This window comes from Micavibrio aeruginosavorus (assembly GCF_051245535.1).
GTDB lineage: Bacteria > Pseudomonadota > Alphaproteobacteria > Micavibrionales > Micavibrionaceae > Micavibrio > Micavibrio aeruginosavorus_D.
In genome coordinates, this window is record NZ_CP195303.1 from 971,019 (window position 1) to 1,201,704 (window position 230,686).

Sequence of the window (230,686 nt, forward strand, 5' to 3'; positions counted from 1 at the left end):
GATCAGCAAACTGACCAGACCTTCTTTGAAGTCCAGCAACGTTTTCGTGCGCGCAGATTGCACCATGTCACCATGCAACGGTGCAGCGGCATAATTGTGGTTTTGCAGGAATTTCGCGAGGCCCGCGATATCCTTTTTCCGGTTACAGAAAACGAAAGCGTTTTTCACGTCTTCCTGCTGGATCAATGCGTCCAGCAATTCCATTTTCTGGCGATCCTTCACCCACACCAAGGCCTGACGCACATTGGCGTTGGTGGACGCCGGGGCCGTGACCGCAATGGTTTTCGGGTTGCTGAGGAATTTATCGGCCAGACGTTTAATTTCCGGCGGCATTGTTGCAGAAAACAGCAATGTTTGGCGCATCGGTGGGATTTTCGACACGATCTTCTCAATATCGGGAATGAACCCCATATCCAGCATGCGGTCGGCCTCGTCGATCACCAGAACCTTGATGTCGTTCAGCAGGATATTCCCGCGTTCGAACAGATCCAGCAAACGGCCCGGCGTTGCGATCAGAACATCCACACCGCGATCCAGCAATTTAATCTGGTCGCCCATGGATTCACCACCGACCAGCAAAGCTTTGGTCAGCGCATTATACTTGCCATAGGTGTCAAAGTTTTCGGCAACCTGTGCCGCCAGTTCGCGTGTCGGAACCAGCACCAGCGAGCGCGGCATCCGCGCCTTGGCCCGGCCACCGGACAGAATTTCAATCATCGGCAATGTAAAGCTGGCCGTCTTGCCCGTACCCGTTTGCGCCAGACCAACAATGTCGCGCATCATCAAAACCACGGGAATGGCTTGTTCTTGGATCGGGGTCGGTGTGGTGTAGCCGCATTCATCAACGGCTTTCAGAACTTCAGGGCTCAAGCCCAAATCTTCAAAGGTGGTCATGTAATCGTTTCAATCTGATGGTTCATCTGGCGGACCCGGATGGTCGGCCAATAGCGTGTAAAGGTCCTTGAATTTGTGGGCTTTTCATAGCGTATGGGCCGCCGTAAAGCAAGCTTTGCAGGTCCAAAACACGGATTTTATGACATTTTGGACCCTATCATTAAATAATATGCAAAATATATTGACGCCCGCTTAAAAACAGCGCAAATTCCCTAACGAAATCAGCCCGAATGGGCGATCCCCCAAAGAATACCAAGGCATAGAGGAACCGTGAAATGAACAATACAGATCAAAACACCTACACCGTCACACTGGCAAAAGACGCCAAAGTCCCGGATTACATGCAATTGGAAGAAATGGCCGAAAGCATTGCCAGCATGGCCTATGTTTTCAACGAAAAAGCGACCGTCATTCAAGACCGCATCACCGGCAATGACCTGACCTTGACCCTGGTCACCGGCGAAGAATTTGCTGCTGAAGTTGCAAACACCGCTGGTGTCGCATCGGTCAAAAAACACGCGCACACCCCGTGCTGCGGCGGTTGCAAACCGTAAGCTGTTTTTGATAGATAGAGATTGAAAGAAGCCGGGCCATCAACACGCGCCCGGCTTTTTTAACCAACTATAAAAAAATAAAAACTGCGGTATAGAGAAAGCACAACGGATGTCCGACAAATACATTGTCACACTGCACAGCCACGATTCCAAACATCAGGATACAATGCGCGACGCCTTGCTCGACATGGGCCGCGAATTTAATCAGGCCGTTCTGGTGCTGAAACGCGCCCCATCGGCGGAAGGCCAACAACTGACCGTGATCTGCAAAGAACAATTCGTGGAAAAGGTTGGAAACACGGATGGCGTTAAATCCATCGTGAAAACGGGCCCGTCGTACCAGATGTAGGTTTTTCCCGCTTTTACAGCGAAAAATCGACCGCATCACCCCAATCAAGATGCTTGATATCCTTGTACCGCGGATCGCTTTTGGCGATCTGCGCCGTGCCGAAATCGCCATTATCATCGCACATTTCCACCTGCATCACCTTGGCCCCGGCGACGTGGCCCAGCACGCGCCCCTGTGGCAATGTCACGGGCGTACGGGAAAACGCGATATAGGAGAATTTTTCATCCTCATACCCAAGCGCCCCGCCCTTGAGCGAGCGATGCAGCTTGCTGCGCTCCACCCGCTGCGAAAAATGGCACCACCGTTTCCCCGCATCATGTAACGGGCACGCCCCCATTTGCGGGCACGGCGCGGCAATATATGCGCCCTTTTCCAGCAAGTGGTCACGCACACCTTGCACCACGGCGCTGCCCTCTGGCGTACCGGGTTCGATAATTACCAATGTACCGGAACACGCGGCCCAGAGTTTATCAATCACCGCCGCGCGCGCCCGCGCATTCAGTTCGTTCAGGACATAGCCCGCCGTGACCAGATCAAAATTATTCCCCGGCATTTCACCATTGACCAAATCGCCGTTGATCCAGTTGCCCTTGGGCACCAAAGTCGTACCCATTTCCCGCAAATGCGCGTTGGGTTCGATCAAGGTCACCTGACGCAAACTGTCGAAATGATCCAAGGCGGCCAAGGCCACCGTCCCCGGCCCGGCCCCAACATCCAGCATCGTGCGGGGCGTAAAATCATCCGGCAAGCGTCCCAACACATGCTCCGCCGCGCCATAGGTGGCGGGCAGGCGTGTGCCGACATAGGCCAACGCCTCGGCCCCGTCGCGGATTTGCAGGTTGGCGCCCTCTTTGGCGAAGGCTCCCTCACGGCGATACCGCGTTGAAACGGCCTCGGCGGCATCCCGCACGGCGTTTAACCCCGTTCCGGCCATTAAATTATCAATTTTTTCGCGCAAATCTGCGGGGATGGGCATGAGTTCAGGTCCTTTCGCAGCCGCATCATATAGACCCGCACCCGGTCCTTCAATTCCGACGTTTGCGGTGCTATTGTGGCCCCCGCATTTATAAGCCGTCATCCCGGCGAAAGCCGGGATCTTCCAGCCATAATGGACGAAGCCCCCGGCCTCCGCCGGGGTGACGCCAAAAGATAAAGGATTACACAATGAAAACCGCCCTGCTCGCCCATCTGGACCGCGAAATTGCCGCCGTCCGCGCCGCCGGATTGTACAAAGGCGAACGCATCATCACCTCGCCGCAAAGCGCGGATATCACGGTGGCCAGCGGCGACCATGTCCTGAATTTCTGCGCCAACAACTATCTGGGACTGGCGAACGATCAGGATTTGATCGACACGGCGAAGGATACGCTGGATTCCCACGGCTTCGGCATGGCCTCCGTCCGCTTTATCTGCGGCACGCAGGACATCCACAAAACACTGGAGCGCAGCATCAGCGAATTTCTGGGGACCGAGGACACGATCCTCTACTCCTCCTGCTTCGACGCCAATGGCGGGTTGTTTGAAACATTGCTGGGCGAGGACGACGCAATTATCAGCGATGAACTGAACCACGCCAGCATCATTGATGGCATCCGCCTGTGCAAAGCGAAACGCTGGCGCTACAAAAACAACGACATGGCCGATCTGGAAAAAGCCTTGATCGAGGCCAAAGATTGCCGCCATCGTTTGATCGCCACCGACGGCGTCTTCTCGATGGATGGCTTCCTCGCCAACCTGCCCGCCATCTGCGATCTGGCCGAAAAATACGACGCCATGGTGATGGTGGATGACAGCCACGCGGTCGGCTTCACTGGCGCAGGCGGCAAAGGCACCCCGGAATATTGGGGCGTGCAGGACCGGGTGGACATTATCACCGGCACGCTGGGCAAGGCCCTTGGTGGCGCATCGGGCGGTTACACATCCGGCCCGAAACAGGTTATTGAATGGCTGCGCCAGCGCTCCCGCCCGTATCTGTTCTCCAACACGCTGGCCCCGGTGATTACCGCGACGGCCGTGGCCACGCTGGATAAACTCTCCGGCAAGGGCGGTGCCGATCTGCGCCAACGCCTGAAAGACAACAGCCAGTATTTCCGCGCCGAAATGACCAAACTGGGCTTCGACCTCGCCCCCGGCGACCACCCGATCATTCCGGTGATGATTTACGACGCCGCCTTGGCCACACAATTCGCCGACGCCATGCTGAAACGCGGTGTCTACGTCGTCGGCTTCTCCTATCCCGTCGTGCCCCAAGGCAAAGCCCGCATCCGCACCCAAATGTCCGCCGCGCATACCCGCGCGCAACTGGACAAGGCGATTGCGGCGTTTGCCGAGGTTGGTAAAGAACTGGGCATTTTGAAGAAAGCAGCATAAAAATTATCGCAATAAAGGCACGAAAAAATGAGCACTCTTCTTTTGATCGTATCGATCATCATATCAATACCAGTAGCATGGTTTTTACTTTTGTTTTTAGCAACCTATTTGGTACCTGCACATAAATCGGGACTAGCACTACTTAAGAAAAAACTCAGAACTTACAGTATTGACCCCAGCATCGTACCAGATCACGAATGGAAAAGAATTGTAGAGAAACATATCAACTCATCTAAAGGAATAGCTACTTTATCAAATAACCCAGAATACAAAAACTGGAGAGCCAATTTGGTGCGCGCCCTAGATAATGAAGTAGCTCTTGTACATTACTTCATAACCGAAGATATTGCCATTACAGATGAGAAAGAAGAAACATACAAAGTTTTAGAAAAGTATGGCGTATTTGATAACTCCAAAAACTAAGGCAAGACCCATGAAATCCCTGATGAAATCCAAATCGGAACCCGGAATCTGGATGGCGGACAGCCTGCAGCCTGATATTGGCCCGAATGATGTTTTGATCCGTATTAAAAAATCCGCCATTTGCGGTACGGATTTGCACATTTACAAATGGGACCAGTGGGCGCAGAAGACCATTCCCGTGCCAATGGTCGTGGGGCATGAATATGTCGGCGTGATTGAGAAAGTCGGCACCGAGGTCAAGCACCTGAAGCAAGGGCAGCGCGTATCCGGCGAAGGGCACATCGTGTGCGGTCATTGCCGCAATTGCCGCGCGGGAAAACGCCATTTGTGCCCGAATACGCTGGGCGTGGGCGTCAACCGTCCGGGCAGTTTTGCCGAATTTCTGTCCATTCCTGCTGACAACGTCTTCCCCATTCCGGATGATATTGACGATGAATTGGCCGCCATTTTCGACCCGTTCGGAAACGCGGTTCATACGGCGTTGTCATTCGATCTGGTCGGCGAAGATGTTTTGATTACCGGCGCTGGCCCGATCGGATGCATGGCCGTGCCTATTTGCAAACATGCCGGCGCACGCCATGTGGTGATTACCGATGTGAACCCGTACCGTCTGCAACTCGCCGAAAAAATGGGTGCGACCCGTGCGGTCAACGTCGCCACTGAAAAATTATCCGACGTCATGGCCGAGCTGGGCATGAAGGAAGGGTTCGACGTGGGACTGGAAATGTCCGGCGTTGAAAGCGCGTTCCAGCAGATGATTGGTAACATGATGAATGGCGGTAAAATCGCCCTGCTGGGTATTCCGCCCGGCGGAAAAATGGATATCGACTGGAATCAGGTGATTTTCAAAGGCCTGATTATCAAGGGCATCTATGGCCGTGAAATGTACGAAACATGGTACAAAATGGTGTCCATGCTGCAATCCGGCCTGAACATCCGCGATGTGATTACGCACCGTTTGCCCATCGACCAGTATATTGACGGGTTCGAGGCCATGAAGTCCGGCCAGTGCGGCAAGGTTATTCTCAATTGGGACTAATCCTTAAAAACTTCGCGTACTCTACATTGCAGCATATTGTCCCGCTGATCTTTTCGATCTTGCTGTTCTGCGGCGGGGCCATGTTGCTTGTGTCTGCCGCCCTGCCCATCGTGCCGGAAAATTTGAAATGGATCAGCCAGTTTGAACCGCTGACCTTTATCGAACTCTCCCACATTGTCAGTGTTCTGTCGGGCTTGTTCCTGCTGTTCCTCGCCCGCGGGGTGCGGTTGCGGTTGGATGCGGCGTATTATGCCTGTATCGCCGCCCTGATCGCCGCCATCATCGCCTTGACCTTGAAGGGTCTTGAATGGAAGCAGGCGATGATGCTGGGTGCCATGCTGTTGCTGTTTATTCCCACGCGGAAATATTTCAACCGCAAGGCCTCGCTGTTCACCATGCAATTCCCGCCGGAATGGATCGCGCTGATCGCGCTGGTGCTGGCCTTGGCCACGTGGCTGGGGTTTGAAACATATAAACACGTCGAATACGCCCATGATTTATGGTGGCGTTTTTCGTACCGCGAAGACGCCCCCCGCTTCCTGCGCATGGTTCTGGTCACCGGGGCGTTTATCTTTGCCTATGCGCTGTATAATATTTTCAAGGTCGCCCGGCCCGCATTGTCACCCGCCTTGTCCGCCGCGGACCGCGCCCGTTTATACACCATTGCCCACGCGTCCAACGATTGCACCAGTTTCCTGTCCCTGATGGGTGACAAGGCTGTTTTATGGAGCGACAGCGGCAAGGCCTTTATCATGTATGCCATGACGCCGCGTTACTGGGTTGCCATGGGTGATCCCGTTGGGGATGCGGCTGAATTTCCGGCCCTGTTGTGGAAGTTCCGGGAAAACGCCGATCTGCACAACGCATTGGCCGTTTATTATCAGGTCTCCGACCGGCATTTGCCTTTGTATCTCGACCGCGGCCTGATCTTGCTGAAAATGGGGGAAGAGGCCCGCATCTTCCTGCCCACCTTCCACACCGATGGCGGCAAGCGGGAAAACCAGCGCAAATTACGCAACCGCATGCACCGCGATGGGTACAGCCTGCATATTATTGAAGGGGCCGAACTGGACGCCGCGCTGCCCGCCTTGCGTGTGATTTCGGATTCATGGCTGGCCACGAAGAAGGTCAAGGAAAAGGGCTTTTCCCTCGGCTTCTTCGATGAATCCTACATCCGCTCCACCCGTGTCGCCGTGGTGAAAAAAGACGGGCGCATCTATGCCTTTGCCAATATCTGGGATTTGCAGAACCACGAACAAATCTCGCTCGACCTGATGCGCTATGACCCGGAGGATTCACCGCCGGGCATGATGGAATATCTGTTCCTCGACACCATCTTCTGGGCCAAGGATCAGGGCTATCAATGGTTCGGGCTGGGCATGTCGCCCTTGTCGGGGATGGAGGAACACGCCCTCGCCCCGCTGTGGCATAAAATTGGCCGCACGATTTATAAGCATGGCGAAGATTTGTATAATTTCGAAGGGTTGCGCGCCTATAAATCGAAATTCGATCCGGTTTGGCGTCCGCGTTATATGGCCGTGCCGCCAACGCCGCGCATTCCCATGGTTTTGCTTGCCGTCGCCCGGATTATTTCCGGCGGTTTCCGTGGCATGTTCAAAAAACGCTGATTGATCCGTTACGGTTTCAAATGCGGGTTTTCGTCGCGGGCATAACCCGCAAACCGTTCACGCTGGCGCAACATCATGGCAACGGCCCGCATTCCCGCTTTATCCGCCATTTCGTGCAATGGCATGCTCTTTTCCTCGTTGCAGAAATAAGCACCGGCAAATGTATTGGTGTCCCGCGCAAACACATCGGTTTTTTTATCCGCGGCCAGACGGCGCGCAATACCCTCAGATTTCGACTGAATGGCATAGGACAGGGCGGACACGGATGACTGCGAATAAACCGCAACAAAGGCGGCGGCATCAATTCTTTCATGCACGCACAGCATTTTGTTGACGTTTCCATCAAGCAGCGTGTCCAGAACGATATCGAAGATGATGACATTGTCTTTACGAATGGCGTTTAACACAATCTGGTTTTTCTGGTTTTCATCCAACTGCGCTTCGCGTAACAGCGGGGCCACGTTATAAACGCGTTCATCCTCAATCGCGCTCAGAACATCAAGGAATTTTTTCTGCTGGGATTTGAATTCTTTGTAATCATTCACCAGAGAATTAAAAAATGCGCGAATTTTATTCATGATAACCCTGTTTCATTTTTAAAAGTGGAACCTATTTCATAAACGCACGGCAATATATTCAATTTAATCCATATCCGGGCGCGGAGCCTTGGCAACCGGCGTTTCACGCTCCGCGCGGTCATATAAAATTGTGGCCACGTCGCGCATATTGAATCTGGCCGCCAGATCATGCGCCATGAGCCATGTCTTTGCCTCGGTCTGCGCCACCTTGTCAACGAACCGGGTGGCTTGACCCAACGGGCGCAAAAACACATCCGTCTTTTTATCCGTGGCCAGACGCAAAGCGATTTTGTTGGCCTTGTTCTGAATCGCACAATGCAGAAGCGGTAAAAAATCCGTCCCATACGGATCATACGGCCCATCAACATGCGGCAGATACACGGCGTAATTCACATCGCCACCAATCATCGCGTTCAGGGCGATTTCGAACATCTCGGCATCATCGCTCTGAATAATCTTGTCCAGCAACCGCGATGTCTGAAAGGCATCAAGAACCGCATCATTCAACACACCAGCCAGATCGTCCGCGCAAGTATCCTGCACGGCTTTCAAAGCGGTAACGAAATCTTGCTGACGTTTTTTCGTGGCCCGATATTCGTCGATTAAGTCATTAAAAAATATGCGTATTTTACGCATGAAAATCCTTATTATTCCCTTTAAAATGCGCCTCCCAGGCGGTGCGTTCATTCAACGCATCAATAACGCGCACCATGCCGGCTTGCTTGGCCATTTCTTTCACTTCAAGACCGTAGGTCTTTTCGGTTTTAAATGCCGTGCTCATATCATGTTCGATCCGTGCGGATACATCGGTTCTGCGATGTTGGACCAGCATCAGGGCCACATCTTCCGCCCCAACCTCAATCGCATAGGCCAGAACATGGACGCTGGCCGTAAACACCGCGCCACCGAAACGCACGCCATACGCGGAAAAATTTGTATCCTGAAAACGATAATTGACGTCATGGTCGATCAACCTGCGCAACGCCACGGTAAATGTTTCGACATTGTTGCGGCGGATGATCGCCTTCACGAACTCATCCTTTTGCATGTCGTGCAACATAACCTGTCCCAGAACACGGGATAAGGTTTGCACATCGTCATTTTCAATGGCGACGCCCAGATCTTTCACCAATTTGCGATTGGCCTGCATGTCTTTGTATTGTTGGACCAGAGCGTTAAACAAACCGCTGATATTCATGATTTTTCTACTCCCATCCCTGTACATGGTACATAATTCCATAAACCCCACCCCACACCCTGTCAAACATGATAAATATGGTAAATATATCAATGGATTAGAGCCGTGTGCGTTTTTGCTGTATCCTGTTTCCCGCATGAAAAACCCACAGAAAAGTCAATAACAGGAAGGTCCGCACATGACCGCACACGACCCGCAATATATGTCCGGCTTTGGCAATGAGTTCGCGAGCGAAGCCCTGCCCGGCGCGTTGCCCGAGGGCCAGAACTCACCGCAGAAACCAGCCTATGGCCTGTATGCCGAACAATTGACGGGGTCGCCTTTTACCGCGCCGCGCGCCACGAACAAGCGTAGCTGGCTGTACCGCATCCTGCCCTCCGTCTGTCACAAGCCGTATGAGGCGTACAAACATCCGACCTTGTTCAGCACCCCGTTCAACGGCACCGACACGCCGTCCAGCCAGTTGCGATGGGACCCGCACCCGATCCCCGCCAAGGGCGTCGATTGGGTCGACAGCCTGTTCACCATTGCGGGCAATGGTGATGCGGATTCATGGTCTGGTCTGGCCGTTCATTTGTATGCGTGCAACGCGGCCATGCATAACCGCTTCTTCTATAACGCCGATGGCGAAATGCTGATTGTGCCGCAACAGGGCACGTTGCGCCTGAAAACCGAAATGGGCCTGATTGATTGCGCCCCCGGTGAGATCGCAGTCATTCCCCGCGGCATTAAATTTGCCGTTGATTTGCCTACGGGGGCTGCGCGCGGTTATGTGTGCGAAAACTATGGCCAGCCGTTCCAGTTGCCCGACCTTGGCCCCATTGGTGCCAACGGTCTGGCCAACCCGCGCGATTTTCTGAGCCCCGTTGCGTGGTATGAGGACAAAGAAGGCGATTACGAAGTCATCGCCAAATTCTGCGGTAAAACATGGCGCGCCGATTACACCCATTCGGTGTTGAACGTCGTGGCATGGCATGGCAATTATGCGCCATACAAATATGATCTGAAAAACTTCAACACCATCAATTCGGTGTCGTTCGACCACCCGGACCCGTCTATCTTCACCGTCCTGACGTCGCCATCCCATCCGGCAGGTACGGCGAATGTTGATTTTGTCATTTTCCCACCGCGCTGGATGGTGGCCGAAAACACCTTCCGCCCGCCCTATTTCCATCGCAATTTGATGAGCGAATTTATGGGCCTGATCTTCGGCGTCTATGACGGCAAGGAATCCGAAGAAGGCGGTGAATTCGCTCCCGGCGGCTGTTCCCTGCACAATTGCATGTGCGGCCACGGCCCCGATGCCGATGTGGTGGAAAAAGCCAGCAACGCCCACCTGCAACCCGTCAAGCTGGACGGCACATTGGCCTTTATGTTCGAAAGCAAATACACCATGCGCCCAACCGAGCAGGCATTAAAGGCCAAGACATTGCAAAAAGAATATTACAAAGCGTGGGCCACCATTCCGAAATTGTTTACGGGATCAAAATAAAACATCTGTCATCCCCCGGTTTATCCGGGGGATCCATACCGACCTATGGATTGCCCGAGCAAGTCGGGCAATGACGGAAGAACGTAGAGAGAAAGAGAAACCATGAAAAATCTTCGCTTCGCCCTGCTGGCTTCGGCCCTGTTTCTGACCACACCCGCGTTTGCCAATGAATTGCCATTGAAACGCGCGGTGATTTCGACCAGCGGCGTGGCCCTGTATGAACATGCGGGCACGATTGAGGGCAATGCCGATATTGCTCTGCCCGTGCGGCTGGACCAAGTGGATGACGCGCTGAAAAGCCTGGTTGTCTTTGATACGCTGGGCACCATCGGCGGCGTGAATTTGCCGGGACGGCAGCCTTTGGACGAAGCCTTCCGCGATTTGCCGTTCACACAAGCCGATTTGCAATCCCCCGTCACATTGCTGAACGCGCTGAAGGGTGCGCAGGTCAACATTGATGGCGGCATTACGGGCCGCTTGATCGGCGTGACCACAGAATCCGAAAAAACCGACGCCGGAACCATCACTCGCCACCGCGTGACGGTGATGGGCGATACGGGCATGAAATCCGCAATCATGGAAAACCTAAACGCCGTGCAATTCACGGAAAAAGCGGTGCAGGACCAGATCACCCGCGCGCTGGAGGCCGTTTACACCAACCGTGTGAAGGATCAACGCACATTGAATGTCACGCTGAACGGCGAAGGCAAACGCGATGTGGCGCTGGCCTATCTGCAAGCCGCCCCGTTGTGGAAAAGCACCTATCGCCTCGTTCTGCCGAACGAAGGGGCCGAAGATCAAACGGCCTTGATTCAAGGCTGGGCCGTGCTGGAAAACACCACCGGACAGGATTGGAATGACGTCGCCGTCACCATCACCTCCGGATCGCCCGTGACCTATACGCAGGCTTTGTACGAAAGCTATTACCTGCCGCGCACCGCGCTGCCCGTCAAAGTTATAGACCGTGTTATGCCGCGTGTTGATGGCGGCACAATTGGCACCACCAACACTATCGAAAAGCGGCAGGAGCAACTGCAGAAAAAAACCATGCGGGGCGGCGCTGATGCCGAAATGCACATGCTGGCCGCCGCGCCAGCCCCCGCCATGGCGGAAATGGCGATGGACAGCGCGGCAGGGTATGGCGGCGCGGGTGAATCCTATGTCCCCACCATTGCGACACCGGACATGGCCGCCACCCAAACCGCACTGGCGGCGGAAACGGCGACCCAGATGCTGTTCACCTTCCCCACGCCCGTCACATTGCCCGCAGGTGACAGCCTGATGGTGCCGTTTATCAGCGAGAAAATGGACGCTCAACGCCTCTATGTTTATCAACCCGAAACCAATGCCGCGCATCCCTTGGCGGCGGTGAAGGTGAAGAATGACGGCGATACGGGCCTGCCCCCCGGCATCCTGACCCTGTTCGATGGGGGCGCGCCCAATCTGGTCCATGTTGGCGATGCGGAAATGCCGCTGATCCCGGCAGGCGAAGATCGCTTTATCTCCTTCGCGCTGGATACCAAAACCAATATCGAGCAGAAGACCGAAGATGACCGCCAACTGGGCCTGATCACCATTGCCAATGGCACGTTTACCCAAAAAGTATCATGGCGCAACACCACGACCTATACGGCCAAGGCCCCGGCGAACGAAGACCGCGAAATCGTGATCGAACACCCGCGCCGCGATGGCTGGGAATTGATCATGCCAGAGGGGTATGAGGGCAAGCCGGATGTTACATCCACCCATTACCGTCTGACCCTGAACGTGAAAAAGGGCGAAAGCCAGTCACTGCCCATCACGCTGCGCCGGGATGATGCGGAAACCATGGCCCTGACCTATATGAACGAAGCCGATCTGGATGCCCGCATGGCCGCCATGGGCAAGGATTTGCCCGCCGATCTGCGCAAGGCCATGGAACAGGTCAAAACCCTGCGCGCCGCCGTAGCCGAACAGGAAACGGCCCTGCAACAGATTGCGAATACGCGGAACCAGATCTACGCGGATCAGGAACGCCTGCGCCAAAATCTGGAAACCGTGGCGTCCAACAACAAGCTGGGCAAACGCTATTTGAAACAACTGGAAGAACAGGAAAACGCGCTGGATAAACTGGCCAGCAGCGAAGCCACGATTGAGGTCAAACTCAACGATGCGCGCAAAGCGTTGAATGATTACATTGCGACGTTGAAGTTCTAGCAAAACACCTTTGTCATTCCCGGCGGAGCGAAGAAAGCCGCAGGCTTTCTGGAGCGACGGGAAGGGAAACCAGCATGATACGTGAGCGCGCTTCTGGCGTGCTCGCTTCTTAAACTGGATCCCCGCTCGGCGTTTCGATGCACCAAATGGTGCATCTCCACTGGTCGGGGATGACAATGTGTGCTGTGGCCAATAAAAAACCCCGGCTCATCACCGGGGCTTCTTATTTTATCTTCTAAACCGCACTGGCTGGTTTCGCCGTTTTACTGGTCACCAGACTGCCGACAATCATACCGAAGCACGACGCCACAAATCCGGCCAGTTGCGGTGGGCATATGCCCTCGCCCTCTGGCGCAATGAATTCCATGGCAATCCATGTCCCAATACCCAGAATAATCGACGCCAAAGCCCCCGGCGAATTGGCGCGTTTCCAGTAAATGCCCGCGAACAACGGCACAATCGCCCCGGCCAGCGTGACCTTGTACGCATTTTCAACCATTTCGAAAATGGACAATTCGCTGTTCAACGCGATGACCAGAACGATCCCCGCAAAACCCACCACGCTGCCCCGGATCAGGGTCAGGAAATGGCGGTCATCCATATTTTTCAGGAACCCACGCGCAATGTTTTCCGCAAACGTAACCGACGGGGCCAGCAATGTGCCCGACGCCGTCGACATAATCGCCGACAACACCGCACCGAAGAACAACACTTGAACCCAGATTGGCGTATGTTCCAAAATCAGCGCCGGCAGAATGATCTGGCTGTCCTGTTCCAGTTGCAGGGCCACAATTTCCGGCTGGATTACAAAAGCGGAATAGGCCAGATAGATTGGAATAAACGCAAACAGCAGATACAGAACACCACCCGTGACCGTACCGCCAATGGCGGCCTTCTCGCTTTTCGCGGACATCACGCGCTGGAACACGTCTTGTTGCGGGATGGAACCAAAACCCATCGTCATCCACGCGGCAAGAAACGCCAGAATGCCCGGCAACGTCATTTCGGGCCAGAAATTGTCAAATTTCCCGGCATCAACGGCCGCCGTGACCACCACATCAACCCCACCGGCCATATCGCTGATGAAGAAGGAAATGATAAACAGACCAACGACAATCATAATCATCTGCAGAAAATCGGTCATGGCCACCGACCACATACCACCGAAAATCGTGTAGATCAAAACGATGCCCAGCCCCAGAACCATGCCCCATTCCTGGGTAATACCGCCATGGGTCAGCAGGTTGAACACCAGGCCCAACGCCATAATCTGCGCCGCGACCCAGCCGAGATAGCTGATACAAATACAAATCGACACCAGCAATTCCACCGAACGGCCATAAGTGCGTTTATAAAAATCACCGATGGTCAGAAGTTTCATGCGGTATAACGGGCCGGCGAAAATCAAACCAACCAAAATCAAACACAGCGCCGCCCCGAATGGATCGGACACAACGCCGCCAATCCCTTCTTCAATAAAGGTCGCAGGGATGCCCAAAACCGTTTCCGACCCGAACCACGTCGCAAACACGGTGGCGATGGTGATGTAAATCGGCAAAGACCGTCCGGCCAGAACATAGTCACTGGATGAATGCACACGGCGGGCCGCATACAAACCAATGGCAATGGACACCAGCATGTAGAAGAAAACAAATCCGATCAGCACCCGCGAGTCTCCCTGTTAGGCTTTATTATGCACGATTCTAAAAATCATAACGGAATTGGAAAATCTGTATAGATAGAATTATGACCGTTCCCACCGTTTAAAAAACGTCCACATCATGTCGTTTAACGGAATATCGTCATTATAGGGACCCGTGGCCTGCGTCCATTTCCGGCACAAAACCCCGCTCGGGCGGCTTTCGCACAGTTTCAGGCCCGTGGCCCCGCCGGGCCAGTTATGCCCGCCTCCGGCCACGCTGCATAAGGTCACTTCACCCTCATACACCGTGCACCCGGCCCAGCGTTCACAGGTTATGTTCCGGCGCTTGTCCGTAATTTCAGTTTTGCGGGTGCACCCATAATCCCGCGCCCGCCGCCACATCGATTCACGCACGTCCAGACATTCCCAGCTTTCGCCGTCATCATCCCCGCCGCCGAGGAAATCAGAAAAACACCCGCCACATGTGCCGCCGCCATACAACGCGCATTTATCCGCCGTACCATGAATATGCATGACCGGCATGGGGCGTGCATCGGGGCACGCATGGAACACATTTTGCCCCGCATTCGGCGCAACCGCCGCCACACGTTCGGACAAGGCGCAGGCCAGCCGATAGACCATCATCGCCCCGTTGGAATGCCCGGTCAGGTAAATGCGTTTGGGGTCGGCGCGGAATTGATCACGCAATTCATCCATAATGGCGGATGAATAGGACACATCATCCACCTTCTGCTCCATCGCCGAACCGCAACACGTGCCCGCGTTCCACGTGCGGAAACGGTTTTTGCCCTCTGGCGCGGTACCTTCCGGATACACAGCGATAAACCCGTATTTATCCGCCGTATCGTTCAGGCGCGTCATATCCGCCATACCCTCCGCCGTACCACCACCGCCGTGATAGGCCATCACGACCGGATACGGCCCAGCCTTCGGTTTAAACCCGGCGGGCAGATGGATGAGGTAGTCACGCTCCACACCATTCACCGTGACCGATTGCTTGATCAAACCATCAGCGGCATGCGCGGTAAACGGCACAGCAACAAGAATGCAGAAAATACAAAGTAAAACACGGATCATTTTCGACTTCTCCATGAATGAAAACAATTATCCCGGGAACATCCCGGGATAATAAAAAACTTTATTCCTTGGTCCACCGCAATTTCGGGAACCGGGCTGCTTTAACCTCGTCCAATCGGCGGCGCGGCGTGCTGCGCGGATATTCGTGCAATTCATCGCCCTGCCCGGTTTCAACCATATCGGCAATATGGCGCATCACACCAATAAAGCGATCAAGGCTGTCCTTGCTTTCCGTTTCCGTCGGTTCAATCAGCATTGCGCCCTGCACCACCAACGGGAAATACACCGTCATCGGGTGGAACCCGTATTCGACCAGCGCCTTGGCGATATCCAGCGTGGATACGCCTTTTTCTTTCTGCGTTTTTTCGGTCAGCAGGCATTCATGCATGCACGGCCCATCGAACGGCACGTTATAAACATCCTTCAACTGGCTGAGGATATAGTTCGCATTTAACACGGCATCTTCCGACACCTGACGCAAACCATCGCCGCCGTGCGACATCATATAGGCCAGCGCGCGGATATGCATGCCGAACTGCCCATGAAACCCTTTCAAACGGCCCAATGTGGTCGGGCGCATGTCTTCGGTTTCCAGCACATACGTCTCGCCCTGCTTCACGACCGTCGGCACCGGCATATACGGGGCCAATTCATCGGTCACGCAAATCGGCCCAGAACCCGGGCCACCGCCGCCATGCGGGGTGGAGAAGGTTTTGTGCAAATTGATATGCATCACATCAACGCCAAAATCCGCCGGACGCACACGCCCGACCAGCGCATTGAAGTTCGCACCGTCGCAATAGAAATACGCTCCGGCCTTATGCAGCAGATCGGCAATCTCCACGATCTCACGTTCAAACAAACCGCATGTGTTCGGGTTCGTCACCATCATCCCAGCCACGTCCTTGCCATCGCCGAGGGCTTCTTTAAAGGCCTCAACACTCATGCGGCCCGTGTCCTTCGTCGGAATCACGCGGATGGTATAGCCACACATCGCCGCCGTTGCCGGGTTGGTGCCATGCGCGGAATCCGGGATCAGCATCACGGTTTTATGGGCATTGCCTTTCAGTTCGTGCGCGCGGCGGATCGTCATAATCCCCGCCAGTTCACCATGCGCACCCGCCGCCGGGGAAAGGCATACGCCCGGCAATCCGGTCAGTGTGGCCAGCCAGTGCTGCAGATCATGCATCACGCGCAACGCACCCTGAATGGTCTGTTGCGGCTGCAACGGGTGAACATGCGCGAAACCGGGCAAACGCGCCATGCGTTCATTCAGCCGCGGGTTATGCTTCATCGTGCAGGACCCCAGCGGGAAAAACCCGCTGTCGATCGAGTAGTTCAGCGTGGACAGGCGCACGAAATGGCGCACCGCCTGCGGTTCCGACACTTGCGGCAAACCAATGTCGCCGCGCTCGGTCTGACCCGTGCGGTTTTTGAAATTTTTCACCTCGGGGAAATCAACACCGGAATGATCGCTCCGCTCTTTTTCCCAGAGCAGGCTTTCCTCGTAATGCAACCCGCGCGATCCGCCGTTTAATTCTTTTGTTATCATGGTGTCTACCTGACTTTCAATTTTTAGTTCGGCGCTCATTTTCTCCCCCTTCCCGTCATACCGGCGAAGGCCGGTATCTTCTTCCCTTATGGCTGGAAGATCCCGGCCTTCGCCGGGATGACGTGTTAAATTACAAAACTGATTTCAACGCCGTGCAAAATGCATCAATATCCGACGCTTCCGTCATTTCCGTTGCGGCAACCAGCAAACGGTTCCCGTCCAGCGCCAATCCGGCAATAATACCCTTGGCCGCCAATTGATCGACGATGGTTGCGGATGGCTTGGACAACTCAACAACGAATTCGTTGAAGAACGTATCATTCACCACTTTCACGCCCGGCACTTTCGCCAGCGCATCGGCTAGCATTCCGGCGCGTTCATGGTTGATGCGGGCCAATTGCTTAAACCCGCCCTCGCCCAACAATCCCATATGAACGGTGAACGCCAGCGCGCACAGTCCTTGGTTCGTGCAGATGTTCGATGTCGCCTTTTCCCGGCGGATATGCTGTTCCCGCGTGTTCAGGGTCAGGACGAAGGCGCGTTTTCCATCCGCATCCACCGTTTCCCCGACCAGACGGCCCGGCATCTGCCGGACATATTCGGTGCGGCAGGCAAAGAATCCCAAATGCGGACCACCAAAGCCCATGGCCAAACCGATCGATTGCGCTTCACCGCAAACAATATCCGCCATGCTCGGCGCAGGCAGCAAGCCCAGCGACACAATCTCATTGATCACAACAACCAGCTTCGCGCCCAGAGCATCGCACAACGCGCGCCATTCAGCATATTGCACCGGCTGGCCCAGAAAATCAGGGCACTGCACGATGATACAAGCCACATCGGCCTCATCATCCTTGATGGTGTTGAATGTTTTTTGCTCACACCCACGCACCCCGGATTTCAGCACATCCCAATAATGCGGATGCAGATCGTTGCCCACGATAACGCGGCCCCGTCCGGTCAGGCGCATCGCCATCAACGCGGCCTCGGTACAGGATGTTGCGCCGTCATACATGGATGCGTTGGCAATATCCTGTCCGGTCAGTTGCGCGATAAAGGTCTGGAATTCAAAGATCGCGGTCAGCGTACCCTGCGCGATTTCCGGCTGGTACGGTGTATAGGCGGTCAGGAATTCAGACCGCTGGATAATGTAATCCACGCTGGCCGGAACATGGTGGTAATAACACCCAGCCCCCAGGAAGAACGGCCCCGCGCCCGCCGCATGGTTCTGGTTCGCGTAAACGGACAAAGCACGCTCCACCGCCAATTCACCCATATGCGGGGGCAAATCGACCACCCCCTTCATCCGCGCCTTCGCCGGAACGTCAACGAACAGATCGTCCACACTGGCAACGCCAATGGCGTCCAGCATGGCTTTACGGGCATTTTGTGTCTGGGGCAGATAGCGCATTCTTCTCTCCTCTTCCCCGTATTGTCATCCCCGCCTTGTGCGGGGATCCGGGGCCACAAAGCAAACATTATCCAGGTCATCCGGATCCCCGCACAAGGCGGGGATGACGACTTGGTTATTATTACAACGTCTTCACAAACGCGTCATAGGCCGCCTGATCCATCAGGCCAGCCATTTCATCGGCATTGGTCATCTTGATTTTGGCGATCCAGCCTTCTTCCAGTGACTTTTTGATCAGTTCCGGATCGGTCGACAAATCATCATTCACCGCGACCACCTCGCCCGTCACCGGCGTATACACTTCGGCGGCGGTTTTGACGGATTCAACAACGGCGAAATGTTCGCCCTTCTTCACGCTTTTGCCAATCGACGGCAATTCAACGTAAACCAGATCGCCGAGCGCGTTTTGCGCGTAATCGGTAATGCCCAGCACCGCCGTATCATCACCTTCGATTTTCAGCCATTCATGGTCTTTGGTAAATTTCAAATTGCTCATTACGCTGCTTCCTTCTTTTTCATGGATTTGGTTTTCGCGGACACGAACGGCAGAGCGCAAATCTCTGCCGCGATATTGCGACCACGGACATTGACGAAAATTTTATGGCCGGTTTCGGCATATTCGGCCTGAATATAACCCATGCCGATGGAGGCTTGCGTGCTGGGAGAATATCCGCCGCTGCTCAGTGTCCCAATGATTTCATCGGCCTCATTGCGAATTTCGGCGCCTTCACGGGCCACGCCCTTGTCGGTCAGGCGAATGCCCACGCGCACATGTTCCGTCCCGTTGGCCAGATGGGCGCGGATCACCTCGGCCCCGATATAATCGGTATGATCCTTGGCGATGATCCAGTTCAGCCCCGCTTCCACGGCGCTGATATCCTCGTCCAACTCATGCCCATACAGCGGATAGCCCATTTCAAGGCGCAATGAATCCCGCGCGGCCAACCCAACGGGTTTCACCAAATCATGCGCCATAAACGCATTCCAGACTTTTTCGGCATTGCGTTCAGGAATGCTGATTTCAAAGCCATCTTCGCCGGTATAGCCCAGACGGCTGATCAGAAGATCATTCTCCTCCGCCATCCACATATACGGCATCAAGGACGCATCAAAGCCCAGCACATCGCGGATTACACGTTCGGCATCCGGCCCCTGCAACGCGATCAACGCGCGGTCGGTGATAATGTCCATCTGCGCATTGGGCGGCAGGTGTGATTGAAGCCACGGGAAATCCTTGTCCTTGCATCCGGCATTCACGACGGCGAAAAATTTATCCGGTCCCATGCGGGTGACGATCAAATCATCCACCGTGCCGCCGCGTTCGTTGGTCAAAACGGAATATTTCGCCCGCCCGCCGGGAATGTTGGCAAAAGATGACGGCGTGACATGTTCCCAAAATGCGGTTGCGCCCGCACCGGTCACAAACATCTGGCCCATATGCGACACATCGAACAGGCCCGCATGGCTGCGCGTCCATTCATGTTCCTTGATCACCCCTTCACCATAGTAAAGCGGCATATCATACCCGGCGAATTCGCCCATTTTCGCGCCCAAGGCAATATGGGCGGCGTGTAGCGGTGTGGTTTTCATTTTTCCTTCATTTCCTCCCCTCATCGTCACCCCGGCGCAGGCCGGGGTCTTCGTCCCTTATGGCTGGAAGATCCCGGCTTTCGCCGGGATGACGTGCAAGACAAGGAAATCTAAAGGACACACCCGCCCCACGCCACCCCATGCGCAGCGCAAAACCCAATAGATCACAGGCATTTTTATGATGCCCCGCGACATGGATATGTTTTGGAAAATGAGCGAAAGCGTTACGCCGCTTTCGCCTTGGCAGCCCCGCCGACATGGTTCAGGAACCGGTCCACAAACCCGGTCAGGAACTTCGCCGTATCCGGGTTGCTGACATTGCCATCGCTGTCGATCAGACCTTCTTTAAAGGTCAGATACAGTTCCGGCTGGCCCATCATGGCCATATCCAGAAAACCAGCGGTGACGGACCGCAAATGTGACTGCGCCACGGCGGTGCCGATCGCGCCCGGTGACGTGCCACAAATGGCTCCGGCCTTGCCCGCGAATGAGTTTTTGCCATAAGGACGCGATGCCCAATCAATCGCATTTTTCAGAACACCGGGAATGGAGCGGTTATATTCCGGCGTCACAAACAACACCCCATCCGCGCCCTCAATCTCGCTTTTCAAGCGCGTGACCGAGGCCGGCACATTGCCTTCCAGATCCTGGTTAAACAGCGGCAAATCATCAATCCGCACGTGAATCGCGCTAAAACGGCCCGCACCCAGCTTTTCCAGCGCTTTGGCCAGTTTCAGGTTCGACGAATCTTTACGAATGCTGCCGACAATAATCGCGATTTTGGTCATGGATGGCCCCCAAAGGATGAAAGAAAAGAATATTGGTGTTTGAATCTAAACCTTTTTTCCCCGATTTCCAGCCTGTAAATAAATGCATGCCCCGCAACAATTTACTTGTTTTCTGTAAATATTTGTGGTTAATAGCGGGCATTGAGTTCTGTAATAACTCTTCGTCCTGTCAGCCTTGTGACCAAAATCATCAAGCGTGAAGCAAAGAGTTTTACCAGCCACCTACCGGAAACGGACGGATGGATACGAAACTCTTTATTTTAAAAACGACTTCTTGATAAAGGAAACTACGACTATGGCTACAGGTACCGTTAAATGGTTCAACACCACCAAAGGCTTCGGCTTCATTCAACCTGACCAAGGCGGCGCGGACGTTTTCGTTCACATCTCCGCTGTTCAACAGGCTGGCTGGTCCACCCTGAACGAAGGTCAAAAAGTAAGCTATGAGCTGGTGACAAGCCGCGGTAAAACCGCAGCCGCTGACCTGCGCGACGCAGCCTAATCTTTTAGGCTAATCGACGACGTCCCTCTCTTTTTGTGTAGGGACCAACACGGTTAAATCTTCGACTGAAGAATAACAGGACCTTCTCCGGCACATGTCGTGCCGGAGGTGTTGGTCCCAACATACATGACAAAAAGAGATCGAGATGCAGAATTTCCATGAAATGGGTCTGCCAGACGCGCTCGTGCGCGCGCTGGACTATATGAAGTTTGAAACGCCGACGCCGATTCAGGCTCAGGCTATCCCTATCGCCCTTGCTGGCAACGACATTCTGGGTTCCGCCCAGACAGGCACAGGTAAAACCGGTGCTTTCGCAATCCCAATCATCGCTAAACTGATCGAGTTCCCGGAGTCGGGCGCATTGATCATGACGCCGACCCGCGAACTGGCTGTTCAGGTTGCTGACATCGTCCGCAAAATGCTGGGCTCCCAACCGACGATGACGCTGGCTGTTCTGATCGGTGGTGAACCGATGGACAAACAGATGCGTCAATTGCGCACCCACCCGCGCATCATCATCGGCACGCCGGGCCGTATCAACGACCACCTGCAACGCGGCACCGTGAATTTCGAGAAGTCCAACTTCTTGGTCTTGGATGAAACCGACCGCATGCTGGACATGGGCTTTGGTATCCAGATCGAAAAGATCATTCGGACCATGCCGAAAGAACGCCAGACGATGATGTTCTCGGCCACCATTCCGCCGTATATCGGCAAATTGTCGGCCCAATACCTGAAAAACCCGCAGCGCATTTCCATTGGCGAAGAGTCAACGGCAGCGCCGAAGATTAAACAGGAACTGATCCACACCAACCACTCCGAAAAATACGGTGCCCTGATTGGTCAACTGGATCAACGCGAAGGTTCGGTTATCATTTTCGTGAAAACGAAACATGGCGCCGACCGTCTGGCCCACAAACTGACCCAGGACGATTTCCGTTCCGAAGCTCTGCACGGTGATTTGCGCCAGAACAAGCGTGACCGCGTAATCCGCAGCTTCCGCGACAAGAAATACCGCATCCTGGTTGCCACCGACGTGGCCGCCCGTGGTCTGGATATTCCGCACATCGAACACGTCGTAAACTACGACCTGCCGCAATGTGCAGAAGACTACATCCACCGTATCGGCCGTACAGGCCGCGCCGGAGCAGAAGGCAACGCTTTGTGCCTGCTGACATCGGAAGATGGTGGCAAGTGGAAGGCCATTCACAAGCTGATGAACCCGCCCGCCAATGGCGAAAAACACGAGGCCCGCGACGAAAATGGCGGACGCCCGTCGTTCGGCCGCCGTTCCGGTGGTGGTTTCAAGCAAGGTGGCTTTAAACGTGACGGATACAGAAAAGAAGAAGGTGGCCGCGATGGTTACAAAAAAGAAGGCTTCAAACCGCGTCGTGATTTTGACGACCGCCCACGGCAAGACCGTCCTCGGAGCGAACGGCCGTTCGGCGACCGCCCGCGCGGAGACCGTCCGTTCAACAATGACCGCCCGCGTGAAGATCGCCCGCGCCGCGATTTTAACGACCGCCCGTCTTTCCGCGATGATCGCGGCGGTGATCGTCCGTTCCAAAAGCGTGACGACGACCGTGGGAACCGTTTCAATCGTGACGAACGCCCGAGCAGCCCTTGGAAAAAGGACCGTCCGTATAACGACCGGCCCCAAACCAGCGCACCGCGCGGCGACAAACCCTTCGGTGACCGGCCCTTCAATGATCGCCCCCGCCGTGATTTTGCAGACCGCCCGAAAAACAACGAACGCGGTGACCGCCCGTTCAACGACCGCCCACGCGACGATCGCCCCCGCGAAGATCGCCCACGTCGTGAATTCTCCGACCGCCCGCGTCAAGACGCCGCGCCGCGCCGGAACGACGATTCCTTCGGCAACAGCCAACCAAAATTCCAAGGCGACCGAGACGGAAACCGCCCAGAACGCGGCAACCGTGACGCGGACGGCAATCGTCGGGATTTTGCCAAGCGTGATGGTGACCGCCCGTTCGGTCGTCGCCCTAGCGGCAACGGCGGAAAACCGGCGGGCCGACCAATGGGCGGCCAACGCCCGGCTGAGGACGGCAAAGTGCGCACAGCATCCAGCAGCGGAAAACGCTACTACTCTGCATAATTCCTGAAGATTTCAGGACATTAAGGTTTGACGGGGTGCCCCATCTTTGCAAAGGTGGGGCACCTTTTCTTATCCCTTTTCCGTCATCCCCGCGCAGGCGGGGATCCAGGGGACCGGGATATTTTTCACCTGATGACTCTGGACCCCGGGTCAAGCCCGGGATGACAACGAGCTTAAACTAAAAGAACTGAATAAAATGACCGATACCCACATTGTCCGCACCTCAGCCGCATGGATCCGCACCCGCCCCGCTCACGAACCGATGATCGGGCGGCGGGATTCGCAATTGCTGTTCGGTGAAACGGTGCGTGGGGACAATAACCTGTATCAACACTGGATCGCCGCCACATCCATGCAAGATGGATACGAAGGCTGGGTGTCCACCAATGATGTTCGAATCAAATCTTTCCTGTCGGAACCGACGCATATCATCACGACCCGGATGGCAAATTTATACCCATCCCCTACATTCAAAATCCGCCCCAGCCTGACCCTGACCTTTATGGCGCAGGTCAAACCGAAATCGACCGATCTGGTCGTCGATGGGTTTGTCGGCGTGCGGTTTAATGATGGTTTGTTGTGGGTGCCGCAAAACCACATCATGGCCAAGGCCGATGCGCTGGCCAATCCGGCCGATATTGTCGACACGGCCAAAATGTTTCTGGGCGATCCCTATTTATATGGCGGGCGCGGCCATGGCGGCATTGATTGTTCCGGGCTGGTGCAAATTGCCCTGCAACGCAATGGCGTTGCTTGCCCGCGTGATGCGGATATGCAGGAAAACGTGGTCGGCGAAGCCGTTCCCGTCTCCTTAAAAAACCTGCGCCGTGGCGATATTGTCTATTTCCCCGGCCATGTCGGCATCATGGTCAACCGTACACATATGATCAACGCCACCGCCCGCTTTATGCAGGTGGTCATCGAACCCGTCCGTGATGTGAAGAAAGCGTGTAACGATACGATTACGGCTGTACGCCGTTTGCCGCCTTCGGTGCCGGGCGTAACGCTTTAAGCAGCCCGCGCCCAAAATCGGTCAGGGTATCATCGCGCGCGCCCATAATGACCAGACGGTCCCCCGGCTTCGCCAGCGACAGCATCAGCACCCCGGCTTCGTCCCGATTGTTGCAAAACCGTGCATCAACACCGCGACCGGCCATATCACCAATCAAATCAGCGGATGAAATATTGCGGTTGACCGTACCACCGGCATAAAAAATCTCCGGCATAATCACGATATCGCCGTCCCGCGTTCCGGCGGCAAAGGCGCTGACGATCCCGTCGCGCATCATTTTCATCGGGCCAAACCCGTGCGGCTGGAACATCACAATCACCCGTCCCGGATGATCAGCCAGCGTGGCCAAGGATGCCGCAATTTTATCCGGGTTGTGACCGAAATCATCAATCACGGTCACACCGTTTTCGGTGCCCAAAAATTCCATCCGGCGGCGAATGCCGGAAAATTTAGACAAGGCCGCAACCGCATTGGCAAAATCCAGCCCCAACGCCCGCGCAACCCCCAGGGCCGCCAGCGCGTTCGACACATTGTGCCGCCCCGGAACTTTCATGTTGCAATGATACGCGGCCCCATCGGAATGCACATCAAACGCTACGCCGCCCGCGGTCGGCGTTACGTTGCGCGCCACGATCATGGCCGCATCATTATCAATGCCCACCGTCACCGTGTTCGGGTTCACCCCGGCCATGGCGGCGGCATGCGCATCATCCAGATTGACCACAGCCCCATCCCGCGCGCGGGTCAGGAAGTCGTGGAACAAGGGTTCCAGATCCTCAATCGGTTTGTGATCCAGCGTGATATTGTTCAAAACAGCGATGGCCGGCTGATACAGCACGATCGACCCGTCGCTTTCATCCATTTCAGCGGCAAACAAATTGCCCGTTCCCGCCACGGCATTGCCCATCAAACTGTTCGGATGCCCAACGAAATCCGGCATAACCCCGCCATTAAAGATGGTCGGTCCCTGCCCCATTTCATGCAGCATAAAACCCGTCATGCCCGTGGTCGTGGTTTTGCCACTGGTCCCCGCCAGACCAATGCCGCGCGCGGCATTGAACAGCTCTGCCAGAACCTCGGCCCGCTTCTTAATCACAACGCCCTGCGCCTTGGCCGCCTGCACGTCGGGAATGGTGTCTTCCACCGCACTGGATACGACCAGAACATCCACGTCGGATGTCACGCCCGTTCCGTCCTGTGGGCACAACAGAATGCCCGCATCGGTCAGGGTTTTGGCCTTGTCCGGGCTTTTCCCCTGATCAAACCCACGGTCCGATCCGGACACACGGTGTCCATGGCCACGCACAAGGTCGGCCAGCGGTGCCATACCGCTGCCGCCGATACCGACGAAAAAATAATGCAGAGATTTGTTGCTCACGATCTCACTCACGAACCGGGATCAAAATGATCCGGGATTAGCCTCACGCGTCAGACTATCCGCCGATGAAGCATTACCACCACTGTTACCCGATGGCGACGGCGCTGTCATCACGGTTCCGGTAGGGGCGCGGGCCGGAATCGATGCTGCAGCGCCACCTGTTGTTTGGCCCGTTGCCGACGATCCGCCAACAAATTCAGCGGGCGGCGTGCCGTATTCAGGGGACGCCGTCATCACTTGCGAATGGGTTGGCACACGGGCGGCCATGGACCCTTCCGGCGCGACGACCTTGCCACCAACGCTTTTCATGCCGCTCTCATCAGATGTCGTAAATTCACCTAAACTTTCCTCAGCCCCTTCGCGGCGCTCCAATGTCGGGACGGGCGTTGTGTAATCGCTGATCAACACGGCACGACCCGGGCGGAATTCTTCCAGACCAATCAGGCCCGGGTTCTGGTTCAAGACGCGCTGATATTCCGGCAACGGCATCGGCTGGGCCGGAACACCGGTGAAATCAACCGTAATCACATTCGGAAACGCATGGGCCGCACCGGATACAACATCCCATGCCACGCCGGGTACGAACCCGTTGGTAAAGTTTGCGGCAATCATGTCGCTAACTTCCGGCTCAATCGTCGCTACACGTTCACGGTTGCCCGTGGCCACGCAACGCAGATTGATCGCCTTGCGTGTTTTTTGAATCCGGATCGTGGACGGAGCGTAGATTTTGTAATTGTAATCGTCGTTTTTGAAATGACACAGCGCCGTGTCTGCACCAACGATCCGGAATTCCACTTCCTGTGACGAATCTTCGATCACAGTGGCACACCCTGCCAGCAAGGCCACAGAAACAGCGGCAATGGATACAGCGTTAAGCAAGCGACGGGTCATACCGGCATCATCCTGAAAAAACATGGTCAAAAAGGCAAAAACGCGGGGGGAATCCCGCAACGAGGACATAACCCCAACAGGTTAATGGAATTTCCCCGCCCTGACAATCACTTGCGGCATTCCCTTGCGGTATCCCCCGGCGCCCTGTTTTTTCTTGACCCGCCTGTTTCCGTAACCTACGATCTTCGTATAAAATATAAAAAGAATAACAGGGATACCACCATGACCACCGCCTCAAGCCCTCAGGAGACCGAGATTCTCCGCCTGTGCGGCCGCTTTACCGAAGCGGCCTGCGACAAAATGGCCGCGATAGGGATTCGGGTTCCCGACAAAGACTGGGTTGAATTTCAACGCGCCGTGGCCCCGTTTATCGCCCAGCGCAAAATCCCGGTTGAACAATTGATGTTTGCCGTCGACAGTCTGGTGCCGCTGTGCCGCCGCATGTTTGGCCCGTCGGAATTGGCCGCCATGGTTCCCGACGGATTAAAAACACCGACCGCCGTGAATTACCTCAGCACACACAAGGCCCACAATCTGGCCCGCCTGTGCGGCATGAAACCCGTTTTGCCTTTTTAACCCCAGCGCTCTTACAGAAAGATCCGCCATGAAACAGAAGAAATCATCGACCGTATCCGCCAAACAAGCCATCGCCGCGTTGACCACCGTGGGATACAGCACCCGTCCGTTGGAAGACAACCACCGCATCCGTCCAACCGAACGCACCAATTACAGCAAGAACCCGGGCATTGAACTGTCCAACACGGGCAAATCCATCAACCTGTTCTTCAATGGCAGCGCCGACGAAGGCCGCGCCCCGCAGGTGTTCGTTCCCGCCAAGGGCATGCTGTCCATCAACCAGGCCGAAACATTGGAAAAGCAAGCCAAAATCAAATTTGACGATTTCAAACAATAGATCGTTACGCCCCCTCAAAGGGCACGGCGTGTTCCGGCTTTCTCTGGGGCCATACGATCAAGATGCGATAGACAGAAAAGCGGCGGGAACCCATGGTTTCCGCCGCTTTTAATTCACATCACACCGATAAGGCCTATCCCCGCGACGGGGCGGCCCCCTGCCGCGACAACACCACGGCGCGGGCGGCGGCCAGACGGTCACGATAGGCCTTCATGGCATTCTCACCCATCAGGGTCGGACCATCTTCTCTGATGGCAAAATCCACGAACGTGCCCAGAATATCATTCCCATCAACAGACAGGCGCAAACGCACCAGATCGCCCACGCGGTTATGCTGCAAAACAGCCTGCACAACGGCCGCCATGGCGCGCCCGGAAATGCCCAGTTGCAAAGGGCCTTGCCCCCGGGTCATCTGGCACACATCAATAAACTGGCTCAGGCTTTTTTGCGCCGCTTCGGAAACAACGGGCGTGGACAGCATGGCCGCAACATCCTGTGCCAACCGCATTGTGAACGCTTCAACCATTTTGGGGGTCACAACGCTGCGCACCCGGCCACATTGATGGGCCACATTCATCAGCCGCACAAATTCATCCGTATCATTGTTGGTCATGGCGGATGCCGCATACATGCGGTTCATCCCGGACAGGCAGTTGAATTGATGGATGGCGTTGAACAAGCGGTTCATGGCGGTTTCCTTACCCGGATAAAAAGATGGCGGACCATAAGCCCGCCATTCACGATATGTCAAATATAAAAGGTGATATTTTAGCGCTGTGGCGCAGTTTTTATGCTGGCCGCAACAACGGTTCCCACACGCTCAACGCCCGCAGATGATGCGGATAGCACCACCTCCAAATCGGGAATCCCCCGCACGATCCGGCGCAGGGATACAAATTGCTGGATCGCCTTGCCCACATCCGCAGCAGACTGGTCACCGAACATGGCGTTGAGGGCGTTACAGCTCACCCGCGTCGAAATGGATTTTACCATTTGCGGAGTCAGCACCACAGCAACACGGTCACACCCGTAAGCCGCCTCAGCAATCGCCATAAACCCATCCACATCGTTATCCGCCGCCGCCGACAACGCCCGCAAACGGTTGATGCCTGACAGGCAGTTGAAATGATCAATGGCTTTGGAAAAATAACCCATAATGCGTCACCCCATTCATTGGAAAGAATGGGGTGAGCTTAGTACCCATATTGGAAATATGTCAAACTTTAAGGCTTACGCCGCCACCTTCGCCGGGCCGGATTTCGTGACCTTGAAATCGAGCTGGTCGCCCTTACCGACGCTGACCGCCACGGTCGATCCGTCGCGGATGTCGCCTTGGAGGATCATCCCGGCCAGCGGGTTTTGCATGGTGTTCTGGATCACCCGTTTCAGCGGGCGGGCACCATAGGCCGGATCGTAGCCCTTATCGGCCAGCCACTGGATCGCCTTGGCATCCATCTCCAGCGTGATGCGTTTGTCGGCCAGCAGTTTGCGCAAATACCCAAGCTGGATATCCACGATCCCGGCCATCTGATCCCGGCCCAAACGGCGGAACAGCAGGATTTCGTCCAGACGGTTCAGGAATTCCGGGCGGAACGCCTTGCGCACGGCCTCCATCACTGGCCCGCGGACTTTCTCGACATCCTCGCCCTCTTTCTGGTTCACCAGATGGTCAGCGCCGAGGTTCGAGGTCATGATCAAAACGGTGTTCGAAAAATCCACCGTCCGGCCCTGACCATCGGTCAGGCGGCCATCATCCAGAACCTGCAGTAAAACGTTGAAAACGTCCGGGTGGGCTTTCTCAACTTCGTCAAATAAAACAACCTGATACGGGCGTCTTCTGACCGCTTCAGTCAGGGCACCGCCCTCCTCATACCCGACATAGCCCGGGGGCGCGCCGATCATGCGGGCAACCGAGTGTTTTTCCATGTATTCCGACATGTCCAACCGGATCAGCGCCGTATCATCATCGAACAGGAACTCAGCCAACGCCTTGGTCAGCTCGGTTTTCCCAACCCCTGTGGGGCCGAGGAACAGGAACGAGCCGATGGGACGGCGTGGGTCCTGAAGACCCGCCCGTGCGCGGCGCACGGCATTGGACACGGCATGGACGGCAGCCTCTTGCCCGACCACACGCTCCATCAATTTTTCATCCATTTTCAGCAGCTTATCCCGCTCACCTTCAAGCATTTTATCAACGGGAATTCCGGTCCATTTGCTGACCACGGCGGCGATGTCATCATCCTCGACCTGCTCCTTGATCATGGCCCCGGTCGCATTGTTCGTTTGCCCAGCTTTTTCCAGCAGACGCTCCAGTTCGGGGATGCGGCCATAAAGCAGCTCCGACGCCTTCTCCAGATTGCCCTCGCGCTGGGCGCGCTCCAATTCGGTGCGGGCTTTATCCAGCTCTTCGGTCAGGCGCTGGGCCGCGCCCAATTTGTCCTTTTCCGACTTCCAGATCCCGGTCAGATCGGCGGATTTTTTCTCCAGATCGGTGAGCTCGGATTCCAGCTTTTCCAGCCTATCCATGGATGCAGAATCTTTTTCTTTTTGAAGGGCTTGCCGCTCGATCTTCAACTGAATTATTCGGCGGTCCAGCTCGTCCACCGCCTCGGGCTTGGAATCCACCTGCATCCGCAGGCGGCTGGAGGCTTCATCGACCAGATCAATCGCCTTGTCGGGGAGGAACCGATCGGTGATATAGCGATGCGACAAGGTGGCCGCCGCAACGATCGCAGAGTCCGTGATGCGGACCCCGTGGTGCATCTCGTATTTTTCCTTTAATCCCCGCAGGATAGAGATCGTATCTTCAACCGTTGGCTCTGACACGAAAACGGGTTGGAAGCGTCGCGCCAGCGCCGCATCTTTCTCGATATGCTTGCGGTATTCATCCAGCGTGGTCGCCCCGACCATATGCAGCTCACCCCGGGCCAGCGCGGGCTTCAGCATGTTCCCGGCATCCATCGAGCCCTCGGCCTTTCCGGCCCCGACCACGGTGTGCAATTCGTCCAGAAACAGGACAATTTCTCCGGCATGGGATTTGATCTCATCCATGACGGATTTCAGCCGCTCCTCAAATTCCCCGCGGAATTTGGCCCCGGCCAGCAACGCCCCAAGATCCAGCGCCATCAGCTTCTTATCCTTCAGACTTTCCGGCACATCACCATTGATGATCCGCAGGGCCAGCCCTTCGATAATGGCGGTTTTCCCTACACCCGGCTCCCCGATCAGGACCGGGTTGTTCTTGGTCCGGCGGGACAGCACCTGAATGGTGCGACGAATTTCCTCATCCCGGCCAATCACCGGGTCTAATTTGCCCTCACGGGCCACCTCGGTCAGATCGCGGGCATAACGGCGCAGGGCGTCGAAACCACCCTCCGCGCTCGCCGTATCGGCCGTGCGGCCCTTGCGCATGTCATTGATGGCCTGATTAAGCTTGGCGGCATTGACCCCCGATGTTTCGATCAGACCCGCCACATCCGCGGATCGCGCCAGCAGGAAGGCCTGCAAAATCCGCTCCGCGGTGATAAACTTGTCACCCGATTTTTCAGCCAAATTCAAACTGTTATCAAGGATTTTTGCGAGATCGGTTGAGATACGAAGACCCCCCGCGCCACCACCCGTCACAGACGGAATTTTGGCCAGCGCGTCCTCAACATCGCGCATCAAACGGTTCACATCACCGCCCGCCGAACCGATCAGGCGCTGGACCATGCCATCCTCATCCTGCAGCATCACCTTCAGCAGGTGTTCCGGCTCCAGCGACTGGTGATCCGACCGCATGGCCAGCGTCTGCGCCTTTTGCAGGAAAGAACGGGTTTTTTCGGTAAATTTTTCAAAATCCATGGCAGTAGAACCGATCCGAACAAGTTGATTTTAATGAAGAATACGCAGAGGGGAGACCCCGTGTGGGCCCTACAGTTTAGATGGTAGAAACACCCCCAAAAATCAAGAGGCTCCCACAGGCCATTATACCCCAATTGCCCCAACAACCCCACACCCGTCATTCCGGCGAAAGCCGGAATCCAGTGGATAGGCCGCACGGATTCCGGCTTTCGCCGGAATGACGCATGGTAAAAACGAAAAACGGACCGCGTCGCGATCCGTTTTTTCATTTTACTAACAATGCAATACAGCGCATTGTTAAAGTTATATATTAAGCATCGGCCATTTCTGAACCAACATCAACACGGGCACCCACGATGCTGCTCGGCAGACCCAGATCGGCCTCCGGGGCTTTCTGCGGCTGGTGGCGCGGTTGCACGCTTGGTTGCGGCTGGGCGGACAGGTCAACGGCGTCCATGCTTTGCGCTTCGCTCACAACCGGGGCGTAATCGTTCCAGCTGCTGATGATGCGTTGATAATGTTCGGCGTGTTGCAAGTAGCTTTCGGCCAGAACCCGGTCGCCCATCGCGTTGCAATCCTTGGCCAGCGTCTGGTACTTCTCCACGATCTGGTGCGCGGTGCCGCGAATGCGCACTTCCGGGCCGTTGCTGTCGAAAACCTGCATCCGGTTCGGGGCGCGACCCTGATGGCCACCACCGCCGCCGCCATTGCCGCGGTTGTTATGAGCGCGATGACCACCACCATTGCCGTTGTTATTGTTATTGCGGGAGCGTCTGCCAGCGTTGCCGTGTCTCATAAAGTACCTGCGTCCTTCTTAACCCGTTGATTCGGTTATACGTACATCGTATCTGATTCACATACACCTGACCAGACCGGAGCGTTGCGAAACACCCCGTTTTGAAAAACGATGTTTCGATTCCGTCAAACTGACCCGTGTTCTTGTGAACTGTTGTAAGTGTACAGGGGCCCTTGAATCCGCCACAAGGCGGGCACACAAGCTTTTTTTTATTTATCCCCATGCGAGATTTCCACAACCCGCGGAATTCCGCCCAAATCGGCCCATGTCCGGCCACGAGTCGCCCCAGCATTTTCAACGAGTCGCGCGATGTCCTTTAACTGGTTTATGCCAATTTCCCAGAGCATAATCCCGCCGGGATTAAACAGCCTTTTTGTTTCCGTAATGATGTCGCGGTACGCATTCAGCCCGTCGTCACCCCCGTCGAGCGCCAGAATCGGGTCGAATCTGCGGACATTTTCATCCAATGATTCGATGTCGTTAGAGGGAATATAGGGCGGATTCGACACAATCAAATCGAAACCAGCCCCCGATTCAACATCGATTCCATCAACCCAGCGCGTTTGCACCACCTGAATCCGCGAATCCACCCCGTTATTCCGGGCATTCAGCCGCGCCGTATCCACCGCGCCCGCCGATAAATCGGTCGCAACCCCGGTCGCCCCCGGCCATTCGGCCAGCAAGGTGATCGCAATGCACCCTGTCCCCGTACCGATATCCAGAATCCGCTTCGGTGGCTCCCGCCCCTTGAAACATTCCAACGCGGCTTCGATCAGGGTTTCGGTATCGGCGCGCGGATCGAGCGTGTCGGGCGACAGGACAAAATCCCGGCCCCAAAATTCACGGCTGCCCAGAATGCGCGATGGCGGCTCCCCCGCCAGACGGCGGGCGACCATACCCTCCAGCCGATCCAGATCAGCCTGTGGATAAGTCTGTGCAGAACCTGTGATCAAGTCCGCATCCGACACCCCCAGCGCCGCCTTGACCAAAATGCGCGCCTCCAGCCCCGGGTTTTCAACCCCGGCGGCCCGGAAACGGGTCTGGATATCTTTGTAGAGGGCGGTCAGCACAGGGATTAAGGTTTCCGTTGACATGGCGGCGGTGGCGGCGCCTTGGGAAACCCGTTTGTTTTGATCATATGATCCATATGAACGCGCCGTTTTGCGGTCAATTCTGCATCTTCACGCAAGGCTGACCGCAGATCCCAGCGGCGTCCAATCCCGTAGGCGGCAGCAGAAAATATAAACATCCAAACGGCGGGCTCCTTCTGGCGTTCTGGCAAAGTCGCCATCCCGGCCACAGCCGCCACCGCGAAAACAGCGCTTATAACAAATGATTTCGCCCGCATTTTCTTACAGCGCTTGGCCCAACCCAGTATGTCGTTAAGATCGTAGTCACTGTATTTGGCGACTTCCAGCGTTTGCGGATCACAGCGAATAGCCTGCGCAACATCCTGCACCAAGGCCTTGCGTTGCAGTTGTTCCGGCGTATCCGGCTTGATATGGGTGATAATGAAATCCTCCTCAGCCGGCGGATCAATTTGGACATGAATGGTCTGCAAAACCTCCGGGTTCCCGCCCGTTTTACGGGCTGGCTCGTCCAGTTTGGTCGGCTTGTTACGATCATCCGTCATGGACATCCCCTGCTTCTATAGAGTGGAGTTTTATAGAAAATAAAGGGGCACGCTGTCAATTACTCCAGCTCGGCCAGCTTCTCCGCATTTTCCTCGGAAATCAGGGCGTCGATGAATTTATCGAGGTCTTTGCCGTTCATCACATCGTCCAGCGCATACAGCGTCATGTTAATGCGGTGGTCGGTCACCCGGCCTTGGGGGAAGTTATAGGTGCGGATGCGTTCGGACCGGTCGCCCGACCCGACTTGGGATTTCCGGTTGGCGCTGCGTTCTTCGGCCTGTTTGCGCCATTGGGCTTCGTACAGTTTGGACCGCAGCATTTTCATCGCCGTATCCCGGTTTTTATGCTGGGATTTGCCTTCCTGACACGCGGCGACGGTGCCGGTGGGGATGTGGGTGATGCGGACGGCGCTTTCCGTCTTGTTTACGTGCTGGCCCCCGGCCCCTTGGGCGCGGTAGGTGTCGATGCGCAGGTCTTTTTCCTCGATATGAATATCGACATCTTCGGCTTCGGGCATCACAGCCACGGTGGCGGCGGAGGTATGCACCCGCCCGCTGCCCTCGGTAACCGGAACGCGCTGAACCCGGTGGCCGCCGGATTCATATTTCAGCCGGGCAAACACGTCCGCGCCCTGCACCTCAATGATAATTTCCTTATACCCGCCCAGATCATTCTCGCTCATCTCCACAATATCGAAGCGCCAGCCGCGCACAGCGGCATAGCCCCGGTACATCCCGAACAGGTCGGCGGCGAACAAGGCGGCTTCGTCCCCCCCGGTGCCGGCGCGGATTTCAAGGATGGCGTTGCGGGAGTCGGCTTCGTCCTTCGGGATCAGGGACAGTTTGATCTGTTCTTCCAGAACCGGCAGGCGGGCTTTCAGGGCATAGAGGTCTTCCTGCGCCATTTCGGCCATGTCCGGGTCGGACAGCATGGCTTCCAGGTCGACCTGTTCCTTCAGAGCGGCGTTATAGGCATCAATCGTTTCCACGACCGGGGACAGTTCAGCATATTCGCGCGACAGCTTTACATACGCTTCGCCGCTCAAATTGCCTTCCCCCATCAGGGACGCCAATTCGCTGTGCCGGGCCTTGATTGGGCCTAATTTGTCCTTCAGTGCCATGGAACGCCTTCATATATCCGTCTTTTGGGGCTCTTTTACCACCAAAGCCGGATTTTGCAAAAGCTCTTCCGGTCCCTTGCGTGCCTACTCTGCATCGTTTAAGACTTTCCCATATTCAAAAAACACTAAGCCGGGGTCTTTCATGTCATTTTCTTCCATCGAAGGCGTTCACTATATTCTCGACCGCTACACCGTCTTGAACGACATGATGGCGGATGGTGATTTCAAAGAGCGCATCACCCCGGACAGCCCCGCGAAAGAAATTGCCAGAGTCGTCAAACTGGCCCGCGCCCTGTACCACCCCGACCGTCAGGCCCGCAGCGGCAAAACCATGCAGGAAAAAGCCGAACGGAACACCCACTTAATTGAAGAGTGCGAACGCTTCCTGAGCGCACCGGATATTAAACCGCTGTATGACGCCAAACTGGCGCAGTTCCAGAAAGACCGCCCCGATCTGGTCAGCACGGATGGCCTGCCGATTATCGATCTGTCATCCCCGGTGCTGGATATGGACAGCCTGTTGTCCGATGATGTGCGCGACACATCGACATTCGAAGCCTACGTCAAAGATATGTCCGGGTATGACGAGGGCAAAATGGCGCAGATGAAAGCCCTGTACGACACCATGCCCGACAACCCACAGATCAAGACCGTGTACCGTGATATGCTGGGGCAGAAACTGGCCTATTTCGACCTGCTGGAAGATGCGGCATGGGCGAAGTTGGGGTACATCAACCGGAAAAACAAAACCGATGGCCATGTGACCAGCAGTGACAGCTACGCCGAAAAGGTGGAAGAAGCCCTGCAAAACGCGGCCACGCGTGACATTGAGTCGGGTATTGAACAACGCGGCGATGCCGCCCGCATCGGCCTGGCCACCCTGCCCCTGTTGCTGACGTTTAACCCGGCGGCGGGAGCGGCGCCCAGCACGGCCCTGATGGACCCGGTACAGATGCAGGCGATGATGCAGGATTTAAAAAACCGCGCCCGCAAGAATTTTGAAATTCGCGCTGATTATGTGCGCGATGTTGCGCGCCAGAAGCAGGCCGTGATGGAAGAACTGGTCACCCTCAGCACCGTTTACCCCATCAACAAGCACAAGAAGACAAGCCCGCTTTACGATTTCTATCTCGTCAGCGCAGATGATCCGAAAAACGTCCTGTTCCGCTTGGAATTAAACGCCAAAACAGGTCAGGCAACTATGGGCGTTCTGGATAGAAGTGATTTGACGCTGAGTGATCTGAAAGCGCAGAAACTGACCCGAAATTCATTCGTCGTCGAGCGCAATGTGGATATTTCCGACATTCTGATCGAAACCACCGCCGCATCCGAACGTGTGTTTCAGGACATGAAGGCAACATTCGAAAAACCGCACAAACCCCGCGCGCCGAAAACCCCGCGCGCCGAAAACGCCGCAGCCTTAAGGCGCTGGCACCCGGTTTAAATCTCTCTGGCAACTGAAGGCATAGCTGCCTTCCAGTGCCTTGATCCATTTTTCGATATGAGGACGCACATCGTCCGCGGCGACACCCTTGGCCGCCACGAATTTGCGCTGTTTATGATGACGCACGATGTCATAGCCGCCATCCGCATCCATGGTGATACGCAGAATGCTTTCGGCGTTTTCATTGTGGGTTGCGCTGACCTGAATTTTGCAGATAACGCGCAGGGCGTTTGAAAAATCATCCGGCGGATAAACGATAAAGCTGTAGTTCGGCCCCTTCATATTCTCCAGAAAGGCCGCAAATTCCAAAAGCCCCTGATCCATCGGGTACTTTTGCTTGGCGGCGGCCTTAAAATCCGGAACGGGGCACCATTTGCGCATCAGAGCGTCAATTTGTTCGCGCGCAACATTTCGGCGCAGTCACAGCGGCGGCGGTGCAGGTTGCTCTGACAATCGAAATTATAGGTTTTTTGCAGGCTATCGACCCAATCGTTGATGGCCAGACGGACCGCGCGCGCATTGGTGCCAGATGACGCAGGAAAATCCATTGGGCCTTCTGCGGCGACGCTGTATTGGCCATGATCGTTCATCACAACGTGCAGCGTGTTGTACGTACGATCCTGCAAATTGCGGTCGTTGAATTTGATTTGAAAATCGCTGATCGTTGCGTGTTCGACGCGAAAATTGTGGCGCGGTCCCACAACACCATCCAGCAACGTCACAAACTCAAACAGACGTTTATCGATGGATGGTTTCGGGCACACTTCAACGTCAAACGCGGATTTCGCGGACACATCGCTCATCTTCAGACCCTCTACAGCCTTCATTCTTATGGTTATTATGGGAATGAATTTACCCGTTTTTCGGGTTTCACTGCAAGGGTTTTGTGGGATTTTGGCGGATTAGGCCGCTTTACCCGCTGATTTCGCGTCGATTTCGGCGGCTTTTTCCTCAACCATCTTCACCAGATGATCGACGATGCTCTCGTCCCCTTCACGCAGACGGTGGGCGGTTTGGCCGCCGATATAGATTTGGTGCGTGCCCTTACCGCCGCCGGTCAGGCCGATATCGGTCATCAAAGCCTCGCCCGGGCCGTTGACCACGCAGCCGATCACAGAAATGGTCATCGGCGTTGTGATGTGGGCCAGACGGTCTTCCAATGTGGACACGGTTTTGATCACGTCAAATTGCTGACGCGCGCAGGACGGGCACGCAATGACGTTGACGCCACGGTGGCGCAGGCCGAGAGCTTTGAGCATTTCAAACCCGACCTTCACCTCCTCCACCGGATCGGCGGACAGGGATACGCGGATGGTATCGCCAATCCCGGCCCACAGCAGGGACCCAATACCGATGGATGATTTCACCGTACCGGTGCGCAGGCCGCCGGCTTCGGTAATGCCCAGATGGATCGGGCAATCGGTTTGTTCGGCCAGCATTTGATACGCGGCCACGGCCATAAACACGTCGGACGCTTTGCATGAAATTTTGAAATTGTGGAAGTCCAGATCCTGCAAAATCTTGATATGGCGCAGGCCCGATTCAACCATCGCATCCGGGCACGGTTCGCCGTATTTTTCCAGCAGATCACGTTCCAGCGACCCGGCATTGACGCCGATGCGGATGGAGCAATTGTAATCACGCGCGGCCTTAATCACTTCGCGCACGCGGTCTTCCGACCCGATATTGCCGGGGTTGATGCGCAGGCAGGCCGCGCCATTCTGCGCCGCCTCGACCCCGCGTTTATAGTGGAAGTGAATATCGGCCACGATGGGCACATTGATTTGCTTGACGATGTCTTTCAGCGCGGCGGAGGATTCCGGGTCCGGGCAGGACACGCGGACAATATCAACACCAGCGGCTTCGCACGCCTTGATCTGTGCCACAGTCGCCGCCACGTCATGGGTCAGCGTGTTGGTCATCGTCTGCACCGTAATGGGCGCATCACCGCCCACGGGAACGTTGCCCACCATGATCTGGCGGGATTTACGGCGCGGAATATGCCGCCATGGGCGGACATGGGTGTGATCGTCGTGCGTGCTCATAACCACATTCAATGCCCGGTTTCCGGGGAATTTTCAATGATTTTACGGTTTTCCTTGAAACCACCCGCCTGAATATGTTATGAAAATAGTCTGTGTGATTATTCTGCGTATCCATTGGGGGCCTTTATGACGACTTATCAGCCAGACCACTACGCCACCTTGGGCGTTCAGCGTGATGCGACCGATGCCGAGGTAAAGGGCGGCTATCGACGGATGGCGTTTAAGTCGCACCCGGACCGCGACGGCGGCAACGAAGAATGGTTCAAACAGGTCAACGAAGCCTATGAAACCCTGTCCGATGCCAGCAAACGCCGCAGCTATGATGAGGCCAACCCCGGTGCCGGGCGGAGTACGGCCTCTGCGTCAAAGTCCGGTCCTGCCACGCCATCCGGCGCAGCCCCCACCACACCGCCGCAAAATGACAATCTGGTCGATCGCGTCAACGCGATTGTCGATCACTGGAACGGTTATCTGGATACGCTGGAAAATCTGGGCTCGCTGCGCAAAACCGCGAACCTGAATTTTCAAAAAACGAATGCCGATTTGTTTATGCAAGGGGCCGTGTGGGACAATGATTTGATCCGCCCGCAATTCAACGCCCACGCCGATCGCGCACGCACAACGCTGCGGACGCAAGCGAATGATACGCTGGATATGGCGGTGAATAAATTCGCATCGGATGACCGGGGATTGGGCCCGTATATTCTGGATGTGAAACGCATTGTGAAAACGCACGCCGAAACCGGCAACATGATCAACACGGCGGGTGTGCGCGCGGCCTTTGCCGCGATTGAGGAAAAACTGGCCCAGCGTCAGGATGTCATTCAAAACACGCTGGACGTGATCGGCGGTAAAACCACCGATCTGCGTTACAAGCCTCAAACACTGTAAGATTTTATTCGCGAACCTTATTCACGCAGGCCGAGTGCTTCGATCGCTTCTTCGTCTTCGCGCGAAGTGCTGCGTGAAGATGCGCGCGCCGGAGTGGCCGCCGGACGCTCTTCAACAGCCGGACGGTTTTTCAGGGATTCTTCGTCCAGCGTAATGCCGCGCAGAATATCGCCCGGGCGGCCCAGTGCGGGAATAACCGTGCCATTGATGCTGAGTTCCAGGCCACCGGCATTGCCCGTATCCAGACGCAGGCCATAATTTTCTTCCGGCACGACGATGGTTTCACCCGGTTTCAAAATGCGGGAAACCAGAGCCTTGCCCTTCTTGTCACGGATTTCAACCCATGAACGATCCTTGACGCTGATCACGATCTGACGCCCCGGTGGCGCGGGCGGAACGGCCAAGGCATCCGTCGGCGTTGCACCGGCAACAGCCGCCGCAGTCACATCACCCGGTTGGGTCACGACCGGAGCCGATCCATCGGCAGGAATTGTAACGGTCGTTCCGGTTGCAGTGGTGGCCGCAAAAGCCGCCGGATCCGTCCCCGGAACCACAGCGCCCGCCACAGGCGCAGCAAGGGCCGCAGCCGCCGGGTCCACGGGCGTTGGTGTGGCTGTCGTTGTTGCCACAGGCGCAACCGCCAAAGCCCCCGGTACAGCCGCGCCAGACAGCGAAGCCGCCGTGCTGGCCGCAACGGTTTCTTGAACCGGCGGAGGAATATCGGTTGTCGCCGTATCGGCGCGCATGTCGGCGGGAACGTTCGGGATGGCGGCCATCGTCGCCTCCTTCGTTCCGGCATTCATAATGACCCAGCCACCACCAATCACGGTCATGACCAGCAGCGATGCAATCACCAGCATCGTGCCCGGAACCTTGCTGTCCGATGCCGGTGCGGGGAAATGCAGTTCGGGCAAATCTTCTTTGCTGCCCACGGATTGCATCTTGAACAGCTGGACCATCTTGTCGCCGTCCAGACCCAGATATTCGGAATAAGTGCGCACATAGCCAATCGCGTACACGCGGCCCGGCAGTTGCGACACGTCGCCGCCTTCCAGTGCTTCCAATTGGGATGCGCGAATGCGCAAATAACCCGCGACCTCGTCCAGCGACTGTTCAAAATGAACGCGCGTCCGACGCAGGATCTCGCCCACAGGCAGATCCGTGTAAAACTCCCAGCCTTGCTCGCCCTCGCGGCGTTGCTGCTCAGTCATGCGGGTGTAGTAACCTTTGCTTCAGGATTGGCTTTAAAGGTCTATAATCATTACACGAAACAGTATGGCCCGGAAAGGGGCTAATCTATACGATCATACACGCGACACCATAATTTTATGTCAATTAATCGAGTCCGTATGCCGTATGCAGGGCGCGGATGGCCAGTTCGGTGTAATCCTCGGCGATCAAAACGCTGATTTTAATTTCTGATGTGGAGATGGCTTGGATATTGATGCCCTTCTCCGCCAGCGCCGCAAACATGGTTTGCGCTACACCGGCGTGGCTCTTCATACCAATACCGACGACGGACACCTTGGCCACGCGGGCGTCGGTGTGGATTTTCAAATCTTTCAGTGACGCAACGTTTTTCAGCGTTTCCATCGCGCGGTCCAGATCGGCGCGCGTCACGGTGAACGTCATGTCGGTCAGCTTGCCATCATGCGACACGTTCTGCACGATCATGTCGACGTTGATGTTGGCGTTGCTCAACGGGCCGAAGACAGAGGCCGCGATGCCCGGAATATCCGGCACGTTGATGAGGGTGATTTTCGCTTCATCGCGGCTGTAGGTGATGCCGTTGACGATATGCTGTTCCACGATGTCTTCCTCTCTGGTGACAAGGGTTCCGGGCAGATCGCTGCCGATTGAGGGTTCGAAGGTGGATAAAACCTGAACCGGAACATTCTGTTTCATCGCCATTTCGACGGAGCGTGTTTGCAACACCTTCGCCCCCAATGACGCCATTTCAACCATTTCTTCGTATGATACGCGCGCCAGTTTACGGGCGTTCGGCACGATACGCGGATCGGTCGTGTAAACGCCGTTCACGTCCGTATAAATATCGCAACGATCCGCCTTCAACGCGGCGGCCAACGCAACGGCGGTCGTGTCCGACCCACCCCGGCCCAGCGTGGAAATACGGTTCATGGGTGTGATGCCCTGAAACCCGGCCAACACGGCAACCTCGCCCGCGCTCAGGCGCTTATCAAATTCAACGGTGCGGATTTCTTCGATGCGGGCCTTGCCATGCATGTCGTTGGTGACCAGCGGCACCTGCCACCCTTGCCACGACCGCGCCATAACACCGCGTTTTTGCAACGCCAGCGCCATCAACCCGGCGGTAATGTTTTCACCGCTGGACACCACCGCATCATATTCCCGTGCATCGTGCAGCGGGCTGATACCCCGGCAGAAATCGACCAATTGGTTGGTGACGCCCGCCATGGCGGATACAACCACCGCGACCTGATGCCCGCGTGCGACCTCGGCCACCACTTTTTCAGCGGCGTTTTCGATCTCCGGGATACCGGCGACGGATGTTCCTCCGAATTTCAGGACAAGGCGGGCCATAAACACACAAAAAAGGGGTAAGAATTGACTTTGACTGCATTTACCCATACTTAGAAAACAGTCAGAAATCAAAGGGAAAACAGGTTTTTCACCCGTGACCGCACACAAATCCAGAACAACAGACCCGGATGAAATCCGCCATTTTGCCAAGGACTCCGCCCATTGGTGGGATGAAACCGGGCCATTTGCGCCGCTGCACCGTTTAAACCCGGTACGGATGGGCTTTATCCGTGATGTTCTGGCCCCGGATGCGGGCGGGTCCCTGCGCCCCCTGTCCGGCCTGAAAATTCTGGATATTGGCTGCGGCGGCGGGCTGGTGTCCGAACCGCTGGCCCGGATGGGTGCGGATGTCACGGGGCTGGATGCCGATGAGGTCGCCATTGGCGTGGCCCAAGCCCATGCCGAAGCGGGCGGGCTGGATATCCGTTATTTGAACGACAACGCCGAGGATCTGGCCGGGCGCGAACCCGGCGCGTTTGATTGCGTGGTCGCCCTCGAAATCGTTGAACATGTCGCCGACATAGATTTGTTTATCGCTGCCATCGCCCGGTTATGCCGCCCCGGTGGTACGGTGATCATGTCGACGCTGAACCGCACGACGAAATCCTTCGCCCTTGGCATCGTCGCGGCGGAATATATTTTGCGGTGGGTTCCAACCGGAACGCATGACTGGAAAAAATTTGTGAAGCCCGCCGAACTGGCCGCCGCCATGCGCCGCCATGGCTTAACACCGGAGCGCAGCAGCGGATTGATCTTCAACCCGCTGACCAATTCATTCAGCCTGTCCACACGTGATTTGGATGTCAATTACCTGATGGTCGCCCACAAACCGGAGACGAAAAAGAAATGAACGCGATTGCCGTTGCCCTGATGCTGATTGCCCTGGTTGCCGTTGCGGCATCATTGTTTATCGGCGTGTTCTACATGACCCGTGGCCGCGAAGCCGATCATGCCAAAAGCAACAAGATGATGCAGATACGGGTTTATTTGCAGGGGTTCGCGATTGCGATGTTCGTGCTGGCCATGCTGACCGGGATGAAGGATTAAGGCATTTCCCCCAACCTACCTATCACCAGTCACCCCCACTTCAGATTGTTTTAAGCAATATTGTTGCTTGACGCTCACACTATCCAAGACCCCCACACCCTTTACCCTGTCGACATACAGATGAACTTTATCACCCACTTTATAAATTTTTTTCGAGTATGCACGACTATGATGTACGGTAACTGTATTGCCCACATCATCAACAGAACAGACATATCCAACACTGGAAGGCCAGTATATTGACCGCTCCAAAACTGTTCCGGAGGATTTTTCTCCATACAAATAAACGGCAAATCTGGAGTTAAAACCAGATAAGAAATCCCGTCTCACAATAAATAGAGATGCACCCAATGACAGGAGAGGGCCAACAATAAACCCAAAAAATTCTGAAAAAATGAGCGTCGCAGCAAAAAAGACCAAGATTACTGCTAACAGATTTTGCATTCCCATATGCAAAAAAGCACGTTCATTTAAATCACCATTTGCCTGCAATAAACGAATGTTTCCTTGCACAACACCCGGCAAGACTTGATACAAAATCTTTTTAATCAACGGCGTCAAAAAACCGAATCCTCTTTTAAAGAATTGAATTAAAAGGGTTAGATTAAATTGAAATTTTACATCCGCTATTCCGGCACAGGTAGGGATCTGAGCCCATCCTATGGAGTTTACACCTACCCCATCAGCTTTTTCAACGAATCCGGCAAATTGCCATCGAAAATCGCGCCTTCGATCCGCACGCCTTCGACGATGGCGTTGTCCAGCTTGGCGCCCGTGAAATCGGCACCGGCCAGATCGCAGCCCGTCAAATCGGCATAGGATAAATCCGCGCCCTGGAATGACGATCCGGCGAAACGTGCGCCCGCACAGTTGGCGTAACGCATGTTGGACCCGTCCAGAATGCACGGGCTGGATTTTTTCGAACCGTCCGGGTTATCGAACACCAGCGCCCGGAAATCGGAATTGCGCAAATCGGCATGACCCAGTTTCACGTTCCGCAAAGACGATCCACGGAAGTCACCGCCGCGCAGGAAACAACTGCGAAAATCGCAATCATCCAGCATGGCGCTTTGCAATTGAATGTCGGTCAGATCCATGCCGCAGAAGCGCGCGCGAATGGCCTTCACCGCCGTCAAACGTTCACCCGCCAGTGACAGCAGGATGCGCAAATCATAACCGGACAGATCCAGTTGACGCCCCTGCCGCCCAACGGTGGCAACCCAGTTGCGGTGTTCCTTGATCAGTTTCGCCAGCGGTTCATCCAGTGCGGAAATGGGCTTGCCCACGTTTTCATCCGTCACCGCGCCGGTTAAATCGGCACCGCTGTTGGAAATTTCTTTAATCTCCACCCCGGTCAGGATGGTGGATTTCAGGTTCGCGCCCATCAATTGCGCGCCCTTAATATCGGCCTCGGTCAGGTCCGCACCTTCGAACCGCGCGCCCCGCAAATCGGCCCCGGTCAAATCGACTTTGGCCATGATCGCGTCAGAGAAATCAGCATTCGATGCCAGCGTGCCAGACAGTTTCGCCCCGGCCAGGTTGGCCCCGCGGAAGTTCACGTTCTGCCCTTGCCCGAAACTGCCGTCCACCGACATACCGCCCGCACGCAGGTCGGCGTTATCAAGGTTGGCCCCGGCCAGGTTGGCGCTTTCAATCCGCGCGCCGCGCAAATCCGCGCGCACGAACGTCGTCTTGTTCAAATTTGAATTGGTCAGATCGCAGGCATAAAGCGATGCTTCACGGAAATTTGCACCAGCCAGATCCATACCGGTCATGATGCTGCCGCTGAAATCCGCCTGCCGCAGATCGCGTTCACGCAAGGACAGACCGGACAAATCGATCCGTTTCAAAACCGCGCGCCGCCCGCCCAGTCGCCCGGCCATAAAACGGCCATGCAACTCAACCGCTTCATCCAGTTGGGTCTGCGTCATTTTTTGGAAGGCGGAGGCTGCTGAATCTGCTGTCATCAAAGAACGCTTGGTTAAATACGGTGGTGTGAATCGGGTCGTGGCCGGGAATCCCCGTCTATCTTGTATAGATCATATTCCTTTATTTTTCATTGCTGATCAGCCTTTTGCCAAAGGTTTTTATTTGCCAGAACAAGGACTTCACTATTTCCCCGGCGAAAACCTGTAATTTCTTGCCTCCCGCATACCGATTATGTTAAATACACGCATGCTGAAAAACATGCTCAAACAAAGTTTTAACCGGGCCAGTCGCGACAGCGGAAAAGACTGTCTGATCAACTATGTCTGGATCAATAAAAGCCCGGACGAGCCTGATCGTAAAGCCGCCTGTTCAGTCTCCTTCAAGCATATTGATTGTGCGCATGAAAACGCCAGGCTCTACCCCGATGCACGGATCAAAATCTGGATTGATTATAGGTTTTTGGATGAACGGTCGATCGCCTGCCTGCGCGAACACCACACCCGTTTTTCTCCGCCCAATGTTGAATGGGGCGATCTGAATGACATTCCGCAATATCATAACGATGACGCAATGTTCAGCCCCGATTCCGATAAAAACATCTGGGCCCGTGTCGATTTGGCACGGCTGATCGTTTTGAAGCACGTTTTAAAAACTGCGCCGCAGCCTTATGCGTTTTATGCCGATTTTGATGTGAAAGACGCAAAGCTCGACAAAGCTAAAGCTATCATGGATCAATACGGGCTGGCATTGGGCACAACGGGTGCGATTAAATCCTTTGGGCATATGCTGAACCCGGTCAATTTTTTCCCTGGCATGCTGGAAAATGGATATTTTGCCTTTAAAAAAGGGCCTGACGGACGCAAATTCCTGCATACGCTTTTATCCCACACCTTTGCCTCGGCCACGCGCGAAATAACGGGCTACACACCCTTCAGCCAACTTGCTCGTGACTGGGGCCGTCGCCATGATATGTCCCCGACAAAAAAATTGGCTGTATCGCGCGTGCTTTATGACATGGGATATAAAATCCCCGAAAACCCACGTTACAAAGATTGGAACTGGAACTAATCGGCCGCTGGCAACAGCCCGTCGATCAATTCCAACGCCCCCGGTGACGCCCAATCCGCAGGGCCCGTCAGCTTGTACAGCATCCGCCCATCCGCCCCGATAATAAAGGTCGTCGGCAACGCCAGACCGATATAATGCCCCCACCCGGTTTGGTCATCGGGGTTCAGGACGTAATGCGGGCCATCTTTCACAAATCCGGACTTTTCCAAAAGCTGGCGGATCTTATCCGCCTTCGGGTCCACGTCGGTGGACAGGGTGATCAGGGTAAAGTTATCGCCCTGCCGCAAGCCCTGTAACGCCCGCAGGGTCGGCAGTTCGGTCACGCAGGGCGCGCACCATGTCGCCCAAAAATTGACCAGCAGGACTTTGCCCTTAAAATCCGCCGGAAAAGACGCGGATTGTCCATCAAACGCCCCCAAAAGATCCGCCGGGGCGGGGCCGCGCGGGGCGTCGGTGTCATAGGTATGCACGGCCGCAAATTGGGCGAGGAAATCCGCCTTTGTTTGCGGGGCGGCTGTTGCCTTTGTGGCCGCGTTGGCGCTTAATAGTGGGCACAGAGTCACCAGTGCCAAAACCAACAGAAACAACCCTTTAAGGGATGTTGACCGGCACAGATTATAATATGTCATAACCCTATTCAGCCTTGTGGGATGTTTGAAGATGAACCGACTGTCTGCTTTTACCCTGTGTCTTCTGGCTCTGTCTATGCCTCTGGTGGCGTGTGGTGTGAAACCCGGCCATGTTGATGCGCCCGCAACGGCCCAAAGCCCCGACACATTCCCGCAAACATACCCGGCCACGGCAACCGACCCGGAACCGACATACCGCAAACGCGCCCCGGCCCCGAAACCGGCCAACGCGGATCAAGCCGGCAGCGGATTGCAATTCTGATGTTCACCACCGGACCCGATGGCAGGTTGATGGCCGATCATGTCGCCGTGACCGATCTGGTCCGGGATCATGGATCGCCGCTGTATGTGTATAGCGCGTCACGTATGCGCGGCAATGTAAACGCGTTGAAGGACGCGTGCGCATCCGCCCTGCCCGCCGATCGTCAGCCTTTGATCGCATTCGCAACCAAAGCCAATTCCAATCTGGCCGTGTTGAATTTATTCGCACAAATGGGATTGGGGGCCGATGTGGTCAGTGGCGGCGAATTGCACCGTGCCATTCGCGCAGGGATTGATCCCGGCAAGATCGTGTTTTCCGGCGTTGGCAAAAATGACGATGAAATTACCGCCGCATTGGACCACGGCATTTTGCAGATCAATGTGGAATCGGAACCGGAACTCAACCGCATTGCCGATATTGCCCGGCGCAAAAACAAACGCGCGCGCGTGGCCTTCCGCCTGAACCCCGATGTGGATGCGGGTACGCATGAAAAAATCACCACGGGCCGCGATGATAATAAATTCGGCCTGCCCGCTGCGCGCGTGGCGGCCCTGTACCAACAGGCGCAATCCGACATGTTTCTGGACCCCGTGGGGATCAGCCTGCATATCGGGTCGCAACTGACATCGCTGGAACCTTATGCCGAAGCGTTCCAGAAACTGTCTGATTTCGTTTATGAATTGCGCAACAACGGCATGAATGTCCTGCGCACCGATCTGGGTGGCGGTTTGGGTATTGTGTATGAGGATGAAGACGCGCCGTGCCTGAACTCATACGCCGCGCTGATCCGCGATCTGGTTCTGCCGCTGGGCACTGAAATCATTCTGGAACCGGGGCGTTTGCTGGTTGGCAAGGCGGGCCTTCTGGCCAGTCGCGTTTTGTATGTGAAGGAAACGGATGCGCACCGTTATCTGGTTCTGGATGCCGGGATGAATGATTTAATGCGCCCGGCTTTGTATGACGCCTTCCACACCATTCGTCCGGCTGGCAAGCAGCGCGAAGGGGCCTATATGACTTACGATGTGGTTGGCCCCGTCTGTGAAACCAGCGACACCTTCGCCCGCGCCCGGTCCCTGCCCCCGTTGCAGCATGACGACGTGGTGGCGATCATGGATACGGGTGCGTATGGCGCATCGATGGGATCGACCTATAACACGCGCCCGCGCGCGGCGGAAATTCTGGTCGACGGATCAAACGTCGCCGTGATCCGCGCCCGCGAAACATTGGATTCCATGCTGGCATCCGAACACATTCCGGCATGGCCAGAACGTAAACCGGATAAAACAGGGACATGACCCACACGCCGCACCATGATGATCCGCACGACAACCACCGCCGCCCGATAAAACTTTCGGCGCGGCTGGGTTTTTTGCGCGCCATTGCGGCGTGGGTGATTGCGGCGGAACGCGGCACGGCGTCCATCTGGCGCATCGTGGTTTGGGCCATGGCCTTTGCCGGATTGTGGATGTTGCAAATTCCGCAGATGTTCGGCATGGCGGGTTCCGTCATTGCGCTGATCATTTTCGTGGTTGGATTGGTCTACATTCCGTGGCGATACAGCCCCCGTTTTCAAATGCCGCGCCCCGGCGATATTGACCGCCGTTTGGAAATGGACAGCGCCCTGTCCCACCGTCCCTTAAGTCAATCCCACGACCGTCTGGCGAACCCGCAGAAGGATGATACGCGCCGCCTGTGGGATGTTGCACGCGACCAGCAACAAAAATTACTGGCCCGCCTGCGCAGCCCGCGCCCACGCCCGGTGCTGGCCCCGGCCGATCCGATGGCGTTGCGCATTTTGGCCGCTTTAGTTGTGATTTGCGGGCTGGCCATTGCGGGACCGTCATGGACGGCGCGCGTGCGTGATGGTCTGGTACCGTTTTCGTGGCCGAAGGCTGTTGAAAAAACCGACTCCATTACCGTATGGATCACGCCCCCGGTTTATACCGGCGTGCCGGAAATGGTGTTCAGCGAACATACGAAATCCGATCCCGCAAAACCCATCTCCATCCCGGCGGGCAGCGATATCAAGGTGCGTGTGCGCAGCCACTGGGGCGATATCGCCGCCCCCGTTCTGGCCGCGGATGATCAAACCTTTGCCATGGATAATCTGGGCGATGGCAATTACGGGCTGGTGCGTCCGTTGCCGCAAGCCACCCATTTCCGCATCCGCCAATTGGTGTTCAACCGCATGGAATGGATGGCCACGATTATACCGGATACGCCACCAACCATCACCGTGGCGGGGAAAGCGGAAATCGGCCCGCATGCGGATGTTAAAATCCCCGTGAAATTGCGCGATGATTATGGCGTTGAAACGCTGGGCATGACCATCACGCTGGCGGCGGATACGGACGCCATGAAACTGGGCGCCGATTACACAACGACGCAAACCATTATGTCCCCGCCGGGACAGGATTACGAAACCGCGCCGTCCTTTGATCTGGCGTGGCACCCGTGGGCGGGATTGCCGGTGCAGATCACCATGACCGCCACCGACCATCGCGGCCAAACGGCCAGCCTGACCGAGCCCGTCACCATCACATTGCCGGAACGCACATTCCGCCACCCGTTGGCGCGGCAATTGGTGACGATGCGCAAACGCCTGATCCGCACGCCGGATGAAGCGGCATCAAACGTGGCCTATGACCTTGAAACCATCGTCATGTCGCCGTCCACGTATCAGGGCGATCCGGTTATTTTCCTCGCCTTGCGCTCTGCCGCTGTGCGGTTGCTGACCTATCCGGGCAATATGGATGAAATGGCCTCTGTCGTGGCCTTGTTGTGGGATGTCGCCCTGCGCGTCGAAGACGGCAACATGACCATGGCGTATCGCAGTTTGAAGGACGCCCAACAAGCCCTGCAAAACGCCCTGCGCGACCCCACCACGACGCCGGAACAATTGGCACAACTGGTCGAAGAATTGCGTCAGGCCATGGTCGAATATATGCAGGAAATGATGCGCGAGATGCAGAAGAACATGGCCGAAAGCGGCAATGAACAACTGATGACCGCCGAAGCGCTGGAGCAAGCCATGAACACCATGGACATCTCCGCCTATATCGACCAGATGATGGCGCGCGCCATGTCCGGCGACCGCAACGAAGCCCAGCAAATGCTGAACGACCTGCAAAAAATGATGGAATCCATGGACCCATCCGCCGACATGCAATTGCCGGAAGATGTAAAAAAGATGATGGAATCCCTCGGCGGTTTGCAGGAAGTGATTGAACAGCAGGAAAAATTACTGGCCGATACAAAAGAAGCCAAAACCGCTGAATCCGAAACACCGGAAGAAAAAGAAAAACAGGACGCCATTCGCAGCGACATGGGCGAATTGATGATGAAGATGGATGAAGCGTTGGGCCAGATCCCCGAAAAAATCGGTGAGGCCGAACAATTCATGCGCAAATCCGGCGAAGAACTGGCCGCCAATAATCCCGGCGGGTCCATTCCGCATCAGGAAGATGCGCTAGACCGCCTGCGGAACCAGCAAAAACAGATGTCGGAAAAACTGCAACAACGGTTGCAACAAATGACCATGCTGTCCTTTGGCGGCGGTGGCATGCGCACCGATCCGCTGGGCCGCCCGATTGAAGATGGCGAAGGCGGGCAAAACCCATGGAGCAAATCAAAAGTCGAAGTTCCGGACGAAGCCGAACGCCGCCGCATCTATGACATCATGCAAGAACTGCGCAAAAAATCCGGCGAGCTGACGCGGCCGGATTATGAGCTGGATTATTTCCATCGCCTGATGCGGCAGTTTTAGGGGCGCTTATTTCCCGGCCAGCGTGAATTGCACGTTCACTTCCTTGGCTTCCACCGGAATATCCGGATAGGTCGTATCAAACGTGATGGTTTCTTCCGGTCCAATCGTTTCGGATGGCGGTTCAATCACCCAGTCGCGCAATGTTTCCTCACCCGACACACGCAGGGAGACGCGAATGGGGGCCAGACTTTGTTGCTGGGCGCGCAGATTGATGATCTGGCCCGTCACACTTAAAACCTCGACACCTTGGTCGTTATATTGGGTTTTGGCTTCGATCTGGTCGAAAATTACGCCGGCCATCGGCGGCAGAATTGTCACCCCGGCCATTTCATAAACGACTTTCGACGGCGGGAATTTATGCATCACGGCGTCGCGGAAGGCATAGATGCCGCCCATGATCACAACGAACACGACGGCGGCGGTCATATATCCGCTGATCCGTCCGCGCAATTCATAAACATCGCCACCAATATGGGCGGGAACGGATGATCCTTCGGGAATGGGGCGCACACCTTCGGGGATGGGCTCCCCCGCTGGTCCGTCATCCAGAACGGCGGCAGTTGCAACATCCTCCATCGCACCCGCAAAGGTGTCGACAGCATCGCCATCATCATCTCCCCCGGCCAATTCCGTTTCGGGGAAGTTTTCATGCCATGTATGGCCACAATTACCACACCGCACCTTCCGGCCGTTGGGGGCCAGAGAGTGGACAGGAACCAGATAGCGGGCGTGGCACTCTTCGCACGTCAAAATCATGGGAAGCAGTCCAAAAAGGAGGGATATTTCACTTCACAAACTTGATTCAGTATATAGAGTCCGAGTGTGTTCCGTAAAGCACCGTTTCACGTCATGAAGGGATTTTCCAGATGATCGCCCATCTCATCCTCCTGCTTGCCGCCCTCACCCTGCTGTCCAGCGGGGCTGCCCGTGCGCAGGATGCGGCCTGTGCCGGGGCGGACACGGCGTGCATTCTGGGCACATTGGACAAAACCGCCGACACCATCACCGACAAGAAATGGCGGGACCAAACATTACGCGAAGTCGCCAAACTCTACGCCGCCAAGGGCAATACGGATCAGGCCATCGCCACCATCGGCAAAATTGAAAACCCGGACACGCGCGCCCTCACCATTCGCGGCATTGGCATGGCGGTGGCGCGCCTGAACTGGACCGCCGATAAATACAATCCCGTTTTCACCGCCCTGCAGGCCGAAGCCGCCAAAATTGAACATGCGGCGTCACACGCCATTGCACTCACCTACATCGCCATGTCGCAGGCCTATGCCGGGGATGATGCGGGCGCAACCGCGACCGCGCAATCCATGACCAATGTGGCATTGCGCAACAAAGCCTTTGGCGAGAACGCGGAGATTCAGGCCGCGCGCGGTGATGTGGATACGGCCCTGACCAGTCTGGCCGCCGTGGAAGACCCGCAATATCGCGATAAACAGGCCCAGATCGTTGCCAAAATTCTGACCGATTCCGGGGCCTATGATAAGGCCATTCGAATCGCGAACAGCATTGCGACCCCGTATGCGCAGGCACAGGCGATGTTATACATCGCCGCCAAGCAAATCACGCCCCATGAATCCGATCTGGGGCAAAAGGACGAATAAAGAAGGACGTGCGTAAACTATGATCCGTTTTGAACATGTCGGGTTGCGATATGGCATAGGGCCGGAAGTGCTGAGCGATATTTCGTTCGCGCTGGAGCCCGGCTCATTCCATTTTTTGAGCGGGCCCAGCGGTTCGGGTAAAACCTCACTGATGAACCTGCTCTATCTTGGCCGCCGCCCGACGCGCGGCCTGATCAACATGTTCGGCCAGAATATCGGCAGCCTGTCACGCCAGCAAACCAGCCCCCTGCGCCAACGCATCGGCGTGGTGTTTCAGGATTTCCGTTTGCTGAACCACATGTCGGCGTTTGATAACGTCGCCCTGCCTTTGCGCATTATGGGCCAGCCGGAAAAAGAAATTCGCAATAATGTCGAGGAATTGCTGCACTGGGTCGGTCTGGGCGACCAGTTGCGCACCCTGCCCAACACCATGTCGGGCGGACAGCAACAGCGTGTCGCGATTGCGCGGGCCGTTATTACCCGCCCGCGCCTGCTGCTCGCTGACGAACCGACCGGGAACCTGGATGATGAAATCGGCTACCGCCTGATGAATTTGTTCGAACAATTAAACCGCATGGGCACCACCATCGTCATCGCCACCCACAACCAGCAAATGATGGAACAGTTCGGCCATAACCGCATGATCCTTGATCGTGGGGCGTTGCGCATTGAACAGGGCACCCGCGCGCCGCAACACTGGCCCTCGGCCAGTGTCATGGAAGGGGCCGTATAATGACCGTTCCCGCAAAACCGAAAAAGAAATCGTTTAACCTGCGCCGCGAACGCATGCTGGGGCGCGCGACGGAAAAACGCCGTTATGATTTGCCGTTGAACAAGGGGGCTGGTTCTGGCTTCCTGATGGTCCTGATCGCGTTGATGACGTTTCTGGCCATGATGGCCGTGGCGGCGTCCTTTACCCTGTCGGCGATGACGCATCGCTGGTCATCCGGTCTTGAAAACCGCGTCACGGTTGAAATTCCGGCAACGGACATGGATGGCAATTTGCGTGATGCCGACGCGGTTAACGACATTGCGGCCAAGGCGCTGAGCATTCTGCACACCCATCCGGCTGTCATCGACAGCCAGCGCATGGATGATGCCGAAATTCGCAAGCTGGTCGAACCGTGGCTGGGCAGCAATCTGCTGAATGACACCATTCCCCTGCCCGCATTGATCACCGTCGCCCTGCGTCCGGAAACCGATGCACCAACATTGGGCCAATTGACCATCAGCCTGCGCAGCGCCGCATCAAACATTCGCGTCGATACGCATGAAGAATGGTTGAAGGACCTGCTGCGCTTCACCGGTGCCATGCAACTGGGAGCGTTGATGATCTCGCTGGTCATTGGCGTCACCACAATCACCGCCGTGGCCGGGGCCGTGCGCGCGCGGATGGCCGTACACCGGGCCGATGTTGAATTGCTGCACATCATGGGGGCCAGCGATGGCTACATCACCAAACAATTCCAGCGCCACGCCCTGATATTGGCATTGAAGGGCGGATTGGCCGGGGCCTTGGCGGGCGCATTGGCCATGATGGTTACCGGATGGGTTTCGGGTGAAATGGGCGCCGCGATCCTGCCTGATTTCACATTGAGCGGCGGGCAAATTGCCGTGCTGTGCCTGACCCCGTTGCTGGCCGCGGCCATTGCCACGACCACGGCGCGCTTTACTGTTCTGCGGGTGTTGTCGACATTCCCATGAGCCATTACACCCCCAGCTCCGTTCCTGTACGCCTGATGAAACTGGCCGGATATAGTCTGGCGGCGGCGTTCTGGTTATGGATCAGCGGATACCTTCTCTTCCTCGCCTCGGTGTCACTGACCCGCCCGCATGACCCGGACCGGGCAACGGACGCCATTATCGTCCTGACCGGCGGGCAGAACCGGATTCATACGGGTCTTGAATTGCTGGAACAGGGCAAGGCGGAATATCTGTTCATCTCCGGCGTCAATCCGGATGTGTCGATCATGCAGATCGTGCGCCAATGGAAACCGGATATCACCCCCATTCCCTGCTGCATCGTACTGGGCCACGCGGCCGCCAATACCGAAGAAAACGCGCATGAAAGCAGCCAATGGGTGCGCGGCATGAATATTCACAGCGTCCGGCTGGTCACGTCCACCTATCATTTGCCGCGCGCATGGCTGGAATTCAATCACGCTTTGCCGCGGCATGAAATTCTGGCCCACCCGATCAAATCCCCCGTGCTGGAGGATGGCAGCCGCGATTTCCTGAAGCTGGGGTTCAGCGAATATAACAAAACCCTGATGACATGGGTGCGGCAGAATATTTTTGACATCGACCTCTGGCGCGCGCAGAAGAACAAAAAAGAGCAACAGCAATGAAAACGATCGAAATTTTCCTGCGCTCGACGGTCTTTAACATTTTCTTCTTTGGCGTGACCGCCGTGATGGCGTTGAGCCTTCTGCCCACCGCGTTGCTGCCGCGCCGGGTGTTTATGGGGGTTGTCTGGACATGGGTGCGCGTCGTTCATGTGCTGGAACGCTTTATCCTGAATCTGGATTACGAAGTGCGCGGGCTGGAAAACTTACCGCGCGACCGCACCGTCATTATCGCCGCCAAACACCAATCGGCGTATGAAACATTTAAACTGCACATCCTGTTCAATGACCCGGCGATTGTTTTAAAGCGCGAATTGCTGCGCATTCCGGTCTGGGGCCTGTATTTGTCGAAAATTGATCCGATTGCGATTAACCGGGCTGATCGTGGCGATGCCCTGCGTTCGCTGATCACCGCATTGGATCATGTGAAAGACCAGCATCGCCCCATCATCATCTTCCCGCAAGGCACGCGCGTGAAATATAATGCGACGCCCGCCGACAAACCGTACAAGGCCGGCGTCGCCCGCATGGCGTTGCAGGGGAACATCCCTATCGTTCCGCTGGCGATGAATACGGGATTGTTCTGGCCGAAGCTGAGCTGGATCAAACGTCCGGGCCGGGTCATCTTTGAATTTTTGCCCCCGATCGCACCGGAGGGCACACCCGCCGACATCATGCATAAATTGCAGAGTGATATTGAGGGACGGTCCAACGCCCTGATGGATGAAGCCCGCGAAAAATCCCCATGGCTGCCACAATGAACAAAGCCATTACACAATGGGCCATGCGCATAACCTATGCCCTGTCGGGCTTGGTCGTGCTGGCCTTCATCGTGTATTGGACCGCGTTTTACATGATGGCCGAAAAAATTGTCGCCCGCGCCGTGGCCGATTTAACATTGCGCGGATATGATGTCGCGGCCCACGCCCAACCCGGCGGGTTCCCCACCATTCCGACATTAACCGGGTTCGTCAAACTGACCACACCGGATGGAACGGTCAGCGTCAGCATTCCCAATTTGCGCCTGCGCGGTTTTTTTATTCCCCATACCCGCCTGCGCATTGATGCGGAACCCGGCGTGTATTTAACCGGACCGGGCACCGATGCCATGTGGCACACATGGCGGCAGATGGAGAAGGTCCACCTGTCATTCGACATTCCGCCATCGATCCATGCGGGCATGAAGTCCATCCCGGTCCATAAAGTCGACATATCCGTCGACCAGTCCCGTTTTATCGGCAATGGCCTGTTGCAACTGGATCAAATGGGGCAGCCCGCAGGCATGATGAATATGCGCATTGTCGGCATCGATCATGTGATTGAACAAATCCGCAAAGACGGCACGATTGATAAGCAAAAGGCGGCCATGCTGGGCGCCTTGCTGCGCGGTTTTGAACAGGCTGATCCGGAAACCGGGGTGATGGCCGTAACCGTGCCGCTCACCTTGCGCGATCGCTGGCTCTATGCCGGGCCGATTATGCTGTGGCAAATCCCGCCTGTTGCGCTTGGGCTGTAATCAGGATTCCAGCGCGGGGATAACCGGATAGCCGCCCAGACAAATGCACGTCCCGTCCGGGTTTTCCAGACGCGTCAGAATCTGACCTGTCATTTCACCATCGGCGATATATTGATCGACCTCAACAAAATGCTGGGTCCGCTCCAGCCCCGGATGGCCTTTGCGTGAAAACAGGCTGAGCGGTGTCATGCCCATGGCCTTCAAACGGTCAACCACGCGCCCACGACTGACGCTGTCATCCAGATCGAGGAACAGGAAGGAATGGTCATTGCCGCTATCGTTGAATTTCAGGCACCCAACCACCAGAGCCTTAAACCCCGGGCGGGTGCGGCTGTCGACCCCGCTGCCATAAGGCAGGCTGGCCACGATATGGGCGATTTTTTCGGGTGATTCACCGCGCATATACGCCCACCACGGCTTCGGGTCCTGATCATCCGGCCACGGCAGGACGGCGAATGTCACCTCGCCCTCCTTCACCATCGACAGGGCGTTCATCGGGTTGGTCATTTTTTGCATCGGCACAACACTGCCGAAATAATTCTTGGCCACGTCCCATGCCTCGGTCATCTGCTCATCCGGCGCGCAAACAATAACCTTCACATCGGTTTGCAACAGCGACACCGCCCCAACCAATTCGCGCCAGATCCGCACCACGGCATTGCGCGGCAAGGCGCCATGGTGGCGATCCATCAAGCGGCGGATCATAACGGCTTCGCGATCGGGCTGGATAACCTGAACCTTGTTCCGGCGTTTTTCTTCGCCGATTTTTTGCACCAGATCGGCCCGCTTCATCAGCAGGTCGTGCAAATTATTATCGAGTTCATCGATTTCACGCCGCAAATTATCAACGCTATCGACCATGGGGAACTCCGAAAGAAGGGTAAAACGTGGAAGGCATTAACCATAGCAAGGCCCATGGCGCACCGCAAGGCAAACCGGATTATGGTCCGGATTTATCCCTGTTCCCGCCGCCCGCCGCTGAGCGCATTGGGCACCAGAATCCGCCGTCCGCGAATTTTAACCTTGGACGTTTGGGTCACGGCCGTGCCCGCGTAAAGCTGTTTGCTGAATTCCGCGATATGCAGACCGCACAGGCCCGGCATGATCCGCGCGCCGATCCGCTCCATAAACCAGAAGGTTCGCAACATCAAAAACGTGCGCACCGGCGGCAGGAACAGCGCCCGCTCGGTCCGCTCATGCACGAAAGAATGATCGCGGAACAATTGCACGATTTGCGAGGCGGAGAATGGTTGCCCCTGACCAAACGGGGACCAATCCGCCCGCGCCCAGAACCCCAGACGGTTCGGCACGACTACAATAATGCGGCCACTGCTTTTCAACACGCGCCACAATTCCTGTAAATTCGGGGACAGGATTTCGGCGTGTTCAATGCTGTGGACCAGTAAAATGCGGTCCACCGATTCCGTTTCCAACGGCAATTCGGCATCCTCGGCCAGACACACCAGATTTTTTTCATGGCGGGGCCAAACGCGCGCGCCCAGACGAGCCGGCATGACCGCGATCACGCGCTCTGCATCCTTCATATACGGGCGCAAATACGGCGTGGCGTAACCGCACCCCACAACGCGCAACCCCTTTACATCCGGCCACATGGGAATCAGATGATCGAGCAAAATCCGGCGCACCAGCCGCCCGGACCGGCTGTCGTAAAACGCTTTCAGATCATAAATCGATCCCGTGTTCATCCCCGCCCCAGATAGGTTTCGAGTTGCGGGATCAATGGCAGGTCAGCCTCCGGCATGGGCAAGGCATACATCTCATGCGGGAACAGCCATTTCAATCCGGCATGCTCATGCATTTGCGGTTCACCGCGCCAGACCCGGCACGCATAAAGCGGCATGATCAAATGAAAATCATCATACCCATGCGATGCCATGCCAATCGGCGTGTAACAGCAAGGGCGCGTTTCAACGCCCAATTCTTCTTCGATTTCGCGCATCAGAGCAAATTCCGGCGTTTCGCCCTGCTCCATCTTGCCACCCGGAAATTCCCACAGGCCCGCCATGGCTTTCCCTTCGGGCCGTTGCGCCATCAGCACCCGCCCATCCGCATCAATCAACGCCGCCGCAACAACAAACACCGTGCGTTTGGGCGCACAGGTTGGGCGCGGCAGATCCAGCGCCTCTTCACACGAAATCGATTTTTTTACGAAGCGAACCATAATCTCTCTTTCAGACAAACCCCCTCACCAATGTTTGGCGAGGGGGCTTTGTATCATTTAAACCGTTACACCAAAAATTACGGTGTTGCCGGAGCCGGTGTTTCAGCCGGAGCCTCAACCGGAGCAGCCTCAGCAGGCGCGGCTTCAGCCGGGGCCGGTGTGGATTCAACCTTCGGCTCTTCCGCTTTCGGCGCTTCTGCCGTTACCGGTTTGCCGTTGATGTCAAAACGCTCGATCTTTGCGTCTTTCTGCCAGTCCTGAATCATACGGCCCAGCTCTTCCTGACGCAGCTTGGCTTCGACTTGCGGTTTCACGTCTTCAAAGGCCGGAGCCGGACGATTGCGCTTGTCTTCCAGTTTGATCACGTGCCAGCCGAATTGGGTTTTCACCGGAGCTTTGGTGTATTCGCCAACTTTCAGACCGAAGGCTGCTTCGGAAAATTCCGGGATCATGTCACCCTTGGTGAAATAACCCAGGTCGCCGCCGTTTTCAGCCGTCGGACCCGTGGAGTTTTCGCGGGACAGTGTTTCGAAATCGGCACCGCCATCCAGCTTGGTGATCAGTTCCTTGGCCTTATCTTCGCTTTCGACCAGAATGTGGCGCGCTTTCGCTTCTTCCACATTACCCATCTGTTTGACCAGAGAGTCATATTCGGATTTCAGCTTCGCTTCGCTGATCCCTTTATCCAGTTCGCGTTGAACGTAGATATTGCGAACGATCTGGCCCTTGGCCATTTCCATCATCTTCGTGACTTCAGGATCTTGCTCCAGAGCAGCATTCGCGGCTTTCTGGTCAACGATCTTGTTGTTGATGACTTGTTCCTGTGCCATCGGGAACAATTGTTCCAGCGGCATGGCGCGCATGTTTTCCGGCAGAGCGGCAATGAAGCCCAGAACATCGCTGCGGGTTACATCTTCGCCGCCAACCTTGGCCACGACCGGGTTGCCCTGAACGATCTCGCTGCCGCCCGGGGTTTGGATCGTTTCGCCTTCAGCCGGTGTCGCCGCGGCGGTATCCGCCGGGGTTTCAGCAGTCGCCGCCGGCTTATCGGATTCGTTCACACCCTTACCGGACAGGAATACAAACCCGCCCGCACCAATCGCCAGAACAGCCACAGCCGCCAGTGCGATCACGGTTTTAGATTGGCCTTGTTTGTTTTCAGCAGTCATAAAAGACTCTCCTTGATAGCATTTTTCGTATTACATGAACCATGTACCCGGTCAGACTGACCATGAAAAAGGGCGTAAATATGGTGTGGTGATTCCGGAGTCTATAGGGGGTTCAACATATAATAAAGCCGCCATGTCCGGGTTGTCCCCATCCTATGGGCTATAACCGGGGTGAAGTTATCCACCGCCCCCCTTGCCTTTCCGTTGACGGGGACGGGGCGGAGTTCTATATCTTCAACTCGTAAAAATGGCGAAAATCCCGTGTTATTGAGGGGTTTCCTCTTATTTTCCATACATCACAAAGGATACGATGTTGCTCGCCCTCGCCCAGAAAATTTTTGGTTCCAGTAATGACCGTATGGTCCGCTCCGTTGCCCGTCATGTTGAGCCGATCAACGCGCTGGAAGCTAAGTACCAGGCCATGTCCGATTCCGAATTGCGGAATCAAACCGCTTTGTTCCGCGACCAACTGGCCAGCGGTGAGAAGTTGGACAATCTTTTGCACGATGCCTTCGCCGTTGTGCGCGAAGCCGCGAAACGCACATTGGGTCAACGCCATTTCGATGTGCAGTTGATGGGTGGTGCCGTTTTGCATTCCGGTAAAATTGCCGAAATGCGAACGGGTGAAGGTAAAACTTTGGTGGCCACACTGGCCGCATACCTGAACGCCCTGCCCGGCAAAGGCGTGCATGTCATTACGGTCAACGATTATCTGGCCAGCCGTGACGCCGAATGGATGGGTCAGGTTTACCGCTTCCTCGGCCTGACCGTCGGCTGCATCGTGCATGACATGAAGGATCAGGAACGCAAGGCCGCCTACGCCGCCGATATTACCTACGGCACGAACAACGAATTCGGCTTTGATTACCTGCGCGACAACATGAAATACCGTCTGGACGCCATGGTCCAGCGCCCGTTCCATTTCGCCATCGTCGACGAAGTGGACTCCATTCTGGTGGACGAAGCGCGGACACCGTTGATTATCTCCGGCCCGGCCGAAGATTCATCGGACATGTACACGGCCATCAATAAAATCATTCCGAAACTGATCGCCGAAGATTTCGATCTGGATGAAAAACAGCGCAGCGTCGCCCTGACCGATCAGGGGACCGAGCATGTTGAAGACCTTCTGCGTCAGGCTGGCCTGTTGCAAGATGGCGGCACGATGTATGACGCAGGGAACGTCACGCTGGTCCACCACGTGAACCAGGCCCTGCGCGCCCATAAACTGTTCGCCCGCGACCGCGATTACATCGTGAAGGATGACAAGGTCATCATCATCGACGAATTTACGGGCCGCATGATGGAAGGCCGCCGCTTCTCCGAAGGCCTGCACCAGGCATTGGAAGCGCGTGAAGGCGTGAAGATCCAGAACGAAAACCAGACGCTGGCATCGATCACCTTCCAGAATTATTTCCGCATGTATCCGAAACTGGCGGGCATGACCGGCACGGCCATGACCGAAGCGGCGGAATTTGAAGAGATTTACAAACTGGGTGTCGTGGATATTCCAACCAACAACCCGGTGGCCCGTATCGACCACAACGACAAAATCTATAAATCCCTGCGGGAAAAAGAAGATGCCGTTGTGAAATTGGTTCAGGAATGCCGCGATCGCAACCAACCGGTTCTGGTTGGCACCGTGTCGATTGAAAAATCGGAACAATTGTCCGAAAAACTGAAAAAGGCTGGCATCCCGCACAACGTGCTGAACGCCCGCCACCACGAACAGGAAGCCTATATCATCTCCCAAGCCGGTCGCCCCGGCGCGGTGACGATTGCCACCAACATGGCCGGTCGCGGGACCGACATTCAGTTGGGCGGTAACCTGCAAATGCGCATCGCCGCCGAAATCGACGATACGTTGCCGGATGATCAGAAACAGGCCCGCATCACCACCTTGACCGCCGAAATTGACCGCGACCGCGAAATCGTGCGCGCCGCAGGTGGCTTGTATGTTATCGGGACGGAACGTCACGAATCTCGCCGGATTGATAACCAGTTGCGTGGCCGTTCGGGCCGCCAAGGCGATCCCGGTGCCACCATGTTCTTCCTGTCGCTGGAAGATGATTTGATGCGCATTTTCGGTTCCGAAAAAATGGAAATGCTGCTGGGGAACAAACAAATCGGCCTGCGCGAAGGCGAAGCATTGGTTCACCCGTGGATTTCCAAAGCGCTGGAACGCGCCCAGGCCCGCGTGGAACAGCAGAACTTTGAAATTCGTAAAAACCTGCTGAAATTCGACAACGTCATGAATGACCAGCGGAAAGTGATTTACGAACAACGCCGCGAAATCATGGACGCCGATGATGTCGAAGACATCGTGGCCGGTATGCGCCATGAAGTGATCGAAGATATGGTTATGCGCCTGATCCCGGCGCAATCCTATGCCGAGCAATGGGACACGGCGACGTTGAAAGCCGAAGTTCTGCGCGTTCTGTCCCTCGACCTGCCGATTGCGGATTGGGCGAAGGAAGAAGGCATTGCCGACAATGAAATCATCGACCGCCTGATCGACGCATCGGACAAAAAGATGGCCGGCAAAGCCGTCAACGCCGGACCGAAAGTTTGGCGTCAGATGGAAAAGGCCTTCCTGCTCCAATTGCTGGACCAAGGCTGGAAGGAACACCTGCTGAACCTCGACCATTTGCGTCAGGGCATCAATCTGCGCGCCTTCGGCCAGCGTGACCCGCTGAACGAATACAAAACCGAAGCGTTCACGATGTTCGAAATGATGCTGGTCCAATTGCGTGAAAGCGTGACCACGACGCTCAGCCTGCTGGAAATCCGCTCACCGGAAGATTTGCAGCAACTGGCCCGTGGCCCGCAGGAACCGGACCCGTCCAAACTGCACGAAACACGGGTTGACCCGGCCTCGGCCGAGACATCCGTGCCGGATGACAGCACGGAACCGGCAGCCCAGCAACCGATCCGCAATGCCACGTTTAACGCGCAAGACCCATCCACATGGGGACAAACGCAACGGAACGCGCCCTGCCCGTGTGGATCTGGCAAAAAATTCAAGCATTGCCACGGACAGGCCTAAAAATTGAACGCACAACCGAAAGCGCCGCGCGCCCTTGATCCCGCCTATCGCATGGTGATTGCGGTGGCGCGTCGCACACCGCTGTCCCGTGGTGGCTTTCGCCGCGCGATCTTAAACTTTATCAAGACCCGCGTTGACCACCCGATCATCACGGATTTTCGTGGCGTGCCCTTTATCCTGAATCTGGATAACACGACCGAAGCGAAGGCTCTGTTCGGGTATTACAATCTGGACGAACTCAAATTCCTGAACGCCGGATTGCCGGATACGGGCGCCGTTTTTGTCGATATGGGGGCCAATTCCGGGTTCTTTACCCAGAACTTTCTGGCCCGGACCAAGGGCACGGGCCATGCACTGGCCATCGAACCCAACCCGCAAATGTGCGCCCGCATCCGCGCCAATTACGAAATTTTACGGGCCCAGAGCAAGACGGGCGTTTCCAAACTCAGCCTTGAACAATGCGCCGTTGGCGATGTCAGCGCAGTGATGGAACTGGATTTATCAACCGGCTATGGCGGTGCCCATGTCACGGACGAAAAATCCGCGCATTCCATTACGGTTCAGGTTGAACCGTTTGAAACATTGATCCGCCGCAACGGAATCGAAAAAATTGATGTTATGAAGGTTGATGTTGAAGGGTTCGAAGACCGCGCCCTGATTCCGTTCTTCAAAAGCGCACCGCAAAGCCTGTTCCCGAAACACATCATCATTGAACACACATCCCAAGACCAATGGGCTGGCGATTTGTTCGGTGTGATGAAAGATGCGGGTTATCGTGTTGTTAAGACAACACGCGGCAATATGTTTTTGTCGCGATAATTCCTGCTTTATCGCCCTACGCCGCCTCACCTTTTCTCTTCGGCGGCGTCATGCGAACCAGCGTAATCTGGTTACGATGGCGACGGACGATATCGAAACGGAATCCGTAAAAATTGAAAACCTGGCCGATTTCAGGGATTTTCTGCGCTTCGTGCAGGACAAGGCCCGCCAGCGTTGAATAATCTTCATCCGGCAAATTCCAATCAAATTCCCGGTTCAAATCGCGGATCGTCACCGTTCCATCAATCAACAATGTGCCATTCGGCTGTTTGCGTACACCGGCCACGCTGATGTCATGTTCATCATCGATATCACCGACGATTTCTTCCAGAATATCTTCCAGCGTGATAATCCCCATCAACGACCCGTATTCATCAACAACCAGCGCGAAATGTTCGCGGCGTTTACGAAAGGCCTGCAACTGGTCAAACAGGGTCGTGCTGTTCGGGATAAACCACGGGTCCGCGGCCAGCCGTTCGACATCAATGCGCTCAACACTGCCGCCCTCGCTTTGCATTTCACGCAACAAAGCCTTGGCGTGGATGACCCCGACAATATTGTCCGCGCTGTCCCGCCAGACGGGAATACGGGTATAGGGGCTTTCCAAAACCTGCTGCACAATATCGGCAGACGGCTGATCCAGATCAATCGTCATCACATTGCGACGATGAATCATAATTTCTTCCACCTCGACATCGGCCAGATCAAGAATGGAACGCAACATTGCGCGCTGTTCCTGCACTTCCTTGTCTTCGCCGCTGTGCATTTCGATGGCACCGCGCAATTCTTCGATATTATTCCCGACATTCACCTGCGTAATATCCTGTCCGAACAGGCGCAGCAATCCGCGCACAATCCACGCCACCGCTTCGGTAATCGGCGCCAGGACTTTGATGAGAACGTTAACCACTGGCGCAATCGTCATTGCCATGCCATCGGCATGATAGAAGGCATAGGTTTTCGGCAACACTTCCGAACAAATCAAAACGATCAACGTCATCGCAATGGTGGCGTAAAACACCCCCGCATCACCGAACAGGACAATCAACACACTGGTTGCCAGCGCCGAGGCCATAATGTTGACCAGATTGTTCCCGAGCAGCAGCGCCCCGATCATGCGGTCTTTTTTATCCCGCACCGTGTTGACCATAATGGCGCGTTTATTTCCCTCCTTGGCCAACGCCGCCATGCGGGCCTTGGACGCCGCCGTCAGTGCGGTTTCCGAACCGGAGAAAAACGCCGACAAGCACAGAAGGATAAAAATTGCAAAACAGGACAGCCCCAAAGACATTATTTTTTTCCTACAAAGATTGATTTAAGACAGACAACACATCGTGATCGGCCACGCCGCCCTGAACAAACGCCTGTCCGATCCCGCGCGTCAGGATAAACTGAATCCCTTGATCATTGGCCTTTTTATCGCCGCGCATGCGCTCCAGCAGGCCTTTTTCATCCAAGGACAGCGGTAAATCCAGATGACTGAGTGTAACGGGCAACTCCACCGCCTGCAAATGCGCGCGTGTGCGTGTCACCGTATCGTGGGAACACAGCGATAACCGCGCCGATAATTCCGTGGCCAGCATCATGCCAACGGCCACCGCTTCGCCATGCAAAACGCGGCCATCATACCCACAGGCGGATTCAATGGCGTGGGCGAATGTATGGCCAAAATTCAATAACGCCCGGCGACCGCCCGCGCGTTCATGTTCATCATCGGCAACAATCGCGGCCTTATGCCTGCAGGATGTTTCAACGGCATGGGTAATGGCCTCCGGGTCGCGGGTCAGAACCCGCACGCCATTGTGTTCCAGCCACGCGAAAAATTCCGCATCGCCCAGAAGGCCGTATTTCACAATTTCGGCGTATCCCGCACGCAATTCACGCGCGGGCAATGTATCCAGCACGTTGGTATCGCAAAACACCGCCACAGGCTGATAAAACGCCCCGACCAGATTTTTGCCCGCGCCCATATTGATGCCGGTTTTTCCACCGACAGAGCTGTCCACCTGCGCCAGCAAGGTCGTTGGCACCTGAACAAAGGGAATGCCGCGCATAATGGTGGCCGCACAAAAGCCCGCCAGATCGCCCACGACACCGCCACCAACCGCAATCAAAACCGATCCGCGATTGACGCCGTTATCCAGCAACCAATCCTGCACCCGTTCAAACCATGCGATGGATTTTGTGGCTTCGCCCGGGGGCAGCGTCATGGTTACACCGCCGCAAGCGCCCGCAACCTGCAACGCATAGGCTTCGGCATTTTCATCGGTTAAAACAAAAAAACGTTTGGCCCCGGCAATGGATGACGGCAATGAATCCCTGATGGTGTTCAATACGCCCTGCCCGACATGAATGTCATAGGCGCGATCACCCAACGGCACATGAACCACACGGTTATTCATCACAATCCCCCAACAGGTCCAGCAGTCCGCGCAGGGCCTGCGTCATAATGGCATCATCATCGCCGGACCCGGTATCCACCTGCATCATCGCACGGGCATAGACCGGATCACGCAGAGCAGACAATTCACGCAGAACATCCTCCGGGTTTTTACCCGCCAGCAACGGACGCGGACGGCCATTGCGTGTTCGCGCGGCCAGAATGGCCAAATCGGCCCGCACCCAGATAGAGATGGATTGCGCCCAGATCAGATCCGCCGTTTCAGGGCGCATCACCGCCCCGCCCCCGGTGGAAATCACCCGCACCCCGTTATCCAGCAAGCGGCGGATCACCCGGGCCTCGCCATCGCGAAAGGCCGGCTCCCCCAAAGTTTCAAAGATTTCCGGAATGCGCATGCCGGCGGCACGCTCGACCTCGTCATCGGAATCGACGAAAGGCAGACCCAGAACCTGCCCCAAACGGCGGCCCAGACGGGATTTTCCCGCCCCCATGGGCCCCACCAGTACGACGGGGCGGTCAATCCGCCCCCGCACCAATGCGACCAAGGCCTCGGGGCCCGTCCTGTCCTGTGGGATAGTATTCATCCCATTCTTATGCCACGGCATGAATAAAATGAAAATATGGCCTCCACCCTGTTGAATTCAGGCCCCCCTTTGCTAAATTGCCCGTATTATGTCGATTCGGGAATAATCCCACCAAAATAAGGAGTTTGCTCATGCTGAAATGGATTTCACTGGTCGTTGTGCTGGCGATTGTTGGTGGTTTCGGGTTTGTTGCGTTTACGGACGTCAACGTGCCGCAAACGGAAGTCAGCAAGACCATTCCGAACGACCGCTTTTACAACTGATCCAGTATTGGGACCTCGCGTATCATGATCATCTCGCAGACATTGAAATTTTTCATGCTGGGCGTTGCGGCCATTGCCGTTTTGTCAGCGCCTGCTTTTGCAGATGATCGCATGGCCGGAACGCCGGGCGGCGTAAACCGCCCTGCTGTTGTAAAGAAAGAAAAGCCGGACGCCACCGAGGCCCAAAAGAAGCAAGAACAGGAACAAGCCCAGACGGTCAAATTCACACCGCCTGCGACATCGTTGCCGAAATTCAGTTACAAGGTGCTGGAAAGCTACGGCACGCTCAGCGACCCGCTGGGCACGACGCTGGGTGTTGATATGTGGGCGGGGTCGTCACGATCCACCATCGTTAAAGAAATCCCCAACCTGCCCACCGGATACACCGTGGCCACGTTGCAGGACATGACGCTGCGCCTCTTGCTGACACAGGCGGATTCCGGATTCATCAATGGTGACGTCGCCCCGGAAAAGGGCAACGACCTGATGACGCTGCGCCTGCAGAAGCTGCTGGATATTGGCGCCTATAAATCCGCGATGGATCTGTACACACAGATTGCGGGCGAGCCCTATCACGAAAAACTGGCCCGCGTGGGCATTACCTCCATGCTGTATAGCGGCGAGACCGGTTTGGCCTGCCTGGAATTCCGCGCCGTGCAAAAGCGCATGATGGACAATGCCGCCGATATGTCCGCCGATGATACCGTGTGGTGGACCGCCATGGCCCCGATCTGTGATGCCATTCAGGCCCGCATGATCAACCCCAAGGCCGACGATTTCAAAATTGACGAAGCCGCGTTGGGGAACAGCAAAATCCTGACGCAGTTGCTGTCCCGGAAAGATTTCAAACTGAGCATCAGCGAGGCCGAAGATTTCGCCGCCCTGAATGGCCTTGAACGGTCCGTTCTGGCCAGCCTGCGCCGTTACGATTACAACCGCCTGAAGCTGCGCGACGTGGCCGCGGTTGATGGTGCCGTGCTGATGATCATGGTCGAAGACCCCACCATGCCAGCCCGCCTGCGCGCACCGCTGATGGCCGAGGCCCTGCGCCGCGGCTTGGTCCACACGGACCGTCTGGTTGCCCTTTATGAAGACGCCACGATTGATGGCGGCCCGCTGGGCAGCGTGGCGCAATCATGGCGCTCTATTAAGGGGGCGTCGAAAGCCACCATCGACGGCACGTTGCCGGGCCTGATGAATTTTGACGCCCGCACGCCTGTCGCCGCCTACTATCCTTTTGCTGAATCCTTAAGCAAAGCCAGCCCAGAGGGCTTCTCTGGCCGGGCGTTGGACAATGGCCTGCGGGTCATGATGCTGGCCGGGGTGACCCCGCCGGAACGCTGGGTCAAGGCCTGGAATGCCCGCGAATCAGTGTCCGAATCACTCCCATCCGAATCATATGAATTGGGGGCCGCAATTGCCGTTTCAGGAAACAATTCACGCCTTTTGGATATTTTTAATGGTGACGCCGCCAAGGCCCGCTTTACCACCCCGGAAAGCCAAAAAGACAAGGAAATCCTTGCTGTTTTTAGTGGACTTGGGACGGAAAATGTATTACATAATGTCGGCGCACCCGATGCTTATGAAAAATTGTTTGACTTGACAGCCCCTAACGATTATGTAATGCCATCAGGTGGCTTGTTAGAACAGCTCGGCAGAGCCGCCGAAGATCAGCGGCTTGGTGAGACGGTACTGATAGCCTCTGTGATCCTTAACGATATGGCCCGGGCCCCGGACAAGGTCCACCCCGGCGTCGTACGCGAGGTTCTCAGAAGTTTAGTAACAGTGGGGTTCAAAAAAGAAGCACATGATCTGGCTATCGCAGTCACTCTGGGCTTAGACGAATTAAAATAGGAGATATATTAAATGGCTCGTCCTGGTCGTCCGGCAATGCCGAAACCGAAACTTCACCCGCTCGTGGACTCGTTCCTCGATATGCTCACGACTGAGCGCGGGGCCGCAATGAACACACGCCAGGCCTACTGGCGCGATCTGGCTGACTTCAGCCTGTATCTGCGCGACAAAGCCAGCAAAGAGATCGTCGATGCAAGCAACGACGAAATCAAATCCTATTTGAAAGACCTTGGTGACAAGATGCATGTGAAGGGCCAGAACACGGCCCAGATCGCAACCCGTACGGTTGCTCGTCGTCTGTCCGCCCTGCGCCAGTTCTACCGCTATCTGGTATCGGAAAACATCCGCAAGGATGACCCGACCTCTGCGATCGAAAGCCCGAAACAAGGCCGCACGCTGCCGAAGACTCTGTCCGAGTCCGAAGTCAGCAGCCTGATCAAAGCAGCTGCCATTGGCGGCGGTGCTGACAGCCTGCGTCTGGTTTGCCTGTTGGAAATGCTGTATGCCACCGGCCTGCGCGTTTCTGAACTGGTTGGCCTGCCGCTGTCTGCGATCAACGATGATCGTCAGTTCCTGATGGTTGAAGGCAAAGGTGGCCGTGAGCGCATGGTCCCGCTGTCTGAACCGGCACAAAAATCTCTGGAAAAATACATGGATGTCCGTCAGCAATTCGTTGCGTCCGACGACAAAGGCACCCAAGGCCAGTGGCTGTTCCCGTCCCGTACGTCGGAAAGCGGTCACCTGACCCGTCAGCGCTTTGCACAACTGCTGAAAGATCTGGCTGATACAGCCGGTATTGATGCAGACCGTGTAAGCCCGCACATCCTGCGCCACGCTTTCGCTACGCACCTGTTGAACAACGGTGCTGACCTGCGCGCGGTACAGAAGATGCTGGGCCACGCCGACATCGCCACCACCCAGATCTACACGCACATCGTGGGTGAAAAGGCCAAGAAAACAGTCGAAGAAAAGCACCCGCTGGGCCAAAAGGTCGTAGGCGCTTAATTGATCCGGGGTTAGGGTTTTATACTCTCCTTTGGTATCAATAACTTAGGCAAGAATATGGAACAGGCTGACAATTGAATTTGTCAGCCTGTTCTGCTATCACAATGGACCTTCTAACCTGTATGTAAGGAAGACCTATGAGCAGACTTGATTTCGAGAAACCGGTTCTGGAACTGGAGGCAAAAATTGTGGAGCTGCGCAACACCAGCAGCAGCACATCCGTCAACGTTGCCGAAGAAATCAAACGCATGCAGGACAAGTCCGCGCGTTTGCTGCAACAAACCTATGGCAAGCTGACCCCCGTGCAAAAGGTGCAGGTCGCCCGTCATCAGGATCGTCCGCACTTCCTCGATTACATCGACACCATGATCGATGATTTCACACCGCTGGCCGGAGATCGTCGCTTTGCCGAAGATCAAGCCTTGATCGGCGGTCTGGGCCGCTTCCGTGGCCGGTCCGTCGTGATCATGGGTCAGGAAAAGGGCAACACGACCGAAGCCCGCATCCGTCACAATTTTGGCATGGCCCGCCCCGAAGGCTACCGCAAGGCGCAGCGCCTGATGGAAATGGCCGACCAATTCCAATTGCCGATCATCACGCTGGTTGATACCGCCGGTGCGTATCCGGGCGTGGGCGCGGAAGAACGCGGTCAGGCCGAAGCCATCGCAAAATCCATTGAAACCTGCCTGCGCGTGCGCACGCCGATCATATCGGTTGTGATTGGCGAAGGTGGTTCGGGCGGCGCGATTGCCATTGCGACCGCGGACAAGGTCTACATGCTGGAACATTCCATCTATTCCGTTATTTCACCGGAAGGATGCGCCTCCATCCTGTGGCGCAGTGCCGAACACGCACAGGACGCCGCAACCGCCCTGAAACTGACGGCGGAAGATATGCTGGGCCTGAAACTGATCGACGGCATTATCGGCGAACCTGTGGGCGGCGCACACCGTCACAAGGACGAAACGATTGAAAGCGTCGCCAGCCAAATCGACAAAGCCCTGAACACCATGACCCCGTGGGATGGTGACAAGCTGATCAAATCCCGTCGCGCCAAATATCTGGCGATGGGCCGGGCGTAATGACACACGACACAATGGAACCCAACGTCATCAAACAACAGTGTCAGGACGTTTTCGAAAATCTGGGGGCCGCCGGCCTTATCCAGTTCCAGAAACGCTTCCCTGCCAAGGCCGTACCGGGCATCAGCCATCTGTGTGTTGAATTCACCGATGACGCCACCTACTCCGCTTGCGCCACGATGGCACGGGAATGGGGTGATGTATCCGTGCGCCCATATAATGGCCGCGACATCACCTGGTGCCGCCTGAAACAACCCTTCGTGTATGGGGATTTGACCCTGCACTGGCTGGAACTGCTGCAGCCTGTGAACGAGCCCAATGATTTCAACGGCGTGACGTCGATCGTGTACGCAGGCGAACATATGGAGCGTATTGAAAAACTCCCCGGCCCGGACGATAGTAATATTCGTTTCCGCTACCAGAAATTCAGCGCGGACAAGCTGGCCAGATAAACCCACGCATTCAGAACAACACAACACAACACAATAAAATAAAACCGGGATCGGTGATGACGATCCCGGTTTTTTCGTGTGTGTGGAATTAAGGCTTTTGTTTTTATAGCTGCGGTAAAAATATTTGCCTGTTTAAAACGTGACTTACAGGCCCTGCATGGAATGGAAAGATGGTGTTTGTGCCGGTTGCATGGTCGACACATGCGATGTGCCGCCATTCATGCCGCGGCCACGTTTGCGCATATGCAATGAATCTGGCGTGGCTTGGGCACGGGTCATCATCGTATTGAAATCGCCATGACCGGCGCGCACATGCCCCTGCTCCGTCGTTGCCGCACGGTAATACAGCATCAGAAACACACGGATTGCCGCGGTCAGTGATGTATTCGGATTTTTGCGCAACTGGATCAATGAACACACATCATGAATACGGCAGCGTTCGCGTTTGGCGATATCACGCAACGCCCCCCACATTTCTGGCTCCAGACGCACGGATGTGCGGCGGCCCAGAACGGTGATGTTGCGGCTGACGAGCGTGCTGCGGCCCCCTTCACGGGCCTCATCCATGCCATCGATAGCATCCATCAATTTTGGATCGGAAAAGGAAACGGCCCCCGTAGAAATGTTACTAGTCATAAAATGCCCCCCTGGATCAATATGATCACACTTTTAAAATGCACTTCGCAAACCGCACTAACGTACGGACGAAACCAATTTTAAGGGGGAAAAATTAAAATGCAACTATGAATTGTTTTTGCAATTTGCCACACCAACCTCTGCGGGTGTATTCAGCGTCATGCTAAGCGCATGAATTTGTTTAGAAATTTCAGATTGCAAAATGCTATAAACGCGCCTTTGACGCTCCACACGCGACACACCCTCGAATGCAACAGACACAACCCGGATACGAAAATGGCTGTCCCCCGACCCATCATGCCCGGCATGGCCCGCATGCAGGGCAGATTCGTTGACCACCTCCAGAATCTCGGGATTCAGGGCGGATCGCAGCTTTTCTTCAATAATTTCAGTCATTCCCATGGATTTTCGTCCCTTTTGATATGTCAAAATCTTGTAAAAAGCCGCGGCCCGCAACATAATAATGGAATGCCGCGTATACATTTGAAACCCAACTCACCGGAATTTGCCGATTCGGACGCCCCCAAGCCCCGGAGCAAAAGTTGCGACATGCCGGGATGTGAGCGCCACGGCGAACACAAAGCCCCCAAAAACCGTGGTTTGAATGATTATTACCATTTCTGCTTCGACCATGTGCAGGAATATAACAAGGCGTGGGATTTCTTCTCTGGCATGACTCAGTCGGATATTGAGGCCCATATCATGCAAGCCATGCTGTGGGACCGCCCGACCAAGCGATATGACCCCGCGGCCGCCGCGGCCATGGAAGACGATTTGTTGAAAAAGGCGCACGAGGCGCGGTTCTTCCACAAACGCCCGCACGACCACGAAAACCAGCAAAAATCCCGTCAGGAACATTTCCGGTCCATGGACGATATTCGCCCCGCCCCGGAAATCGAGGCCATGGCGATTATGGGATTGGAACCGCCTGTCGATCTGGCCGGGATCAAGGCGAAGTACAAAGAGCTGGTGAAGAAATACCACCCGGACGTCAACCGTGATGACCCCAAGGCCGAGGAGCTTCTCAAAAGCATCAACATGGCCTATACAATTTTAAAGGCGGCCTTTGAAAGCTATGAAAAAATGATGACGGGCCGCGCGTAATAAAAACCTTCGTTTTCTCTCTCCACCTCCCTCCAAAGTGCGCACACCATGACAACCAAAAAAACCAAGAATGGAACAACCGCGTCCGCATCCGCTGGCGGAGCGTATGAGATGGAGAGCTTAACCGCGAACCACCCGCATTACACCACCATCCCCGATGCGTGGTTTGATGTGCGCGAAACATTCGGGCTGGATATTGATTGGCAAGTGCCGGGGTTTTCCGTTGAACACCCGAACGTGCCCGCGCGCGATGAAACGTACCAATTCGACCACGACACCACGCTGGCCATCCTCGCCGGGTTTGCACATAACCGCCGCGTGATGATTCAGGGTTATCACGGCACCGGGAAATCCACCCATATTGAGCAAGTCGCCGCTCGCCTGAACTGGCCGTGTGTTCGCATCAATCTGGATTCCCACGTCAGCCGCCTCGACCTGCTGGGCAAGGACATGATCGTCCTGAAAGATGGCCAGCAAGTGACCGAATTTAAACAAGGCATTTTGCCGTGGGCATTGCAAAACCCGGTGGCGTTGGTGTTCGATGAATATGATGCGGGCCGCCCGGACGTGATGTTCGTGATCCAGCGCGTATTGGAGGCCGAGGGCAAACTGACCCTGCTCGACCAGAACACGGTGATCCGCCCGCACCCGGCCTTCCGCCTGTTTTCCACGGCCAACACGATTGGTCTGGGCGACACCACCGGCCTGTATCACGGCACGCAACAAATCAACCAAGGTCAGATGGACCGCTGGAACGTGGTCGTGACGCTCAACTACCTGCCGCATGATGACGAGGTGAAAATCGTCCTCGCCAAAATGCCGGATCTGGATAGCGATGAAGTGGGCGCCATGGTCCGCCTGGCCGATATGACGCGGCAAGGGTTTATCAACGGTGACCTCTCCACCCTGATGTCCCCACGTACGGTTTTAAGCTGGGCCGAGAACAACAAAATTTTCAAAGACCGCGAACTGGCCTTCCGCCTGTCTTTCCTGAACAAATGCGATGAAACCGAACGCGGGACGGTGGCGGAATATTACCAACGCTGCTTCGGCGTCGACATTATGCCCACAGCCACGCGCATGTAATGACCCTCGACAAAGACAAACAACGCGAACTGGATAAATTTAAAAACGCCACCGCGTCCACATTGCGAGCGATGGCGAAGGTTGCGGATATTGAGGTGGCCTTTACACCGGTTGAGGGTAGCGCGAAATCATTGAGTCTGCCCAAGGCGGGCACCATGCGCTTGCCTTTGCCCGATGCGGCCATGTCGGTGCCGTCGGTTGGCGTGACACGCGGGCAAGCGGATTCCCGCGCTTTGCATTTGCGCCACCACGACTCCGCCATTCACCGCCGCAATGCCCCGCTGGATTTATCGGCACAGGCCGCGTTTGACGCGCTGGAGCAGGCGCGATTGGAATCCATCGGCATCCGCACCATGGCGGGTGTGGCGAAAAACCTGTCGGCGTCATTGGAAGATACGTGCCGCCGCATGGGGTACGCCAACGCGCAGGGCCGTGAAAACACCAATCAGGCCGATGCCCTGCATATCCTCGCCCGCGCCGCCATGACCGGGGAAACATTGCCCCCCACGGCCGCGCACGTTGCCAATCTGTGGCGCGATTGGGTTCGCGAACGGCTGGGGCCGGACGGCCTGAACACACTGGCCGCCGCAATGGACGACCAAAAAACCTTCGCGCGCGAAGTCAAACATCTGCTCGACCAGCTCGACATGGATGCGGGCGACACCCCGCCGGATGATGATGACGATACCGACAGCGACGATAACGACGCCAATATGCCCTTATCCGGTGAAGACGATGGCGACGGCGAAGATGATAATTCCGAGGCTGAGGCCGAAGGATCGGACGCACAGGAAGTGGGTGATGATTCCAGCGCCAAGGACGACGCGCAAGCCGCCTTCGATGATCTGGACACCGAAAACACACAGAGTGAAACCGAAGGCGAAAGCCCCGGCCAGACCCGCACCAACCGGGATCAGGGATACCAGCCGGGTCCGGAAAACCCGTATCATATCTACACTACCGCCTTCGATGAAATCGTCCGCGCCACGGAACTGGCGGATGATGAGGAGCTGGACCGCCTGCGCGATATGCTGGACCGGCAACTGGCGCATTTACAGGGCGTGGTGACGAAACTGGCCAACCGCCTGCAACGAAAATTGATGGCGCGGCAACAACGATCATGGCTGTTCGATCAGGAAGAAGGGCAACTGGACGCCGCACGTCTGGCCCGCATCGTCGCCAACCCCACCGTGCCCTTGTCATTCAAGCAAGAAAAAGAAACCGATTTCCGCGATACGGTCGTCACCTTGCTGATCGATAATTCCGGATCGATGCGCGGCCGGCCCATTGCGATTGCCGCCATCTGCACCGATATTCTGGCCCGCACGCTGGAGCGTTGCGGCGTAAAGACGGAAATTCTGGGCTTCACCACCCGTGCGTGGAAAGGCGGCAAAGCCCGCGACGCATGGGTACAAAATGGCCGCCCGCCACACCCCGGCCGCCTGAACGATTTGCGCCACATCATCTACAAGGCCGCGGACGAGCCATGGCGGCGCACGCGCAAGAATTTGGGCCTGATGCTCAAAGAAGGCCTGCTGAAAGAAAACATCGATGGCGAGGCCATTGTCTGGGCGCATAACCGTCTGGCCAAACGCCCAGAACAACGCAAAATCCTGATGGTGATTTCCGATGGCGCGCCGGTGGATGACTCCACTTTGTCCGTCAACCCGTCCAACATTCTGGAACAGGATTTGCGCAGCGTCATTTTCTGGATCGAAAACGCATCCCCGGTCAAACTGACCGCCATCGGCATCGGGCATGACGTCACCCGGTATTACAAAACCGCCATGACCATCGCCGACGCCGACGAACTGGCCGCCGCCCTGATCCAACGGCTGGACCAGTTGTTTGATGAGAAATAGCCACCCTTTCCATTCATACGTCACCCCGGCGAAAGCCGGGGTCTTCGTCCATTATGGCAGGAAGATTCCGGCCTTCGCCGGAATGACGGTCGTGTTTTAGGGCCCCGCCCCCTAGCCATTCCGCCCCAAATCGTCTAAAAATACCCCCATGAGCACAGATACAAAAAAACAGATTTACAAGCCCCGTCCCGTCACCGGATTCCCCGAATGGCTTCCCGAAGTCCGTTTGGTGGAACAGCAATGGTTCGACCATATCCGCCGGGTGTTTGAATCCTATGGCTTCTGCTCCATCGAAACGCCGAGCGTCGAGGAACTGGACGTTCTGCGCGCGAAGGGCGAGGTGGACAAGGAAATTTACGTTATCGAACGCCTGCACAAGGACGATAACGAAAAATCCGACGCGCGTCTGGCCCTGCACTTTGACCAGACGGTCCCGCTGGCACGGTACGTTGCGCAAAATTTCAACGAACTTGTCTTCCCGTTCAAACGGTACCAGATGCAACGCGTCTGGCGCGGTGAACGGCCACAAGCCGGACGCTTCCGCGAATTTTACCAGTGCGATATCGACGTCATCGGCATCGACACCCTGCCCCTGCATTTCGACGCCGAAATGCCCGCCATTATGTGGGAGGTCATGAACGGCCTGCCGGGGATGGAGGGTGAGAAGATTCAGATGCGGATTAGTAACCGGAAAATCTTATCCGGCTTCATGAAAGATTGGGGAGTCCCAGACCCTGCTGCTGCATTGAGAATACTTGATAAAATTGAAAAGGTCGGAGAAGGTCAAACCTTTAGTGACCTTTCAAAAGTTTGCTCATTCACAGGTCGAGAGGACTGGAATGCAGCAAACATGCTTATGGGGCTTGCAAAAATCAAGGCGACAACCAGCAAAGATTTAAAAGACCAAATCAGCAAATTAAGAATGAGTCCTGGCACGCCCACATATCTTGAGGGCATCGAAGAACTTTGTACTGTTCTCGATCACCTCTCCCACCTCCCCGAAGGTGCCGTAGTGGCCGACCTGTCCATCGTGCGCGGCCTCGATTACTACACCGGCACCGTGTACGAAACCGTATTCGTCGATGATCCGGGGTATGGCTCCATCTGCTCTGGCGGGCGGTATGATGATCTGGCGGGATCGTATATCAACAAAAACCTGCCGGGCGTTGGGATTTCGGTGGGGTTCTCCCGCCTGTTCGCGCGCATGGTGGATCAGAAGAAAATTGATGTCACCCGTAAATCCCCGGCGCATATCCTGCTGGTGATGACGGCGGAAGAACGCCGTGGTGAGATTGCGAAGACAGCCCAAGCCCTGCGTGCGCGCGGGTTCAACGTGGAAATGTACCACGCCGCGAAGAAAATTCCGGACCAGTTGAAATACGCCAGCCGCAAGGGCATTCCCTTCGTCTGGTTCGCGGAAGAAGACGGAACCCATCAGGTGAAAAACATGTCATCCGGTGAACAAACCAAAACCGAGCCGCAAAGCTGGGTCCTGCCGGAAGGATATGCGCGTCATGAAGCGGCTTAACCCTCATACGTCATACCGGCGCAGGCCGGTATCCATACAATCTATCCGATGGATTCCGGCCTTCGCCGGAATGACGATGATGTTGGGGTTGGCTACGGCACCCGCCATCGCCGCCGATTTCACATTCGCACCCAAGGGCTGCGAATTTGCCATGACTTTCCCCGAACAACCGACCAGCGCCGAACGGTGCGACCCCGCCGCGCCCACGCAATGCACGCATTCATCCGTATTTGTGAAAGTGTACGGCATGGATTCATCCATGCGCGTCACCGCCACGTGCAGCCCGGCCGAAGACAACATGCTGCAACGCTATAGCGGCGATGTCATGCGCTTCACGTTGGAAAGCATGGCCAAGGGCAACGCCAAAACATACGAAACGGGTTTCAACGATCTGGGCACGGCGAAGCAAGCCATCCTGCTGGGCAGCACGCCAAACGACCATGACGGCGAAGATGTCTATATGGCCCAACTGTGGATCGGCGAAAAATCGGTCCTGACCGTTGAAGGCGTGCTGACCGGCGTCCAAACCCCGGACAGCGACACGACCTTTACCGACATCATGAAAAGCATTCATGCCGCGACCGCTAAGGCCCCGGCTGAAACTGCGCCAGAAGCCGAGAAAACGGACGAATCCGACAAGGGCGAACCCGTTGAAAATAAAGAGGAAAGCAGCAAGGACGATTAATTCTTGCACCCCATTTAAACCTTATGGTAAATAAATCCGTTCATTTGGGATGGGTTTATGAGAGATATTTTCAACAGGTTGATGGGGCGCACAAAGGGGACCGTAGAAATGCTGGCCCTGCCATCGCCCGCGCAATCCCGCGGTCAACTGCAATCCGCATTGAAACAATTGGCCACCGCCAACCATGGCGATCGGTGCCAGACATTATCCTTTCAAACATCGCTCGGTGCCGTTGAATGGCGCACGGGCCAGCAGGACCCGTTTACGGGCGAATGGGTTATTCGCAAACATACGGAAGAACCCAACCTGTCCGGCTCCGCCGCGTCTGTGGGCGAACCCACCATCAAAACAATGACCTTGCATGAGGGCTTGAGCTTTTTTCAGGCCGTGACCATTCTGTCCGAATATGAACGCGGGCAATTGGCCATGACCGTATTACCAGTGAATGAAGCAAGTGAGCTGGGCGACAACCATGTCGTGGCCTTTGCCGAACGCGAAGGCATCGCCTTTGACACAAACGGCGTGCCCCATCCGACATTGAATGGCGAAGTCGTTACCGACGGAAGCTTCACGAAATCCGCCCTCGAACGCGCCCGCGCGTTCAGCCGCACTCAATCCGCTTTTTTCAAAGCAGGAAATAATGACGTTTTGTCGCAATTGCTGTCCTCCGCCCCGCGGGCAGAGACCTTGTTTGACGATGTGATGAACAAATCCGAGGCTTATTCCACGCTGAAAAAATTTCTAACCGCCGTAGAAGATATTGAAACACTCACAATATCGGCATTGGAGAAAACCCCTCTGAAAGATACGGAAAAAAACTTTATTCTGGATGTCAGACGAGACAAGTTTGAAGAGCCTATAAAATATCCAGCCAGCCAAGGGCACAAAGTAAGCGATACAAAGGCGACCACAAACATCATTCGCATTATGAATGATCAAAACCAATATACGCCAAGAGCCGCATTGGATAAGTTGTTCGAAAATATGGCCCAGCACGCCAAGAAATTGGACCAGAATTTTAGGAATGATTATTTTTCCAAGGGTACGAAAGCCTTGCGCCTGTATTTCGACTTGACCGTTGCCCGCCATTTGAGCGCACTGGATCGGGCCACACAGGACAGCTACGCGATTGATGTCACGAAAATCAGGCGGAACGTAGAAACGCTTGAAACCCGTTTTAAAGACATGGGCGGTAGTGAGGATGAAGTCTGGCGCGTCAAAAGCACCATCATCGACCCCAATGCCCCGTCCATTCAACACGCGATGAAACCGTTCATCACGCAATTGAACACACTGCTCAAAAACGTGGAAAAAGAGATTGCGCCCCTTAAAAAAGTCATTCACGCCGGAACCGTCTCCCATGGCCCGGTTTAACACACTGGCATTGCAACATAAATTCCCTATTTAGCCCCTTTTGGCCCTGTGCTACTCTCTTCCTGCTTTCAAAAACAATGAAACAGGAGAGGACGCACCATGAGCGCGGACCCCGTACAATTAAAGCCCGTTGCCCAATCCAAGGGCAAAACCCTGTCCAACACGCACCCCCGCAATGAAGGGATGAAGCTCGATCTGTCCGTGATCGAGGACATCCGCATGAATCTCAGCGCGATTGAGCAGCGCACAGCCACATTGTCCGGCCGCCGCAGCGTGAAGAAGGATTGGCAGGCCGCATGGCTTTTAAAAACCATCACCTGTATGGACCTGACCACCCTGTCGGGCGATGACACGCCGGACCGCGTGAAGCGCCTGTGCGCGAAAGCCGCCAACCCGGTGCGCGCCGATTTGCTGGACGCGATTGGTTTTACCAAACCGCTGCACACGGGCGCGGTGTGCGTGTATCACGCCATGGTGCCCACGGCCGTGAAAGCACTGGAAGGCACAGATATTCCCGTGGCCGCCGTTTCCACTGGCTTCCCGCACGGCCTGTCGCCCATGTCGACGAAGTTGCAGGAAATTCGCGAAAGCGTCGCCGCCGGAGCGAAAGAAATCGATATCGTCATCACGCGCCAATATGTTCTGACCCAGAATTGGGATGCGCTGTATGACGAAATGAAACAATACCGCGATGCGTGCGGTGATGCGCGGATCAAAGCCATTTTGGCCGTTGGCGAATTGGCCACCATGCGTAACATTGCCAAGGCCTCTATGGTTTGCATGATGGCGGGTGCTGATTTCATCAAAACATCGACGGGTAAAGAAGCCACCAACGCCAATTTGAACAACACGCTGGCCATGATCCGCATGATCCGCCAATACCAGACCATGACCGGGTTCAAGGTTGGTTACAAACCCGCTGGCGGTATTTCGAAGGCGAAGGATGCGTTGATGTACCAAGCCTTGATGAAAGACGAATTGGGCCGCGAATGGCTGGAACCGGATTTGTTCCGCTTCGGCGTGTCGTCCCTGCTGGGTGATATTGAACGCCAGATTGAGCATTTTGTTACGGGACATTACAGTGCGGGGAACCGCCACCCGATTGGTTGATCCATCCACCGGATCCCCCACAAGGCGGGGATGACAGCAAAGGTTTTTAAAATGTCAGAAACTAACGGTTTTTCAGTAAGAGATTTAATAAATTCAGGCAGCTACGAAAAACAGGCTGAATCTTGGGCTAAGGTATCCATTTTCACAGCCTTTGCTGTCGCTATTTATGTTGGGATATGGGGAAGCTTCTCACTAGGGTGGCACTGGTTATGGGTTATACCAACTTTGTTGATTGGGTCATCGCTTCTCATCGCAATGCCCACAATGCTCGTTCAAGTATGGCTTGCATCATTTGCCTCAAGACATATGGAGTATGTTTATGGACAAAAACCAAGACCAAAAAACGCCTTTGGAAAAATACTCACCATCACTAAAAACATGTGGGGCATTGCAGTGATTTTTGCTGAAATTTGGCTTGTTCACGAATTTCTGAAATGGGTCAGCACCTTCTAAATAGTCATCCCCGCCTTGTGCGGGGATCCGGAAAATAGAAAATGCAGGAGAAAAAATTCTACGTCTATATTCTAACCAAAGCCCGTAACAGCACGTTTTATGTCGGCATGACGTCCAATTTACCCAAACGCATTTGGGAGCATAAAAACGAGACTGCGGATGGTTTCACAAAAGAACATGGCATCAAAACGCTGGTTTATTACGAAGTATTTGACGACCCGGAAAACGCCATTCGTCGTGAAAAGCGACTGAAAAAATGGCCCAGAGAATGGAAAATGCGCGTTATTGAGCAGATGAACCCAGATTGGGCAGATTTATACGAAACACTAACACCGTAACCGGATCCCCGCACAAGGCGGGGATGACAGTGGAGAAAAAACGAAATGACCAAAGTTGCAGAGATTTTTGAAACCATGGAATACGGCCCGGCCCCGGAAGACGACAAACCCGCCCGCGCATGGATTGAAAGCCGCGGCGGAAAATTCGTGTCGTTCATCAACGGGAAATTTGTAACGCCGGGCGATAAACCGACATGGTTCGCGGCCGAAAACCCAGCCACGGGCGAAAAGCTGGGGCAGGTTTACCAATCAACGCAGAAAGACGTGGATGCGGCCGTGAAAGCCGCCCGCACCGCGCAGGAAGACTGGGCCGCCCTGCCCGGTTTTGAACGTGCGAAATATCTGTATGCCATTACACGGCTGATGCAAAAACATGCGCGTTTGTTCGCCGTTTTGGAAACGCTGGACAACGGAAAACCGATCCGCGAAAGCCGCGATGTCGATGTGCCCGCCGCAACCGCTCACTTCCATCACCATGCGGGATGGGCGCAGATTATGGATGATGAATTTGACGGCTACGAACCCTACGGCGTTGCGGGGCAGATCATTCCGTGGAACTTCCCGCTGCTGATGCTGGCGTGGAAAGTGGCCCCGGCACTGGCCACCGGCAACACGGTAGTTCTGAAACCCGCTGAACAAACCAACCTGACCGCGCAATTGTTCGCGGAAATCTGTGTTGAGGCTGGCTTGCCGAAAGGCGTGTTCAACCTGGTCACGGGTGATGGCAAGGTCGGCGCGATGATCGTCGCGCATGACGGCATTGATAAACTGGCCTTCACCGGGTCCACCGATATTGGCCGTTTGATTCGCAAGGAATCCGCCGGATCGGGCAAAGCCCTGACGCTGGAGTTGGGCGGAAAATCCCCCTATATCGTGTTTGACGATGCGGACATTGACTCGGCTGTCGAAGGTCTGGTCGATGCGATCTGGTTCAACCAGGGTGAAGTCTGCTGTGCGGGCTCCCGCCTGCTGGTGCAAGAAAGCATTTACGCCAGCTTCGTTGAAAAACTGAAACGCCGCATGCAGCACTTACGCGTTGGCAACCCGATGGATAAATGCGTCGATCTGGGGGCTGTGGTTGATAAAACGCAACTGGACCGCATCACCAAACTGGTCGACAAAGCCGTGAAAGATGGCGCCGAGATTTATCAGATCAAGGATGCCTGCCCGACCAAAGGCTGCTTCTATCCACCGACCATCTTGACCAACGTTGAACCGAGTGACGAGATCGCACAGATCGAAGTGTTCGGCCCGGTCCTGTCCGTCATCTCCTTCCGCAACCAACAAGACGCGGTGGCCATTGCCAACAACACCCGCTTCGGTCTGGCCGCAACGGTGTGGACGGAAAACATCAACATGGCGCTGGAAATGGCCCCGGCGATCAAGGCCGGCGTGGTCTGGATCAATTCGTCCAACCGCTTCTACGCTGGATGCGGCTTTGGCGGATACCGTGAATCCGGCTATGGCCGCGAAGGTGGGAAAGAGGGCCTGTATGCCTATCTGAAACCCGCTTACCTCTCTATCCTTGAGCCGTCATCCCGGCGGAAGCCGGGATCTTCCGCCAAAAAGGCAAAAGATTCCGGCCTTCGCCGGAATGACGCCCCGGGGGATGTTGCCTTGATTGACCGCACCGCCAAAAACTACATCGGCGGGAAACAAAAACGCCCCGATGGCAATTATTCGATGAAAATCGTTTCACCGTCCGGCGTGATGGTTGGCGAAGTGGGCGAAGGCAACCGCAAAGACATTCGCGACGCGGTGGAATCCGCCAGCGGTGCCGCCGCCGGATGGGCCAAGGCCACACCGTTTAACCGTGGGCAAATCCTGTACTACATCGCCGAAAATTTGAGCGCCCGCGCCGATGAATTCGCCGCCCGTATCAAATCCATGACCGATTGCACCCCGGCCGCGGCGAAAAAAGAAGTCGAACTGGCCATTCAACGCCTGTTCTACTACGCCGGATGGACGGACAAGCATGACGGCGCGGTGCATACCCCGCCGCTGCGCGGTGTCACACTGGCGATGAATGAACCGGTTGGCGTGATGGGTATTGTCTGCCCGGATGATCAACCGTTCTTGTCGTTCATCTCACTGGTTGCTCCGGCGATTGCCATGGGCAATGCGTGCGTGGTTGTGCCGTCCACATTATATCCGCTGGCCGCGACTGATTTTTATCAGGTGCTGGAAACATCGGATGTACCGGGTGGTGTTATCAACATCGTCACGGGTGACCGCGCAACGCTGACCAAAACCATTGCCGAACATGACGGCGTGGATGCAATTTGGTATTTCGGCGCGGATGACGGGTCCGCATTTGTCGAGGCCGCATCGATCAGCAACCTGAAACAAACATGGTGCGATTATGGGCTGGCCCGCGACTGGACCAAATCGGCGCAAGCCCAAGGCCGCGAATACTTACGCCGTGCAACACAGGTGAAAAACATCTGGGTTCCGTACGGCGAAAGCAGCGGCGGCGGCGGCGGGTACTAAGCCCCACCAAAAAAGTATGTCCGTCATCCCGGAAAACGCGCCAGCGTTTATCCGGGATTTTTGCCGTGTTGTTACCCTCACGGCCCAAACCCCGGACAAGGGCTAACGCCCTTTCCGGGGTGACGTTTATTTGATATTTCCCATCAACGCCGCCATTTCCCATATCCTAAACCCAAAATTAACCCTTTTCAGGTGTAATGGGGGCACAGAATAAAGGGGCTTCGGGGGAACGCAGCAGCCATGGCAACAGATTTCGACTTTATCACTGGCGAAGCGCACGCACGACCCGCGGCCATGCCCTACCCGTCTTTGGTTGAAAGCATGAACGTCAATCTGGTCGTCAACGACGCCGGAAAAATCTTCATCCTGCACGACAAAAAATTTCCATGCGTCATGAACTGGGTCGAATACGACACCGACAGCGGCCAACTCGCTTTGGTTGCTCATGACGGCACCATGATTGATTTCGGCATGATTATTCAGGCCCCCATCCGCAAACGCATGATGAACGCAACGGATATCAGCACCTTGCTGGTCGGGGATAATCGGATTGACGATTTTTATATTATGCCGCTGATTATTCGATAACGCAGGTGATAGAATGACAACCATTTCCGCCACAACTGTACAACAAGCCCCCGGTGCCGCCACCACGGTTGGATCCATGGTTCATGGCGATCCGAACAGCCTGTTCCAGCAGGCCGGCATGGAAACACCAGGCGTCGACCCCAATCCGAATGCGGGTGGCGGGTTACAGAATATGATGGCCGCACTCGGCGATGCGATTCCGCAGCTCCAACAGATTTTTGAAGCCCTGATGAACACGTTCAAACAATCCGGATCATTTCTGGATCAGGGCAACAACAATACCCTGACCCAAAAGGTTATGGAGATGGAAGGCGTGTCCGCCAAGCTGGGCTTCGTGAACCCCCAAAATGGCGAAGTCACCGTGGCCGGACCGCAAAATCAAGGCCCGCAAAACCAACTGGAACAACAACGCCCGCAACCCACCGCCCCGCAAAACCAACCGGGCATGGGGATGGGACCGGGTTAATCCAACCCCACAACGCCATATTCACGCCGCTTTTTTGTTTGACAGTGGGACCTGCCGGGGATTATCCCTGCGCTGAAATACCCCTTTGCAAAAGAGCCCATGATGAGCCGTTACACCCTGACCCCGAACGACCCGGCCACCACCCGTGAACAGATGGAACATGCTGTTGCGACCCATGGGCATATGCGCGTGATTGAAACCACCGACAACAATATCGTGATCGATGCGGACGGCGACACTGTTTACGCGTTTGAAAAACGGTTCCCGGATTGGTCCGTTAAGCGCGGGGTTGAGGTTTATGCCGAAATTGCGCCGCCGAAGCTCAACAAAAAAATGCTGGAACGGTTGCGCGACCGCCTGACACGCAAACCGGAATGACCCACACGATTCCCGAACACATGATCGCCATGCTGCACGACCGGTTCATTGGAAACCGGGCCGCGTCGGATACGCCAACGGTATATTGCATGGCGGGTATTCCGGGCTCGGGGAAAAGCACTTACGTCGATGCCGCCATTGCATGCGGGGATTTTCCGGCGAATGCGTTCATCCTGAACCCCGACCGCGTGATGGAGGCCCTGCCCGCCTATCACGACGATGTTGCCACGCTGGGCGCGGTGGCCGCGTTTGAACGCTGGGAAATGCCCTGCCGCACGCTGGCCTATGACCTGCTGGACCGCGCCGCCGCATCGCGGTTGAACATCATCAAGGATATGGGCTGCGCCCGTGTTGAAAATTACGACATGCTGGTGCGGTTGAAATCCTCCGGCTATCGCCTGCACATGGTGCATCTGGATTGCCCGGTCGATCTGGCTCTGGCGCGCATTCAAACCCGCGCCCGCCATACCCCGGCAACCATGGTGCGTGAACGTGCGGCATCCCTCGCCGCCCTGCTGCCCCAATACCGGGCGCTGGCCGATCATTTCTCAGAAATTACCATATTGCAAAAACGGGCCGCCTAGCCTTAAGCGTCACCCAGCCGGGCCAATGCCATAATCTTCTCCACCATGGCGAAGAAGCCATTGCGGCGGTTGGGTGATAAATGCTGGTCCAGCTCCAGATCGCTGAAGATCTGCTGAATATCCACAGATTCCACGCCCGCCCGGTCCTTGCCCCCATAGGCCAGCATCAGGATGTAAATCAGGCCCCGAATGATCTGGGCGTCGCTATCGGCCTCAAAATGGAACCGCCCGTCCCGCCAGCCCGCAATCATCCAGACCTTGGACGTACAGCCCTTAACGAAGTGCTCATCGACCTTCAGCGCCGGATCCATCACTGGAACACGACGGCCCAAATCAATGATATAGCGGTATTTATCCTCCCAGTCGTCAAACAGGGAAAAGCTACCAATCAGGTCCTGGAGCGTGGTTTCGGACATAAAATTTCACTATTCTTTAAGGGCTTGGGTCCATTGATTATAATATAAGCCTAAGGATGGCAACTGGGCAGCCCCGCCCTAGCGCGCTTTCAAGCCACGGCAAGACCTTGTCCGGCTTGAAAAAATGCACAAACTATATTGGAAAGGGGCTTGCGCCACTTCCAGCCAGTTGGCTAAATTGTAAGAAGACTGATTCTCACCCTCTCTATTTAAGAACGGACCTCCCGACAATGAGTAAAGCCGGATCAAGCGATACCAAAAATACCCTGTACTGCTCTTTCTGCGGGAAGAGCCAGCACGAGGTCCGCAAGCTGATTGCTGGCCCGAACGTATTCATCTGCAATGAATGCGTCGAGCTATGCACCGATATCATTCGAGAGGAAGACAAGACATCCATCGTCCGTTCCGGCGAAGGCGTCCCGACCCCGAGCGAGATCAAGGCTGTTCTGGACGATTACGTCATCGGTCAGGAACGCGCGAAACGCATTTTGGCGGTTGCCGTTCACAACCACTATAAACGGATTGAATCCAACACGTCGTCGGATGTTGAAATTGCAAAATCCAACATCCTGCTGGTTGGTCCGACCGGTTCGGGTAAAACCCTGCTGGCGCAATCCATGGCCCGCATTCTGGACGTGCCGTTCACAATGGCTGACGCCACCACACTGACCGAAGCCGGTTATGTTGGCGAAGACGTTGAGAACATCGTTCTGAAACTGCTGCAGGCTTGCGATTACAACGTTGAACGCGCACAACGCGGCATCGTGTATATCGACGAGATCGACAAAATTTCCCGCAAGGGCGACAACCCGTCCATCACCCGCGACGTTTCGGGCGAAGGTGTTCAGCAGGCTCTGCTGAAACTGATGGAAGGCACCGTGGCCTCTGTTCCGCCGCAAGGTGGCCGTAAACACCCGCAACAGGAATTCCTGCAGGTTGATACGACCAACATCCTGTTCATCTGCGGTGGCGCGTTTGCCGGGATTGAAAAAATCATCGCATCCCGCGGTAAGGGCACAGGCATCGGTTTCGGTGCAGATGTGCGCGACCCGGAAGATGTGAAAAACCCGCAAATCCTGCGCGACCTGCAACCGGAAGATCTGATGAAATTCGGTTTGATCCCGGAATTCATTGGCCGTCTGCCTGTGATTGCCACGCTGGATGATCTGGACGAAGCCGCTTTGATCCAGATTCTGACCGAACCGAAGAACGCGCTGGTGAAGCAATATTCCCGCCTGTTCGATATGGAGAGTGTCAACCTGCGCTTCACCGACGGCGCCTTGAAGGCCATTGCAAAACAGGCCATCGAACGCAAAACCGGTGCCCGCGGCCTGCGCTCCATTCTGGAAGGCATGTTGCTGGACACCATGTTCGAAATGCCGGACAAGGAAGATCTGGAAGAAGTGGTGATCGAAGAGAAAACCGTCACCGAGAGAAAAGCACCGACCCTGGTCATGGCCGACAAGAAGAAGAAAAAAGCCAAAGACAAGGACGACGCCAAAGAATCCGAAGCCGCCGAAGCGTAAGCACAGGCATTTTCGATAGACTTACAAAAGACGGGGTTCACGCCCCGTCTTTTTCATTCTCAGACCCTCAAAACACCCCCACATATGTCAAACCTCTGATTAACTTGATCTTATTCTTTACTGATTTATAGTTTTGGGTGGCGTTTATGCACTGCAACGGTGCCGCCGCTTTCTGTTGTAATTCGGGGGATGACCACACCATGCAAAATCAGGCCAAAATTCAGTTCGATCCAAGCCGCACCTATCGCCTGATCACCCGGTCCGATATGGACGGTCTGGTCTGCGCCATTTTGCTGAAGGAACTGAACCTGATCGACGACATCATGTTCGTTCATCCGAAAGATATGCAGGACGGAAAGATCGAAGTCACCGACCGCGATATTTCCACCAACCTGCCCTATGTCCCCGGCATCTACATGGCGTTCGACCACCATTCCAGCGAAGCCGAAAGACTGGATGGCATCAGCCCGGACAATCACATTTGCGACATTCACGCCCCGTCCGCCGCGCGCGTGGTTTACAATTATTTCGGCGGCCCGGCCACCTTCCCCCGCATTGGTCAGGACATGATGGCGGCCGTGGACAAGGCGGACTCCGCTGGCTTCACCCGCGATGATATTTTAAACCCACAGGGTTGGGAATTGCTCAGCTTCCTGATGGATGCGCGCACGGGCCTTGGCCGTTTCCGCGATTTCGGCATTTCCAACTATCAATTGATGATGGAATTGATCGATTATTGCCGCGACCACACAATTGAACAAATTCTGGAACTGCACCACGTCAAGGAACGGGTTGATCTGTACGAAGCGCACAAACTGAAAGCGCGCGAGCAGTTGGAAAAATGCTCCACCATCAATAAAAACCTGATCGTTCTGGATCTGCGCAACGAACCGCAAATCTGGGCCACCAACCGCTTCATGCTGTATGCTCTGTTCCCCCAATGCAATATTTCCATCCACGTGATGTGGGGCAAGAATGACCAGAACACCGTATTCGCCACGGGCAAATCCATCCTGAACCGCACCAGCAAAACGCACGTTGGTAATTTGATGCTGCATTATGGCGGCGGCGGGCACGATGCCGCTGGCACCTGTCAGGTCGATAACGCCAAGGCCAATCAGGTTTTGGATGAATTGATCACAACAATCACCAAAGACGGTTAAGGGTTCATGCTCGACTTTCCTGTCATCCTCTGGTTTCGGCAGGATTTGCGTCTGCAGGACAATCCCGCCTATCACGCCGCGCTGGAATCCGGCTCGCCCATTCTACCTGTCTTTATTCTGGATGATGACAATGCCGGCCCGTGGAAACGCGGAGCGGCCAGCCGATGGTGGCTGTACCATTCCCTGTCATCCCTGAACAAAAGCCTGCACGGCACGCTGGCCATCTTTCGCGGGGATGCCACGAAAATCATTCCCGAACTGGTCGATGCCGCCTGCGCGCACGCCGTGTTCTGGAACCGTTGTTACGAACCGTGGCGCATGGCGCGGGATTCGAGAATCAAAACCGGATTGGAACAAGCCAGCATCGCGGTGAAAAGCAGCAATGCCAGCCTGCTGTACGAACCATGGACCGTGAACAAGGATGATGGCACACCGTACAAGGTGTTTACGCCCTTTTTCCGCAAGGGCTGTCTGGGCCGTGGCGAACCGCCCGCACCGCTGGGCCTGCCGCACCATGTTCCAACATTTTTCCCGCGCTTGAAACAATCGCTGCATATCGATGATCTGGATTTGCTGCCCTCCATCAAATGGGACAAGGGTTTCCACGATGTCTGGATTCCCGGCGAACATGGCGCGCGCACACGGCTGGGGCAGTTTCTGGATCACGAATTAAAAGGCTATAAAGAAGGCCGCAACCACCCTGACCGCGAAAATGTGTCGCGCCTGTCGCCGCATTTGCATTTCGGTGAAATCTCACCGCGCACCGCATGGCACGCCGTGCGCCACGCCATGGAATCCGACCCGGCGGTGGAAACCGATGGGGATTGTTTCCTTTCTGAACTGGGCTGGCGCGAATTTTCTTACTCCCTGCTCTACACCAACCCGGATATGCCGACCAAACCGCTGCAATCCAAATTCGCGTCCTTCCCGTGGGATAAGAACGACACCGCGTTGCGCGCATGGCAAATGGGCAAAACGGGTTACCCGATCGTGGATGCCGGCATGCGCCAGCTCTGGCAAACCGGGTGGATGCATAACCGCGTGCGGATGATCGTGGCGTCCTTCCTGATCAAGGATTTGATGCTGCCATGGACGGCGGGCGAAGAATGGTTCTGGGACACGCTGGTCGATGCCGATCTGGCCAACAACGCCGCCAGTTGGCAATGGGTGGCCGGGTGCGGGGCCGATGCCGCGCCCTATTTCCGCATTTTCAATCCCGTGACGCAGGGCACAAAATTCGATCCCGACGGCGATTATATCCGCGCCTTCGTCCCCGAACTGGCCGCCCTGCCCACCAAATATATCCATGAACCATGGACGGCCCCGGACAATGTGCTAAAACAGTGTGGTGTGGAATTGGGTCAAACCTACCCCATGCCGATTGTCGATCATAAAGCCGCCCGCGAACATGCGCTGGCCGTGTTTAAAGGATTATAACGATGGCCCAAAAGAAACCGATTTTACCGCCCGCTCTCAACCCCGGCGATACAATCGGCATCATGGCCCCATCATCCCGCCGCGAAAAAACCGAAGTCACCGAATTTGAATCCATCCTGACCGCGCGCGGATTTAATGTGTACGTTCACCCGCAAACATTGGCGCGCCACCACCAAACCGCCGGAACCACCGCACAGCGCGTCGATGCGCTGCACGATCTGTTCCGCGATAAAGCCATCAACGCGATCTTCGCCGCCGGTGGCGGCAACCGCGCCACGACGATGCTGCAACATCTGGATATGGATTTGATCCGCAAGAACCCGAAAATCCTGATCGGCTACAGCGACGTGACATCCCTGCTGGGTGCGATCAATGCGGACACGGGGCTGGTCACATTCCACGGCCCTGTCGCCTCCCGCCTGCGCCGCCCGATGCCAAAGGCGCAACTGGATCAATGTTTCAACATGCTGGCCGGGCAATCCGCCCCCATCCCCATGAACCGCGCCGCCGTGTTAAAAACCGGATCCGTGACCGGACGCTTGGTGGGCGGAAATCTCAGCCTGATGACCTGCCTGCTCGGCACGCCGTGGCAACCAGATTTCAAGGGCGCGATCCTGTTTCTGGAAGATTGCTTCGAAGAAACATCACGCATCGACCGTATGCTGGTCCATTTGGACAATGCGGGTGCGTTTGATGATATTGCCGGGCTGGTCATGGGCAAATTTTCGGATATGCAAGATACCGGTGGCACGAAATTCGGCTACAGCATGAAGGAAATTGTCGCCGAACGGCTGGACGGCCGCAAAATCCCCGCCATCATGAACGCCCCGTTCGGCCATGCGAAAGACCTCTACACCATTCCCTTTGGCGCAACGGCCACACTGAATGCACGCGAAGGCAAAACCACATTGTCGTTCGCGGGACCTGTTGTGAAATAACGCGCCCCCTCTCCCTACCCCTCTCCCAGAGGGAGAGGGAACAAGACGCCGCATTATAAAAAGCCCCTCTCCCTCTGGGAGAGGGGTTGGGGAGAGGGCCTCTCTTGCCGGAGAAGGCCTTGCCGCCCTGTGCAAGTTCTGTCACGCTCCTATATCAGTAAAGCCTGCGTAACCCCTTGCTCCGTCCCGGTGCGCCATGACCGAAACACCCGTTGACCGCCCGATCCGCATTGCCCTGTTTATTTCCGGCAGCGTCCTGTTCTTTGCCGTGATGAACATGTTTGTCAAACTGGCCGCTGAAACCGGGCTGCCGGTGCCGCAAATCCTGTTTTTCCGCAGCGCCATTGGCCTGCTGCCTATCCTGTTCCTGATGGCCCAGCGCCGGAATATGGATTTGTTCAAAACCACACGGCACAGCGGCCATTTCGTCCGCAGCTTTGTCGGCTTTTTCTCGATGTGCTGTTTCTTCTGGTCCTTTGCCCTGCTCCCGCTGGCCAACGCCACGGCCATTCACTTTGCGTCGCCACTGGTGCTGACGGCCATGGCCGTCCTGCTGCTGGATGAAAAGGTCGGGCCACATCGCTGGGCCGCGGTCATCATCGGCCTGTGCGCCGTTTTGTTTATGTTACAGCCAGCCAGCAACGGCGATGCGCTTGGGTCACTGGTTGCCATGTGCGCGGCCATCCTCGGGGCCTTTGCCATGATCGCCGTGCGGAAGCTGGGCGATACGGAACACGCTTTGACCATCGCGTTTTACTTCACACTGTATTGCGTGTTTTTAAGCGGCGTGTGGACCTTGTTCGTCTGGCAGACGCCAACCCTGCCCGGCTTGATCTACATGATCGCCACGGGCCTTCTGGGCGGGCTGGGGCAAGTCTGGCTCACCTACGCCTATGCCAAAGCCCCGGCGGCCTTTGTCAGCGTCTTTTCCTATCTGTCGATTGTCTTCGTGACCGCGCTGGACATTGCCGTCTGGGGTCATGTGCCGCCATGGCAGGTCGGTGTGGGCAGTTTGATTGTGATGGGCTGCGGTATGTACATCGTCTACCGCGAAACCCGCAAACGCGCCCCGCTGGCCTCGGAAACCATGCCCTGCACCGAGGGCGAAGCGGCCCCGACCGAGGCCGACCGGCAAAATCCGGTTTAGAGGGAATAAGGTTTGAATGCCGGGTCCGGCTGCGCCCGCGCGCCTGACGTTTCTGTCTTCAGGCAATTTTCTGGCCGGATCATGCGCTCTTCATTCAACCAGCGCACTTTGCCCTCCTCGACCAAACGATCCAGCATCGCCCGCTCCTTGGCCCCATCCGGGTCATTGGCAATCTCAAAAACATCCGTGTAGAAGTCATCTGTACTGTAATGATCCGCGACCTGATAAACCTGCACACCCGCGCGCATAAGGTCATTCAGGGACTCGACACGCTGAAACGTTGCCCTCTCAAGATTGACCGCATGACCGCTGACCCACTGGTCGGTGGCCTGCCCATCATCGCGGTGGATCTGGACGAAATCATCAGAATCGAAACTGTATATGCCACCCTCTAATGTGGGGTCGCCAATCTTGGATTCTTGATCCAGAAACAAAATCTCGGCCCCGCCCAGCCCGTGCATATTCCCCAACCGCACACCTTTCGGAACCGCATAGGTCAGGGACAATGATGGATTGTCGGTGGCGTAAACAAACGGAGGATTGGTGTCGGCATAGTCGGTGAAGCGTGCAATGGCCGTTCCATCCTCCCTTTCGGCAAGGCGGATATTGCGTGTCCGTGGCGTCAATTCTGCCGCCTCCAGAGTAACGGGGCTGGAATGGTACAGCTTCATACCCGAGACATTACAGGACACCCCTTAATTATGTCTAAAAACATCAACTCCCCTCTGGATTTATGACAGGGGGCATGGCATAAAACCCCCGCGTAAAGTTAGGGAATTGCCACCATGACCTTTGTTGTCACCGATGTCTGCATCATGTGCAAACACACTGATTGCGTCGAAGTCTGCCCCGTAGATTGCTTCTACGAGGGGGAAAACACCTTGGTTATCCACCCCGATGAATGCATTGATTGCGGCGTGTGCGAGCCGGAATGCCCTGTGGACGCGATCAAGCCGGATTCCGACCCGGAAGCCGATAAGTGGCTGGAAATGAACAGAAAATACTCTGAACTCTGGCCCGTCCTGACCCGGAAGAAGGACGCGATGCCCGACGCCGAAAAATATAAGGACGTAAAAAATAAATATCAGGACTGGTTTAGCCCGAATCCGGGCGAAGGCGACTAAGAGCGCGTTCAAAACCCCTGTGTTTCTGCGGAATATGCCCCTGCATACGCCGTTATTTTTCATATAAACATAAACCTTGAAATTTTACCTTTTTTTCATTATATTGGCCGACATGCTCAACGGCGGGCGCGTGCGGGACGCTAGTTCATCCCCTGTCTCAGCTTCCTTCTATAAGGATCTGAAACACCTCGCTTTCGCCGTTTCGCAGCCTGCCGGACACCCGGCCAGAATTTGAGTAATGGACCCCTATCAGACGGAGAAGGTGCAGACCATGGCGAATGATAATGTTGACTTCCGCAAAGGCGACTACGTTGTATACCCGGCCCACGGTGTTGGTCAGGTCGAAGGGATTGAAACCCAGACGATTGGCGGGATGGAAGTCAAACTGTATGCCGTGACGTTTGAGAAAGACCGCATGCGCCTGAAGATTCCGGTTTTCAAAGCGAAGACCGCCGGCCTGCGTAAACTCAGCTCCAGCGACCGTTTGAAAGATGCGATGAAGACCCTGCAAGGCCGTGCGCGTGTGCGCCGCACCATGTGGAGCCGCCGCGCCCAAGAATACGAAACCAAAATCAATTCCGGCGATCCGGTTGCGATTGCCGAAGTTCTGCGCGACCTGAAACGCAGCAACGACGAAACCGAACAATCCTACAGCGAACGCCAAATCTACCAGAGCGCGCTGGAGCGTCTGGCCCGCGAAGTTGCTGCCGTTCAGAAAATCACGGAAGTGAAAGCGGCCGAGCAACTGGAAGACATGCTGGGCAAAAAGAAAGATAAAGCCGTGAAAGAAGACGACGTGGAAAAAGAAGCCGCGTAATTCACCGCACAGATTTTATCCCCCCAAGGATAACCCAAGGGAGCGCGAACGCAGGTTCGCGCTTCTTTGTTTTTACGCTCTGCGCCACCACTCTCCCAATCGTCATCCCCGCCTTGTGCGGGGATCCGGAGTCACAGGGCCAATATTATCCCGGTCATTTCCGGATCCCCGCACAAGGCGGGGATGACGTATTAAAAATCCAGATAACTCATTTCCATTCAGGCTTATACGCAAAACTCCTCATCCACAACATCATCACAGCCCCACGCAACAACGCACTGATTCTGTGGGGCTTTTTGCGGTGTGACATAAAAATGCTCTTGTGTGTTACAAGCCCCCTCCTATACTGGAATTTGATTCTGCACCTGTGGAATCAGGGCTTTGCTCACCACCCTTTTGTTTTTTGGTTCACTTCCATCGTGTCCATCTGCGACCTTGTCAAAGATCAACGCTTCGCTGCTCTGGGTAATCCCCGGCGCATCTGGGCCATTTCCGCGATTCATTCGGAAGCGGACCGATTGGTGGCCCTGCACGATTCCATCTACCCACAATTGGAAGCGGGCGACCGCATCGTCTATCTGGGCAATTATTTCGGTCACGGGACCGAAGCCACCCGGACGATTGATGAAATCCTCACCTTCCGCCGCAACGTGCTGGCCATGCCGGGATGGATGCCATCCGACATCGCGTATTTGCGCGGCGGTCAGGAAGAAATGTGGGAAAAGCTGGTCCAACTGCAATTCGCGCCCAACCCGCGCGAGGTTCTGGAATGGATGCTGGATCGCGGCCTGTCGGCCACGCTGGAATCCTATGGCATGAACCCGACCCATGGGCTGGTCTCCACCCGTGAGGGCGCCATGTCCATCACGCGCTGGACCGCCGGGGTTCGCGCCGCCATCCGCCGCCACCGTGGCCATGACATGTTTATCACCCACCTGCGCCGTGCGGCCTTTACCCCGCCGCAGGTGATGGAACTGGCCGCGACAGGCACCGGCGGGGCCTATGCCCGCGCGATGGATGACTCGGCGGCCCCGATGCTGTTCGTCCATGCCGGATTGAACCCCAACCGCCCGCTTCAGGATCAGGGCGATGCCCTGTGGTGGGGTGGCCGATCATTTGATGCGATTCATACGCCTTATGATCCCTTTGAAAAAGTGATCCGGGGGTTTGACCCGAACCAGGGTGGGCTCCATATCAATGGTGTGACCGCCACATTGGACGGCGGCTGCGGTTTCGGCGGACCTTTGGTCTGTGCCGGTTTTGACCGCCATGGTGAGGTTTTTTCTCTAATCGAATCATAAGGTTAGAGAAAGCGGCCAATTTACCCAATTCTGCCCATTTATCCGCCACATTCCTGCCCATATTTTAGAAGATACTAAACTATGCGGTTCGGTTCCCATATTCTTTGTAAGAATCCCGCAAGTTTGACCCTATACCCTTGAAGAGTAGACAGACCAAAAGCCTGTTACCAGAAAGGACTCCCCCATGGCCCATATAGATGATCAAGGCACACAGAAAGCCAATCTGAGCTATATACGGACCTCGATGAGCGAACCGTTGCTGGAGCGCGACCATGAGCTCGACCTCGCCCGCCGCTGGCGCGAAGACGGGGATGAGCACGCGCTGCACGAGCTGGTTCGGTCCTATACCCGTTTGGTGATTGCGATGGCCTCCCGCTTCCGCAATTACGGCCTGCCCTTGGGCGACTTGATCCAGGAAGGCAATATCGGCCTGATGCAAGCCGCCAACCGTTTTGAACATGACCGCGGCGTGCGGTTTTCGACCTACGCCACGTGGTGGATCCGTTCCGCCATGCAGGATTACGTCCTGCGCAACTGGTCGATTGTTCGGACCGGGACGACGGCCGCGCAAAAATCCCTGTTCTTTAACCTGCGTCGCCTGCGCTCCAAGATTGAAGCGGCCACCGAACGTGAAGGCCTGACCGATGAAGGTCGCGCCCAGATCGCAACGGAGCTGAAGGTCAATATGAAGGACGTGCAGGACATGGAAGGCCGCCTGTCCGCCTCCGACCATTCGCTGAATGCCCGCATCGGCATGGATGGTGAGGATGAATGGCAGAGCCTGCTGTCCGATGAACGCCCGAATCCCGAAGAAATCGTCATCGGGATGAAGGACGCGCAAACCCGGTCACAATGGCTGAACGAAGCGTTGTCCGAGCTGAGCGACCGCGAACGCACCATTATCACCGAGCGTCATCTGGGCCACGAAACCGTGACGCTGGAAGATTTGGGCAAAGAGCTGGGCGTCAGCAAGGAACGTGTGCGTCAGCTGGAACAGCGCGCCATGAGCAAACTGCGCCAGTCCATGACCCGTCGCATCGACGATCCGGACGATATCCTGCTCGAAGGCTAAGACGCCCGACCGAAATTCACGAATGAAAAACCCGGCATTCCCCCAATGCCGGGTTTTTCTTTATCTCGCCGATACCGGGGAATTACCGGATGCCTTATTAATTGTGTTTATTCGCAATCAGGCTATTTACGCCAGCCGTTCCGGAGCCCGACATCATCGGCCATTATAAAATAAGAAACATATCCTCCGTTAAGCCGAGCGACAGAAGATATAATGGAATCGTTCAAAACTTTAACCGCACCGCTAATGTTTTTAGCGTCCATCTGTGCAGTCATTTCCTTTTCCGCCCCATCATCTCCGGCGATATTCTCAATCACGCTCTCTTTTAGTAGACCCGCATATTCATCGACGAAAATGTCCGACGCGATATTGTCCCATCGGAGTAAGGGAATGACCTTATGGAACAGATCGCCTAGACCAATGTTCTCAATGAGAGCAAAGAAAGACCTTGCCCAAAACTCCGACATACTCGCATAGTTCTTGACGCTATCCTGATCGCAGATAAAGACCCCACCTTTGTAATAAAGATCCTTATTATGCTGGGCGATCCGCATGCACTCCGAAAAATAATCGCAACTCGGGATCTGAAAATCTACGATGAGTGTCTTAAGCTCATTCACCTTTTCATTTTTCATTCCGGAACCTTTCTTTTATTCCGCAACGATCTTATAACCCTGCCCCGCGACAACCTTCGCCTCACCATCCAGCCCGTTCAGAGTCAGGAATCGTTCGACGGTGTAGGTGTCGGTTTTTGCCATTTTGGCCGACAGGCTGGCGATCGTATCGCCGGATTTGGCGGTGACGGTTTTAATGCGCAGCGGTTTGATCGATGATTTTTCAGCCTTCGTCATGGATCGCAGGCTGTAGCTCAGTTGCTTCATCCCCTCGACCGTTGCGGCGTTGGCTTTGGGCGGCCAGGCCATTTGGAAACGGTACACGGTATTCGCGCTCCATTGCACGGCCAGCAATTGCACGGTCATCGCCTGATTACCAATACGGCCCGTGAACTGGCCCGTGGCCGCCGGTTTTCCACCAATGCTGAGATTTTCAACATTGGCCAATTGTTCACCGCGCATCCATGACGTGGTCAGGAAGGTCAGCGGATCAACGCCCGCCGCATTCGCCGCCACATCAAACACGGCCAGCGCCCCCGCGGACGCATTCCGCACGATCACGGAATCCGGATTGTTGATGATGGTGTAACCATCCGGTGCGGTGAACGTCATGTCCAACCCCGGATGCCAGAAGGTTGCACCGCGTACAAACCCCTGCGTCGCGCTGTCGCCATAGATCATGGTGTTGATGGAATTCATATAGGCATCACGGTTGGTCAGCCCTTCGTTCGGCGGATATTGTGCGGCGATGTTGCGCGCATTGGCCACACGTTCCGCCGTTTGCGGGTGGGTGGAGAAATAACTGAAGCTTTCCCCATTGCCACCCTTGCCATGCAGGCGCGCATCCAACGCAGAATCCATTTGCAAGCTGGTCAGGAAGCGCGCCATTGCGCCCGTGTCATATCCAGCGCGATTGAGATAGCGAATACCCAGATCATCGGCCTGACTTTCCTGCCCGCGGGAATAGGACGACAGATAAAGCTGGCTGCCCACATTCGCGGCATCGGCGGCACTCTGGCTATCCAGCGCGGCGGCCAAAACGGCAGCGCCCAGCGATGTTACAACGCCGTGCGAATACCGTTCCGCCGTATGGCGGCCCGTGATGTGCCCAACCTCGTGCGCCAGAACGGCGGCCAGTTCAGCCTCAGAATTGGCCAGCGCCAGAATGCCGCGCGTCACATACACATACCCGCCCGGCAACGCGAACGCGTTGACCATCGGCGTATCCAGAACGAAGAATTTATATTGAACATCGGGGCGTTCAGTGTTGGCGGCCACTTTCTGCCCGACGCGATTGACATAGGCGCTCAGGCCAGCATCCGACACCGTGCCGCCATATTGCTTCATCACCTTCTCATGTTCCTGCGCCCCGACGGAGGATTCCTGTTGCGGGGACATCAGGGCCGTAAACTGGCTTTCGCCCGTGGCGGGATTGGTGGAACAACCGGACATCATGCTCCCCAGCCCGATCATCAGGGCCACGGCACACACAGACATAAAAACGGGCTTGAATTGAATCCGCATTGGGGCCACTCTCCTCATCATGAAAAACGCCATTATTTTAGCCCTTTTGATCACGATTGCCACCCCGTTTACGGGGGCCCCCGCATGGGCCCAGACATCTGGGAAAATGGGCGCAAATATGGGCAAAAATATGGACCCAAATGTGGCATCTTCCGCCCTGCCACCACAATCATTCAGCCCGCTGGTCGAAACCGGCGCGGGCACGGTGGCGCTGGCCGTGGACGGTTTGCGCCTGACCCTGAATGATGGACAGATTGTCGAATTATCCGGCATTGAAATTCCCGGCATGAATGAGATGGGCACCGCCGATCCCGGTAATTTTCCGCTACAGGCCAAACAGGCGCTGGACCAGATTTTCGTAAAAGACAAAGACATCATCCTCTATCAAACACGGGACAAAGAAACGGGCCGCGTCAACCGCATGGGACACACGCTGGCCCATGTCGTGCAGAAGCCGGGCAATGTGTGGATTCAATCCTATCTGGTGCGGCAAGGGCTGGCCCGCGTGGCCCCGACCCTGCGCAACCCGGAGCTGGCCGACCAGCTTTATAAAATTGAACAACTGGCCCGCGACGAAAAACGTGGCATCTGGGCCGATGGATCGGCCTATGCCGTTGTGAAAACGGCGGAACCGATCAACCCATCCCCCCGTTTTATCGTGGCCGAGGGCACGGTGGTGAAGGCCGCGATTGTCAGCAACCGTGTTTACCTGAATTTCGGCGATGACTGGAAAAAGGATTTTTCCGTCGGGGTGGAACCGGATGTGCGGCGGGCGCTGTCCCGGGCCGGAATTGACCCGTTACAGCTTCAAGGCAAAAACTTACGCATACGCGGGTGGGTGCGGGACTATAACGGGCCCTTTATTGACCTGGAAACCCCCGCCCAGATTGAGTTTCCGGATGGTTCAAAACCATTGCCTGCCCCCGGCGGGGCCTTTACAGTAGAGGCACCGAAAAAACCCGAAACGGATACGGACCAAAACGCCAATGCCGGGATGGACCAAGATAGTCAAAACGACCAGCAAGCCCCCGCGCGTTCCGGCACCATCCGCGAATGAGCGGCAGCCGCCGTTGTTCGACCTCTATCCGCCGATCGCGCCGTACTCCAGCGGTTTTCTGGCGGTGGATGACACACACAATCTGTATTGGGAACAAAGCGGCAATCCTGATGGTGTGCCCATCGTTCTTTTGCATGGCGGCCCCGGCGCGGGCGCGACACCAACGCACCGCCGATTTTTTGACCCCGCGCATTACCGCATTATCATTTTCGACCAACGCGGTGCGGGGCGATCAACACCGCTGGGCAGCACGCAGGACAACACCCTGCCCCACCTTGTCGATGACATTGAAAAACTGCGCGCACGGCTGAGCATTGAACGCTGGCATATTTTCGGCGGATCATGGGGCAGCACGCTGGCCATGGCCTATGCCGCCGCCCATCCGAAACGCTGCATCAGCCTTGTGCTGCGCGGTATCTTCCTGATGGAAGCGGACGAGGTGGAATGGTTCCTGTACGGCATGCGGATGATTTTCCCGGAAGCGTGGGAGCGGTTTGTATCCATCATTCCGGAGCATGAACGCGGTGATTTGCTGAACGCCTATCACAAACGCCTGAACGGCGATGATAAGGTCGCGCAGATGGAAGCGGCCTTGCGGTGGGCGTTGTATGAGGGGGCGTGCGCGTCCCTGCTCCCGCATCATGAAACATTGACCAGCGATGACCAACGCAACCATGCACTGGCGCTGGCCATACTGGAATGCCATTATTTCAAACATAATGTCATTCCGCCGGATCAAAGCCTGATGAAATCCATTCCGATTTTGCGCAACATCCCGACGACCATCGTGCATGGGCGGTATGATGTGATTTGCCCGATCCGCAAGGCGTATGATTTACACCTGCTCTGGCCCGAAGCCGATTATGTCGTTGTGCCCGATGGCGGGCATTCGGCCATGGACCCCGCCGTCCGGTCCCGTTTGATCGAGGCGGTCGAACATGCAAAAACACTGCGTTAACCGTGATAGAGGAAAACAAAATGACATTTAAAACCATTCGTAACATTGATGTTAAAAACAAACGCGTGTTATTGCGCGCCGATTTGAATGTTCCGGCGAAAGACGGCGTGGTCACCGACACGACCCGCATCGACCGCCTGAAGCCGACCATTGATGCGCTGACCAAAGCTGGCGCAAAGGTCATCGTCCTGTCCCACTTTGGCCGCCCGAAGGGTGTAACGCCGGAATTTTCCCTGCGCTTCATCGTTCCCGCGCTGGAAAAATCATGGGGCCATGATGTGGATTTCGCCGATGACTGCATTGGCGCGAACGTTGAAAAAATCATTGGTGATTTGCAGGCCGGGGAAATCCTGCTGCTGGAAAACGTACGGTTCCATGCGGGTGAGGAAAAGAACGATCCGGCCTTCACCGCCGCCTTGGCAAAACTGGGCGATATCTATGTGAATGATGCGTTTTCCGCCGCCCACCGCGCCCATTCATCGACCGAAGGATTGGCGCACCATTTGCCCACCGCCGCCGGATTGTTGATGGAAGCGGAATTAAACGCCCTGAACGCCGCATTGGAAAGCCCGGAGCGCCCCGTGGCCGCTATCGTTGGCGGTGCGAAAATTTCGACGAAGCTGGAATTGCTGGGCAATCTGGTCGAGAAAGCCGACCTGTTGATCCTCGGTGGTGGCATGGCCAACACGTTCCTGCACGCCATGGGCGTAGACATGAAAAAATCACTGTGCGAACACGACATGGCGGAACAAGCCCGTGAGATTATCGAGAAAGCGGTGGATCGCCGTTGCGATTTGATACTGCCCGTTGATGGTGTATGGGCCACGGCCTTTGCCGCCAATGCCGAACACGGTACATGTGACATGGAATCCATCCCCGATGGCACCATGGTTCTGGATGTCGGTCCGGCCAGCGTTGAAATGCTGAAAAAACGCCTGCTGGATGTAAAAACCATCGTCTGGAACGGTCCGCTGGGCGCGTTTGAGATTGAACCGTTTGATGCGGGGACCGTTGCACTGGCCAAATTCGTTGCCGATCACACGGATCTGGGCACCTTTGTTTCCGTGGCCGGTGGCGGCGATACCGTCGCCGCATTGGAACATGCGGGCGTGACGGATAATTTCACCTACATCTCCACCGCCGGCGGTGCCTTCCTCGAATGGATGGAGGGCAAAACATTGCCCGGCGTTGCGGCCCTGAGCGTGAATAAGAAAGCGGCCTAAAGAATAAAAAACCCCGGACATTCATCCGGGGTTTTTTATTTCCGTTTCAAGAGAAATCGTTTAGCGGCTCATGCCCATCATGCCTTGTGCCGATGTCACCGTCACCTTGTCATAGGCGCGAATGGCGGACAGCAATTCGCTTTGGTCAATAATACGGTCCGCACTGCGCACCCGCTGGGTCAGCATATAGAACCGCGTCATGTCGGTTTTCTGCACACCCAACGCCTTGCACGCAACGGCCAGACGATGGCCACCGGATTCCGAGATCATATCGTGAATGGTCCGCACATCCATGCCCGAATATTCGGCGAACATGGCGATAAAGGATGCGTATTGACCGCGTTGTAACGTGTCCATCATCGTGTTCACGCTCAAACGGCCTTTCTCCTTGTACGCCTTGGCGGCCGCAATCATGCTGGCCCCCGGCATAAAGGCGGGCATATCCACCGGACGCGTGGCCGAGGCAATCGCCTCACCAAATTCCAGCATCACATCATCAACCGCATCCGCAGCCGGACCGGCAAAGGCCCCGAAATAATCACGGATGTAATGTTTCAGTTCGGCCCCCACAACGCTGTACAAACGGCGCGCGATATCTTCGGGCAATTCCTGACGCATCAGCAGCGGTTTGGCCAGATCTTCATGGTTGGGAACCATTTCGCCAATCACGCTCATCGCGTGAACGGGCAATTGAATGGCGTTGTTACGAACCAACACACCCGCCGTCGGCACGTCACGCGTGTCGGCCAGCACGTTGATCAATTGTTCGCTCATCCCCCGGCGTCCGGCAATCGCTTGCCAGTATGCGGAAGTTTTCGCCTTGATGATGTACAGCAAATCCATATCGCTTAAGACGTTGCTTTTTTTCAGCACCGGGGCGGCGACGGAAATGTCATCATTCGCCAAATGCAATGCAACGCGCAACGGCACACTGTCGATGACCGACAGACGTTCGGACAACGCTTCGCGCAAATCTTTTTCCGCCTGACGCATCAGGCTGATCAACACATCGGAAATCAGTTCTTTTTCCCGCGGGGCCAGATCGGCCTCCAGCAGTTCGGCGACCGCGCTGGTCAGCTCGGCCCGCGCCAGCGGCGTATCATCCGTGGCCAGTTCATAAAGCTTGTGGCTGTCATACAGGCGCACCAGAAGGGGCGCGACTTTTGGCGATTTTTCGAATAAACGCGAATCCATGAGTTCCCTCAACCCGATCATCACAAACACCTGTCAAAACGGCCTTTTCCACGATGGAAGAGACCTGTTTTACCGCCAAAAAACCAAGTATTTGTTTTGATTAACATTTTTGACTTGGCTGCCTGTCCCAACCTCTAACCGGGTCGGATTCGGGCAACACACCCCACATCCCCCAATCTGCGCGCAAAAGGTTTAGATTAAGTTAAATTGCGAATCCGCCCTGCCCCAAAGGATGTGGACCAAAAAGGACATGCTTTCTTAAGCAATTCGGCTTAAGATAAGAGAGGTTTGGATTTTCAATATTTCGGATTTGGGGACGCCTTATGGCCATTAACCCGCTCGGCAATTATGCCAGCCAACAGATCAACAACCCGTTCGTCGCGCGCAGCGATGAACAGGCCCGGATCAATGACCGGGATCAGGATCGTCAGCGCGAAGCCACCGAAACCCGCCGTTCGGGTACGGAAGCCGCAGAAACGCAACGGTCCGAGGCCCGCAATAACGGGACCAGCCAGAATCGGGACAACGAGGTGCGCCAAGCCGCAGACACACGGAGCGAAAGCACCCCACCCCGACGCCAGGAACGCGGGAGTGTCCTGGACATCTCCGTCTAAGTGTCTTTCAAGTCTTAACTTGGGCTTTTACACGGCGTCCTCTTCTGGGCGCCGTTTTGTTTTTGCCTTTTGTGCAATGCCACAGCCCTAGACACACCCAAACGGGCGCGGCACACTGCCCCGTATGACACAGGACAAGACAAAAAACTGGGACCAGTACGGGGAATACCTCGCCCTCGATACGCTGCTCGATATTCAAAAACCGTGGAGCACCGATAAGGCCACGGGCGCGTTCGCGCATGATGAAATGTTGTTCATCATCTTTCACCAAACCTATGAACTCTGGTTCAAACAAATACTGTTCGAACTGGATGATGTGCAGGCCCGGCTGGGCCGTCCGGTGGTGGATGATTGCGATATGCAGCCGATCGTCAAACACCTGCACCGCGTTGTTGAAATCCTCCGCCTGCTGGTGCGGCAGTTGGATATTCTCGAAACCATGACGCCACAGGATTTCACGGATTTCCGCGACCATTTGAAAACCGCATCGGGGTTCCAGAGTTTACAATTCCGCCTGATCGAAACACGCCTCGGCCTGCGTCGTGAGGATCGCTTGCTGTTCAATCATTGCCAGTATGATGTGGGGTATTGCCCCGCTTCGCAAACCGCCCTCAACACGGCGGAGCATGAAACCACGTTGTTCGACCAGATCGATAAATGGCTGGCCCGCACACCGTTTGTGGACCGGGATGATTATAAATTCTGGGATTCATACCGCGCCGCCGTTCACACCATGCTGGACGGGCGCGAAGCCATGGCCCGCCACGCGGTGGATGGTGACCTTCTGGACCGCGAACTGGCCGCCATTACCCGCAACCGCACGAAATTCGACAGCATCTTTAACAAGGATGCCGATACGTCATCATCCCAATCTTCTTCGTGGCGATTGTCGTGGCGCGCGTTACAGGCCGCCTTGTTCATCACCGTTTACAAAACCGAACCCGCGTTACAAGGCCCCGCCAGCCTGCTGGGCCACATCATGGATATTGATGCCGCCATGTCGCAATGGCGGTACCGCCACGCTCTGATGGTTCAACGCATGGTCGGCATGAATGTTGGCACCGGCGGGTCCGCCGGATACGGGTATTTGATGCAGACATTGGAAAAGCACCGGATTTTCACCGATCTTTTCGCCCTCTCCACCTACCTGATCCCCAGCCACGCGCGCCCGCCGTTGCCACAAACGATCAGCAACCAGATGGGATACCGCTATGGCACCACGGGATAATGTGATGGTTTCAGATTTTCGCAAATTGTTCGGCACCGCCTTGGCCATGAATGCCAACAAGCTGCATTTCGCGGCGCACAGCCACCATCTCTGGCCCGATTGCACGCGCACCGCGCAAACGCGCTATTGGGGTTTATCGGCATCCATGGCCGATAATAAATGGGATGTGATTTTTAATACGGTTATTCCAACGGCGCAGGGGCATGTGGCCCGCATCCTGAACCTGCCCGATCCGCGCACGATTGCGTTTGCACCCAACACGCATGAATTTATCAATCGGTTGATCTCGGCCCTGCCTGACTCTAAAAATTCCGGGCCACACATCATCACAACGGACAGCGAATTTCACAGCCTGACCCGGCAATTGAAACGACTGGAAGAAGACGGATCCATCACGGTCACGCGCGTGGCGTCCGAACCGTTCCATTCCTTTACCGACCGCATGATCGACGCGGTCAAATCAACCCCCGCCGCCATAGTGTTTTTCAGCCATGTGTTTTTCAATTCGGCCTATGCCGTGCCCGACCTGAAAAAGATCGTGGATGCCGTGCCCAGCAAAGATACGTTGGTGGTGATTGATGGCTATCACGGTTTTATGGCCCTGCCCACCGACCTGTCGGCCATTGCTGAGCGCGCGTTTTATCTGGCGGGTGGGTATAAATACGCGATGGCCGGTGAAGGATGCTGCTTCCTGCATTGCCCGCCGGGTTATGCCATGCGCCCACGCAATACCGGATGGTTTGCGGACATGGGATCGCTGGAAGCCCAACAAGGTGATGATGTGCCCTATTCCACCGACGGATTCCGGTTCTGGGGCGCGACGTTTGATCCGTCGGGTCTGTACCGCTTGAATGCGGTGATGGAGATGCTGAATGACATGAACGTCGGCGTCGCCGATATTCACGCCCATGTGATGGCGTTACAGGATCAATTTTTAGAAGGCTCAAAAAAACGCCCCGGCACATTGATTTCGCCGGCTGATACACCGATACGCGGTCATTTCTTGACCTTTGAAACGGACCGTGCCGCCGATCTGGCGCAAAAACTGCAAGAGCTGGGCGTCGTCACCGACCACCGCGGCACACGTTTGCGGTTTGGATTTGGGCTGTATCATGTGGCAAATGATGTCGAACGGCTTGTCACCGTTCTGAACACCGTCGTTCGCTAATATCCTACTGGAACGCCACTTCGTTGAACGAGCGCAGTTTCCGGCTGTGCAGCCGTTCTGGCCCGTATTCACGCAGCATCGCCATGGCCAGAAGGCCAATTTGCAAATGCTGATCCACACGGTCACGGTAGAATTTGTCGGCCATGCCCGGCAATTTCAATTGGCCGTGCAATGGGCGGTCGGATACGCACAGCAACGTGCCATACGGCACGCGGAAACGGAAACCGTTGGCTGCAATGGTGCCGGATTCCATATCCAGCGCAATGGCGCGGCTCTGGCTCAGGCGCAAATTCTGACGCAATGTCGGGCGCAATTCCCAGTTCCGGTCATCGACCGTCGCCACGGTGCCCGTGCGCATGATTTTCTTCAAATCATAACCCTGCAACCCCGTGACATGTTCCACGGCGCGCTCCAGCGAAATCTGAATTTCCGACAGGGCCGGAATTGGGATGGAGGGGTGCAGATCGCGATACAGCACGTTGTCTTCGCGCAAATAACCGTGCGCCAGAACATAATCGCCCAGCGATTGCGAGTTCCGCAGACCCGCACAGTGCCCCAGCATCAGCCACGCATGCGGACGCAAAACCGCCACATGGTCGGTGATGGTTTTGGCGTTTGACGGCCCCACGCCAATATTGATCATGGTAATGCCCGAACCGTCTTTGCGTTTCAGGTGGTAGGCCGGCATTTGCGGCATGCGCGTCAGCGGCAGGCCCGGATCATCGCTTTCACCCGGATCGGCCATATTTTTATTGGTCGTGATGCGGTTGCCCGGCTCAACAAAAGACGAATATTCCAGCCGTTCGGCACGCAATTCCGGATTATCGGTCGGCGCCATGATGTCACGGCAAATGCGCACGAATTGATCAATGTAGAATTGATAGTTGGTGTAGATCACATAGTTCTGGAAGTGCCGCGCATTCGTGCCCGTGTAGTGGCGCAGACGCATGATGCTGAGGTCACTTCGCGGCGCGTTAAACAACGCCAGTGGTGCATCTTTGCCCGGTTTTGTTTCATGGGTGCCGTTGGCAACCTCATCATCCATCAAATCCAGATTGGGCTGGTCGAACAGATCGGACATGGCGTTGATCTGTTCCGGCGACAGGTCACGCTCCAAATGGAAATCTTCACCCAACGCGAAGTGGATTGGGATGGGTGTATCGCTGACCCCAATTTCAATCGGCTCGTGATGGTTCAGGAACAGCAGGCGCAATTGTTCCATCAAATAATGATCGAAAATATCCGGGCGTGTGATGGTGGTGGCGTAACTGCCCGGGCGCGGCACAAAGCCATAGGACAGGCGCGTATCCGCCCGCGTCGCCGTTTCGGTCGTGACCCGGATATACGGGTAGCATGCCGAAATGCGATGCTTCGGCATATGGCCATCCGCAAAAGCGAAGAAACTTTCCCGCAACCATGTGACATTGGCGTCATAAATCTCACAAATCGCGGCAAACGCGCTTTGGGGATCATTGAATTTGCGGGGCTTAAAAGAACGAGGACCTTTTGACATGCTTAATTCTTACTCATTTTTATTGTTTTTTCAAGGGACTAGCCAAAAACGCGAGGGTTTCCGCCGTTCTTTATACGCCGACACCCACCAATGACCGGGCATAGGCATCCGGGTGGAAGGGTTGCAAATCCTCCGCCTGCTCGCCCACACCAACGGCGATAATGGGCAAGCCGAACCGGTCCGCCAGACCGACGACAACGCCGCCCTTGGCCGAACCATCCAGCTTCGTCACCACCAGTGCGTTCACATCCACCATATCGCGGAATGTTTCCACCTGCGCATGGGCGTTTTGGCCGGTTGTGGCATCCAGAACCAGAATGACCGCGTGCGGCAGATTTTCGTCATGCTTGCGCAGCACACGAATAATTTTCTGCAATTCATCCATCAGGTTTTTCTTGTTGTGCAAACGGCCCGCCGTATCGATGAACAAAACATCCGCGCCCTCCGCCTTCGCCGCCGCATACGCCTCATACGCCACAGCCGCAGAATCCGCACCGATGTCGCGGGCAACAATGCCGCCGCCCGCGCGCTCAGCCCAGATTTTCAATTGCTCGGTCGCCGCCGCGCGGAACGTATCCCCCGCCGCCAGCATCACGCGTTTACCTTCGCGTTTATGAAGGTTATAGGCCATTTTGCCGATGGTCGTGGTTTTACCAACGCCGTTCACACCGCACACCAAAACGGTAAACGGCCCCGTGTCACGACGGGTAAAATCAATCGGCTTGTTCACGGGGTCCAGAATGCGCGCAATCACATCGGCCAATGCCGCGCGAATTTCATCGCCGTCCATGTCCTTGCCAAAACGCCCTTCGGCAAACTCGGTGACGATGCGTGATGCGGTTTTGGGGCCCAGATCGGCGGTGATTAAAACTTCTTCCAACTGGTCGATCATATCCTGGTCCAGCTTGCGCTTGGTTACCAGATCGCTCAACCCTTGCGTAATCTTGCTGGTCGATTTGCCCAGTCCGCCAACCAGACGGCTCATCCATCCACCGGATGGCTCTTCGCTAACAACCGTTTCGACAACGGGCACAGGTTCGGGCTGCGGCTCTACAGGCACAGATGCAACCGGGGCTTCAGCCTGCGGCTGCGCCTCATCAGTTACGTGCGTATCGTCTTTCTTCTTCCGCCAGAAAATCATGGTCTTTTCCGTTGTTTTTCGATGCCAACGGTTTACCGCATCCGCTGCCGGACAGCAAGAATGGGACGTTCTTATTTTTCGTAATAATGAGGCCGTTGGGCGTTATTTTTCCAACTGCGCCACTTTATCCTGCGCCCGGCATCCCTTGAGAACCTTGCCAAAACGCTCATACTCATCCGGTGTATCCACCAGATGATTGCGGCGGTCCATTTCTTCGCTGGCCAGTTCGGTGAAATACACCTGAATAAAATCATCCATACCCGCCTCCATCGCCGTAAAATGCAGGCGGATTTTATCGTGTGGAAGATAATTATTCCCCTCCATCTCACGAATGATTGCGGGCAAATCCTTGCGCATCTTTTCCACGGCGGCTTTCACCACATCCACATTTGTTGTGTGGTGTTTCAACTCGTGCATCTGGATTTCATTAAACGCACATGTTCCAACCTGATAATCGGATGGGATGTAAATAAGCGTGCGATAGAAAATATTGACTTCAATCTGCCTGAAAAACGGGCACTGATACCCGCCATAAGGGCCGTATGATTTGCTAAACATCGATGCGCGGCTGGTCATGGCCAAACCACCATGCGCTTGCCCCTTGGTTACAAATTGTGATGGTTTGTAAACAGACGTCAAACCGTTCCGGGCCAACCACTCCGATGTTGATTTGCCGCCGTCACGGTTCAGCCACGCAATCGAACGGGACAAATCGTAAATCGGCTCTTCTTCCAAGGTTAGATTGATTGTAATCGCCGTCTGGCCGGGTTTGTTGGCGTGACAGCCCTTGCGGTCAGAAAACACTTCCTGCGCAGACGCCGGCGCGCCAACCATGATGGCGGCACAGGCACAGGCCAATACAGACAAACCACGAAAAATCAAAACGTGCCCCCGTTGCACAATACAATCGAAAGTATTGCGCAACGGAATGAATGAACCGTTAAAGCCCTCACCCCAAAGGAAAACCGGGGCTTTTGGCCCCGGTCTATCGTATCGTTATCAGTGTTCCCTAACGTCTTACTTAGGTGAGTATCCCATTTTGGTACAGACTTCACGAACGGCATCGCTCTGCACGTCGGCGGCAACATCATTCACCTGCCCCGCGCTAATGGTACCCTTACGAACCATTTCATTGATTTTGGCTTTTGCTATGCGGGTCGTTTCATCGGACGCATATTCACCAAAAGTGCACGACAAGAAGTTCCCTTCATATTTGTCGGTTTGGTTTTTTGTAGCCTCTTGATGCTCAAGCTCGCACAACCCGGTGGTCACCATATCGCGGGCCTTGTCTTCCATGGCCTCAACATCCGCACGGGGAAAGCCCTGTTTAACAAGGTCTTCCAAAACTTCGTGCGTATACTTGTTTGTTTCATCGTCGTATTGGATGCGGGCTTTGCAGATAGACATGAAAGTATTGCTCGGCTCTTCCGCTGCGGCCGCATTTGTTACGCCGACCAGGCCCGCCAGAACAAATACCCCAACCAAATTTTTAATCATTTACTTTTACTCCATATAAATAAAGGTCGCGCTTGGTACACCAGAACGCCCTTTGTTGGCAATTTTTATTTATGGCATTAAACCGGGCTGAACGGGGCGCGGCGCAGAACGGGATCGCCCTGCTCCACCGTCACTTGCTGCACCTGAAACAGGCGTTTATCACCGATCTGGCACGGGCCAAAACGGTACAGGCTGCAATTGCCGACTTCCTTCATGCCATGGAATGTCTTTGTGATCTGCGCCAAGGCGTAGAACAACCCACCATGGGCAACAACCAGCGGCGGTGTCTGGGTATTCAATGCAGCAGCTTCGTCCTGCATCTGCCCCAAGGCCATCAGGATACGGCGCATATAGGCTTGCTGCGTTTCGCCGTCCTGCGGCTCGTCCCCGCGCTCAAACTGTTCGCGCAGGACGTAATATTTCTGCTTGTTCCACGACCCCAGACCCTGTTCGCGCAGATCATAGATCATGTGAACATCGGCCCCGATTTCCGAAGCGACGATGCTGGCGGTTTTGAACGCGCGCTGTAGCGGGCTTGAGAATATAACGGTCGGCTTGTTATCCATCGTTAAAATGGTTTGCGCCAAATCATAAGCCTGCTCACATCCCTTATCGGTCAGCGGCACGTCCCATTCGCATCCGGCGACGCGGTTAAAACGGTTGGCTTTGCTTTCGCCATGGCGGGCCATGTAAAACGGTGCGGAAAACGCACGATCCAGTTTCATTGATTCACTTTCTCTAATTTATCTCTTAAGCGACGCGACCAATTAAATGTTGCCCGTCAACGCCCTCGATTTTTACGGTGACCAGTGTCCCTGCATCAAATGAACCATCCGCCAGTTTGACCTCGGCGAATTGTTCGGTGCGGCCCATGTTATCTTTTTCCATCAGGACAGTGCGCACCATGCCCACCTGATGTTGTAAAAACTTCTGCATCTGGCGTTCGCCCGCTTCGCGCAATTGCGCGGCGCGGTCTTTACGCACTTGTTTTTCCACCTGCGGCATACGGGCCGCCGGGGTTCCCGGGCGTTCCGAATACGGGAAGACGTGCAGGAACGTCAGATCGCATTCATCAACAATGCGCAGCGTGTTCGCAAACATCTCGTCCGTTTCCGTCGGGAAACCGGCGATAATATCCGCACCGAACACCATATCCGGGCGCAAATCGCGGGCGCGTTTGCACATATCAATGGCGTCCTGACGCAAATGGCGGCGTTTCATGCGTTTCAGGACCATATCGTCGCCCGCCTGCAAACTGACATGCAGATGCGGCATCAAACGCGGTTCCTCGGCAATCAGCCGCCATAAATCATCGTCAATTTCCACCGGGTCCAGTGAGGACAGTCGCAGCCGCGGCAGATCGGGCACCAAAGCCAGCACACGGCGGATCATTTGCCCCAGCGTGGGCGAACCCGGCAGGTCGGGACCATAGGACGTTACATCCACCCCGGTCAAAACGATTTCGCGAAACCCTGCTTTGACCAAATGGCGGGTCTGTTCAACGATTTCGCCGATGGGCACAGACCGGGAATTGCCGCGACCATAAGGGATAATGCAAAAGGTGCAGCGGTGGTCACAGCCATTTTGAACCTGCAGGAACGCACGCGTCTGCCCCTCGAACCCATCGACCAGATGGCTGGCGGTTTCGCGCACGGCCATGATGTCGTTGACCACGACCTTCTCCGTCGGCGGCGCGCCCCATGTTTCGGCTTTCAGTTTCAGATCGTTGCCGATGACCTGATCCACCTCGGGCATGCCGCCGAAGCTGGCCGGATCAATCTGCGCGGCGCAGCCGGTGACAATAATACGGGCATTCGGGTTATCGCGGCGGGCGCGGCGAATGGCCTGACGCGCCTGACGCTCGGCTTCCTTCGTCACGGCGCAGGTATTAAAGATAATTGCGTCTTCAATCCCGGCATTTTTGGCATGGGTGCGCATCACCTCGCTCTCGTAGGTATTGAGGCGACAGCCAAAAGTGACAATTTCCGGGTCTTTTTTACCGTGCATGATTACTTTGCATTTTATGAAGTTGCCCCCTTTTGACCATAGATGACCCCCGAATTTCAATAAAATTCCATATCTTCCCCACATTTGGGGGAGATAATGGAATCATGGGCAAATCCCAAGGGAGATCGTGATGATTTTTGACAACCCGTATATCAAGGACACGCATCTGACGTTTATCGTCGACCATTTTGGCCGCACGGTGCCTGTTCTGGTGATTGAAACGACCGTGGACATCCCCGAAACCATGGACGAAATCAAGGATCATCCGACCCTAGAGCTCATTGAAATGCTGGCCGAACTGCAAAGTTTTGCCACCTATGACGACCGGGCCGAATTTCGGCAGGTCCGCGTGATCAGCCCCCATATGATCCACCCGGAAGCCGGTCATGCGTAGACCTCTCCTTTCCTAGGTTTCTGCGTACCCGAATACCCGAATACCCGAACCCCCCGTTTCCGGGCCAGCCACCCCACCCGATCCGATCCCCGTTGGCTGGCCCGGGCTTTTTTTCCAAAAAACCCGGATAAGCCAGTCCTTTTATTTGACATATTACATAACCCCTGCTAGCCTCTCCCCAATAAAAGATTAACAGGGAGCAGCCTTGGGCGCGTTTCAAGAATTTCATCCTTCGCTGGATCATCTTCTGGTCCGCCCGGTTTTTATCACCGAGGCGGCCCCCATCCGCACGACCCCGCGCCGCCTGAACCTCGCCTTCAACGGCGCCGCATGGAACATGCACGGTTTTTTACAGGATCAAACCAATTGCTACGCCTATGCCCTGAACTGCCCGGAGGCTGGATGGGCCATTCCCGGTCAATTGGCCGGTCAGAAACGAAGTGCGCCGGAAAACATCCATGTGTCGGTACGCACCATTCGCCATCGTTTGATCAAAGATGGGCTGATCTCCATTACAGAACAACAGGCCCTGTCAGGAAAATTTCACGCTATCGCTGTTGTGATTAGCCCAAACCGCGATTGCCATTTTTACCGCCGCGATATGGATGGAACATGGTCGGACAAAGGCGGGCGCGACATGGCCACCCGTAATCCCACTATCACCGTGCCGTCGCGCGATGCACTGGACCAGAAACATTTGAAATTCGGCGGGTACTACGCCGTACCGCCGCACGGCATTCAATACCGCCCACGCTTGCGCATTCCTGAACCTTTATTACAGCTTTTCGGATAACGACCATGCCCTATGATGGATATAGCGACCGTGAATTAAACGACATGATCCGTCCGGTTCATCATCTGGACCCGGATTTAACGAATGTGTGTTTCCCCACGCCCCACCGTGCGTTTAACGGGGCGGCATGGTCAACCTATTCCCGATTACAACAAAACACGAATTGCTATTGCTACGCGCTCGGTTTTCCCGACATGGGCAACGCACAGCCGGGCAGTCTGGTTTATTCCGAACCCACCTACAGCGACGCCAGCGAAGGCTTCACCGTTTTCAACGATGAAGACATCCGCGATCGTATTGCATCCGATGGTTTGATTATGATTTCAGAGGAAGATGCCCTGTCCGGCAATGTCCACGCCATTGCCATGACGGTTGCCACGGATGATGATTTTCACTTCTTCCTGCGCGATGCGGATGGCACATGGTCGGACAAGATGGGCAACAAGGCCGTGCAGAAGAACCCGCACATCACCATTCCATCCAAACACGCTTTGACCGACCGTTACAAAAAATTCGCCGGGTATTACACAATCCCCACGCAGGGCGTTGATTACACGCCGCGCCTTTCGATTCCGGCCCCGGTTCTACGTTTGTTCTAAGCGGCCATAACACCCGCAAACACATCGGTCGCGGCCCCGGTCATCAGGATATGGCCATCATCTTCGCGGATATGGAAGAACAGCGATCCGCCATCCAGCACGACCTCAACATCGCGCCCGATCAAGCCACGGCGCAAAGCCGCCGCCGCGGTGGCACACGCGCCAGACCCGCACGCCTGCGTCACGCCCGTGCCGCGTTCCCATACACGCATGCGGATTTTGGTGGGGGAGATTACCTGTGCAAATTCAACGTTCGTGCGTTGCGGGAACATGGCGTGGCGCTCCACCGACGGGCCCAGATGTTCAATACTCAGATCTTCAACATTGTTCACAAAGAACACGCAATGCGGATTGCCCATGTTAATCGCCACCGGATCGGACAGCGTATCGCCATCCCCAATCCCCAGATGCAGCGTGTCGCGTTCTTCCGACAACGGAATTTCATTCCACGCCGTGCGCGGCGCGCCCATATCGACAGTCACCAGACCGCCATCGGCTTTACTGGATGGCAGAATGCCGGACACGGTTTCAATGACGCAGGCCGCCTTCCCGCTTTCTTCCATCAACACCTTGGCCACGCACCGCGTTCCATTGCCACACGCCCCAGCCTCGGACCCGTCCGGGTTATAAATGCGCATAAAAATATCGGTGCCCGGCGTTTTCGGCGGCTCCATCACCATAACCTGATCGCAGCCGATCCCCCGACGACGATCCGCCAACGCCCGCGCCAGATCAGGCCCAACATTCATTTTGCCATCCCGGACATCCAGAACGACAAAATCATTGCCCAAACCGTGCATTTTGCGAAATTTTAAAGCCATGGCGGAACTCCCCAACTATTCAAAAAGACTCAAAGGCCATAGATTGATATACCACCTATATCTGGATATGATCCAGCATGGAAATTTGGTCTATTTATTTAAAAATTTGGTATTGGGCATATCTTTTCAGCGTGCCGATCATTATTTTTTCGGTGGGGAAAAAAGCGCCGACATGGCTGAAATCAGGGCGCCTGCTATTTTCAATTGTCCTTTTACCCATCCTGACAATTCCTACCAACTATGCCAGAATGCAAACAACACAAAATTTCGGCGGCCACGATTACAATTGCTGGATTTACGATCTTTACGCATTCCTCCTCGTTGCAGGAATTTCTGTTATTTATACGGGCTGGTGGGAATTAGCGTGGCGTTTCTTGCACAAGCAAGTCTGTGGGACTATTAAAAATGATCTCACGCACAACACCGCCAGCAACATCGTCATTTTTATATCGGGCTTTATAACCCTTAATTTTGCACTGATCACGTTGGGTTATAAACACAGCGCCGATCTGGCGTTTGATGTTTTTTGGGCCATCAAAGGATTTGTTTACCTTGAAATCATTCCATTAGCCTGCTGATTTGATCGAACCTGTAACCCGAGTGGTCCACACCCCTGTAATTGGATAAGGATTACGGCCAATTTCCGTGGCCCATATAACAGCATCCCCTACGACATTATCCGGGAGAACATCGGGATCAGAAGTACCGATGAGAGTCTGTCTGATACTTGCAAAATCTGTGAACTCATCATCAAGTAAATAATGGGCCGTTGCCTCAATATGCAGAACACCTTCATTCCTTTTAACAGTACCATTAAACCTCCCACGTATGACGGCGTCACCAATAGAAAAAACGACTTCTTGGAAATTATATGATCGTTCCCAAGTATCGCTAAAGTTACCAATCTGGACCTGTCTGGCTTTATCAGCAATCTGCTTTTCGACTTTATGGAACATCGTCTTTTTAGCGTGCCATATGATCTCTACAAGCCAACCAATTTCAGGCAATGTAACCTCTCGCCCATTACCGTATTTCCAGTGATTGATAAAATCTTCATCTGTCCATTGATATGAAGCTTGTTGTAAGGAGCTGATGACAACTTGCTTTAAGCCATCTGCAGCGCCCACTGGCTCAGCCCAACACCGACAACCAAATTCCTGTTGCGGATCGGGATCATCGCTCCATTTCCGCTTGGTGCCGTTGAGGGCGGCATGCGCACCACGCACGCGGTCATCGCCCACTGTCCGCCAGATATACTCGCCGTCCGGGGCGTTTTCGATGGCCGCATTCAGGGCCGTGAGCGTTTCATCGTCCGGTTTGGCCGTGCCCGTGGCGGACAGGCCGTGGGCGGATTGGAAGGATCGCAGGGCGTCAAACACGGCCCGGTCCACCGTGCCGGTGATGCCGGTGGCATCATAGGGGTGGTAATAGCCGAGGCGGTTGAGCGCCTTCTTCATCTGGCGCACGTCAAATTCATCCGCTTTGCCGTTGCTGGCAAAGGGTTTTAACAGACTGATTTTCATGAGATTTTTCCTGAATTTTGGACATAAAAAAGCCCCGCTGCGCCGGAATTTGGGCGCAATGGGGCTGAAAACAGGACAATATTCCTATATTGGGGCACTATTGTCAAGTCTCAAAAACTCCGTCATTGCCCGGTTTATCCGGGCAATCCATGGAATGGCCGGGCTCTGTATGGATCCCCCGGATAAACCGGGGGATGACGACTGAAATAATAAGGCCCAAAATCCTTGACATCCCCGCCCCAACCCCTTAGTTTCCGGTCAAATTCTTCCGGTCACTGTAAGTTTTGCAGTGCCTACGGGTACACCGCAGTTGGCGAAATTACGCTCACTGCGGCCAAATTGTTTTGGGATTAAAGGCTACTGATGTTTGAATCGCTTGGTGACAGGCTCGGGAAAGTGTTCGGCAAGCTGCGCGGTAAGGGCAGCTTGAACGAAACCGACGTATCCGACGCGTTGCGCGAAATTCGCGTGGCGTTGTTGGAGGCTGACGTCGCCCTGCCCGTCGTCAAACAATTCGTTGAGACTGTGCGCGAACGCGCCGTCGGCCAAGAAGTCATCCGCTCCGTCACTCCGGCGCAACAGGTTGTGAAGATCGTTCACGATGCGCTGGTCGACATGCTGGGCAGCGATACGACTGATCTGAATTTCGCCACGCCGCCGTGCGCTTACCTGATGGTGGGTTTGCAGGGTTCGGGTAAAACCACGACCTCCGCCAAAATTGGTAAGTTCCTGACCGACAAGCAGCGCAAGAAAGTGCTGATGGCATCGCTGGACGTGTATCGCCCGGCGGCGCAGGAACAATTGGCGCAACTGGGGCGCCAGACGGGTGTAACCACCCTGCCCGTTATTGAAGGGCAAAAGCCGGTCGATATCGCCCTGCGCGCCATGGATACCGCGCGCAAAGAAGGCTACGACGTTGTCATTCTGGATACCGCTGGTCGCCTGAGCATTGACGAAGCGATGATGGCCGAGGCCAAGGCCGTGCGCGACACGATTGGCCCGGTTGAAACATTGTTGGTCGTTGATGCCATGACCGGGCAGGACGCGGTGAACACCGCATCCGCGTTCGATGCGCAAGTGGCCATCACCGGGATCGTTCTGACCCGCGTTGACGGTGACGCGCGCGGCGGTGCTGCCCTGTCAATGAAGGCCATCACTGGCAAGCCGATCAAATTGATTGGCGTTGGCGAGAAATGGGACGCGCTGGAACAATTCCACCCGGACCGGATTGCGGGCCGCATTCTGGGCATGGGCGACGTTGTGTCGCTGGTGGAAAAAGCCGTCGAAACAATCGACCAGGAAGATGCGCTGAAAATGGCGCAAAAATTCCAAAAGGGCGATTTCGATTTCAACGACCTCCTGTCGCAAATGCGCCAGATGCAAAAAATGGGCGGCGTTTCCAGCATGATGAAAATGCTGCCCGGCCTGGGCCAGATGGCCAGCCAGTTGGAAAACGCCAATATCGATGATGGCGCACTGAAAAAACAGGAAGCCATTATCCTATCGATGACAGAATCCGAACGGTCGAAACCGGAATTGCTGAACGCATCGCGCAAGCGCCGCATCGCCACCGGGTCCGGCACAACGGTGCAGGACATCAACAAGCTGTATAAACAGCTGCAACAAATGCAAACCGTCATGAAGCGCATGAAGAAAATGGGCATGGGCAAAATGATGGGCATGATGAAGGGCATGATGGGCGAAAAAGACGCCGCCATGATGACCGAGAATATGAAGAATTTGGATCCAGCCATGCTGAAAAAGTTTGGTGGCTCCATGCCCGGCCTTGGTAACCCGGCCGACATACTGGGTTCCAATCCTTTCCTGAAGGGGAAGAAATAAACTTTAACCGACTACAAACTGAAGTAACACCAAAAGGAGAAAGAACTATGGCACTGAAAATTCGTATGGCCCGCGGTGGCCGCCGTCACCTGCCGTCCTACAAAATCGTTGTGGCCGACAGCCGCGCCGCACGCGATGGTAAATTCATCGAGAAACTGGGCACCTATAACCCGCTGCTGCCGTCCGACCACGCACAGCGTCTGGTCCTGAACACCGACCGGATCAAACATTGGTTGGGCGAAGGCGCACAGCCGAGCGAACGCGTTGCACTGTTCCTGGGCAAAGCCGGCCTGATCGACATGCCGAAATGGAACGAATCCCCGAAGAAATCCGCTCCGAAGGCAAAAGCCCAAGAGCGCGTTCGTGAAAAAGAAGCCAAAATCGCAGAAAAAGCCGAAGCTGAAGCTGCTGCTAAAGCTGAAGCCGCTGCTGCTGCCGCTGCGCCGAAAGAAGAAGCTGCCGCTGAAGAAGCCCCGGCTGCCGAGTAATCTTCGCGCCTTTCTCCTTCTTCCCTCACTCCAATACCCCCTCTCCCACCGGGAGAGGGTTGGAGTGAGGGGATGAAGGGACGCGATATATCGAACATGACAGAAAAACGCCTCTGCATCGGTGAAATCACAACGGCCCACGGCATTCGTGGACAGGTCCGGGTGCGTTGCTTTGGCGACGATCCTGAAAGCCTACAAAAATACGGCCCGCTTTATACATCCGAAACCGGGACCGAAACGGTTACCATCACACTGCAATCCCCGAACAAGGGCGCATGGGTCGCCCGCGTGAAAACCAAAAACGGCGTGGTCGATGACCGCAACGTTGCGGAATCATTGCGCGGAACCATGCTCTGGATCGATCGCTCCGCCCTGCCCGCTATTGAATCGGATGATGAATTTTATCACACGGACCTGATCGGCATGGATGTGTTCGACGAACACGACAATGCGATCGGCACCGTGGCGGATGTTCAGAATTTTGGCGCCAGCGATTTGATCGAAATTAAACCGACCGAGGGCGGCCCGACATTTTACGTCCCGTTCGCCGATGATTTTATTCGTGACGTCGATATGGACGCGCGCCGCATTGTCGTCGAAATGGTCGAAGGGCTGCGCGGCGACAAATGAACACCACACCCCAAATCGCACCATGGCACGTGAATTTGATGACCCTGTTCCCGGAAATGTTCCCGGGGCCGTTGGGCCAATCACTCAGTGGCCGCGCGCTGGATAAAAAAATCTGGTCGTGGAACGCGGTAAATATCCGCGACTTCGCCACCGACAACCACAAAACCGTCGATGACACGCCATTTGGCGGCGGTGCGGGTATGGTGATGCGTGCGGATATTCTGGAACGCGCCTTCCTGTCCATTCCCAATCCCGGCAAGCGCATTTACATGAGCCCGCGCGGTCGCGTTTTGAACCAGCGCATGGCGGAAGATTTTATCACCGCCCCGTCCCTGACCATCCTGTGCGGACGGTATGAGGGCGTGGATCAACGATTCCTCGACGCCTATGATTTTGATGAAGTCAGCATTGGTGATTATGTTTTATCCGGCGGTGAACCGGCGGCGATGATTTTGATGGATGCGTGCATCCGCCTGCTGCCCGGCGTGATGGGCAATGTGGATACGGCGGGCGAAGAAAGCTTTGCTGAATCCACGGGCGGTTTGCTGGAATACCCGCATTACACCCGCCCCGCCACGTGGACGACCACCGATGGCCGCGCCTTGGATGTGCCCGACATCCTGACCAGCGGCAACCACGGCAAGGTCGCGCAATGGCGCCGGGATCAGGCCCTCGCCCTCACCCGTGAACGCCGTCCGGATCTTCTCAAAAAATAACGATTAAGGTTTCGGCTTCAACCGTTGTGCCAGCGCGCGCATTTCGGACGCCTCGGCACGGTGGGATGCGGCCGCATCGTTCAACGGCGCATACGCCTTCATCCACATGGCCGTTTTAACGTGGCATTCCGCCCCGAATGACGCATGCCCGTGCAGACGATTGCGCGTCAGGTCCGTGTCGCTCAGCCCCGATGCCGTGCGGGCTTGTGTATTCTGCTGCGCCCAACCGGATGCCTCGAATACAAGGAAGGCCTTAAAGAACGCCTGCTTTTTACAATCAGCATCCAGACGGCGTTTATATTCCAGTGATTGAAGATTGACCGCGCTGACCTTGCCCGTCGCAGCACGCACGGCTGTGTTCAGGGCGCCCTGGTCGGATTGAATTGCATTGAAGCATTGGAGCAAGTCCCCGCGCGCATCCAGCGTCCGGCAAGAATCGGTTGCGGATTGGGGTTCAGCGGCAAAAGCCGTTCCAGCCATCGCAAACGCCAGCCCCAGAGCCAGAAGGCCCTTTTTTGCATTATTTCCCATAATTTGATCCTGTTTTCTTCGTTTTTTATATGTTAAGCCTGAACCCTAGCCCGCCACCCCCGGCTTTTCAAGGAACCACCCCTGTTTGCCCGGAACTATCTGCGCGGCGGCGCAAAAAAATGCTGGGAAAGCCACGGTTTCCCTTGCAACAGCCCCGTAAAATCTGTAAAACCGCGCCTTGAGTAAACCCATGAAAACGACAAGTGGACCGCCTCCCGCCTTAAAACGGGTGATTTCGGGTCCCAATAAGGGTCAAAGAGAAAAGGAACGAAACGATGAATATCCTGCAGAAATTTGAAGCCAAACACTTGGCTCAGCTGAAAGCAAACAGCAAAGCAATCCCCGCATTTTCCCCGGGCGACACCGTTAAAGTAAACATGAAGATCAGCGAAGGCACCGGTAAGGAAGCCCGCGAGCGTATTCAGGCTTACGAAGGTGTTTGCATCGCCCGTAAAGGCACAGGCAGCGACGCCAACGCCAGCTTCACCGTCCGTAAAATCAGCTACGGCGAAGGTGTAGAGCGCGTATTCCCGCTGTTCAGCCCGCGTATCGAAAGCATCGAACTGGTCCGTCGTGGTTCCGTTCGTCGCGCGAAACTGTACTATCTGCGTGACCGTCAGGGTAAATCGGCACGTATCGCCGAACGCACCACCGGCCACAGCCTGGTTGAGGACGAAGCAACAGTGGCAGCCGCAACGGAAGCCAAAGCCGCTAAGAAGTCCAACAAAAAAACCAAAGCGGAAAAAGACGCTCGCAAAGCCGCGAAGAAATAATCTTCGGCTTTATGCACAAATACAAAAAGGCGCGAGGGTTATCCTTCGCGCCTTTTTCGTTTCTTCCTCTTTTGCGTCACCCCGGCGAAAGCCGGGGTCTTCGTCCATTATGGCTGGAAGATCCCGGCCTGCGCCGGGATGACGTTTCATGAAAAATCCTACGCCGCTGGCCGTGCCATCATAATCCCGATCGCTGCACCACCGCCGCCCGCAACGGGCTGGTTCAAATGCGGAACCGCTCTGGCACCCGCCGACGATGTTGGTGAAATTGTTTGGGCCACATCCTGAACCGGACGCAGGACATCCATATCCCCTTCTACCGTCAGCGGCCCTTGATTCAAAAATGTTGCCGTTCTCGACCCATCAGACATTCACACCCCTCCATTACGCTACGCAGTTAAAAACTTTTCTTCTCTACGCCCGCCCGATTTTCACCGGCGTCGCGCTTTCTAAAATCGAACCATCGGGCCGCAGCGCCGACAGCAATACATGATCGTTCTTCGCAAACGATGTCGCCATCGCGCGCGATAGATTGCCAAGGTAATGCGCGCGTTCATGCAGGATCGCGTAGACAGCGCTGCTGTCCTCGTCGATCACAATGGTTTCGGCGCGCACATAGGTGGGATCGGAAAAAGTGATGCAGACATCCCCGGCATTGTTGCGAATAAAAGCCGCGCGGGTGTCGGGGTCCATGGCGCACAGCGTATCCGGCATCGCAATTGCAACATCCTCCCGCGGAAAACAGCGTTTGGGGTGTGACATAGCGTATCCTTCTCTCTTGTTTATGCTGGCCGGGCCTTGTTCTTTAGCATTGCTGCGGCGCACAAGTTCCGACACACCATTATAGAAATCATATAGTTACGGAAACATTAAAACCCACACCCTCAAAACTTGTAATTATGAAAAAATGCATGCTAGAACAAGGCTTCAAATAACCAAAAGGGAGCAAAAAACATGGCACTATCCTTCAAAGATCATGTACAGCAGGACCAATCAACACTGGCCCAAGTAAACCTGGTTGTTTCTCAAGTTAACACGCTTCTCGCCACGTTCTGCAGGGCTGTGAATGATGCCGCACAGGGCACCCCATATAGCCATAAGGTTGTTCAGCTCTCCGCATTCAATGACCTTGAGGACGGCAAGCTATTACAAAAATTCTGCGTTTATAACGAACATGACAGCCATAAAGGGGCAGATGATCTCCGCAGGGCGCAAGACGCGCGCAACAGCGATCGCTTCGTTTATGCGCATAAGCACGGCTTCCCCATCCCCGAAGGGACAGTACCGAGCCCAGGCCCTCTCCCCGTCATAACGGCATCCTACACAATCGCCATCACGACACATCGCCCAAATGCTCTCAGCCGTTTCTTTGGCCAGACAGCAAGCCCGGCGATCGGGATCGCCAACCAATATCTGGAGAACGTGGCCAGAGCCCCCGGCTTTAATCCTAAAAAATTCCTCGTCGCCACGCCTGAGGATGTAGCCAATCACCCGCTCATCAACGGCATGTTTCAGGAAATTTATAAGACCCTGCCCGAAACCGTACGCGCAAAGGTCTGCCTGAACGACATTAAAACAGGCATGAAACCAGCGTAAGGGCATTCAGCAAACAAAACACCAAGCCTTCCGAAAACCCGCCCTCACCCGGCGGGTTTTTTGCAGTGCGGGAAAAATTACAGAGAATTCACGATATTCCCCTAAAATGAAAATGGAAAATCCGGCCCACTCTTGCCGGGCGGCCTCACTCTGGCCTACTCTGGTTGGGATTTTAAGCCTTCGAGGATAGAGCCCATGACTGACAAAACCGCACCAAAAACACTGTATCAAAAAATCTGGGATCACCATGTGGTGGATCGCGGTGATGATGGCACATGCGTTTTGTATATCGACCGCCATCTGGTGCATGAAGTGACATCGCCGCAGGCGTTCGAAGGGTTGCGCATGTCGGGCCGCACAGTGCGCCGCCCCGAAGCCACATTGGCCACCGCCGATCACAACGTGCCCACCGCGCATCGCGATCAAGGGATCAGCGATCCGGAAAGCCGTTTGCAGGTGAACACGCTGGAACAAAACTGCAAAGATTTTGGCATTCGGTATTTCGGTTTGAATGATCACCGCCAAGGCATCGTGCATATTGTCGGCCCGGAACAGGGACTGACCCAACCGGGCATGACCATCGTTTGCGGCGATTCCCACACCTCCACACACGGCGCATTCGGTGCGCTGGCCTTCGGCATCGGCACATCCGAAGTTGAACACGTTCTGGCCACCCAGACATTGATTACAAAACCCGCGAAAACCATGCGCATTACGGTCGATGGCACCCTGCCCGCTGGCGTCACCGCAAAGGACATGATTTTGGCCATCATTGGAAAAATCGGCACAGCCGGTGGCACGGGCCACGTGATTGAATATGCGGGTGACGCTGTGCGCGCGCTGAACATGGCGGGCCGCATGACCATGTGTAACATGTCGATCGAAGCCGGCGCGCGCGCCGGGTTGATCGCGCCGGATGAAACCACCTTCGCCTTTATCAAGGGCCGCCCGATGGCCCCGAAGGGTGATGATTGGGACAAGGCCGTCGCATGGTGGAAAACCCTGCCCTCCGATGACGGCGCGAAATACGATACCGAAGTGGTCCTGCACGCTGAAGACATCACTCCCACCGTGACATGGGGCACCAGCCCGGAAGATGTTGTTTCCATCACCGGCAACGTCCCCGACCCGGCGAAAGAAAGCGACCCGCATAAACGCGCCGCGATGGAACGCGCGCTGGATTATATGGGCCTGAAACCCGGCATGCGGATGCAGGATGTGACGGTCGATAAAATCTTCATCGGGTCCTGCACCAACGCCCGGATCGAAGATCTGCGCGCCGTGGCCGATGTCGTCACCGGCAAACACGTGGCCAGCAGCGTTTACGCCATGATCGTCCCCGGATCAGGATTGGTGAAGGAACAGGCCGAAGAAGAAGGACTGGATAAAATCTTTATCGAAGCCGGTTTCGACTGGCGCGAACCGGGTTGTTCCATGTGCCTCGGTATGAACGAAGACCGTTTGGCCCCGGGTGAGCGTTGCGCCTCCACCTCCAACCGCAACTTCGAAGGCCGTCAAGGGCGCGGTGGCCGCACCCATTTGATGAGCCCCGCCATGGCCGCCGCCGCCGCCATTACCGGGCACTTAACCGATATTCGTGAATTCCAGAAATAGGAGGCTGCATGTCTGACTTCCCCCAAACATGGCCGGATGATTTTGACGTTCGCGCCGATGCGGTGTTTCAGGACCAAATCAAACCCTTCATCGAAAACCAGATGAAGTTGATGGAAATTTATGACCGCAAACGTCTGGCCGTAAATCCGGATATTAAATACATCTTCCACGAACATGCCGAACGCGTGGCCAATGATACGCGCAACACCTGCGCCAAGCTTGGCCTGCCCGACAATGTGCAGGAAAATATGTATTGGGCCATGCTGGTCCATGATATTGGCAAGCGCGTCTTGCCGATTGAAATTTGGGATTCACCGGAAAAACCGACGGGCGATGTGATGAAATATCGCCGCAGCCACGTTGATCTGGGCCTGAACATCGTGCGCGAAGAACTGGGCGACCTGCAACACCCCTTCTTTGATTTGATGACCGACATCATGGTCAACCACCATGAAAAAATCGACGGTACGGGCGAACATGGATTGAAAGGCCATGAACTTTCCGCCCCCGTGCGGCTGGCCTGCATCATTGAAAGCTATGACGGCTACACCATCCCGCGCCCGCATTTTGGTGACCGTGATATTTCTCCGACCGCCGTTTTGGATAAAATGCGCAGCGAACCGGGCAAAGGCGCCGCCATGTTTGACATGGACCTGTTCGAAGCCTTCGCCGCCGTGAAAGTGGAACAATCCGGGGGAAAGCCCCCCACCCCGCATAAACCAGCCACCAACCCGGCCCATGCGGGGAAGATTTAGAGCTCACAGGAATTTTAGGAACATTACTCTGCCATGCACCCATTTAAAAAACTGACCGCCCTTGCCGCGCCGTTGCCGTTGATGAATGTTGATACTGACATGATCATCCCGAAACAATTCCTGCGCACCATTTTGCGCACCGGGTTGGGCAAAAGCCTGTTCAACGATATGCGTTATAACGAAGATGGTTCGCCGAAAGCCGATTTCGTTTTGAACAAGGCCCCGTTTGATAAGGCGGAGATTCTGGTCGCCGGGGATAATTTCGGCTGCGGCTCATCCCGTGAACATGCGCCGTGGGCGTTGCTGGATTTTGGCATTCGTTGCGTGATCGCGCCGTCTTATGCCGATATTTTTTACAACAACTGTTTTAAAAACGGCATTCTGCCCGTCACGCTACCATCTGAAACGGTGGATGCGCTGATGGAACGGATGACCACGCACCCCGGCGAAACCATTACGGTCGATCTGGAGAACTGCGTCGTGACCAGCGGCAATATCCGCAGCACGTTTACACTGGATGAATTCCGCCGCCACTGCCTGCTGAACGGGCTGGATGATATTGGCCTGACCATGGAAAAAGCCAAATCCATCGACAGCTTTGAAGAAAAACGCAACGCAACACATCCGTGGTTGTAACCCCCACACCCGTCATCCCGGCGCAGGCCGGGATCTTCCAGCCATAAGGGACGAAGACCCCGGCCTGCGCCGGGGTGACGCCAAATAAAAAAGAAACAAAAGGAAGAACCAAATGACCAAAAATTCTGTCGTAATCCTGCCCGGTGACGGCATTGGCCCGGAAGTCATGGGCGAAGTGGCGAAGATCATCCACTTCCTGAATGAAAACGGCGAAACCGATATTGCCATCACCGACGATTGCATCGGCGGCGCGGCCATCGACAAACACGGCGTTCCGCTGGCCGACAGCACGCTGGATCAATGCCGCAAGGCCGATTGCGTCCTGCTCGGGGCCGTGGGCGGGCCGAAATGGGACAAGGTGGATTATAATATCCGCCCGGAAGCAGGCCTTTTGAAACTGCGCAAAGAATTGGAACTGTTCGCCAACCTGCGCCCGGCGATTGTGTTCGACGCACTGGTCGGGGCCTCCACCCTGAAAGAAGAAATCGTTCGCGGGCTGGATATATTGATCGTGCGGGAATTGACCGGCGGTGTGTATTTCGGCGAACCGCGCGGCATTACCGATCTGGGTCATGGCCAGCGTCGCGGCGTCAATACGCAAGTGTACACCACATCGGAAATTCACCGTGTCGGTCGTGTCGCCTTTGAACTGGCCCGCAAGCGTGGGAAGAAAGTCACGTCGTGCGAAAAAGCCAACGTGATGGAATCCGGGAAATTGTGGCGCGAGGATATCACCGCCCTGCACGCCTCCGACTATGCGGACGTGGCGCTGGAACATATGTATGCCGATAACTGCGCCATGCAGTTGCTGCGCAACCCGCGCCAGTTCGATGTGATCGTTACCGACAATCTGTTCGGCGATATTTTATCGGACGAGGCCGCCATGCTGACCGGGTCGCTGGGCATGTTGCCTTCCGCCTCGCTCGGCGCACGCGATGCGCATGGCAAGCAACCGGCTCTGTATGAACCCGTTCACGGCTCCGCCCCGGATATTGCGGGGCAAGGCAAAGCCAACCCGCTGGCCGCGATTTTGTCGTTTGCGATGGCGTTGCGTTATTCCTTCGACCGCGGTGATCTGGCCGATGCGCTGGAAGCAGCGGTGCAATCCGTCCTCAACGCCGGAACCCGCACGGCGGACATTGCGGAAAAAACCAGCAAGACCGTCACCACGGCGCAGATGGGTGATGCGGTTATTGCCGCGTTTGAAAGCGCGTTAAAACGCAAAGCGGCGTAAACATCACTCTTTCCGCCTCTCCAAAAAAACCTTCCCCTCCCCCCTTCCAAGGGGGGGAGGCCGGGTGGGGGGATGGCGCGACCGCGCCTCCTCCGGCCCCACCCAGACATCTCCCCCCTCACCCAGCTCCGGCTAAGGCGTCCCGCCTAAGCCTACACATCCCTCTCCCCCCAAAGAAGGGGGCGAGGGATTGTTTGTTTATTCACAGGGCCTCTCCTCCAAAGGGGGCGAGGGATAGTTTGTTTATTCATGGGCCCTCTTGCCCCGCCCTCTCCACCCGTCATCCCGGATCCGGGGCCACAAGGCACCTATATCCCGGACCATTCCGGATCCCCGCACAAGGCGGGGATGACGATGAGGGGGTGGAAATGACATGGAGAAGAAAGAGCCGCACAAAAAAGTACGGCCGGGTTTGACCCGGCCGCCTCTCTCTTCTCATTCACCTAGAAGATAGTCCTACAATACCCCATTTCGCCGCTCCGCGTCAAAAAGTTCAAAACCCGCAGATTTCCAAGTCTTTCAAACAAAACCCAACAAAAAAGCCCCCGGAAACCGGGGGCTTTTCGTTTATTTTGATCAGGCGAGATTAGCCTTGGATACGAACATACAGACCGCAAGTCGCACCAGCAGCAGCTGTTGCATAACCTGTTCCATCACCGCATGTTGCGCCACCAATACCGCGAACGGAACCCGTGTTAGAAACACCGTCATCCAGTTTGGTATCAATTTTCAAAGCATCCGACGGACGCATCGCATCTGCAGCTGCTGCACCAACCGTACCATTGAGAACCAAGTAGTGGCCTGCGCTAGCACCAGTCGTGCTGGTTGCGCCACCCAAGTCAGCCGGGCCAGAGGCGTAGCCAGCTTGCAAAACCGTATTGCTGAGTTTGCCGGACGGGAAGTTGCGGCCCGGCGTGCTAGCACCAGGAACAATACCCGTCAGCAGGTCTGCGGCTGCCAAGTGAACAAAGAACTGCTCTCCTTCTGTTCCAACAGGGCTTGCTGCTGGAGTATTGCCCAAACGACCATTTCCATTACCAGCAGAACTGCACGGAGCAGCTGTGCAGTTTGGCAAACGTGTGGACGGGCTCAACATATCACCAGGAACAGCCGAATAGCTATCACGGAAGCTGGATGTTGCAGCTTCAACGCCTTTCAGCTGTGCAACAGTCGATGTTACCTGCGCATTGTTAATCAGCTCCTGGCCTTTCAGAACCCCACCGATCAGCAGACCGATGATGATCATGACCACGGCCAGTTCGACGAGCGTAAAGCCCGCCTGGGACCGGTTGGTCGTGTGAATAGATTTAGTCATAGAGAAATCTCCTTACCTTGACGTCATTGAAGAGAGGTTTTGTTAAGAACTGCAGTTTCGAAAAACCGCCCCGCCGCCCGAAACGACGCACGAAAACGATTCGTGAAAATTATACACGCTCCGCACACACAGAGAACCCCTAACCGTTTCAGAATGCGGCGTTTTTGGTAAACGGAGTGTTAAAAATGACAGAGTGATCCACCCATTTTGACGGATTGAGAAGGCGGTTTGTCAGAATGAACGCCGCAACACTCCTCCCCCCTTTCAAGGGGGGAGGTTGGGTGGGGGGATGGGCGCAACAGCGCCATGTCGGCAACATCGAGACAGCCCCCCTCACCCAGCTTCGGCTAAGGCGTGCCGCCGAAGCCTGCGCATCCCTCTCCCCCCAAAGGGGCGAGGGAACGTTTTGTGGCGTCATCTCCACCGCACGACGTCATCCCGGCGAAGGCCGGGATCTTTCCGCCATAAGGGATGAAGACCCCGGCCTTCGCCGGGGTGACGGCCTTGGTTTAGGGTTTAAACTTTGTCCCTGAACTGCCCCGGCGTCACGCCTTCGACCTCCTTGAACACCCGGTTGAAGGAGGCGATGGAGTTAAAACCCACCTCCTCCGCCACGGTTTTGACCGGGGCTTTGGTGTCGCGCAGGAGGATTTTGGCGTCCGCCACGCGCCGTTCGTTCAAAATTTGCGGCAAGGTTTTGCCGAAATGCAGGTTCACCACGCGGGAAATAATTGTTTCCGATACGCCCAACTCCCGGGCCAGATGGGCGCGGCCATAGGTCGGTTCGTGGTAGACCTTCTCCAGCGTTAACAACTGGTCAATCTTTTGCGCCAGAGCGCGGTCCGCGCCCGACAAATCCACCGCACCCTTTGCCTCCCCCCGCGCGACCAGTTTCAGGGCTTGCGGATAAATGCGGAACAGGCTGGTCCCCGCCAGATAGACAAACCCCAACCCCCAGATGGTGCGGATCACCACAGCATCATCCACACCCAAAACCGGAGTCAAGCCCAAGAGCATCGTGGCCAGAAAAAACAGATTGGTAAAAACCAGCATCAGCACCAGCCAGTACCGGTCCGCCCCGCCCGGCTGGGTTTGCATTTGTTGTAAAAGCGTGCGTTGCGCCCACATCACCGCCATGCTGATCACCCCGGCCAGCAACCCCGTGACGGTCAGCCAGTCCGCATAGGTGGCACATTCATCCAGCGGCTTGCATTCAGAATCCAGCGACGCCGCAAAAACCGAAATCGCCAGCGCCACCGGCACCAGCAACAAGACAAAGAAATTAAACCAACGCGGCAATTCAGACATGCGCGCAATCTGGATCATCAGCAAGACGGACAAAGGTGGGCCCATATACCACAGCGCCCATTGAATGGTGGTGAAATGCGGGATGGATTCACCAATAAAACGCGTCGCAAAGCCGGATAAAAAGGCACAGCCCAACACAAGAAAATACACAAACGGAATAGCCGCCCGCGCCCGGCTGCCCGACCGAAAGGCCATGTACACCAGCACGTAAACACATTGCACCAACCCGATCAGAGACAGGATTTCAGGAATGGTGAATTTGAGGGATTCAAAATCCAGCATCATTCACCCGGTATCGATGTGCAAAGGGGATGGGTGGCGGCCTGCGCCGCGGTCAACGTCTTGTCACAAATCCAGTCACGGATCAGGCGAATTTCTGACGGATCCATTTTTTCGCCGTCTTTTTGCAACATACCCATCAGCATATCATACGCGGCCTCTTTCTCCCCGCGCGCGACCATGATGAAGGCCGGCATCTGCCGCGTCCATGCGGGCATGTCGGGCGTGGACAGATTGGCCAGCTTGGTCGCCAGATCAAAAGAGCGCACCAGATCGTTCTGCGTATAGCGCGACAGGAACACGGCCTGCGCCAGCCAGCGCCATTTTTGCGGTTCTGGCCGCTGGCCGATGACTTCCAGATAATCAATGACGGGCGTTAAATCTTCATGCTTCGTCGTTGCGCCGTAATAATACGCGGCCAAGGCCGGAATGAAGTTGGAGGTGGAATCCAGTTTGTCTTCCAGAAAAAACCAATTTTTCAGCGCCGTATAATCATATTGCGCCAGATTGGTCGTTCGGCCCCCGATATCCCCCAAGTTCTGAAGCATCAGGCCGTAAACGCGATACCCCATTTGCGCATCACCCAGCATGGCCATGGTCGCGCCGCGTTCACTGGGCACGGGTGGAACGTTGCCCCATGTGGTGCGCGCGTGCCGCGCCTGTGTCCAGAACGCAACGTTGCACACAAGCATCAGGATCAGCAAAGCGGGCAAACCCCACCGTGCAAAATCAAAACCCCGTTTATCGTGCGCGGTCATGGTGACCATTTATAAACCCCACTCAGAATTGGCGGCGACGCAAATCGACCAGCCCCGCAACCAGAACCAACCCGGTAAAGACCAGCCCCTGAAGCGCGACAAATCCATACCCAACGGATGAATTTTCCGTGCCGTAAACCAGCCATGTCGTTTGCGCCATCAAATCCAGACGGGGAATAACGACGGAAATAATATTCATCAGAATACCCAGAACGGACAGTTCATCACCAAGGAATGCCTTGTTCGCAATGCCCAGCAATTGCCCGATGATGCGGGCCAGAACATAAAACCCGAACACAGCCAGCGACCCCGCCGCCGCCCCCGGCAACACCATGGAGAAAAACAGCGCCACATTGACGACAACAATCAATTCAACGGCCAGTGAAAAAATCCAAAGCGCATGGCCCGCGCCAATCGCCGATGGAACCATCGCAATCAACGTGCCGCCAACAACGACAGCCACGGCCACGGCCAGAACGGAAAACGCCACCGCGTGCGACACCAAAAACCCAGCCCGCGAAATGGGACGAGAGAGAAGATAATCCACGTCTTTGCTGTCGAACGAACGGCGCATATGGAAGACGACGAACAGGACCAGCCCGGCAACCGCCGCAAAACGTAAGCCCCCCGCGGAGAACACCAGCGCAAACACCTGATCCTCAATCAGCGCGGCAGAACCAAGGAACAGCGACAGGCTGGCACCCACCGCAACCACCAGCAACAAGGCCAGAACAATCCGGTCGCGCACAGCGGCGGTTAGAACATATTGGATAAGGGGCCATGATAACGGCATTTTATTTTCACCTGTGTAGCGTCATGCCGGCGAAGGCCGGTATCCATACGATCGACCCCATGGACCCCGGCCTTCGCCGGGGTGACGAATGGTTGGAGACAAGAGCCTTAATTCATAAAGCCAATATACAAAGGCCGGTGTGGATTCGTCCAGCACCGGCCCCGTATAAATTGGGTTTATTCAACCGCAGATCACATATCAACCGGGCGACGGTCGCCAGAGAAGCTTCTATACAAATCGCGATCCACCGGGGAAATACCGCTGCCATCGATAATGGTGGCCTTCAGGAAGATCACGAGTTCCGTTTTCTGGATGTTGTCCACCTGGTTGCGGAACGCGGCGCCGAACAACGGAATTTCGGACAGAACCGGAACACCCTGTTGCGTGCTTTGTGTGCGGTCTTCCATCAAACCACCCATAATCAAAGCCTGCCCCGATTGCGCGCGAACAACGGAATCCATTTCCTGAATGTTCACAACCGGGATCAGCGATTGAACGTTGGTTGCCAGAGCATTGTTGGCAACCGTGAACGCCACCGCCGGATCAGGGATTTGATCGACAATGCGGGTTACGGTCGGACGAACAGCCATGGAGATGGTTTTCGTTTCAGTATCAATCGACGGAATAACGTTAATCAGAACACCTTCCGGCACGCTCTTGATCTCGCTGTCGATGGTCGTCTGGGTGTTGTTATCCTGAGTCGTCACATCGATATCCAGTTCGAAGTAAACGCGGTTATCAGCCACGTTCAAAACAGCCGACTGGTTGTTCAATACGGTCAGACGCGGGCTGGACAGCGCGCGCACGGTCCCGAAACGGGACACGGCCTGAACAACGGCCTCGATGTCATTACCCGCATAGCCCATTACGAAGTTGGAAACCGGGCTTGTCGGATCAGAGAAATCAGGACGGATCAAACCACCCGCCGCCGTGACGTCAAAGCCCAGCGAAAATTCCCCGATCATCCCTTCCAACAGGCTCCAGTCGATACCGACCGCGTATTCATCGTTCAAGGACACTTCAAGAATTTTGGCTTCGATCAAAACCTGTGCCGTCACGGCCGAACGCAATTCGTTCAGATAATCGCGAATTTGCGCATGCTGACGATCGTTGGCGTAAATGGAAACGATACCGCCCTGCTTGTTCATGGCGAAGCTCGGCTCATCCCCGCCGCCTGTCCCAGCGGACATGCCGCTGTTCGGGTCGGTCGTCGTGGTTGGCAAAGACGTCACATTTAATACCGCTTGCGGGGCCTGAACCTGAACAACCGGGTTGCCATCAGCATCGGTCGTCGTTGCCGGAGCCACCGGAGCCGGGTTTGACGCCGCCGCCGTAATGGTCGGGTCGGAGGCCGTCATCAGGCTGGAGGCCGTCGTGGTCACGCCCAGAATTTGTTGCAGGTTGGTGCTGAGTTCACCCCAGAAATCCGCTTCGCTGGACGAGCTGGCGGCGAATTTCGAACCCGTGCTGGCCGTACCGCCGGACACAACGGAAATATCGTTGCTGATCCCGCTTTCGCTTTTGCGGATATAGCTGAGGTAATCGATTTTGTATGTTTTGTGATACGGCTTATCCAGCTCAACGCGCATAACATCATCATCAAAGCTGTAACGCAGACCGGCAATCTCGGAAATGCGTTCAATCACGGAATCCAGCGGACGTTCGCGCGCGGTGAAAATGACCGAGCCCGTAATGTTCGGATCGAGTTCCAGATCATAGCCAGCCTGCTCCGCCAATTGATACAGCGCATCGCGCAGCGGCACGGTCTGGTTGACCGAGATGGACACCAGCGGCATCGGCTTCAAATTCTTCGACGGCGCGGCCACATACGGCATCAAATCCGGAATATTATTCTGTGCCGTTTTTGCGGCTTTGGCTTCTTCGCTTTCTTCTTCAATGCGCGGAGCGAGCGCATCGCGGTAATCCTGAAACTCCATATTGGTGCTGCGGTCAGCCTTCAGGTGATTGCGTGTCAGATCGCAACCGCCCAGCATCAGGGCCGTGGCGGATGTGCCAACAACCATCATGGACAGACGACCAAAAGAACGAAGGGTGCGTGAATGGACAGGCATGGGAATGTCACCAACAAGGTCGAAAAAGATGGGTTACAGGAGGAGCAAACCACCACAAGAACGCAGGCGGCCGCGATTCGAAATACCCTTCAAGGATATGCGTTTTGCCACACCTTGGCCAGCGGATATTTGCGGGAATCAGTGGATATCTGAATAGGATTATCGAAACAGAAAGAGCACTTAATCAGACAGCTTGATCGAAGACGTGTCGATGGATTTAAAGGCATCGCCCCCACCCTTGCCCATTTTAACCTGCTGGATACGGATCTTCATATCGCCCGGCAGGTCGGCCTGGGTAATGGCGGTTTCTTCGGCAATCAGCCCTTCCGCAAACAGGCGGAGCAAGGATTGGTCGAACGTGCACATGCCGATGGGGTTGTTTTGCTCCATCACGTCCCTGATTTTCGTAATCTCACCCTTATGGATCAGATCGCGGATCAGGCCTTGGTTGAGCATCACTTCAATCGCCACAACCATGCCCCCGCCAATCGCCGGGACCAGACGCTGGGACACGATCCCGCGCAAGTTCATGGACAGGTTCAAACGGATTTGCGCGTGGTAATCTTCAGGGAACAAATTCACAATCCGTTCAATGGATTGATACGTGTTGTTCGTGTGCAATGTTGCCAAACATAAATGACCCGTTTCGGCGGCGGTCAACGCCTGCTCCATCACCTCGCGGTCACGCACCTCGCCCACCAGAATAACGTCCGGGCGCTGGCGCAGCGCGTTCTTCAACGCGACAGAGAAGGATTCCGTATCCACGCCGATTTCACGCTGGGTAATGACGGATTTCTTATGCTCATGGAAATATTCGATCGGGTCTTCGATCGTAATAATGTGGCCCTGCTCGCGCGCGTTCCGATAATCAATCATCGATGCCAGCGTGGTTGATTTCCCCGACCCGGTCATCCCGGTCACAAGGATCAGCCCGCGCCGCTCCATCGCCAGATGCGCTAAGTTTTCAGGTAAACGAAGCTCCGCAAAGCTCGGAATTTTCGAAATAATTCGACGAATAACCAGGGCCGGAAATTGGCGCTGGCGCAACGCATTGACGCGGTAGCGTCCGAATTTCCCAACATCCAGCGACGTGTTCAGCTCCATATGCGCCTCGAAATCGCGGCGCTGGCGACTGGTGAAAATGGACCCGATAATCTCGTTCAGCTCATCCACGGTGATCGGCGTATCACGCAGATTGAGCAAAGTCTGCTCAATCCGCAAAGCAGGCGGAAACCCGACCGTGAGGTAGAGATCGCTCGCCCCCTTGTCGTTCATAGATTGGAAATACTGAAGGATTAAAGGCGCGGTCAAAATGTGTAGCCCTCGCCTGAATCATCTTCACCGGCCTTGCGCGGCTGCGCGCCCGGGGCACGCCCCACGGCCGCCTGTTTCCGCGACATCGTTTCGGACATCTTGCCACCGCCCAGCGATGCCGACACGGTATCCTCGTCGCGAGCACCTTCGTCTTCGGTGGTTTTCATCAAGGCGCGGCGCGCCTCGTCCTTGTCGATCACACCCTGCTCCAGCAAGGCATTCACGGAATCTTCCAACGTGGTCATCCCGTAACGCGACCCGGTCTGGATCATGGAGTAGAGCTGGGCAATCTGGTTTTCACGGATCAGGTTCCGCACAGCGTTGGTGCCGACCAGAACCTCGAACGCGCCAACCCGGCCCGATCCATCCGCCCGCTTCAGCAGCGACTGGGCCACAACGCCCTGCAGCGAACTGGCCAGCATGGCCCGGACCATTTCCTTGTCCCCCGACGGGAACACGTCGATAATACGGTCGATGGTTTTGGCCGCCGTGTTCGAGTGCAGTGTTCCGAACACCAAGTGCCCGGTTTCCGCCGCGGTCAGGGCCAGAGAGATCGTTTCATAATCCCGCATCTCCCCCACCAGAATAACGTCAGGGTCTTCACGCAGAGAACTGCGCAACGCCTTGGAGAATGATTTGGTATCGGTGCCGATTTCGCGGTGGTTCACCACAGCCTTTTTCGAGGCGTGGAAGAATTCGACCGGGTCTTCGACCGTAATAATGTGGCTGGCGTGATTTTCGTTAATGTAATTGATAATCGAGGCCAGCGTGGTCGATTTACCCGAACCCGTCGGACCAGTCACCAGGACCAGTCCCTTTTCCAGTTCAGCAAAACGACGAATAATCGGCGGCAATTCCAGCTCTTCCATCGTCGGAATCAAGGACGGAATGGAACGGAAAACGGCGGCGGTGCCGTTGCGGGTGGTAAAGGCGTTCACACGGAAACGGGCCTTTTCACCGTAGGCGATGGCGAAGTCCAGCTCCAGCTCGCGTTCGAAATCGGCGCGCTGGTCTTCGTTCATCACGGAATAGAGCATGGTGCGAATGTCGTCGCTTTGCAACGGATCGGCTTTAATCCGCTTCATTTCCCCGTTGACCCGAATAACGGGCGGGTTGGTCGGACTCAAGTGCAAGTCAGACGCATTGTTCTGAATCGTAAAGCGCAAAAGCTGAAGAATATCCAAGGTGGCTCTCCCCTGATGATGGCCCGGACATGGACCCAATGCTCACTTTAATGTGAAAAGTGCAAACGGAAGGTTAATCAGATGCAGAATTTGTCACGAATTCAAGGATGTATGAAGCATAAGGCCCCGTCAATACGACAAGCGCCCAAAAGATAGCCCATGATCCAGCCCCAAACCCACGCGGGTCAGCGCCAAACACAGGCCAAAAGCCACGATTAAGGCCGGGCCAAACGGGAAAACGGCCCCACGCCCTGTTATTTTCCAGATCAGCGCCAACCCAACCCCCAACACGCCAGACCACATCAGAAATGGCGGCGCCATGACCGCCGGGAGCCAGATACCGGCAACAACAAAAAATTTAACATCACCAAGACCCAAGGCTTCTTTCTTGAGAATTTTCTTCATCAAAAATCCCAGCACAAAGGCGCATGCGCCCCAGATGACCCCAGCGAGAAGCGCAAATCCCGCCCCCTCCGCCCCGCCCAGAACGAATTGATAAATCACACCAAGAACGCCAACCAACGCATTGAGTTGATCGGGTAAAATGAAATGGCGGACATCAATCACAAACAGCGCAACCAAAAACGGAATGGTCAGCATCACAATGCCGCCCGGCGCGTTATAGCCCCACAGCGCATAGACACCGAGACACAACAGCAAGGTGGAAAGTTCAATGGTCGGATAAATCCAGCCGATGGGTTTGTGGCAATGGCGGCACCGCCCGCGCAGAAACACCCACGAAAAAACCGGGATCAAATCCCACAGGGTCAGCGGTGTCTGGCAATGCGGACACGCCGAACGGGCCGCGCCCTTCTCTGCGACAATCCACGACACACCGCGCGGAATGCGCCAGATCAAAGCCGTGGCAAAACTGCCGCAGCACAGCCCGAACATCAGGACAAAAAGGATTTCAAGCGCGGTGCGCGCATCAACACCGCTCACCGGACAAAACCGGCAGCGATATTATTTCGCGCGCAAGGTCGACAGACGGTCATAAACCTGATCCCGCGGGATGGATCGCCCCGCCCCATAAACGGCATCGGTTTCCAGTGCCTGCTCATAATATTTAAGGGCGCTGGATTGATCCCCGGAGCGATCAAACAAGATCGCCAGGTTATACAGGTGCGTTGCATTTCTGGGGTCCAAACTGGCCGCCACATTCAATGAGCGCAGAGCATCCGGTGTTTGCCCCAAAGCCGCATAGGTCATACCGATCTGGGCCATCAGGCCGGAATTGCTTGGGAAGCGTTCCTTCAGATCCAGCAAACGGCGCAATGCGACGGACGGATATTCTTCGCGCAGAAGTCCCATCATATTGATGACCGCATCCGCATTCTTTGGATCAGCCTTCAAAACCTCTTCATAGCTTTGAATCGCCAGTTCGCGGTATCCAACATTCTGCTGTGCCACAGCGCGGCCCATCAGGATGCGAACATCGCTCTTATTCTTTTTGTACAGCGTGTCGTACATTTCCAGCGCGGATTCATACCGGCCCAGATCCAGCGCACGGCCAGCGGCGACAACCATCGCCTCTTGCTCGCCGGACCCGTAATCTTTCTGCACGATCACCATGGTCGATGCCGGCTCCATGGTCGGATCAACCTTGCGCGGACCAACCGTGTTGGACAACGGTCCCGACGGCACACCCGGTGCTGAATCGTAATACACATCATTTTCAACCGCCGGGGCCGGCGCCACGACACGGTTTTCCGTCACACCGGCGGCCGCTTCGCGTCCCGATACTGTCGCGGATGGTGGCGGTGCTGCTACACCAGACATCGGGTCCGGCGCGCCTTCCAATCCCGTCAAATCGGGCATGGGTGGTGTGGGTTCATCATTGCCCAGAATGATCGGTTCCGGCGTTGGCTCGGCCACAGCTTCGGGCACGATCTCCGGAGTCAACGGGGCGGAGGCAGACGCAGAATCATCAAGGATAATTGGCGCAGGTGCAGAGTCCGATGCAGGAACCGGAGGTTCAATAGAAACGACATCGCCGCCCAGCGGTGCTGGAGCCGGTGCAGGTGCAGGGGCCGGCAGAACATCCGGTGCCGGAGCCAATTCATCCGCAGGCATCGGCACGTCATCCGGACCGTTCGGCACAGGAGCCGCAGCCGGAGCGCCGCTGGCCGGTTCAATCGCATTCAAATCATTGACGATCGTGGTGATCGCATGATCAACCGCACCATCAACGGATGCTGGCGCCGTATCAACGCGCGACAACACGGTGACATCGGGCATCTGTACGTCAACAGTGATCGGATCAACATCCGCGGCATCCATGGCCGAGAGTTCGGTGACGATTTTGCCGCCCACCTGCTCCATCTGCTGCGCGCCAGCGGTGGCGAGATATCCCAGCCCCGCACCAGCCAATGCAACAACGGCGACCGTCGACATCAAAATCTTGCGGCCCGCATTGGACGCGCGCGCAGGTTTTTGCAATTCGAGAATGTCATCATCATCGTCCATCATATCCAGAACCATATCGTCCAGATCGGAGTCGTAAGTGTCGGACAGGATGTCATTCTTAGCCATTATAAGCGCCCCAGACAGGATCAGAAAAATATGAAGGCGCGCGAGGAAGGAAAACCCGAAAGTCCCGCGCGACGTGATGTATTCGTATTAGATTCTAACAGAAAACTGCATGCAAGTGAATCCTTGCCGCACAACGCTTTTATTCCCATATCAGGCCGCAGCGGATGGCGTATCAATCACCTTCAAAAACGCCCGCTCCAGATTGTCCACCCCGGCCCGGTCGCGCAAACCCGCAGGCGGGCCGACATAAACCAGCACCCCATCATGCAGGACCGCAACACGGTCGCAAATTTCATCCATATCCGCAAGAATATGGGAACTTAAAAAAATCGCCCTGCCCTGCGCTTTGGTTTGCAATAACGCATCCTTCACCGCCGCGCGGGCCCGTGGGTCAAGGCCGCTCATCGGCTCATCGAGAATCGATAGCTGCGCCCCGGTCATCAATGTCGCCATCAACCCAAGCTTCTGGCGCATGCCCTTGGAATAGGTTTGCACACGGTGGCCCAGCACATCGGGGTTCAGCCCCAGATGATCAGCCAGCGCGCGCGCTTCATCCAGATTGAAAGCTTTATTGTACAAGCGCATGGAAAATTTAATAAATTCGGTGCCGCGCAAAAACCATGGCGGCTCAAATTTTTCCGGCAGATAGGCCAGACTCTTCTTCGCCTCACCCACCAGACGGTCATGACCATTGATCAGAATATCACCCGTGCGATGATCGCGCAGGCCCAGAATACCCTTGATCAAGGTCGTTTTGCCCGCACCGTTCAGACCGATCAGGCCAAACGTTTCGCCCTGTGCCACATCAAACGTAATGGAATGCACAACATCGCGCGCACCATACGCCATGGTGACGCCAGACAGGCGCAATGCAGGAACAGAATGTGATGAATCAGATGGAATCGTCATGCCCAGAAATATAGGGCATGACGGCGTATTTAGAAAGGTGCCACATCCATGCCCGCCCCGGCGGCATCAGACTCTGCCCCCGTGCCCGGCAGGAAGATTCGCGCATCCAGATTAAACCGCTCATGCGGGCGCAGCCGGATCGGGAACACCAGATTGGTCGATGAATCAAACCATTTCAGGTCGATATATTGGCGCGCCACACGAATATCCAAAATTTGTTTTGGAATCGCATCCTTGGTAATCCGCACACCGTTCAGCCAGACCGTCCAGCTATCTTTATTGCTGTACAAAATCCCGCCCAGGCTGACCTCACGCGGACCGGTCGGGCGCGACACCACGGTGCCGTCGGACGCCAATTCCGTCGTTGTCGGCGGACGGGTGATAAACAATTGCTTTGCTTCCTGCAGCAACGCATGTTGCCACGCCGTGAAAAACAGGCTGGGCATAGATTCCGGCGACATGGCGGAATCACGCAGCATATTCTTGGTCGACGCCATGCCGACAAGGCGGGCATGTGCCTCGGCACGCTCCTCCGGTGTGGAAACACCCGGCGGCTTTTGCTGCTGCAACTGGTTGACATCTTGCGGTAGCTGTTGCCCTTGCGGCATTTGCTGGCCCATCCCGGCGGGATACTGGCCCGACGGGAATTGCCCCATCTGCGCCATGGCGGGCACAGACAGCACGGCCACAACAGCCAACACGGATGAGCCCAGCAACGCGCGGCGTTGTAATGTTTGCACGAAGGTCATCATTGCGCCCCCTCCTGCACGCCATCGCCGCCGGCCTTGGGCACCATCGTGCGCCATGTAAAGCCAACTTTGCTGTCAACCAAGGTCACGGGCGATCCCGAACCAATCTGGCGCAGAACGGCTTCGCTCAAATCGCCCTTGCGGGTCAATTCGATCATGTCGACACCGACATGGCCCGGAAACGCATTCTCAATCCAGTACACAAAATTATAAACGTCGATATCGTCCATTGCCTCAATCGCAATTTCAATCGGGCTGACCATCAATTGCTGACCGGCTTCGGTCGCCTTTTCGGTGTCTTCCTGTTGTGCCGCGCCGATCGTGTATCGTGCGCTCAAAACATGGGATTCTGTTTGAATGGACTCAATCGCGCGGCGGGCATTGTAGCGGTCCTGCTCACCAAAGAAGTCAGATTTTTGAAGAACGGCGAACAATTCCTTCTGCTCTTCGATCTGTTGCAATTGCGTGCGCATCTTTTCGGTTTCATCACGGCGTTGCGAAATTTCCGCACGCACCGTGCGCAATTCCTGATCCGTTTTGTCCTTTTGCGGCAAAACATACAGATATGTCGCCGCGCCCAGAAGCGCGTTGATCGCAACCAGACCAGCAATAACCGTTACGCGGCGGGCTCCAAGAACTGCAATCATTGTCCTGCTCCCTCATATGTCATGTCGGGGGCCGTGTTGTCCTGCGCGGGGGCATCGGCCGGAGCCTCGCCCTCCGTGCCCGTACCCTCAGCAGGTGTTTCTGCAGGGACCTCGTCCGGAACTTCGGGTTCGTGGAATTGTACCGGCCCGGTAATCAACAATTCGGCCACATGATCTTCCAGCGGTGCTTGAGACCCTTGCGCGCCCGGCATGCCGGTGCCGCCCTCAACTTCTTCGTACACCAGATCGCCGACGGGACGCGGAATCGCAACATCGTAACCCGGCAAAGCCGCCCGCAGGCGCGCCTGCAAATCATTCACTTCACGTTTGGCCACCAACGGGTCCACCGTTCCGGGGAAGCTGAGTTGCAGCGACGCCTTCAGCGTCGGGGCCTTTTGCTCCGGCGTCATTTCGGCGACGGCATACGGATCATCCGGCAATGTCGGGGTCACCCGCTCAATCTTCATCGTATCCAGACGCAGTTCCGCACCCAGAGCATCGCCCACCTTGCGCAGGATTGGCAACGGACGCAGGCTTTCTGCTTCCAGTGTCTTGTATGTTTCCAGCGAGGATTGGATCAGCTTGATATCAACGCCCAACGCATTCATGCGCGCGACTTCGATTTCGTATTCCTGATTGACGTTGATGCGCAAACGTTGTTGCGACACCAGATCATCCTTCGCCGTGAACCAGGCCTGTGCATTATCGGCCAACTGCCAGCCCAGATACGCCGCACCGCAGAACAACAACAACCCTGCAAAGGTCGCCGCCTGACGCGGGCCATAGATTTTATTGATGTCCGCTGCCACCATCGGCAGGATCAGGCGCGATTTCCGGCCAATCCATGACGCATGCAGCGGGTCGGCGTGATATTGGTTTTCTTGAATGCCGATGCTGAAGCCCAGCTCGCGCGCGGCTTCACCCACGGTGTAATTGTGCATGTTGCACGGCACGTCGATGCGCTGGCGCAGCATCTCACCCGCTTGCGGCGTGGTGATCACAAAGACATCGGTTCCATCACCGGCGGAATAGCCAAAACGCGACAGATAACTGATCGTCGCTTTGAATTCCTGCGCCACTTCGGCAACCCATGCGTTCGGGTCCGTGGACAGGTCCGTCACCGGGGTCATACGCGTCATCGCCAATTGGCCATCGCGTGTAATCACCTGACGCAAGCCACCGCTTTGATGCTGGCCGATCAGAACGGCCCAACGGGATTTGGTTTTTTCGCGCTTCGCCGCCTTCTCCGCCAGCACCCGGACCATGTCGGATGATTCAACGGGAAGCAGCGTGAAACCGGCGATCGACGACATCGATGCCTTGACCGCGCCAATGGTTTTTTGCACCGGTTCCGACATCGGAACGGCCGCGAACAGATACAGCCCGCCACCCACCTTCGCCGCAGCGGCTCCGGTTTTACGCGGGCCAGCATCTTTCAGCGCCAGCGCGCCACGGATGGGATAATTCGGGAAGGCAACAGCCAGTTTACGCGCAACCACGTTGGCCTTGTCCATCGGGCCAACCTTCGGAATACGCTGGCCGCCCTTGAACAACTGATCCGTCATGTCGTTGACGATCATCACCGCCTTGCCGCCGCATTCACGGCGGATCAGGCCAGACACAGTCTGTTCGAAATCGCGCGTCGCCCATGGCACGGTGTCAACCAGCCGGACTTTACCCCCGACGTCATAGACATACAGGGCATCGTCGCTGATCATCAGGACACAGCGCGAAGGACTCAAAAATGGTATCGATGAACCCGGCATGGTTTAGAAATCAATATTCTCAAAGCTGGCGTAAATGGGACCGAAGACGGCAACGGCAATCCACATGATCATAACACCAAGGAACATGGTCAGGAAGGGTTCAATCATTGCGATAAGACCCTGAACCGCCTCGTCCACGTCGTTGGTATAAAATTCTGCAACCTGGTCCAGAACCACGGTCAGATTACCGGATTCCTCACCCACTTTCAGCATGCGGACAACCATGCTGGGGAACTCGCCGGACGCATTGAACGCTTCGGACAAGGGCGAACCGGCGGAAACCTGCTCCTCCACGCCCTCCAAGGCTTCAACCAACGCCAGGTTTTTCACGGTATTCCGCGCAGCGCGCAGTGCGGACAGCACGTCAATACCGCTGGCAAACATGGCGCCAAAGGTCTGAGCGAAACGGGCAATGTTGATTTTCCGGATCAGCGGACCCGCCACGGGCATTTCCAGAAACAGGCGGTCCATCTTATAGGCAAAATCTTCGGAGGCCTGCACCAGAGTCTTGTAAAGGACAAACAGGATCGGCGGTGTGGCCAGAACGCCCCACCAATATTTCACGAAGAAATCGGACGTCGCCATCAGGGATGTGGTGTACCACGGCAATTCCTGATCCAGATTGCGGATAAATCCAACGATCTGCGGCACGACGAAGCTCATCATCACCACGATGGTCGCGATCACGACCACGACCAGAATGGTCGGGTAACGCGTGGCTTTCCGCACCTTGGCCTGCATCTGATCCACCCATTTCAGGTATTTGATCAAATGGCGGTATGCGGCGGTCAGATCCCCGGTTTCTTCACCGGCAGCAATCAGCGAAATGTACAAAGAACCGAAGGTTTTCGGGTGGTGGCCCATGGCTTCGGACAAGGCCGAACCATCGGATACATCGCGGTGAACTTCGGATAACACGTCGCGCAGACGGTCATGTTCGGTGGTGTCACGAATATCGGCCAGCGCGTCGAGCAAGGCCACGCCCGCGCCCTGCATCTGTTCCATATGCATGAAAAGCTGGATCAAATCGCGCGTGCTGATCTTCGGCGCGCGAAAATCGGACAGCATGCCCTTTTTCTTGGTCAGCGACTGACATTGGATCAGTTCCAGCCCGGCGCTTTGCAGCTGGTTGTACAAATCCACTTCGTTTGCAGCGGAAATGACGCCCCGGACAGGACGGCCTTTGTTATTGATGGCCCTGTATTTATAGCGATCTGCAGCCATGACACCCGAACTCTGGCAAGTATTGGAACGACTTAATTAGGAACGGGCCGGATGCTTATTTATGAACATCGACGGCCGTAGCGAGGGATTCGAGGGTGGTAATACCCTCAAGAACCTTCAGAATGCCATCGTCCTTCATGTTTTTAAAGCCTTTTTCGTAGGCCTTGCGTTTCAGCTCTGCCTTGCTGCCGTTTTGGGCGATCACTTCGTCCAGATCGTCGTCAAACAACAGAATCTCCGCTATGGAAATTCGGCCCTTATAGCCCTGCCCCGCGCACATCTGGCATCCGCCCTGATGCGCCTTGTAAATCGTCGGCGGGTTGGCGGGATCGACATTCAAAACCGCGCATTCATCCGGCCCCGGCTGGTACGCCTCGCGGCAATGCGGGCAGACCTTACGGACCAGACGCTGGGCGAACACGGCCACGATCGCCCCGGCGATCATCCCCGGCTTCAACCCCAGATCCAGCAAACGGGGAATGGCCCCGAACGAATCGTTGGTGTGCAGGGTCGAATAAACCTGGTGACCGGTCATCGAGGCCTGCAACGCTTTTTCCGCCGTAATCCCGTCCCGGATTTCGCCCAGGAAGATAATGTCCGGATCCTGACGCAGCAGCGCGCGGATACCGTCGGCAAATTCCAATACACCCTCACGCACCGGTGTTTGCCGGATCATGGGCAGGGAATATTCCACCGGGTCTTCCAGCGTTTGAATATTCACCTCAACCGTATTGATTTCGTTCAGCATGGAATACAGCGACGTGGTTTTACCCGAACCGGTCGGGCCCGTCACAATAATGATCCCCTCCGGGCGCGCCTGGGCCCGGCGGATTTTTTCAATGTTGTGCGCGCTGAACCCCAACTGGTCCAGCGGAATAATGTTGCTGCTCTGGTCCAGAACGCGCAGAACGATGTTTTCGCCATGTACAGTCGGCAAGGACGACACGCGGAAATCGGCCAGCTTGCCGCCGATATTCAAACCGAAGCGCCCGTCCTGCGGGCTCAATTTATCGGCAATGTTCATATGCGACATAATTTTCAGTCGCTGGGAAATCCCGTTCCAGTGTTGTTTGTGCAAAATCTGCGCCGTGAACAGCACACCGTCCAGACGGTAACGCAGGCGCGCGAAGTTTTCTTCCGGTTCAAAGTGCAAGTCGGACGCGCCAATTTTCACCGCATCATAAACCAGCGCATTCACCAAACGCACAATCGGGTGGGAATAGGCTTCGTCTTCCGACAATGTCGAAAGATCCGTCGGCTCGCCCTCTTCCAACTCTTTCAGAATGGCCGCAATGGAACTCGCATAGCCATAGGCCGCATCAATCGCCTCGGACAAAATCTTCGGCGTGGTCACCAAGGGCTTGATTGTAATGTTTTTCGGCAGGAAACGACGCAACGTATCCATGGCCACCACGTCATACGGGTCGCACATGGCCACGGCAGCTTCTTTATCGTCAATCGAGATCGGCAAAATCTGGTGTTTCTTCGCCGTGGCTTTGTCGATCATCGCCAACGCATCACCGGAGAAAATTGTATTTCTCGGATCAAACACATCAAAGCCCGAACTTTCCGCAAGGAAGCCGGACAGCAAATCTTCATCAATAAACCCAAGATCGACCAGAACAGACCCCAGCATCTTGCCGGTGACTTTCTTCTCCTGCAGGGCGACGTTCAATTGGTCTTCGGTAATAATGCCCATGGCGACCAGACGGTCACCCATACGGCCCCGATTCAAATCTTCGGATACACCGCCCGCATTTTGCACGGCCAGATCGCGCGTCCCCGCGCCCGCCCCTGCTCCCGATGCCTGTTGCGGTTGGGGTTGCGGTGCGATGTCACGGGTCACAACTTCAACGGTTTCGGCCTCGATATAATCATCGTCCAGCGCCAGAGCGAAAGCTCCGTCGTCAAGTTCGAGATCGGCTCCCGCCGAACGGCGCGATTTCTTATCCGCATTGTCCATCATGTTTATCCCGCACACTGGAAAGAAGTGATTGAATACTCTGTTGAAGAGCAAAAATTGAAATTTTGCCTTTTAATAGAATGCCAGATAAAGCTTAAAGAAAACGCTAATATATTATGGCAAAACAGGGGCTTCCCGCACCCGCTCTATGCAAAAAGTGCAAAATGGGAAAAACAGTGGTTTCAGCCCTTAACTCCATGTTACGATTAATAACTTGCAGAGAGACTCGCCGGGGGAAATGCGAAAATACTCCGGAACATGGGGAACAGAAGCCTTGGAACGCCTTTACATCAAAGGCCTTTCGGGGGTGTGCGCCATTTGCTTATTCCGGGTGATTAAAAATGACGTTTTCTCGCGCGTCAGCTTATTTTTGTTTTGTTGCGTTCTGTGTTGCTGCGTTATCCTCCGCCCCTGCAAAAGCAGAGAGTGGCCCGCGTCACCATGGCGGAACGGCCCAGCAAAAAAACAACGCATCCTCCTCCGATACAGAAAAATTCAACAAACATCGCCATCGGCAATCCCGCGATAAAACGCCCCACGATCAAAAGCAGGCTGAACGATCGTCCGTAAAAGACGACACCAAGGAAGACCGCACCAATTTCTATGTCGATGGAAAAATCGTCGGCTATTTCGAAGGCGGCACGCTGTACGGTGCCGATGGTATTAAAGTTCAATCTGCGAAAACAGGGCGGTGAGTACCATGAAAAATCTCCGCGCCACATTTTTGCTTATTTGTTTCGTGCTGTTGTTTTTCAGCACCCCTGCCCTCGCTGCAGAGACCGCCCCCGGCGATGCCTGCACGACAACAGGTGTCATCCAAAGAACGGGCGGCCCGGAACAGATGCCAGCGCGCACGCTGGTTTGCGATGGCGCCACATGGAAACTTCTGGCCGAGGAAACAACCAGCGGGCAAACACTGCTTCAGATCGGCAATGATACGGGCAGTTGTACAGCCGAAAAAACGGGGCGCATGCGCTACAACTCATCCTCCGATCTCTGGGAGTATTGTGATGGAAGCGACCCCTGGACCCCTTTTAAGAAACCCCTGTGTCTGGACGATGACACAGGGGAGTGTACAGTCAGCCTGACACGCTCCAGCAACGATCCGGATTTTATCGCTTCCAACATTGCCAACGGCATCAACATACTTGGCGTTGTCGGCACGATGACAACGGGCACTCCCGTCTATACCAGCACGATCACAAAGGTCGCCCGTCCCGGCGATAATACCTGTTACCTGACGAACGAAGGGCGCATTTTCTGCTGGGGTCAACATAACTGCGATCAATATGACAGCGTCTGTACCCACGCATGGGGCATCAATATTGAACCAACAGCCTATAATACCGGGGTGGACGCCCCCCTTGGCATTGCCGCCCCCACAGAGATCGATGGCCATTATACGGGATGGACCGCCCTGTCCACCGGGGATTCCCATGCCTGCGGCATTCGCGGTGGGGCCGCATATTGCTGGGGTTGGAATAAATATGGTGGCCTGGGCATTGGCACGAACACGAATTTTGAAAAAACCCCCACGCTGGTCAGTGGTGGATATACGGATTGGGTTAAGATCGATGCCGGCGGTGGTGAGAGCTATGACGGTAGCTACTATATTCAGGCCACAAGCTGTGCCCTTCGCAGCAACGGGCGCCTCTATTGCTGGGGGGCCAATTATGACGGGCAACTGGGCACTGGCAATACGAACAACACCAACGCTCCCACCGAAGTCAGCGGTGCCGCAACAGACTGGGCCAATCTATCCGTCGGCATGTGGCATACGTGCGGGCTCAAAACAACAGGCCGCCTGTATTGCTGGGGCTGGAACGGTGAGGGTCAAATGGGCCGCGGTAACACCACCAGCGCATCCAGTCCGATTCAGGTCAGTGGCAGCACCACGGATTGGGCGCAGGTATCTGCTGGATACTCCCACACATGCGCCGTCAAAACGACGGGCCGGCTTTACTGCTGGGGACAAAACCGCAACGGCGAATTGGGCACGGGGGCGACCAGCGCACGCAGCACTTCACCTGTTGAGGTCAGCGGCGCGGCCACCGATTGGGCCACGGTTGTGGCTGGAACGCGTCATACCTGCGCCATCAAGACATCGGGACGCCTGTATTGCTGGGGATTTGGCGGATATGGCGCGCTTGGGGACGGAACAACCACGGTTTCACAAACAACGCCCTCCGAAGTCAGCGGCGGATATACGGATTGGGTATCAATCGATGGCGGAGGCGCCAGCCTTGACGGAACCGTTGCCGCGTCTCATGACGACACGTACAACTCGACCTGCGGTGTGCGGTCATCCACGGGATTGGCCTATTGCTGGGGTGATCTTTATGGCTCATCGGCTGGCGATGGTATCCAGCGAACGCTGGGATGGAACACGTGGGCCGATGCCGCACAATCCTATAGCACAACCCCTGTGACCGTCATGCCCGCGATTGTCCGCTAAATCGTGCCATACGCCGCCGTAAACCACGATTGCATATCGGTTAAATCCGACGGCCCCAACCCATGGGCCATCGGCTTGGCCCGAAAATCCAGATCCGCCCCCGCATCGGCCAACATGCCCGCCAGCTTTTTCGAATTTTCCAGCGGAATGATCGGGTCCATCATGCCCGTGAGCATCAAGATTTTCTTGCCCTGCAAATGCGGCAATTCATCCGGATCAAACGGCACCATGGCCCGCAACAGCATGGCCCCGTCCAGCACCTCGGGCCGTTTTAAAAACAGACTGGCCGCAATATTCGCACCATTGGAATAGCCGAGCGCAACCAGCGGACGTTTGCCAATTTCGTATTCATCCCGCGCGGCCGTGATAAAATCGGCCAGCTCATCCGTGCGGAATTTCAAATCGTCCAGATCAAACACACCTTCGGCAAGACGGCGGAAAAACCGCGGCATGCCGTTTTCCAGCACGCGACCCCGCACCGATAAAATGGCATGGTCCGGCGCAACCGCCTGCCCCAATGGCACCAGATCATTTTCATCCCCACCCGTTCCGTGCAGCAGCAACAGCACAGGCCTGTCCGCATCACCCGGCAGAAAGATATGTTTGAAATCCGCTTCAGTCGCATTCATGGTTTATCACTCCAGCGGCGGCAGAACCGCGACAATGGCGTCACGATGTTGTTCATATTGGGCGGGCAGTTTTAAATCCTGTCCCAGTGTATCCACGGATTCATCCACGGCAAAGCCCGGATTATCGGTGGCCAGTTCAAACAGAACGCCGTTCGGTTCACGGAAATAGACCGAATGGAAATAATTGCGGTCAATCACCGGAGTCAGGTTCAAACCCTGCCGCGCCAGTGCGGCGCGCACATGCCCCTCTTCCTTATCGCCGCCAATGCGCCACGCGACATGGTGAATGGTGCCCGCACCCGGCGCCCCAGACCAGATTTCCGGCAGGCACCGCAGATCAACAATTTGTCCCAATCCCTTTTTACCCGTGGTAAAGCGGAAACGGCTTTCTTCATTCCCGACGGCATGGAACCCCAGATGCTCGCTCAACAGCGCCGCTGTTTTCTCATAGCCCTGTACCCACAAGGTGACCGAATGGAATCCACGAATGGCCACATCCGCCGAAATTTCATCGGTGGTCCAGACATTCTCGCTCGGCAAATCATCAACACCAACAAATTCCAGCATCAACCCATCGGGATCGGAAATGCGCAGCACCTTGTCCCCGAAGCGATCTTCGGGGCCTTGATATTGAATCCCTTTCTGGTGGAAACGGTCCAGCCAGAATGAAAAAGCCGTTTTCGGAATGGCGAATGTCACCTCCACCGCCTGCCCCAGCCCCGGCCGCCCTTGGGGCGTGCCCGGATAGGGGAAGAAAGTCAGGATGGTGCCCGGCGATCCCACCTTGTCACCAAAATAGAAGTGATAGGTGCTGGGGTCGTCAAAGTTCACTGTCTTTTTGATAAAGCGCAGGCCCAACAATTTCGTATAGAAATCGTAATTCGTCTTCGGGTCGCTGGCGATGGCGGTAATGTGATGAATACCGGATGCGTGGGTCATAATGAATCTCCTTATAATTCTAATCTTTGTGATTTTTTGGTAATTTTTTCGGGTTTCCACCGCTGAGGCCCGGCATCACCGCGTGCATGGTCTGCGGTTTATCCTTGCCGCGATGCAGATCCTGAATCTTCTTCTGCAACACGCGGTCGGATTCCGTGACGCGATCATGATGGCGCAAATGGTCGGCCCAGGATTCCGCCGTAAACATTTCAATGAAACGGCCATGATCCTCGACATCCTCGAAAAAGCCCCATTGAATGGCCCCGTCGCGGCGGCGAATGTCACCCAATTCCGTCATCAGATGATAGAATTTTTCACGGTCCGCATCATCGATCCGGTATTCCAGCGTGACCAGCACCGGGCCACGGTCATGATCCACCGGGGCCGCCAGCATGGGTTCGGGCCAATGGTGGGATGGCGTGTAATCCTCGCCCTCGCCCCGGTTCAGATGGAAACGCCATGTCAACGGCACACCGACAACGATCATCGCCGCGGCCACCGCCAATGTGTCCGACAAACCAACAATACCCGCCACATGCCCCCAGACGATTGACCCCAGTGTCATGGCCCCGAAGAACACCATCTGAAACACGGCCAATCCACGTGCCCGCACCCAATCGGGCAAGGACAATTGTGCCGACACGTTCAGCGATGATACGGCCAAAATCCAACCGACCCCGCCGACAAGCGCACCGATGATGCCCGCCACTTCATGCCCGCCATAGGCCATGGTGACCATGCCAAGGGCGGTCAACAGGCTGGCCAGTGCCAGAATGCGGTTCGGACCAATTTTTGTTTTCAACGGAGCCAGCATAAACGTGCCCGCAATCGCCCCCGCGCCCAACGCGGTCAGCAGGATGCCGTACAAATCCGGCCCGCCTTGCAACACATCCTTGGCCAGCAAGGGCAGCAACGCCCAATAGGCCGACGCAAAAACGAAGAACGCAAAGGCCCGTACCAAGGTGTGGCGCAACGGCAAAGACCGTATGGAGAAACGAACACCCGCCTGCATCGCACCGACCAGCCGTTCACGCGGTACATTCGGCGTGACCTGCGGTGCCGCTGTTTTCCACCACAACAGCGCCGCCACGATCACAAGATAGGACACGGCATCCAAAACCACGGTGGCCACAGCCCCCACGGCAACCAGAATAAAACCACCCAGAGCCGGACCGATGGCGCGCGCAATATTCACGCTGACCCCGTTCAGGGCAATCGCCGGGGCCAGTTCATTTTTTGGCACCAGACGCGGCACAATCGCCTGCCATGCCGGCATGGCAAAGGCCGACATGGCCCCGGTCAGGAATGTGAAGAACAACAATGTCCACGCCCCGACCACACCAGCCCAGAGCAATCCCCCGAAGACAAACAACGCCACAGCCGATAAAATTTGCGTGATGACCAGCAATCTGCGCCGATCAAACAAATCCCCGAATGCACCCGCCGGAATGGCAAACAGGAAGATCGGCAAAGCCGTCGCCGCCTGCACCAACGACACCATCAAAGGTGACGGCGCCAAATCGGTCATCAACCACCCGGATGTCACGTTGAACATCCATGTGCCGATATTGGAGATCAGCGTCGCTCCCCACAACACCGCAAAGACGCGGTGATGGAACGGCGAGAAAGCCGATATTTTTGTTTCTTTTGTCATGATAACTCTTCAATCAATACGCAAAGCAGCCACACCCAATGGCCCACGGGTTTTCAAAGCTGGGTTTCTTGCTCGAGCCATCCAGCCCCAGCCAGCGCGACAATATTCCATCATGCCCGCTGGCATGATGATGGTGCCCACAGCCATGTACAGTACAGGCACTGGCGACCTTGACCGCCCCCTCCAGCGCACCGGATTGATACCCGCCAAAATGACGCACCGGCGACCAATCGGGGCTGACCGGCGGCAATGGCGCATCGAAGGATTTAAATTCATCGGCGGCATACACAATTTTTCCGCCAACGACGGTCATAATGGACACGGTGTCCTTGATGGCTTCATCCGGCACGGTCATAAAATCATGCGACAACACGGCCAGATCGGCATACATGCCCGGCACCAAGGCCCCCTTCACCGTTTCTTCGTTCGATTTATAGGCACTGCCCAACGTCCACAGACGCAAGGCTTCCTCGCGGTCCAGACGGTTTTCATCACCGTACAGCGACAACCCACCCACCGTTTTCCCGGTAATCAACCAATACAATGACACGAACGGGTTAAAGCTGGCCACGCGTGTCGCATCGGTACCACCGCCCACGGGCACGCCCATATCCAGCATCTTGCGGATTGGCGGGCTGTGTTTTGCGGCCTCGGCGCCGTAACGATCAACGAAATATTCACCCTGAAACGCCATGCGGTGTTGCACGGCCACGCCGCCATTCAGTTTTTTGATCCGCTCCAGACTTTTATCGCTGACCGTTTCCGCATGGTCAAAGAACCAGCGCACGCCGTTAAACGGCGTATCGGCATTGACCTGTTCAAACACATCCAGCGCACGGGAAATTGTTTCGTCATACGTAGCATGCAAACGGAACGGCCAGCGTTGTTCGATCAGGTGGCGCACAACCGCCCCCAGTTCTTTCTCCATATTCGCCGCCATATCCGGACGGGGTTGCAGGAAATCTTCGAAATCCGCCGCCGAAAACACCAGCATTTCCCCCGCCCCGTTATGGCGCAGGAAACCATCGCCGCTATACGGCTTCACCATACCGGACCAGCGCTGGAAATCCGCCAACTCCCCACCCTTGTTCTGGGTGAACAGGTTGTAGGCAATCCGCACGGTCATCTGGCCGTCATTGTGCAATTTATCGATGACGTTGTAATCATCGGGATAATTCTGGAACCCACCGCCCGCATCAATCACGGATGTCACGCCCAGACGATTCAATTCCCGCATAAAATGGCGGGTCGAATTGATCTGGTCGCTCAACGGCAAAGTCGGCCCCTTCGCCAACGTGGAATATAAAATCATCGCATTCGGCTCGGCGATCAGCATACCCGTCGGATTGCCATTGGCATCACGCTGAATTTTTCCGCCCGGCGGATCTTGGGACTCCTTCGTCAACCCAACGGCGCGCAACGCCGCTCCGTTTAGCAACGCACTGTCATATAAATGCAGGATAAAGACCGGGGTATCCGGTGACACCGCATTGATTTCCGCCAAGGTCGGCATGCGGCGTTCTTTAAACTGGAACTCGCTCCACCCGCCCACCACGCGCACCCATTGCGGTGCGGGTGTGCGGTCGGCCTGAATTTTCAGCATCGCCAGCGCATCGGACAGGCTGGTTACACCGTCCCACCGCAGCTCCATATTGTAATTCAACCCGCCACGGATCAAATGGGTGTGGGAATCGTTCAGGCCCGGAATAACCCGCTTGCCCTTTAAATCAATCATCCGCGCAAGCGGCCCGGCCAGCGCGCGCATGTCCTTGTCCGATCCGGTCGCCGCCACCATACCGCCCGCCAATGCGATCGCGGTCACATCTGGGTTGTCTTTATCCAGCGTGGTGATTTTGCCGTTGAAAAATACTGTATCAATCTGCGCGTTGGTCATTGCGCCTGCTCCCTTTGGTAACAACCCTATGGCTCCGCCCAGTACCGCCCCGGCACCCAGCATGGCCGTGTTCTGCATAAAATTCCGACGGGTCAGTTTGTGGATTAGAAAATCGGACTTCATTTCTTCTCTCCCCTTATCGTCACCCCGGCGAAAGCCGGGGTCTTCATCCATTACGGCAGGAAGATCCCGGCTTTCGCCGGGATGACGACCCTCATATATCAAGCGGCTTTGTTACCTGATTTTTTCACATTGTGCGGGAATTTGGCGCGTTGGCCGTAATCATGCACCATGCTGGCGGCATAATCGATGCCCATACCATAGGCCCCGAAATGTTCGCGAACGATGTCGGTCGTGCCTTGATAGGTTTCCTTGCGGCTCCAATCGCGTTGCATTTCCAACAACAATTGAACGGTGGAGATGGATTCAGCCCCATGCTGTTCCCCACGGCGAATGGCCGCATCGTGAGCGTCTTTCGATGTGCCGCCCGATGCGTCCACGTTCATAATCACTTCAAACCCTTCGTCCAACGCGCAAATGGTCGGGAAGATCAGGCAGGCTTCGGTCCACAGCGCCGCCATCACCAGTTTCTTGCGTCCCGTCTTTTTCACAGCATCGACAAAGGCTTTGTCTTCCCAGCTATTCATGCTGGTGCGCTCAATCGGGTCTTGTTGCAAAACATCCATCAATTCCGGCCAGATATAGCCAGAGAAGCTTTCCGTTTCCACCGCGGTCAGGATGGTGGGAATATTGAACAATTTCGCCGTTTTCGCCATGGCGATCGTGTTGTTTTTCAGCAATTGGCGGTCAATCGATGTCACGCCGAAGGCCATTTGCGGCTGGTGATCGATGAATACGAAAACGCTGTTATCGGGGGTCAGAAGTTTATCGGTTGCTGCGGTCATTTTTTTAGTCTCCTTCGTTGTGTGTTTGATCATTAAAACTTTAAGGCAAGTCGAGGATCAGGATTTCGGCATCGCTGGTTGCCTGAACGAAAATTTTGTCTTCGTCCATAATCGCCAGCCCATCACCAGATTCCAGATCTACGCTATTCACATTCGCGGTGCCGCGCGCCATCTGCAGCCAATAACGGCGGCCAGATGACGTTGAAACGTCGGAAACAGCACCTTTTTTAAATTTGCCGGCCATCATGCGGGCGTCTTGATTAACGCGCAGTGAATTATCCGCACCGTCCGGCGAAATAACAACACGGAATTTATTTTCCATGTCAGCGGGGGCGAACGTTTGCTGCTGGTATGACGGTGTGGCATTTTCCACATTCGGCATGATCCAGATCTGCAGGAAGTGAACACCCCTGTCTTTGCTGTTGTTAAATTCGCTATGACGCACACCGGTTCCGGCGCTCATCAACTGGATATCACCGGGGCGGATCACGGACCCGTTGCCCATGCTGTCCTTGTGCGCCAGTTCGCCATCCAGCACGTAGGAGATGATCTCCATGTTCGCATGCGGATGTGTGCCGAACCCGGCGGCCGGGGTGACGCGATCTTCGTTAATCACGCGCAACGGGCCAAAGCCCATATGATCGGCGTCATAATAATGACCGAAGGAGAAGCTGTGCTTGCTGTTCAGCCATCCGGTCTGGGTCGGGCCGCGTTCGCCCGAAAATCTCTTCCTCAACATGATTTTATCCTTTCGCTCTCAACGATTTGATAATTTCAGGTTAGATTATCCGCAAAAATATGATAATACTGATTATAGGAACATAATTAGTCGAAAAATTAGAACAATGGACAAACTCGCCAATATGCAGGCTTTCGCCATGGTCGGCCAAACGGGCAGCTTCGCCGAAGCCGCTCGCCGCCTCAACCTGGCCCATTCGGTGGTCAGCAAACGGATCAAGGATCTGGAAGATTATCTGGGCGCGCAGCTTCTGATGCGCACCACGCGCAAGGTGTCGTTGACCGATGCGGGCTATGCCTATCTCGATCACGTCCGAAAATTTCTGGATGAACTGGACGAGGTCGAGGGCGCGTTGCGCCACAAAACGCAGAAGCCCGTTGGCACAATCAAACTCACCGCGCCGCTCAGTTTCGGCCTGCAATATCTCGGCCCCGCGATTGCGTCGTACCTCGCGCAATATCCGGATGTGACGGTCAAAACCTATCTGTCCGACCGCCACGTTGATTTGGTGGAGGAAGGATACGACCTCGCCATCCGCGTTGGCGCACTCAGTGATTCCAGCTTGATTGCAAAAAAACTCGGTGCCTGCCGCCGCGTTGTCTGCGCCACGCCTGCCTATTTCAAACAGCACAGCACGCCGCAAACACCGGACGACCTGCGCAACCATAATTGCCTCAGCTACATCAACCTCGCCGAAGGAAAATCATGGCCCTTTATGATCGACGGGCAAAAAACATGGCAGCCTGTAACAGGCAATTTCCTCTCCGATAACGGCGACCTGCTGTATCAAGCGGCCCTCGCCAACGGCGGCATCACCCTGCTCCCGACTTTCATCGTCGGCGATGCCCTCAATGACGGACGCCTGATTCCGGCTTTAGAAAAATATGAAGAAACCGATTTCGACATCCACGCCGTGTACCAACACACCCGGCATCTATCGGCGAAGATCAGAACACTGATTGATCATTTTGGAAAAATATTTTCTGCTGGATTCTGAAACAGCCTGCAAAAACAGCCCAAATCCCACTCTGAAAAGATTGAACCCTTCCAAAGTTTATGAAAGACTACAGACATTATTATAATTTGATGGACCATCCTGCCACCGGAGAGCATCCTTGAAAAACACATTCAACACTCGCCTTGCAACCCTGTTGACCTGTGCGCTCGCTTTTTATTCCTTTCCCGCTTTCGCGCAAACCAGTGACGAGGATCTGGCCAAACAATTGGCAAACCCTATCGCAAGCCTGATCAGTGTGCCGTTCCAAATGAACTATGATCGCGGCATCGGCCCCGGTGATGACGGTGAAAAAATCACCACGAATATTCAGCCCGTGATTCCCGTATCCATCAATGATGACTGGAATTTGATTTCGCGAACCATCCTGCCCGTTGTCTGGCAAGATAACGTTCCGACGATCGCAGAGGGCAGCGAGTTTGGATTAAGCGACACTGTACAAAGCCTCTTCTTCTCCCCCAAAAGCACGGAGAGCGGGATTATCTGGGGCGTTGGCCCCGTGCTTCTCTTGCCCACAGCAACGGATGAAGCATTAGGGTCAGAAAAATGGGGCGCAGGACCAACGGGCGTTGTGTTGAAACAATCGGGCCCATGGACATATGGCGCACTGGCCAACCACATCTGGTCCTATGCCGGCGATGATGATCGCTCCGACGTCAATTCAACCTTTCTTCAACCCTTCCTGAATTACACCACCAAGGGGGGAACGACGTATTTCCTGAACACAGAGACAACGATCGACTGGGAAGCGGATGAGCAATCCATCCCCGTCAATGCCGGGATCAACCAGTTGGTGACTATCGGCACACAGAAGGTTTCTATAGGGGGCGGCCTTCGTTACTGGGCCGACGCGCCGGACAACGGACCGGAAGGCCTCGGCGCACGGTTGCAATTCACGCTGCTGTTCCCCAAGTAGCACATAGCCCACAGCACAGACGAAACGAACGGGCCGGGAAACATTTCCTGGCCCGTTTTTTACGGCTAAAAAAAACGGGCTCGCCTCTGATGGCCGCCCGTTGATCAACATTCAGACTTAAGGAAAATGGCGCGCCCGTAGGGATTCGAACCCCAAACCTCCTGATCCGTAGTCAGGTGCTCTATCCAATTGAGCTACGGGCGCATTCTGCCCCGGGCGAAACATTGCCGGGGAAAGCGGAGCAGACCATAAGAGAAGCCGAAGCCGATTGCAAGGGGTTTATGACACGTTTCTGATTTTCATAGTTTTTCGCAGAAACCCAAGGGTTTATTCCCCTCCCGCCCCTGTTTATTCACCCCGTCCCCACCGAATTTTTCCGCACCTGCGGTTCACCATAACCCCACAGTTTTGGCGCAGGCCATGGAGGCAGCGCCCCCGTTCAACATAACAATGTGCATGACCCTGATCTTTTGGGGTGAACGCGCCTTGACAGTCCAGCGGTTTTCGTGTGTTTTTAAGGGGGTTTACAGGGACGAATCTGTCCCATTTCATGCCATAGCTGGATTGGTATTATGACACGCAATGTTTCCACCCGTCGGGGTGCTTCTTTCTCACGCTTTGCCTGCAACGCAGCCGTTTTCGCCCTCGCAGGTTTGAGCGCCGCCCTGATCAACGGGGCCCCCGCCGACGCCCGCACGGGTGGCACGATGCCCCCGGCGCTGGTGGTGACCAACGAACCGCTGCCGAATGAATTGCAAAGCAAGATTTACCAGCAACCACGCCGCGCGCCCGTTATCGACACCCAGCAAGTCATGGGCTCGCAATACTGGGACGAAGGATCTGAAACGATTGTTGGCCGCAAGATCGATGATCTGCGCAAGGAATTGTTCGGCCTGCAGGGCAACGTATCCGGCCTGTCCGATCGTTTGAACCAGTTGGAACAAGCCGGTCAAAACCATTCCGCAGATTATTACGCCAACGTCGCAACGATCAGCACGCAATTGCAATCCGGCACAACACCGGGCAACCCGCGTTTGATCAAACGTTTGTCCGTTGCGCGCAACTCGCTGGAACAACTGGCGGGCAACGTTGCATCGCTGAACGATCTGGCTGTTGAAATTTCCAATTCGGCAAGCATGGCGGGCTTCCTGCTGGAATCCGCACGCACCACCTACTCCCTGTCTGGGGCGGTGGAAGAAGATCACGTGCGTCTGTCTCAACTGGAAGATTCGATCAGCAACACCGTTGTTGCCATCGACCGCATGTTGAACACCGTGAATGACGACATCACCCGCACGGTTGCGTATCTGAGCACCGAGCGCAATAACCTGCGCACGCTGTCGCTGGGCATCACCACCGGTGATTTGTTTGGCAAGAGCCTGGGCACCCGCCCGTTCTCCGGCGCGCCGCAAACATCCATGAACGCCGCTCCGCAAGCAATGCCGATGGGTGATGATATGGCTGGTGGTTACGTTCAGCCGGTATCCCAACCCGCGCCGTTGGCCTCTGCCCGCCCGCTGGTCAAAATTCGCTTCGACAAAGCCAACGTCGATTACGAACAACCGGTTTACATGGCCGTGAACGAAGCGCTGCAACGCTACCCGAACGCACGCTTTGAACTGGTTGCCGTTCAACCGACCGGTGGCAACAGCGCCGAAGCAACGATTGAAAGCACCCGCGCTCGCCGCAATGCTGAAAAAGTTCTGCGCAGCCTGACCGAAATGGGCGTGTCGCTAGACCGCATCGATCTGTCGAACCTGCAAAGCAACGAAGCAACGACCAGCGAAGTGCATCTGTACGTTCGCTAATCATCTTACCCTTCATACAATTTTCAAATCCCGGCGCAAGCCGGGATTTTTGTTTTGGGCGCGGCACTGTGCTGAAGAAAAAATGGCGTCCCCGGCGTGATTTGAACACGCGGCCTACGGTTTAGGAAACCGTTGCTCTATCCGGCTGAGCTACGGGGACATCCAGACCACTCTAAACTAGCGAAGGCGTTCGACGCACGCAATGCCCACTTCCCTACAATTTTATCAATTCCAACATGCTGAATTATCACCCCTTTTTGACCTCCTCAAAAAAGGCCGCGACACAACCTTTTTGCGCTCTAATTTATTACTGTAATGTGCAACAAACGCAGGAGGGTGTAGCCATGAGATCCCTGCTTTTCTCAATCACGTTTGCCTTGATCACGCTGGTCGTGTTGACGCTGGCCTTCCCCGCCAAACCAAAGGCACAGGAAGCGAGCGCGACGTCATTGTTTTCCAGCAGCACGGAAACATCCGTCATGCGCATCAGCGCCCATAAAGATTACGCCGAAGAAACCCGTTACAGCCACGCCCAATCCATCCAAACGCTGTTGGGGGCCAATGTGCAGGATGGGGCCGGAAAATCCATCGCGCTGGTCCATGATGTCATTATCGTGAATGGTGATGATCGCGATGATAACGAGGCCGAGTTTTTGATCCTGTCCGATGGGACACAATTCGGCATCCCGGGCCGCATGGTGGCATTGGACTATGACGATGCCGTAAAAAGCGAGCCCCGCCGTGAAACGTTGCGCCGTATCAACACGGCCGACACCGATGACGTGATCGCGTTCGATTACAGCATCGTACAAAACGGGGGCGATACCCGCTTCCTCCGTCTGGATGAAATCAGCGTCCGCAATACGATCGGGACGCCGATCTACGGCACAAAAATGGATCAGGTGGGCATGGTGGCCGACATCACACTGAAAAACGGCAAGGCCGATTTGATCGTGTTCATTCCGACCCCCGTCATGGGCATGGGCGTTGACCCGGTGGCGCTGTTCTATGACCAGACATTGATCGTCAGCGCCGCAGACGGGCACAACGCCTTCCGCCTGAGCCCTGAACAGGACGCCGCGCTGAACAACCACCGATCCGCCCTGCGCACGTTCTAACCCGCGAACAACGGAGCCGCCCCCCGATACGACTACCTGGCGGTTCCGCTCGCCCCTGTGGTCCCCACCCCCACAGGGGCACATTTATGGGCCCCGCATAAACGCGGCACATTTATGGATCCCGCTTTAAGCATGGCACATTTATGGGTCCCGCTTTAAGCATGGCACATTTATGGGGACCGCATTAAACGCGGCACATTTATGGGGGTAAGCCCCCTTTAGCCTTGAAACATAAGGCTAAAGCGTTAAAATCCACTCCACAATTTGATTCTGACCAATCGCGAAAGGCCGCGCCGTAAAGCGCCGTGTAAGCACCATGAAAATTCTTGTTCCTGTTAAACGTGTCATCGACGCCTATGTCACCATCCGGGTGAAGGCCGACGGTACGGGCGTTGAAACCGCCAACGTGAAAATGTCGATGAACCCGTTCTGCGAAATCGCGGTGGAAGAAGCCGTGCGCATGAAAGAAGCAGGTAAAGCGACCGAGATCGTGGTCGTGTCCGCTGGCCCGACCAACGTGCAGGAAACCATGCGCACCGCGATGGCCATGGGCGCCGACCGCGGCATTCACATTCAAACGGACGAAGACATTCAACCGCTGGCCATGGCCAAATTGTTGAAAGCCGTTGTTGAGAAAGAACAGCCGGGCCTGGTCCTGATGGGCAAACAGGCGATTGACGGCGACAACAACCAGACGGGCCAGATGCTGGCCGGATTGCTGAACTGGGCGCAAGGCACGTTCGCATCCAAAGTCGAATTGAACGGCGATCACGCGATTGTCACGCGTGAGATTGATGGCGGTCTGGAAACGCTGAAACTGAAAATGCCGTGCGTGGTCACCACCGATTTGCGCCTGAATGAACCGCGCTACGCCGCTTTGCCGAACATTATGAAGGCCAAGAAAAAGCCGCTGGACACCACCACCCCGGCCGATCTGGGCGTCACCATTGAACACAAAGTCAAAACGCTGAAAGTGTCCGAGCCGCCGAAACGCGCCGCCGGGGTAAAGGTCGCCGATGTGGCCGAACTGGTCAGCAAACTGAAAAACGAAGCGAAGGTGCTGTAAGCGCGTCAGCGCGCACAGCATCCTCACGAAAGTGGGGATCCAATCCACAGAGGAATAAAAAATGACCATTCTTGTTGTTGCCGAACACGATAACCAAACGCTGAACCATGCCACGCTCTGCACAATTGCAGCGGCGCAAAAACTGGGCAGTGATATCCACGTGCTGGTCGCAGGATCGGGCAGCGCATCCGTGGCTGACGCCGTATCCAAAGCCGCTGGCGTGACCAAGGTTTTGCATGCCGATGATGCCGCCTATGCCCGCGAGCTGGCCGAAAATATGGCCAACCTGATTGCAAAAATCGGCGGGTCGTACAGCCACATTCTGGCCCCGGCCTCCTTCTTCGGTAAAAACGTCATTCCGCGCGCGGCGGCGTTGCTGGATGTGCAGCAAATATCCGACATCATCGCGATTGAATCCGCCGACACGTTCGTGCGCCCGGTTTACGCGGGCAACGCGCTGGCCACGGTTCAGGTGACGGGGTCCCCCGTTATTGTCACCGTGCGCCCGACCGCATTTGACGCCGTAGCCGAAACAGGTGGCGCGGGTGCAGTTGAGGCGCTGGCCTCGGCTGGTGATTCCGGCCTGTCCTCCTTCGTTGGGCAGGAAGTCACGAAATCCGAACGCCCTGATCTGCAAACCGCGAAGATTGTTATTTCCGGTGGTCGCGGTCTGGGTAGCGGCGAAAACTACGAAAAAATCATCACTCCGCTGGCCGACAAACTGGGCGCGGCGCTTGGCGCATCGCGTGCGGCGGTCGATGCCGGATATGTGCCGAACGATTATCAGGTCGGCCAGACCGGCAAAGTGGTGGCCCCGCAATTATACATCGCCATCGGTATTTCCGGCGCGATCCAGCATTTGGCGGGCATGAAAGATTCCAAAGTCATCGTCGCCATTAACAAAGACGGCGACGCCCCAATCTTCCAGATCGCCGATTACGGTTTGGTCGCCGATTTGTTTGAAGCGGTGCCGGAGTTGGAAAAAGCTCTGGGGTAAAGAAAATTGCGGGGCCATATGGCCCCGTTTTTTTCACCACAAAAACACCAAGGCACAAAGGATTAGAGCGGCATACAGACAGAACCACTCCCGCTCCCTCTAAAAACCACCTGATTATATCATTATGACAACCATTTGCGCTTGACCCCGCCGGGCGTTTGGATATGGTACAACCACCTTGCAATAAAAACAGCGTGTTGGACGATGTCGAACCCTCTTTTAAGTGCTATCGCCGGATCGGACAAAGTGTCCGTGCGCTTGGCAAAAACTCCGGCGGAAATCGAAGCAGCGCAACGTTTGCGCTACAGCATTTTCTATGACGAATTCGGGGCCACCCCGAACGACGCCGTCGCAGCCACAAAACTGGATACCGACAAATATGATCCGATTGCCGATCATATCATCGTTGTTGATACGTCCGGTGACGCAGAAAAAATCGTCGGCACCTATCGCCTGATCCGTCAGGAACCGGCGGATTCAGTTGGCGGTTTTTACACCAGCAACGAATACGACATCAGCGCCCTGCAATCCTGTGGCATGAGCATTCTGGAACTGGGGCGCTCCTGCGTCCTGCCGGATTACCGCACGCGGCCCGTGTTGCAATTGCTGTGGCAAGGCATCGCCAATTACGTGATGGTGGATTATCAAATTGAATTGCTGTTCGGGTGCGCCAGCTTCCACGGCACGGACCCGAGCAAGATTTCGGAACAATTATCCTATCTGTATCACTACCACCTCGCCCCGCCGGGCCTGCGCCCCACGGCGTTGCCGGATCGTTTTGTGAAAATGGATCTGCACCCGAAGGAAAGCCTGAACCCGAAGAAAATTTTCAACGAACTGCCGCCGTTGATCAAAGGGTATCTGCGCGTTGGGTCCATGGTGGGTGACGGTGCGGTCATTGACACACAATTCAACACCGTTGATGTGTGCATCGTTTTGCAAACGCATCTGGTCACCGATCGTTATAAAAAACACTATGAACGCAAAACGGGCCAGAGTATGCCCATCCCCGACGAACTGGCCGGCGAAACCGATGCCGACGCCCAAGCCCTGTTCCGCCGGGATTGAAAGATAAAATCACAATGACCCGCAGCCTGATCGCCGTTACAAAAGCCCTGATGTTCGTACTGTGGTCCTTGCTGGTCGCGCCGCTGCAGGTTGTTTTCCTGTTGTTCAACCGCGGACCTGCGGCCTATATCCTGCCGCATATCTGGCAACGCGGCGTGTGCCGCATTCTGGGCCTGCGTGTTATTGTTGAAGGCACGCCGGATACAACGCGACAAGTGATGTTCGTATCGAACCACCTGTCCTATCTCGACATCCCGGTGATCGCCAGCGTGTTGAAAGCATCTTTCATCGCGAAGAAGGATGTCAGCTCGTGGCCCGTGTTCGGTTTCCTCTCCACCCTGCAACAAACCGCATTCATCAGCCGCGACCGCAAGGATGCGAAGGTTGAGAAAAACAACCTGTCCGCCATGATCGCCGCAGGCAAAAGCCTGATCCTATTCCCGGAAGGCACATCGACCGATGGGTGCGATGTTGTGAAATTTAAATCCAGCCTGTTTTCGCTGGCCGCCGATCCGGCCACGGGCGCATTCCTGCCGGTTCAGCCGATCAGCATTGTCATGGACAATGTCGATGGTCGCGTACCCGGTGCGGGCCCCAATGATGTGCGGGATATGTATGCATGGCATGGTGATATGACCATGGGCCCGCATTTATGGAATTTTGTTAAATCCCGGGGTGCGACCATCCGGCTGGTGTTCCACCCGGTTTTGGACCCACAAGTGTATAACGACCGCAAATTGCTGGCCGATGCCGCATGGAACACCGTGCGCGAAGGCGTCTCGGGCCCGGCTTTGCCATCAACCCCCGCCTCTACACTTGCCGCCGTGGCCGTTGGCGGCTAGGGTAAAACCAGAATAAAACTCCAGAAAAGAACGAAAAAGGACGTAAAAACCATGTCGCAAGCGCAGGCCAAACTGAAACTGACCGGCGAGGAATCCTCGAAAATCCAGAAATTCATGGAAAAAACGCTGAAAACCCCGGGTCTGACCCTGCGCGCCCGCCCGCAAGCCGCCGACTCGGTTGAAGTGCTGGTGGATGGCGAATATATCGGCCTGATCCACAAGGATCTGGATGAAGGCGAAACCTCCTATATCTTCACCATGACCATTCTGGATATCGATCTGGAAGAATAAACCCCGGTTTATCGCGGATTTTGAACGCCCTCGCGCCCGTTTTTCAGTGGCGCCGGGGCGTTTTCCTTTTGCGGGTCCGGCAAATTTGCAAAAGCCCTATCCCTTCAGGTACAATTCTATAATCCCTTTTCGTGGTTTGCGTCATGACAAAACCCGGGGGATTCTGTACACTCAAGGGGCGTGTGACAATAAGAGGGGACGAAGAGCCTATGATCCTGTTTTCCGGGAATAAAAAATCCAAAGTCGGTCCCGTGGTTGCACGTGTGTCCGCACGGTCCGTCCTTCGCTCCGCCCTGACGGTTTGTGGCGCGGCTTTGATTGCCGCGACGATCTCGTCCGCCGCACAGGCCCAGCCCGCGAGCTGCGACCCCGCTTACTGGGAGTCGATGAAACAACGCGGCATGTTGGAAGCCCAACGCGAAGTGCAGCAAAACCAGAATTTGATTTTCAAGGCCGACAGCGTTTTGGAACTCACCTGCTTTGACCGCCAGCTCCAAGCCTTGGCCCAACAGGCCATCAGCCTGTTCAGTGAAACCACACGCTGGGGCGTTATCCTGTCGCCGACATCTATGGACGCCGCGCTGAACAATCTGGTCACCACCGGATTGATGAACTACATCGCCAACAACAGCTTCGCCCACAATTATGGCGGCGGCCGTTTCCCTGGCGACTACACCATGCAATCCGCTTTTGGTGGCAGCACGGTATTCAACTGCAACACCATGGCGCTCGTGTGGGAAGCCGCCAAATGCTATAACTTCGCCGAAGAAAGCAAAGATGGCTTCTTTATGCTGTCAGATTTCGTTGAACCGCGCGTTGGCGTGGGCCACCAAGGCTTCACCTGCTCCGGCGATGGCCGCCTCGGCAACATGCGCAGCGTTGCATCCAACTCCGGCGACCAGTATCAGACGGAAACGTATAACTCCTATGCCGGGTTGTTCGCATCAAATTCCTGTTCCGCGCCGATCCCGACCGGGGTCCGCGTTACACGCGTGAACATGACGCCGTATGATGAACATATCTGTATCAACCCGGGTTGCGCATACAACCTGTCGACCTGTGCGAGCACGGCCCCGTAAGGGACAGATTACAAAATCAGTTGAAGAATTCAGACATCAGCGTTCGGACCTTGGTCTGGACGCTTTTGTTTTGAGGCTGAAGCTCAAGAAACAAACGGATGGTTTGCAAATTGCGACGGCGATCAATCGCCTCGTATCCCGGCTTTACTGGCTCGGGCTTGATATCCGCGGCGGGGTTCCAGGCCTTGGCTCCCGGCGGCAGGGATGGGCGGTCATCGGACATCGGCTGCATCAAATCCAGCAAGGTCCGGTCCCCGATCAACGCCCGCACCCGGGCCAGCAAGGCCGGGTCCAATTGGTCGCGGGTCTGGCGCAATTGCGTCAGGGCATCGTCCAAAACCTGTTTTCGGCGGAGGGAGACAGGATCCATATGGGAATCGGTCACGGCGGAAATCCTTTCCGTTTAGGCGGCTAATCCATTGATTTTCAGCCGATTATGGCCGATTTTTACTGGTCAAAGGGGTGTGTACCCCTTATATCTTCATACCATTACGATACGCCCATTTGCCTAACACAAGGTTAGGGCGTGTCCCCAATTGCAGGATTTTGGCCTGCAAGGCACGATTTTCGAGAACCGCACCGCAGAATACATTGATGTATTTGAGGAGCGGAAGCGCAGAAAAGCGGGGCTTGCAGGCCAAAAGCCAAAAATTGGGGACATGCCCTACAAGGAATTTCCGGGACTTAAAGGACCATGGAACGGATTTACAGGACATTGATGCGGGCCGGGACCCCGGCCTTGCGGCTGTTGCTGGCCACCCGCGTCAAGCGCGGCAAGGAAGACCCCACCCGTTTGAACGAACGGATGGGTGTGGCTGGTCATGCCCGCCCCGCTGGTCCGCTGGTCTGGTTCCATGCCGCCAGTGTTGGCGAAGCGCAATCGACCCTGATCCTCATCACCGCCCTGCTCGACGCGCACCCGGACCTCAACATTCTGGTGACCACGGGCACCGTGACGTCGGCGGAGCTGATGAAGAACCGCCTGCCCTCGCGCGCCATCCACCAATTTTATCCGCTGGATCACCCCATGTGGGTGGAACGGTTTGTCGATCATTGGCAACCCGATCTGGTCCTCTGGATGGAATCTGAACTCTGGCCCAATATGCTGGGCGCGATCCGCGCGCGGCATATTCCCGCCGTTCTGGTCAATGCCCGCCTGTCACCCCGGTCGATGCGCCGTTGGAAAAGTCTGCGCAGCGTGATTACACCGATGCTGTCCACCTTCACCACCATTCTGACGCAGACGGATGAACACGCGGCCAATTACCGCGCATTGGGCGCCACCAACGTCATCAGCACGGACAATCTGAAATTCGCGTCCCTGCCGCTCCCGTATAACGCCACCGATCTGCACGCTCTGAAAGATGCCATTGGCGCGCGGCCCGTCTGGCTGTATGCCAGCACGCATGACGGTGAAGAAGGGTTGGCCTGCACCCTGCATCGCAAGATGTTTGCAGATTTTCCTGAATTGCTGACCATCATCGTGCCGCGCCACCCGGAACGGCGCGATGTCATTGCCACCACGGTCCGTGCGGAACATTTGCGCGTCTGTTTACGCGGTCCGGATAAAAAATTGCCCGGCATGGATGATGACATTTATGTCGCCGATACGTTGGGCGAACTGGGGCTGTTTTACCGCTTGGCCCCCATATCCTGCATCGGCCGATCCTTCAGCCGCGATGGCGGCGGCGGGCACAACCCGGTCGAAGCCGCCCAGTTGGGCTCCGCCGTCATCTACGGCCCGCTGGTGCAAAACCAGCAAACCTTGTATGACGAGATGCGCGATTACGGTGCCGCCATTGCCCTGACCGATACGGCTATGTTTGCCGAAACCTTGCACGATCTGCTGCGCAACCAAAGCCGTTTGATTGAACAGCAAAATCGTGGCCAGCATTTTGCCCGTGAGAAAAATGCCGTTCTGGATCGCGTCATGGCCGCGATTACACCGTTGGTGCCCACACCCAAAAAATCGGATGCGGCATAGATGGCCATGAAAACCCCATCCTTCTGGTACAAGGATACCGCCGATTGGCGCGCGCAGGCCTTGGCCGCGCCATCCGCGTTATATGCCATGGGCCACGCCGTCCATATGGCCACGGCGCGTCCGCAATCAGTATCCGTCCCGGTGATATGCATTGGCAATATCACCGCCGGCGGAGCCGGAAAAACCCCCATCGCCCGCGCCGTTATGCGCCTTATTCAGGAACGCGAACTGGCCAGCAATCCGGCCTTTCTCACCCGTGGGTATGGCGGAACGCAAGCGGGGCCGATCGTGGTGGATACGGCCGCGCATGACGCCACGACTGTGGGTGATGAATCCCTGCTCCTGTCCCGTGATGGCACGACCATTTTATCCCGCAACCGTTATGACGGCGCGCAATTCGCCGTTACAAACGGATTCAACATGATTGTGATGGATGACGGGTTGCACAACACGTCATTGCACCGCGATCTCAATATTCTGGTGATTGATGGCATTCACGGTATCGGCAACGGATTGATGATCCCCGCCGGGCCATTGCGCACGCCGTTGCATGACGGGCTGAACCGCGCCGATATTATCATCATTATCGGCAATGACCGCACCAATATCGCCGCCCGCGTTCCATCCGGAAAACCCATCATTCATGCTCGGCTGGCCGCCGATGCGATGCCGCAACATGGTATGCATCATCACGGGTTCTGCGGCCTTGGCCTGCCCGATAAATTCAAGGGCACGTTGCATGAATCCGGATATCAATTGACCGGATTTACCGCCTTCCCCGACCATCACCCCTACACGCCGGATGATCTGGACCAACTGGTGCATAGAGCCGGGAATGCGCGTTTGATTACGACGGAAAAAGACGCCATGCGCCTGCCCGCTGATTTTGTCGCGCGCCACACGGTTGAAATCCTGCCCGTATCCATTCGCATCAATGACGATGATGCAGACCGTCTGGCCAGCGCGATTGGAGCCATTCACAAATGAAACATCTCCGCTATCTGATCCAGTTTATCGCCATCCTGCCCATTATGGGATTTTTCGCCATTCTGCCCGCCGCCACCGCATCCCGGATCGGTGGCTGGCTGGGGCGCAAGGCGGGGCCGCATCTGGGTGCCAGTAAAAAGGCCATGCGCCATATCCGCATGGCGTTACCGGGCCGTACAGATGATGAGTATGACCGCATCATCACCGGCATGTGGGACAATCTGGGCCGCACATTTGCCGAATACACCCACATCAAAACACTGGCCCGCCAGTGCGCAGTTGTGGACGCCGGCAAAGTGTTGAATATGGAAGGCGAAAGCAACACCGCCGTCATGTTCTCCGGCCATCTGGGGAATTGGGAATTACAGCCGCCCACGATGCTGACCCAATTTGGGTACCGCGCCGATACAATCGTCCGCGCGCCGAACAATCCCTATGTCGGATGGTTTTTGAAACGCCTGCGCGAAATGAATGGCCGCATTCAAACATTGCCGAAATCAAAACAGGGCACGCGCCAATTGGTGCAAACGCTGAAAGATGGCCGGGTCGTCGGCATCCTGATCGACCAGAAATATAACGAGGGTATTGCCATGCCCTTCTTTGGTCATCCCGCCATGACCAGCACGGCCTTCGTCCAACTGGCGCAGAAATTCAAATGTCCGCTGATCCCCACCCGGCTGGAACGCATCAACGAAACGCAATGCCGCCTGACCATTTATGACCCCCTGCCCGTTTTCGACGAGGCGGGCAACCCGCGCAAGGTCGAAGACGTCATCATGGACGCCCACGCCATGCTGGAACGCTGGATCACCGAACGCCCGGATCAATGGATATGGCTGCACCGCCGCTGGATCGATGAATCCCGCGACGCGACCCATGTGGGCACGGATACCGTCAACTAATCAGAATTTTTCAACGCCGTTGGCGATTTCTTCGGCGGCTTGTTCCATGATGGTTTGCATGGCCGGGCCGAACAGGGCTTTGCCCGCCGGGGTCATCATATCGCCGCTGAGCTGTTGCGTCATAAAGGCCAGCAACATCTTTGGCCCCGCCGTCATCACGCCGCGTTCTTCCATGATGGACATGGTTTCAACACGGCTTTGTTCATAGCTGAGCCCTGCCGAAGAGCCGATATCCGCCTCATGCAGCAGCATGGCCATCATCGATAGAGCCGGATTTTCATCGAACCGGCGCAATTTGCCGATCATCATCATGCCGATATCATCCTCGGTCACGTTGCCGACGAAGAAATAATCGAAAATTTTCCGCATCCGCACGCACGGGCTGTTTTCCCCGGCGAAGAAAGTGATGTCGGTGCAAAATACGATGGTTTCAATTTCGGCCAGCAAATCGCGGTCCAGATCCAGTGCCTGAAAATACGGGCGGGCAATATCCACCGCGCGTTGTTCCATGTAACCCGGCGTATAAATGCCATCGCGCATGTTATCGCCACCTTCGTGGCCCAGATCGTGAATGGCGGCGGCAATCAACATCTGGATAATCTGCGCTTCGCTCAGCTTGATGGCTTTTTCATCCTGCACCGACTGGTGCGTCACCATCAAACGGATCACATGGAACATCACTTTGCGGTAATGTTCATTGCCGTGATACAGCAGATTGTTCGGATATTCGGCCAGCAGGGCCGCCGTTAAAACAGACCCCACCCCCGGATGATCGTGGGGAATGTTGAAATGATCAATGGCGTGCGCCACCATGGCCACCATGGATGGCCCGCCCCCTTCATCCGCCCAGCGATTGAAAACGGATGTCGCACGCGCGCCATAGGCAACCAGATCCGGCCCGAACAGCAATTCGGACACATCGGTAATGCGCGCATCGTCGTCAGCATAATTGTCGATGATTGTGTCGAGAACGGCCACCAGATCGTCGGCCCCGAATCCCTTTTCATCACCCTGCACGTCCAGCAAACGCGGACGCAAAGCCTTCAGGGCCGAGGTGGCCCAGTAATTTTGGCGCGGTCGTAAAGCCAGTTCGTGCAGCAAAAAATCGACTTTCTTCTATAAAAATGGCCGTGCACTGAACAAAGGACACGCCACACCCAAAAAAACCTGCTTTTTCAGGGTAATATTAAAGGGTTAAAAAATAAAGGCTTTGCTTGTGATAAGATGGTTTTTCCGGCTATGCTGTTGTGCAAAATAACAAAAAACCTATGTAAATACGGATAGTTAGAGGAAAAATCATGACCAGAACACACTGGACCCCCTCCAGCTGGCGCGACAAGCCCGCCCGCCAATTGCCCGCCTATCCGGATGCTCTGGCCCTGAAACGGGTCGAAGACGCATTGGAGGCCCTGCCCCCGCTGGTCTTCGCCGGGGAAGCCCGCAATTTAACCGCCCAATTGGCCGATGTCGCCGCGGGCCGTGCCTTCCTGCTCCAAGGGGGCGATTGCGCCGAAAGCTTCGCCGAATTCAGCGCCGGGAAAATCCGCGATTCATTCCGTGTGATTTTGCAGATGGCCATTGTCATGACCTTCGCCGCCGGATTGCCGATTGTGAAAGTGGGCCGCATGGCCGGGCAATTCGCCAAACCGCGCAGCGATGATAACGAAACCATTGATGGCGTGACCCTGCCCAGCTATCGCGGCGATAACGTGAATGGGTTTGATTTCACCGCCGCGTCCCGTACACCCGACCCGGACCGCATGATCCGTGCCTATCATCAGGCGGCATCGACGCTAAACCTGCTGCGCGCCTTTGCGCAAGGCGGTTATGCCGATTTAAACCGCGTGCATAAATGGAATCTGGATTTCGTCAAGGACAGCAGCCTCAGTGAACGGTACGAAGATCTGGCGACACGCATCGACCAAGCCCTGACCTTCATGGGCGCATGCGGCATTACGGGCGATAAAGTTCCGACCATTCGCGAAACCAATTTCTACACCTCACACGAGGCTCTGTTACTGCCTTACGAAGAAGCCCTGACCCGTGTGGACAGCACGACGGGCGATTGGTATGCGTGTTCGGCCCATTTCCTGTGGGTTGGCGCGCGCACGAACCAGACCGAAGGGGCGCAGATTGAATATGTGCGCGGCATTGCCAACCCGATCGGGCTGAAATGCCCGCCGGATCTGGACCCGGATACGTTGATCCGCCTGATCGACACACTGAACCCCAACAACGAACCCGGCCGCCTGACCCTGATCGCCCGCATGGGCCATGGCAAAGTGGAAGAAAAACTGACCCCGCTGGTCCGCGCGGTAAAGCGTGAGGGACGCAGCGTCGTCTGGTCCTGTGACCCCATGCACGGCAACACGTTCAAATCATCATCCGGTTACAAAACGCGGAAGTTTGAAAATGTTCTGGGTGAAGTGCGCGAGTTTTTCGGTGTCCACGCGGCGGAAGGCACCCACCCCGGCGGCATTCATCTGGAACTGACCGGGCAAAACGTCACGGAATGCACAGGTGGCGCGCAGGATATTACGGAGGAAAACCTGTCCGACCGTTACCACACCCACTGCGACCCGCGTTTGAACGCGAACCAGGCGTTGGAAATGGCGTTTATGCTGGCCGAGGAATTGAAATCCCTGCGTCTGGCCCCAGCCACGGGCACGATCGCCCACGCGGCGGAGTGAGTTTTTTAAATCCTCCCTATCGTCATACCGGCGAAGGCCGGTATCCAGTGGATGGATCGTATGGATACCGGCCTTCGCCGGTATGACGTGCTGAAAAATCAGTGACTATCTCTCATGCGTGGCGTCTAAACCACGTCCGGGGATCGCAATCGCAAGATCATATCGCGGCGGTTTTGGTACAGCCCCTCTTCAATCCCGACCACGTAGATATGCGGGTTTTTCAAACGGCGGTGCGTGGGGTCCAGCATTTTCAAGCCCTGCGCCGCACGCGCCCGCGCGGCGTGGACATCTTCCAATGCGACAACCATGGCGCCAGCCTGAAAAATCGGCGTGAGTGGACGATAGACGTGGGTTCCCACCGCAAAGTTTTTCCGGCGCGTGTCATCGTCACGACGAATGGAGGTGACCGGCGCAATCAACGCACCATCTGCCACGGGATCTTTCATAAACACCGGAACAATCGTGTCCCCGTTATACCGGGCGGCCTTGTCTCCGTCATACACGACGTAACGCAAGACATCCAATTCCCCGGGAATGGATATTTTAATCGCCTGCTCCGACAATTTAATCACATCGCGCATGAAATTTTTATCCCATTGCGGCATGGACCCGGCCCGCACCTGTGTCCGCACGGCATCAATTTCGGCTTGTGACAAATCGGCCCCGAACACAGCGCCCAATTTATACACCGCGCCCAAGGCCGGTTGCGCCTTGGACGTGGCCAGATTGGTGCCCACGCCCCACATATCGATGCGCCCGCCTTCCTGACGAATGGCCAGAATGGTTTCTTCGTCCAGATCATTCGATGCCACGATTTTCGCATCGGTAAATCCAGCGGCATCCAGTAACGCGCGGGACCGTTTCGACAGATACGCCAGATCGCCTGAATCCAGACGAATGCCCTTCATGGTGATTCCGGCGGATTGGCACGCGGCAATAGCCCGTTTCACGCCCTGCACCGTGTCGTATGTATCGACCAGAAACACGCCGTTATACGGCATGGCGCGGGCATAATCGGCGAAGGATTCAACCTCGTCTTCATACACCATCACCCACGCATGGGCGAAGGTTCCGGTGGAGGGAATGCCATAGGCCAGATCGGCCTGCATGTTCGATGTGCCCGCCACGCCGCCAATCCACGCGGCGCGTGATGGCTCCAACCCGCCAATACATTGCGCCCGGCGCAGGCCAAATTCCAAAATCGGCACGCCATCGGCCACATCCACCAACCGCGCGGCCAACGTGGCGAACAAGGATTGCGAATTGATCGCGTTTAACAAGGCCGCCTCGACCATCAAACATTGCCACAAGGGTCCATGCACCCGCATGATCGGTTCATCGGGGAAGGCCAACTCGCCCTCCGGCATGGCATCGATGCTCAGTTCCAGTTTAGCATCCTTCACCATCGCGATAAAATCGTCGGTGAACAAAGGATGTTCCGCGCCCGTTGTCGGATCAACGACCGTTTTGCGTTTCATCCATTCGATTTCATCCGGTCCGAACCGCCAGCGTTGCAACCATTCAAAAACGATATTCTGCCCCGCCGTGACCAGATAGGCCCCACCGAAGGGATTTTTGCGGATAAAGGCATGGAATGTGGCATTCACATTGTGTTTGCCGTTGGTAAAAAACGCCTGCGCCATGGTCAGGGCATATTGATCCCCCCACAAAACGCTTTGCCGGGCTAAAGGATCTTTGAAATCGGGCATAATGCAATATCCTTACTTAAAACCATGTCTTAAACGCGCTATGATCGGGCGGACTGGATGGGGATTATAGGATGACCACGACCATATTGGAACCATTGCATATCACGCTGGCTCAGGTGAACCCGACCGTGGGCGCGGTCACCGCCAATGCGGAAAAAATCCTGCAATATTATGATGATACGCCGGATAGCACCGACCTGATCATTTTCACGGAACTGGCTCTGGCCGGGTATTCGCCGGAGGATCTGGTGTTAAAACCCGCCTTCCTCGCCTCCTGTGCCGCCGCCATTGACCGCATTGCCGCCGCCACCGCGGGTCGCCGCACCCATATCCTGCTCGGCGCACCGATTTCCAGCGGGCAGCCAAAACCGTATAACGCCGCCCTGTTGATCGGTGATGGAAAAATTGTTGAAACGCGATTGAAACATCATCTGCCCAATTACGGCGTGTTTGATGATGAACGCATTTTCACATCCGGACCCCTGCCTGCTCCCATCGCTTTCCGTGGCTACACGTTGGGCGTCATGGTGTGCGAAGACATGTGGTTCCCGGATGTCTCCGCCAATCTAAAACAAAACGGCGCACAAATTTTAATCGCGATTAACGGCAGCCCGTTTGACATGGGCAAGCATGAAAAACGCAGAACGGAAGCCAAAAAACGCACATCCGAAACCGGACTGCCGCTGATCTACACCAATCAGGTCGGCGGACAGGATGCCATTGTCTATGACGGCGCATCCTTCATCATGCGTGAATCCGGCGATGTTATCGCACAACTGGATACATTTTCCGAGGACCGCGCCGACAGCATCTGGACCGCAACCGCCACAGGTGTCCTGTTGTGTCAAACCACGCACACCCGCCACGTCCCCGAAGGCATGGAGCGCATGTATGGCGCGTTGATGCTGGGCCTGCGCGATTACGTCACGAAAAACGGCTTCCCCGGCGTGCTGCTGGGCTTGTCCGGCGGGATCGATAGCGGATTGACCGCCGCCCTTGCCACCGACGCGCTCGGCCCGTCCGCCGTGCATACCGTGATGCTGCCCGGCCCGTATACAGCGCAGGAGAGTTTGGACGACGCAACGGAAAGCGCACGCCTGCTGGGCATCGCACACCAATCCATCGACATTGTTCCAATGGTGCAGGCGTTTGAGAAAGAGCTGGCGTCCAACTTCAACCCCGATACACCATCCATCACATTTGAAAATTTACAATCGCGCAGCCGTGGCGTGGCGTTGATGGCCCTGTCCAACGCGACCAACCGCATGGTTTTAACCACCGGGAACAAATCGGAAATGGCCACCGGGTATGCCACGCTGTATGGCGATATGTGCGGCGGGTTTAATGCGTTGAAGGATGTTTATAAAACCGATGTGTTCGCCCTGTCGCGCTGGCGCAACGCCCACCATCCGGCGGGCGGATTTGGCCCGCACGGTCCGGTGATGCCGGAGCGCACCATTACGCGTCCGCCCACCGCCGAATTGCGCGCCAACCAGACGGATCAGGATTCCCTGCCGCCCTATGACGTGCTGGATGCGATCCTGTTCGCCCTGATCGAAGGGGATCAATCCATCGCCGAAATCGTGGCCGCCGGGCACGATTTGCAAACCGTCACACGGGTGCAGAAATTGCTGGACCGGGCGGAATATAAACGCCGCCAATCCGCCCCGGGCACGAAAATTTCGCGCAAGGCCTTCGGCCCCGACCGCCGTTACCCCATCACCAACGGCTATACGGTTGAAAAACAATAGGTTTTTACACCTAAAGCACCCTTGCACCACGGGGGGTAAAACCGATATATTGCAAAGCCTTAGACCACCCGTCATCCCCGCCCTTGTGCGGGGATCTGGCACAATAAAGGCGCGGCGCAATGCGCCGCACATAACAACTGGATCCCCGTTCGGCGGCGCGGCTTGCGCCGCTTCTGGCCGGGGATGACAGCACTGAGATAAATTTGAAAGGTTTAAACCGTGTCCGTTCGCGTTCGTTTCGCCCCGTCCCCCACCGGTTATCTGCACGTTGGTAACGTGCGCGCCGCCATTGTTACATGGCTGTTCGCGCGCAAAAATGGCGGCAGCTTCCTGCTCCGTATCGACGACACCGATGTGGAACGCAGCAAGCCGGAATACGAAGCCGATATCGAAGCCGCCATGAACTGGCTGGGCCTGAACTGGGACGACCACGCCCGTCAACGCGACCGTGGCGACCGTTACAATGCCGTCATCGAACAATTGAAATCCAGTGGCCGCCTCTACGCCTGCTATGAAACGGCGGAAGAGCTGGCGCTGAAACGCAAGACCGCCCTGTCCCGCGGCCTGCCCCCGATTTACGACCGCGCGGCGCTGAACCTGACCGCCGATCAAATCGCCAAATTCGAAGCCGAAGGCCGCAAAGCCCACTGGCGTTTCAAAATGAACCCGACCGCGATTGAATGGGATGACCTGATCCGTGGCGCGGTGAAGTTTGATGGCGCATTGGTGTCCGATCCGGTTTTGATCCGCGAAGATGGCACGCCGCTGTACCACCTCTGCTCCGTCATCGACGATATTGATTACAAAATCAGCCACGTTGTGCGCGGCGAAGACCACGTATCCAACACCGCCATGCACGTGCAGATGTTCGAAGCCATCGGCGCCCCGGTGCCGCAATTCGCCCACCTGCCGATGATTTCGGATTCCGAAGGCGGAAAATTGTCCAAACGCCTTGGCAGTTTGAGCGTTCGCGATCTGCGCGAAACCGAGAAACTGGAACCGATGGCGATTATCAGCCTGATGTCCCGCCTGGGCAGCGCAGACCCAATTGAACCGTTCACGTCGATTCAACCGCTGATCGATCAATTCGACATGTCCAAATTTTCCAAGGGCGCGCCGAAGTTCGATATGGAAGAACTCCTGCGCCTGAACGCGAAAATCGTTCACGAGCTGTCTTTCGCATCGGTGAAGGATCGTCTGGCCACAATGGGCTTGAAAGATCTGGATGAAAATTTCTGGAATGCCGTGCGCCCCAACCTCGACCGTCTGAGCGATGTGCAGGATTGGTGGAATGTGGCCAACGGCCCGGTTGAACCGATCATCGCCGATTCCGATTTCGCCGCACAGGCCGCCGAGCTTCTGCCCGCCGCCCCGTGGGATGGCACCACATGGAAAGCATGGACCGAAGCGGTGAAGACCGCCACGGGCCGCAAGGGCAAGGACTTGTTCATGCCGCTGCGTCAGGCTTTGACGGGCATGGATCATGGCCCGGAACTGGCCGTGCTGCTGCCGCTGATTGGCCCGGATAAAGCGCGCCAGCGTTTAACCGAAAAACGCGCCGCGGCTTAATACTAGCTCTTTCGTCATACCGGCGAAGGCCGGTATCCATAGGATAGATCGCATGGACCCCGGCCTTCGCCGGGGTGACGATCAGGAAAGAATAACCGAGTTCAAAACATGACCGGAACAGATCGCACACAAATCGACACCCCACAGGACCACGGCCCTGTGGTCGTTCTTGTCGGCGCGCAAATGGGTGAAAATATCGGTGCCGCTGCGCGCGCGATGATGAATTGTGGCGTATCCCGTATGCGTCTGGTCGCGCCACGTGATGGTTGGCCCAACCCGGCGGCGGAGGCCATGTCATCCGGCGCGCTCGCCTTGATGCCGCCTGTCGAAGTTTTCGCCACAACGGCGGAAGCCTTGGCCGATATCAATCACGTCTACGCCACCACCGCCCGCCCCCGCGATATGGTCAAGCACGTCCTGACCGCGCGCGGTGCCGCGGAGGACATGCACACACGGATCCGGTCCGGCGAAAAAACCGCCATCCTGTTCGGCGCGGAACGCAGCGGGCTGGCCAATGATGATGTGGCGCTGGCCCAATCGATTATCACCATTCCGCTGAACCCCGGCTTCTCCTCCCTCAATCTGGGGCAAGCGGTGTTACTGGTCTGCCATGAATTTATGAGCGCGGGCGATGCCACACCGCCGAAACAACTGCCCACAGGTGACTCTGCTCTGGCCACACATGATGCGCTGGTCAATCTGTATGAACGATTGGAGGATGCGCTGGATGATGCCGGGTTCTTCCGTTCGCAGGAGATGAAACCATCCATCGTCCGCAATTTGCGCAACATGCTGGGCCGCACGCAGATGACGGAGCAGGAAGTCCGCACCTTCCACGGCATGATTTCCGTTCTGGCTGGCCGCCGCATCGGGCACGACTGACCCCCGACCATTAAACCCTTTATTAAGAAAATTATGGCAAGTTTCCTGTATCGGAGGAGAGCTTTGCCATGCTGGACTTGCTTATCAATTCGCTGACAACCTATTACGGGCTCGATTGGGTGTCCGTCATTTTCGGCATTTCCGCGACCTATGCTCTGGGCAAACAAAACCGCATTGGCTTCGTCTTTTCCGCCATTTCCTGCATCAGCGGCATCGCCGTGGCCAGCATTTCGGCCCAATATGGCTATGTCTGTTACAACTTCATCCTGATGGCCATGGCCCTGCGCGCCTATACCAACTGGGCCCGGGTCCGCACCGCGCCATAAACGGCGCAAATCCGCCAATTTCCTTCCCCCTTGGCCAAAACTGGACAAGCCCGCCCTTTCGCCGTAGATTCGTCCCATAAAATAAAAAAGACTATAAACAGGGACATATATGATGCCGATAAAAGGCACAGCCGCGCGATGGGGCAAAGCCATCGTTTTATCCTTCGCCCTTGTGGCCGGGTGTCAGACATCGTCCACGATGCCCGACAATGACAACCATCCGCCCTATCCGTCCAGCATCGATACAAGCACCGAACTCACGCATCTGTTTACCCGTCACAGTGCGACGCCCGTTATCGTCCTCAACAGCGTGGCCATTGAAAACGCCATGGACAACGCACCGCACGGCGCGGTCGGCGTTACGGCGGAAACCGTTCTGCCCTCCCTTATCAAAACTTTATCCGGTGTCGCGCCCAGCCCGGACACTGTCGCAATGCTGGGCAGTGCCTATTACAACCGCGCCCCCGTGGCCATTCCCAATCACGAAAATATTGGCAACAACGGATCGGGGCCGCGCAATGATTTGTGGGTTGTCTTTGGCGATTTGCCCGGCATTCCGGAGCATGGAACATTGTTTATGTTCAGCAAAATCCACCCGGACAATTTCAAGAAAATTGCGCCCGATATTGACGTTGACGCCCTGCACATTCCACCGCCGCTGGCTGAACGCTTCATCAAACTGCACGAAGGGTTCCACGCGATTGACACGCGTTATACGGTGGCGATGCACAATCTGCCGCCACTCCATGAATCATCATTTGCGGATTACGCCCGCCATAACGATGCGCGGATGCAGATTGAAGTGCTTCACCAGAAGGCCGAAACCTTTGCCGATGTGGCCAGCGCACTGAAAATGGCACAAGAAGGCCATGCAAAATATTTAACGCCCTATGCCGCATCGCGCGGTATGGCCCAATATTTCCGTCATCTGCACAGCCTTCAACAAGGTGACACCTACGCCGACATGATCATGACGGATGAAACGGGCATGATTGCGGACAAGGTATCGGGATGGCCGGACAACCTGACCTTCGTTCCTCAGCCTTTTACATCGCACAACACGGTGAAGGGATTGTTGATGGTCAATGATTTCGTGGCCCGCACCCCGGTCCACACAATCCGCACCATGACGATGGATGATATTCTGGCCAAGGCCTATGCCATCACCGAAGCCGCAACACCGTCACCAGACACATTGCGCGCGCAAGCATTCTACATGTGGCGTGATATTCGCAAGACATTGGGGGAAACGACGGACCCGCTTATGGCCCAAGATTTTTGCCCGCCGCCCTGTGCCTCGGCCATTACACCCGCGCAACGGGCCGGGGCCAAGGATGCGTATGATGATTACATCAACACACTCAACCGCGCCGTGGCCCCATACCGGAAGCCATCTCCGGCCCCAACACCGCAGTCATAAGGCGCGTTAGAGTTTTGGCGCGCGTGGCTTAAACGGAACAACAACCGATGCCCGGGCCCGCTCAACCTCCGCCGCCAGCGCCGGGCCGTTGGCAATGTGAATATCCATTTCGGCGATCGTGTCCTGCACCGTCTGAATATTGGGGTTGGATAAAACCGTATCGCCCTCGGCCTTCGCCATTTCCAGCAACGCGACCAGATCGGAACGATTGCATGCGCCGCAAATCTTCGCATCCGGCGTGCCCACAATCGCTTCGACATAGCGTGCGCCGTCCATGCTGGATACTTCGTGGTACACCAAGGTCGGACGCGGCTGGAACCGGCCGGACCGGAACAAGGCTTCCAATTCAGTCTTGGGCAGGAATGAATAATTCATGGCGCAATATCCCTCTTCTGATCTTATGGGGGCAACCTACGCAACTTCGTCATAATCGCGCAACAAAAAAGGCCGCCCAGTTGGGGCGGCCTTCTTCGTATTCTTGTGCCGATTAACGGCTGTAATATTCGATGACCAGGTTCGGTTCCATCTGTACAGCGTACGGAACGTCTTCCAGTTTCGGGGCGCGCAGGAATACGGCTTTCTTCGCCTTTTCATCCACTTGGATGTATTCCGGCAGGTTACGCTCTTGTGATTCCAGAGCGGAAATAACCAGACCCATGTCTTTGGATTTCTGACGCACTTCGATGACATCGCCGTCTTTGACTTGGTAGGACGGAATGTTCACGCGTTTGCCGTTCACGGTCACGTGACCATGGTTTACGAACTGACGGGCTGCGAACACGGTCGGTACGAATTTCGCGCGGTAAACAACCGCATCCAGACGACGCTCCAGCAGGCCGATCAGGTTCTGGCCGGTATCACCGCGCAAGCGGGATGCTTCCAGATAGTAGCGGCGGAATTGACGCTCGCCAATGTTGCCGTAGTGCAGACGCAATTTCTGTTTCGCCAGCAACTGTTGACCATAGTCAGACAGTTTGCCGCGGCGTGCACCATGTTGGCCCGGAGCGGTTTGACGCTTGTTGAACGGGGACTTTGCACGGCCCCACAGGTTCAGGCTCAAGCGGCGGTCAATTTTGTATTTAGCACTTGGACGTTTCAACGCCATTGTCGTTTCCTTTCGAACATTATTGTCCCGATATCCATTGGTATTGGCCGAACCATTCGGCCAACGCACCCAAGTCATGGTGCTTTTCGGGAGTGCCCCGGTTTTAGACGGTTTTATGGGATCAAGTCAATGTTTCTGCGCCCTTTTTGGCAGAAAATCGCCCTTTTAAGCGCTTTTAATTTTCATAATCAAAAGAATGTCAGCCGCACACCCTGCCCCAGACAATACAGGCAGACGATTGTGACCAATATCCGGGTGAATTTCTTAAAATGGTGATCGCTCATCCGGTGCAGAATCACCCCCGCCGCCGACGTGCCCGCAATGGCCGCCACCATAAAACCGGGGATGGCCCAGCCCGGAATCGAATCCGGCCACACGGCCTGCCCGCTGACCAACGGCACCAGCGACCCGAAATAGATCAACCGGGTTAAATGCATCGTGCTTTGCGTAAACGCCTTGGTGCCGACGATTTCTTTGCGCGTCAACGGCGCATTGTTATACAGCAAATCCAGCAACGGCCCCACCACCCCCGCCGTCATTTGGACGAAGGTCAAAATAGTCGCGGTGAAAAACGTATGCACCTTGTTGGTGATATACAGCGTCACATACCGTTCACCCGCCATGGCCAGCAACGGCAACGCCCCCATGGCCAGAAACACCACGCCCTTGTCCGGCACGAACCGGACCATCAGCATAATGCCAAACCCCGCCACCATGCCCGCGAAATACGGTGGCAACACCCGCCACACAATATGCCGCCGCCACAAAAAACTGCGCCACGCATTGGACACCAGTTGAATGCACGCATGCACGCTCATCGCCGCGGCAACGGGCATAAAGCCCAGCAAAATCGTCATCAAAATCAACCCACCCGCCATGCCAAACATGCCGGACAGGATCGCGGTAAGGAAGGTTGAGATGGTGATGATCAGAATGATGGGCGACATAAAAAATCTATACCATTTTTACGCCGCCCACTGAAAGGGGCTTAAGGTTTTGGGCCCTGCGGCGCTGGTGCAGGCGACGGCTGGATCTGCCGCGTCATCCGTTTGGCCGCCATGTTCAGGGCGGTTGCGGCATCATAATGGGCGGCCCAGGCGATTTTTTTGCCGTCTTCGGCTTCATTGCATTTCAGGGCGACCATAACAATGTCCACGCCATTCACCAGCAACAAACGCTCCGCCAGTTTTGGCATTTTCCAGCCGCGATCTTTGCATTCCTTGCGCAGGGCCCCGATATCTGTTGTCAGATCGCGCTCCATCGCCTGGTGCGGTGATGCGCCCTGCCCCGCGCGATGCTCCACCCAAATCGTATGCCACCCCGGTTGTGTTGTATGGTCCTGCTTGGTTGTGGCCTTGTTGAACGTTGTCGTCAAACGCTCAACATCCTTGGCATCAGCGACCTGCAATGTTTTACCATCCAGATGACGTGTCAGGATTTTTAAGCCCAGAAAATCGCGATATTTCTGCATCGGCGATGAAATTTTGGCATAAGGCGGCGCCGTACGGACAATCGTATCGATAACATCCAGCGCGATATTGTTGCATTCCAGATCGAAGTTGAAATCTGTCGATGCGTGCAGGACTTTGAAAAATCCCTGCGCCTGTTTGAACGGTGCGGGCAGTTTGTTATCGACGAAATATTCCGCCGCGGCCAGGTTGGTCATGCGCATGATTTCATGGACCAGATCGGTGCCCTCGTACCCCGGATGGGGCGGGAAATGCGGTGCGGATGTCGGTTGAATATTGTCATTCACGGCCAGATTGTTGCAGACCTGCGCCATCTCTTTCGTGCGCTTTTCATGCAGGCGGTGGCCCAAATCCATCCAACGCTGAACATCGGGATCGCCCTTGGCCAGTTCACGCACAATATCGTTGTCATTGCACTGTTTCAGATTTTCAAAAACCGTGCGATCGACGGAATAGGATTTCAAATTCAAATCCGCATCCAGAATAAAGGTGAACGTCACCGTCGGACGTTTCTCACCCTGCTTCAGGTTGAGGCACTTGGTCAGGAATTCATAATTGAACAACGGCTTGTCCGCACCGTAAGCCTGTTGGTGCTTGCGTGCGAATAGTTCCATCGGGTGATGGTTGGGGACCAGAGCCGGAACATCGACCAGACTGGATTCAATCATCCATCCGCCATCATCCGTCGGCTTCATAAAAATTCCATCATCCAACAACCGGGCGCGCGCATCATCAATGGTAATGCCCTGCACCTGACGACGCCCGGAAGAATGGGTCAGCCCCTTCATCCGCCCAACGGCATTAAATTCGACCAGAATATCGTTGGCGGTGCTGGGATTGTTATGGCGGGCCTGCCGCTCTTGAAGCTGCCGCGTCCGTTTTTGGTTGGCATTCTTATTATTGTTACGCTTCATAATCCCATCCCTGCCTCGTGTTTTTCCGAGTTTTATAGCTGAGCCTTTGCCCCGGTTCTTTACGCACACCGGCGACAATAATATGTAAAAAACTATAGCGCAAGGTTTTTGGTAATATGGGGCAATAGACCCCGAAGAAAATCGCCCACCACCCCCTAACTAATTGAATAAAAATACAGTTTTATCCACAAGCCCCCCCCTTGTTAATTGCCCCATACAAACATTTTTTGGAGTAATTTCAACCTTCAATGCGCGTGTTGCCAATGCAAAAATTGTACTGCTTTTACAATCTAGATGTTATGTACTTAGCAACAATAGTAGATTCCCGCGCTCTGTATGTGAGTGGGCCGCTTCACAAGGAATTTTAAAAGATGCAATGCGATATATATGAAGCTAGCAGTAAGGCCATGTTTCTCTTTGTCAAGCATGGCACACCGCCTAGTGATGTCATCCCGCTCTCCTTACAAAAAGAACTGGACACATTAACACTCTTCAAAACGAAAGAACTTATTGAAGAAACGCCGCTTGTTGGGGCAAATCCCAAAGATATTATTAAACGCATAACTGAGCATGGCTATGCCCTACAAAGTGTAGAGGTAAAAACAAGTATCTCTGAGGTTGGTACAGCCGTTGGCGCCGGAATTTTAGTGGCGAGCCTTGGCGCAACGCTACCAATAACAATTGCAGTTTCCGCAGGAGGGTTTGTTTTAGCTCATTTATTCAAGGGGCAAAAAAATGATTGATACAATTATAAAATTCGCCCCAATTTCTACCGCACTACTTTGTGTTTTAACACTGTGGTGTTTTAACCTTTTTAAGAGAAGGCCTTGTCGGCTTGATGATACCATCGTAGTCTTTTTGACGGGCGTATCCTTGCCGACCGCCATCCTTTTAATTTTTAGCGGCTTTAGCAAAGATCTTTTGAGCAAGTTAATCAATCTGGAAACGTATGTTCCTCTCGCGGGCGTTGCTCTTCTTTATGTCAGCTGTTCGAGCCTGCACGGAAAATTTAAATCTCAATAGCCTAAGGTTAAACACAGCAGCTTGCCTCACGTCTGAGCTCCCTGCGGGTGGATTCCAACTCATTGAGATAATAATGGATTTTCAGGGGAAAAATGGTGGGCCAGGCCGGACTTGAACCAGCGACCAAACCGTTATGAGCGGTCCGCTCTAACCAACTGAGCTACTGGCCCTTTTCATCTATTGTCGTATCAGGGTTGTACGGCCCTATCAAGGGGGGCGGCGGACTGGATGTCGGGCTTTTGCCCGGCTTTTTCGCCCATTTTCCGGCGCAAAGCCCACCCGGCCACAGCCCACAGGCCCGTGATGATCACGATGCTGACATAGCCATCAATGGCATAGTGCCAGCCCAGAACGACCGAACCGACCATAATGGTGGTAAAGAACGCCCCCATAAACGCCATCACCCACCAGCGCCGCACGGCAAAGCCATACAGCACCAGCAACCACGCCACGGCGACATGCATGCTGGGCATCGCGGAAATGGCATTCATGTCCAGCTTGGTTTCATCACCCCATAAATCTTTCAACGTCACGGCAATATCCAAAGCGCGCAGCGGCGTTTGTTCATGAATGGCCTGCAAGGCGGCCAGATGCGCGGTGTATCCGTTCAGTGGCAGGTCCGGGTAAAAGTCCTTCAGATAAATCGGCCCGACGGAGGCCAGCGTAATCGCCAACCCCGTGCCAATCACCATCCACGACACGCAATACACCCAGAGATATTGCAAACGCCGCACGCGGTTGCGGTCACAGAACACAACCCATGACGTGGTACCAAACATCACCGGGAACCAGAGAATATAAATCTTATCAATCGCGCGAATAATCCATGGGTGCGCGTACAACCCACCCAGCCAGTCCATGGCCGAGCGCCCGCCGTGAAAAATTTCTTCCCAATGGATCATCATTGGGTCCCAATGGTAATTGTCCAGTAAGGGCAGAAGCCCCTTGCCGATAAAGAACTGGCTGAGGCCAATAATCGCCACCGTTCCCAAAATGGTATCGGCCAGAACAGGCCATGTCGTATAGGGATGGATGATCTGGTCAAAAATCGTATGCAGCCGTTGGGTGAACCCCTTGCGCCCGCCGGGCACCGCCGCGAAAATCGCCCGGCCATACGCCAGCGCCAGCAACACGCCCCAGAACGCAAAGGCGATCAGCAAAGCCATCAGGGCATAGCCAACACCCTGCAACAATTCCCGTGCCGGAACGCCAAGCCCGAACACCGCAACACCGGACACAACCAGATAATAAGCAAACACGACCACGATCAGAGATCCGTGGTCGTGCCATGATTGTTTCCAAGTACCGGACATTGACGCCTGTGCTTATGTATCCAGGAAGCTGCGCAGTTTGCGCGAGCGGCTCGGGTGTTTCAGTTTGCGCAGGGCCTTCGCCTCAATCTGACGAATACGCTCACGCGTCACGTTAAACTGTTGCCCCACTTCTTCCAGCGTGTGGTCGGTGTTCATGCCGATACCGAAACGCATCCGCAGGACGCGTTCCTCACGCGGGGTCAGGGTCGCCAGAACGCGCGTGGTTGTTTCACGCAGGTTCGAGTGAATGGCCGCATCAACCGGCAGAAGCGCGTTCTTGTCTTCGATGAAATCGCCCAGTGTCGAATCTTCTTCGTCACCGATCGGGGTTTCGAGGGAGACCGGTTCTTTCGCAATCTTCAGAACCTTACGCACCTTGTCGAGCGGCATGTGCAAACGTTCGGCCAGTTCTTCCGGTGTCGGTTCGCGGCCGATTTCGTGCATCATCTGGCGGCTGGTGCGCACCAGTTTGTTGATCGTTTCGATCATATGCACCGGAATACGGATGGTCCGGGCCTGATCCGCGATGGAGCGCGTGATCGCCTGACGAATCCACCATGTGGCATAGGTCGAGAATTTGTAACCGCGGCGATATTCGAATTTATCAACCGCCTTCATCAAACCGATGTTCCCTTCCTGAATCAAATCCAGGAATTGCAAACCACGGTTGGTGTATTTTTTGGCGATGGAGATAACCAGACGCAGGTTGGCCTCAACCATCTCTTTCTTCGCACGGGCGGCTTCGCGTTCGCCCTTCTGCACCGTACCAACGATACGGCGGAATTCACCCAACGGCACGCCCGCATCGTCGGTCACCGTTACGATTTGCGTACGGATTTCACCAACTTCGGACACGTGCTTCTCGGCAAACTTGGCCCAGCCCTTGCCCGCCAGCTTGGCAACCTTGGTCAGCCAGTTCGGGTCGAGTTCGGAACCATAGTAGTTTTGCAAAAATTCTTCGCGCTTCACGCCGCAATCAACGGCCAGACGCATCAAGCGCCCTTCCAGACTGACGACTTCGCGGTTCATTTTATACAAACGGCCAACCAACTGTTCGATACGAGCGTTGTTCAAACGCACTTCGTTCATCAGCTCGACCATCTGCGCTTTCAGATCGTCATATTTCTTGTTCGTCGCGGCCGGGGGCTGCTTGGCGTTTTGCAGATGTTCAAAACGCTCCTGCTGCACCTTCTGCATCTTTTTGTAGGTTTTCTGAATCTTCGAGAAGCTTTCAGACACCTGCGGCAGCAATTCCTGTTCCATCGCGGACAGGGACACGGCGTTTTCTTCTTCGCCGCCTTCTGCGCCCTCGGCATTTTCACCTTCGGGTTCGTCCAGATCATCCGCCGGCGGTGCGCCATCGCTGGAATCGCCATAGGTGGCATCCAGGTCAATGACTTCGCGCAGGAGGATATCGCCCTTCTGCAGCGCTTCGTACCAGGCAATCATGGATTCAATGGCCAGCGGGCTTTCGCAAATGCCGCCAATCATCATTTCACGGCCAGCTTCGATCCGCTTGGCAATCGCAATCTCACCCTCGCGGGACAGCAGCTCAACCGAGCCCATCTCGCGCAGGTACATCCGCACCGGGTCATCGGTCCGGCCAGAATCGTCGGAACTGATATTACCGCCGGTCTGGTATTCTTCGCCCTTCTCGGCGTCTTCAACATCGTCTTCGCTATCGACCAGTTGGATGCCCACATCGGACATGGTCGCCATCGCGTCTTCGATCTGTTCCGAGGAAAACTCCTCAGCCGGAATCGCGCTGTTGATTTCGTCATAGGTCAGGAACCCACGGTCCTTACCCTTGGTCACCAATTTCTTGACGATGGATTCCAGCGAGCCGCGCGGCTTGGCCGGGGCGTCGTCGGTTGTGGCTTCTTGCTGTTGTCCTTTTGCGGCTTTGTCCGCAACGGGGGCTTTCTTGCCCTTTGCGGCCTTAACATCATCTTCAACCGCAGGAGGTGTTTGTTTTACGCTCATCTTCGTGGAACCGACGGAACCTTTTGCATTCTTGTTTTTGTTATCTTCAACCTTCGGCTGAGGAGCCGTTTTCGTCGCCGTCACCGGCTTCTTGGCAATGGGCGGTGCCTTCGGCGCGGCCGCCTTCACCACTGGTTTTGCGACAGGCTTGGCCTGCGGTTTAGCCGCAGCTTTTGCCGGGGCCTTCGCTTGTGGTTTTACAGGCTGCTTGATCGGAGCCTTTGCTTTCGACGGCGCGGGCTTTGCGGCAGGCTTGGTGGATTTGGTCGGCTTGGCCACGGGCTTCGCTGTTTTTTTAGCGGGCGCGGATTTCGCAGCCTTTGCTGATTTCGGTGCTGGCTTCGGCGCCGGTTTCTTGGCGGCGACCGGCTTCACTGTTTTGGTTTTGGCTGCGGATTTAGACGCGGCCTGTGTCTTCGATTTCGTCGGAGCTTTTGCCGGCACGCGGGTTACCTTTTCTGTCTTCTTTGCGACCTTGGCCACGCGCGCAACCTTCTTGGCTGCTGCGGCGGAACCTTTCGCTGTTTTACCTGTTTTCTTGACTGCCATTCCCAACCCGTATCACCCGAATCCGAACATGGAATTTAACCGTATTTTCCACGAAAAATCAAAGCGCTTTCACCCTTGCCCGTCATGATCCTGACGCGCCTGATGCAAAGCGAGAATGCGCTGTTCATTTTCCGTACTGAAGTCCCCGGCCAAAGTCTGGCCCGCAACACGCAGTTCCTGGCGTTCGGCCTGGTCATAAAGTGACCTGATCGTTTCCGCCCACCCCTCACGAACATCCTGCGGTTCTGCTAAGGGACGAGCGAATCCAGCGTGCACATACATAGTGTCTGACGCCAGATTTTGCAATTCTTTATCAAAGCCATATGCACTTAAATGGTCATAAAACGGCGTTTTTTCAAGGTTTGGGGCCTCGGACAGGGTCCGGATCATCATTTGGCGCAAAGAATCGAGCCGCGAATCGGACATGGACAGGGCCCCGAACTGCTCCTCTACCTCTTCGAACAGCCACGGATGATTTAACAGAATCAAGAGCAGGATCGAATGTGCCCTGCGCTCCTTCTCCACCACCGGGCTGCGCAAGGGGGGCAAATCGATCTTCCGGCCTTTGGCCTTGGGCCCCATATCGCGCCCGAACCCACGCCCGCCCATACCAGAGCCGCGCGATGCGTTTTGTTTGGCGCGATCCAATTCCCAGAACAGATTGCTGCTCTTCTTCAGCAGCAGCTTGCGATACTGGTCCTGCACCGCCTTGTCCACGATGCGCGCGGTTTCATCCAGCCATGTGCGCTCCAACCCGGCGCGCTCTTCCGGTGTATTAAAATTGCGGCCCTCGGTCTGGCTCATCCAGATAAAATCCGCGAGCGGCATCGCCGTGTCGATAATGGTCTGGAACGCCACCGCGCCCTTGGTTTGAATCAAACTGTCCGGGTCTTCCCCTTCGGGCAGAAACGCAATGCGCGCCGAATGATCCGGGCGCAAATGCGGCAAGATGCGTTCACACGCGCGCGCCGCCGCACGGCGTCCGGCATTATCACCGTCGAAGCACAGCACCGGAACCTTCATGTCGCTGGGGATCATCTTCCACAACACGGCGATCTGGTCTTCGGTCAGGGCGGTGCCCAACGGTGCCACCGCGCCCGTGAACCCAGCGCGCCAACACGCAATCACATCCAGATAACCTTCGACCACGATCAACGGCTTGCCATCAATCGCCGCCTGCCGCGCGTGCGGCTCACCGAACAGCATCCGCCCCTTGTGGAACAACGGCGAGTCCGAGGAGTTGATATATTTCGGCGGTTTCGATTGCGACGGATCGATGGGGCGCAAATGTTCCGGCAACACCCGGCCACCAAACGCCACCACGCGCCCACGCCGATCCGGCACAGGGAAAATCACACGGTCGCGGAAGAACGCATACAGGTCATTGTTACGCGTCGATTTGCGCGCGACCCCGGCATCCAGAATTTGTTTTTCGCTGAACCCCTGCTCCCGCAGGAATTTGGGCAGCGCGCCACCATCCGCCGGCGCAAACCCGACCGAGAACGCGGACAGCACATCATCCGGCAATCCCCGTTCGCGCACATAGTGGAGCGCGTCACGATGGGCGGGGCTGTGCAATTGATCCTGAAACCATTTGGTGGTGGCCGCCATCAGGGCATGGAGATCTTTTTCCTGTTTGGCGTGCTCGACATCCTCACGCGTCTGGCGCGGCACTTCCAACCCGGCTTGCGGGGCCAGAGCCTCAATCGCCTCAATAAAGGACAAATTGTCATGCCGCATGACAAAGCCCACCGCATCGCCATGCGCGCCGCATCCGAAGCAATGGAAGAATTGCTTGTCATCATTCACATAGAAAGACGGTGATTTTTCCCCGTGGAACGGACAGCACGCTTTATATTCGTGCCCAGCGCGGACAAGCTTCACCCGCCGCCCGATAATCTCGGACAGGGACAAACGGTCACGCAGCTCTTGCATAAAACGCGGGGAAATCGACATATCCGGGTTTTTAGCAGACCGCCCCCCCATAAACCAGACCCAAACCAGCCAAATCCCCACATGGGCCCCATACAGCCGCATGAACCTTACAGGCCAGTAAGGTTTCGTTAACCTTTTTCCCAGAATGCTGGGATATTCTGGAACACTAAATAGATAAAACCCAAGGCTTTGCTAACGTTTTGGCAAAGGTTTTACGTTAACCTTTAGGCTGGGGTACGGTTGGGAGAGATTGATGACAGAGAAATTATACGCACGGTTTGCGATCGCAAAGCCAACGGGCAAGGTGTCGCTGACACGCGAGTTCGTGGAAGTATCCGGCACGAATATCAAAGATATGACCCTGCCCGACAATGTCGTGCGGGTTGATTTCTTTGCGGACATCACCGCCCAACAACCGGCGAAGCGCGTCTTCCTCGGCGTGGATCAGGTGTACAGCAAATCCGACATCGACCACCATTACGGTGAATTTTTCACCCACCAGATCGAAGAAGCGGGCGGCAGCCATGCCGTTCTTCTGACCGGCCTCGGCAAACTGGTCCCAGCGCAGATCGGCGACGAATTTGTGCATACGGACGGATTGCATCAGATGGCGATTGCCTGATGCGGGCATCCATATAACACACCGTCATCCCCGCGTAGGCGGGGATCCGGCAAAGAACCGGCAAAGAAAATGTGCGCGAGGTTATGCCTCGCGCACTTCGTTTATGACCAGACCCCCGCCTACGCGGGGGTGACAATTTAGAGAATTAGCCAGCCAAACGCTGCTTCACCATACCGCTGACCTTGCCCATGTCCATCTGACCGGCATAACGTTCCTTGATCGTCGCCATGACTTTGCCCATCTCGCGGATGTCGGTCACGTTCATTTCGGCCAGCACGCGGTCGATCGCGGTTTTCACTTCGGCTTCGTCCATCTGCTTCGGCAGGAAGCGGCGGATGATGGCAATTTCGGCAACTTCGCGATCGGCCAGATCCTGACGCGCGGCATCGGTATAGGTCTTGGCCGACTCTTCGCGTTGCTTGATCATCGATTGCAACATGGACAGGATTTCGCTCTCGCTGATCCCCTCGCTGTTGCCCAGACCGCGGGCGTTGATATCCCGGTCTTTCAGGGCCGCAATGATCAGGCGAATCGTCGACAGCGCGATTTCGTCCTTCGCCTTCATGGCTTCTTTCATTGCGGTGTTGAATTCTGCACGTTTTTCCACGTTTTTATCCTTTAATTCGATCATGTCTTCCGGCATGCTGGCCCCTATATCTGGACTCACCCCCGACAGGAGAACACACCATGCTCGACGTTTCTAACGCCAAACAGCCGCATAATGCAACCGGTGTCCTTGTTTTGGCTGATGGAACAGTGTTTTGGGGGCGCGGATTTGGCGCGGCCCGGGCCTGTGTCGGGGAAATCTGCTTTAACACGGGGATGAGCGGGTATCAGGAAATCCTGACCGACCCCTCCTACGCCGGACAGATCATCACCTTCACCTTCCCCCATATTGGCAATGTCGGGGCCAATGATCTGGATATGGAAAGCACCAAACCCGCCGCCCGCGGCATGATCGTGCGCGAAGATGTGACCGAGCCATCCAACTGGCGCGCGATTGAGGGGCTGGATCAATGGATGAAATCTTATGACATTCCCGGCATCTCCGGTTTGGATACGCGCGCATTGACCCGCCACATCCGCGACCACGGCGCCCCGAACGGCGTCATCGCCGTCAGCCCCAGTGGCGACTTCAACATCACCGCCCTGAAGAAAATGGCCGCCGAATGGCCGGGCCTGAACGGCATGGATCTGGCCAAAGATGTGACGTGCGAAAAAGAATATGTCTGGACCCAAACCAACTGGGATGCGGACAAAAACGAATATGGCAAAGTCGAAGACCCGGAACACCATGTTGTCGCCATCGATTTTGGCATTAAACGCAATATCTTGCGTAATCTTGCTGCAGCAGGATGTAAGATCACCGTCGTCCCCGCCCAGACCAGCGCGGAAGACATTCTGAAGCACAAACCGGACGGCATCTTCCTGTCCAACGGTCCGGGCGACCCGGCCGCGACCGGAACCTATGCCGTTGCGACCATCAGCAAACTGATCAAATCCGGCACGCCGATCTTTGGCATCTGCCTTGGCCACCAGCTTCTCGCCCTCGCCCTTGGCGGCAAGACGAAAAAGATGGAACTGGGCCACCGCGGCGCCAACCATCCGGTGAAAGATTTAACCACCGGAAAAGTCGAAATCACCAGCCAAAACCATGGCTTCCGCATTTTGCCTGATACTTTGCCGCAAGATGCGGAGGTGACCCATGTCAGCCTGTTCGATGGATCAAACGAAGGATTAAGACTGAAGGGTAAGCCTGTGTTTTCAGTGCAATATCACCCGGAAGCATCCCCCGGCCCGCGCGACAGCCATTATCTGTTCCAGCGCTTCGTCGATATGATGAAAAAAGCCGAAAAAACGGAAAAAACAGAACCAGAGGAAAAGGCGGCGTAAAAGCCGCCTTTTTCTTGCCCACATCCGGGATCAGGTTGTAAAAATAAAACTCGTTTCCACGGAGTGTAAAAACATGAAACTGCATGAGTTAATGATCCGCCACGGCCATTCGATGTTCCGCTGGCGCAGCTATATCCCCCTGTTCTTTATTGGCCCGCTGCTGCTGGCCTTCCGCGAAAGCGCCCATATTGAAGCCATGGTCGGCGACGCCGCCGAAGATGTCTGGGTGCTGTTCTGCTTTATCCTGTCTTTGTCAGGCCTCGCCCTGCGCGCCTTTACCGTCGGCTTCGTTCCAGCGGGCACGTCGGGCCGCAACGCCAAGGAACAGCGGGCCGAGGTTTTGAACACAACCGGCATGTACTCGATTGTTAGAAATCCGCTCTACCTTGCGAATTTCATTATCATTTTGGGCGTCCTGCTGTCTGTCAAAGTTTGGTGGCTGGCGGCGCTCGCCTCGCTGGTGTTCTTCGTCTATATGGAACGCATCATCCTGACCGAAGAAAGCTTCCTTTTGGGCAAATTCGGCAAGGCCTATAGCGACTGGTGTGAAAAAACCCCGGTGATCCTGCCGAACTTCAAACTCTGGAAACCATCGACGATGAAATTTTCGATGAAGACGGTTCTGCGCCGTGAATACCCGGGTCTGCTGGGCATCGGCACCGCCTTCTTCGTGACCGAAATGATTCAGGATCTGGTGTACGAAGGCGAAGCGTTTCGTGAATGGATCGCCGAGGATTATATCTGGCCCATCACATACGGACTCATTATCGCAACTTGCCTGAGTTTGCGGCATCTGAAGAAAAATACGGATCTTCTGAAAGTTGAGGGGCGGTAACGCCCCTTTTCTTTTATGCCACCGTTTCTCCGCCCGTCACCCCGGCGAAGGCCGGGGTCCATACGATCCACCCTATGGATACCGGCCTTCGCCGGTATGACGAGAAGGATGAGAATGACAATCATGGGGTCATATGCACTTTTGTGGATAAGCCGCTTGCCCTTTTGCATACGCAATAATACACAATAGGTCTCGGGCCATGAATCACCTACACTGATTCCGTCATTTTCAAGGGACCGAGATCCATCATGCCAAAACGTCACGACATTCAATCCATCTGCATCATCGGCGCTGGACCGATTGTTATTGGGCAAGCCTGTGAGTTTGATTACTCCGGCACGCAAGCCTGTAAGGCCCTGCGCGAGGAAGGATACAAGGTTATCCTGATCAACTCGAACCCGGCCACGATCATGACCGACCCGAACATGGCGGATGTGACCTATATCGAGCCGATCACACCCGAGATTGTTGCAAAAATTCTGGAAAAGGAACGCCCGCACGCTTTGCTGCCCACCATGGGTGGGCAAACGGCGCTGAACACTGCGCTGGCCCTGCACGCCAACGGCACGCTGGACGCGCTCGGCATTGAACTGATCGGTGCCCGCGCCGATGTAATCGCCCGGGCCGAAGACCGCGACCTGTTCCGCCAGTGCATGGACCAGCTCGGCCTCGAAAGCCCGAAGAGCATTACCGTCACAAATTTGTTCGAAGCCATCGACGCCCTGTCCCATATCGGCCTGCCCTGCATTATCCGCCCGTCTTTCACGCTGGGCGGTACGGGCGGCGGCATTGCCTATAACCGCGAGGAATTTGAAACCATCGTCCGCGAAGGGCTGGACGCATCCCCGGTGCGGCAGGTTCTGGTCGAGGAATCCGTTCTGGGCTGGAAAGAATATGAGATGGAGGTCGTGCGCGACCGCAACGATAACTGCATCATCGTTTGCGCCATCGAAAACATTGATCCGATGGGCGTGCATACCGGGGATTCCATCACCGTCGCCCCGGCGATGACCCTGACCGACAAAGAATATCAACGGATGCGCGATGCCTCTATCGCTGTCCTGCGCGGGATTGGCGTGGAAACCGGCGGATCGAACGTGCAATTCGCCGTGAACCCGGACGATGGCCGCATGGTCGTCATTGAAATGAACCCGCGCGTGTCGCGCTCCTCCGCCCTCGCCTCCAAAGCCACAGGCTTCCCGATTGCGAAAATCGCGGCAAAACTGGCGGTCGGGTATACGCTGGATGAACTGCAAAACGACATTACGGGCGGGCTGACCCCGGCCAGCTTTGAACCGACCATTGATTACGTCGTCACGAAAATCCCGCGTTTCGCGTTTGAAAAATTCCGCGGCACGACCAATATCCTGACCACATCGATGAAATCGGTGGGCGAAGTGATGGCGTTTGGCCGCAGCTTCGAGGAATCCATCCAGAAAGCCCTGCGCTCGCTGGAAAAGGGCCTGACCGGGTTTGATGAAGTTGTGATTGGCGAAGGCAACGGGCTGGAACCGCACCCGGACCATGTCCGCGCCGCCATCGCCCGCCCGACGCCCCAGCGTATCCTGTATATCGCGCAAGCCATGCGCCATGGCATGAGCATTGATGACATTCACGCCATCACCAAATTCGACAAATGGTTCCTGAACCGCATTGCCGGAATTATCGCCACGGAAAACAAACTGCGCGTTGGTGGCCTGCCCCGCGACGCCGCCGGGTGGATTGCCGTGAAGAAAATGGGCTTTTCCGATGCCCGTCTGGCCAAATTGATGAACGTCACCCCGGACATGATCCGCACCGCCCGTCATAAAGTGGGCGCTCTGCCTGTGTTCAAACGCGTCGATAGTTGCGCCGGCGAATTGCCGACCAGCACGGCGTATATGTATAGCTGCTACGAAAATGTCGGTGCGGAAAACGAATGCAACCCGACCGACCGCGAAAAAATCATCATCCTGGGCGGTGGCCCGAACCGGATTGGTCAGGGCATTGAATTTGATTATTGCTGTGTTCATGCCGCGTACGCTTTGAAAGAAGCGGGTTATGAAACCATCATGATCAATTGCAACCCGGAAACCGTATCGACCGATTATGATACGTCCGACCGTTTGTATTTCGAACCACTGACCAACGAAGACGTGATCGAAATTATCCGCGCGGAACAACGCAAGGGCAAGGTCAAGGGCGTGATCGTCCAATTGGGCGGTCAAACCCCGCTGAAGCTGGCGCAGGCGTTGCAATCCGCCGATATTCCAATTCTGGGCACCAGCCCCGACGCCATCGATCTGGCCGAAGACCGCCAGCGGTTCCAAAAATTGCTGCATCAAATGAAACTGCGCCAGCCGCCAAACGGTTTGGCCCGGTCCGAAGAGCAGGCCGTTAAGCTGGCCGAGGAACTCGGCTTCCCGCTGGTCATCCGCCCGTCTTATGTTCTGGGTGGGCAAGGCATGGAAATCGTCCACAGCATGGACGAGCTGAAACGCTACATCAAAACCGCCGTTCAGGTGTCCGGTGATACCCCGGTCCTGCTCGACCGCTACCTGCGCAGCGCCATTGAAATCGATGTCGATGCGCTGTGCGATGGCACCGAAGTGGCCGTGGTTGGCATCATGGAGCATATTGAGGAAGCGGGCATTCACTCCGGTGACTCCGCCTGCGTCCTGCCGCCGCACTCCCTGCCCTATAAAACCGTGAAGGAAATTGAGAAGCAGACGATCCGTCTGGCCAAGGCCCTGAAGGTCAAAGGGCTGATGAACGTCCAGTTCGCCGTGAAGAAAAACCGCGATACGGGCGAACACGACATCTTTATTCTGGAGGTCAACCCGCGCGCCAGCCGCACCGTTCCGTTTGTGGCCAAAGCCACGGGTGTTCCGGTCGCCAAAATCGCCGCGCGTTTGATGGCGGGTGAAATGCTGAGCACCTTCACCACGCAATTGCGCGGTATGGATCAGGAACATACGGCGGTGAAGGCCCCCGTCTTCCCGTTCTCCCGCTTCCCCGGTGTGGACCCGATCCTCGGCCCCGAAATGAAATCCACCGGCGAAGTCATGGGCATTGACCGTGACGTGGCCGTGGCCTTCGCCAAATCGCAAATCGCCGCTGGCACCCATTTGCCGCTGGAGGGCACCGTGTTCCTGTCCGTGAAAGATTCGGACAAGGAAGCGTTGGTTCCGATCGCGCAGGATCTGGTCGATATGGGCTTTAACCTTGTCGCCACCGGGGGTACATGCGTGTTCCTGAAGGCGCAGGGCCTGCCCGTCACCCGCATCAACAAAGTGATGGAAGGCCAGCCGCATATCGTGGATGCAATCATCAACGGGCAAATCCAGTTTATGATCAACACCACCAAGGGCCCGCAAGCCGTGACCGACGCGACATCCATCCGTCGTCAGGCGCTGACCTATCGCATCCCGTATTACACGCTGCTGTCCGCGGCGCGGGCGGGAACGATGGCCATTCGCGCCCTGCGCGCCAAACCGTTGGAAGTGGCATCGATCCAAAGCTATTTCGGCGTGGACGGCGAAGGCATCTTCAGCCCCGCCGATCTGGATATCCCACAGGATATGCAGGCGGCGGAGTAACCACGCCCCTATTTCAGGACGTCATCCCGGCGAAAGCCGGGATCTTCCCCAAACCCTAAAAATCTCACCACGAAGACACGAAGATCACTAAGTTTTCACGAAGAAGGAAAAAGCGCGCACTTGCGCGCACTGAAAAACTTCGTGTTTTTCTTCATGCCCTTCGTGTCTTCGTGGTGAGATACGATTCCCTCGCCGGGATAAAAAAATGGAAAGAGTACGCGCGTGCCCATTACATTCTTAAAACCGAACATCCCCTCCGCCCCGCCCGGTGAATTGCCCACCGGGTTTGGGGGATTTCTGTTGTATGTCTGGCGCAAGAACCCGGTTTTGTGGGGCCTCTTTCTGTTACAGGACATCGTGCATTTTATGCGCTATCCCCTCGCCTTTATCCTGCTCGGGCGGATGATTGATATTTTGAAGGACGCAAACCCCGCCGATGGCCTGCCCCCGGCGGCGCTGAGCACATTAGCGATGATGGTTGCCGTACTGGGCATTGGAGAGTTGGCGCATATCTGGACCGCGCACACCATCCTGCATTGGAAACCCAAATTGCGCACCGTGATCCGGGGCGATTTCCTGTCCTACACCATGGGGCACAGTCATGCGTATTTTCAGGATAATTTCGCCGGCGCGCTGGCCCGCAAAGTGTCCGAAGTGGCGGAAAGCGCCCTGCGCCTGCACGATATTATCCGGTTCCAGATCTGGTTCGCCCTGATCCAGATGGGCACGACCATGTTGTTCATGTTTTCGGTCAATCCATTATACGGATGCGCCCTGCTGTTCTTCATTATTGCGGTGACCACGCCGTTATTCGTGCGTATCCCAAAATTGCGCCAGCGGTCTTTGCGCTATTCCGAACAACGCGCCCATGTCACGGGCATGGTCGTGGATATGCTGACCAATATTCCGGCGGTGAAATCCTTTGCCACCTTGCCGCATGAAATTGGCGTGCATAGCGCGGAATCGGATATTGAGCGGACCCGCTACAGCAAATTGCTCCGCAACATGATTCAGATCGAAGATTTACGCCGCATCTGCCTTGTCACACTGGGCGGCGGCATGACGGCGCTCGCCTGTATGGGCTGGGCGCATGAATGGATCAGTGTTGGCCAAGCTTCCAGCATTGCCACCATGTCCTTGATGCTGACCGGTACGACATGGATGCTCAGCGGCGGGATCGTGCAGTTCGTGGACGAAGCGGGCTATATCACCGACGCCCTGCGCATCACCGCCCGCCCCCACGGCATTTCCGATGAACCCGGTGCCAAACCATTGCCCGTCACACAGGGCGCAATCGAATATCGCAATGTGAATTTTGCCTTCGCCAATTTCCCGATTTTCCGCGATTTGAATTTGAAAATTGCAGCGGGTGAGAAAATTGCGCTGGTCGGCCCGTCGGGCGCGGGGAAAAGCACGTTTGTATCCGTCCTGCTGCGCCTGTATGACCTCAATGGCGGCGAAATTTCCATTGATGGCCAGAACATCGCGCATGTGACACAGGACTCCCTGCGTCAGGCCGTGGCGATTATCCCGCAGGACACCGCCCTGTTCCACCGCAGCCTGATGGAAAATATCCGCTATGGCCGTTTGGATGCCACCGATGACGAGGTGATCGCGGCGGCGAAGAAAGCCTATGCCGATGATTTCATCAACACCTTGCCCGAAGGGTACAACACACTGGTCGGTGAACGCGGCATTCGCTTGTCCGGCGGACAACGCCAACGCATTGCGATTGCCCGCGCCATCCTGAAAAACGCCCCGATCCTGATTCTGGACGAGGCCACTTCGGCGCTGGACAGTGAATCCGAACGGCTGATCCAACAGGCGTTGGACGATTTAATGAAGGGCAAAACGGTCATCGCCATTGCCCACCGCCTGTCCACCATTGCGCGGATGGACCGCATTATTGTGCTGGACCGTGGTGTGATTGCGGAACAAGGCAACCACGAAACTTTGCTAAAAAATCACGGGCTGTATGCGCGGTTGTGGTCGATGCAGTCGGGTGGTTTTCTGCACGCAGACGAAATTGGCGGAGAAAACTCCCCCGCCAATGCCGAACCTGTGAAAACTATTGATGGGTAAGTGAAGCGCTCTTACGGCTCCAGCGGCTCAATCGGACGAATGCCGTTTTTACCAACAATCAGGACATCGTTCTTTTTGCAGATATCAATGCCAAAACGTACGTGAAGTTTACCAACATACGTGCTGACGTTCGTGTCACGGCATGTCTTTTCATCAATGTTGCGTGCAAAACGCTTGCCGTACCCTTTAACAACGTCCTTCTTTTCTTCTTCGGTCATTTTTACGCCGGTCTGCGTTTCAACATCCTTGGCGATATAATCAGCCATCTGTTTAATCAGCGGGTCATTCTGGTGCGGAGCATCTTCGGCCACAGCGTTTGTTACAACGGCGCTCAGGAAAATGGCCGCCAGAATGCGGGATGTTGTACGGGAGAAAGATGTCGTCATTGTGCGATCCTGCCTATTCGATTTTATGGTTATTATGGAGCATCGTTTATGGCACGCCGCCCCACCCCGCACAAGGAATTATAAACCGTTTAAAATCAATCCATTAACCCTTCATTTTTATCCCTATTGACCTTTGGTCGGCGCTTGGCCTAATGTGCCTTTAACAGTTTTGGAACGAACCCAATCCCGTCGCTCGCGGCGGGGTTTGTTTTTTGGAAAAATTTCAAAACACATCAAAAACGAGAAGAAGAACAGACGAAGGAATTGAAGTCATGGATAAAGTCCCAATGACCAAACAAGGGTATGACGCGCTGGAAAAAGAGCTGCGCACCCTGAAAAGTGTTGAACGCCCGGCGGTGATCGTTGCGATTGCCGAAGCCCGCGCGCATGGCGATTTGTCCGAAAACGCCGAATATACCGCCGCGCGCGAACGCCAGAGCTTTATCGAAGGCCGCATCAAGGAACTGGAATCCGTTATTTCGGCCGCCCAGATTATTGATCCGTCCAGCCTGACCGGCAACACGATCAAGTTTGGTGCAACCATCTTGCTGGCCGATGAAGACAGCGGCGATGAAGTCACGTACAAAATCGTTGGCCCGTATGAATCCAATGCCGACAAGGGCATGATTTCCACCACCGCCCCGATTGCGCGCGCGTTGATTGGCAAGGGCGTTGGCGACAGCGTCGAAGTAATTACCCCGGCGGGCAAACGCTCCTACGAAGTGCTGGACGTGCAATACATTTAAGCGCGTTAGAATAAAGAAAAAGACCGCCCCGGGTTTCCCGTTGGCGGTCTTTTTTTTATTCTTCGGGCGGCCGCGTTTAAAGCTTCAGATTCAACGCTTCAATCTGTTTTTCCGTGCGTTCTACAATGGACTGTGCGGTTTTCGCGTCAATCCTGACCATCGCGCCACCATGGGCCCCCGTCGCAATACAGAACCCGCCTTTTGCGGCGCTTAATTCTGCTTCCAGAGCGCACAATTCCATTTTGGTTTGAATGCGGCTGATTGTATTGAAAAGTTTCGCCCACATCGCGATCGTTCCTCTATCCCAGCTTGGCTTGCAGATCTTTGATCCGCTGTTCGGATTCCTTGATAATCGCCTTGGCCGTTTGCGGATCAATGTCGCGCAAGGTGTTGGCCACAGACCACGGGCCGCGCACAGCCATCGGCATCTGCATTTTACCCGCCTTCGCGGCATCGAGACGGTTTTGCTGATCCATGATCTCCAACCGGATGAACAGGTCCGCAACAGGTTTAAAAATTGATTTCAGAGACGGCATAACGGTTCCTCCGATGTTGGCGGCCAAACGCAGAAGAAGAACAAGAGGATACGCAACATGGATCATGGCCTGAACAAATCCACGAACTTATGTAAAGGCCTCGCGGCCAGATGTCAAAGATGATGCAAATTATCTATTAAAATCAAAAGGCTATATTAAACGTCAATCGGCACGCCCGGCATATCTTTGGTCGAACGGATCGCCAGAGACGACTTCACCGACGTCACGTTCGGCGCGGCGGTCAGTTGTTCGGTCAGGAAATGCTGATAATCATCCCAATCCTTGGCCACGATTTTCAGCAGGAAGTCCGTCTCCCCCGCCAACATGTGCGATTCCCGCACCATCGGCCAGGTTTCAACCAGTTCCATGAATTTCTTCAAATCATTCTCGGCCTGACTGACCAATTTCACCTGTGCGAACACGGTAACGCCATATCCCATCGCCGTTGAATCAATGCGCATGAAGTATCCGCGGATATAACCGGATTCTTCCAATGCGCGCACACGGCGCAGACATGGCGGTGCGGAAATGCCCGCTTTCTGTGCCAGTTCTACGTTGGTGATGCGTCCGTTTTCCTGCAGGTGATGAAGTATTTTCTTATCGATTTTATCGAGCTTGACGCGTCGCATGGGGATATGTATTTCGCAAAATTGTTATATGAACGAAGGACGCTCTGATATAAAGTTGCGCGTGGCCCTATGCAAGCCCTTTCTGAAAGCGTTTTCCGCATTGGCATAACACCACAAAAAACCAAGACCATCTTTGGAAAATCCCCACAATGACACGCTGCTGGATCGTCACCGAAGGCCTGACCGGAACGGAAAACCAATGTTTGGGCGTAGCTGAAGCGCTTGGCGTTATTCCGGAAATAAAGCGCATTAACTTGAAGCAGCCTTGGCGCACCCTGTCCCCATGGCTGGGGTTTGAGCATGCGGGCATATTCACCGGCGATTCCATCACCGCCCCATGGCCCGACCTCGCGCTGTGTTCCGGACGCAAAGCCATCGCCGCCGCACGTTACATTCGCAAGGCCAGTGGCGGGAAAACTTTGGTCGTGCAAATTCAGGATCCGCGCGTATCGCCGGACCAATTCGATCTGGTCGCCGTGCCCGCGCACGACCCCACACGCGGACGCAATGTGATTGTCACAACAGGCGCACCCAACCGTATCAATAAAAAAATGCTGGATGATGCGCGTGGTGATTTTACATCGCTGCTCTCGCCCCTGCCCGCGCCGCGCGTGGCCGTGATGATTGGCGGCACCAGCAAAGCCTATGGCATGAATGATGATGTTGCACGCACATTGGCGGCACAGTTAAGCGGCTTGCGCGATCAGGGATGCGGATTGATGATCACCGCGTCGCGCCGCACCGGGGCCACACAACAGGCCATCATCCGTGATGCGTTGAAAGATGATCCGAACGTCTTCTTCTGGGATGGCACCGGGCCCAATCCGTATCTGGGGTTCCTTGCGTGGGCCGATGCCGTTCTGGTCACCGCCGACAGCGTGTCGATGTTGTCCGAGGCCGCCACCGCCGGAAAGCCCGTTTACATCATTCCCATGACGGGCGGCGCCCCCCGGATTGATGCTTTGCACCAAGCCCTGATCAAACACGGCGCGGCCCGGATGTTTGAGGGAAAACTGGACCAATGGACATATCGCCCCCTGAATGATGCGGGAATCGTGGCTTTGGCCATATGGAATGCTCTGAAAAACCCGAAAAAGGGATGATTTTGCCCTTTACCCCTCCTCCTCCGCCAATTAAGACTATGTTATTCAAGTCATTTAGTAGAGTAAGGACGGATCGTCATGAGCACTGGCGCGGACACAGCGACGCACACGAAAGTATTGATTATTGGATCTGGCCCGGCCGGATACACGGCAGCCATCTATGCCGCGCGTGCCAATTTGAATCCGATTCAGATTCTGGGTCTGGAACCGGGTGGCCAGTTGACCATCACCACCGACGTTGAAAACTTCCCCGGCTTCGCTGACGTGATCCAAGGCCCGTGGCTGATGGACCAGATGAAGGCCCAGGCCGAACATGTCGGCACCAAGATGGTTTATGATTTTATCAAAGAAGTGGATTTCAACGTCCGCCCCTATCGCGCCATCGCCGATTCCGGCACCGTGTACACCGCCGACACCGTGATTATCTGCACGGGCGCAAAAGCCCGCTGGTTGGGCCTGGAAGGCGAACAGACATTCCGTGGTCTGGGCGTATCCGCCTGTGCCACATGCGACGGGTTCTTCTTCCGTGGGAAGAAAGTGGCCGTTGTGGGTGGCGGGTCCGCCGCCGTGGAAGAAGCCATCTTCCTCACCAATTTCTGTGAGAAGGTCACGTTGATCCACCGCCGCGATACATTGCGCGCGGAAAAGATCGCGCAGGACCGCCTGTTCAAAAACCCGAAGGTTGAAGTGATCTGGGACAGCGTTGTGGAAGACATTTTGGGCGATAACAGCCAAGGTGGCGCGGGCGTCACCGGATTGTCGTTGAAAAACGTCAAAACGGGGGATGTATCCACGCTGGATGTCGACGGCATGTTCGTCGCCATCGGGCACGTTCCGGCAACGGAAATTTTCAAGGGCAAGGTCAATCTGGACAGCGAAGGCTACATCGTCACCGCACCGGATTCCACCGCCACCAATATCCCCGGCGTCTTCGCCGCAGGCGATGTGAAAGATAAAACATTCCGCCAAGCGGTGACCGCCGCCGGTATGGGATGCATGGCTGCGCTGGAAGCGGATCGCTATCTGGCCGTACTGGAATCTGACCACCGCGCGCACGCGGCCGAATAACGAAACACCAAACGAAGAACAGGACGTCGCGGCAATGGATTGGGACAAGCTTCGCATTTTTCACGCCGTTGCCGAGGCCGGAAGTTTTACCCATGCCGGTGAAACGCTGAACCTCAGCCAATCCGCCGTATCGCGGCAGATCAGTTCGCTGGAAGAAAGTCTGGGCGTCACCCTGTTCCACCGCCATGCGCGGGGATTGTTGCTGACTGAACAAGGCGAATTGCTACATAAAACGGCCCGCGATATTTTCGGCCAGCTTTCAATGATCGAAGGGCAATTGCTGGATTCAAAACAATTGCCCGAAGGCCCGCTGCGCATCACCGTTGCGGAATTTATCGGCTCGACATGGCTGGCCCCCAATCTGGGGCGGTTCCGCGAACAATATCCGGATATTCAACTGACCATCCTGTTGGATGATCGCATTTTGAATCTGGGCATGCGCGAAGCCGATGCCGCCATTCGTTTGTACAAACCGGAACAACCGGATTTGATTCAGCGTCAATTGACGACATTGAATTTCCGCATCTGTGCATCATCGTCTTATTTGAAAAAACACGGCACGCCGAAGGACATCAAGGATCTGCAATCGCATACGTTGATCGGCTTCCCGGAAAACGTTCCCGCGCCGTATGCCGATCCGAACTGGTTGTTCCGCATCGCCGGCGTGGACCCGGAAGATTACAACAAGATCATTATGATGAACTCGCTCTACGCCATCCAGCGCGCGGTGGAAAGCGATGCCGGTATTGCCTCCCTGCCCGATTACATGATCCGCCAGAATCCCGACCTGCAAATCATCCTGCCCGATGCCGAACGGGCCGGTGTGGACATGTATTTCGTGTACCCGGAAGAACGCCGCCATTCCCGCCGCATCGCGATTCTGCGGGACTTCCTGATCGAAAATATCCAAAAAACCGGGAAATAAGCCTGTTTTTGGCATCGCACAACCCGCTTACAACGCCCGGTTACGGGCGTTTTTCTTATGAAAATCAACGCACTAAGCCATTGGTATGCAAAAAACGCATATCAGATCATGCGAAAAATGCTGTAGACGCGAAGGATCGAGTGGGTATATAAAGCGGCCATCGACGTTTCGACGTTGATGGGATCTTCCCAGATCCTACGTCTCCCAGACGTGAAACCTCCCTGTTCAACTCGCCGGGCCCAAGTGGTCCGGTTTTTTTTTGCGCGAATTGGATTGGGCCGCGATATACTGGATACCCGATTCACTCAAAGCGTTTTTACAGAATCCATCCCGTGTCCGAATCCAACAGAACCCAGATTGCCCTTTTCAACTATGGCGGCGGATTACGCGGCCTGATCCCCGCCTATATCATGGCGCGGATTGAGGATGTTACCGGCCTGCGCATGACCGACATGGTCGATATTTTTGCGGGCCCGTCGACCGGATCGATTTTGAACGCGGCGCTGAATTTGCGTCACCCGGAACACCCGGAACAACCAAAATACCGCGCCCGCCACATGGTGCGTTTTTACGAACGCGAAGGCGCGCGTATTTTCCCGGCGGATTCATTCCGCGAGATGCGCGGACTGATCCACGATTTCAACAACCGTACCATGAAACTGAACCAGCTAAACTGGCTGTTCAAACATGGGCATTACGACCCATCCAATCTGGGGCATGCGTTACAGGCGTTGTTCGGCAATGCGCAATTGGCAGACTCGCTGCGCAGCCTGATCATCCCCTGCTACAACATTGACGGCGATGGCATTGAGGCCGTGACAGAACGTGGCGAAACCGGCAATTCCCCCGTTCACACCAAAAACAATTTCATCAACGAAGGTGGCCATGCGCTGTGGCTGAAAAGCATGCGCACGGGCACGCCCGCGGAACACCGCATCAACACACCGCACGTATCCATTTACGACGCCGTGATGGCCAGTTGCGCCGCCCCGACCTATTTCCCGTGCCACCATTTCCCGGCCACCCTGCCGGGTGATGCGCACCGGAAATATTATTCGGCCATTGATGGCTGCATTTTCGACAACCCGTGCATCAGCTATCTGGGCGCGATCCGGCAACATATTCAGCCGGGCCAGAATTTGAAAATGATCGTTCTGGGCACCGGGTACACCAACAAATCCATCAAACGCGATGAATGGAACCGCTTCGGTGCGTTGGGCGTCGTCGACCCGGTCAATGACCTGCCCCTCATCAACATCTTCTTCAACGCCTCTGAATCCGCTTTGATGGATTCCTTCGCGGCGGAGATGGGCGACAATCTGTACATCTTCAACAAATCTCTGCACATGGGCCGCCACGGCGATTTCCCCAGCATCCAGATCGATGATGCCAGCCCGGAAAACATGAACCGCCTGCGCCTGTTCTTCGAAGCGATCATGGAAGAAAACGCCCGCACGTTTGACGAGGTCTGCCATATCCTGGTCAGCAACCGCGACCGCCGGTCCGACGAAGACCGCGGCAAGCGCAAGGAAGGCGTTTTGCGCTATTTCGTGTCCATGTTCGATGGCCGGGATTCCAGCACGGACCGCTCGCTGGACGACTGAAAACCGCCGATTCATCGTCCCTAAGCCCCTGAAATGCCCCGAATCTGGGGATATTTTCGCGCCGCACAACGCACCAAACCTGACATCCCGGCAAATATGGTCTAAGTTTCCCCTGCGATATGCAAAACAAGTCACCCGCGTAAACAAAAAGTGACATTATATGAGCAACAGGGACAACACCGATCATCAAGAGCCACAGGATTACGTTCTGTACGTACCCGGTGGCGTGCTTTGGGGCATTTACCCGCTGGTCGTTCTCAAGTTTCTTGAGGACCTGACCCAGCTTCCCGTCAGCAAGCAATTCAACAATTTTGCCGGATCATCCACCGGGGCCGTTGCCTTGGGCGGATTGAACATCCCGAAATCCAAGGGATCGACCGAGCCGCGTTATTCCGCCGCCGACACGCTGGATTTTTACAAGGTCGTTGGCCGCCGCACCTTCCCGCCGCGCTCGGCCTATTACGAACGCCAGTTGATCATGGACCTGGTCAAACTGGGGCATGAATTTACCCGCGAAATCGTATTCATGGCGTTTGAGAAAACGGACGCCCTGCTCTCTGCCGGGGTCAATGGGGGCGGCCGTTTGCTGAACCGCCTGAAACGCTCGACCACGCCGTATGAACCCTTTGTCCTGAAACCCATGCGGTTCCTGCACAACACAGTGATCCGCCCGGTTGATAATGCCGTTGAACGGGGCATTGACCATCTGCTGGCCAAATCCCGCTATGACATCAATGTCCTGCGCGAAGCCTTGGACACGGCCTATCGTTTCGAAGATACGAACGAGCCCGTCAAGCTGAACGAAACAATCGTCAGCCACCACGTCACATCCATGAACGTGACGCGCAATGAACCCGCCATTTTCTTCCACTTCAAGGACGAAACCGGCACGACGGGCCATGTATCACACCCGGATATGGAGATCGTTGACCTGACCTGCGCCAGCAGCGCGGCCCAAACGATTTTCCAGCTTTATAAAGCCGACAACGGCAACCATTATTGCGACATCGCCCATTTTGACACCCCGCAAACCCCGATCAACAGTTATCAGGGACGGATGCAGAACAATAAGAACATCAAGCTGGTCATGATTGGCACCGCCAAGCGCGACGCCGAAATTGATGTCCAGCGTTTGAACGGCATGTTGTTCCTGCAACAATTGATTGGCCGGTTGGGCGCGCACCTGCTGGGCCTGCCGCAACGCTTTATCCTGCAACGCGACCTGATGAATTTGCGCCAGAATCTGGGCGCGGATAACGTCCTCGTCATTGATAAATCGATGAGCAAGGACACGCTGCGCGCGCAAGTGTTAAGCAATCCACGCGTGATCAACGCGGCGGCGCATTTTGGCGTCGATCTGCGCGCCCGTTCACAGATCAGCCATCAGGACCGCACCCCATCTCCGGACCTGTTCGATTCCCGCGACGCGAATATCGAGAAGATGGAAGCGTTCGGCTGGGACATGGTGTGGGAAAATATCGACACGCTGGTGCCGCTGGCCAAGGAACTGGTCCAGAATGCGGCCCTGCGCGGCCATATTACGGATGACCGGGCGAGCGAGATCATTCGCGGCATCGATAAAATCTATCCGATGAATGATGCCGCCATGGCCTATGACCATGATAACGACAACATCCCGGCCCCCGAGCCCAGCAAGCCCAGCAAATGGTTGCAGTTTGATGAGCGCACGCCAGCAACGTTGCGCCAATCGATTGCGGGTTTATTCAACCGCATCGTACAACGTGATCGATACACGCCGCCCCCGCCGCCTGCGGCCCCCTATATTCGGGACCGGGAAAATCCCCTGCCGAAACAAGATGGCGATTTATGCAATGTCTGCACCAGCGGGCAGATCGATCCGAAAAAACAACGCCCGCCCTGCACCCACAAGGGGCCAGAGCCGAAATAGACGAATAGAAAAAACGGCCACTTGTGAGTGGCCGTTTTTCTTTGATCTTTTATTGGAAATTACGCCGCCGCGCGTTTCTTCAACGCCGCGCACGCACGTTGGATGCGGGCGCAGGCTTCCGTCAAATCCTTGTTCGACGTGGCATAGGAAATGCGGAAATATGGTGACAGGCCAAACGCTGCCCCCTGCACCGCCGCGACGCCTTCGGTTTCCAACAGATAGGTAACGAAGTCGCTGTCGGATTGGATCACTTTGCCATCTGGCGTTTCCGCACCAATGCACCCGGCACAGGACGCATAGACATAGAACGCGCCTTCCGGTGTCGGGCATGTAATGCCCTCGGCCTGATTCAACAGACCCACAACCAGATCGCGGCGTTCTTTGTACACGCGGCGCCATTCGTTCAGGAAGGTTTGGTCCCCGTTCAGGGCCGCCACGGCTGCCGCTTGAGAAATGGATGACGGGTTGGACGTGGAGTGGCTTTGAATGCCGCCCATCGCCTTGATCAGCTCTTTCGGGCCTGCCGCATAACCAATGCGCCAGCCGGTCATGGCATAGGCCTTGGACACGCCATTGACGGTCAGCGTGCGGTCTTTCAAACGCGGCTCAACCTGTACCGGCGTTGCAAATTCAAACCCGTCATAGACCAGATGTTCATAAATATCATCGGTCATCAGCCAGACATGCGGGTGTTTCATCAGTACATCGGTCAGCGCCTTCAATTCCGCTTTCGTATACGCCGCACCCGTCGGGTTGGACGGAGAGTTCAGGATCAGCCATTTGGTTTTCGGCGTAATGGCCTTGTCCAGATCGGCGGCCTGCAGTTTGAAGCCATGTTGTTCGCCGCATTCAACGAACACCGGGGTGCCCTCGGCCAGAATGGTCATATCCGGATAGGATACCCAGTACGGGGCCGGGATGATCACTTCATCCCCCGGGTTCAGCGAGGCCATCAGAGCGTTGTACAAAACCTGTTTCCCGCCCGTGCCCACGGTGATCTGGTCCGGTGTATAGTCGATGCCGTTTTCACGTTTAAATTTTTCACAGATCGCTTTTTTCAACGCAGGCGTGCCGTCAACGGCGGTGTATTTCGTCTGCCCGGCTTTCATGGCGGCGGTGGCGGCGTCCTTGATCCAGTCCGGCGTATCAAAATCCGGCTCGCCCGCGCCCAGACCGATAACATCGCGGCCCGCGGCTTTCAGCTCGGCGGCTTTGGTCGTCACGGCAATGGTCGGTGACGGTTTAATTTTCGACAGACGGCTGGCCAGAATAGACATTCTTCTTCTCCTTTAGATGGTCAACTTCATTTTCATCACAAATGTCATCCCGAACGCATGTGAGGGATCTCACCTTCACAAAAACCGACCAAGGTGAGATCCCTCGTCGCTTCGCTCTGTCGGGATGACAGAACTCTTTCTTTAACCCGCCACCGGCAGGAATGGATTGCCATGCCCGCGTAAATCACTGGCGGGATAGCACCCCATAATCCGCATCGCGGCGGTGTGGCCCGCAAATTCATCCAGAACCGGTTTCATCGCCGGGTCCGCCATGTTCGCGCCCACATCGACATAGAATGTCGGGTTGGGCCGCGCCGGACCGGCCATGTATGTTTCCAGTTTCGTCATGTCGATATTGTGGCGTTCAAACACGTTCAGCACGCGGAACAACGCCCCCGGCTTGTGCGCGGTTTCGAACAGGATCGAGCTGATCGCCGGGCCAGAAATGGCCCCCGCCGCCAGCGGTTCACGCGCCAGCACGAGGAAGCGCGTGGTGTTCATATCCACGTCTTCGATGTTCTTCTGCAGGATCGTCATATTATACAGATCCGCTGCATCTTCCGATGCAATCGCCGCAATGTCGGGCGACATGAAATTGGCGATCGCGCGCGCCGCGCCAGCCGTATCGTAATATTCCTTCGCCGACGCGCGTGGCAAATTGTCGGCCATGAATTTGCGGCATTGGGACAAGGCTTGCGGATGGCTGCGCACTTCGCGGATGGATGAGAGGGCGACGGCCACCTCCTCCGCGCTTAGATCACTTTCTTTCCATGCGACGATGTCTTTGGTGGTCATGTTTTCCGGTGGTGCGCCGCGGAAGGCTTTGCGCGGGATCATCAGGCAATGGTGAATTGGCACCATATGTTCGCCAACGATAAACAATCCGGATTCAGGCAGCAGGTTATAAACCTCCATCACCCGGCCGGATGTGGAATTTTCAACCGGGATCATGGCGCAATCGACATCGCCATTTTCAACGGCGCTCAACGCATCCTGAAATCCGCGATAGCCTTGGTAATACCCGTCGGGGAAATATTCGGAACAGGCGCGATAAGAGAATGATCCCTTGATGCCCTGATAACTGACCCGCATTGGCTTATTTTCCGTATCGCCCAAGATGTTCCATCCGGTAAAAGTGACCCGGAATTTTTACTATGGGAATTGTGGCGATGCAACAGCGTCCAAGCGTAAAAACACGCCCTAGAACGCATCCGGACGGATCAGTTTCGCCGTATCCTTGGAAATGGCCGGGATGACGGTGAAATCCAGCCCCGCGCCCTTCGCCCAATCGGCCAAGGGGGCCAGAATGGGGTCGTTCAGACCATCACGAATATACCCGGCCACGCGCGGTAAGTGGGCCAGATACCGATCCTTGCCATCGCGGACAGCCAGACGGATAAACTGCCCCAGCACGCGGCAATGGAATTGCGTGGCCAGCACGCGGTACCATGCGCGGAACGCGTCGCGTTCATCATCCGCCATGTCGGCACAATACCGATCCAGCATGGCATTGCGCAGATCAACGGGTACATCGACCCGCGCATCTTCCAGCAAGTTCGCCAGATCATACGGAACCGGCCCGGTCATCGCGCCTTGAAAATCAAGAATGCCGCAACGGTTCAAATCACGCGCCCCCGGCAACCACATCAGATTTTCGAAATGGTAATCGATATGCAGGAACCCACGCGGCACCGGCGGCAGGGATTTTTCAATCTTGTCCCACGCGGCCAAATAATCATCGACGATCCCGTCAATATTCTTCTGCCCCAGTGCTGCGGGCATATACCAATCCACCAGACGGCGGCGGCCCGTATGCACGTGGCTGGCGTAATAATCGGGCAGCTTGATGTCCCCGTCCTTCGCCCGCTGACGCAAGGCGATCAGGGCATCGGTGGCCAGGGCATAAAGGTCTTCGCGTGTTGCCACGCTTGTTTCCATGGCGCGTTTAAAGGACACATCGCCGAAATCTTCGATCAGCACGAACCCTTCCGCCGCATCCGTGTCATAGACCGTCGGCGCACACAGGCCGATGGAGCGCAGATAGGTGCTGATGCGCAGGAAATCCTGAATCGAATGCCCGGGCGTCGCCATCGGGTGACCATCGGGCATCGCCTCCATCAAAACGCGCGTTTCGCCATCCGGCTTTTGCAGGCGGACATAACGGCGAAAAGCGGAATCTTCGCCCACAGGATGAATGCTGGCATCCCCCCACCCGGCACGTGACAAAAAGGCCGTGCGCAACGCATGGCGGGCGTTAAACCATTCGAGTGGAGTCATAGAGGGGGACGCAGTTTGTTTGGGTTTTGGTTTTGATTTGGGCATTGAAAAATACTTACACTTACTTTTTATCAGCGGGAGGCGTGCGCCCCGCCAGTTTCTTCAATGCATCAATATGCGATTGCGATGCCTTTTTCCGGCGACCGGATAAGGCGGGTGATCCGCTTTCATGGCCGAAAATGGCTGTGCCCGCACCGGACAACGCTTTCAAAATTTCTTTGCCGAACGTGTCGGGCGGCATATCCAATGTGCGCGGCGTGGCGGGAATATCTTCATCGATAATCGCGCCTTCCGGATGTTCAACAACACGGTTCACCGCGTGGGCGACGATGCCGGTTAAATGCGGCTGGGCCAACGCCATCAGAAGGCGCGGGTCTTCATAACTCCACGCGATCACTTGCTGACGGGCCTTGGTTGCATTTCCGCGTGACAGGCGCAGGGCCTCCCGGATGCGGCTTTCGGCATATTCACGGCTCATGGTCTGGCCCTCCGACGGCCTGTCTTTGATCCTTCCTCCAGTTTGACACAGTTTGCGCCCGCGTCAAAACCGGGAAGAACCAAAACATTAACCCACTGTTTTTAAATCAAAAATTCGCGAAAGCGCCAGATACAGCCCCGCCTGAACCGGGGCCACATTGTGCAGAGCGGCCAGATCGACCACACGCCCGACATTGTCCGTGATCTTCGCAATGGTCATGGATTTGGCCGCCGCCACCTTGTCCCCCGCCGCATGGGTCAGCTCGACAAAGGCCGCAATGATGCCGCCCGGGTTGGCAATAAAGTCAGGGATCAGCATCACGCCCCGGTCATGCAACGCCAGACGCGCGGAGTCGCTCACCGGACCATTCGCCCCCTCCACCACCAGACGGGCGCGGACACGGCCCACATTTTCATCCGTAATCACATTCTGCACCGCGCAGGGGAAGACGACATCAACATCGTGATACAACACATCCGCTGCATCCACCGACGTTAAGGTTCCTTCCATCGGCAACAACGCCGTCGCCTTGTCAAAATCCATACGAACCAGCGCATCGCGCAGATCATGCGACAATGGTTTTTCAAACACCCATGTGCCGCCATATTTCGGATCGGCCATGGATGCCAGTTGCGCGCCATGGTCACCGAAATAGCGCAGAACCGCAGCCCCCATCGCCCCCATGCCCTGCACCGCAAAGCGCGTGGCGGCAATATCGCTTTTGTTTAGGTCCAGAAAGGCTTTGGCCGCCGTCGCAACGCCCAGCCCGGCAATGCCCTCACGGTCATAGTCGGTGCCGCCCATATGCACGGGTTTGCCCGTAAAACTGCGCGTGGATTGCAATTCGTCACACGCCCACAACGCGTGTTCCGGCTTTCCGCCAATATCAAATCCAAACCCGCCAAACATCCCACCATTTTCATGCAGGAACGGTTTGCACAGCGACACGAAACGGCGATATTGGGTTTCAAATCCATCCGCGGATGAATTGGCGCACAACCCTGACTTCGCCCCGCCCAGCGGCAAACCAGCGGCCGCGTTTTTCAACGCCATCGTCCGCGCCAACATACGCACTTCGTCCAAGGTCAGGGTCGGCGTAATGCGCGTGCCACCCTTGCCGGAGAATTGCAGCGGCCCGCCCGCGCTGATCTTCGTGTTCCACACCACAACGTGCCCTTCGACGCCGAGCGCGGGGTCGCGCACGGTGACTTCGAATTCCGGTTTCATCGCGGCGAAGCGCTGTTTCAAATTTTCAAGTTCGTTGAGAAAATCCGAATCCGTTGTTGAGGCCCGATCCAGCGCGACAGTGTTGGTCATGTGAAAACCCTGATCCGTATAATGGTGAAAACAGGCAGATTTTCGCACGCCCGCACAGCCTTCAGCAAGGCGGTCACAGGGCGGTGCAACATAGCGATTTCAGGTGTTTGCCAACCCGGCCAGCTCACGGATCAAGCCCTGAACCCCCTGCACCCGGTGGGCGGGGCGGTCCCAGGAGCGCACGGCGGCCAATTTCTGGTCCGGGCGCAGTTTGATTGATCCGGCTTTGGATTGCAGCCATTGCATGATGGCCACCGGGTTGGGCGGCGCATCTTTATAGAAGCCAATGACGGCCCCCTTTGGCCCGGCATCGACCCGGTCCACATGCGCGGCGCGGCAAAGTTGTTTGATCTCGACGATCTGCAACAGATTTTCCACCTCGTCCGGCACCGGACCGAAACGGTCGATCAGTTCGGCGGCGAACCCTTCGATATCCGATTTTGTTTCCAGTTCGGACAGACGGCGATACAAGCTCATCCGCACGTTCAGATCCTCGACATAGTTTTCGGGGATCAGGACGGATGTGCCGATATTGATTTGCGGGGACCAGCGTTCTTCATGTGGCGCGGCACCCAGTTCGGACCCCGCACGCGCATCGGCCACGGCTTCTTCCAGCATTTGCTGGTACAATTCCACACCCACTTCGCGAATATGGCCGGATTGTTCTTCGCCCAGCAAGTTCCCGGCCCCGCGAATGTCCATATCGTGGCTGGCCAACTGGAACCCCGCGCCCAGCGTGTCGAGCGTTTCCATCACCTCCAGCCGCTTTTGCGCGGTGGCCGACAATTTCTGGTCCGGGGCGTAGGTCAGATAGGCATAGGACCGCAATTTCGACCGCCCCACGCGCCCGCGAATTTGGTAAAGCTGGGACAGGCCGAACAGGTCGGAGCGATGAATGACGATCGTGTTCGCCGTCGGAATATCAATCCCGTTTTCAATGATGTTGGTGGCCAGCAAAACGTTATATTGCCCGTCATAGAAGGCTGTCATGCGGTCTTCCAGTTCCTGCGTGCTCATCTGGCCATGGGCGGCGATAACCTTCACCTCGGGCACCAGCTCTTTCAGCATGCGCTCGACCTCGTCCAGATCCTTGATGCGCGGGCAGACATAGAAGCTTTGCCCACCGCGATAATGTTCGCGTAACAAGGCCTCGCGGATCACGACCGGGTCGAACGGCAGGACGAACGTCCGCACGGCCAGTCGGTCCACCGGCGGCGTCGCCATCAACGACAAATCCCGCACCCCGGTCAGCGACATTTGCAATGTCCGCGGAATCGGCGTGGCCGTCAGGGTCAGGACGTGGACGTTGGTCTTTATTTCTTTCAAATACTCTTTCTGCTTCACGCCGAACCGTTGTTCTTCATCCACGATCAGCAGGCCGAGATTTTTGAATTTCACGCTCTTGGCGAACAAAGCGTGCGTACCGATGACGATATTCACATCCCCGTCCCGCAAACCATCCTTTGCCTTTGCCGCGTCACGGGCGCTGGCGAAACGGGAGAGTTGTTCGATGCGCAGACCCAGCCCGGCAAAGCGCTTCATAAAATTCTGGTAATGCTGGCGTGCCAGAAGCGTGGTCGGCACGACCAGCGCCACCTGCGCCCCCGACATGGCGGCGATGAAGGCCGCGCGCAAGGCCACTTCCGTCTTGCCAAACCCGACATCGCCGCAGACCAGACGATCCATCGGGTGATCCGTGTTCAAATCGTCCATCACATCCATGATGGCCCGCAATTGATCGTCGGTTTCCTGATACGGGAAACGGGATACAAATTCGTCATAGATGCCATCGCTGACATGCAGTTTTTCGCTTCGCTGCATCATGCGGGCGGCGGCGATTTTCAACAGCCCCTCCGCCATCCGCATCAAATCTTTTTTCACGCGGGCTTTACGCGCCTGCCACCCGGCCCCGCCGAGCTTATCAAGCTGGGTCGTGCCCTCGTCACTGCCGAAACGGGACAAAACCTCGATATTCACCACGGGCACGAACAATTTATCGCCACCGTCATAAACGACTTTCAGGCAATCATGCACGACCCCGGCGGCGGAAATGGTTTCCAACCCGTCAAAGCGGCCAATGCCATGATCGACGTGAACAACCAGATCGCCAGGCGTCAGCGACGATACCTCGGTCAGGAAATTATCCGCCTTGCGCTTCTTCTGCTTCCGGCGCGCCATGCGGTCGCCGAGGATGTCTTGTTCCGTCAAAATCGCCAGATCGGGGGACACAAATCCGTTTTCCAGCGTTAAAATCGCCATGCCCGTCTGGCCGGGGTTCAGCGATTTCACATCATCCCAATGGTCGCAATCCTTGAAATTGGCGAACCCCGCATTGGTCATCAAACTGCGCAGGCGTTCGCGTGAGCCGGAGCTGTAGGCCGCAATGACGATCTTGCGCCCTTTTTCCGCACGCAAATGGGCGACATGGTTGGCCAGTTCGCCGAACACGTCGGCATCGGGGCGCGCGCGGATATCGCCAAAATCGCGCCCCTTGCGCCCGCCCGCATCATCCATCCCCGCTTCATCGGCAGAGCCGAAGGGCGATAATTGCGTTTCATCGGCGGCCAAGCGACGCCATTCATCGGTGGCAATATACAGATCATGCACCGGAACCGGGTGATAGATGGTGCCGGACAGGGACACATCACTGCCCTCCTTCCGCGCTTTCTTCTTATCCTTGGCGGAATCTTCCAATGTGCGGCGGGCGGCGTAGAAATCTTCCACCTGCGCCAGACGTTCGGCGCGGGATTGTTCGGCCAGATGGTCCACCGTGACGGACGCGCCGGGGGCGTAATCGAACAGCGTGTCCAGTTGATCAAAAAACAACGGCAACCAATGATCCATGCCGTTATAACGGCGGGCCGATGATACGGCCTCATACAACGGATCATCATTGCGCACCACGCCGAATAAATCGCGGTAGCGCGCACGGAACCGGGCGATGGAATCGTCATTCAGGAAAAATTCGGTCGCGGGACGCAGGGCGAAGTGTGACAACTTCTTATCCGTGCGCTGGCTGGCGGGATCGAAGGTGCGAATGCCCTCCAGCGTATCCCCAAACAGATCGAGGCGCAGCGGGTCGTCATAACCCGATGGGAACAAATCAATAATGCCGCCGCGTTGCGCGAACTCCCCCGCTTCGCGCACGGTATCGGTGCGGACATACCCATTCTGGCCGAGGAAATTCATTAACGCATCGACATTCACCCGTTCGCCAACGCGCGCAATGAAGCTGGCTCCCTCCAACGCCGCGCGCGGTGTCACGCGTTGCGTCACCGCATTGACCGTGGTCAGGACGAGGCGCGGAAAGCGTTCTTTCTGCTGATCCCAATGGATCAGGGTTGCAAGCGCCGCCACGCGGTGCGCGACAATATCGTTGTTGGGCGATACACGGTCATAAGGCAAACAATCCCACGCCGGAAACTGCACCACCTGCACATCGGGCGCAAAGAACCCCAGCAGGTCGGCCAGCTCCGCCACGCGGGCATCATCCATCGCGACATGAATCAACACCCGGTCATCGGGCATCAACGCCCGCGCCCGGTCGGCCAGAATGCGCGCATCCATCCCCTCGGGTGCCCCGAACAGGGTCCGCAAGGTTGATACAGATTTGGAGGATGGTTCAGAAGCGCCGGACATAGGCGGTTTTGTACCCCCCCAATCCATTCAGATCAAAGGTTTTTTCAGTCCTGAAACCACGCCGGATCGGCACGTTTTGCAGTGCAGCAAATACGCCAATAAAATCAGTGCACTATGGCAAAAAAGATGGCGACAAAAATCAGATTGGGATAAATACTGTGCCGCAGCAGACAGAAAAACAACCAATCCAACTGCGTAATAACAGGACATATGTCGTATGGGACTGCAATTTGCCAACGTGACGAAGGACCGCAAGGATCTGTTTAACGCCCTTGCCCAAGCCTACGCCGAAATCTACATCCCGGCTTTCCCGGATCAGAACGAGCGTGAAAGTCTGGAACAAATCCACGATTTGATGAGCGGCGCAGTTCCCGGCGTACAAGCCATCGTGAATATTGCCGGAAACAATCTGACCTCCAACGGCCCGGACCGCGTGGTCAAGGGCATTGCCGTGGCCTATCACTTCAACCCGGCCCATGTCGGTTTGCTGGCCTATAACGCCGTGTGCCCAAAGGCCAAGGGCGAAGGCATCGGCAAGATCCTGGTCCACAGCCGGATTGAATCCATGAAACAACTCTCCGCCAACCAAAACGCGTCGTTGCGCGGCGTGTTCGTTGAATGCCACGATCCTGCACGTTTTAACGCCACGAACGACGTTATGGACCCCAATGCGCGCATTCGCCTGTTCCAGTCATGGGGCGCGCGCGAAGTGCCGTTTAACTATGTCCAGCCGCCGCTGGATGCGCATCTGGATTATTGCGACAATATGACCCTGTTCAACTATCCGGTTGATGGCAAATATGCCGGGCCACAGGAAGCATTCGATTTCGTGAAGGCGCAGTTTAACAAAGCCCTGCCCAATTTCGAGCATGACCGCATCGAGCATTATCGGAACATGATGCAGGAACTGGCGGCATGGAGAGCCAACGCCGCCAACGACAACACCCCGCAAAAGGAAACCGCCCCCCTGTTGGACAAGGCGGCGGTTCAATCCCTGAAATTCGTTTAAGGAGAAGCGGCTGAATTTAAGCCGCTTCTTTAATTTCCACGCCCTCGGCGTTCCACGGGCCCGGCCAAACCTCCGGCTTGCCATGACGGATCGCGCGGATTTGCCCCAGCGGCACATCACGGGAAATCAGCATTTCACCCGGCAGATCGTTACCCGGCGAAACGGCAATATCGGCCCAAATGCCCGTGTAACCAAACGCTTCTTCGCACGGCAGGTACAAGGATGCACCGCTGTGATACGTATCGCGCTTTTTCCCGGCCAATGTCGGAGCGCCTACGCAACCGACAACCGCCAAAGCGGTCAGCATTTCAACGGCCCGCGCCTTGGCACAGCCGAACACGCGGTGATACCCGGATGGTTTTGACGTTTGCGACGGTACGAAAATCAAATCGATATCCAGCATGGACATTTTGCACGACAGGATCGGCATTTCGATGTCGAGGCAAATCAGGATGGACAGGCGGAACCCGCGCCATTCGATGATCTTCACATCCTTGCCCACTTCCAATTCCCACGATGCCGGGTCTTTTTCAAACGGGGTCATGACCAGCTTGTCATGGAACGCTGCTTCGCGGTCCGGGAACAGGAACCAGCAGCGGTTGGTGAAACCATTGCCGCTGTCATGCGGCCACGGCATGCTGCCCGCGACCAAGGCCACACCAGTTTTCTTGACCAGCTCCTGCAAAATCGGCTGAACGATCTGGGCTTGGTCCGCCATCCATTCAACTTCCCCTGTCGGAGGCAAATCGGCCGGGGCGTAATGCAGCATCCCTTCGGAGCAATATTCCGGGATCAGCAGCACATCGGCTTTTTCAGCCTTCGCGCGCTCCAACTGGCGTTCCACCAGATCACACCAATCCTGGGCGGATTTGACGGGCGTGCCATAGTTGGCAACCCAATGGGCAATCGTCATGGTTTCTTTGTTGGTCGTCATGTCATTACACCAGTCTGCTACAGGTCAAAGGGAGTTATATTGCGGCGCCAATAAACCATTGCCGCCGCGAATATTCAACAAATTCCGACGTGAAGGTCAGTCGAACAACGGCGTCCATCCGCCACGCCCCTCTTCACGGCCGCCATAGATGCGGTGGTAGGGGCTGAGCGTATAGCCGTTGGGGTTTTTCAGGATGTTATCGGCCCGGCGGGCCTGAACGAAAATATGATGCAGGGTATCAATGGCATCCTTGCCCGACACTGTGGCGTTTTCCGCCAGCAGGCCCCGCTCCCGCCGCGGGTATTTCAGGCCAGAATTTTCCATGCCCGTCCGGTTGACCAACCCGTGCGCCACAGCCCGGTTCAAAATTTCGGACAGATCAACGGCCTGAACGGCCTTGCCCGCGACCGCATTAAAATGCATCCGCGCCGCCTGCGCCCGGATCGCGGCAATATCCGCCGCGCGATGCTGCTCATCCAAGGCTTTTTCTTTTAAAACTTCCAATATTTTCATTGGGTTGCACACCTTCTGAAGGCCCATTACGCACATGCACCATTGAAAATGCCCGAAAATGGTTATTATGTCAAAAACAAAAGCGCGGGCGGCGGTTTTATTGGCATAATATCGGTCAGTTTGCTATGGGTGCCCCATGACCGAACCCAAGACCGCAACCGCCCCCGATTTGACCACTCCGTCCGATGCAGAATTAACGGCAACGATGGGCGTACCCGTCTGCTCCCTGCACATCGATGACATGCCGGGCCTCAATGCGGATGGGACCATAGACTATGATCAAATTTCCCACCGCGTGGAATTTTTGGAAGACTATGTTCGCCGCCATATCCCGGCCGCAGATATGGATGGATTGGAACGCATCGCCCAGCAACGCAGCGCACAGTGCGTCACATTTGTAGAACCCCACGATAATGGGACAGAAACCATATTGGGTTTCTTCATGCTCAAGCCATCGGGCGGTATCTCAGCAGCGCAAGAAATGGCCAATTCATCGGGCATCGCCGCCCATCATATTCAAATGCCCCTCAGTGAGCGCGAAAACGATTTCCTGTCCATCACACATGAAATCGGCCACATGAAGGCCACCACCGAAAAAATTGATTTTGGCACCCGTCACGCCTTGTACAAAGAAGAACTGTACGCCGACACCCATGCGCTTGAATCCCTGGCGCAAAAATTCAATGATTCCAGCAACAAAACGCGCATTATTGACGCCTATGTCGCCTATCGCGCCGTGAACGGATTTTCGTGGCAGGGTCCTGCATACTGGAACGCACCACAACTGGCCATCCGTTTCCACGCGGCAGATGAAACAGGCGATTTAATCCCGCCGATGGAAATTTGGGAATCTTATGCGGAATTGCGTTTTCGCACCGTGGCCAAGTTGATCGAGGGTGTCGATCTGGATGCCTATACATCCGAAATCATCAAACCCGCCCTTTATGCGTGGGGCCGTCACAACACGGAAACGATTACAGACCCGAAAATCAAAAATTTGATGCAACGGTTCCATGCGAACACGCATTCACAGGAATATAAAGCCTGCCGCCATCACGGCGCGCATTTGCGCACGCTGGATCAGATTTTCGAAAAAGCCGCTTTGAGCGAAAAAACCGCCAAACATGCGGACCAAATTTTATCGTCCGCCCGGTTGATCTGCCCGACAATATTCTAAAGATCGGCGGATGATACTTTGTGATCGATCAGCTTTTGCAGCACCGGGGTCATCACATTGGCGGGCGGTGTGGCCTGCCCCGTGACCCAGTTATACAGATCGACATCGTTTAATTGCAGAACCCCGGCATAATCCGCCAGCTCAGATTCTGTAAAACCCTGTACATAGGCCCGGGCAAAACGGCCCAGAATAATGTCCATTTCCTTGGTTCCGCGATGATCGGATTGATACATCAGGCGGCGGCGCAAATCGTCAACGGGTTCGGAATGGTGTGTGTTCATAATGGCGACTTTACCCGCCCCCCATATTTTGGTCAAATCCCCCCATGACCGAGAATGCCCAGCCCGCCAAACATGCCGAAGACACGTCGCCGCCCAAAACCATCGGGCGGCCCTTTGCGTTGGACCCGCTGTTTCGGCCTTTGACTGCTTTATCCGGCATCGGCCCGCGCAATGGAAAATTGTTGGAAAAGTTGGTGGGGGGACCGAAGATCCTCGACCTGCTCTGGCACAAGCCCATCGATTTTATTGATCGGCGCTACGCACCCACACTGGCCGAGGCCCTGCCCGGCAAAACCGCCACGCTGACCCTGCGCGTTGAAAAGCATACGCCGAACACACGGCGCAACCTGCCCTATCGCGTGCGATGCGCGGATGACACCGGGGCCATTGATCTGGTGTTCTTTAACGCGCACAAGGATTACATCGAGAAAAACATGCCGCTGGGCGCAACTATCATCGCCAGCGGCAAGGTCGAGGCGTATCAGGGCCAATTGCAAATGGTCCACCCCGATGCGTTGGGCGCGTTGGAAGACAAGGATTCAATTGCCACCATCGAACCCATCTATGCCCTGACCGCTGGTGTCACAAACAAGGCCGTGCGCAAGGCGATTACATCCGCCCTGCCCGCCGTACCGCCTTTACCGGAATGGCAAGATGCCGCCTATTTCGCGCGCCAGCATTGGCCCGCGTGGGATGATGCGTTACGCACACTGCACAACCCACCCGGCGAAAACGGATTGTCGCCTTTGCACCCGGCACGGGCACGACTGGCCTATGATGAATTGCTGGCCAACCAATTGGCCCTGTCATTGGTGCGATACCGTCAACGCAAAGTGAATGGCCGTGCGTACAACATCAATGGCCCCCACCGCGCCCGCGTTCTGGCCGCCGTGCCATTTGAATTAACGGGGGCGCAGAAACAATCGCTGGTCGAAATCGATGCCGATATGGGCAGCGATGAACGCATGCTCCGCCTGCTCCAAGGCGATGTGGGCAGCGGCAAGACCGTTGTCGCCGCCCTGTCCATGATGAATGCCATTGATACGGGCGCACAGGCCGCCCTGATGGCCCCCACCGAAATTCTCGCCCGCCAGCACGCGCAAAGTTTGAAACCATGGCTGGATGCTGCGGGCGTTCGCTTTGTTATTTTGACCGGACGCGATAAGGGCAAAGCCCGCGACCTGCTCCTGCAACAAATTGCCAGTGGCGCGGCGCAAGTGGTCATTGGCACCCATGCGTTGTTTCAGGATGATGTGATTTTCTCCGATCTTGGCCTCGCCGTTATTGACGAACAACATCGTTTTGGGGTGCATCAGCGGTTGCAACTGGCATCCAAGGGCCGCGGCGTGGATACGCTGGTGATGACGGCCACGCCGATCCCGCGCACGCTGACCCTCACCGCCTATGGCGATATGGACGTCAGCCGCCTGAACGAAAAACCGCCGGGGCGCAAACCCGTGGATACGCGGCTGATGTCGCAAGACAAGCTGGATGAAATGATCGACGGCGTCGCCCGCCAGATTGCCGCCGGAGCCCGTGTCTATTGGGTTTGCCCGCTGGTTGAAGAATCCGAAGTGATGGATCTGGCCGCCGCAGAAGAACGGTTTGATATTCTGCAGGCCCGCTTTGGCGACCGTGTCGGCCTTGTCCATGGGCGATTGAAACCGCAGGAAAAAGACGAGGTGATGGAAAAATTCGCCCGTGGCGACCTGTCCATCCTCGTCGCCACGACGGTGATCGAAGTGGGCGTGAACGTGCCCGAAGCCACGATCATGATTATCGAACACGCCGAACGCTTCGGTCTGGCCCAATTGCACCAATTGCGCGGGCGTGTGGGGCGCGGCGGTGATAAATCATTTTGCTTCCTGCTCTATGCTGGCCCCCTCTCCGATAACGGCAAGGCACGGCTGGCCACCATGCGCGATACAGAAGATGGGTTCCTGATCGCGGAGAAAGATCTGGAACTGCGCGGCAGTGGCGACATTCTCGGCACCAAGCAAAGTGGCTTGCCCACCTTCCGCCTGGCCGACCTGTCGGCGCACGCCGAATTGCTGGCCACCGCCCGGGATGATGCCCGGCTGATTATCGACAAAGACCCCGACCTGAAAGGCCCGCGCGGCAACGCCCTGCGCCATTTGCTTTATCTCTTTGAAAGAGACCAAGCAATTCAATACCTTAGGTCCGGGTGAGCACAGAATTTGCGCCCTTTTTCCGAATTGATTAAGATGCGCTCCATATTCCAAAACGGCTTTATATATAGAGGCAGGCCATGACAGATCTGGTTCCCCAAAACGGTCAAAACCCGGACGACAATAACGGCGAAGAAAAAGACACCACCGCGGTGGGCTTTGTACGCCGTCGCCCGGAAGAAGAAGAAACCGAAGAAGAGCGCGCCGATCGCCGCCTGCGTGAAGACGCGACAGCGAACGCCCTGATCCGTTTAAACCAAGTGCATCAGGAAGAAGGCACGGAAACTTTTGGCTCCGCCCGCCGTGATGAGGCCGATGATTTCATCGAAGCTGAATTTGGCCCGGCCGAAAAAAATAATGGCGAAGCCGCCGTGGATGCCGAAAGCCTGCGCCCCGATCCGGAACGCGAATCCCTGCACCAGACATTCAACCGCATCGCACAGTTGCAAAGCGCCCTGTGCAAAGTCTTTGAACTGGAAACGGTCAATACCCACATGGTCGAAGAACTGGCCAAAACCGTCACCGTCACGGTAGAGCTGGAACAATCCTTCGAAGCCAAAGGCACAGACGACGCGATCTCGGTCTCCCGCGATCATATTTTCGCGCAAAAGAATGATGTGTCCTTCGCCACGGCCTATGAAATGACCCTGATCGCCATGGTCGACCCGTCATTGTGCGAAGACGGCGTTGACGTGCGCGGCAATACGCATGACCGCCTGATCTTGAGCATCGTGGCACAGGAATGCGGCTTGAAAGTGAACAACGCCCCGGATGCAGACCCGGCCACCGTTGCCACCCTGACATCCGAAATCCAAACCTGGCTCGCCCAGAAAAACGGCGTCGGCCCGATCCACGCAACCCGCGACGAAGAAGAACCGGAACAAAAACCGGCCTATCAGCGCACGTTTGCTCCGGCTTAATACGGCGACACAAACAGATTAAAAAAGGGACGGAGCAAAAACTCCGTCCCTTTTTTAATCGTTAGCCTATGCATACTACCAACAGTGACTGCTTTCAGCCAGAGTCCGAAAAACACTTGCTTTATCCATGCCCGACGTTATTGCCGAGCAGTAAAGCAATTTAAGCAAATACTTCTCACGCTCAGTTACTGAAATAATTTTTCCATCGGTACGGGATATTTCATCGGGCTGGTGGCCTTTCACCGTATCATACGCTAACAGCGAATCCCGTTGCACATCAGAAGTATAATATTTCGATTTATCAAATAATTCCGGCAACCCCAGAGCACTAACAAGGCACTTTGGAACCACTCGATAAACATCATCTTCTGTCGCGGATATATCGATTTTGCAAATCACCAGATCAATGTTGTTATTATGATCTGGCAAAATATATGCCTCGACCAATGGATCAGGTATTTGAAGAGGAACGCCAGCCCAAAACATACGCTCTTGAAATTCAATCTTATAGCTATCGACCCCGGGGTTACTCGGGCTTCGAACATTCATAAGACTTGTTGGAACGATTCGGATTCTTGCATAATTCTCTGTGGCATCATCTGAATCTCCCAAACGCATGAATTTCAAAGCAGGAATCCCCTGCCCCGAAATTTGCGGAATGGTTTGCAAGACTGCCTTTTCAATCGTAGCGTAAAAATTCTCGGCCCCCACCCCGTTATAAGGGCTTATGCTAGGGCTTTTACGTCCATCACCAACCGACGCCAGAGAGTAAGCAGGCCACCCAAACGCGACAGAAACTTTCGAGCGTTGCCATTTGTTAACAACGCCGGACGCCGGCCATCCATATGGCCGATGAATATGATCTGCCATCCACGGATGCCATTTCTTATCTTTTTCGTAAGCCCTAGGCTCGTCTTTCATATAAGAACCGACCATTTCGCCGAACGCAGATGATCCATCTCGACGTGCTACATCGTCATTCCAAAAACGATTAGAAAATCCCGCAGTTAGTAAGGAGGCGATTAAATCACCGCGTGTGTACGTTCGGCCATCAAGCACAATTTCTGCACTTGCTCGATCTTTACCAGAGTCAAAAAAGGCATGAGATGCCTGTACGGAAAAAAGAAAAATTGAAAGAGAAGTAATTGAAAACAGAAAATATTTTTTATAAGAAGGCTTCACAATACATCCTCTAAAATTCATATCCCCGCCCCTTTCCATTTTTCGGCCAGAACGCGCACAGACACACGGTCATCATCCACCGCATCGCCCACAGGCAAGCCGTAATACACTTCGGTATCCTTATCCTTTTGCCCGGTAATGCGGGCGGGAATGCCAACCACGGTGGCGCCCGGTGGAACATCGCGTGTGACGACGGAATTGGCGCCGATGGCGGCGTTATCGCCCACCGTGATAGGGCCCAACACTTGCGCGCCCGCGCCGATCATCACGTTATTGCCGATATCCGGATGGCGTTTCCCGCATTGCGGGCCGTGGCCAGTGCCGCCCAATGTGACGCCATGGTAAATCGTGCATTCATCCCCGATTGTTGCGGTAGCACCGATCACGACGCCCGTACCATGGTCGATAAAGACGTTTTTGCCCACCTTGGCCGCCGGATGAATTTCGATGCCTGTGATCCAGCGCCCGACATACATCCAGAGCCGCGCCAGCGCGCGCAATTTATGCGCCCATAAAAAATGCGCCAGTGGGTGAAAGATTGTCAGGATGTGAAAGCCGGGATAGCAAAACACAACCTCGGCCCATGTTGGACACGCGGCATCGCGGTCGCGGATGGAACGGATAAAATTCTGCAATCCCGTGATCAATTTCATTCCAGACCCTCAAACAACACGGTCGATAGATAACGCTCGGCAAAGGACGGAATAATAACAACGATCATTTTTTCGGCATTCACGGGATCTTTGGCCACCTGAATGGCCGCCCACAGGGCCGCGCCAGATGAAATACCGACGGGAAGGCCCTCGACCTTCGCCACGTCACGCGCCATTTTAACGGCGTCGTCATTTTCAACCTTGATGATTTTATCAATCAAATCGGTTTGCAGGATGGAGGGCACGAACCCGGCCCCAATGCCCTGAATTTTATGCAGGCCCGGTTCACCACCGGATAAAACCGGGCTGGAAGCCGGTTCAACGGCAACAGCCTTAAAGCCGGGGTTGCGCGATTTCAAAACACGCGCCACGCCGGTCAGCGTTCCCCCCGTCCCCACACCGGAAATCAGAATATCGGCCATGCCATCCGTGTCGTTCCAGATTTCTTCCGCCGTTGTGCGTTCATGAATGGCCGGATTGGCGGGGTTATCGAACTGGCCAGGAATGAAACTATCCGGATATTCGGCCTGAAGCTCATTTGCGCGGGCAATGGCCCCCTTCATCCCCTTCTCCGCCGGGGTCAGGACCAATTCAGCGCCCAGCAATTTCAACATTTTCCGACGTTCGATCGACATGCTTTCCGGCATGGTCAAAATTAAACGATACCCACGCGCGGCGGCAATGAAGGCCAGCGCAATGCCCGTATTGCCCGATGTCGGTTCAATCAAAACGGTTTTACCGGGGGTGATTTCGCCAGCGGCCTCGGCCGCATCAATCATCGCAAAGCCAATCCGGTCCTTCACCGACCCCAGCGGGTTGAAAAATTCCAGCTTGGCGACAATATCCGCCGTAACACCGTATTTTTCCGACAGGCGTTTGAGTCGGACCATCGGTGTTGCACCAATTGTATCGACAACCGAGTCATAAATTTTTCCCCGAAATTCGGTCATGCACTGTCTCCTCAATTATTTTTTCTTGCCGTTTCCGTTTTTGGCTTGCGGCGGGTTTAATGTGGGGTCCGACGGCGTAATGATACCGCCGGATACAATCATCTTGATGGCGTCTTCAACATTCATTTCTAAGAAAGTTAAATCTTTACGTGGAATAAATAACAAAAATCCCGATGTCGGATTTGGCGTGGTGGGCAGGAACACATTCACCACCTCATCATCCGTCAAACGCTGCACCTCGCCCTTTGTCGTGCCCGTAACGAACCCCATGGCCCAAATACCGGGACGCGGATATTGAAACATGACCGCCTCGCGAAAGGCTTGCGATTGCGCGCCCATCACTGTTTCAAAAACCTGTTTCGTCGCACCGTACAACGTGCGGATCACGGGCATACGATCGACAATATATTCAGAGATATTGATGACCACACGGCCCATGAAATTGCGCGCAAACCACCCAATGGTGATAAAAAACGCCACCGCAATAATCAGCCCCAACCCCGGCACGGCGGTTTCGGGATAATAATGTGCGGGAATAATCGCCGACACTTTGCTGTCGATAAATTTCAGGAACACCCAGGTCAGATACAGCGTAATTGAAATCGGTGCCGTGACCAGAATACCCGCGAGGAAATAACCGCGAATTTTTGCAAACACGCTCAAATGAAACGGTTCACGCTCCTGCGGCTGATCGGGGGTGGTTTGCGGCTGTTCAGTGGTCATGCGCCACGACTCCTGGGACATAAGGGGGATTACGCGAAAAAGATCATGGAAAAGATACCATGTCCGCGCCCGATGACCAGTGTGCATGCGCAAAGCACACAAAAAGCGACCCCCCGAAGGTGTGTGGGCCTTCGAGGGGTCTTTTTTATCGTGGGGCTTGGGGGAAGCTATCCACGGCGTTTGGTGTGTGCAGCCTTTATTGGTGTGTGTGTATGGGGAGATACCAATAAACGCTATAATTCCAAACGTAAGACGATATAAACCATAGTTTTCCATAGCGCGTCAACATTATTTTCGATAAAAAATAAGTTCCAACGCTATAAAAAATAAGGTATAACATCAGAACTAACGAAAACCGCAGGAAACTGCCCTTTTATGAGGTTTGACGCACCGTGGCCATTACCGCAGACCAAATCCGCGCCGCCCGGGCCTTAAAAAACTGGAGTCAGGCCGACCTCGCCGAGCGGGTCGACATGGCCACGCCGTCCATTGGCAACATCGAATCCGGCAAACACAACCCCACCCCCCAAACCCAAGCCGCCATTATCGAAGCGTTCGAGGATGCGGGGATTGAGTTTATTGATGGGGGTGTGCGCGTTAAGAAACACACTGTTGAAATCCTGATTGGCCAGGAAGGCTTTCTGGAGTTTTACGACGATGTGTACGCGGAAATTAAGAAATCAAAAGAAAAAACCGTCTGTGTCAGCAACGTCGACGAACGCAAGTTTGTTGAATGGCAAGGCGACCAGCTGAATGAACACTCGGAACGGATGCTGAAGCTGGGCGTGCGCTATCAAATCTTGATCGAACACGGCGACACGTTCTTTCCGGCGTCGCACTACGCCGATTATCGCTGGATGCCAGAAAACACATTTTACACGGTCCCCTTCTACATTTATGGCGACAAACTCGGCATGATGGTTTTCGGTGACGAACCGCGCATTTATGTCCTGAACGAGCCAGAAATTGCAGCGTCCTATCGCAAGCAATTTGAAGAAATCTGGAAAAAATCGGAGGTTCCGCAGAAATGAGGAGCCTGAGCGATGCAGACATTCTCCACGCCTTGCGCAAGAAGGAAGAAAACCGCTTCCTGAATGACAGCATCGATCTTTTTTCGGGCTATCGCACCGGGCATATGAACCCGTATGCGTTCAATGAACCCCAAACCAGCAGCGATCCCGTTCGCGGTGGTGAGCATTGGGGACGTTTTGTAAACACATCACGCGATTATTACCTGATCAGCGAAGAAGCGCAGCTGATCCAAAGCCTTGCCACAGAGATTGGAAAAATCCTACCCAAAAATGCACTGTGCGTTGACCTTGGCCCCGGCGAAGAAAAGGCCGTGATCACAAAAACATTTCCCATACTGACGGGAATGTCTTCTCCATCGGGTTATGTGGCCGTTGATGTAAACAACAAATTCATTCACAACGCATCCGCGCTGGTTCAAGACAAGTTGCAAATTGAATCCAGCGGTATTCTGGCTGATTTCTTTGAGGAGACCTTGAGCATCGCGGCACGCTCTCCCAAAGTCATGGTTCTGTTCGGCGGCCTGTTGTGCAATCTGGGCCGTGGAAAAGCTTCAGCACTCCTCGAACTGTCGAACAATCTGAAAAAACTGCGAAAACACGCTCAAGCTGGCGATTATCTGGTCATTACCCAGGACATCAACCAGAACCAGACGACACTGGATGCCGCATATAATCACCCTGATCTTGCCCGCTATATCATGACGTTGACCCATCGGATTAAAAGAGACCTGCCAACGCGCGACTTTAATCCCGACCATTTTGAATTTTATTCAGAATGGGACGCAGAAGAGCACGTACAAGTTCTTGGCGCACGGGCCAAAACTCTCTCGACATTCCAGATTGCGGATCATGCCTTTGCGGTTCGTAAGGATAAAAAAATCCCGCTGGTCAATTGCTACAAATTCCCGGCCGAGTTTTTCCTCAGCGCCTGCCGCTCCGCAGGCTTCAACGCCGTGCAAACATTCCACGGAACATCAGACCGCATCATCTTGCATGTCTTGAAGGCTACTTAATATTTTTCCCGCGCCGTTGATTTTTTTGGCTTTGGCAAAGTCTGCCACAAAACTTCAAAAATCCCTCTTTGCGCATTCGCCGCATTTTCATCATTGATGATGATCACGGCCCCAGGCTCCGGCTTCTCAAAACTACTATCCAATGTCATCGCAAATTTTGTTCCGTAAACCATGCTTATGCTGTTCACAAACAAGTTTTTGGGAATTAAGCGGTATTCACCCAGATCGCCCATTAAATAGGTATCATCTTCGTTCACAATGTTTCGTATTTGTATCCCCGCCGAGCGAATTTTTCGAATTTGCTCAACAATCGCCGGGGGGGAAATTTCATCAATAGGCACAAAAACGTACCAAATACGCTCTGCTTCAGGCAATTCCTTAAGCGTCAAATAGACATCCTCAAGAACACTTAAATACAAGTTCTGTCCCGGGAAATCCTCCTGCGAAAATGTTGTGATGCGCTCATCAAAAGAACGCTTTTCAACACCGTGCTTAGTAAAAACAATGCCGGCCAACAAAAACGCTTCGTAAATTTTGTCGAGCAACTGCGCAGAGGGTTTTTGTTTTCCAAGTTCAATATTCGCAATGGATGGCACGGCAACATTGGCACGGTTCGCCAGTTCCGTCTGACTCCACCCCTTCAAAGCACGGGCGGCACGAATTTGATCAGGTGTAATCATAGGTTTTATCTCTTTGAAATCTCACGGATATTAAAAATAATATAGCATGCTATGATTTTTATATCAAATTTTCTTGCGTGCACAATAAAAACAATATAAAAAACATAGTATGCGATATTATTTATAGAACCACGCCCAAAAGGCCGCAATAAAGCCCGAAGCCAAAAGCATATGTGGCGCACTACAGAGAGGATAAACAATATGACAAAATCAACAATTGCCATCGTAGGCGGAGGACTGTGCGGTTCAATGGTGGCCATTCAGCAAATGCTGAACCTCATAACCCAAAGAACATTGGAAGGATGGACCGCCAGCCCGAAAAGCACCATCGATATCAACATTTTTGACACCAAAAATGCGATTGGTTACGGCACGCCATACATGCAAGAAGAGACAACGCAAAATGTCTTTCTTCTGAACCAGCCCGCCTATGCGATGTCCCCTCTTCAGGACATTCCGAATCATTTTTCTGATTGGCTGAAACTCAGCGGAAAACCA

Annotated in this window: 225 protein-coding genes and 3 tRNA genes (2 of these 228 only partly in view); 120 read left to right on the forward strand and 108 right to left on the reverse strand. The window is 55.5% G+C overall.

Annotated features, from left to right (window positions below; genetic code table 11):
* On the reverse strand, positions 1-894 hold the 5' portion of the coding sequence (locus tag ACSC94_RS04710; protein WP_435641892.1) for a DEAD/DEAH box helicase. 615 nt of this gene lie to the left of the window's left edge; the window shows 894 of its 1,509 coding nt (coding positions 1-894); the start codon lies at positions 892-894; its stop codon lies off the left edge, out of view.
* 275 nt (positions 895-1,169) lie between these two features.
* Here ACSC94_RS04710 and ACSC94_RS04715 point away from each other — a divergent pair, with 275 nt between their 5' ends.
* Both ACSC94_RS04715 and ACSC94_RS04720 read left to right on the forward strand, forming a co-directional pair.
* A complete protein-coding gene (locus tag ACSC94_RS04715; RefSeq protein WP_435641893.1) occupies positions 1,170-1,448 on the forward strand; it encodes a hypothetical protein in 279 nt (92 codons plus the stop codon).
* Positions 1,449-1,557: 109 nt separating this feature from the next.
* Positions 1,558-1,797, forward strand: a complete 240-nt coding sequence (locus ACSC94_RS04720) for a hypothetical protein (RefSeq protein WP_435641894.1) — start codon at positions 1,558-1,560, stop codon at positions 1,795-1,797.
* A gap of 13 nt (positions 1,798-1,810) precedes the next feature.
* Here the strand turns inward: ACSC94_RS04720 and ACSC94_RS04725 are convergent, their stop codons facing one another.
* On the reverse strand, positions 1,811-2,773 hold the full coding sequence (locus ACSC94_RS04725) for a small ribosomal subunit Rsm22 family protein (RefSeq protein WP_435641895.1): 963 nt from the start codon (positions 2,771-2,773) through the stop codon (positions 1,811-1,813).
* 188 nt (positions 2,774-2,961) lie between these two features.
* Here ACSC94_RS04725 and ACSC94_RS04730 point away from each other — a divergent pair, with 188 nt between their 5' ends.
* Genes ACSC94_RS04730 through mprF form a run of 4 tightly spaced genes read left to right on the forward strand, consistent with a single transcriptional unit; the run spans position 2,962 to position 7,257 of the window.
* The gene (locus ACSC94_RS04730) at positions 2,962-4,167 is read left to right on the forward strand and encodes a glycine C-acetyltransferase (protein WP_435641896.1); all 1,206 of its coding nucleotides are present in this window, start codon (positions 2,962-2,964) and stop codon (positions 4,165-4,167) included.
* A gap of 27 nt (positions 4,168-4,194) precedes the next feature.
* The gene (locus ACSC94_RS04735; RefSeq protein ID WP_435641897.1) at positions 4,195-4,590 is read left to right on the forward strand and encodes a hypothetical protein; all 396 of its coding nucleotides are present in this window, start codon (positions 4,195-4,197) and stop codon (positions 4,588-4,590) included.
* 10 nt (positions 4,591-4,600) lie between these two features.
* The gene (gene tdh / locus ACSC94_RS04740) at positions 4,601-5,629 is read left to right on the forward strand and encodes an L-threonine 3-dehydrogenase (protein ID WP_435641898.1); all 1,029 of its coding nucleotides are present in this window, start codon (positions 4,601-4,603) and stop codon (positions 5,627-5,629) included.
* Positions 5,620-7,257: a bifunctional lysylphosphatidylglycerol flippase/synthetase MprF gene (mprF, locus tag ACSC94_RS04745; protein WP_435641899.1), complete on the forward strand. Its 1,638-nt coding sequence runs from the start codon at positions 5,620-5,622 to the stop codon at positions 7,255-7,257. Before tdh ends, mprF begins: the two co-directional genes overlap by 10 nt.
* 8 nt (positions 7,258-7,265) lie before the next feature.
* Here the strand turns inward: mprF and ACSC94_RS04750 are convergent, their stop codons facing one another.
* The 3 genes from ACSC94_RS04750 to ACSC94_RS04760 all read right to left on the reverse strand — a co-directional run bounded on the left by ACSC94_RS04750 (position 7,266) and on the right by ACSC94_RS04760 (position 9,033).
* On the reverse strand, positions 7,266-7,835 hold the full coding sequence (locus ACSC94_RS04750) for a hypothetical protein (protein WP_435641900.1): 570 nt from the start codon (positions 7,833-7,835) through the stop codon (positions 7,266-7,268).
* A 63-nt stretch (positions 7,836-7,898) separates the two neighbouring features.
* Positions 7,899-8,471: a hypothetical protein gene (locus ACSC94_RS04755; protein WP_435641901.1), complete on the reverse strand. Its 573-nt coding sequence runs from the start codon at positions 8,469-8,471 to the stop codon at positions 7,899-7,901.
* The gene (locus ACSC94_RS04760; protein ID WP_435641902.1) at positions 8,464-9,033 is read right to left on the reverse strand and encodes a hypothetical protein; all 570 of its coding nucleotides are present in this window, start codon (positions 9,031-9,033) and stop codon (positions 8,464-8,466) included. The genes ACSC94_RS04755 and ACSC94_RS04760 overlap by 8 nt, the downstream gene beginning before the upstream one ends.
* A gap of 178 nt (positions 9,034-9,211) precedes the next feature.
* Between ACSC94_RS04760 and hmgA the strand changes: the two genes are divergently transcribed.
* Both hmgA and ACSC94_RS04770 read left to right on the forward strand, forming a co-directional pair.
* The gene (hmgA, locus tag ACSC94_RS04765; protein ID WP_435641903.1) at positions 9,212-10,525 is read left to right on the forward strand and encodes a homogentisate 1,2-dioxygenase; all 1,314 of its coding nucleotides are present in this window, start codon (positions 9,212-9,214) and stop codon (positions 10,523-10,525) included.
* A gap of 102 nt (positions 10,526-10,627) precedes the next feature.
* Positions 10,628-12,721 carry a hypothetical protein gene (locus ACSC94_RS04770; protein WP_435641904.1) on the forward strand — a complete coding sequence of 698 codons (2,094 nt, stop codon included), beginning with the start codon at positions 10,628-10,630 and terminating at the stop codon, positions 12,719-12,721.
* A 235-nt stretch (positions 12,722-12,956) separates the two neighbouring features.
* Here ACSC94_RS04770 and ACSC94_RS04775 read toward each other — a convergent pair whose 3' ends face one another.
* The 7 genes from ACSC94_RS04775 to ACSC94_RS04805 all read right to left on the reverse strand — a co-directional run bounded on the left by ACSC94_RS04775 (position 12,957) and on the right by ACSC94_RS04805 (position 20,802).
* Positions 12,957-14,387 carry a sodium:solute symporter family protein gene (locus tag ACSC94_RS04775; protein WP_435641905.1) on the reverse strand — a complete coding sequence of 477 codons (1,431 nt, stop codon included), beginning with the start codon at positions 14,385-14,387 and terminating at the stop codon, positions 12,957-12,959.
* A gap of 78 nt (positions 14,388-14,465) precedes the next feature.
* Entirely contained in the window at positions 14,466-15,461 is a 996-nt protein-coding gene (locus ACSC94_RS04780) for an extracellular catalytic domain type 1 short-chain-length polyhydroxyalkanoate depolymerase (RefSeq protein WP_435641906.1), read from the reverse strand.
* A gap of 61 nt (positions 15,462-15,522) precedes the next feature.
* Positions 15,523-17,052 (reverse strand): aminomethyl-transferring glycine dehydrogenase subunit GcvPB, encoded by a 1,530-nt coding sequence (gcvPB, locus tag ACSC94_RS04785; protein ID WP_435641907.1) that lies wholly within the window; start codon positions 17,050-17,052, stop codon positions 15,523-15,525.
* A 91-nt stretch (positions 17,053-17,143) separates the two neighbouring features.
* Positions 17,144-18,424 carry an aminomethyl-transferring glycine dehydrogenase subunit GcvPA gene (gcvPA, locus tag ACSC94_RS04790; RefSeq protein ID WP_435641908.1) on the reverse strand — a complete coding sequence of 427 codons (1,281 nt, stop codon included), beginning with the start codon at positions 18,422-18,424 and terminating at the stop codon, positions 17,144-17,146.
* Positions 18,425-18,545: 121 nt separating this feature from the next.
* Positions 18,546-18,920 (reverse strand): glycine cleavage system protein GcvH, encoded by a 375-nt coding sequence (gcvH, locus tag ACSC94_RS04795; RefSeq protein WP_435641909.1) that lies wholly within the window; start codon positions 18,918-18,920, stop codon positions 18,546-18,548.
* The gene (gene gcvT, locus ACSC94_RS04800; RefSeq protein ID WP_435641910.1) at positions 18,920-20,014 is read right to left on the reverse strand and encodes a glycine cleavage system aminomethyltransferase GcvT; all 1,095 of its coding nucleotides are present in this window, start codon (positions 20,012-20,014) and stop codon (positions 18,920-18,922) included. The genes gcvH and gcvT overlap by 1 nt, the downstream gene beginning before the upstream one ends.
* A gap of 224 nt (positions 20,015-20,238) precedes the next feature.
* Complete coding sequence (locus tag ACSC94_RS04805) at positions 20,239-20,802, reverse strand: NADPH-dependent FMN reductase (protein WP_435641911.1); 564 nt, start codon at positions 20,800-20,802, stop codon at positions 20,239-20,241.
* A 295-nt stretch (positions 20,803-21,097) separates the two neighbouring features.
* Between ACSC94_RS04805 and ACSC94_RS04810 the strand changes: the two genes are divergently transcribed.
* The 3 genes from ACSC94_RS04810 (at position 21,098) to ACSC94_RS04820 (ending at position 24,432) form a co-directional block, all read left to right on the forward strand.
* Positions 21,098-21,304 (forward strand): cold-shock protein, encoded by a 207-nt coding sequence (locus ACSC94_RS04810; RefSeq protein WP_014102955.1) that lies wholly within the window; start codon positions 21,098-21,100, stop codon positions 21,302-21,304.
* Between the two features lie 145 nt (positions 21,305-21,449).
* On the forward strand, positions 21,450-23,420 hold the full coding sequence (locus ACSC94_RS04815; protein WP_435641912.1) for a DEAD/DEAH box helicase: 1,971 nt from the start codon (positions 21,450-21,452) through the stop codon (positions 23,418-23,420).
* Positions 23,421-23,616: 196 nt separating this feature from the next.
* Entirely contained in the window at positions 23,617-24,432 is an 816-nt protein-coding gene (locus ACSC94_RS04820) for an NlpC/P60 family protein (protein WP_435641913.1), read from the forward strand.
* Here the strand turns inward: ACSC94_RS04820 and ACSC94_RS04825 are convergent.
* Positions 24,383-25,810 carry a UDP-N-acetylmuramate--L-alanine ligase gene (locus ACSC94_RS04825; protein WP_435641914.1) on the reverse strand — a complete coding sequence of 476 codons (1,428 nt, stop codon included), beginning with the start codon at positions 25,808-25,810 and terminating at the stop codon, positions 24,383-24,385. The genes ACSC94_RS04820 and ACSC94_RS04825 overlap by 50 nt on opposite strands.
* A 21-nt stretch (positions 25,811-25,831) precedes the next feature.
* Entirely contained in the window at positions 25,832-26,701 is an 870-nt protein-coding gene (locus ACSC94_RS04830; protein WP_435641915.1) for a hypothetical protein, read from the reverse strand.
* A gap of 222 nt (positions 26,702-26,923) precedes the next feature.
* On the opposite strand from ACSC94_RS04830, the gene ACSC94_RS04835 reads away from it, so the two are divergent.
* A complete protein-coding gene (locus ACSC94_RS04835) occupies positions 26,924-27,277 on the forward strand; it encodes a hypothetical protein (protein WP_435641916.1) in 354 nt (117 codons plus the stop codon).
* Positions 27,278-27,305: 28 nt separating this feature from the next.
* The gene (locus tag ACSC94_RS04840) at positions 27,306-27,614 is read left to right on the forward strand and encodes a hypothetical protein (RefSeq protein ID WP_435641917.1); all 309 of its coding nucleotides are present in this window, start codon (positions 27,306-27,308) and stop codon (positions 27,612-27,614) included.
* 133 nt (positions 27,615-27,747) lie between these two features.
* Here the strand turns inward: ACSC94_RS04840 and ACSC94_RS04845 are convergent, their stop codons facing one another.
* From ACSC94_RS04845 to prfA, 7 genes are all read right to left on the reverse strand, one after another.
* A complete protein-coding gene (locus ACSC94_RS04845; protein ID WP_435641918.1) occupies positions 27,748-28,302 on the reverse strand; it encodes a hypothetical protein in 555 nt (184 codons plus the stop codon).
* 80 nt (positions 28,303-28,382) lie between these two features.
* Complete coding sequence (locus ACSC94_RS04850; RefSeq protein WP_435641919.1) at positions 28,383-28,769, reverse strand: hypothetical protein; 387 nt, start codon at positions 28,767-28,769, stop codon at positions 28,383-28,385.
* 75 nt (positions 28,770-28,844) lie between these two features.
* On the reverse strand, positions 28,845-31,457 hold the full coding sequence (clpB, locus tag ACSC94_RS04855) for an ATP-dependent chaperone ClpB (protein WP_435641920.1): 2,613 nt from the start codon (positions 31,455-31,457) through the stop codon (positions 28,845-28,847).
* A gap of 310 nt (positions 31,458-31,767) precedes the next feature.
* Positions 31,768-32,253: a DUF4167 domain-containing protein gene (locus tag ACSC94_RS04860; protein ID WP_435641921.1), complete on the reverse strand. Its 486-nt coding sequence runs from the start codon at positions 32,251-32,253 to the stop codon at positions 31,768-31,770.
* A gap of 209 nt (positions 32,254-32,462) precedes the next feature.
* Positions 32,463-33,347, reverse strand: a complete 885-nt coding sequence (prmC, locus tag ACSC94_RS04865; RefSeq protein ID WP_435641922.1) for a peptide chain release factor N(5)-glutamine methyltransferase — start codon at positions 33,345-33,347, stop codon at positions 32,463-32,465.
* Positions 33,329-33,886: a hypothetical protein gene (locus tag ACSC94_RS04870; protein ID WP_435641923.1), complete on the reverse strand. Its 558-nt coding sequence runs from the start codon at positions 33,884-33,886 to the stop codon at positions 33,329-33,331. Before ACSC94_RS04870 ends, prmC begins: the two co-directional genes overlap by 19 nt.
* Before the next feature lie 59 nt (positions 33,887-33,945).
* Positions 33,946-35,007: a peptide chain release factor 1 gene (prfA, locus tag ACSC94_RS04875; RefSeq protein WP_435641924.1), complete on the reverse strand. Its 1,062-nt coding sequence runs from the start codon at positions 35,005-35,007 to the stop codon at positions 33,946-33,948.
* Positions 35,008-35,149: 142 nt separating this feature from the next.
* Here prfA and ACSC94_RS04880 point away from each other — a divergent pair, with 142 nt between their 5' ends.
* A complete protein-coding gene (locus tag ACSC94_RS04880; RefSeq protein WP_435641925.1) occupies positions 35,150-36,451 on the forward strand; it encodes a hypothetical protein in 1,302 nt (433 codons plus the stop codon).
* Here the strand turns inward: ACSC94_RS04880 and ACSC94_RS04885 are convergent.
* The 3 genes from ACSC94_RS04885 to ispG form a co-directional block, all read right to left on the reverse strand.
* Entirely contained in the window at positions 36,428-36,832 is a 405-nt protein-coding gene (locus tag ACSC94_RS04885; protein ID WP_435641926.1) for a hypothetical protein, read from the reverse strand. The two genes, ACSC94_RS04880 and ACSC94_RS04885, sit on opposite strands and share 24 nt — an antisense overlap.
* Positions 36,832-37,254, reverse strand: a complete 423-nt coding sequence (locus tag ACSC94_RS04890; RefSeq protein WP_435641927.1) for a hypothetical protein — start codon at positions 37,252-37,254, stop codon at positions 36,832-36,834. The genes ACSC94_RS04885 and ACSC94_RS04890 overlap by 1 nt, the downstream gene beginning before the upstream one ends.
* A gap of 99 nt (positions 37,255-37,353) precedes the next feature.
* Positions 37,354-38,496, reverse strand: coding sequence for a flavodoxin-dependent (E)-4-hydroxy-3-methylbut-2-enyl-diphosphate synthase (ispG, locus tag ACSC94_RS04895; protein WP_435641928.1), 1,143 nt, complete (start codon positions 38,494-38,496; stop codon positions 37,354-37,356).
* Between the two features lie 126 nt (positions 38,497-38,622).
* On the opposite strand from ispG, the gene ACSC94_RS04900 reads away from it, so the two are divergent.
* The gene (locus ACSC94_RS04900) at positions 38,623-39,387 is read left to right on the forward strand and encodes a J domain-containing protein (RefSeq protein WP_435641929.1); all 765 of its coding nucleotides are present in this window, start codon (positions 38,623-38,625) and stop codon (positions 39,385-39,387) included.
* Between the two features lie 17 nt (positions 39,388-39,404).
* On the opposite strand, the gene ACSC94_RS04905 is transcribed toward ACSC94_RS04900, so the two are convergent.
* The gene (locus ACSC94_RS04905) at positions 39,405-40,598 is read right to left on the reverse strand and encodes a helix-turn-helix domain-containing protein (protein ID WP_435641930.1); all 1,194 of its coding nucleotides are present in this window, start codon (positions 40,596-40,598) and stop codon (positions 39,405-39,407) included.
* 124 nt (positions 40,599-40,722) lie between these two features.
* Complete coding sequence (locus ACSC94_RS04910; RefSeq protein WP_435641931.1) at positions 40,723-41,949, reverse strand: aspartate kinase; 1,227 nt, start codon at positions 41,947-41,949, stop codon at positions 40,723-40,725.
* A gap of 94 nt (positions 41,950-42,043) precedes the next feature.
* On the opposite strand from ACSC94_RS04910, the gene ubiG reads away from it, so the two are divergent.
* Entirely contained in the window at positions 42,044-42,799 is a 756-nt protein-coding gene (ubiG, locus tag ACSC94_RS04915; protein ID WP_435641932.1) for a bifunctional 2-polyprenyl-6-hydroxyphenol methylase/3-demethylubiquinol 3-O-methyltransferase UbiG, read from the forward strand.
* Entirely contained in the window at positions 42,796-42,996 is a 201-nt protein-coding gene (locus tag ACSC94_RS04920; RefSeq protein ID WP_435641933.1) for a twin transmembrane helix small protein, read from the forward strand. The genes ubiG and ACSC94_RS04920 overlap by 4 nt, the downstream gene beginning before the upstream one ends.
* 15 nt (positions 42,997-43,011) lie before the next feature.
* Here the strand turns inward: ACSC94_RS04920 and ACSC94_RS04925 are convergent, their stop codons facing one another.
* Entirely contained in the window at positions 43,012-43,557 is a 546-nt protein-coding gene (locus ACSC94_RS04925; RefSeq protein WP_435641934.1) for a hypothetical protein, read from the reverse strand.
* A gap of 113 nt (positions 43,558-43,670) precedes the next feature.
* Positions 43,671-44,963, reverse strand: coding sequence for a pentapeptide repeat-containing protein (locus ACSC94_RS04930; RefSeq protein WP_435641935.1), 1,293 nt, complete (start codon positions 44,961-44,963; stop codon positions 43,671-43,673).
* Between the two features lie 193 nt (positions 44,964-45,156).
* Between ACSC94_RS04930 and ACSC94_RS04935 the strand changes: the two genes are divergently transcribed.
* Positions 45,157-45,993, forward strand: coding sequence for a hypothetical protein (locus tag ACSC94_RS04935; protein WP_435641936.1), 837 nt, complete (start codon positions 45,157-45,159; stop codon positions 45,991-45,993).
* Here ACSC94_RS04935 and ACSC94_RS04940 read toward each other — a convergent pair.
* Positions 45,990-46,622: a TlpA family protein disulfide reductase gene (locus tag ACSC94_RS04940; RefSeq protein WP_435641937.1), complete on the reverse strand. Its 633-nt coding sequence runs from the start codon at positions 46,620-46,622 to the stop codon at positions 45,990-45,992. The two genes, ACSC94_RS04935 and ACSC94_RS04940, sit on opposite strands and share 4 nt — an antisense overlap.
* 31 nt (positions 46,623-46,653) lie before the next feature.
* On the opposite strand from ACSC94_RS04940, the gene ACSC94_RS04945 reads away from it, so the two are divergent.
* Genes ACSC94_RS04945 through ACSC94_RS04955 form a run of 3 tightly spaced genes read left to right on the forward strand, consistent with a single transcriptional unit; the run spans position 46,654 to position 50,650 of the window.
* Positions 46,654-46,884, forward strand: coding sequence for a hypothetical protein (locus tag ACSC94_RS04945; RefSeq protein ID WP_041793897.1), 231 nt, complete (start codon positions 46,654-46,656; stop codon positions 46,882-46,884).
* Positions 46,884-48,179: a diaminopimelate decarboxylase gene (lysA, locus tag ACSC94_RS04950; protein WP_435641938.1), complete on the forward strand. Its 1,296-nt coding sequence runs from the start codon at positions 46,884-46,886 to the stop codon at positions 48,177-48,179. The genes ACSC94_RS04945 and lysA overlap by 1 nt, the downstream gene beginning before the upstream one ends.
* A complete protein-coding gene (locus ACSC94_RS04955; protein WP_435641939.1) occupies positions 48,176-50,650 on the forward strand; it encodes a DUF4175 domain-containing protein in 2,475 nt (824 codons plus the stop codon). Before lysA ends, ACSC94_RS04955 begins: the two co-directional genes overlap by 4 nt.
* A gap of 6 nt (positions 50,651-50,656) precedes the next feature.
* Here the strand turns inward: ACSC94_RS04955 and ACSC94_RS04960 are convergent, their stop codons facing one another.
* Positions 50,657-51,406, reverse strand: coding sequence for an MJ0042-type zinc finger domain-containing protein (locus ACSC94_RS04960; protein ID WP_435641940.1), 750 nt, complete (start codon positions 51,404-51,406; stop codon positions 50,657-50,659).
* A 110-nt stretch (positions 51,407-51,516) separates the two neighbouring features.
* Here ACSC94_RS04960 and ACSC94_RS04965 point away from each other — a divergent pair, with 110 nt between their 5' ends.
* From ACSC94_RS04965 to ACSC94_RS04990, 6 genes are read left to right on the forward strand one after another with little or no spacing between them, the layout of a single operon-like run.
* The gene (locus tag ACSC94_RS04965; RefSeq protein ID WP_435641941.1) at positions 51,517-52,266 is read left to right on the forward strand and encodes a hypothetical protein; all 750 of its coding nucleotides are present in this window, start codon (positions 51,517-51,519) and stop codon (positions 52,264-52,266) included.
* Between the two features lie 19 nt (positions 52,267-52,285).
* Positions 52,286-52,999: a cell division ATP-binding protein FtsE gene (gene ftsE, locus ACSC94_RS04970; protein WP_435641942.1), complete on the forward strand. Its 714-nt coding sequence runs from the start codon at positions 52,286-52,288 to the stop codon at positions 52,997-52,999.
* Positions 52,999-53,970, forward strand: a complete 972-nt coding sequence (locus ACSC94_RS04975; RefSeq protein ID WP_435641943.1) for a cell division protein FtsX — start codon at positions 52,999-53,001, stop codon at positions 53,968-53,970. Before ftsE ends, ACSC94_RS04975 begins: the two co-directional genes overlap by 1 nt.
* Entirely contained in the window at positions 53,967-54,614 is a 648-nt protein-coding gene (locus ACSC94_RS04980) for a YdcF family protein (protein WP_435641944.1), read from the forward strand. The genes ACSC94_RS04975 and ACSC94_RS04980 overlap by 4 nt, the downstream gene beginning before the upstream one ends.
* The gene (locus ACSC94_RS04985) at positions 54,611-55,372 is read left to right on the forward strand and encodes a lysophospholipid acyltransferase family protein (protein ID WP_435641945.1); all 762 of its coding nucleotides are present in this window, start codon (positions 54,611-54,613) and stop codon (positions 55,370-55,372) included. Before ACSC94_RS04980 ends, ACSC94_RS04985 begins: the two co-directional genes overlap by 4 nt.
* Positions 55,369-56,127, forward strand: coding sequence for a DUF2125 domain-containing protein (locus tag ACSC94_RS04990; RefSeq protein ID WP_435641946.1), 759 nt, complete (start codon positions 55,369-55,371; stop codon positions 56,125-56,127). The genes ACSC94_RS04985 and ACSC94_RS04990 overlap by 4 nt, the downstream gene beginning before the upstream one ends.
* Here the strand turns inward: ACSC94_RS04990 and ACSC94_RS04995 are convergent, their stop codons facing one another.
* The 4 genes from ACSC94_RS04995 to ACSC94_RS05010 all read right to left on the reverse strand — a co-directional run bounded on the left by ACSC94_RS04995 (position 56,128) and on the right by ACSC94_RS05010 (position 59,478).
* Positions 56,128-56,988 (reverse strand): chorismate mutase, encoded by an 861-nt coding sequence (locus ACSC94_RS04995; protein ID WP_435641947.1) that lies wholly within the window; start codon positions 56,986-56,988, stop codon positions 56,128-56,130.
* Between the two features lie 92 nt (positions 56,989-57,080).
* Complete coding sequence (locus ACSC94_RS05000; protein ID WP_435641948.1) at positions 57,081-57,833, reverse strand: class I SAM-dependent methyltransferase; 753 nt, start codon at positions 57,831-57,833, stop codon at positions 57,081-57,083.
* A complete protein-coding gene (locus tag ACSC94_RS05005; RefSeq protein WP_435641949.1) occupies positions 57,830-58,309 on the reverse strand; it encodes a (deoxy)nucleoside triphosphate pyrophosphohydrolase in 480 nt (159 codons plus the stop codon). Before ACSC94_RS05005 ends, ACSC94_RS05000 begins: the two co-directional genes overlap by 4 nt.
* A 77-nt stretch (positions 58,310-58,386) precedes the next feature.
* On the reverse strand, positions 58,387-59,478 hold the full coding sequence (locus ACSC94_RS05010) for a peptidylprolyl isomerase (protein WP_435641950.1): 1,092 nt from the start codon (positions 59,476-59,478) through the stop codon (positions 58,387-58,389).
* Between the two features lie 310 nt (positions 59,479-59,788).
* Here ACSC94_RS05010 and secA point away from each other — a divergent pair, with 310 nt between their 5' ends.
* Positions 59,789-62,524, forward strand: a complete 2,736-nt coding sequence (secA, locus tag ACSC94_RS05015) for a preprotein translocase subunit SecA (RefSeq protein WP_435641951.1) — start codon at positions 59,789-59,791, stop codon at positions 62,522-62,524.
* A 3-nt stretch (positions 62,525-62,527) separates the two neighbouring features.
* A complete protein-coding gene (locus ACSC94_RS05020; protein WP_435641952.1) occupies positions 62,528-63,343 on the forward strand; it encodes an FkbM family methyltransferase in 816 nt (271 codons plus the stop codon).
* Positions 63,344-63,359: 16 nt separating this feature from the next.
* Here ACSC94_RS05020 and ACSC94_RS05025 read toward each other — a convergent pair whose 3' ends face one another.
* Genes ACSC94_RS05025 through ACSC94_RS05035 form a run of 3 tightly spaced genes read right to left on the reverse strand, consistent with a single transcriptional unit; the run spans position 63,360 to position 66,328 of the window.
* The gene (locus ACSC94_RS05025; RefSeq protein ID WP_435641953.1) at positions 63,360-64,634 is read right to left on the reverse strand and encodes an HlyC/CorC family transporter; all 1,275 of its coding nucleotides are present in this window, start codon (positions 64,632-64,634) and stop codon (positions 63,360-63,362) included.
* A gap of 10 nt (positions 64,635-64,644) precedes the next feature.
* Positions 64,645-65,745: a 3-dehydroquinate synthase gene (gene aroB, locus ACSC94_RS05030; protein ID WP_435641954.1), complete on the reverse strand. Its 1,101-nt coding sequence runs from the start codon at positions 65,743-65,745 to the stop codon at positions 64,645-64,647.
* A complete protein-coding gene (locus tag ACSC94_RS05035; protein WP_435641955.1) occupies positions 65,738-66,328 on the reverse strand; it encodes a shikimate kinase in 591 nt (196 codons plus the stop codon). The genes aroB and ACSC94_RS05035 overlap by 8 nt, the downstream gene beginning before the upstream one ends.
* A gap of 131 nt (positions 66,329-66,459) precedes the next feature.
* On the opposite strand from ACSC94_RS05035, the gene ACSC94_RS05040 reads away from it, so the two are divergent.
* The 5 genes from ACSC94_RS05040 to ACSC94_RS05060 all read left to right on the forward strand — a co-directional run bounded on the left by ACSC94_RS05040 (position 66,460) and on the right by ACSC94_RS05060 (position 70,984).
* Complete coding sequence (locus tag ACSC94_RS05040) at positions 66,460-66,591, forward strand: hypothetical protein (protein ID WP_435641956.1); 132 nt, start codon at positions 66,460-66,462, stop codon at positions 66,589-66,591.
* A 24-nt stretch (positions 66,592-66,615) separates the two neighbouring features.
* The gene (locus ACSC94_RS05045; protein ID WP_435641957.1) at positions 66,616-68,445 is read left to right on the forward strand and encodes a hypothetical protein; all 1,830 of its coding nucleotides are present in this window, start codon (positions 66,616-66,618) and stop codon (positions 68,443-68,445) included.
* A 12-nt stretch (positions 68,446-68,457) separates the two neighbouring features.
* Positions 68,458-69,450, forward strand: a complete 993-nt coding sequence (xerD, locus tag ACSC94_RS05050; RefSeq protein ID WP_435641958.1) for a site-specific tyrosine recombinase XerD — start codon at positions 68,458-68,460, stop codon at positions 69,448-69,450.
* Positions 69,451-69,587: 137 nt separating this feature from the next.
* The gene (locus ACSC94_RS05055) at positions 69,588-70,532 is read left to right on the forward strand and encodes an acetyl-CoA carboxylase carboxyltransferase subunit alpha (protein ID WP_435641959.1); all 945 of its coding nucleotides are present in this window, start codon (positions 69,588-69,590) and stop codon (positions 70,530-70,532) included.
* Entirely contained in the window at positions 70,532-70,984 is a 453-nt protein-coding gene (locus tag ACSC94_RS05060) for a hypothetical protein (protein ID WP_435641960.1), read from the forward strand. Before ACSC94_RS05055 ends, ACSC94_RS05060 begins: the two co-directional genes overlap by 1 nt.
* Before the next feature lie 144 nt (positions 70,985-71,128).
* Here the strand turns inward: ACSC94_RS05060 and ACSC94_RS05065 are convergent, their stop codons facing one another.
* Together ACSC94_RS05065 and ACSC94_RS05070 are read right to left on the reverse strand one after the other, a co-directional pair.
* Entirely contained in the window at positions 71,129-71,620 is a 492-nt protein-coding gene (locus ACSC94_RS05065) for a ribbon-helix-helix domain-containing protein (protein WP_435641961.1), read from the reverse strand.
* 105 nt (positions 71,621-71,725) lie between these two features.
* Positions 71,726-72,022 carry a BolA family protein gene (locus ACSC94_RS05070; RefSeq protein WP_435641962.1) on the reverse strand — a complete coding sequence of 99 codons (297 nt, stop codon included), beginning with the start codon at positions 72,020-72,022 and terminating at the stop codon, positions 71,726-71,728.
* Between the two features lie 147 nt (positions 72,023-72,169).
* Between ACSC94_RS05070 and ACSC94_RS05075 the strand changes: the two genes are divergently transcribed.
* The 14 genes from ACSC94_RS05075 to ACSC94_RS05140 all read left to right on the forward strand — a co-directional run bounded on the left by ACSC94_RS05075 (position 72,170) and on the right by ACSC94_RS05140 (position 85,666).
* Positions 72,170-72,724, forward strand: coding sequence for a J domain-containing protein (locus ACSC94_RS05075; protein ID WP_435641963.1), 555 nt, complete (start codon positions 72,170-72,172; stop codon positions 72,722-72,724).
* A 111-nt stretch (positions 72,725-72,835) separates the two neighbouring features.
* A complete protein-coding gene (gene cobS, locus ACSC94_RS05080) occupies positions 72,836-73,810 on the forward strand; it encodes a cobaltochelatase subunit CobS (RefSeq protein WP_435642153.1) in 975 nt (324 codons plus the stop codon).
* Positions 73,810-75,672, forward strand: a complete 1,863-nt coding sequence (cobT, locus tag ACSC94_RS05085; RefSeq protein WP_435641964.1) for a cobaltochelatase subunit CobT — start codon at positions 73,810-73,812, stop codon at positions 75,670-75,672. Before cobS ends, cobT begins: the two co-directional genes overlap by 1 nt.
* Positions 75,673-75,820: 148 nt before the next feature.
* A complete protein-coding gene (gene hisS, locus ACSC94_RS05090) occupies positions 75,821-77,200 on the forward strand; it encodes a histidine--tRNA ligase (RefSeq protein WP_435641965.1) in 1,380 nt (459 codons plus the stop codon).
* Positions 77,201-77,270: 70 nt separating this feature from the next.
* The gene (locus tag ACSC94_RS05095; RefSeq protein ID WP_435641966.1) at positions 77,271-77,885 is read left to right on the forward strand and encodes a hypothetical protein; all 615 of its coding nucleotides are present in this window, start codon (positions 77,271-77,273) and stop codon (positions 77,883-77,885) included.
* Positions 77,886-77,993: 108 nt separating this feature from the next.
* On the forward strand, positions 77,994-79,259 hold the full coding sequence (locus ACSC94_RS05100) for a hypothetical protein (protein ID WP_435641967.1): 1,266 nt from the start codon (positions 77,994-77,996) through the stop codon (positions 79,257-79,259).
* A 183-nt stretch (positions 79,260-79,442) separates the two neighbouring features.
* Entirely contained in the window at positions 79,443-80,369 is a 927-nt protein-coding gene (gene deoC, locus ACSC94_RS05105) for a deoxyribose-phosphate aldolase (RefSeq protein ID WP_435642154.1), read from the forward strand.
* A gap of 30 nt (positions 80,370-80,399) precedes the next feature.
* Entirely contained in the window at positions 80,400-80,822 is a 423-nt protein-coding gene (locus tag ACSC94_RS05110) for a hypothetical protein (protein ID WP_435641968.1), read from the forward strand.
* A 41-nt stretch (positions 80,823-80,863) separates the two neighbouring features.
* Entirely contained in the window at positions 80,864-81,160 is a 297-nt protein-coding gene (locus ACSC94_RS05115; protein WP_435641969.1) for a GIY-YIG nuclease family protein, read from the forward strand.
* A 45-nt stretch (positions 81,161-81,205) separates the two neighbouring features.
* Positions 81,206-83,650 carry an aldehyde dehydrogenase family protein gene (locus tag ACSC94_RS05120; protein WP_435641970.1) on the forward strand — a complete coding sequence of 815 codons (2,445 nt, stop codon included), beginning with the start codon at positions 81,206-81,208 and terminating at the stop codon, positions 83,648-83,650.
* Between the two features lie 240 nt (positions 83,651-83,890).
* Positions 83,891-84,238, forward strand: a complete 348-nt coding sequence (locus ACSC94_RS05125) for a hypothetical protein (protein ID WP_435641971.1) — start codon at positions 83,891-83,893, stop codon at positions 84,236-84,238.
* A 13-nt stretch (positions 84,239-84,251) separates the two neighbouring features.
* Positions 84,252-84,704, forward strand: a complete 453-nt coding sequence (locus ACSC94_RS05130) for a hypothetical protein (RefSeq protein ID WP_435641972.1) — start codon at positions 84,252-84,254, stop codon at positions 84,702-84,704.
* Between the two features lie 99 nt (positions 84,705-84,803).
* Positions 84,804-85,082: a hypothetical protein gene (locus ACSC94_RS05135; RefSeq protein ID WP_435641973.1), complete on the forward strand. Its 279-nt coding sequence runs from the start codon at positions 84,804-84,806 to the stop codon at positions 85,080-85,082.
* Positions 85,079-85,666: an AAA family ATPase gene (locus ACSC94_RS05140; protein WP_435641974.1), complete on the forward strand. Its 588-nt coding sequence runs from the start codon at positions 85,079-85,081 to the stop codon at positions 85,664-85,666. Before ACSC94_RS05135 ends, ACSC94_RS05140 begins: the two co-directional genes overlap by 4 nt.
* Before the next feature lie 2 nt (positions 85,667-85,668).
* Here ACSC94_RS05140 and ACSC94_RS05145 read toward each other — a convergent pair whose 3' ends face one another.
* Positions 85,669-86,082, reverse strand: a complete 414-nt coding sequence (locus tag ACSC94_RS05145; RefSeq protein WP_435641975.1) for a SufE family protein — start codon at positions 86,080-86,082, stop codon at positions 85,669-85,671.
* Positions 86,083-86,312: 230 nt separating this feature from the next.
* Here ACSC94_RS05145 and clpX point away from each other — a divergent pair, with 230 nt between their 5' ends.
* The 5 genes from clpX to ACSC94_RS05170 all read left to right on the forward strand — a co-directional run bounded on the left by clpX (position 86,313) and on the right by ACSC94_RS05170 (position 92,293).
* Positions 86,313-87,608, forward strand: coding sequence for an ATP-dependent Clp protease ATP-binding subunit ClpX (gene clpX, locus ACSC94_RS05150; protein ID WP_435641976.1), 1,296 nt, complete (start codon positions 86,313-86,315; stop codon positions 87,606-87,608).
* Between the two features lie 200 nt (positions 87,609-87,808).
* Complete coding sequence (locus ACSC94_RS05155) at positions 87,809-88,771, forward strand: exopolyphosphatase (RefSeq protein ID WP_435641977.1); 963 nt, start codon at positions 87,809-87,811, stop codon at positions 88,769-88,771.
* Positions 88,772-88,777: 6 nt separating this feature from the next.
* Positions 88,778-90,208: a cryptochrome/photolyase family protein gene (locus ACSC94_RS05160; RefSeq protein ID WP_435641978.1), complete on the forward strand. Its 1,431-nt coding sequence runs from the start codon at positions 88,778-88,780 to the stop codon at positions 90,206-90,208.
* Positions 90,209-90,210: 2 nt separating this feature from the next.
* Positions 90,211-91,146, forward strand: coding sequence for a S66 peptidase family protein (locus tag ACSC94_RS05165; RefSeq protein ID WP_435641979.1), 936 nt, complete (start codon positions 90,211-90,213; stop codon positions 91,144-91,146).
* A gap of 196 nt (positions 91,147-91,342) precedes the next feature.
* A complete protein-coding gene (locus tag ACSC94_RS05170) occupies positions 91,343-92,293 on the forward strand; it encodes a DMT family transporter (protein WP_435641980.1) in 951 nt (316 codons plus the stop codon).
* Here ACSC94_RS05170 and ACSC94_RS05175 read toward each other — a convergent pair.
* Positions 92,290-92,964, reverse strand: coding sequence for a hypothetical protein (locus ACSC94_RS05175; RefSeq protein WP_435641981.1), 675 nt, complete (start codon positions 92,962-92,964; stop codon positions 92,290-92,292). The genes ACSC94_RS05170 and ACSC94_RS05175 overlap by 4 nt on opposite strands.
* 114 nt (positions 92,965-93,078) lie before the next feature.
* Here ACSC94_RS05175 and fdxA point away from each other — a divergent pair, with 114 nt between their 5' ends.
* The 4 genes from fdxA (at position 93,079) to ACSC94_RS05195 (ending at position 96,607) form a co-directional block, all read left to right on the forward strand.
* Complete coding sequence (gene fdxA, locus ACSC94_RS05180) at positions 93,079-93,417, forward strand: ferredoxin FdxA (protein WP_435641982.1); 339 nt, start codon at positions 93,079-93,081, stop codon at positions 93,415-93,417.
* A gap of 238 nt (positions 93,418-93,655) precedes the next feature.
* On the forward strand, positions 93,656-94,234 hold the full coding sequence (locus ACSC94_RS05185; protein WP_014103029.1) for a CarD family transcriptional regulator: 579 nt from the start codon (positions 93,656-93,658) through the stop codon (positions 94,232-94,234).
* Positions 94,235-94,653: 419 nt separating this feature from the next.
* Positions 94,654-95,535 carry a hypothetical protein gene (locus tag ACSC94_RS05190; protein WP_435641983.1) on the forward strand — a complete coding sequence of 294 codons (882 nt, stop codon included), beginning with the start codon at positions 94,654-94,656 and terminating at the stop codon, positions 95,533-95,535.
* 184 nt (positions 95,536-95,719) lie between these two features.
* Positions 95,720-96,607, forward strand: a complete 888-nt coding sequence (locus tag ACSC94_RS05195) for an RNA polymerase factor sigma-32 (RefSeq protein ID WP_435641984.1) — start codon at positions 95,720-95,722, stop codon at positions 96,605-96,607.
* Positions 96,608-96,729: 122 nt separating this feature from the next.
* On the opposite strand, the gene ACSC94_RS05200 is transcribed toward ACSC94_RS05195, so the two are convergent.
* Both ACSC94_RS05200 and ACSC94_RS05205 read right to left on the reverse strand, forming a co-directional pair.
* On the reverse strand, positions 96,730-97,242 hold the full coding sequence (locus ACSC94_RS05200; RefSeq protein WP_435641985.1) for a hypothetical protein: 513 nt from the start codon (positions 97,240-97,242) through the stop codon (positions 96,730-96,732).
* Between the two features lie 15 nt (positions 97,243-97,257).
* Positions 97,258-98,745 carry a M48 family metalloprotease gene (locus tag ACSC94_RS05205; RefSeq protein ID WP_435641986.1) on the reverse strand — a complete coding sequence of 496 codons (1,488 nt, stop codon included), beginning with the start codon at positions 98,743-98,745 and terminating at the stop codon, positions 97,258-97,260.
* 142 nt (positions 98,746-98,887) lie between these two features.
* Between ACSC94_RS05205 and ACSC94_RS05210 the strand changes: the two genes are divergently transcribed.
* The 3 genes from ACSC94_RS05210 to ACSC94_RS05220 are packed head-to-tail and all read left to right on the forward strand — an operon-like array spanning position 98,888 to position 101,983.
* Complete coding sequence (locus ACSC94_RS05210; protein ID WP_435641987.1) at positions 98,888-99,802, forward strand: thermonuclease family protein; 915 nt, start codon at positions 98,888-98,890, stop codon at positions 99,800-99,802.
* Positions 99,732-100,760, forward strand: coding sequence for a prolyl aminopeptidase (gene pip / locus ACSC94_RS05215; protein WP_435641988.1), 1,029 nt, complete (start codon positions 99,732-99,734; stop codon positions 100,758-100,760). The genes ACSC94_RS05210 and pip overlap by 71 nt, the downstream gene beginning before the upstream one ends.
* A 20-nt stretch (positions 100,761-100,780) precedes the next feature.
* Entirely contained in the window at positions 100,781-101,983 is a 1,203-nt protein-coding gene (locus ACSC94_RS05220; protein ID WP_435641989.1) for a phosphoglycerate kinase, read from the forward strand.
* A gap of 60 nt (positions 101,984-102,043) precedes the next feature.
* Here the strand turns inward: ACSC94_RS05220 and ACSC94_RS05225 are convergent, their stop codons facing one another.
* Positions 102,044-103,177 (reverse strand): DUF2336 domain-containing protein, encoded by a 1,134-nt coding sequence (locus ACSC94_RS05225; RefSeq protein ID WP_435641990.1) that lies wholly within the window; start codon positions 103,175-103,177, stop codon positions 102,044-102,046.
* A 323-nt stretch (positions 103,178-103,500) separates the two neighbouring features.
* On the opposite strand from ACSC94_RS05225, the gene ACSC94_RS05230 reads away from it, so the two are divergent.
* The 3 genes from ACSC94_RS05230 to ACSC94_RS05240 all read left to right on the forward strand — a co-directional run bounded on the left by ACSC94_RS05230 (position 103,501) and on the right by ACSC94_RS05240 (position 106,187).
* On the forward strand, positions 103,501-103,791 hold the full coding sequence (locus ACSC94_RS05230) for a hypothetical protein (RefSeq protein WP_435641991.1): 291 nt from the start codon (positions 103,501-103,503) through the stop codon (positions 103,789-103,791).
* A 124-nt stretch (positions 103,792-103,915) separates the two neighbouring features.
* Entirely contained in the window at positions 103,916-105,019 is a 1,104-nt protein-coding gene (locus ACSC94_RS05235; RefSeq protein ID WP_435641992.1) for a tryptophan 2,3-dioxygenase family protein, read from the forward strand.
* Positions 105,020-105,023: 4 nt separating this feature from the next.
* On the forward strand, positions 105,024-106,187 hold the full coding sequence (locus ACSC94_RS05240; RefSeq protein WP_435641993.1) for an aminotransferase class V-fold PLP-dependent enzyme: 1,164 nt from the start codon (positions 105,024-105,026) through the stop codon (positions 106,185-106,187).
* Positions 106,188-106,191: 4 nt separating this feature from the next.
* Here the strand turns inward: ACSC94_RS05240 and ACSC94_RS05245 are convergent, their stop codons facing one another.
* The 6 genes from ACSC94_RS05245 to mtaB form a co-directional block, all read right to left on the reverse strand.
* The gene (locus tag ACSC94_RS05245) at positions 106,192-107,700 is read right to left on the reverse strand and encodes an AMP nucleosidase (RefSeq protein WP_435641994.1); all 1,509 of its coding nucleotides are present in this window, start codon (positions 107,698-107,700) and stop codon (positions 106,192-106,194) included.
* Between the two features lie 70 nt (positions 107,701-107,770).
* A complete protein-coding gene (ftsY, locus tag ACSC94_RS05250; RefSeq protein WP_435642155.1) occupies positions 107,771-108,685 on the reverse strand; it encodes a signal recognition particle-docking protein FtsY in 915 nt (304 codons plus the stop codon).
* A gap of 258 nt (positions 108,686-108,943) precedes the next feature.
* The gene (locus ACSC94_RS05255) at positions 108,944-109,723 is read right to left on the reverse strand and encodes a hypothetical protein (RefSeq protein WP_435641995.1); all 780 of its coding nucleotides are present in this window, start codon (positions 109,721-109,723) and stop codon (positions 108,944-108,946) included.
* Positions 109,724-109,858: 135 nt separating this feature from the next.
* A complete protein-coding gene (locus ACSC94_RS05260; RefSeq protein WP_435641996.1) occupies positions 109,859-110,338 on the reverse strand; it encodes a hypothetical protein in 480 nt (159 codons plus the stop codon).
* Positions 110,339-110,415: 77 nt separating this feature from the next.
* Entirely contained in the window at positions 110,416-111,063 is a 648-nt protein-coding gene (locus ACSC94_RS05265) for a histidine phosphatase family protein (protein WP_435641997.1), read from the reverse strand.
* Between the two features lie 25 nt (positions 111,064-111,088).
* Positions 111,089-112,345, reverse strand: coding sequence for a tRNA (N(6)-L-threonylcarbamoyladenosine(37)-C(2))-methylthiotransferase MtaB (gene mtaB / locus ACSC94_RS05270; protein ID WP_435641998.1), 1,257 nt, complete (start codon positions 112,343-112,345; stop codon positions 111,089-111,091).
* A 130-nt stretch (positions 112,346-112,475) separates the two neighbouring features.
* Between mtaB and ACSC94_RS05275 the strand changes: the two genes are divergently transcribed.
* From ACSC94_RS05275 to ACSC94_RS05285, 3 genes are all read left to right on the forward strand, one after another.
* Positions 112,476-112,739: a hypothetical protein gene (locus ACSC94_RS05275; protein ID WP_435641999.1), complete on the forward strand. Its 264-nt coding sequence runs from the start codon at positions 112,476-112,478 to the stop codon at positions 112,737-112,739.
* 205 nt (positions 112,740-112,944) lie between these two features.
* A complete protein-coding gene (locus ACSC94_RS05280) occupies positions 112,945-113,532 on the forward strand; it encodes a hypothetical protein (RefSeq protein ID WP_435642000.1) in 588 nt (195 codons plus the stop codon).
* Between the two features lie 5 nt (positions 113,533-113,537).
* Positions 113,538-114,131: a hypothetical protein gene (locus ACSC94_RS05285; protein WP_435642001.1), complete on the forward strand. Its 594-nt coding sequence runs from the start codon at positions 113,538-113,540 to the stop codon at positions 114,129-114,131.
* Here ACSC94_RS05285 and dapF read toward each other — a convergent pair.
* Entirely contained in the window at positions 114,128-114,952 is an 825-nt protein-coding gene (gene dapF / locus ACSC94_RS05290; protein ID WP_435642002.1) for a diaminopimelate epimerase, read from the reverse strand. The two genes, ACSC94_RS05285 and dapF, sit on opposite strands and share 4 nt — an antisense overlap.
* A 77-nt stretch (positions 114,953-115,029) precedes the next feature.
* Between dapF and ACSC94_RS05295 the strand changes: the two genes are divergently transcribed.
* Positions 115,030-115,530 carry a hypothetical protein gene (locus tag ACSC94_RS05295; RefSeq protein WP_435642003.1) on the forward strand — a complete coding sequence of 167 codons (501 nt, stop codon included), beginning with the start codon at positions 115,030-115,032 and terminating at the stop codon, positions 115,528-115,530.
* On the opposite strand, the gene ACSC94_RS05300 is transcribed toward ACSC94_RS05295, so the two are convergent.
* A complete protein-coding gene (locus ACSC94_RS05300) occupies positions 115,519-116,475 on the reverse strand; it encodes a peptidoglycan-binding protein (protein WP_435642004.1) in 957 nt (318 codons plus the stop codon). The genes ACSC94_RS05295 and ACSC94_RS05300 overlap by 12 nt on opposite strands.
* A gap of 363 nt (positions 116,476-116,838) precedes the next feature.
* Between ACSC94_RS05300 and ffh the strand changes: the two genes are divergently transcribed.
* From ffh to trmD, 4 genes are all read left to right on the forward strand, one after another.
* Positions 116,839-118,317: a signal recognition particle protein gene (ffh, locus tag ACSC94_RS05305; RefSeq protein WP_435642005.1), complete on the forward strand. Its 1,479-nt coding sequence runs from the start codon at positions 116,839-116,841 to the stop codon at positions 118,315-118,317.
* A gap of 47 nt (positions 118,318-118,364) precedes the next feature.
* Positions 118,365-118,805 carry a 30S ribosomal protein S16 gene (rpsP, locus tag ACSC94_RS05310; RefSeq protein ID WP_435642006.1) on the forward strand — a complete coding sequence of 147 codons (441 nt, stop codon included), beginning with the start codon at positions 118,365-118,367 and terminating at the stop codon, positions 118,803-118,805.
* Positions 118,806-118,901: 96 nt separating this feature from the next.
* Positions 118,902-119,435, forward strand: coding sequence for a ribosome maturation factor RimM (rimM, locus tag ACSC94_RS05315; RefSeq protein ID WP_435642007.1), 534 nt, complete (start codon positions 118,902-118,904; stop codon positions 119,433-119,435).
* Complete coding sequence (gene trmD / locus ACSC94_RS05320; RefSeq protein ID WP_435642008.1) at positions 119,432-120,151, forward strand: tRNA (guanosine(37)-N1)-methyltransferase TrmD; 720 nt, start codon at positions 119,432-119,434, stop codon at positions 120,149-120,151. Before rimM ends, trmD begins: the two co-directional genes overlap by 4 nt.
* A gap of 3 nt (positions 120,152-120,154) precedes the next feature.
* Here trmD and ACSC94_RS05325 read toward each other — a convergent pair whose 3' ends face one another.
* Positions 120,155-120,682, reverse strand: coding sequence for a hypothetical protein (locus ACSC94_RS05325; protein WP_435642009.1), 528 nt, complete (start codon positions 120,680-120,682; stop codon positions 120,155-120,157).
* A 275-nt stretch (positions 120,683-120,957) separates the two neighbouring features.
* Between ACSC94_RS05325 and rplS the strand changes: the two genes are divergently transcribed.
* Entirely contained in the window at positions 120,958-121,455 is a 498-nt protein-coding gene (gene rplS, locus ACSC94_RS05330) for a 50S ribosomal protein L19 (protein WP_435642010.1), read from the forward strand.
* A gap of 158 nt (positions 121,456-121,613) precedes the next feature.
* On the opposite strand, the gene ACSC94_RS05335 is transcribed toward rplS, so the two are convergent.
* Both ACSC94_RS05335 and ACSC94_RS05340 read right to left on the reverse strand, forming a co-directional pair.
* Positions 121,614-121,826: a hypothetical protein gene (locus ACSC94_RS05335; RefSeq protein WP_435642011.1), complete on the reverse strand. Its 213-nt coding sequence runs from the start codon at positions 121,824-121,826 to the stop codon at positions 121,614-121,616.
* Positions 121,827-121,869: 43 nt separating this feature from the next.
* On the reverse strand, positions 121,870-122,217 hold the full coding sequence (locus tag ACSC94_RS05340; RefSeq protein WP_435642012.1) for a hypothetical protein: 348 nt from the start codon (positions 122,215-122,217) through the stop codon (positions 121,870-121,872).
* A gap of 192 nt (positions 122,218-122,409) precedes the next feature.
* Here ACSC94_RS05340 and ACSC94_RS05345 point away from each other — a divergent pair, with 192 nt between their 5' ends.
* The 5 genes from ACSC94_RS05345 (at position 122,410) to leuB (ending at position 127,290) form a co-directional block, all read left to right on the forward strand.
* The gene (locus ACSC94_RS05345; protein WP_435642013.1) at positions 122,410-123,051 is read left to right on the forward strand and encodes a hypothetical protein; all 642 of its coding nucleotides are present in this window, start codon (positions 122,410-122,412) and stop codon (positions 123,049-123,051) included.
* A gap of 195 nt (positions 123,052-123,246) precedes the next feature.
* Positions 123,247-124,665, forward strand: coding sequence for a 3-isopropylmalate dehydratase large subunit (gene leuC / locus ACSC94_RS05350; protein ID WP_435642014.1), 1,419 nt, complete (start codon positions 123,247-123,249; stop codon positions 124,663-124,665).
* A gap of 8 nt (positions 124,666-124,673) precedes the next feature.
* Positions 124,674-125,420 carry an HD-GYP domain-containing protein gene (locus tag ACSC94_RS05355; protein WP_435642015.1) on the forward strand — a complete coding sequence of 249 codons (747 nt, stop codon included), beginning with the start codon at positions 124,674-124,676 and terminating at the stop codon, positions 125,418-125,420.
* Positions 125,421-125,453: 33 nt separating this feature from the next.
* Positions 125,454-126,056 carry a 3-isopropylmalate dehydratase small subunit gene (gene leuD / locus ACSC94_RS05360; RefSeq protein ID WP_435642016.1) on the forward strand — a complete coding sequence of 201 codons (603 nt, stop codon included), beginning with the start codon at positions 125,454-125,456 and terminating at the stop codon, positions 126,054-126,056.
* 112 nt (positions 126,057-126,168) lie between these two features.
* The gene (gene leuB / locus ACSC94_RS05365) at positions 126,169-127,290 is read left to right on the forward strand and encodes a 3-isopropylmalate dehydrogenase (RefSeq protein WP_435642017.1); all 1,122 of its coding nucleotides are present in this window, start codon (positions 126,169-126,171) and stop codon (positions 127,288-127,290) included.
* Between the two features lie 586 nt (positions 127,291-127,876).
* Here leuB and ACSC94_RS05370 read toward each other — a convergent pair.
* The 15 genes from ACSC94_RS05370 to ACSC94_RS05440 form a co-directional block, all read right to left on the reverse strand.
* Positions 127,877-128,605, reverse strand: a complete 729-nt coding sequence (locus ACSC94_RS05370; RefSeq protein ID WP_435642018.1) for a type II secretion system protein — start codon at positions 128,603-128,605, stop codon at positions 127,877-127,879.
* A 516-nt stretch (positions 128,606-129,121) separates the two neighbouring features.
* The gene (locus ACSC94_RS05375) at positions 129,122-130,198 is read right to left on the reverse strand and encodes a helix-turn-helix transcriptional regulator (protein WP_435642019.1); all 1,077 of its coding nucleotides are present in this window, start codon (positions 130,196-130,198) and stop codon (positions 129,122-129,124) included.
* Complete coding sequence (locus ACSC94_RS05380; RefSeq protein WP_435642020.1) at positions 130,195-130,959, reverse strand: hypothetical protein; 765 nt, start codon at positions 130,957-130,959, stop codon at positions 130,195-130,197. Before ACSC94_RS05380 ends, ACSC94_RS05375 begins: the two co-directional genes overlap by 4 nt.
* A gap of 13 nt (positions 130,960-130,972) precedes the next feature.
* On the reverse strand, positions 130,973-131,743 hold the full coding sequence (locus ACSC94_RS05385; protein WP_435642021.1) for a hypothetical protein: 771 nt from the start codon (positions 131,741-131,743) through the stop codon (positions 130,973-130,975).
* A gap of 191 nt (positions 131,744-131,934) precedes the next feature.
* A complete protein-coding gene (locus ACSC94_RS05390; RefSeq protein WP_435642022.1) occupies positions 131,935-133,815 on the reverse strand; it encodes a type II and III secretion system family protein in 1,881 nt (626 codons plus the stop codon).
* A 180-nt stretch (positions 133,816-133,995) separates the two neighbouring features.
* Positions 133,996-135,126, reverse strand: coding sequence for a PilT/PilU family type 4a pilus ATPase (locus ACSC94_RS05395; protein ID WP_435642023.1), 1,131 nt, complete (start codon positions 135,124-135,126; stop codon positions 133,996-133,998).
* The gene (locus tag ACSC94_RS05400) at positions 135,123-136,313 is read right to left on the reverse strand and encodes a type IV pilus twitching motility protein PilT (protein ID WP_435642024.1); all 1,191 of its coding nucleotides are present in this window, start codon (positions 136,311-136,313) and stop codon (positions 135,123-135,125) included. The genes ACSC94_RS05395 and ACSC94_RS05400 overlap by 4 nt, the downstream gene beginning before the upstream one ends.
* Before the next feature lie 129 nt (positions 136,314-136,442).
* A complete protein-coding gene (locus tag ACSC94_RS05405; RefSeq protein WP_435642025.1) occupies positions 136,443-137,255 on the reverse strand; it encodes a prepilin peptidase in 813 nt (270 codons plus the stop codon).
* Between the two features lie 21 nt (positions 137,256-137,276).
* Entirely contained in the window at positions 137,277-138,845 is a 1,569-nt protein-coding gene (locus ACSC94_RS05410; protein WP_435642026.1) for a tetratricopeptide repeat protein, read from the reverse strand.
* Positions 138,846-138,995: 150 nt separating this feature from the next.
* The gene (locus ACSC94_RS05415) at positions 138,996-139,754 is read right to left on the reverse strand and encodes an ABC transporter ATP-binding protein (RefSeq protein WP_435642027.1); all 759 of its coding nucleotides are present in this window, start codon (positions 139,752-139,754) and stop codon (positions 138,996-138,998) included.
* A gap of 29 nt (positions 139,755-139,783) precedes the next feature.
* Positions 139,784-140,506 carry a hypothetical protein gene (locus tag ACSC94_RS05420; protein WP_435642028.1) on the reverse strand — a complete coding sequence of 241 codons (723 nt, stop codon included), beginning with the start codon at positions 140,504-140,506 and terminating at the stop codon, positions 139,784-139,786.
* Positions 140,503-141,150: a hypothetical protein gene (locus ACSC94_RS05425; protein ID WP_435642029.1), complete on the reverse strand. Its 648-nt coding sequence runs from the start codon at positions 141,148-141,150 to the stop codon at positions 140,503-140,505. Before ACSC94_RS05425 ends, ACSC94_RS05420 begins: the two co-directional genes overlap by 4 nt.
* Positions 141,147-142,868 carry a hypothetical protein gene (locus ACSC94_RS05430; RefSeq protein WP_435642030.1) on the reverse strand — a complete coding sequence of 574 codons (1,722 nt, stop codon included), beginning with the start codon at positions 142,866-142,868 and terminating at the stop codon, positions 141,147-141,149. The genes ACSC94_RS05425 and ACSC94_RS05430 overlap by 4 nt, the downstream gene beginning before the upstream one ends.
* A 51-nt stretch (positions 142,869-142,919) precedes the next feature.
* On the reverse strand, positions 142,920-144,140 hold the full coding sequence (locus tag ACSC94_RS05435) for a type II secretion system F family protein (RefSeq protein WP_435642031.1): 1,221 nt from the start codon (positions 144,138-144,140) through the stop codon (positions 142,920-142,922).
* Positions 144,141-144,195: 55 nt separating this feature from the next.
* Positions 144,196-146,106, reverse strand: coding sequence for a GspE/PulE family protein (locus tag ACSC94_RS05440; protein WP_435642032.1), 1,911 nt, complete (start codon positions 146,104-146,106; stop codon positions 144,196-144,198).
* A 338-nt stretch (positions 146,107-146,444) separates the two neighbouring features.
* On the opposite strand from ACSC94_RS05440, the gene ACSC94_RS05445 reads away from it, so the two are divergent.
* Together ACSC94_RS05445 and ACSC94_RS05450 are read left to right on the forward strand one after the other, a co-directional pair.
* Complete coding sequence (locus ACSC94_RS05445) at positions 146,445-146,798, forward strand: hypothetical protein (protein WP_435642033.1); 354 nt, start codon at positions 146,445-146,447, stop codon at positions 146,796-146,798.
* Between the two features lie 5 nt (positions 146,799-146,803).
* Complete coding sequence (locus tag ACSC94_RS05450; RefSeq protein ID WP_435642034.1) at positions 146,804-148,558, forward strand: RCC1 domain-containing protein; 1,755 nt, start codon at positions 146,804-146,806, stop codon at positions 148,556-148,558.
* Here the strand turns inward: ACSC94_RS05450 and ACSC94_RS05455 are convergent.
* The 6 genes from ACSC94_RS05455 to ACSC94_RS05480 all read right to left on the reverse strand — a co-directional run bounded on the left by ACSC94_RS05455 (position 148,555) and on the right by ACSC94_RS05480 (position 155,318).
* Entirely contained in the window at positions 148,555-149,187 is a 633-nt protein-coding gene (locus ACSC94_RS05455) for an alpha/beta hydrolase (RefSeq protein WP_435642035.1), read from the reverse strand. The genes ACSC94_RS05450 and ACSC94_RS05455 overlap by 4 nt on opposite strands.
* Before the next feature lie 6 nt (positions 149,188-149,193).
* Positions 149,194-150,126, reverse strand: a complete 933-nt coding sequence (locus tag ACSC94_RS05460) for a ring-cleaving dioxygenase (protein WP_435642036.1) — start codon at positions 150,124-150,126, stop codon at positions 149,194-149,196.
* A 19-nt stretch (positions 150,127-150,145) separates the two neighbouring features.
* Positions 150,146-151,780: an MFS transporter gene (locus tag ACSC94_RS05465; protein ID WP_435642037.1), complete on the reverse strand. Its 1,635-nt coding sequence runs from the start codon at positions 151,778-151,780 to the stop codon at positions 150,146-150,148.
* A 13-nt stretch (positions 151,781-151,793) separates the two neighbouring features.
* Positions 151,794-153,797 (reverse strand): amidohydrolase, encoded by a 2,004-nt coding sequence (locus tag ACSC94_RS05470; RefSeq protein WP_435642038.1) that lies wholly within the window; start codon positions 153,795-153,797, stop codon positions 151,794-151,796.
* 98 nt (positions 153,798-153,895) lie between these two features.
* The gene (locus ACSC94_RS05475) at positions 153,896-154,579 is read right to left on the reverse strand and encodes a hydrolase (RefSeq protein ID WP_435642039.1); all 684 of its coding nucleotides are present in this window, start codon (positions 154,577-154,579) and stop codon (positions 153,896-153,898) included.
* 40 nt (positions 154,580-154,619) lie between these two features.
* On the reverse strand, positions 154,620-155,318 hold the full coding sequence (locus ACSC94_RS05480; protein WP_435642040.1) for a pirin family protein: 699 nt from the start codon (positions 155,316-155,318) through the stop codon (positions 154,620-154,622).
* A 106-nt stretch (positions 155,319-155,424) separates the two neighbouring features.
* On the opposite strand from ACSC94_RS05480, the gene ACSC94_RS05485 reads away from it, so the two are divergent.
* Both ACSC94_RS05485 and ACSC94_RS05490 read left to right on the forward strand, forming a co-directional pair.
* A complete protein-coding gene (locus ACSC94_RS05485; protein WP_435642041.1) occupies positions 155,425-156,315 on the forward strand; it encodes a LysR family transcriptional regulator in 891 nt (296 codons plus the stop codon).
* Between the two features lie 118 nt (positions 156,316-156,433).
* Positions 156,434-157,249, forward strand: a complete 816-nt coding sequence (locus ACSC94_RS05490; protein WP_435642042.1) for a transporter — start codon at positions 156,434-156,436, stop codon at positions 157,247-157,249.
* Positions 157,250-157,376: 127 nt separating this feature from the next.
* On the opposite strand, the gene ACSC94_RS05495 is transcribed toward ACSC94_RS05490, so the two are convergent.
* A tRNA-Arg gene (locus ACSC94_RS05495) sits at positions 157,377-157,453 on the reverse strand.
* Between the two features lie 368 nt (positions 157,454-157,821).
* Between ACSC94_RS05495 and ACSC94_RS05500 the strand changes: the two genes are divergently transcribed.
* Positions 157,822-159,057 (forward strand): hypothetical protein, encoded by a 1,236-nt coding sequence (locus tag ACSC94_RS05500; protein WP_435642043.1) that lies wholly within the window; start codon positions 157,822-157,824, stop codon positions 159,055-159,057.
* Positions 159,058-159,140: 83 nt separating this feature from the next.
* On the opposite strand, the gene ACSC94_RS05505 is transcribed toward ACSC94_RS05500, so the two are convergent.
* Positions 159,141-159,217: transfer RNA gene (locus tag ACSC94_RS05505), tRNA-Arg, on the reverse strand.
* A 184-nt stretch (positions 159,218-159,401) separates the two neighbouring features.
* Here ACSC94_RS05505 and ACSC94_RS05510 point away from each other — a divergent pair.
* The 7 genes from ACSC94_RS05510 (at position 159,402) to ACSC94_RS05540 (ending at position 165,518) form a co-directional block, all read left to right on the forward strand.
* Positions 159,402-160,175 carry a hypothetical protein gene (locus ACSC94_RS05510; protein WP_435642044.1) on the forward strand — a complete coding sequence of 258 codons (774 nt, stop codon included), beginning with the start codon at positions 159,402-159,404 and terminating at the stop codon, positions 160,173-160,175.
* 316 nt (positions 160,176-160,491) lie between these two features.
* Positions 160,492-161,241: an electron transfer flavoprotein subunit beta/FixA family protein gene (locus tag ACSC94_RS05515; protein ID WP_435642045.1), complete on the forward strand. Its 750-nt coding sequence runs from the start codon at positions 160,492-160,494 to the stop codon at positions 161,239-161,241.
* Between the two features lie 61 nt (positions 161,242-161,302).
* Positions 161,303-162,238, forward strand: a complete 936-nt coding sequence (locus ACSC94_RS05520; RefSeq protein ID WP_435642046.1) for an electron transfer flavoprotein subunit alpha/FixB family protein — start codon at positions 161,303-161,305, stop codon at positions 162,236-162,238.
* 204 nt (positions 162,239-162,442) lie between these two features.
* The gene (locus tag ACSC94_RS05525; protein ID WP_435642047.1) at positions 162,443-163,306 is read left to right on the forward strand and encodes a GNAT family N-acetyltransferase; all 864 of its coding nucleotides are present in this window, start codon (positions 162,443-162,445) and stop codon (positions 163,304-163,306) included.
* 14 nt (positions 163,307-163,320) lie between these two features.
* Complete coding sequence (locus ACSC94_RS05530) at positions 163,321-164,148, forward strand: lysophospholipid acyltransferase family protein (protein ID WP_435642048.1); 828 nt, start codon at positions 163,321-163,323, stop codon at positions 164,146-164,148.
* 51 nt (positions 164,149-164,199) lie between these two features.
* Positions 164,200-164,439 carry a DUF3126 family protein gene (locus ACSC94_RS05535; protein WP_435642049.1) on the forward strand — a complete coding sequence of 80 codons (240 nt, stop codon included), beginning with the start codon at positions 164,200-164,202 and terminating at the stop codon, positions 164,437-164,439.
* A 209-nt stretch (positions 164,440-164,648) separates the two neighbouring features.
* The gene (locus ACSC94_RS05540; protein WP_435642050.1) at positions 164,649-165,518 is read left to right on the forward strand and encodes a hypothetical protein; all 870 of its coding nucleotides are present in this window, start codon (positions 164,649-164,651) and stop codon (positions 165,516-165,518) included.
* A gap of 16 nt (positions 165,519-165,534) precedes the next feature.
* Here the strand turns inward: ACSC94_RS05540 and ACSC94_RS05545 are convergent, their stop codons facing one another.
* Positions 165,535-165,903: a hypothetical protein gene (locus tag ACSC94_RS05545; RefSeq protein ID WP_435642051.1), complete on the reverse strand. Its 369-nt coding sequence runs from the start codon at positions 165,901-165,903 to the stop codon at positions 165,535-165,537.
* Positions 165,904-166,054: 151 nt separating this feature from the next.
* On the opposite strand from ACSC94_RS05545, the gene ACSC94_RS05550 reads away from it, so the two are divergent.
* The 4 genes from ACSC94_RS05550 to ACSC94_RS05565 are packed head-to-tail and all read left to right on the forward strand — an operon-like array spanning position 166,055 to position 169,391.
* A complete protein-coding gene (locus ACSC94_RS05550) occupies positions 166,055-166,237 on the forward strand; it encodes a hypothetical protein (protein ID WP_435642052.1) in 183 nt (60 codons plus the stop codon).
* The gene (locus ACSC94_RS05555) at positions 166,213-167,502 is read left to right on the forward strand and encodes a 3-deoxy-D-manno-octulosonic acid transferase (protein WP_435642053.1); all 1,290 of its coding nucleotides are present in this window, start codon (positions 166,213-166,215) and stop codon (positions 167,500-167,502) included. The genes ACSC94_RS05550 and ACSC94_RS05555 overlap by 25 nt, the downstream gene beginning before the upstream one ends.
* Positions 167,503-168,489 carry a tetraacyldisaccharide 4'-kinase gene (gene lpxK, locus ACSC94_RS05560; RefSeq protein ID WP_435642054.1) on the forward strand — a complete coding sequence of 329 codons (987 nt, stop codon included), beginning with the start codon at positions 167,503-167,505 and terminating at the stop codon, positions 168,487-168,489.
* Positions 168,486-169,391: a lysophospholipid acyltransferase family protein gene (locus ACSC94_RS05565; RefSeq protein WP_435642055.1), complete on the forward strand. Its 906-nt coding sequence runs from the start codon at positions 168,486-168,488 to the stop codon at positions 169,389-169,391. Before lpxK ends, ACSC94_RS05565 begins: the two co-directional genes overlap by 4 nt.
* On the opposite strand, the gene ACSC94_RS05570 is transcribed toward ACSC94_RS05565, so the two are convergent.
* Complete coding sequence (locus ACSC94_RS05570; protein ID WP_435642056.1) at positions 169,392-170,492, reverse strand: hypothetical protein; 1,101 nt, start codon at positions 170,490-170,492, stop codon at positions 169,392-169,394.
* Between the two features lie 197 nt (positions 170,493-170,689).
* On the opposite strand from ACSC94_RS05570, the gene ACSC94_RS05575 reads away from it, so the two are divergent.
* On the forward strand, positions 170,690-172,081 hold the full coding sequence (locus ACSC94_RS05575; RefSeq protein ID WP_435642057.1) for a class II 3-deoxy-7-phosphoheptulonate synthase: 1,392 nt from the start codon (positions 170,690-170,692) through the stop codon (positions 172,079-172,081).
* 125 nt (positions 172,082-172,206) lie between these two features.
* On the opposite strand, the gene pncB is transcribed toward ACSC94_RS05575, so the two are convergent.
* Entirely contained in the window at positions 172,207-173,790 is a 1,584-nt protein-coding gene (gene pncB, locus ACSC94_RS05580; protein ID WP_435642058.1) for a nicotinate phosphoribosyltransferase, read from the reverse strand.
* 71 nt (positions 173,791-173,861) lie between these two features.
* Between pncB and ACSC94_RS05585 the strand changes: the two genes are divergently transcribed.
* From ACSC94_RS05585 to ACSC94_RS05605, 5 genes are all read left to right on the forward strand, one after another.
* The gene (locus ACSC94_RS05585) at positions 173,862-175,541 is read left to right on the forward strand and encodes an NAD+ synthase (protein WP_435642059.1); all 1,680 of its coding nucleotides are present in this window, start codon (positions 173,862-173,864) and stop codon (positions 175,539-175,541) included.
* A 219-nt stretch (positions 175,542-175,760) separates the two neighbouring features.
* Entirely contained in the window at positions 175,761-177,110 is a 1,350-nt protein-coding gene (gene gltX / locus ACSC94_RS05590) for a glutamate--tRNA ligase (protein ID WP_435642060.1), read from the forward strand.
* A gap of 108 nt (positions 177,111-177,218) precedes the next feature.
* Entirely contained in the window at positions 177,219-177,992 is a 774-nt protein-coding gene (locus tag ACSC94_RS05595; protein WP_435642061.1) for an RNA methyltransferase, read from the forward strand.
* A gap of 68 nt (positions 177,993-178,060) precedes the next feature.
* Positions 178,061-178,318, forward strand: coding sequence for a hypothetical protein (locus ACSC94_RS05600; RefSeq protein WP_435642062.1), 258 nt, complete (start codon positions 178,061-178,063; stop codon positions 178,316-178,318).
* Positions 178,319-178,427: 109 nt separating this feature from the next.
* A complete protein-coding gene (locus ACSC94_RS05605; RefSeq protein WP_435642063.1) occupies positions 178,428-179,738 on the forward strand; it encodes a hypothetical protein in 1,311 nt (436 codons plus the stop codon).
* 6 nt (positions 179,739-179,744) lie between these two features.
* Here ACSC94_RS05605 and ACSC94_RS05610 read toward each other — a convergent pair whose 3' ends face one another.
* The 4 genes from ACSC94_RS05610 to ACSC94_RS05625 all read right to left on the reverse strand — a co-directional run bounded on the left by ACSC94_RS05610 (position 179,745) and on the right by ACSC94_RS05625 (position 183,226).
* Positions 179,745-180,113 carry a hypothetical protein gene (locus ACSC94_RS05610; protein WP_435642064.1) on the reverse strand — a complete coding sequence of 123 codons (369 nt, stop codon included), beginning with the start codon at positions 180,111-180,113 and terminating at the stop codon, positions 179,745-179,747.
* A gap of 112 nt (positions 180,114-180,225) precedes the next feature.
* Positions 180,226-180,843, reverse strand: coding sequence for a 30S ribosomal protein S4 (gene rpsD / locus ACSC94_RS05615; RefSeq protein ID WP_435642065.1), 618 nt, complete (start codon positions 180,841-180,843; stop codon positions 180,226-180,228).
* 188 nt (positions 180,844-181,031) lie between these two features.
* Positions 181,032-181,790 (reverse strand): TSUP family transporter, encoded by a 759-nt coding sequence (locus ACSC94_RS05620; RefSeq protein ID WP_435642066.1) that lies wholly within the window; start codon positions 181,788-181,790, stop codon positions 181,032-181,034.
* A 41-nt stretch (positions 181,791-181,831) separates the two neighbouring features.
* On the reverse strand, positions 181,832-183,226 hold the full coding sequence (locus tag ACSC94_RS05625; RefSeq protein WP_435642067.1) for an RNB domain-containing ribonuclease: 1,395 nt from the start codon (positions 183,224-183,226) through the stop codon (positions 181,832-181,834).
* 371 nt (positions 183,227-183,597) lie between these two features.
* On the opposite strand from ACSC94_RS05625, the gene ACSC94_RS05630 reads away from it, so the two are divergent.
* Entirely contained in the window at positions 183,598-183,969 is a 372-nt protein-coding gene (locus ACSC94_RS05630; protein ID WP_435642068.1) for a YcgL domain-containing protein, read from the forward strand.
* A gap of 373 nt (positions 183,970-184,342) precedes the next feature.
* Here ACSC94_RS05630 and ACSC94_RS05635 read toward each other — a convergent pair.
* The 3 genes from ACSC94_RS05635 to rpoD all read right to left on the reverse strand — a co-directional run bounded on the left by ACSC94_RS05635 (position 184,343) and on the right by rpoD (position 187,545).
* Positions 184,343-184,419: transfer RNA gene (locus ACSC94_RS05635), tRNA-Ile, on the reverse strand.
* A gap of 18 nt (positions 184,420-184,437) precedes the next feature.
* A complete protein-coding gene (locus ACSC94_RS05640) occupies positions 184,438-185,562 on the reverse strand; it encodes a phosphatase PAP2 family protein (RefSeq protein WP_435642069.1) in 1,125 nt (374 codons plus the stop codon).
* A gap of 12 nt (positions 185,563-185,574) precedes the next feature.
* Positions 185,575-187,545: an RNA polymerase sigma factor RpoD gene (gene rpoD, locus ACSC94_RS05645; protein WP_435642070.1), complete on the reverse strand. Its 1,971-nt coding sequence runs from the start codon at positions 187,543-187,545 to the stop codon at positions 185,575-185,577.
* A 97-nt stretch (positions 187,546-187,642) separates the two neighbouring features.
* Here rpoD and ACSC94_RS05650 point away from each other — a divergent pair, with 97 nt between their 5' ends.
* Positions 187,643-188,182, forward strand: coding sequence for a hypothetical protein (locus ACSC94_RS05650; protein WP_435642071.1), 540 nt, complete (start codon positions 187,643-187,645; stop codon positions 188,180-188,182).
* Here the strand turns inward: ACSC94_RS05650 and dnaG are convergent.
* Entirely contained in the window at positions 188,164-190,050 is a 1,887-nt protein-coding gene (dnaG, locus tag ACSC94_RS05655) for a DNA primase (RefSeq protein WP_435642072.1), read from the reverse strand. The two genes, ACSC94_RS05650 and dnaG, sit on opposite strands and share 19 nt — an antisense overlap.
* 232 nt (positions 190,051-190,282) lie before the next feature.
* On the opposite strand from dnaG, the gene ACSC94_RS05660 reads away from it, so the two are divergent.
* On the forward strand, positions 190,283-190,651 hold the full coding sequence (locus ACSC94_RS05660) for a hypothetical protein (protein ID WP_435642073.1): 369 nt from the start codon (positions 190,283-190,285) through the stop codon (positions 190,649-190,651).
* A gap of 145 nt (positions 190,652-190,796) precedes the next feature.
* Here ACSC94_RS05660 and ACSC94_RS05665 read toward each other — a convergent pair whose 3' ends face one another.
* A complete protein-coding gene (locus ACSC94_RS05665) occupies positions 190,797-191,294 on the reverse strand; it encodes a GatB/YqeY domain-containing protein (protein ID WP_435642074.1) in 498 nt (165 codons plus the stop codon).
* Positions 191,295-191,338: 44 nt separating this feature from the next.
* Between ACSC94_RS05665 and carA the strand changes: the two genes are divergently transcribed.
* From carA to ACSC94_RS05685, 4 genes are all read left to right on the forward strand, one after another.
* Positions 191,339-192,544: a glutamine-hydrolyzing carbamoyl-phosphate synthase small subunit gene (gene carA, locus ACSC94_RS05670; RefSeq protein ID WP_435642075.1), complete on the forward strand. Its 1,206-nt coding sequence runs from the start codon at positions 191,339-191,341 to the stop codon at positions 192,542-192,544.
* Between the two features lie 73 nt (positions 192,545-192,617).
* Positions 192,618-193,379, forward strand: a complete 762-nt coding sequence (locus ACSC94_RS05675) for a methyltransferase family protein (protein WP_435642076.1) — start codon at positions 192,618-192,620, stop codon at positions 193,377-193,379.
* Between the two features lie 248 nt (positions 193,380-193,627).
* Positions 193,628-196,957, forward strand: a complete 3,330-nt coding sequence (gene carB / locus ACSC94_RS05680; protein ID WP_435642077.1) for a carbamoyl-phosphate synthase large subunit — start codon at positions 193,628-193,630, stop codon at positions 196,955-196,957.
* A 222-nt stretch (positions 196,958-197,179) separates the two neighbouring features.
* Positions 197,180-199,039 carry an ABC transporter ATP-binding protein gene (locus ACSC94_RS05685; protein WP_435642078.1) on the forward strand — a complete coding sequence of 620 codons (1,860 nt, stop codon included), beginning with the start codon at positions 197,180-197,182 and terminating at the stop codon, positions 199,037-199,039.
* 11 nt (positions 199,040-199,050) lie between these two features.
* Here ACSC94_RS05685 and ACSC94_RS05690 read toward each other — a convergent pair whose 3' ends face one another.
* The gene (locus tag ACSC94_RS05690) at positions 199,051-199,425 is read right to left on the reverse strand and encodes a hypothetical protein (protein ID WP_435642079.1); all 375 of its coding nucleotides are present in this window, start codon (positions 199,423-199,425) and stop codon (positions 199,051-199,053) included.
* Positions 199,426-199,697: 272 nt separating this feature from the next.
* Between ACSC94_RS05690 and greA the strand changes: the two genes are divergently transcribed.
* Positions 199,698-200,171 (forward strand): transcription elongation factor GreA, encoded by a 474-nt coding sequence (gene greA / locus ACSC94_RS05695; protein WP_435642080.1) that lies wholly within the window; start codon positions 199,698-199,700, stop codon positions 200,169-200,171.
* Positions 200,172-200,247: 76 nt separating this feature from the next.
* Here the strand turns inward: greA and ACSC94_RS05700 are convergent, their stop codons facing one another.
* The 3 genes from ACSC94_RS05700 to ACSC94_RS05710 all read right to left on the reverse strand — a co-directional run bounded on the left by ACSC94_RS05700 (position 200,248) and on the right by ACSC94_RS05710 (position 201,336).
* Positions 200,248-200,457, reverse strand: a complete 210-nt coding sequence (locus tag ACSC94_RS05700) for a hypothetical protein (protein WP_435642081.1) — start codon at positions 200,455-200,457, stop codon at positions 200,248-200,250.
* Positions 200,458-200,470: 13 nt separating this feature from the next.
* Positions 200,471-200,707: a hypothetical protein gene (locus ACSC94_RS05705; protein WP_435642082.1), complete on the reverse strand. Its 237-nt coding sequence runs from the start codon at positions 200,705-200,707 to the stop codon at positions 200,471-200,473.
* A gap of 155 nt (positions 200,708-200,862) precedes the next feature.
* On the reverse strand, positions 200,863-201,336 hold the full coding sequence (locus tag ACSC94_RS05710; protein ID WP_435642083.1) for an Lrp/AsnC family transcriptional regulator: 474 nt from the start codon (positions 201,334-201,336) through the stop codon (positions 200,863-200,865).
* A 149-nt stretch (positions 201,337-201,485) separates the two neighbouring features.
* Here ACSC94_RS05710 and ACSC94_RS05715 point away from each other — a divergent pair, with 149 nt between their 5' ends.
* The 5 genes from ACSC94_RS05715 (at position 201,486) to ACSC94_RS05735 (ending at position 207,945) form a co-directional block, all read left to right on the forward strand.
* Entirely contained in the window at positions 201,486-202,439 is a 954-nt protein-coding gene (locus ACSC94_RS05715; protein ID WP_435642084.1) for a mitochondrial fission ELM1 family protein, read from the forward strand.
* Positions 202,440-202,517: 78 nt separating this feature from the next.
* Positions 202,518-203,507 carry a thioredoxin-disulfide reductase gene (trxB, locus tag ACSC94_RS05720; RefSeq protein WP_435642085.1) on the forward strand — a complete coding sequence of 330 codons (990 nt, stop codon included), beginning with the start codon at positions 202,518-202,520 and terminating at the stop codon, positions 203,505-203,507.
* 34 nt (positions 203,508-203,541) lie between these two features.
* Entirely contained in the window at positions 203,542-204,432 is an 891-nt protein-coding gene (locus ACSC94_RS05725; protein WP_435642086.1) for a LysR family transcriptional regulator, read from the forward strand.
* A gap of 332 nt (positions 204,433-204,764) precedes the next feature.
* Positions 204,765-206,036, forward strand: a complete 1,272-nt coding sequence (locus ACSC94_RS05730) for a patatin-like phospholipase family protein (protein WP_435642087.1) — start codon at positions 204,765-204,767, stop codon at positions 206,034-206,036.
* A gap of 160 nt (positions 206,037-206,196) precedes the next feature.
* Positions 206,197-207,945 carry a patatin-like phospholipase family protein gene (locus ACSC94_RS05735; protein WP_435642088.1) on the forward strand — a complete coding sequence of 583 codons (1,749 nt, stop codon included), beginning with the start codon at positions 206,197-206,199 and terminating at the stop codon, positions 207,943-207,945.
* A gap of 59 nt (positions 207,946-208,004) precedes the next feature.
* Here the strand turns inward: ACSC94_RS05735 and ACSC94_RS05740 are convergent, their stop codons facing one another.
* The 6 genes from ACSC94_RS05740 to mfd form a co-directional block, all read right to left on the reverse strand.
* Entirely contained in the window at positions 208,005-209,222 is a 1,218-nt protein-coding gene (locus tag ACSC94_RS05740; RefSeq protein ID WP_435642089.1) for a pyridoxal phosphate-dependent aminotransferase, read from the reverse strand.
* A 141-nt stretch (positions 209,223-209,363) separates the two neighbouring features.
* Entirely contained in the window at positions 209,364-210,314 is a 951-nt protein-coding gene (locus tag ACSC94_RS05745) for a prephenate dehydratase (protein WP_435642090.1), read from the reverse strand.
* A 108-nt stretch (positions 210,315-210,422) separates the two neighbouring features.
* Complete coding sequence (locus ACSC94_RS05750; RefSeq protein ID WP_435642091.1) at positions 210,423-211,499, reverse strand: aminoglycoside phosphotransferase family protein; 1,077 nt, start codon at positions 211,497-211,499, stop codon at positions 210,423-210,425.
* A gap of 61 nt (positions 211,500-211,560) precedes the next feature.
* Positions 211,561-211,977: a hypothetical protein gene (locus ACSC94_RS05755; RefSeq protein ID WP_435642092.1), complete on the reverse strand. Its 417-nt coding sequence runs from the start codon at positions 211,975-211,977 to the stop codon at positions 211,561-211,563.
* Positions 211,978-212,064: 87 nt separating this feature from the next.
* On the reverse strand, positions 212,065-213,294 hold the full coding sequence (locus ACSC94_RS05760; protein WP_435642093.1) for a Glu/Leu/Phe/Val dehydrogenase dimerization domain-containing protein: 1,230 nt from the start codon (positions 213,292-213,294) through the stop codon (positions 212,065-212,067).
* A 99-nt stretch (positions 213,295-213,393) separates the two neighbouring features.
* On the reverse strand, positions 213,394-216,933 hold the full coding sequence (gene mfd / locus ACSC94_RS05765) for a transcription-repair coupling factor (RefSeq protein ID WP_435642094.1): 3,540 nt from the start codon (positions 216,931-216,933) through the stop codon (positions 213,394-213,396).
* Between mfd and ACSC94_RS05770 the strand changes: the two genes are divergently transcribed.
* Positions 216,848-217,132, forward strand: a complete 285-nt coding sequence (locus ACSC94_RS05770) for a hypothetical protein (protein ID WP_435642179.1) — start codon at positions 216,848-216,850, stop codon at positions 217,130-217,132. The genes mfd and ACSC94_RS05770 overlap by 86 nt on opposite strands.
* A gap of 18 nt (positions 217,133-217,150) precedes the next feature.
* Positions 217,151-217,942: a hypothetical protein gene (locus tag ACSC94_RS05775; protein ID WP_435642095.1), complete on the forward strand. Its 792-nt coding sequence runs from the start codon at positions 217,151-217,153 to the stop codon at positions 217,940-217,942.
* Between the two features lie 16 nt (positions 217,943-217,958).
* Here the strand turns inward: ACSC94_RS05775 and ACSC94_RS05780 are convergent, their stop codons facing one another.
* Entirely contained in the window at positions 217,959-218,876 is a 918-nt protein-coding gene (locus ACSC94_RS05780; RefSeq protein ID WP_435642096.1) for a nitrilase-related carbon-nitrogen hydrolase, read from the reverse strand.
* Positions 218,877-218,972: 96 nt separating this feature from the next.
* Positions 218,973-219,389, reverse strand: a complete 417-nt coding sequence (locus ACSC94_RS05785; protein ID WP_435642097.1) for a hypothetical protein — start codon at positions 219,387-219,389, stop codon at positions 218,973-218,975.
* Between the two features lie 136 nt (positions 219,390-219,525).
* On the opposite strand from ACSC94_RS05785, the gene ACSC94_RS05790 reads away from it, so the two are divergent.
* Positions 219,526-220,566, forward strand: a complete 1,041-nt coding sequence (locus ACSC94_RS05790) for a hypothetical protein (RefSeq protein ID WP_435642098.1) — start codon at positions 219,526-219,528, stop codon at positions 220,564-220,566.
* Here ACSC94_RS05790 and ACSC94_RS05795 read toward each other — a convergent pair.
* A complete protein-coding gene (locus ACSC94_RS05795; protein ID WP_435642099.1) occupies positions 220,563-220,847 on the reverse strand; it encodes a succinate dehydrogenase assembly factor 2 in 285 nt (94 codons plus the stop codon). The genes ACSC94_RS05790 and ACSC94_RS05795 overlap by 4 nt on opposite strands.
* A gap of 44 nt (positions 220,848-220,891) precedes the next feature.
* Between ACSC94_RS05795 and recG the strand changes: the two genes are divergently transcribed.
* Positions 220,892-223,036, forward strand: a complete 2,145-nt coding sequence (gene recG, locus ACSC94_RS05800) for an ATP-dependent DNA helicase RecG (protein ID WP_435642100.1) — start codon at positions 220,892-220,894, stop codon at positions 223,034-223,036.
* 80 nt (positions 223,037-223,116) lie between these two features.
* Positions 223,117-223,956, forward strand: a complete 840-nt coding sequence (locus ACSC94_RS05805; protein ID WP_435642101.1) for a hypothetical protein — start codon at positions 223,117-223,119, stop codon at positions 223,954-223,956.
* Between the two features lie 75 nt (positions 223,957-224,031).
* Here ACSC94_RS05805 and ACSC94_RS05810 read toward each other — a convergent pair whose 3' ends face one another.
* From ACSC94_RS05810 to ACSC94_RS05825, 4 genes are read right to left on the reverse strand one after another with little or no spacing between them, the layout of a single operon-like run.
* The gene (locus tag ACSC94_RS05810; protein WP_435642102.1) at positions 224,032-225,159 is read right to left on the reverse strand and encodes a hypothetical protein; all 1,128 of its coding nucleotides are present in this window, start codon (positions 225,157-225,159) and stop codon (positions 224,032-224,034) included.
* Positions 225,156-225,791: a serine O-acetyltransferase gene (gene cysE, locus ACSC94_RS05815; RefSeq protein WP_435642103.1), complete on the reverse strand. Its 636-nt coding sequence runs from the start codon at positions 225,789-225,791 to the stop codon at positions 225,156-225,158. Before cysE ends, ACSC94_RS05810 begins: the two co-directional genes overlap by 4 nt.
* Positions 225,788-226,741 carry a cysteine synthase A gene (cysK, locus tag ACSC94_RS05820; protein ID WP_435642104.1) on the reverse strand — a complete coding sequence of 318 codons (954 nt, stop codon included), beginning with the start codon at positions 226,739-226,741 and terminating at the stop codon, positions 225,788-225,790. The genes cysE and cysK overlap by 4 nt, the downstream gene beginning before the upstream one ends.
* 15 nt (positions 226,742-226,756) lie before the next feature.
* Positions 226,757-227,464, reverse strand: coding sequence for a DUF502 domain-containing protein (locus tag ACSC94_RS05825; RefSeq protein WP_435642105.1), 708 nt, complete (start codon positions 227,462-227,464; stop codon positions 226,757-226,759).
* A gap of 392 nt (positions 227,465-227,856) precedes the next feature.
* Between ACSC94_RS05825 and ACSC94_RS05830 the strand changes: the two genes are divergently transcribed.
* Positions 227,857-228,495 carry a helix-turn-helix transcriptional regulator gene (locus ACSC94_RS05830; protein WP_435642106.1) on the forward strand — a complete coding sequence of 213 codons (639 nt, stop codon included), beginning with the start codon at positions 227,857-227,859 and terminating at the stop codon, positions 228,493-228,495.
* The gene (locus ACSC94_RS05835) at positions 228,492-229,508 is read left to right on the forward strand and encodes an L-histidine N(alpha)-methyltransferase (protein WP_435642107.1); all 1,017 of its coding nucleotides are present in this window, start codon (positions 228,492-228,494) and stop codon (positions 229,506-229,508) included. The genes ACSC94_RS05830 and ACSC94_RS05835 overlap by 4 nt, the downstream gene beginning before the upstream one ends.
* Here the strand turns inward: ACSC94_RS05835 and ACSC94_RS05840 are convergent.
* A complete protein-coding gene (locus tag ACSC94_RS05840; protein ID WP_435642108.1) occupies positions 229,505-230,188 on the reverse strand; it encodes a helix-turn-helix domain-containing protein in 684 nt (227 codons plus the stop codon). The two genes, ACSC94_RS05835 and ACSC94_RS05840, sit on opposite strands and share 4 nt — an antisense overlap.
* Positions 230,189-230,389: 201 nt before the next feature.
* Here ACSC94_RS05840 and ACSC94_RS05845 point away from each other — a divergent pair, with 201 nt between their 5' ends.
* A protein-coding gene (locus tag ACSC94_RS05845) for an FAD/NAD(P)-binding protein (protein ID WP_435642109.1) crosses the window boundary here: on the forward strand, positions 230,390-230,686 show its start. 1,149 nt of this gene lie beyond the right edge of the window; only the first 297 of its 1,446 coding nucleotides appear in the window; it begins with the start codon at positions 230,390-230,392; its stop codon lies beyond the right edge, outside the window.

Bases quoted from the DNA above. Each gene is read 5' to 3' on its own strand.
- ACSC94_RS04715 (WP_435641893.1), top strand. From the start codon at position 1,170: ATGAACAATACAGATCAAAACACCTACACCGTCACACTGGCAAAAGAC.
- ACSC94_RS04720 (WP_435641894.1), top strand. From the start codon at position 1,558: ATGTCCGACAAATACATTGTCACACTGCACAGCCACGATTCCAAACAT.
- ACSC94_RS04725 (WP_435641895.1), bottom strand. From the start codon at position 2,773: ATGCCCATCCCCGCAGATTTGCGCGAAAAAATTGATAATTTAATGGCC.
- ACSC94_RS04730 (WP_435641896.1), top strand. From the start codon at position 2,962: ATGAAAACCGCCCTGCTCGCCCATCTGGACCGCGAAATTGCCGCCGTC.
- ACSC94_RS04735 (WP_435641897.1), top strand. From the start codon at position 4,195: ATGAGCACTCTTCTTTTGATCGTATCGATCATCATATCAATACCAGTA.
- tdh (WP_435641898.1), top strand. From the start codon at position 4,601: ATGAAATCCCTGATGAAATCCAAATCGGAACCCGGAATCTGGATGGCG.
- ACSC94_RS04750 (WP_435641900.1), bottom strand. From the start codon at position 7,835: ATGAATAAAATTCGCGCATTTTTTAATTCTCTGGTGAATGATTACAAA.
- ACSC94_RS04755 (WP_435641901.1), bottom strand. From the start codon at position 8,471: ATGCGTAAAATACGCATATTTTTTAATGACTTAATCGACGAATATCGG.
- ACSC94_RS04760 (WP_435641902.1), bottom strand. From the start codon at position 9,033: ATGAATATCAGCGGTTTGTTTAACGCTCTGGTCCAACAATACAAAGAC.
- hmgA (WP_435641903.1), top strand. From the start codon at position 9,212: ATGACCGCACACGACCCGCAATATATGTCCGGCTTTGGCAATGAGTTC.
- ACSC94_RS04770 (WP_435641904.1), top strand. From the start codon at position 10,628: ATGAAAAATCTTCGCTTCGCCCTGCTGGCTTCGGCCCTGTTTCTGACC.
- ACSC94_RS04780 (WP_435641906.1), bottom strand. From the start codon at position 15,461: ATGATCCGTGTTTTACTTTGTATTTTCTGCATTCTTGTTGCTGTGCCG.
- gcvPB (WP_435641907.1), bottom strand. From the start codon at position 17,052: ATGAGCGCCGAACTAAAAATTGAAAGTCAGGTAGACACCATGATAACA.
- gcvPA (WP_435641908.1), bottom strand. From the start codon at position 18,424: ATGCGCTATCTGCCCCAGACACAAAATGCCCGTAAAGCCATGCTGGAC.
- gcvH (WP_435641909.1), bottom strand. From the start codon at position 18,920: ATGAGCAATTTGAAATTTACCAAAGACCATGAATGGCTGAAAATCGAA.
- gcvT (WP_435641910.1), bottom strand. From the start codon at position 20,014: ATGAAAACCACACCGCTACACGCCGCCCATATTGCCTTGGGCGCGAAA.
- ACSC94_RS04805 (WP_435641911.1), bottom strand. From the start codon at position 20,802: ATGACCAAAATCGCGATTATTGTCGGCAGCATTCGTAAAGATTCGTCG.
- ACSC94_RS04810 (WP_014102955.1), top strand. From the start codon at position 21,098: ATGGCTACAGGTACCGTTAAATGGTTCAACACCACCAAAGGCTTCGGC.
- ACSC94_RS04815 (WP_435641912.1), top strand. From the start codon at position 21,450: ATGCAGAATTTCCATGAAATGGGTCTGCCAGACGCGCTCGTGCGCGCG.
- ACSC94_RS04820 (WP_435641913.1), top strand. From the start codon at position 23,617: ATGACCGATACCCACATTGTCCGCACCTCAGCCGCATGGATCCGCACC.
- ACSC94_RS04830 (WP_435641915.1), bottom strand. From the start codon at position 26,701: ATGACCCGTCGCTTGCTTAACGCTGTATCCATTGCCGCTGTTTCTGTG.
- ACSC94_RS04835 (WP_435641916.1), top strand. From the start codon at position 26,924: ATGACCACCGCCTCAAGCCCTCAGGAGACCGAGATTCTCCGCCTGTGC.
- ACSC94_RS04840 (WP_435641917.1), top strand. From the start codon at position 27,306: ATGAAACAGAAGAAATCATCGACCGTATCCGCCAAACAAGCCATCGCC.
- ACSC94_RS04845 (WP_435641918.1), bottom strand. From the start codon at position 28,302: ATGAACCGCTTGTTCAACGCCATCCATCAATTCAACTGCCTGTCCGGG.
- ACSC94_RS04850 (WP_435641919.1), bottom strand. From the start codon at position 28,769: ATGGGTTATTTTTCCAAAGCCATTGATCATTTCAACTGCCTGTCAGGC.
- clpB (WP_435641920.1), bottom strand. From the start codon at position 31,457: ATGGATTTTGAAAAATTTACCGAAAAAACCCGTTCTTTCCTGCAAAAG.
- ACSC94_RS04860 (WP_435641921.1), bottom strand. From the start codon at position 32,253: ATGAGACACGGCAACGCTGGCAGACGCTCCCGCAATAACAATAACAAC.
- prmC (WP_435641922.1), bottom strand. From the start codon at position 33,347: ATGTCAACGGAAACCTTAATCCCTGTGCTGACCGCCCTCTACAAAGAT.
- ACSC94_RS04870 (WP_435641923.1), bottom strand. From the start codon at position 33,886: ATGACGGATGATCGTAACAAGCCGACCAAACTGGACGAGCCAGCCCGT.
- prfA (WP_435641924.1), bottom strand. From the start codon at position 35,007: ATGGCACTGAAGGACAAATTAGGCCCAATCAAGGCCCGGCACAGCGAA.
- ACSC94_RS04880 (WP_435641925.1), top strand. From the start codon at position 35,150: ATGTCATTTTCTTCCATCGAAGGCGTTCACTATATTCTCGACCGCTAC.
- ACSC94_RS04885 (WP_435641926.1), bottom strand. From the start codon at position 36,832: ATGCGCAAATGGTGCCCCGTTCCGGATTTTAAGGCCGCCGCCAAGCAA.
- ACSC94_RS04890 (WP_435641927.1), bottom strand. From the start codon at position 37,254: ATGAGCGATGTGTCCGCGAAATCCGCGTTTGACGTTGAAGTGTGCCCG.
- ispG (WP_435641928.1), bottom strand. From the start codon at position 38,496: ATGAGCACGCACGACGATCACACCCATGTCCGCCCATGGCGGCATATT.
- ACSC94_RS04900 (WP_435641929.1), top strand. From the start codon at position 38,623: ATGACGACTTATCAGCCAGACCACTACGCCACCTTGGGCGTTCAGCGT.
- ACSC94_RS04905 (WP_435641930.1), bottom strand. From the start codon at position 40,598: ATGACTGAGCAGCAACGCCGCGAGGGCGAGCAAGGCTGGGAGTTTTAC.
- ACSC94_RS04910 (WP_435641931.1), bottom strand. From the start codon at position 41,949: ATGGCCCGCCTTGTCCTGAAATTCGGAGGAACATCCGTCGCCGGTATC.
- ACSC94_RS04920 (WP_435641933.1), top strand. From the start codon at position 42,796: ATGAACGCGATTGCCGTTGCCCTGATGCTGATTGCCCTGGTTGCCGTT.
- ACSC94_RS04930 (WP_435641935.1), bottom strand. From the start codon at position 44,963: ATGACAGCAGATTCAGCAGCCTCCGCCTTCCAAAAAATGACGCAGACC.
- ACSC94_RS04935 (WP_435641936.1), top strand. From the start codon at position 45,157: ATGTTAAATACACGCATGCTGAAAAACATGCTCAAACAAAGTTTTAAC.
- ACSC94_RS04940 (WP_435641937.1), bottom strand. From the start codon at position 46,622: ATGACATATTATAATCTGTGCCGGTCAACATCCCTTAAAGGGTTGTTT.
- ACSC94_RS04945 (WP_041793897.1), top strand. From the start codon at position 46,654: ATGAACCGACTGTCTGCTTTTACCCTGTGTCTTCTGGCTCTGTCTATG.
- lysA (WP_435641938.1), top strand. From the start codon at position 46,884: ATGTTCACCACCGGACCCGATGGCAGGTTGATGGCCGATCATGTCGCC.
- ACSC94_RS04955 (WP_435641939.1), top strand. From the start codon at position 48,176: ATGACCCACACGCCGCACCATGATGATCCGCACGACAACCACCGCCGC.
- ACSC94_RS04960 (WP_435641940.1), bottom strand. From the start codon at position 51,406: ATGATTTTGACGTGCGAAGAGTGCCACGCCCGCTATCTGGTTCCTGTC.
- ACSC94_RS04965 (WP_435641941.1), top strand. From the start codon at position 51,517: ATGATCGCCCATCTCATCCTCCTGCTTGCCGCCCTCACCCTGCTGTCC.
- ftsE (WP_435641942.1), top strand. From the start codon at position 52,286: ATGATCCGTTTTGAACATGTCGGGTTGCGATATGGCATAGGGCCGGAA.
- ACSC94_RS04975 (WP_435641943.1), top strand. From the start codon at position 52,999: ATGACCGTTCCCGCAAAACCGAAAAAGAAATCGTTTAACCTGCGCCGC.
- ACSC94_RS04980 (WP_435641944.1), top strand. From the start codon at position 53,967: ATGAGCCATTACACCCCCAGCTCCGTTCCTGTACGCCTGATGAAACTG.
- ACSC94_RS04985 (WP_435641945.1), top strand. From the start codon at position 54,611: ATGAAAACGATCGAAATTTTCCTGCGCTCGACGGTCTTTAACATTTTC.
- ACSC94_RS04990 (WP_435641946.1), top strand. From the start codon at position 55,369: ATGAACAAAGCCATTACACAATGGGCCATGCGCATAACCTATGCCCTG.
- ACSC94_RS04995 (WP_435641947.1), bottom strand. From the start codon at position 56,988: ATGGTCGATAGCGTTGATAATTTGCGGCGTGAAATCGATGAACTCGAT.
- ACSC94_RS05000 (WP_435641948.1), bottom strand. From the start codon at position 57,833: ATGAACACGGGATCGATTTATGATCTGAAAGCGTTTTACGACAGCCGG.
- ACSC94_RS05005 (WP_435641949.1), bottom strand. From the start codon at position 58,309: ATGGTTCGCTTCGTAAAAAAATCGATTTCGTGTGAAGAGGCGCTGGAT.
- ACSC94_RS05010 (WP_435641950.1), bottom strand. From the start codon at position 59,478: ATGACTGCTGAAAACAAACAAGGCCAATCTAAAACCGTGATCGCACTG.
- secA (WP_435641951.1), top strand. From the start codon at position 59,789: ATGTTGCTCGCCCTCGCCCAGAAAATTTTTGGTTCCAGTAATGACCGT.
- ACSC94_RS05025 (WP_435641953.1), bottom strand. From the start codon at position 64,634: ATGTCTTTGGGGCTGTCCTGTTTTGCAATTTTTATCCTTCTGTGCTTG.
- aroB (WP_435641954.1), bottom strand. From the start codon at position 65,745: ATGAATAACCGTGTGGTTCATGTGCCGTTGGGTGATCGCGCCTATGAC.
- ACSC94_RS05035 (WP_435641955.1), bottom strand. From the start codon at position 66,328: ATGAATACTATCCCACAGGACAGGACGGGCCCCGAGGCCTTGGTCGCA.
- ACSC94_RS05040 (WP_435641956.1), top strand. From the start codon at position 66,460: ATGCTGAAATGGATTTCACTGGTCGTTGTGCTGGCGATTGTTGGTGGT.
- ACSC94_RS05045 (WP_435641957.1), top strand. From the start codon at position 66,616: ATGATCATCTCGCAGACATTGAAATTTTTCATGCTGGGCGTTGCGGCC.
- xerD (WP_435641958.1), top strand. From the start codon at position 68,458: ATGGCTCGTCCTGGTCGTCCGGCAATGCCGAAACCGAAACTTCACCCG.
- ACSC94_RS05055 (WP_435641959.1), top strand. From the start codon at position 69,588: ATGAGCAGACTTGATTTCGAGAAACCGGTTCTGGAACTGGAGGCAAAA.
- ACSC94_RS05060 (WP_435641960.1), top strand. From the start codon at position 70,532: ATGACACACGACACAATGGAACCCAACGTCATCAAACAACAGTGTCAG.
- ACSC94_RS05065 (WP_435641961.1), bottom strand. From the start codon at position 71,620: ATGACTAGTAACATTTCTACGGGGGCCGTTTCCTTTTCCGATCCAAAA.
- ACSC94_RS05070 (WP_435641962.1), bottom strand. From the start codon at position 72,022: ATGGGAATGACTGAAATTATTGAAGAAAAGCTGCGATCCGCCCTGAAT.
- ACSC94_RS05075 (WP_435641963.1), top strand. From the start codon at position 72,170: ATGCCGGGATGTGAGCGCCACGGCGAACACAAAGCCCCCAAAAACCGT.
- cobS (WP_435642153.1), top strand. From the start codon at position 72,836: ATGGAGAGCTTAACCGCGAACCACCCGCATTACACCACCATCCCCGAT.
- cobT (WP_435641964.1), top strand. From the start codon at position 73,810: ATGACCCTCGACAAAGACAAACAACGCGAACTGGATAAATTTAAAAAC.
- hisS (WP_435641965.1), top strand. From the start codon at position 75,821: ATGAGCACAGATACAAAAAAACAGATTTACAAGCCCCGTCCCGTCACC.
- ACSC94_RS05095 (WP_435641966.1), top strand. From the start codon at position 77,271: ATGACGATGATGTTGGGGTTGGCTACGGCACCCGCCATCGCCGCCGAT.
- ACSC94_RS05100 (WP_435641967.1), top strand. From the start codon at position 77,994: ATGCTGGCCCTGCCATCGCCCGCGCAATCCCGCGGTCAACTGCAATCC.
- deoC (WP_435642154.1), top strand. From the start codon at position 79,443: ATGAAGCTCGATCTGTCCGTGATCGAGGACATCCGCATGAATCTCAGC.
- ACSC94_RS05110 (WP_435641968.1), top strand. From the start codon at position 80,400: ATGACAGCAAAGGTTTTTAAAATGTCAGAAACTAACGGTTTTTCAGTA.
- ACSC94_RS05115 (WP_435641969.1), top strand. From the start codon at position 80,864: ATGCAGGAGAAAAAATTCTACGTCTATATTCTAACCAAAGCCCGTAAC.
- ACSC94_RS05120 (WP_435641970.1), top strand. From the start codon at position 81,206: ATGACCAAAGTTGCAGAGATTTTTGAAACCATGGAATACGGCCCGGCC.
- ACSC94_RS05125 (WP_435641971.1), top strand. From the start codon at position 83,891: ATGGCAACAGATTTCGACTTTATCACTGGCGAAGCGCACGCACGACCC.
- ACSC94_RS05130 (WP_435641972.1), top strand. From the start codon at position 84,252: ATGACAACCATTTCCGCCACAACTGTACAACAAGCCCCCGGTGCCGCC.
- ACSC94_RS05135 (WP_435641973.1), top strand. From the start codon at position 84,804: ATGATGAGCCGTTACACCCTGACCCCGAACGACCCGGCCACCACCCGT.
- ACSC94_RS05140 (WP_435641974.1), top strand. From the start codon at position 85,079: ATGACCCACACGATTCCCGAACACATGATCGCCATGCTGCACGACCGG.
- ACSC94_RS05145 (WP_435641975.1), bottom strand. From the start codon at position 86,082: ATGTCCGAAACCACGCTCCAGGACCTGATTGGTAGCTTTTCCCTGTTT.
- clpX (WP_435641976.1), top strand. From the start codon at position 86,313: ATGAGTAAAGCCGGATCAAGCGATACCAAAAATACCCTGTACTGCTCT.
- ACSC94_RS05155 (WP_435641977.1), top strand. From the start codon at position 87,809: ATGCAAAATCAGGCCAAAATTCAGTTCGATCCAAGCCGCACCTATCGC.
- ACSC94_RS05160 (WP_435641978.1), top strand. From the start codon at position 88,778: ATGCTCGACTTTCCTGTCATCCTCTGGTTTCGGCAGGATTTGCGTCTG.
- ACSC94_RS05165 (WP_435641979.1), top strand. From the start codon at position 90,211: ATGGCCCAAAAGAAACCGATTTTACCGCCCGCTCTCAACCCCGGCGAT.
- ACSC94_RS05170 (WP_435641980.1), top strand. From the start codon at position 91,343: ATGACCGAAACACCCGTTGACCGCCCGATCCGCATTGCCCTGTTTATT.
- ACSC94_RS05175 (WP_435641981.1), bottom strand. From the start codon at position 92,964: ATGAAGCTGTACCATTCCAGCCCCGTTACTCTGGAGGCGGCAGAATTG.
- fdxA (WP_435641982.1), top strand. From the start codon at position 93,079: ATGACCTTTGTTGTCACCGATGTCTGCATCATGTGCAAACACACTGAT.
- ACSC94_RS05185 (WP_014103029.1), top strand. From the start codon at position 93,656: ATGGACCCCTATCAGACGGAGAAGGTGCAGACCATGGCGAATGATAAT.
- ACSC94_RS05195 (WP_435641984.1), top strand. From the start codon at position 95,720: ATGGCCCATATAGATGATCAAGGCACACAGAAAGCCAATCTGAGCTAT.
- ACSC94_RS05200 (WP_435641985.1), bottom strand. From the start codon at position 97,242: ATGAAAAATGAAAAGGTGAATGAGCTTAAGACACTCATCGTAGATTTT.
- ACSC94_RS05205 (WP_435641986.1), bottom strand. From the start codon at position 98,745: ATGCGGATTCAATTCAAGCCCGTTTTTATGTCTGTGTGTGCCGTGGCC.
- pip (WP_435641988.1), top strand. From the start codon at position 99,732: ATGCCGGGATGGACCAAGATAGTCAAAACGACCAGCAAGCCCCCGCGC.
- ACSC94_RS05220 (WP_435641989.1), top strand. From the start codon at position 100,781: ATGACATTTAAAACCATTCGTAACATTGATGTTAAAAACAAACGCGTG.
- ACSC94_RS05225 (WP_435641990.1), bottom strand. From the start codon at position 103,177: ATGGATTCGCGTTTATTCGAAAAATCGCCAAAAGTCGCGCCCCTTCTG.
- ACSC94_RS05230 (WP_435641991.1), top strand. From the start codon at position 103,501: ATGGCCATTAACCCGCTCGGCAATTATGCCAGCCAACAGATCAACAAC.
- ACSC94_RS05235 (WP_435641992.1), top strand. From the start codon at position 103,916: ATGACACAGGACAAGACAAAAAACTGGGACCAGTACGGGGAATACCTC.
- ACSC94_RS05240 (WP_435641993.1), top strand. From the start codon at position 105,024: ATGGTTTCAGATTTTCGCAAATTGTTCGGCACCGCCTTGGCCATGAAT.
- ACSC94_RS05245 (WP_435641994.1), bottom strand. From the start codon at position 107,700: ATGTCAAAAGGTCCTCGTTCTTTTAAGCCCCGCAAATTCAATGATCCC.
- ftsY (WP_435642155.1), bottom strand. From the start codon at position 108,685: ATGAGCCGTCTGGTTGGCGGACTGGGCAAATCGACCAGCAAGATTACG.
- ACSC94_RS05260 (WP_435641996.1), bottom strand. From the start codon at position 110,338: ATGATTAAAAATTTGGTTGGGGTATTTGTTCTGGCGGGCCTGGTCGGC.
- ACSC94_RS05265 (WP_435641997.1), bottom strand. From the start codon at position 111,063: ATGAAACTGGATCGTGCGTTTTCCGCACCGTTTTACATGGCCCGCCAT.
- mtaB (WP_435641998.1), bottom strand. From the start codon at position 112,345: ATGCACGGTAAAAAAGACCCGGAAATTGTCACTTTTGGCTGTCGCCTC.
- ACSC94_RS05275 (WP_435641999.1), top strand. From the start codon at position 112,476: ATGATTTTTGACAACCCGTATATCAAGGACACGCATCTGACGTTTATC.
- ACSC94_RS05285 (WP_435642001.1), top strand. From the start codon at position 113,538: ATGCCCTATGATGGATATAGCGACCGTGAATTAAACGACATGATCCGT.
- dapF (WP_435642002.1), bottom strand. From the start codon at position 114,952: ATGGCTTTAAAATTTCGCAAAATGCACGGTTTGGGCAATGATTTTGTC.
- ACSC94_RS05295 (WP_435642003.1), top strand. From the start codon at position 115,030: ATGGAAATTTGGTCTATTTATTTAAAAATTTGGTATTGGGCATATCTT.
- ACSC94_RS05300 (WP_435642004.1), bottom strand. From the start codon at position 116,475: ATGAAAATCAGTCTGTTAAAACCCTTTGCCAGCAACGGCAAAGCGGAT.
- ffh (WP_435642005.1), top strand. From the start codon at position 116,839: ATGTTTGAATCGCTTGGTGACAGGCTCGGGAAAGTGTTCGGCAAGCTG.
- rpsP (WP_435642006.1), top strand. From the start codon at position 118,365: ATGGCACTGAAAATTCGTATGGCCCGCGGTGGCCGCCGTCACCTGCCG.
- rimM (WP_435642007.1), top strand. From the start codon at position 118,902: ATGACAGAAAAACGCCTCTGCATCGGTGAAATCACAACGGCCCACGGC.
- trmD (WP_435642008.1), top strand. From the start codon at position 119,432: ATGAACACCACACCCCAAATCGCACCATGGCACGTGAATTTGATGACC.
- ACSC94_RS05325 (WP_435642009.1), bottom strand. From the start codon at position 120,682: ATGGGAAATAATGCAAAAAAGGGCCTTCTGGCTCTGGGGCTGGCGTTT.
- rplS (WP_435642010.1), top strand. From the start codon at position 120,958: ATGAATATCCTGCAGAAATTTGAAGCCAAACACTTGGCTCAGCTGAAA.
- ACSC94_RS05335 (WP_435642011.1), bottom strand. From the start codon at position 121,826: ATGTCTGATGGGTCGAGAACGGCAACATTTTTGAATCAAGGGCCGCTG.
- ACSC94_RS05340 (WP_435642012.1), bottom strand. From the start codon at position 122,217: ATGTCACACCCCAAACGCTGTTTTCCGCGGGAGGATGTTGCAATTGCG.
- ACSC94_RS05345 (WP_435642013.1), top strand. From the start codon at position 122,410: ATGGCACTATCCTTCAAAGATCATGTACAGCAGGACCAATCAACACTG.
- leuC (WP_435642014.1), top strand. From the start codon at position 123,247: ATGACTGACAAAACCGCACCAAAAACACTGTATCAAAAAATCTGGGAT.
- ACSC94_RS05355 (WP_435642015.1), top strand. From the start codon at position 124,674: ATGTCTGACTTCCCCCAAACATGGCCGGATGATTTTGACGTTCGCGCC.
- leuD (WP_435642016.1), top strand. From the start codon at position 125,454: ATGCACCCATTTAAAAAACTGACCGCCCTTGCCGCGCCGTTGCCGTTG.
- leuB (WP_435642017.1), top strand. From the start codon at position 126,169: ATGACCAAAAATTCTGTCGTAATCCTGCCCGGTGACGGCATTGGCCCG.
- ACSC94_RS05370 (WP_435642018.1), bottom strand. From the start codon at position 128,605: ATGACTAAATCTATTCACACGACCAACCGGTCCCAGGCGGGCTTTACG.
- ACSC94_RS05375 (WP_435642019.1), bottom strand. From the start codon at position 130,198: ATGATGCTGGATTTTGAATCCCTCAAATTCACCATTCCTGAAATCCTG.
- ACSC94_RS05380 (WP_435642020.1), bottom strand. From the start codon at position 130,959: ATGGTCACCATGACCGCGCACGATAAACGGGGTTTTGATTTTGCACGG.
- ACSC94_RS05385 (WP_435642021.1), bottom strand. From the start codon at position 131,743: ATGCCGTTATCATGGCCCCTTATCCAATATGTTCTAACCGCCGCTGTG.
- ACSC94_RS05390 (WP_435642022.1), bottom strand. From the start codon at position 133,815: ATGCCTGTCCATTCACGCACCCTTCGTTCTTTTGGTCGTCTGTCCATG.
- ACSC94_RS05410 (WP_435642026.1), bottom strand. From the start codon at position 138,845: ATGGCTAAGAATGACATCCTGTCCGACACTTACGACTCCGATCTGGAC.
- ACSC94_RS05415 (WP_435642027.1), bottom strand. From the start codon at position 139,754: ATGACGATTCCATCTGATTCATCACATTCTGTTCCTGCATTGCGCCTG.
- ACSC94_RS05420 (WP_435642028.1), bottom strand. From the start codon at position 140,506: ATGATGACCTTCGTGCAAACATTACAACGCCGCGCGTTGCTGGGCTCA.
- ACSC94_RS05425 (WP_435642029.1), bottom strand. From the start codon at position 141,150: ATGATTGCAGTTCTTGGAGCCCGCCGCGTAACGGTTATTGCTGGTCTG.
- ACSC94_RS05430 (WP_435642030.1), bottom strand. From the start codon at position 142,868: ATGATCAGCGACGATGCCCTGTATGTCTATGACGTCGGGGGTAAAGTC.
- ACSC94_RS05435 (WP_435642031.1), bottom strand. From the start codon at position 144,140: ATGGCTGCAGATCGCTATAAATACAGGGCCATCAATAACAAAGGCCGT.
- ACSC94_RS05440 (WP_435642032.1), bottom strand. From the start codon at position 146,106: ATGATGGACAATGCGGATAAGAAATCGCGCCGTTCGGCGGGAGCCGAT.
- ACSC94_RS05445 (WP_435642033.1), top strand. From the start codon at position 146,445: ATGACGTTTTCTCGCGCGTCAGCTTATTTTTGTTTTGTTGCGTTCTGT.
- ACSC94_RS05450 (WP_435642034.1), top strand. From the start codon at position 146,804: ATGAAAAATCTCCGCGCCACATTTTTGCTTATTTGTTTCGTGCTGTTG.
- ACSC94_RS05455 (WP_435642035.1), bottom strand. From the start codon at position 149,187: ATGAATGCGACTGAAGCGGATTTCAAACATATCTTTCTGCCGGGTGAT.
- ACSC94_RS05460 (WP_435642036.1), bottom strand. From the start codon at position 150,126: ATGACCCACGCATCCGGTATTCATCACATTACCGCCATCGCCAGCGAC.
- ACSC94_RS05465 (WP_435642037.1), bottom strand. From the start codon at position 151,780: ATGACAAAAGAAACAAAAATATCGGCTTTCTCGCCGTTCCATCACCGC.
- ACSC94_RS05470 (WP_435642038.1), bottom strand. From the start codon at position 153,797: ATGAAGTCCGATTTTCTAATCCACAAACTGACCCGTCGGAATTTTATG.
- ACSC94_RS05475 (WP_435642039.1), bottom strand. From the start codon at position 154,579: ATGACCGCAGCAACCGATAAACTTCTGACCCCCGATAACAGCGTTTTC.
- ACSC94_RS05480 (WP_435642040.1), bottom strand. From the start codon at position 155,318: ATGTTGAGGAAGAGATTTTCGGGCGAACGCGGCCCGACCCAGACCGGA.
- ACSC94_RS05485 (WP_435642041.1), top strand. From the start codon at position 155,425: ATGGACAAACTCGCCAATATGCAGGCTTTCGCCATGGTCGGCCAAACG.
- ACSC94_RS05500 (WP_435642043.1), top strand. From the start codon at position 157,822: ATGACACGCAATGTTTCCACCCGTCGGGGTGCTTCTTTCTCACGCTTT.
- ACSC94_RS05510 (WP_435642044.1), top strand. From the start codon at position 159,402: ATGAGATCCCTGCTTTTCTCAATCACGTTTGCCTTGATCACGCTGGTC.
- ACSC94_RS05515 (WP_435642045.1), top strand. From the start codon at position 160,492: ATGAAAATTCTTGTTCCTGTTAAACGTGTCATCGACGCCTATGTCACC.
- ACSC94_RS05520 (WP_435642046.1), top strand. From the start codon at position 161,303: ATGACCATTCTTGTTGTTGCCGAACACGATAACCAAACGCTGAACCAT.
- ACSC94_RS05525 (WP_435642047.1), top strand. From the start codon at position 162,443: ATGTCGAACCCTCTTTTAAGTGCTATCGCCGGATCGGACAAAGTGTCC.
- ACSC94_RS05530 (WP_435642048.1), top strand. From the start codon at position 163,321: ATGACCCGCAGCCTGATCGCCGTTACAAAAGCCCTGATGTTCGTACTG.
- ACSC94_RS05535 (WP_435642049.1), top strand. From the start codon at position 164,200: ATGTCGCAAGCGCAGGCCAAACTGAAACTGACCGGCGAGGAATCCTCG.
- ACSC94_RS05540 (WP_435642050.1), top strand. From the start codon at position 164,649: ATGATCCTGTTTTCCGGGAATAAAAAATCCAAAGTCGGTCCCGTGGTT.
- ACSC94_RS05555 (WP_435642053.1), top strand. From the start codon at position 166,213: ATGGAACGGATTTACAGGACATTGATGCGGGCCGGGACCCCGGCCTTG.
- lpxK (WP_435642054.1), top strand. From the start codon at position 167,503: ATGGCCATGAAAACCCCATCCTTCTGGTACAAGGATACCGCCGATTGG.
- ACSC94_RS05565 (WP_435642055.1), top strand. From the start codon at position 168,486: ATGAAACATCTCCGCTATCTGATCCAGTTTATCGCCATCCTGCCCATT.
- ACSC94_RS05575 (WP_435642057.1), top strand. From the start codon at position 170,690: ATGACCAGAACACACTGGACCCCCTCCAGCTGGCGCGACAAGCCCGCC.
- pncB (WP_435642058.1), bottom strand. From the start codon at position 173,790: ATGCCCGATTTCAAAGATCCTTTAGCCCGGCAAAGCGTTTTGTGGGGG.
- ACSC94_RS05585 (WP_435642059.1), top strand. From the start codon at position 173,862: ATGACCACGACCATATTGGAACCATTGCATATCACGCTGGCTCAGGTG.
- ACSC94_RS05595 (WP_435642061.1), top strand. From the start codon at position 177,219: ATGACCGGAACAGATCGCACACAAATCGACACCCCACAGGACCACGGC.
- ACSC94_RS05600 (WP_435642062.1), top strand. From the start codon at position 178,061: ATGCTGGACTTGCTTATCAATTCGCTGACAACCTATTACGGGCTCGAT.
- ACSC94_RS05605 (WP_435642063.1), top strand. From the start codon at position 178,428: ATGATGCCGATAAAAGGCACAGCCGCGCGATGGGGCAAAGCCATCGTT.
- ACSC94_RS05610 (WP_435642064.1), bottom strand. From the start codon at position 180,113: ATGAATTATTCATTCCTGCCCAAGACTGAATTGGAAGCCTTGTTCCGG.
- rpsD (WP_435642065.1), bottom strand. From the start codon at position 180,843: ATGGCGTTGAAACGTCCAAGTGCTAAATACAAAATTGACCGCCGCTTG.
- ACSC94_RS05620 (WP_435642066.1), bottom strand. From the start codon at position 181,790: ATGTCGCCCATCATTCTGATCATCACCATCTCAACCTTCCTTACCGCG.
- ACSC94_RS05625 (WP_435642067.1), bottom strand. From the start codon at position 183,226: ATGAAGCGTAACAATAATAAGAATGCCAACCAAAAACGGACGCGGCAG.
- ACSC94_RS05630 (WP_435642068.1), top strand. From the start codon at position 183,598: ATGCAATGCGATATATATGAAGCTAGCAGTAAGGCCATGTTTCTCTTT.
- ACSC94_RS05640 (WP_435642069.1), bottom strand. From the start codon at position 185,562: ATGTCCGGTACTTGGAAACAATCATGGCACGACCACGGATCTCTGATC.
- rpoD (WP_435642070.1), bottom strand. From the start codon at position 187,545: ATGAGCGTAAAACAAACACCTCCTGCGGTTGAAGATGATGTTAAGGCC.
- ACSC94_RS05650 (WP_435642071.1), top strand. From the start codon at position 187,643: ATGGGCGGTGCCTTCGGCGCGGCCGCCTTCACCACTGGTTTTGCGACA.
- dnaG (WP_435642072.1), bottom strand. From the start codon at position 190,050: ATGTCGATTTCCCCGCGTTTTATGCAAGAGCTGCGTGACCGTTTGTCC.
- ACSC94_RS05660 (WP_435642073.1), top strand. From the start codon at position 190,283: ATGACAGAGAAATTATACGCACGGTTTGCGATCGCAAAGCCAACGGGC.
- ACSC94_RS05665 (WP_435642074.1), bottom strand. From the start codon at position 191,294: ATGCCGGAAGACATGATCGAATTAAAGGATAAAAACGTGGAAAAACGT.
- carA (WP_435642075.1), top strand. From the start codon at position 191,339: ATGCTCGACGTTTCTAACGCCAAACAGCCGCATAATGCAACCGGTGTC.
- ACSC94_RS05675 (WP_435642076.1), top strand. From the start codon at position 192,618: ATGAAACTGCATGAGTTAATGATCCGCCACGGCCATTCGATGTTCCGC.
- carB (WP_435642077.1), top strand. From the start codon at position 193,628: ATGCCAAAACGTCACGACATTCAATCCATCTGCATCATCGGCGCTGGA.
- ACSC94_RS05690 (WP_435642079.1), bottom strand. From the start codon at position 199,425: ATGACGACATCTTTCTCCCGTACAACATCCCGCATTCTGGCGGCCATT.
- greA (WP_435642080.1), top strand. From the start codon at position 199,698: ATGGATAAAGTCCCAATGACCAAACAAGGGTATGACGCGCTGGAAAAA.
- ACSC94_RS05700 (WP_435642081.1), bottom strand. From the start codon at position 200,457: ATGTGGGCGAAACTTTTCAATACAATCAGCCGCATTCAAACCAAAATG.
- ACSC94_RS05705 (WP_435642082.1), bottom strand. From the start codon at position 200,707: ATGCCGTCTCTGAAATCAATTTTTAAACCTGTTGCGGACCTGTTCATC.
- ACSC94_RS05710 (WP_435642083.1), bottom strand. From the start codon at position 201,336: ATGCGACGCGTCAAGCTCGATAAAATCGATAAGAAAATACTTCATCAC.
- ACSC94_RS05715 (WP_435642084.1), top strand. From the start codon at position 201,486: ATGACACGCTGCTGGATCGTCACCGAAGGCCTGACCGGAACGGAAAAC.
- trxB (WP_435642085.1), top strand. From the start codon at position 202,518: ATGAGCACTGGCGCGGACACAGCGACGCACACGAAAGTATTGATTATT.
- ACSC94_RS05725 (WP_435642086.1), top strand. From the start codon at position 203,542: ATGGATTGGGACAAGCTTCGCATTTTTCACGCCGTTGCCGAGGCCGGA.
- ACSC94_RS05735 (WP_435642088.1), top strand. From the start codon at position 206,197: ATGAGCAACAGGGACAACACCGATCATCAAGAGCCACAGGATTACGTT.
- ACSC94_RS05740 (WP_435642089.1), bottom strand. From the start codon at position 209,222: ATGTCTATTCTGGCCAGCCGTCTGTCGAAAATTAAACCGTCACCGACC.
- ACSC94_RS05745 (WP_435642090.1), bottom strand. From the start codon at position 210,314: ATGCGGGTCAGTTATCAGGGCATCAAGGGATCATTCTCTTATCGCGCC.
- ACSC94_RS05750 (WP_435642091.1), bottom strand. From the start codon at position 211,499: ATGACTCCACTCGAATGGTTTAACGCCCGCCATGCGTTGCGCACGGCC.
- ACSC94_RS05755 (WP_435642092.1), bottom strand. From the start codon at position 211,977: ATGAGCCGTGAATATGCCGAAAGCCGCATCCGGGAGGCCCTGCGCCTG.
- ACSC94_RS05760 (WP_435642093.1), bottom strand. From the start codon at position 213,294: ATGACCAACACTGTCGCGCTGGATCGGGCCTCAACAACGGATTCGGAT.
- ACSC94_RS05770 (WP_435642179.1), top strand. From the start codon at position 216,848: ATGCGCGCATCCATCCCCTCGGGTGCCCCGAACAGGGTCCGCAAGGTT.
- mfd (WP_435642094.1), bottom strand. From the start codon at position 216,933: ATGTCCGGCGCTTCTGAACCATCCTCCAAATCTGTATCAACCTTGCGG.
- ACSC94_RS05775 (WP_435642095.1), top strand. From the start codon at position 217,151: ATGGGACTGCAATTTGCCAACGTGACGAAGGACCGCAAGGATCTGTTT.
- ACSC94_RS05780 (WP_435642096.1), bottom strand. From the start codon at position 218,876: ATGACGACCAACAAAGAAACCATGACGATTGCCCATTGGGTTGCCAAC.
- ACSC94_RS05785 (WP_435642097.1), bottom strand. From the start codon at position 219,389: ATGAAAATATTGGAAGTTTTAAAAGAAAAAGCCTTGGATGAGCAGCAT.
- ACSC94_RS05790 (WP_435642098.1), top strand. From the start codon at position 219,526: ATGACCGAACCCAAGACCGCAACCGCCCCCGATTTGACCACTCCGTCC.
- ACSC94_RS05795 (WP_435642099.1), bottom strand. From the start codon at position 220,847: ATGAACACACACCATTCCGAACCCGTTGACGATTTGCGCCGCCGCCTG.
- recG (WP_435642100.1), top strand. From the start codon at position 220,892: ATGACCGAGAATGCCCAGCCCGCCAAACATGCCGAAGACACGTCGCCG.
- ACSC94_RS05805 (WP_435642101.1), top strand. From the start codon at position 223,117: ATGACAGATCTGGTTCCCCAAAACGGTCAAAACCCGGACGACAATAAC.
- ACSC94_RS05810 (WP_435642102.1), bottom strand. From the start codon at position 225,159: ATGAATTTTAGAGGATGTATTGTGAAGCCTTCTTATAAAAAATATTTT.
- cysE (WP_435642103.1), bottom strand. From the start codon at position 225,791: ATGAAATTGATCACGGGATTGCAGAATTTTATCCGTTCCATCCGCGAC.
- cysK (WP_435642104.1), bottom strand. From the start codon at position 226,741: ATGACCGAATTTCGGGGAAAAATTTATGACTCGGTTGTCGATACAATT.
- ACSC94_RS05825 (WP_435642105.1), bottom strand. From the start codon at position 227,464: ATGACCACTGAACAGCCGCAAACCACCCCCGATCAGCCGCAGGAGCGT.
- ACSC94_RS05835 (WP_435642107.1), top strand. From the start codon at position 228,492: ATGAGGAGCCTGAGCGATGCAGACATTCTCCACGCCTTGCGCAAGAAG.
- ACSC94_RS05840 (WP_435642108.1), bottom strand. From the start codon at position 230,188: ATGATTACACCTGATCAAATTCGTGCCGCCCGTGCTTTGAAGGGGTGG.